The following is a 224,882-nucleotide window of genomic DNA, read 5'->3' as shown; positions in this document are numbered from 1 at the left end:
AGCAGGAGGGCGAACCGCCCGCCCAGGCAGTAGCCGATCACCCCGACCTTGCTGCACCCGAGCTCGCCGAACATGTAGTCGACCAGCGCGGCCTGCTCGGCGAGCGCCACCTCGTCGTCGAGCTCACGCGCCAACCCGCCGAGCTCCTCCCGCGTCACGTTGTCGGTGCTCCGTCCCTTGAACGGATCCCAGGCCAGCGCGGTGATGCCCTCCGCCGCGAGCTCGTCGGCCCACGCCCGGACCTGCTCACCGATCCCGGTGATCATCGGCAGCATCAACATCCCGGCCCGCCCCACCCGCGCGAGGTAAGCGTCCTGGTCCTCGACCGTCACAGTCACACCCATGCGCGCATCCTAAGGTGCACCGGTCCGGCCATGCTGCTCAGACAGCGCAGTACGGGCGGAAGCGCTTCAGATCGCTGTCCAGCCTGGCGATTCGGTCGAACCCCCACGTGTCGACGCCCGGGCGGTCGACGTCGTTGAGGACCCGGGCGGCCATGTCCCGGAGGCCTCGGGCCAGCAGCGCGTACTCGAGGTGATCGATGTCGAGGTCGTACGCGCCGTACTCGTCGAGGAAGGATTCGAGCTCCGGTAGGTCCCCCGCGATCCACAGGTCGTGTTCCCGGGGACCGATGACGGCCTGCTCCCAGTCGAGGATGGCCGCAACCTGACCGTCGTCGTCCATGATCAGGTTGTGCACACCGAAGTCGAGGTGGCAGATGATCTCGGGCACTGTCTTGGCACGCGCCCGCTCGATCGCGGCGTCCAGCCGGCGTACCGCCGCATCCACCTCGTCCCGCCGATCCACGATCCACGGGTGATCGAGCCGCCGGGCCAGCATCCGGACGTGTCGCTCGTCCATGCTGGCGGGCGGCAGATCAACTCGGACCTCAAGCTCGTGGAGCTGCCTCAGCGCCTGCGCGGTCGTGTGCCAATCGTCCACAGTCCCGACTCGACCGTGGACGTAGGGAAAGACGGCGTACGGCCGGCCCGCGCAGACCGCGTAGAGCTCGCCCGACACCGCCGGAATCGCCTCCGGCACCGGAAGCCCAAGTGCCCGCAGCTCATGCAGCATCCTCAAGCCGGTAGGTACGCCCGGCTTCTTCCACATCTTGACGAACCAGGAGTCGTCCGCCACCCAGCAGTCACTCTCGAACCCACCCGCGTGCGCCCGCAGCCCGGACACCACGACCCCGTAGTCCCTCTCCAGATCCACCACCCGCACCATGCCCCACAGCTTGCAGCCCCCACCCCCATCTGTCAGCCGACTTTCGACCAGGGGGCTCCGGCTGGGCTACCTGGTGGCTGCGAGCATGCGGAGTACGGCGGCGTTGACCAGGATCAGGATGATCGCGGAGAAGACCAGCAGGGCGACCTGGGCCGGCAGGAGGGCGATGCCCAGGCCGATGGCGAGGACGGGGATCGCTAGGCCGACGTACGCGATGAGGAAGAGGGCGGCGAGGACTTCGCCGCGGGAGGTGGGGCCCGCGAGAGAGGCTGCGGTGGCTACGGCGCCGCGGAAGACGAGGCCGGCACCGGCACCGGCGATCACGCCGCCTGCGACGAACACCACCAGGTTGGGGATCAGGCCGCCGATCGCGACACCGATCAGGCCGAATGACATCAGGACGAGACCGATCCGGAGCTGGTTGCCGCGCTCGAACCGAACGAACACGGCCTGGCTTACCGCGCCGGCGGTGAAGACCACGAACGTCACCACTCCTGCCAGCAACGGCGCCCGGTGGTGCAACACCCCGCCAAGGAAGGTCGGGGCCAGCGAGGTGAACAACCCGAAGATCGCGAACGCCGCGAACGCCCCGATCGCCGACGCGAAGAACAAAGGCTTCGCGTCGGACGGCACAGCCACCCGTTGCGGCCGATAAGCCGGCCGCTTCTCCAGCCGCTGGACGGTCTCCGGCACCAACGCGATTCCCACGGCACTGAGCAGCAACAGCAGGAGGAACAGCTCGTACGGGCGTTCGAGCGGTGACGCCACGTACTGCGCCAACAGTCCACCCACCAACGGTCCGAACGCGAGCCCACCGAGGTTCACCATGCTCGAGATGAGAGCCGACCGGCTCGGGTCCTCAGCGGGACGCGCGATCTGCCGCAGCTCGGACAGATGCGCGGTCGCGGTCGCGGTGAGCACACCGACACCCATCCCGCAGACGAAGCGAGCGATCAGCAGACCGGGCACGTCCTGCCAGATCAGGAAGATCATCGCCGACACCACCTCGGCCAGTACCGCGAGCAACGCGATGCGGCGCCGGCCGAGCCAGTCGCTGACATGCCCGGCCAGATACAGCGCAGCCATCACCCCGACCGCGTAGCTGGCGAAGATCACCGTGATCACGTACGTCGGGAACCCGTCGCGGCGCTGGTAGATGGCATAGAGCGGAGTGGGCACGGTGGAGAACGCCAGGGTGATGAGGAACGCCGCGGCGATCACCCAGAACCCCGGCGCATACGCGAACCGGACGCGGGCGCCGCTGGACGCCCCCGAGCTGGTCATAGTGGACATGCTCCCAGCCTCACGCCGGCCGTCCACCGATTCAAACGACGATCGAGCAGGGCGGTCATCGCCCTGCTCGATCTGATCGCCGGCTCGATCCGGCAGGTCAGCACGCCTAGGAGACCCAGATGGACTGCCAGTCCTTCTGCTCGTTGAAGCGGCGCAGCGCGGCGACCCCGCTGAGCCAGCCGAGCCAGGCAGCGTACGGCGGGTTGCCCTCGTCGAACCCGCTCATCACGAAGGTGAGCCGGGTCTTGCCGTCGGACTCGGCCAGCTCCCAGGTGCTGATGCCGGCGTCGCCCCAGTCGACGGACATGCTCTGACCGTCGACGACTCCGACGACAGTGGCGCCGGGTCCCGCGTCGAAGCCGCCCATCGCGAACCGGCCGCCGGCGTGCGGCTCGATCCCGACCGGGTAGCCGAACCACGCCGACGCCTTCTCGGAGGTGGTCAGCGACTCGTACACCTGGGCGAGCGGCGCGTCGATCAGCGCCTCTCCGGTGAACTCGGCCGAGGTGAAGTCCGGCCGGGTGGTGAGCGCGCGCCCTTCCAGGTGATCGACCAGGTTGGCCAGCGCGAGGGACCAGAAGGTCTGCAGTACGCCGCGGATCGACGCCCGGCTGATCGCGTCGGCGAAGTCGAAGTGACTCTGGGTAAGTTGGATCAGCGTGGCGTCGTCGGACTCGGCCGTCAGCGCGATCTCGGTGGTGGTCTCCTCACCGTCGAGTGTCCACGCCAGCTTCAGCGTCTGGCCGTCGTACCCCAGCACACGCTGGTGCGGGGCGTCGCCCTCGGGGATGTAGCGGCCCCAGAATTCGAAGGTCGCGGGCAGGTCGACGTTCGAGTGCTCGCCGAGCCAGAGGTTGAGGGCCTTCGGGTCGGTCAGCGCCTGCCGTATGTCGTCGATGCCGGCCCGGGCGCGAACCTGGAGGATGAGCGGTTCAGTCATGGTCTTGGTCTCCCTTGGGGTAGCACGCCACGGCCAGCTTGAAGGCATCGCCTTCGGAGCCGCCGTAGCGTTCGAACAGGTCCTGCAGCGTGCTGCGCAGGTCCTGGAAGAACTCGCGCCGCTGGTCCGGTGGGACCCGGATCTCACCGGAAACCCCGATGGACGGCAGCTCCGGAGCTGTCCGGTCCAGCGCGGCGATGTCGGTCTGGACCTCTTCCATCAGGTCCAGCAGATAGCCGAGGCTCAGTTCGTCCTGGGTCCGGCGGAGGCCGCCGATCCGGCCGACGAGCCGCGGGGACAGCCAGTACGAACGCGCGGTCGCCTGGTAGATGCCCTCGTGGACGCCGCGCACCTTGCGCTCGTCCACCTGCGTCACCAGCCCCGCCTCGACGAGGCGCTTGACGTGGTAGTAGACGCGCTGCGGAGTCTGCCCGAGCTGTTCGGCCACCTCGCCGCAGGTGTGCGGTTCGGCCAGCCGCCGCAACACCTCGATCCGCTGCGGCTTGAACAGCGCCTCGGCCTGTTCGAGCTGCTCCAGATGCATCACGTCTCTGATCACACAAAAAAGTTTGTACGTAAAAAACTTGCTTGTCAATGCTGTTGCGGATCCATCGGCCGGGAATGTAAACGAGTACTTGCTCGTTCTACCGAGTGCCTCGGTGATGCGTCACCAAGGGAAGCCACCCCAGACCTGGGGCCTTTGATACGGATCGTCCGGCACGTTCCTGCCGGCGAAGGAAGGAAGCGCGACATGGCAACTGTCTCGTTCAAGGGAGCCACCCGGGTCTACCCGGGCACCGACATCGCCGCCGTGGACAAGCTCGACCTCGACATCGAGGACGGGGAGTTCATGGTGCTGGTCGGACCATCCGGATCGGGGAAGTCGACCGCACTGCGGATGCTGGCCGGGCTCGAAGAGGTCAACGAGGGATCCATCTACATCGGCGATCGCGACGTCACCAACAGCCCGCCGAAAGAGCGCGACATCGCGATGGTGTTCCAGAACTACGCGCTGTACCCACATATGTCGGTCGCCGACAACATGGGCTTCGCCCTGAAGATGCAGGGCCTGCACAAGGACGAGCGGGCCAAGCGCGTCGCCGAGGCGGCCAAACTGCTCGGCCTGGAGGAGTACCTCGACCGCAAGCCGAAGGCGCTGTCCGGTGGTCAGCGTCAGCGCGTGGCGATGGGCCGCGCGATCGTCCGTGACCCGCAGGTCTTCCTGATGGACGAGCCGCTGTCGAACCTCGACGCCAAGCTCCGGGTCCAGACCCGCACGCAGATCGCCGAGCTCCAGCACCGCCTCGGCGTCACCACGGTGTATGTCACCCACGACCAGGTCGAGGCCATGACCATGGGCGACCGGGTCGCCGTACTGAAGGACGGCGTACTGCAGCAGGTCGACACCCCGCTGAACCTGTACGACAAGCCGCGGAACAAGTTCGTGGCCGGCTTCATGGGATCGCCGGCGATGAACCTGATCGAGGCCAAGATCGCCGACGGCGGTGCGCTGATCGGCGACTACCTGGTGCCGATCGACCGCGCCCTGCTGGCCAAGGCCGGCGACGACAAGACGCTGACCATCGGCGTCCGGCCGGAGGCGCTCCACTTCGCCGACGAGGGGCTGCCGGTGACGGTCGCGGTGGTCGAGGAGCTCGGGTCCGACGCGTTCCTGTACGGCACCGCGGAGCACACCGGGAACCAGCAGATCATCGCCCGGATCAGCACCCGGCAGAACGCCGAGAAGGGCAGCCTGATTCACCTGGCTCCGGACCCGGAGAAGCTGCACCTCTTCTCGTCGTCCACCGAGGAGCGGCTGAACGCCTGATCACTGTGCTGCCGCCGGGTCTCTGCTTCAGGGCCCGGCGGCAGTACCTTGTCTGCCCCGCGTAAATTCCGTTGACCGGGTGGTGTGGGTCGCGTTTGCTCGGGGGGTGACGATCGAGCGGACCAACCCCGACGGACTGCACGCGACCCCCGGCTACCACCATGTGACCAAGGTCCAGGCGGACACCCTGATCTACCTGGCGGGCCAGTGCCCGCTGCAACCGTCAGGCGAGCTCGCCGAGGGCGGCCTCGAGGGTCAGACCGAGCAGGTGATCCGCAACATCCTGATCGCGCTCGAGTCCGCGGGTGCCACCCCGAACGACGTCGTACGTACCGTCATCTATGTCGCGAGCTCCGACCGCGACGAGCTGGGGGCGGTGTGGAGCCAGCTCAACGCGTCGCCGCTCGCGCCGGCGTTCAGCACGGCCAGCACTCTGCTCGGCGTCGCACAGCTCGGCTTCACGAGTCAGCTCGTCGAGATCGACGTCACCGCGGCACTGTGATCCCTCCGGCGTCGGTGGTCGAGTACGACGCGCGGTGGCCGGTGTGGTTCGCGGAGATCCGGGACGGGTTGTCGCCTTACCTGAAGGGCATCCCGCACACCGTCGAGCACGTCGGCAGCACCGCCGTACCGGGGCTGGCCGCGAAGCCGATCATCGACGTCGACGTGGTGGCCCCGGCTGTCGACCTCGTGCCGGCGGCCGTCGCGGCGATAGTTGCTGCCGGCTACCAGCATGAGGGCGACCTCGGCATCACCGGACGGGAGGCGTTCGCACTCCCGCCTGACGCCGCGCACTACCACCACCTGTACGTCGTTGTCGAAGGCAGCAAGCCGCACCAGGACCATGTGCTGTTGCGTGACCACTTGCGGGCAGACGCCGCAGATCGGGAGCGGTACGCCGCCCTGAAGCGGGAGTTGGCCCATCTCCTCACGATCGACCGCGTGGCCTACGTCGAAGAAAAGGCCGGACTGGTCGAGGAGATCCTCCGGCGCGCTGCTCAGAGCTCGTGATTCGGTGCGAGCCGGCGGTCGGCGTCGTACCGGTTCCTGAGGTCGGTGAGCCGGCGGTGGTCGGCCGGGTCGAATGCCGCACGGATCTCGTCGCCGGTCAGCGGGCCGGCGGAGAAGTTGAGCAGGCGACCGACCGTGACGCCGCGCCATGGCTCGAGGATGCTGTGGTGCAAGGCGGTTACGTCGTCCTCGCCTGGTGAGAGAACAGTCAGCGAGTACGACGCCGCGCGGTGGCCGACCGCGTTCGGTACGTCGGGCTGACGGCCGAGCGCACCACCGAGGTGACGGATGCCGATCACGCACATCGCCGACGCGTCCGGTCCGGCGAGCTTCGGCAGCGTCGCGAGCGCATCCGGGTCGAGATCGCTGAGCAGGGCGTTGCGTGAGCGGTAGCTGTCCGGGCGTTCCGGTTCGGCGAAGATCTTGCCCGACTCGGTGTACGGGAGCTCGCCGACGGTGTCGAGTACCGGCTCGCCGATCGCGCGCAGCGGTTTGATCAAGTCTTCTCCGCCCTCGCCGAGGATCGCGAGCTGGACCTGAGCGACGTACCTCCCGCGCAGCGGCTCCGGGACCTGCGGGATGTCCGGGAGCGGCACCAGCGCGATGGCCGAGGTCACCTCGTCGGGAACCGACCGGGTCCAAGCGGCCCAGACCTCGAGCACAGTCGGGTTCTGCAGGAAGTCGAAGTACAGGCTGCCGCCGTACAACGTGGCGACGTCGAACAGGTCGACCTCGATCCCGGTCACCATGCCGAAGTTGCCGCCGCCACCGCGCAGCGCCCAGAACAGCTCCGCGTCATCCTCGGCATTCTGCCGTGCGCCGTCCGGGGTGACGATCTCGATCCGGCGGACGCGGTCGGCGGCGTACCCATACCGCCGGGCCATCAGCCCGAGGCCGCCGCCGAGCGTGTAAGAGATCGCGCCGACTCCCGGGAAGCTGCCGGACAGCGGGGCGAGACCGTACGGCGTGGTCGCGTCGATCACGTCCTGCCAGGTCGCGCCGGCCTCGATCCACGCCGTCTTCCGCTCGGGATCGACGCGGACGCCGTTGAAGGCTCCGGTCGCGATCAACACACCGCCGTCGAGACCCTTCGCGAGCCCGTGCCCGGACGCCTGCACCGCCAGGCGCAGGTCGTGCTCGGCCGCGTACCGGACTGCTTCCTCGACCTCGGCCACGCTCGTGACCGGGAAGATGACGTCCGGCCGATGCGGGTCCCGCCGCTGGAACCCGAGCCGCGCCTCGTCGTATCCGTTCGATTCCTTCGTCACCATCATGGAACCGACGCTATGACCCCTTGCGGACACATGTTGTCCGCAAGGCATCCTTTCCGGGTGAGTACCCGGAAAGAACTGCCCGGCCGCATGCTCCGGTTGCTGTCGCTGCTGCAGAGCCGCCGCGAGTGGTCCGGCCGCGAACTAGCCGAACGCCTCGGCGTCACCGAGCGGACGGTACGACGCGACGTCGACCGGCTGCGGTCCCTCGACTACCCGGTGACCGGCATGACCGGGACGGCCGGCGGCTACCGCCTCGGTCCCGGTACGACGCTGCCGCCACTGCTGCTCGACGACGATGAGGCGGTGGCGGTCGCACTTGGCCTGGTCGGCGCGGCGGGGGGTGGCGTGAGCGGGATCGCGGAGAGTTCGATGCGGGCTCTCGCCAAGCTCGAGCAGGTGCTGCCGGCGCGACTGCGACCGCAACTGGCCGCGGTAGGTTCTGCGGCTGAGGCGGTCCCCCGGCCGGGTGTCACACAGGTTGATCCGGGTGTGCTCGCCGTACTGGCGCGCTGCTGCCGCAATCACGAGATCGTTGCCTTCGACTACCAAAGCCGGCAGGGTACGACGACCCGCCGGCGGGTCGAGCCGCATCAGCTGCTCACGTTGACCTGGCGCTGGTACCTGCTCGCGTTCGACCCGTCGCGCGACGACTGGCGGATCTTCCGGGTCGACCGGATCTCCGAGGTGACGCCCGTACTGCACAGGTTCACGCCGCGGGTGCTGCCGGCCCAGGACGCGGCGACCTACCTGGTCGAGTCGTTCGCTGCCGCGCAGTACCGGCACGCGGTTCGGCTGACCGTTCAGCTCCCGGCTGAGCGCGTGGTCGACACCTTCGAGGGTGTCGTTCGCGGCACGGTCGAGCCGTCCGGACCGGACGCGTGCGTGGTCCGCTTCAGCGCGGACACCGCAACGCTGGTGCTCTCCTTGGTCGTCCCGATCGTTGCCCTGGGCGCCGAGTTCACCGTTGACGAGGCGACTCCGGAGGTCGCGTCGATGATCGCCGGCGTCGGCGAACGGCTTACGCGGTCCTTCGCCGCCGCGGCGGAGTCCGTGGCATCAACGTCGGATTGACGTTGGTCTCGACCGCGTCGCGATCCACGACGACCCGCTCGATGTCGTCGCGCCCGGGTACGTCGTACATCACCGGGAGCAGGACCTCTTCGAGGATCGCGCGCAGTGCGCGGGCACCGGTCCGGCGGAGCAGGGCGAGATCCGCGATCGCCTCGACCGCGTCCGGGGTGAACTCGAGGTCGACGCCGTCGAGCCGGAACAGCTTGCGGTACTGCTTGATCAGCGCATTGCGCGGCTCGGTGAGGATCCGGACCAGCGCGTCGCGGTCGAGCGCGGGCACGCTGGTGACGATCGGGAGCCGGCCGACGAACTCGGGGATCAGGCCGAACTTGACCAGGTCCGCCGGCATGACCTTCCCGCTCTCGGGCTGCTCGGCCGCAGCGCCGAAGCCCAGCCGGGATGGCCGCGTGCGCCGGGCGACCAACTCATCGAGTCCGTCGAAGGCGCCACTGACGATGAAGAGCACCCGTGTCGTGTCGATCTGGATGAACTCCTGCTGCGGGTGCTTGCGACCACCCTGCGGCGGGACCGAGGCCGTCGTACCTTCCAGGATCTTCAGCAGCGCCTGCTGCACACCCTCGCCGGAGACATCGCGGGTGATCGACGGGTTCTCGCTCTTCCTCGCGATCTTGTCGATCTCGTCGATGTAGACGATGCCGGTCTCGGCCTTGCGGACGTCGAAGTCGGCGGCCTGGATCAGCTTGAGCAGGATGTTCTCGACGTCCTCACCGACGTACCCGGCCTCGGTCAGCGCGGTCGCGTCGGCGATCGCGAACGGAACGTCGAGCATCCGGGCCAGCGTCTGGGCCAGATGGGTCTTGCCGGAACCGGTCGGGCCGATCAGCAGGATGTTCGACTTACCGAGCTCGACGTCGCCGGCCTTGGTCCGGTGCCGCTTGTAGTGGTTGTAGACGGCAACGGCCAGTGCCTTCTTCGCGTCGTCCTGACCGATGACGTAGCCGTCGAGGAACTCGCGGATCTCACGCGGCTTCGGCACCCGGGCCGGCAGGTCGTCGCTGATATCGCTGAGCTCCCCCTCGGCGATCAGCTCGCTGCAGAGCTCGACGCAGCCGTCGCAGATGCACAACGGGGTGGGGCCGGCGATCAGCTTGCCGACCTGATGCTGGGTCTTGCCGCAGAACGTGCACTTCAGCACCTCGGCTGCCATCCCCTACCGCCTTCTCAGATGTTGTCGTCATCCAGATGGTAGCAACATCTGAGTGCTAGAGTGGTGGCCGTGAGCCGCTTGAGCAGGGCGGAACTGCAACTCCGCAACCGGGCGAAGGTGCTGGCCGCGGCGCGGGCGGAGTTCGCCGAGCACGGCTACCGGGATGCGACCATCGACCGCATCGCCGACCGCGCCGACCTCACCCGTGGCGCGGTGTACTCCAACTTCGCCGGCAAGCGCGCGCTCTACCTGACAGCGCTTGCCGATCAGAACCGGACGGGTCGAGGTGCACGTCGACCGATGAGCACACCTACCGAGGGGCTCGCCGCCTTCGCGTCTTCATGGTTCGACCGGGAACACCCGGGCGCACAACCCGACCTGGCGGACTTCGGGATGCCGTACGCCTCGTTGCTCGGTTTCAACGCGGTCCTCCTCGGCCTCGCCATCGACGCCCTGAGCCCCGGCGAACTCGGCCGGAGGATCCAGGTCTCGCGGCTCGCGCTCACGCTGCTGACCGGTGCGACCCAGCTGACCTCGGCCCCCGGGTTCGTCCAGCCGCTCGCGGTCGCTCGTGCCTGTGCTGGGTTGGCCGACCTCGACGTCGACGATCCCTGGACACGTCCACCAACCATGCCCCCAGTGCGGCCGGCGCACGAGTCCTGGTCGCCGCCATCTGTGACCGACGAGGTGCTTCGCCGTACGGCGAAGTTCGGCACCGGCGTCGTCGTCATCCTCGGACTCAACCGCCTGGCCGCCGCGGAGGACGTCGTACGGTCCACCGACGGAGCGGTCACGATCGCCCTGGTGTCCGGCGATCCGTCCGAGCTCGGGCCGCTCGCCCGGTACACCACCGACAGCCTTCTTGGTTGCCTGCGGCAAGTAGTTCCACTGCCGCGGGTGCAGGTGGTGCACGACGAGGGCGGCGTACTGGCGTCCGCCCTCGGCTGCGAGGTGATCGGCGACGACCTCGAGCATGCCGTCGCGATCACCGGCGACCGGATCGTCGCCCGCGCCGAGGGGTTCGGGGCGGGCGCGGCGATCGCTTCGGTACAGCCGGCCCGAACCGTCGCGGCCGGCTGAGGTCAGGCGACGACCAGGCCGATGCCGAGGGTCAGGACGCCGAGCGCGAGCGACGCGGCGCCGAGCCACAGGACCCAGAGGAACTGGTTCGGCTGGGTCCGGTCCTTGCCGGCGGACGAGGCGAAGAAGCCGCCGGACATGAGGATCGCCGCTACCGGGATCGCCAGGCGGGCGACCCAGAGCATGACGCCGGACAGGCTGGTCTGATCGACATACAGCAGCCCGACCAGGCTGAGGATCACGAGCACGCCGGCGTGTGCGTGGCCGGCTCGCGCGAACGACTTCTGGAAGTCCGTCATCGGCACCTGACCGCGGACGATCTTCGTCATGAAGTAGCCGCCGAACTGGATCGTGACGATGGTGAGCAGGATCGCCCCGGCGATGATCCGCGACGCCTCCGTCATGAGTGCACCAACTCCTCTCGTTGTGCCGCGGTGGTAGCGGGCTTGGTGGTCTTGGCGACCCAGAGCGCGACCGCGAGGTAGAGGATCTGCTCGGGGATCCGCTGCCACAGCGGGGTCGCCTCGCCGCCGGCGAACGGTACGTCGGCCACCGCCGCGTGGATGTTCGCCGGGAGCAACGCCACGAACAACGCGGCCAGGGCGTACCCGGCGGCCCAGCGCGTCGCGGTGAGCACGAGACCGGCCGCACCGAGCAGCTCCAGTACGCCGGTGACATACACCAGCGCATCCGCGAACGGCAGGAACGGCGGGACCATGCGCACCATGTCCGCGTGGTTCGGCATCACCGTCACGTCGGCCGGGACGAAGTGCGCGCTCGCGGTGAGCAGCAGCATGACTGCCATCGCGTGCGCCGCGCTGACGGGCCAGGTCGCGAACCGCCGCACCCCGAGCGCGCCGAGCGCCCGGAAGACGAACGTCGCCAGGACAAGAACGAAGGGGATCATCTGCCTCAACTCCCTACATGGATAGTGAAGGTATCCGCTTATGGATACTGATACTATCCATCACAGCCGAGAGGAAGGCAAGCGAGAATGCGCATCGGGGAACTGAGCCGGGCCACCGAGGTCCCGGTGCCGACGATCAAGTACTACCTGCGCGAGGGCCTGCTTCCGCAGGGTGAGCTCAGCAGCCCGAACCAGGCGTCGTACGGCGACCGCCATGTCCGCCGGCTGCGATTGATCCGGGCACTGGTCGAGCTGGCCCAGGTCCCGGTGGCGCAGGTGAAGGAGATCCTCGAGTCGCTGGACGCTGACGACGTACCTCTGCACGAACAGATCGGCCGGGCCCATCGCGCGCTCACGCCGACCCGCAAGCAGACCGCTTCAGAGGAGGCCCGGGCGGCCGCCACCACTCAGGTGACCGAACTGATCACCCGCCGCGGCTGGTCCGTCGAACCCGAGGCGCCCGCGCTCGCCACTCTGATCGAAACCGTCGCAGCGCTGCGCACCCTCGGCCAGGACGACCTCGTCGGCTTCCTCGACGCCTACGCCGACGCCGTCGAGCGCTTCACGGAACTGGAGATCGACGCCGTCACCACCAACCCCACCCGGGACCAACTCGCCGAGTCCGTCGTCATCGGCACGATCCTCGGCGAGACCCTCATCTCGTCCCTGCGCCTCCTCGCCCAGGAATCCATCTCAGCCCACCGCTGGAAGAACCGCTGACTTCGCCCTCAGCTTCAACCCTCTGCCTCAGCCTCGGCCGGGCGTCCGGTTCAGCTGCTGGCCGGGCTCGTCGTGGTCTGCGCGGCCGAGCTCGTCCTCGGCGTACTGCTGTGGACCGGCCGACGCCACGCTGGTGGCTGTCGTTGGTCCTGCTCCGGGCCGACCGCTTCTACCGGATCGGCTTCGCGCTCCCCTTCGGGCCGCTCCTCGGCCTCGTGCGCACGGGTCTGGTGCTCACCGCGCACGCGAGACCGAAGGTCGCGCGTCCGCGACGTGCGATCACCAGGCGACAGGGCCGAGCCGGTCGACGAAGGTGGCAGTCGGACCATCGGCGGCGAGGGTCGCGAGCCGGATGATGGAGTCGGTGCCCTCGGCGACCGTCAACGCGCCGGTGTGATGGTTCATGTCGGTGGCGGCGAACTTGTGGTTCGCGACCTCTCCAGGAGTGGCGACGTTGAACTTGATCTGCGGAAGCGCCTGCGCGTACCGAACCGTGATCATGTTCAGCGCCGCCTTCGACGAACTGTAGGCGAGCTCGTGCATCTTCGAGATCGGCTGCGCCGGATCGGTCACCACCGCGAACGACCCCCCGGCGCTGGACACCATCACCACGCGCGGATTCTCCGCCACCTGCAGCAGCGGCAGGAACGCCTGCGTCACCCGGATCGGCCCGTACACGTTCGTGTCGAACACAGGATGAACGTCCGCCACCACCGCATCCGCCGGCGGCACACCCTTCCCCGGCGCACCCGCATTGTTGATCAACACATCCAGCCGATCAGTGTGCTTCCGAACCAGCCGTACGGCGTCCGCCACCGACTCGTCCGACGTCACGTCCAACGGCACCAGGACCACGTTCACCCCGTCGTCCGCCAGCGTCTCCGCGGCGATCCGCCCGCGCTCCTCATCCCGCGACCCGAGGAAGACGGCCCACCCCATCTTCCCCAATCGCCGCGCAGCCTCAAGCCCAAGCCCTTTGTTCCCTCCGGTGACCAGCACCGCGGTCTGTTCAGATCCAGTCATGCCCACGAGACGCCGTACGCCGCCACCCTGTGACATCGTGTGAACGACCTCACACCTGCTCGCAGGCGTAGCTGTCGCGCAAGGATGGCCGCCACGGCTTGCTTGTCTTCGCTGGCGTGCGAGATGAACACATCCCACGTCTGCCCGCCGAGGATGTCTCCATCAGGCTCGATCGGCTCGCGGATCTCGACGTCCCGAAGAGGACTGTGCTCGCGCAGTGGTGGCAACATGCCAGACGGCGGAGGCTCCACACCAACGCCGGCACGGACTCGGCCCCGGATTGCGTCTGCGTCAGCCGTCGTGGGCCATGTCCACGAAGCGTGAGTAGTGCCCCTGGAACGCAACCACAACATCCGCAGTCGGCCCGTTACGGTGCTTGGCCACGATGAAGTCGGCTTCGCCGGGGCGGGTCGACTCCCGCTCATACGCATCCTCCCGATGAAGCAGGATGACAACGTCGGCATCTTGCTCCAAACTCCCGGATTCGCGGAGGTCGGAGGCCATGGGGCGTTTGTCGGAGCGTTGTTCGGAGCCTCGGTTGAGCTGGCAGATGGCTACTACGGGGAGCTCCAGTTCCTTGGCGAGGAGCTTGATGGAGCGGGAGAACTCGGAGACTTCGAGTTGGCGGGACTCGACCTTCTTGCCGGACGTCATCAGCTGGAGGTAGTCGATCACGATCAGACGGAGGTCGTGGCGCTGCTTGAGGCGGCGGGCCTTGGCGCGGATCTCCATCATGGTGAGGTTCGGGGAGTCGTCGATGAACAGCGGCGCCTCGGAGACCTCGCCCATCTTGCGGGCCAGCCGGGCCCAGTCCTCGTCGGTCATCTTGCCGTTGCGCATGTGGTGCAGCGGCACCTTGGCCTCGGCGGACAGCAGACGCATGGTGATCTCGTTGCGGCTCATCTCCAGCGAGAAGATGCACGAGGTCAGGCCGTGCTTGATCGACGCCGACCGGGCCAGGTCGAGCCCCAAGGTGGAGTTGTGGGTCGGGATCATCGTCTTGCCGGCGAGGTACAAGTGATCGGGGTTGTCGACCTCGACGCAGCGCACCGGCACACTGTCGACCTGGTGGATCCATTCCACCCGCCGCTCGCCCTCACCGGCCAGCGCGGCCGGGAAGCCGTGCCCGGTGATCTGCCGCGGCGCCGACCCGGTGATCGACGGTGTCAGTCCGGGACTCGCTGACATCGCCGTGAACAGGTCGGCGGTCGTGCAGACCACCGGGCGGCCGCCGTCCTCGACCCGCCACTGGTGCTCGGCGTCGGCGACGATCGTGCTGCCGTCCGAGAACGACAGCCGGAAACAGGGCCGGTCGACCATCACCTCGGTCGCCGCCACCACCGTGGTCGGCCGGCCGTCGGCGTCGAGCAACTGGTCGCCGACGGCGATCTCGGCCATCGTGGTCCAGCCGGTCGGCGTCGGCAGCGGGGTGTCGAGCGCGAGCGCCTTCCCCATTGCGGGACGGGCGGCGACGATGATCATCTGGCCGGGGTGCAGACCGTTGGTCAGCTCGTCCAGGTCGGTGAACCCGGTCGGTACGCCGACCATCGCGTCGCCACGGGAGTCGATCGCCTCGATCTCGTCGAGGGCGCCTTCCATGATGTCCTTCAGCGGCGCGTAGTCCTCGGCGGTCCGCTTCTCGGTGACCGAGTAGATCTCCGCCTGGGCCTCGTCGACGACGTCGTCGACCTCACCCTCACCGGCGTACCCGAGCTGGACGATCTTGGTGCCGGCCTCGACCAGGCGACGCAGGATCGCCTTCTCCCGGACGATGTGCGCGTAGTACCCGGCGTTCGCGGCGAGCGGGACGGAGGCGACCAGCGTGTGCACGTACGGCGCGCCGCCGATCCGGGCCATCTCGCCGCGACGGTTCAACTCGGCCGCGACCGTGATCGCGTCGGCCGGCTCACCGCGGGCATACAGGTCCGTGACCGCGTCGAAGACGATCTCGTGCGCCGGCCGGTAGAAGTCGGTGCTGCGCAGGGTCTCGATCACATCGGCGATCGCGTCCTTGCTCAGCATCATGGCCCCGAGCACGCACTGCTCCGCGGCCAGATCCTGCGGCGGCGTACGGTCGAAGCCCATCTCCGGGTTGCGCTCTTCCTGGCCGCCGCCCTGCCCCCCGCGGAACTCCGCCACGCTCACTTCGCCCGACCTCCTCGTCCGCCCACCGACGCGCCACCCCGGCCATCGGAGGCCGGGGTTCGAACACCTGATCGAACCGTAAACACAGCCACCGACAGTTTGCGGACGGCACCAGACACGCGACCGTACGCCGGACTGGTCACCGGGTGCTAGCCGGTCATCCACAGGGGGTGTGGACGAGCTGTGGGAAACTCCGTGATCGGGTGTGCACAGGTTGGGAACAACCCTGTGGATATCTGTGGAAAGGGATCCAAAACATCCGTCTGACCTGCGGTTTCACCCATTCACAACTGTGGAGAAGAAAAAGTCCGCGACCTTCTTCCGGGCTGTGGGATCCGGGCGTCTGTGCACAGCGCAGGTCAGGCACAATGGGCCGCATGCTCATGACATACCGCGCGCTGGCGACGGCGGCGCGGTGACTGAGCCGAGCCGGGCAGGACTGCGACGACTGATCGGTGCCCAGGACCGCGAGATCCTGCGGCTCGCCGTGCCGGCGTTCTTCGCGCTGGTATCTGAGCCGCTGATGCTGCTCGCCGACTCCGCGATCGTCGGCCACCTCGGTACGCCGCAACTCGCCGCACTGGGCATCGCCGGCACGATCCTCCAGACACTGGTCGGGATCTGCGTGTTCCTGGCCTATGGCACGACGTCCGCGGTGGCCCGGCGGATCGGCGCGGGTGATCACCGCGGCGCACTGGCCCAGGGCATCGACGGACTCTGGCTCGCGCTGCTGCTGGGCGTCGTACTGGCGATCGCCGGGCTGCTGCTCTCGCCCGTCGCGATCGCCGCCTTCGACCCATCGCCGGATGTCGCGGATCATGCCGTGATCTATCTCCGCATCTCCTGCTTCGGCATCCCGTCCATGTTGCTGCTGATGGCGGCCACCGGCGTACTCCGTGGATTGCAGGACACCAAGACGCCGATGGTCGTCGCCATCTCCGCCAACCTCGTCAACATCGGTCTGAACGTCCTGCTCGTCTACGGCCTCGACCTGGACATCGCCGGCTCGGCACTGGGTACGGCGCTCGCACAGACGGCGGCTGGAGTGGCGCTGGTCGTCGTGGTCGTCCGCGGCGCCCGACGCGACGGCGCCAAGCTGCGACCGGATGGACCAGGCATCCTCGCGTCCGCACAAATGGGCATCCCACTGATCGTCCGAACTCTGACGTTGCGGGCGGCACTCATCCTGCTCACCTTCGTCGCCACCGCTCTGGGTACGACGTCGGTCGCGGCGCACCAGGTCGCGTTCACTCTCTGGTCGTTCCTCGCGCTCGCACTCGACGCGATCGCCATCGCGGCGCAGGCGTTGACCGGGCGGGCACTCGGTGCGGGCGACGTGGCCGGCACCCGCGCGATCACCCGGCGGATGATGTGGTGGGGCCTGGTGTCCGGATTCGTCGGCGGGCTCGCGCTCTGGGGTCTGCGCGACATCTACGTCTCGTGGTTCACCACGGATCCCGAGGTACGACAGACGCTCGCCGCCGTACTGGTCGTCGCGGCGTTGTGGCAACCCGTGAACGGCGTCGTGTTCGTGCTCGACGGTGTACTGATCGGCGCCGGAGACGGTCCGTACCTGGCGGTGGCCGGAGTGATCGCGCTCGTGCTGTACGTGCCGCTCGCGTTGAGTGTGCTGTGGTTGGACGGCGGCATCGTCGCGTTGTGGTGGGCGTTCGGCGGGTTCATGCTGCTGCGGCTGCTCACTCTGATGACGCGCGAACGCAGCGACGCCTGGCTGGTGACAGGCGCTACTCGCTGACGTTGCGCTGCGGCGTGTCCGGGCTGAGCTTCTGCACGTGGATGATCAGCAGGTTCGCCGCGACCACCACCACGAAGACAACCGCGAGCACCGGATGACCCAGGCTCCACAGTGCGGCTCCGGCGAGGCCGAACACCAGGACCTTCACCACCGTCCGCACCACCGGGGTGCCCCGCTTCGCGGTGGGAGCGGCGTACAGACCCCAGATGACGGCCGCGACGACGGGCAGCCCGACGGCGAGCAGGATCCGCAGCGCGGTGTTGCCGGTCGCTTGCGATCCCCACCAGGCGAAGATGCCTAAGGCAACCAACTCCACGAGAAACGCTAGCAGCAGGTTCGTCCACTTCCACATGTCAGATCCCCCGGAGGTTCGGTTGTCGCTGGTCGAAGAAGAGTCCGGCGGGCGGCTCCTCGACCGGCAGCGGCGGGATCGGGTACTCCGTATGGGCACCGCGGCAGGCCGCGAACGGACCGTCGGGGTCGAGAAGGACCGACATCTGCGGGTCCGCGTGGTCGCGCCACCAGGCTGACATCCCGATCGCCGGATCCAGCCGTAGGTGCTCCCAGGCGCGCCAGAGCGAGTCCAGCCGGCTGAGTGCCTCGGCATGCCGGAACCACTCCGGGCACCAGACGAACTGCTGCCCGAGCCGGCGGGTGTAGAGGTAGATCAGCCGGTCCTCGACGAACGCCGCGACGTGCGGGTAGAAGAGTTCCTGTTCACCATCCACCGCGTTGCTCCTCGCTCTGCTCCCACACCGGGACGCCGACCGGCACAGCGGACCGGGCCTCCCGCGTACGGGCGTCGGTCGCTCCCGGATCGTACTTCGCCAGCGAGGCCTCCACCGCGTGGGCATCCGGCCGGGCGAACCATGGCACCGTCTTCACCATCGTCGCCGGAATCCCCGACGGGAACACGACCGCGCGCCCGGATGGCAACGCGGCGAGGTCGGACACCTCGAGAATGTGGTGCCGCTGGATCTGCCGGCTGGTGCCGCGCTCGCCCTTGCTGTACGACACCGAGCTCGTGGTGATGTCGTAGTCGCCGATCAGTTTGCTGAGCTTCTCGAGGAACGTCGCGTCCGAGGCGCCACCGCCGTACACGCGGATGTTGGCGGCGGACCACAGCTTGTCCATGCCGCGCTCACCCCAGCACTCCGTTCCTTGCGCCCACGACTGCAGGATCGTCATCAGCACGATGCCGCGGGATCCGAAGTGGCTGTAGAGATCGGGCAGGTTCTTCCACCGGCACACGTTCGCCGCCTCGTCCAGTACGCCAACGAGTGGCGTCGGCAGGCGACCCATCGGACAGCTCTTCGCAAACTGCTCGGCCGCCTCCACGACGGCCACCGTCAACGCGGTGACCAGCGGTCCCGCCGTACCCGCGCCTTCCTTGGACAAGCTGTAGAGCGTGCCGCCCCGGCGGACGAACTCGTGCGGGTCGAACTGCGGGCGAGGGTCGTTCTGCCCCTGGGGGACCACCCAGCGGGTGACCTTGTGGTTGACCAGGAACTGGGCGCTTTGCTGGGCCGTGCCGTAGACACCGGCGCGCTGCTTGTCGGGCGCGCTGATCACACCGGCCAGCGCGTCGGCGGACAACTGGAGGCCGGGAGTACTGCGCAGGATCCGCTCGGGCTCGTCGTTGCGCTGGTCCGCGAGCCAGCTGTAGACCTGCGTGATCGGGCGCCGCGCGACCGCCGCAGCGAGCAGCAGGCCGGCCAGCAGATCGGTGCCGGCGGCATCGAAGAATGCGTCGGTCTGGGCGTTCTCCCGGCGCTGCGATGCGACGAAGTGCCCGGCCAGGTCGCGCGCCTTCACCTCGTCGGTGATGTAGGTGAGCGGATTCCACCACCAGGTCGGCGGCTCCTCGCAGACCTGCTGTGGGTCGAACACCCACACCGGTCCCCGCTCCTGTCGCGGACCGCGGGTGGTGTCGACGAGGTCGCGCTTGTTCGAGGTGGCAACCACGGCGCCGGGCGCATCCAGAATCGCCGGCACGGCACGGGATGCCGTCTTTCCGGTCCGTGGTCCCCAGATGTCGATGTGCAGGTCCTCCCAGGATCCGAAGACCTCGAGGTCGTCTCGGACAGTCCGGCCGATCGGGATGCCGGGACCGGCATGGCCGGCGCCGAGCCGGTCCGCGATTCCCTGCGCACCCGAGCGGGTGAGCTTCGAGATGTCCGAACGCTTCGCCATCAGGTACGCCTGCCTGTCCACCCGGCCGACCCCGCTCCGACGTCTCCAGCCGAGGACGGCGAACGCGATCATCAGCAACAGGACGAACTCGAGAATCAGTGCGCCGGTTGCCGCGGTGGACCACCACAGTTGGCCGTCGATCAGATCGACGAGTGCTGTGATCGGGTCTGGCACCGCGGGGGTTCCGTCGATCGCAGCGGCAGTCTTGAGCGCTCCCCAGATCCCCGCGACGCCGATCGTGAAGACGCCGACGCCGATGAAGACGAGGATCGTCTCGGCGGACAGCACGCCCGGTCCGGTACTGCGCCTCCCGTCGGCCATCTACTTGTCGACTCCCGCTCGGGCGACCACGCGGGTGGCCGGGTCAGGCGGCGGCAACTCCAGCACCGGGTCGGTCCTCCAGAGCTTGTTGGTGTCGTTGATCTCGCGCTCGACCGAGGTGAGGCTGACGTGCACCGGGATGCCCGGACGGCCACCAACCTTGACCAGGAAGTTGCCGCGGCCGGGCGGCGCAACCTCGACGCCGGTCGCCGGGTCCCAGGCGGGTGGGTCCTGCCAGCCGATGAGCATGTTCTGCTCCTCCTCGGACATCGGCACGACCTCGGTCAGGTTCTCCATCTCGGCGCGCGGCAGACCGCCGCATACGACCATGCCGGACCGCTCGACGAACCCCTTCGCCTTCATCCGGTCCTCGGAGTTCTCGAGCGCGAGCAGGTCGGACATGGTGTGCGAGATCATCGCCGTCCCGACTCCGCGCTGACGGTTCAGCCGGGTCAGCGCGTCGACGCGGTCGACCAGACCGCGGCCGGCGCGCAGCACCCGCCACAGCTCGTCGAGGATGACGAAGTAGTGCCGCCTCGGCTCCAGACCGGCGTCCGCCAACGCCTGCGACACCGCGACCGCGCCGAACCCGTAGGACCAGCAGGCCAGCAGTACGGCGGCCTGCAGGTTCGTCTCGGAGTCGTCGATCGAGGACACGTCGAACACGACCGGCCGATCCAGCCGCATCGGGTTGTCGGTCTGCGCGGAGAAGATCTCACCCAGCCGGCCACCGCCGACCAGACCGATCAGCGATGCCTCGAGGCCCTCGGTGATCTGCCGATAGCGATCCAGACTGCCGCGATCGAGAGCGACGTTGCGCACCCGGTCCGGCGCGTCCTGAACGACCTGGAGCAGATCGCGCAGTACCGGCGTACCGCTGGATCTCTCGTCGAGGACCTTGAGCGCCTCGTCGAGGATCGTCTCCTCGCGGTCCGTCGGCGGCGCCGAGCGCATGATCGAGATCAAGGCGGAGACCATCGTGTGGCGGCGCCCGTGCGCATCGGCCTGAATCGCCTCGCGTGCCTTCCCGGTCAGCCGCTGCGCCGCCGTCCGCGACTCCCCCGGATCCAGCACATTGAGATGCCCGCGCCCCCGCCCCAGCCGGATGACCTGCCCACCCAACGCCTCGATCAAGTCCCGGTAGTCGGGCTTCAGATCCCCCAACACCAACGGCTGCACGCCGTACCCCGCCAGCCCCAACGCCATCCGCCGGACCACCGTGGACTTCCCCAGGCCGGGCCTGCCGAGCACGAACATCGAAGGGTTGGAGATGAGGTTGGCCCGGGTGAACCAGTTGATCGGATCGCAGCAGAGGGTGGCTCCGGAGAGGATGTTGCGGCCGATGGGTACGCCGACCATGGGACTGCCGGTGCCTGCGGCGAAAGGCCAGAGGCCGCAGACCTGGACTGTGGTGCCGCGCCACTCGGCCGGTGCCTGGAGGTACGTCGAGTAGCCGCGGCCCGCACCGGGCCAGCCGCGCGGCATCGGCCGCTTGCCGGTGCGGACCGGGTGGGCCGGGTGGGCCGGGTGGGCCGGCTTCACAGTGCCTCCCGGATGCCGGCGGGAACGGACAGGTGACTCTGCAGTACGACGCCGAGCGGCAAGCCGGCCACGAACGCGGAGTCCTGCGAGCCGTACGCCGGCCGCAGCAGGACGCGGGCGGTGGCGCCCAGATTGTCGATGGCAGCGATCATGTCCGGGACCTGCTCCGCGGTCATCACGGTGCCGGTCACGACCATGCCGAAGTTGACCAGGCCCGCGCCGTGCGCTTCCTCCTGCGCGGTCCGCTCCGCGGCCCTGGCCTCGGTCATGGTCCGGGCCGACGGACGGCTCGACGTGCTGGCGCGGAACGACGCGTTGCGCTTGTCGGCCTCGACCACTCGGGCCGCGGTAGCCGCGTCCAGCGGACGGTAGAGCAACGTGACGCGCTTCCGATCGATGTCCCCGTGCGGCGCGACCAATTGGGACAGCACCGAGGAGAACACCTCACCACGCGGCGCCTGCGTCATCTGCCATGTCACCGACCACGCGGAGTCGTGCCGGTACTTGTCCCAGAACCCTTGCGCACCGGCCGGACCGACATCGGTCCACTGCAACTCCGGCATGTCCCCGTCGGTACGCGCCTCATCGATCAGTACGGCGGACGCCGGGTCGTAGGCGATGCGCACGGTCTCGCACAACTCTTGAGCGGTGACTGGACGGGCCGCGCCAGCACCGGTGGCGTTGAGGCTCTGGGTGAGAGCAGGCAGCCGGGACGCGAGCTCACGGCCCATGTCTTCCTCTTTGCGGCGCTTGCCGCTCCGGTCGGTGCCCTTGAACGTCAGAGCGACTCGGGCAGAGATCAGCGCTGAGCCCTCCGGGTACGTCTGCACGACCTCCGTCAGCATTGCCTGGGCGATGGCCGGCGTACCGTCCAGCATGTTGCTGCCGACCTCGCGACGGAGCCGGATGCCGGTGTCGGGCGCGCTCTCCACCGTCACCGACGCAGCCACGATGCCAGGCTCGTGGCCCAGCGCGGCGAGCCACTGACCCCAGTGCGCGACCCACACGTCCACCTGCTCCTGGTCCACCAGCGAGGCACCGTCCGGCTCGGCGTTGATGACGACGGTGAAGTGCCGGGTGCTCGGGTAGTACAGCAGCGCGAACGGGCGCCCGTACGAGTCCTCGAACTCGCTCAGCTGGGACGCGGCGGCCAGACCCGGGAGCTGGAAGGTGCCCCACGCGGGGCGGCCGAGTGGGCCGGACCGGTAGATGTTGTGCTTCGCCATCTTCGCTCGTTCCCATCCGATCCGGGTGGAGAGACGTTGCAGGGCGGACAGCCCGTGCTTGTCCTTGGTGGTCAGCATGAGCAGGCAGACGCCGACGATCAGCAGCGTGACGATCGCGCCGATCAGACCGCCGGCCATCGTGGCCATGATCGTCATGACCAGCCCGCCCATCAGCAGAGCGGTGCCGAGCGACCCCAGTCCGGCGATCCCCGCGGAGGCGGGCTGCCGCCAGTTCCCGTACGTCCGCGGGACGCCGCGGACGGTGTCAGCGGCCATGGATCACTGCAGGGCGCCGACGAGCAGCGTCGAGGATGCGATCACGATGCAGGCGGTGAGCACCCAGCCGAGCCGGGCGGCATGCTCGCCACCTTCACCGCGACGCTGGCCGACGGCCATCATGGCGCCGGCGATCAGGATGCCGAGAACGCAGACGGCGAAGGCGATCCAGCGCACCCAGTCGATCACCAGCTCGAGTTTCTCGCCGCCGGGTGGCCGGGTGCCGCCACCGCCGAGCGGTATCAGGGCATGCGTGTCCGAGATCAGATGGGCCAGCATCATCGCGGAGGGACCTTTCAGTACGGGGCGGGATAGTCCGCAGGGTTCGCGGCGCGCAGTGCGTAGATGGATTCGAGGACTTCGAAGACCTCGTCCGGGGTGTTCTCCGGCGTCGGAGCCTCCCCTCGGCGCCACTCCTCGATCCAGGGGATGTCCCAGACCCGCGGCACGCCGCCGCCGACGATGTCGGCGAAGTCGTCGAGCACCCGGGGCAGTCGCCCGGGCGCGTCCGCGATCAGCACCAGGCCCAGCACGGCGACGCCCTGGACCACACCGGACGCCCACTCGACCGCGGCCCGCTGGGCGGCCCGCAGACCGGAACCATGCGTCCGGGCGACGAGGACGACCGGTGTCGGCACCGGTGGTGGCGGGATCGGCCAGCGATGGTTCGCCGCCCGGCTCCCCGGAAGGAGGAGCGACATCGTGGTCTCGCCAGCGCCACCGTGCACACCGACCCACCAGAGTGTGTCCGCGGCCGGAATCGCGAACTTGGGCAGCCGCTGGTCCTCGGCCGGCGCGGAAACACCGTGCTGAGGTGCGGACGGCCCGCCCGCGGGCTGCGGCGAGGGACCCGGCGGTGGCTGGTGCGGACCTGAAGTCGTTGACTGCCGATCCCACGGATTCTGCGTCATGGCCCCTCCTTTCGTGGTGTGTGACAAGCTGTCGCTCACCGTATTCTCTCAATTCCCGGATGTACGTTGCGTGAGTTATCCACAGGCCTTGCGACCCGCCGCTCCCTGGCCGGAGCAGTCGAGCCGGGCCGGGCTCGCAGAGTCCCGTGGGCCCGGATTTCTGGCCTGCGGTGGACGCTGCACATGCTAGAACGGGGGCGGCGTAGTCGGATGAACGAGGGAGATCTGTGGCGGGAATGAGAGGTCGCCGTGGCTGAGAAGATCCCGTCCTGGCCCAAGGTGACGATCCGGTTGCACGACGACCGCAACGCCGAGGTCACCATCGCCGGGCGGACCCATCCGGTCAGCAACCACCGAGATCCACGGCAGGCCGCGATCTCCGTCGTGAGCGATCGGGCCGCACAGCTCGGCCGGCCGGTGCGGGCAACCGCGGTGGAGTCCGACGGTTCCTCCTGGCCGCTGATCGTCCACCCCGACGGCCGGGTCGACGCAGTGGACTCGGAGAGCCGAAGCAGCACCGGCAGCGGCGGCGCCCGAAGGCCGGGCTGGCCGGTCATCGCCGGCATCGCGCTGGCCGTCGTACTGATCGCAGGTACGACGCTCTACTTCACGGTGTTCCGGGATGGCGACAGCGACGCGGCCAAACCGTCGGAAGCACCGAAGGTCCCGACGCTGCCCGAGCCGAAGGTCGTACCGGACCAGTTCTCGGCCCGGCCGGTGCCACCGGGCTGGTCGACCAAGGCGAGTTGGACGGTCGACATCGCCGCGAAGTCGGCGCCTGCGGTGTCACCGGACGGCAAGCAGGTCGCCATCCTCACGCCGAACGAGAAGGTCGCGGTCTTCGACGGCAACGGCAAGGTCCTCTGGCAGGACAAGGTGCCGAAGGACGCGCAGAGCCCGGTCTACACCACGATCGACTCCAAGCCCGTGCTCGCGGTGGCGGCGCCGGATGCCTTGTACTACTGGGCTGGTGGCGGTGCCGGCGCCACCTCGGTGGAGCTGCCCGACCAAGCGCAGGTGCAGTTCTTCGGGACGTCGCCGCTGATCAAGGTGGAGGGCGACGCCGGTGCGAGCATGGTGGCGGGCGGCAAGCTGAAGGCGGTGCCGAACCAGCCGCGCCTGTCCACAGTTCTGCTGGCCGAGAGCGACAAGGCCTTGATGGCGCGGTACACCGGTCCGCTGTTCTGGAGTCAGCTGGACAAGGGTCTGCAGACCGTCAACCCGAAGGCGCCGTCCGGGTCGAAGGGCATCGAGCATGTGGTCGCCGCCAGCCCCGGCCGCGCGCTGGTGCTGTGGAGGTCGGCCACCAAGGACATCGTGATCCCGGTAGTGCACTCGACGGTGAACGGCGCGGTCCTCGCCACCTGCCCGGTGGCGAAGGAGGCTGACGTCGAAAGCTGGCAGTGGGTGCCGGACCAGACCGGCAAGGTCGCTGCCTGGGGTAACTGCGTGATCGACTTCGCGCACAAGTCGACGGCGCGGTACACCGACTTCCAGCCGGTTTCGGTCACGGGTACGACGATCTACGGGATGGTCGGCAGTGATCTCGTCGCCACGACCCCCGGCGGCAAAGGCCAGACTCTTCCCGCCGATACCGCGCGGCCGTGGGGTGTTGCGGATGGGCGAGCGCTGGTGGTGCACGACTCGACGTTGTACGCGTTGGACAAGAAGTGAATCGGTCGGGCCGCATGCTTGCGGCAGTGCTGGTGACAGCAGGGTTGCTGGTGCCGGCCGGGCGGGTGATGGCCGACGACGATCCCGGTCCGGTGCAATGGCCTCGGGTCGCTCTACCTGATGCCGGAGGCAACCAATCGGATCCGGGACCGGTCAAGTGGCCGAAGGTCGCCAAGCCGGAGAACGGCGGCGAGGGCAACGACCCCAAGCCACTCCCCTGGCCGACGCCGACCCCCGGCTGAGCAGAACACGACAAGGCCCGCATCCCCTGAGGGAGATGCGGGCCTTGGGTGTTGCTGAGGTCAGACGGCCGCGACCTCGAGGCGGACCGTGGCGGCCACCTCGGGGTGGAGCTGCACCGAGACCTGGTGCTTGCCGGTGCTCTTGATCGGCGACGCGATCGCGATCGCGCGCTTCTCGACGAGCGGGCCGCCGGCGGACTTGATCGCGCCGGCGATGTCGGCCGGGGTGACCGAACCGAACAGACGGCCGGTCTCGCCGGCCTTGACGTCCAGCGTGACGTTGAGCTGCTCGAGCTGGTTCTTGACCTCGCTCGCGTGCTCCTTGCCCTGGATCGCCCGGGCGTCACGCGCCCGCTTGATCGACTGGATCTGCTTCTCGGCGCCGCGGGTCCAGCCGATGGCCAGGCCGCGCGGAACCAGGTAGTTGCGGCCGTAGCCGTCCTTCACCTCGACGATGTCGCCGGGGGCTCCGAGGCCCTCGACCTCCTGCGCCAGGATGAGCTTCATGGTTCGGGCCTCCCTCAGCGAGCCGTGCTCGTGTACGGCAGCAGCGCCACCTCACGAGCGTTCTTGATAGCGGTGGCCACATCGCGCTGGTGCTGCACGCAGTTCCCGGTCACCCGGCGGGCGCGGATCTTGCCGCGGTCCGAGATGAACTTGCGCAGCAGCGCGGTGTCCTTGTAATCGACGTACGTCGCCTTGTCCTTGCAGAAGCCGCAGACCTTCTTCTTCGGCTTCCGAATGATCTTGGCCATTGTGGTGCTCTCTTCCTTCCAGAGCCCGGCACACGTGCCGGAATGGTCTGTCTTACATGGTTACGACCCGGAGCGCCGGATCAGAACGGAGGCTCCTCCATCGAGCCGCCGCCCTGGCTGGCCCAGGGGTCGTTCTGCGGGGCAGCCTGACCGCCGCCACCACCGCTGCCGCCACCCTGCGGGGTCGCCCAGGGGTCGTTCTGCGGGGCGCCGCCACCTTGGCCGCCGCCACCGAAGTTGCCGCCACCCTGGTTGCCACCACCGCCACCACCGAAGCCGCCGCCGTCTCCGCCGGGACCGGAGCGCATCGCCCGGGTCACCTTCGCGGTGGCGCTGCGCAGGCTCGGTCCGACCTCGTCCACGTCGATCTCGAAGACCGTGCGCTTGTTGCCCTCACGGTCGTCGTACGAACGCGACTTCAGCCGGCCCTGCACGATCACGCGCATGCCGCGCTGCAGCGACTCGGCCACGTTCTCCGCGGCCTGGCGCCAGACGGAACAACTCAGGAACAGCGACTCGCCGTCCTTCCATTCACCTGTCTGCCGGTCGTACGTCCGCGGCGTCGACGCGATCCGGAAGTTCGCGACGGCGGCACCGGACGGGGTGAACCGGAGCTCAGGATCGTCGACAAGGTTGCCGACCAGTGTGACGACGGTTTCGCCTGCCATTGCCGTTCCTCCTGCTATCGGGTGTGTCTGTGTCTACAGCTATCAGTACCGGCTGGTGCCGACAGTACCGATGGCTGCTGACGACCCCAGGGTCAGTGCTGGTCCGGCCGGATGACCTTGGTGCGGAGGATCGACTCGTTCAGCGTGAGCTGACGGTCGAGCTCCTTCACCACCGCCGGCTCGGCGGTCAGGTCGACGACGGCATAGATGCCTTCGGACTTCTTCTTCACGTCATAGGCAAGCTTGCGGCGACCCCAGATGTCGAGCTTCTCGACCGTGCCACCTTCCTTGCGGACGATGTTCAGGTACTGGTCGATGGACGGCTCCACGGTGCGCTCATCGAGCTCAGGGTCGAGGATCACCATGACTTCGTAACGACGCATGCGCGAACTCCACCTCCTTCGGACTTGGCGGCCACGGTCTCTCCGTGGCAGGAGGGCGATGCGATTCGCTTCACGCCGACACTTGCCGTCGGCGCCAAGCAACGAGCCCGGTCGATGGACCGGGCCACATCCAAGAGAATACCAGCGTCCGGACGCCCGCTTGACCATATCCACAGGCCTGTTCCGATGACTCTCCGTCACCATCTGACGACCTCGAGTGCGGGGCGCCGGGCCACGAGCACCAGCAACGGTACGGCGAGAACCGCCGAGACCAAGGTCAGGACGCGGAAGCCACCGAGGCTGAAGAGCCAGGTCGAAGCGGCCGTGGCCACCGCGGCCACGGTCCAGATCCACGACTCCACCTTGCTCTCCAGGTGCGCGGAGAGCTGCGAACTGCCACCGAGGTAGCAGAGGTTCCAGGCGTAGCCGAGCAGGAACAGAGCCGGCGTGAAGACCGGACCGGCATGAACGATCAGGACACCAGAGACGAGGATCAGGCCAAGGCCGGCAACCAGCACCGGTCGGGAACCGAACCGGTCGATGCACCACCCGGTCAGCGGGGACAGGGCGAACATGCCGAGTGTGTGAGCGGACAGCATCAACCCCAGCACGCCGAGGCCATCACCGTGGTTGTGGGCGTGCACAGGAACGGAAGTCATCAGAGCCACCATGACCAGGTGGCCCACGACCATCACACAGGCGGCCAGCGCAACCGGCGTACGACGAGAGACCGCGGAGTGGTCGCGAGACACGGGTACGTCGGTGGCGTGGGCGGCGACCCGGATGTAGGTGGAGGCGACCAGCGCGGCGAAGACCGCCGCCAGGGCGAGCAGGAAGGGTCCGGCAGTTGCCGGCAGGCCGAAATCGGCGGCGAAGGACTGAGACGGCGCCATGAAGAACGGTCCCCCGGCCGCACCCACAGTACTGGCCCAGACGACTGTGCTCATGGCCCGCGCGCGTCGGGCGGGCGGTACGGCGTCAGCAGCGGCGTACCTGGACAAGAGGCTCGCTGCATTACCGGCGCCGAGCAGGAACATCCCGATGAACAGCAGTGCCAAGTGGGCACCGACCGCAGTAAGTACTGTCAGCGCCCCGCCGGCGACACCGACGCCGTACCCCATGCGGAGTGCTTGCGCTCGGCCCAGCCGGGCAGTCCAGCGGCCGACGGCCATGGCGCCGGCTGCGGTACCCAGAACGCCAGCGGCGTTGGGCAGACCGGCCACGCCGGGACTCAACGCGTCCGCGATCAGGATGGTGCTCACCGCACTCGCGGCGACCATCGCGGCGTTCATCAGGGCGGCGGCCAGAACGACGGGGATCAGCATGAGATCCACGCTAGGAAGGCGCATCCTGCGGTTGAAGGCAGGAAGAAAGGCGTTCGGCCTTGCGGAGCAGCGATGTCGAAGGTGTTCTGGGGAGATGACCTTTCAGGAGCGTGAGCTCGACTCCACCGACTGGCAGATCCTGTCCGAACTGCAGACCGACGGGCGGCTGTCGTTCAACCAACTGGGCAAGCGGGTCAACCTGTCGCCGCCGGCCGTGGCGGATCGGGTACGGCGGCTGGAGGAGTCCGGCGTGATCGCCGGATACCGGGCCGAGGTGGATCCGGCTCGGGCCGGTCAGCCGCTGTCGGCTTTCGTCCAGATGCGCTGCACGACCGGGCGCTGCCTGCTGAAGACCACGCGGGCGGAGGACTTCCCAGAGGTCCTGGAGATCCACAAGCTGAGCGGCAACTCCTGCTCGATGCTGCGGGTCCGCGTCACCTCGATGAGTCACCTGGAGGGCCTGTTCGAGCGCCTCGGCGAGCACGGCGAGATGAACACGCACATCGTGCTGTCGACCGAGTTCGAGGGCCGTCCGGTGCAGCCTCCGGCGCAGGAGTCACGGCCGGTCACCCGATCGGCGGGCTGGGGTTCGTGAACTGTCCGTGGGCGGTTCTAGGGTGGGTCCCATGACTGTGAAGCTCGGTGCGCACGTGGACCAGGCAGACCCGCTGGCCGAGGCGGCCGACCGGGGCGCCGACCTGGTGCAGTTCTTCCTCGGCAACCCGCAGGACTACAAGGCGCCGAAGCTCGCGTACGCCGATGGCGAGGATGCGCTCAAGGAACGCGCGGCCACCGCGGGCATCGACCTGTACGTGCACGCGCCGTACCGGCTGAACGTGGCGAACACGAACAACCGGATCCGGATCCCGAGCCGCAAGCTGCTGCAGCAGACGCTCGACAAGGCCGCCGAGATCGATGTCAAAGGTGTGATCGTGCACGGCGGCCACGTCGGCGACGAGGACGACCCCGAGGCCGGCTTCGACAACTGGCGCAAGTGCATCGAGCGCGCGCAGCTGCCTGTCCCGCTGCTGATCGAGAACACCGCCGGCGGCGAGAACGCGATGGCCCGCCAGCTGGACCGGATCGCCCGGCTGTGGGACGCGGTCCAAGCCTCCGGCAACGACCGCCTGGAGAACGTCGGGTTCTGCCTCGACACCTGCCACTTCCACGCGGCCGGCGAGGAGTTGCCGACGATCGTCGAGAAGGTGAAGGCGATCACCGGTCGGATCGACCTGGTGCACGCCAACGGTTCACGGGACGAGTTCGGCTCCGGCGCCGACCGGCACAGCAACTTCGAGGAGGGCCACATCGACCCGGCCGACATCGTCGCGGTGGTGCAGGCAGCAGGTGCGCCGGCGGTCGTCGAGACGCCGAACGCCGATCACGGTCAGAAGGCCGACATCGACTATCTGCGGGCGCACCTGAAGTAGCTACTCCTTCTTCGCGGGGATCACGTGGTGCAGCCAATAGGTGATGCCCCACGGCAGGAGCAGTGCCAGTGAGCCGGTGTCGCGGGCAGGGATGAGGATGTCCGCACCGATGGCCACCACCAGCAGGACAGTGGTCGCCTGGAAGACGGTGAACTTGCCGACCAGTGGCTGGTTGAGGGCGAGGCGGCCCACAGCGCAGGCCACGTCAATCGCGAGGAGGGCTGCGATCGAGATCGCTGCCAGCGCGACGCCGGTCCACGCCAAGCCGCCGTACTGCGCTGATTCGCCGACGACATCGGCGAGCAGGAAGACCCCGACGACCGCGGTGAGCGCGGCTGCGGCCCACAGCATCCGCTGAGTTGTCCGCCGGGCCCGTTCGGGATCAGGCCGGGCGTCAGGCGGTGGATCGGGGTGCGCCATGAGTGGGACCGTAGCGCAGGCGGAACAATGGCCACCATGCAGACCTGGGCCGAGCGGTTCCCCGAACTCTTCGCACCCGGCTACTGGACCTGGGGTGATCTCGACGTCCGGTTCACCACCGAGGAGCCACCGGACGAGCTGATCAGCAACGTGCACGTGGTCGCCCGGACCGCCGGCGGTATCGTTGTCTGCGGCAACGACCTGGGCTGGCGCTTCCTGCCCGGCGGCACCCGGGAGCCGGGCGAGACGATCGAGCAACTCGTCCATCGTGAACTGCTGGAGGAGGCCGGCGCCCGGCTGGCCGGTCCGATGAGCTGGCTCGGCGCGCATCGGGCGGTGCATCGCCGGCCGGCGCCGTACCGTCCACATCTGCCGCACCCGATCTCCTACTGGGCCAACGTCGTCGCGGACGTCGTGATCGAACAGGAGCCGACCAACCCCGAGGACGGCGAGCAGGTCACGGAGGTCCTCGTGCTGCCGCCGGACGAGGCGATCGCCTACCTCGACGCGCAACCGGACGGCGTCATGGGACCGATCGTTGGACTGGCTCAGGCAATGGAGCTGGTGTAGCCGACCGCCACGGCAGGACGGCCGCGCTGAACAGGCAGCACACACCGGCCACGACCATTGCCCCACGCAACCCCATCACCACGGCGAGCGCGCCACCGATCGCCATGAACGCAGGCTGGACACAGCGAGAGCTGATCGACCAGGCGGTCAGCACCCGGGCCATATAGGCATCCTCGGTGACCTCCATCCGGTACGTCGCGAACGACGGGTTGAAGGCACCGGCCATGAGCAGCATCCCGGCCTCGGCCACGGTCAGCCACACCAGCCCGGCCAGACCCGCCGGCGCGAACGGCAACGGCAGAAGCCACACCGCTCGCAGTGCACCGAACACCAACAGCATCTTGTGCAGCCCCAGCCTGCGGGTGAGCGGCGGCGCCATTCGTGCGCCGAGGATGCCGCCGAGACAGGACACTCCGAGAACCACTCCGTAGCTCCAAGGCTCCAGCTTCAGGTCGCGCAGCATCAGCACGGTGAGCAGTGGCGACACCATCATCACCGGCCCACCGAAGAGCTGCGAGTTCCAGAACAGGGCGCGCAGTCCGCGGTGCCCGAGGATGTATCGCCAGCCGGCGGTGATGTCGCGCTTCTCCTTCCGCGCCACCGGCTCCGGCTCCGGCTGCTGGATCCGGCGGATGCCCAGCGCCGACAGCAGGAACGAGACCGCGTCGACCCCGAGCGAGGCCGTCGCGCCGACGAGGCTGACAAGCGCACCGCCGATCGGCGGACCGACGGTCAGCGTCGTCCACGTCGTCTGCTCGAACTTGCTGTTCGCCTCGCCCCGCGCGGCCGCCGGGACCAGCGCCTTCAGGTGCGCACCGCTCGCGGCGGTGAACGCGATCAGGCCCGCGGCCTGGATGACGCCGACGACGCACAACTGGGTGTACGTCATGACGCCGAACGCCGCGGCGATCGGCACCGACGCCAGCGCCCCGAACCGGATCAGGTCCGACGCGATCATCACTGGCCGCTTGTGCCGCTGCTCGATGAAGTCGCCCATCGGCAGCGCGAGTGCGGCACCGGCGAGCGTGGACAACGCCGCGAGCAGGGAGACCTGGAAGGTCGAGACGTCGAGCGCGAGCACCGCGACGAGTGGAAGAGCTCCGTTTCCTACCGCACTGCCGAGCGCACTGATGGCGAAAGCGGCCCAGAGCCGCCGGAAGTCTCGACCCAAGGACATCCCGCGATCGTAGGAGGCGCCGCCGACAGAACCAGCGCAGGTTGAGGCCGCCGTCGCACCCCGGCCCGCTGGCGGGTTGTTTCACCGCTGACGCGTAAACAACCCGCTAGCCATCACAAAACCCGCCACCCGCCGGCTGCACTCCTAGCGCAGGTTGAGGCCGCCGTCGAGGAGGACGACTTCGCCGGTGATGTAGGAGTTGTGCACAAGTGACGAGATCAGGTCCGCGACGTCCGACGGCTGGGCCGCGCGACGCATCGGACTCGAGGTTTTCCACAGCTCCTGCGCCTCGGTCCACGACGCCGTGAGTGGTGTGTCGACGAGTCCGGGCGCGACCGCGTTGACGCGCACGTCAGGTCCCAGCGCCGCGGCCAGCAACTTGGTCACGTGATTCAGTGCGGCCTTGCTGGCGGCGTACGCGATCGAGCTTCCCTTCGGCCGCACGCCGGCGTGGCTCGTCACGTTGACGACGCATCCACCCGATTCGCGCAGCGCCGGGAGAGCCGCCGTACACAACAACCAGGGCGCGATCAGGTTGACGTCGAGCAGCCGTCGCCAGTCAGCCGCGGACAACCCATCGAGCTCCGCGTGCGGCACCGGCCAGCTGATCCCCGCGTTGTTCACCAGTACGTCGAGCCGCCCATGCTCAGCCAGCACACTCGGCACCAAGCCACTGGCCGCGGCATCGTCCTCGAGATCGACCTGGTGATACGACCCACCCAGTTCCGCGGCCAGCGCGACGCCAGCCTCCACGCTGCTTCGCGAGTGGACCGCAACGACCATCCCGTCGTCCGCCAAGCGCCGAGCCGTCGCCGCCCCGATCCCCGACGCGGACCCCGTCACCAACGCCACCTTCTGCATCCCGCAACCCTAGAAGCCGGTCAGGGGCGGTAGCGGAGGCCGTCCAGGAGAAGGTCGAGGAGTCGGTCGGCCTGGTCGCGGCGGCTGCCGGCGGCCAGCGCCACGCCGCTCAGGCTGACGAGGACGTCCTCGGCGGGAACGTCGGGACGGAGTTCGCCCGCGGCGGCGCCGGCGTCGAGGAGCGGTTTGATGGCGCCGACCAGGAGCTCGAAGCTGTGCGCATACGGGTTGGCGCCGGCCGCGATCACGGCACGGAGCGCCTCGGCCATGCCGAGCTTGCGGGTCATGTAGTCGATGAAGCGGTCCATCCACGCGCGCAGCGCCTCGGCCGGCGGCAGCTTCTCGAGCAGCTCGGGTGCGGCGTCGCAGACAGCCGCGAGCTCGCTGCGGTACGCCGCCTCGATCAGCGCGTCGCGGGTCGGGAAGTGCCGGTACAGCGTGCCGATCCCGACGCCGGCGTCCTTCGCGATCCCGTCCAGCGTCGCCTCCAGCCCGCACTTCGCGAACGCGCGCGACGCGGCGGCCAGGATCTGGTCGCGGTTGCGCTGGGCGTCGGCCCGTAGCGGGCGCTCAGTCGTGCCCGTCATCTCCCCCTCCTCACAAACGTGCGGCTAGCGAAAACCTAGCGGACTTGTTAATCGGAGGCTCCTCCGGTTAACTGGATTTACCGGAGGTTCCTCCGGTTACAGCGTAGCTCGCAGAACAGGAACAGACCTGATGAGCAGAATCACCACCCCCTTCGGCTATGACTCCACTGCCGCCGAGGTGATCGCCGGCGTCGACCTGGCCGGCCGGCGCGCGGTCGTCACCGGCGGCGCGTCGGGCATCGGTGTCGAGACCGCCCGTGCCCTGGCCTCGGCCGGCGCCGAGGTCACTCTCGCCGTTCGCAACACCGCTGCCGGTGAGCGCACGGCGGCCGGCATCATCGAGTCGACCGGCAACAATCACGTCTTCGTGGCGCCGATCGAGCTCGCCGACCGCGAGTCGGTCAAGGCCTTCGCGGCCACCTGGGAGGGCCCGCTCCACATCCTGGTGAACAACGCCGGCGTGATGGCCGAGCCGCTCAACCGCACTCCCGAAGGCTGGGAACACCAGTTCGCCACCAACCACCTCGGTCACTTCGGCCTCGCCCTCGGTCTGCACGACGCCCTCGCGGCGGCCGGCGACGCACGCGTCGTCGCGGTCAGCTCCAGCGCCCACCTTCGTTCGGACGTCCACCTCGACGACCTTCACTTCGAGCACCGGCCGTACGAGCCGTGGTCGTCGTACGGGCAGTCGAAGACGGCCAACGTCCTGTTCGCCGTCGAGGCGTCCAAGCGCTGGGCGAGTGACGGCATCGTCGCCAACTCCCTGATGCCGGGCGGGATCCGGACCGCGCTGCAGCGGCACGTCGCGCAGGACCTGCTGACGCAGTGGGAGACGGAGTACCGCTGGAAGACCGTCGAGCAGGGCGCGTCGACCTCGGTGCTGCTGGCCGCATCGCCACTCGTGCAGGGCGTGACCGGCCGGTACTTCGAGGACAACAACGAGGCTCTGCCCAACGTGCCGGGCGAGAACACGGGTGTCGCGCCGTACGCGCTCGATCCGGAATCGGCCACTCGGCTGTGGGATATATCGATCGAGCTGCTCAACAGCTGAGGTTTGATCAGGTCACCGGCTCGGCTACGGTCTGAGGCTCCGGGCCGGTAACCTGACCGACCGTGAGTGACTTGAGCATCCGGACCATCTCGGCCGACGAGCACGCGGCGTACGTCGCTGCGCAACCGTCGGCGAGCTTCCTGCAGACCCCTGGGTGGGCGGCGGTGAAGAGTGAGTGGAAGGCGGAGTCACTCGGCTGGTACGACCCGGCCGATCCGGCAGAGCTGGTCGGCGCCGGACTGGCGCTGTACCGGCAGATGCCGAAGGTGAAGCGGTACCTGGCCTATCTGCCCGAGGGTCCGGTGATCGACTGGGACGCTGTCGACCTGGGCCGGTACCTGCGTCCGCTGGCCGCGCATCTGCAGGAGCATGGGGCCTTCGGCGTACGGATGGGTCCGCCGGTGGCGACGCGGCGGTGGGGTGCGAAGACGATCAAGGACGCGATCGCCGGCGGACAGCAGCCGAAGCTCGGCGACGTACGCGCGGACGTGATCGAGCCGTCCGGTGCGGCGGTGGCCGCGCAACTACGGGCACTGGGCTGGAAGGCGCCGAAGGCCGGTGAGGGGTTCGCTGCCGGGCAGCCGCAGTACGTGTTCCAGGTGCCGCTGGCCGGCCGCACCCAGGAAGACCTGCTGAAGGGCATGAACCAACTCTGGCGCCGCAACATCAAGAAGGCGGAGAAGGCCGGCGTCGAGGTGACGCAGGGTGGTCCCGAGGACCTCAAGGCCTTCCACGCGCTGTACGTCGAGACGGCCGAGCGGGATCACTTCACCCCGCGGCCGCTGCCGTACTTCGTCAAGATGCTGGACGCGATGGCGAACCAGCCGGCCGGCTGCTGCGACTTCCGGATCTACAACGCCTACCATCAGGGCGACCTGGTCGCCTCGACGATCTGGGTCCGGGTCGGCGGTCACTCCTGGTACTCCTACGGAGCCAGCTCGACCGCCAAACGCGACGTCCGCGGATCGAACGCGATCCAGTGGCGCATGATGGCGGACGCACTCGCCGCGGGCGCGTCCGTGTACGACCTACGGGGCATCACCGACACCTTGGACCCGAACGACCCGCACGTCGGGCTGATCCAGTTCAAGGTCGGCACCGGCGGCGAGGCCGTCGAGTACGTCGGTGAGTGGGATCTGCCGTTGAACAAGGCGCTCTACACCGCATTCGACCTCTACATGAGACGGCGTTGACACCATGCCCCTAGTCCTGCACGTCGATTCCGATCGATGGCGCGAACACCTGCGTTCCACGTGGAACCCCGACATCGTCCCGGTCGCCAAGGGCAACGGGTACGGGTTCGGCAACCCCCGGCTGATGGCCGAGGCCCGGGCGCTCGGCGCCCGCACGATCGCGGTCGGCACGTACTTCGAGGTGCCGCCGGATCCGCGTGAGGACGTCGTCGTACTGTCGCCGTGGCGCCCGTTCCTCGACGTGCCGCAGAGCAAGAACGTGATCCACACCGTCAGCCGGCTGGCCGACCTGGTCTCGATCCCGGCCGGCAGCCGGGTGCTGATCGAAGTACAGACCTCGATGCGCCGGCACGGCATCGGCGCCCGCGAACTGCGGCACACGATGCTGCTGAACGCGCTCGACCGGATCCGGTTCGAGGGCTGGTCGCTGCACTTCCCGATGGGAGCCGGCGGTACGTCGGCCAACCTCAGGGAAGCGCAGGAGCTGGGCAAGGCGGCCGAGGCGGTCCGGCGCGGCACGCTGTGGGTGTCGCACGTGCCGGCGCAGAAGCTGGCCGACGTCGGCGCGAACGTCAAGTTGCGGATGGGCACCGGCCTCTGGCTGGGCGACCGGGGTGCGCTGACCGTGCGGGCGACCGTACTGGACGTGCACTCGGTCCGCCGGGGCGAGCGGATCGGCTACCGGCAGCGCCGGGTGAGCGGTGACGGCCACATCCTGGTGGTGTCGGGCGGGACCGCGCACGGTGTAGGCCTGGAGGCTCCCACCGCGGCGGCCAGCGTCCGTCAGCGGGCGATCGCGATGGCGAAGGGCAGCCTGGACGCGGCCGGCATGGCACTGTCGCCGTTCACGATCGAGGGCAAGCAGCGCTGGTTCGCGGAGCCGCCGCACATGCAGGCCAGCATGCTCTTCCTGCCCTCGTCGGTGGCGCCCCCCGCGGTCGGCGACACGGTCGGTGTCGACGTCCGCTTCACCACCACGAGCTTCGACAAGGTGTCGATGGACTAGAACGTCTAGGCCGGCGAGGCCAGGTCGATGACGGTGCCGTCGGGGCAGCGCAGGTACGACGAGACCTGCCCCCACGGCGTCTTCTCCGGAGCCTTCAGCGGCTCCGCGCCGGCGTCGACGGCCCGCTGGAAGTCGCCCTCGACGTCCTCGCTGGTGAGCCCGAGCTCGAAGCCGACCGCGCCGGGCGTGCCGACGGCGGACAGGTGGCTCTGGCCGACCGCGTAGGTGGCGAAGACGATCTTGGTGTCGCCCGCGTCCACCTCTCCCGCGCCCTGGTCCCAGTAGGTCCCCTTCAACCCGAACGCGCGCTCGAAGAACTCGATCGACGCCTTGGCGTCCTCGACGTACACGATGGTCTTCGCGAGCTTCACGACCCTGCTCCCTGTCTTGCGAGATCGACGGGACGGTCCCGACACCCAGCCTGACGCAGATCCGCCCGGAAGTGTGACAACCTCCGGCTTGACTTCAGGTGGACCTGAAGTTGCAGCGTGAGGTCATGAGCTTTCTGGATCGGATCGAGGAACGGGCCGGAGCAGCGGAGCTCCGGGCGGAGTCGTACCGGCTGCTGGGCCTGAAGCGGGGCGCGACCTGCGTCGATGTGGGTTGCGGCGCCGGGCCCGCGGTTGGCGAGTTGGCCGAGAAGGGCCTCAAGGTGACCGGCGTGGACGCGGACCCTGAGGCGATCGACGCTGCCCGGACCCGCGTGCCCGGTGCGATGTTTCACGTGGCACGGTCCGACGACCTGCCGCTGGAGAACGAGTCGGTGGACGGCTATCGCGCGGTCAGGCTGTTCCACCTGCTCGAGGACCCGGTCCCGACGGTGGCGGAGGCGCGACGGGTGGTGCGGCCGGGCGGACGGATCGTGCTCGGCGGGCAGGACTACGGCTTCCTGCTGATCGACAGCGCCGACCAGGACCTCACCGACGTCGTACTACTGGGCCTCGAGTCGCGCTCGGTGTCCCCGCGGGCGGCCCGCAGCCTCCGCGATCTGCTCCTCGATGCCGGGTTCCGGGACCTCGAGGTCGTCGTACGGACCGAGGTCGTGACGGATCACTCGGTGATGGCGCCTCAGCTGGAGATGGCGGCGGCCGCGGCGGTGAAGGAGGCTCTGATCACGCAGGACGACGCCGACAGTTGGCTGGCCGAACAGGCCGACCGCGGCCGGCGCGACCGCTTCCTCGCCGCGATCCCGACGCTGCTTGTCGGTGGGCGTGCCTAGGGTGTGGTGAATGAGCGAGAAGATTCCGTTGATGGGTGTGGTCCTCGACGCACCGGACGCGCAGGAGCTGGCCCGGTGGTACTGCCGGCTGCTCGGGTGGGAGCTCGGCGACGACGAGGAGGGCTGGGCGACCGCGATCGGCCCGCAGGGCGTGACGAAGTTGTCGTTCCAGGGCGAACCGGCGTACCAGCCGCCGAGCTGGCCGAGCTCTCGCGAGCAGCAGCAGATGCAGCTCCACCTGGACTTCAAAGTGGACGACCTGGAGACGGCGCACCGGCACGCGATCGACGCCGGAGCGCGGCTGATGGAGTTCCAGCCGCTGCCCAACGTGCGCGTGTACGCCGACCCGGTCGGCCACATCTTCTGCTTCTTCGTCTAGGAGTTCTTCAGGTCCCCCCGCCAGCGGACGGTCGGCAGTAGTGCGGCGGGGTCGACCCGGTCCTTGTTGGCGGAGACGATGTCGAACATCGACTCGATCAGCGTCTCCGACAGCAGGTGCGGCTGCAGGCCGAGGCCGACCAGACCGGTGTGCTTGACGTTGTAGTAGTGCTCGGCCAGCTCGACCCGCGGGTTCTCCAGGTGCTCGACCTGGACGGGGCCGGCGAAGCACTCCGCGACCTTCTCCGCGATCTGGGCGACCGAGTAGCTCTCGGTCATCTGGTTGAAGACACGGAACTCGCCGGCGTCCGCGGGGTTCTCGACCGCGAGCCGGATGCACTCGACCGTGTCCCGGATGTCCAGCAGGCCACGGGTCTGGCCGCCGGTGCCGTAGACGGTCAGCGGCTCGCCGAGCACGGCCTGGATGACGAACCGGTTGAGCACGGTGCCGAACACGGCGTCGTAGTCGAACCGCGTCGCCAGCCGCGCGTCCTGCACGGTCTGGTCGGTCTGCTGCCCGTAGACGACGCCCTGGTTCAGGTCGGTGACGCGCAGGCCCCAGATCCGGCAGCCGAACTCGAGGTTGTGCGAGTCGTGCACCTTGCTCAGGTGATAGAAGGAGCCCGGCTTCTTCGGGTAGAGCATCCGGTCCTTGCGCCCGTTGTGCTCGACCTCCAGCCAGCCTTCCTCGATGTCGATGTTCGGTGTGCCGTACTCGCCCATCGTGCCGAGCTTGACCAGGTGGATGTCCGGATTCGTCTCGGCGATGGCGTACATCAGGTTCAGCGTGCCGACCACGTTGTTGTGCTGGGTGTAGACCGCGTGGGCCCGGTCGATCATGGAGTACGGCGCCGCCCGCTGCTCGGCGAAGTGGACGATCGCGTCCGGCTCGAACTCGCTCAGCACCCGGTAGACGAAGTCCGCGTCGAGCAGGTCCCCGACGTACGACGTGAGCCGCTTTCCGGACACCTCCTCCCAGGCGGCGACCCGGGCGTCCAGATCCTGGATCGGCACCAGACTCTGCACTCCCAGTTCGGTGTCGTAGCCCCGGCGGGCGAAGTTGTCGAGTACAGCGATGTCATGACCACGATCGGACAGGTGGAGCGCGGTCGGCCACCCAAGGTAACCATCACCACCGAGGACCAGTACGCGCACGAGGGGTTCCGCCTTCGCAGTAGAGAGAAAAGTTGCCGTTGTATCTGTTCCTATCCCGGCATGAACCAAACCTAACGTGATCAGTTCCACTTCGGAGGCTGAGAATCTGCTGGCAATCCGTCCCAGCCGTCACGGCCTCGCGGGGAGGGGGCACAATTGCCAGGATGCGGGAACATACCGGAGCCTTCAGCGACGCGACCGGACGCGACCTCGAGCAGGGTGGCGCCGACCAGCCGCGGTACCGCCGCTACCAGCACGACCTGATCGCGCCACACTGCGGACGCAGCGTCCTGGAGGTCGGCGCCGGGCTGGGTGAGTTCGCGGCTCAGTTCACCGGTCTGGACCGGCTGGTGCTCACCGATGCCGACCCGGATGCGGTCGAGTTGCTGGCGGAGCGGTTCGCCGACCGGCCGGAGGTGGAGGCGCGGCAACTGGCGCTGGGCGGCGAGCTTTCGCTGGGCAAGCCGGTCGACTCGATCGTCGCGATCAACGTGCTGGAGCACATCGAGGACGACGCCGCAGCGCTGAAATCGCTGGCCGGATTGGTGATTCCCGGCGGCACCATCGTGCTGTGGGTGCCCGGCTACCAGCAGTTGTACGGCGAGTTCGACCGCCGGGTGGGCCATTTCCGCCGGTACACGCCGGCCACGCTGCGCGACGCGTTCGAGCGGGCCGGACTCCAGGTCGAGCTGGCCAAGCCGGTGAACCTGCTCGGCGGGATCGCCTGGTGGGCAGCCGTTCGCCGGGGCGGCAGCACCAAGCCGAACCCGCGATTGGTCTCGATCTACGACCGGTTCGTCGTACCGGTGACGCGGGCGGTGGAGTCGGTGGTCCCGGTCCCGTTCGGGCAGACGGTGCTCGGCGTGGCCCGGGTGCCGGGATGAGGCTGCCGCGGTTCCGGTTGTTGCTTTGGGCAAAGTACTCCGCGTCGTCGGTGATCGCGGGGGTGATCAGCGAGCTGGCGTTCGCCTTGTGCTACTGGATCGGTGCACGCCCGCTGTGGGCGAGTGTGGTCGCGTTCCTTGCCGGCGCACTGCCGAACTACGTGCTGAACCGGCGCTGGGCGTGGGGTCGCACCGGACGGGCCGACCGCACACGCGAGCTGTTGCCGTACGCAATCATCGTGGTGGTCACCGCACTCGCCGCGGCGCTGGCGACCAGCGCCGCGGACCATTGGCTGCGGGATCGGATCGACTCCCACGTCTGGCAGACCGTGCTGGTCAGCGCGGCCTTCCTCGGCACCTACGGAGTGATGTTCATCCTGAAGTTCGTGCTGTTCGACCGGTTCGTGTTCGCCAAGCCGGAAGCCGCCGCAGTACGTACTCCCGCCACCACGTCCCAGTCATGACCCGGGCGTAGTTCGCGCCGTACACCAGGCCCGGGCCCTTCTTGCTGCTGCCGTCGCCACGGCGGCGCATCGTCATCGGCAGCTCGACGACCCGCGCGCCGCCGGCCAGCACACCGAGCAGCAACTCCGACGACTGGTACTGCGGCTCCCTCAGCGTCACCGAGCACGCGAGCGCCGCCCGCATCGCCCGGAACCCGAACGACGTGTCGGTCAGCTTCCGCCGGGTCAGGATCGACGCCAGTACGGCGAACACGCGCACACCGACCCAGCGCAGGCGACTGTCCGCGTCCTCCTCACCGAGTCGCCGGGAACCGGTGACGAAGTCGGCCCGGCCCTCCAGGATCGGCGCGAGCAACACCGGCAGCTCGTTGTTGTCGTACTGTCCGTCGCCATCCGTGGTCGCGACGTACTGCGCTCCGCCCTGCGCGGCGATCTGGTAGCCGAGTCGAAGCGCTGCACCCTGACCACGGTTGACCGGCGCGACGCAGACGTACGCGCCATGCCCGGCCGCGATCTCGGCGGTGTTGTCCTCGGCGCCGTCGACCACGACCAGTACGTCGACCGGGAGGCCGGCGCAGGTCTTGGGCATGTGCTCCAGCACCGGACCGATGCCGCCGGCTTCGTTGTACGCGGCAATCACCACGACGAGCGGGGCGAACGCCGGGTCACCGTGCCGTTCGCGGAGATCATCCAGCGCGGCCGAGTCGACCTTGTCCGGGTACTGCGCGAGCGGCGGGCGCTGCTGGCTCCGGCCGAGCAGTGCGGTCAGCCCCAGCGCACCGGCGAACGGGAATAGAACCAGTCCGGGCAACTGGTAGCGCCAAGAGAACTCGAAGGCGGCCGACCCGAGCAGCAGGATCACTGCCGCCGCGACCGGCAGCAGTGCGGCCGACCGGAGTCGCGATGTCCTCGCCCGGCCGAGCCCGAACGCCGCAGCGAACGCGATCAGGCCGGCGATGCCGAGCAGCAGGCCCGGGGTGTAACCGCCGTGCAGCTGGTACGCCCGCAGTACCTTGGCCGGCCCGGTGTTGACGTGCGGCTCGGTGCCGCCCCACTTCACCGCGGCCTTGGCGGTGTTGGGGTCGCTGACGTTCGGGTAGGTGAGCTGGAACTGCCAGCGGTCCAGCGGCACGTCGTCCGGCGAGGTGGTGCGCGTGGGCGCGAAGCCCTTGAAGAAGTCCTTCAGTGCCGCCCACGCCACGTCGCCCGGCTGGTGCCGGATCACGAGCATGCTGAAGTCGGTCGCCAGCTGCCGCTTCGTCGTACCGGCTGGCAACGGTCCGGGCCAGTTCGGATCGCCATAGTGGTCGTGGGCGTACTCGTCGACCCCCAGTCGGTGCCCGAGCGGTTCCTTGGGACAGAACAGGCGAGTGCCGTCGTTCAGCGGCAGCTTCGCGCAGTTGGCGACGACCGCGGTCCGGCCGTAGAGCACCTGGTTCTCGGCACCGGAAAAACCCCACCGGCCGGTTTGCGAGTGGAAGTACGTCACGTAGCCGCCGAGCACGATCGCGAACACGGCCGTTACCGCTGCGCTCCGGCCGAGCACCTTGCGCCAACTGGTCCGCCAGGCAGAGCCGACCACGACGAGGTAGATGACGACGGCAACGAGCAGAGTGATGCCGATGGTGCGCAGTACGAACGCCGCACCGAGGATCAGCCCGGCGGCGGCCGCCCGCTTCCAGCCGGGGGCACCCCATCCGAGCAGAAGCCACAGCAGACCGACCAGCAGTACGTCGAACAGGGTCTCGGCCATGATGTTCTGCTCGATCTGGACTTGGTACGCGTCCAGGAGCAGCGGTGCGGCTGCCAGAGCGGAGAGCCAGCGATAGACACCGAGCCGGCGGCACAGTGCGTAGATCGCGACGCCGAGGGCGAGGCCGATCACGTGCTGCAGGATCACCACGAAGGTGACGCCACCGAGCGCTGTCAGCGGCTTGAGGAAGAGCGAGTACCCGATCGGGTTGAGCTGATCGGGCTTCAGCTCGCGCATGTTGTCGAGGTAGCGCACCGAGTCGACGTACAAGATCGCCGGTTGGTACGCGATCGTCGCCAGCACCCGGAGCGCGGCCCCCAGCACCAGCAGCGCAACGAGCAGCCAGTGCTTCCTCAACATCTCTCTCCCGTCCCCGAGCGAAGCGAGGGGGCGGCGCAGTTGACTGATCACTGGTTGGAGAAGTAGTGCCACGTGCGGGCGAGCCCGTCTTCCAGGGACACCGTCGGCGCGTAGCCGAGGTCGTTGGTGATATCGACAACCACCGCCGGCATCTCACCCGCTGGTGCCTCGATGTGCTCAGCCGGCACCGGACATCCAGTCACCGTCCGCACCGTCTCGATCATCTCGAGCACCGACACCGAACGACCCGATCCGATGATCGCGCGCCCGTCGTACTTGCTGTCCAGCGCCAGCAGGATCCCCTTGACCACGTCATCGATGAACACCAGATCCCGCCGCTGCAGACCATCGCCGTACACCCGGACGCCGGTCCCGCTCAGGGCAGCCCGCATCATCCGCGGCACAAAACTGTCCTTGTGCGACATCCCCGGCCCATAGACATTCGTGAACCGCAGCGCGGCAGTCGCCATCCCGTAGCTACCCGAGTACGCCGACAGCAACATCTCGCACGCCGCCTTGGTCGCGCCGTACGGCGTGAGGGGCCGCAGGGGCAGGTCCGCGGTGATGGTCGACGTACCGACGTTGCCCACGACCGCGTTCGTGGACGCGAGCACGAAGGTCTCCACTCCACTGCCCCGGGACAGCTCCAGCAGCACCTGCGTGATGGTCACGTTCTGAGCGAACGTCTGCATCGGCGCATCCACCGACCGCAACACCGAGGTCAGCGCCGCAAGATGCACCACCGCGGTAGGCCGAGTCTCGAACGCCGCAACACACGTCTCCTGCTCGGCAAGATCCCCCGTCACCACGTGCACACCCTCGTCCCACGCCGGATCCGGCGGCTCCCGATCCACCGCGGTCACCGCAACCCCACGCTCCCGAAGCGCAGCCACCACAGCCCGCCCGATAAACCCGGCCGCCCCGGTAACCAGCACACGTTCGTCCATGCCCCTCAACCTACCGCCGACCGACCAAACCCGAGACACGGGCGAACAGTGCGCAACGAACCCTTGACCGCGGGTGATCATGATGGGCAGGATCGCCCCGGGCGCGGGCTGACAACCTTGTCATCGGGGCCGCGTACTCCTACTGGCGGACAGCTCGCGCTGTCGTGCCGGTCCGGCCGTGCAAGGAGCGTAGATGGATCTCCGCCGCCCTCTGGGGCTCGTCGCGTCTCTCGGGCTAGACGGTATGACGTGACGCCGTCGTCGTGACGGGGTTGCGGGCCGGGGCCTCACTCACACAGATTCGTGGGTTACCGAGCAGGGGCCGCCTGCTCGGCCTATCCGACATGTGTGGGAGGCCCCGGTGTTTTCCGAGCGTACGAGTGTTGGGCTGGATGTGCACGCCAGGTCGGTCGCGGCCGCGGCGATCGATGGTGTGACCGGTGAGCTGGTGCAGGCCAGGCTGAGTCCGTCGCATGGTGAGATCCGGTCGTGGTTGCAGGGTCTGCCGGGGCCGGTTGCGGTGACGTATGAGGCGGGTCCGACGGGGTTCGGGTTGTCGCGTGCATTGAACGTGGCGGGGATTCGGTGTGTGGTCGCGGCGCCGAGCAAGTTGCAGCGCCCGTCAGGAGATCGGGTCAAGACCGACGCCAAGGACGCGATTCACCTGGCCCGGTTGCTGCGCCTGGACGAGGTCACCGCGGTGGCGGTGCCCACGGTCGAGCAGGAGACCGCGCGGGACCTGGTCCGGGCCAGAGAAGACTGCCGTGGTGACCTGATGCGGGCCCGGCACCGGCTGTCGAAACTGTTGCTGCGCCAAGGCATCGTCTATTCGGGCGGGCAGGCCTGGACCGGCGCGCACGATGCGTGGCTGCGGCAGATCGGCCGGCAGTCGTTCAACTCCGGGCCGCTGCAGCTGACGTTCGAGTCCGGCTATGACGCCGTGCTGAGTGTGCAGGCCCGCCGCGACCGGCTCGACGCCGCGATCGAGAAGATCGCTACCGACAGCGAGTTCACCCCGATCGTGCGGCGACTGGGATGTCTGCGTGGCGTGTCCACCCTGACCGGGTTCGCGCTGGCCGTCGAGATCGGCGACTGGCACCGGTTCACCGGCAACACCATCGGCGCGTTCGTCGGCCTGGTGCCCAGCGAGTACTCCTCCGGAGCGTCGCGGGTCCAGGGCTCGATCACCAAGACCGGCAACACCCACGTCCGCAGACTCCTCATCGAGGCTGCCTGGCACCACCGCGCCCGCTACCGGCCCAGCAAGACCATGCGCGACCGATGGGAACTGGCCACACCCGCCGCCCGGGCCCGCGGCGATGCCGGCAACCAGCGGCTTCACCAACGCTGGACCCGCTTCACCAACCACCACAAACGCCACGTGATCGCCAACGTCGCGATCGCCCGCGAACTCGCCGGCTGGTGCTGGTCCCTGGCCGTGCTCGAGGATTAGCAACCCACCCGATCCGGCTTCGTCGACCAGCGTGGTGCAAGCAGCGCGTGGAGCGACCCGCGATTCAACTATGAGCAGCTGATACCCGGCCACGCTCGACCCTAGACACGCGGACCCGCTCCTGCCGAACACCCCATCCTGCGGTAACCAACCCGCGCATATCAGTCTGACCGCGCGTCGCCAACGACACGCTCACCACCAACACCCCTGACGAAGCCCCGAGGCGCCCGCCACGGAACACATCCGCGACGGGCGCCTCACCCTGCCCCTTGACAGAAACTCACTCCATATCAGTTGTGACAATGTCGTCTGCCATGACGTCAGCGCATGCCGTTCCCTCGGCATCAGACACCGCGCAGGACCAGCCGGTTGTGACCGGATCCTCGTTCTTCACCTCGTTCGAGCCGGGGCAGCCGCAGCCGGGGTATACCGACGCGGTCGAGACCGGGGCGGACGGGCAGCCGCGCACCGACGGGGTCCGCGGGCCGACGCCGACCGGGATCGGCGGCAGCGAGATGGACAAGGTCACCAAGGTGACCGCGAACGGCGAGAACACCGGCGGCGGTGAGATCGCCACCAACGTGGCCGACGGTGACAAGTTCACCAAGTGGCTGGTCTTCGAGCCGACCGGCTGGCTGGTCTACGAGACCTCGGTCCCGGTGGTGATCCGCAAGTACGCGCTGACCTCGGCCAATGACGCCGACGGTCGCGACCCGCAGAACTGGACCATGCAGGGCTCGAACGACGGGACCACGTGGACGACGCTGGACACCCGGACGGGCGAGAGCTTCGAGACCCGGTTCCAGACCAAGGAGTACAGCTTCACCAACGAGACGGCGTACAAGTTCTTCAAGCTGGACGTCACGCTGAACCACGGCGAGGACATCGTCCAGCTGGCCGACTGGTACCTGTCGAACGGCGCGCCGCTGCCGCCGCCCGGCCCAGTGGCCGAGTCGCGGCTGGATTCGGGCCCGACGAGCGCGTACAACGCCCGCGCCCGGGTCGGCTTCACCGGCGTCAAGTCGTTCCGGTACGCCGGGCACCAGACCGCCGAGGGCCGTGGCTTCACCTGGAACAAGATCGCCAACGTGGATCTGAAGGTCGGCAAGGACACCCGGCTGTCGTACAAGATCTTCCCCGAGCACACCGAGGGCGACCTCAGCTACCCGAGCACGTACGCCGCGATCGACCTGGCGTTCTCGGACGGGACGTACCTGAGTGATCTGAAGGCGAAGGACCACCACGGCTTCGAGCTCAGCCCGCGCGGCCAGGGCGACGCCAAGGGCCTGTCCACGAACCAGTGGAACAACGTCGAGGCGGACCTCGGCACGGTGGCCAAGGGCAAGACGATCCAGCGAATCCTGATCGGCTACGACAAGCCGTCCGGACCGGCCGAGTTCCGCGGCTGGGTCGACGACCTGCGGATCGCGCAGGCGATCAACCCCGACATCGCGGCGCAGAAGACCGCGTCGAAGCACCCGTCGGACCTGGCACTCACCACCCGCGGCACCAACGCGACCGGTGGCTTCTCGCGGGGCAACAACTTCCCGGCGACCGCCGTACCGCACGGCTTCAACTTCTGGACGCCGGTGACGAACGCCGGCTCGACGTCCTGGCTGTACGACTATGCCAAGGGCAACAACGCGGACAACAAGCCGACGATGCAGGCGCTGTCGATCAGCCACGAGCCCAGCCCGTGGATGGGAGATCGGCAGACGTTCCAGGTGATGCCGTCGACGGCCGCCACTCCGACCGCGGACCGGAAGGCGCGGGCCTGGTCGTTCAGTCACGACAACGAGGTCGCCCGGCCGTACTACTACGGCGTCACGTTCGACAACGGCAACGCGGCCGAGATCGCGCCGACCGACCACGCCGCGATGCTGCGGTTCAGCTTCCCGGCCGGCAAGGCGTCGCTGATCTTCGACAACGTGAACAACAGCGGCGGCCTGACGCTCGACCCGGAGACCGGTGTGGTGACCGGGTTCAGCGACATCAAGAGCGGCCTGTCGACCGGCGCCGGCCGCCTGTTCGTGTACGGCGTGGTCGACCAGCAGGTGGTTGCCTCCGGCAAGCTGTCCGACGGTGGGGGCGCGGCGGTCGGCGGCTACTTCTCGTTCGGCCCGAAGGTGACGCAGGTCGGGCTGCGGATGGCGACCTCGCTGATCGGCACGGCCCAGGCGAAGAAGAACCTCGAGCTCGAGCTGCCCGCCGATGCGAAGTTCAGCAAGGTCAAGGACACCGCGCAGCAACTCTGGGACGCCAAGCTGCGCACCATCGAGGTCGAGGGCGCGACGGCCGACCAGCTGACCACTCTGTACTCGAACCTCTACCGCCTCTTCCTCTACCCGAACAACGGCTCGGAGAACACCGGTACGGCGCAGAAGCCGGTGATCACCTACGCGTCGCCGACCTCACCCAAGGTGGGTACGGACACCCCGACCACGACCGGATCGAAGATCGTCGCCGGGCAGACGTACGTGAACAACGGCTTCTGGGACACCTACCGCACCGTCTGGCCGGCGTACTCGCTGTTCTCCCAGGACGACGCGGCCGACCTGGTGAACGGGTTCGTCCAGCAGTACAAGGACGGCGGCTGGATCTCGCGCTGGTCGTCCCCGGGCTATGCGAACCTGATGGTCGGCACCAGCTCCGACGTCGCGTTCGCCGACGCCTACCTGAAAGGCATCAAGGGGATCGACGTCCAGGCGGCGTACGACGCGGCGGTCAAGAACGCGACCGCCGTGCCGCCGTCGCAGAACGTCGGCCGCAAGGGCATGGACCTGGCCACCTTCAACGGCTACACCGCCAACACCACCGGGGAGGGCTTCAGCTGGTCGATGGACGGCTACATCAACGACTTCGGCATCGCGAACATGTCGAAGGCGCTGTACGACAAGGCGAAGAAGAACGACCCGCGCAAGCAGGAGTACCTGGACAACTACAAGTACTTCCTGAACCGGGCCCGCAACTACGTCACGCTGTTCGACCCGGCGCTCGGCTTCTTCCAGGGCAAGGGCCCGGACGGTGTCTGGGGCAGTTCGCCGGGCACGTTCGACCCGCGCGACTGGGGTCACGACTACACCGAGACGAACGCGTGGAACATGGCGTTCTCGACGCCACAGGACGGCGCCGGCCTGGCCGCCCTGTACGGCGGCCGCGACGGCCTGGCGAAGAAGCTCGACGAGTTCTTCAGTACGCCGGAGGACGCACTGCACACCGGTGGGTACGGCGGCACGATCCACGAGATGCTCGAGGCGCGCGACGTACGGATGGGTCAGTACGGCCACAGCAACCAGCCGTCACACCACATCACGTACATGTACGACGTCGCAGGTCAGCCGTGGAAGACGCAGGAGAAGGTGCGCGAGGTGCTGTCGCGGCTGTACCTCGGGTCCGAGATCGGGCAGGGGTACCCCGGTGACGAGGACAACGGCGAGATGTCGTCCTGGTACCTGTTCAGCATGCTCGGGTTCTACCCGTTGCAGGTCGGATCGCCGACGTACGCGATCGGGTCGCCGCTGTTCACCAAGGCGACGGTGCGGCTGGCCGGCGGCAAGAAGCTGACGATCAGCGCGCCGGGCAACAGCGCGAAGAACATCTACGTCAAGGGCGTGAAGATCAACGGCAAGACGTGGACGTCGACCGCTTTGCCGCACGACCTGATCGCGAACGGCGGCAAGATCGAGTTCGAGATGACCGACCAGCCGTCGCGGTGGGGCACCGACCGCAACGACGCCCCGCCGTCGATCACCACCCCGGGCGAGGACCCGAGCACGTGGCGGGACTCGACCGAGGACGAGGGTGCGGTGATCGGGGCCGGTGACGCGGACGTGACCGCGCTGACCGACAACGACTCCAAGACCCAGGTCACGCTGACCGGCGCGACCCCGGCGATCACGGTGGCGCTCCCGCAGGGCCGCCCGGTCGGGATGTACACGCTGACCAGCGGCGCCACGGGTACGGCGCCGTCGGCCTGGGTGCTGGAGGGATCGAACGACGGTACGACGTGGTCGACGGTGGATCGCCGTACCGGCCAGAGCTGGCCGTGGGTGTCGTCCACCCGAGCCTTCAGCATCGCTTCGGCGAAGGCTTACACGCAGTACCGGCTGGTGCTGACCCCGGCGGCGGGCGCTGACGGCGTCACGCTCGCCGAGATCGAACTGCTGGGCACCTTGAAGGGTGTCGAGCCCGGCACGCACCCGAGCGACAAGCGTGTCGCCGAGACCAAGCCGAGCCCGACCCCGTCCCAGTCGATCGACCGCAACTACGGCTGACCGCGTCGCCGGTTCCTGTCACTTCTTGTAGTGACAGGAACCGGCGAACCGCAGCAGGGTCGCCTCGTCCCAGCCCAGGTTGGTCGCCTGGTTCCCGACGGCGATGAGACGCGTGGTCTGTCCCTGGCGGTCGTCGGCGATCTCCACCCTGGAACTACTGGCCGACCACCCGCGGCGGTTGCATGCCGCGCGACAGCAGTACGGGCGGCAGCCTGACCCGGCCACCGCCCACGCTGGACGATTCTCCGGCGGAGCCTGCCCCTGAAAGGTTCCGCCGGAACATTTGAGAGGGGTGGCGGTCCCCGCCCGGACTGCCACCCCTTCACACCTAACGACGTCCGAGGCCCCTCAGGGGTTGCCTACCCCGCAAACTGTCCACATGCCGGACGGTTCGGGCGTGAACATGCCCCGTCAGCCGGACCAGCGGCCGGTGAAGAAGGCGGCCGCCCAGATCGCGGCCAGGGGTATCGCGAGGGCCAGATAGAGGCGGCCGAGCCAGAGTCTGCGCCTGCTCATGACCGCCAGGCCGATCCACAGCGGCCACCAGAGCAGCGTCGCCCGGGTGAGCGAGTAGATCCAGAACGACGTACAGAACGCGCCGACGGTGGCGGCGACCCAGGCGGCCTCACCCCAGGAACGGCGCCGGATCAGCCAGGCGAGCAGCAGCAGGCCGACGACGAGCGCGACCAGTTCGGCCCGGAACATCCAGGTCCAGTCGCTGCGGTCCGCGGAAAAGTGGCCCTTGCTTGCGGCCTCGATCGTGTGCTTCAGCGAGGTCCACGGCCAGGTGAACTCGCGCGCCCAGCCCTTCTCCTGCGCCTCCTGCCAGGCGAACCAGGAGCCGTGGATCTGCTTCAGGTACGCCATGAAGGCGAGCACCGGGACGGCCGGCAGGGCCAGCCACGGGAGCGACAGCCAGTCCCGCTTCTTCGACGTCACGAACTCGACCACGAGGGCGAACGCGAGGAAGATGCCGGACACCCGCACGGTCGAGGCCAGCGCGACGAAGATCGCCGCGCGCGCCCACCGGCCCTGCCGTGCCGCCAGCCAGGCGGGGAACGCGAAGGCGCAGAACAGCGCCTCGGTGTACCCGGCGGCCAGGAACACACCGACCGGAGCGCCGTACCAGATCATCGCCGCGTGCGGCCCGAGGCCCTTCAGTTCCGGGAACTCGTACTGCGCCAGTCGCGCCAGGTACACGCCCGCGACAGCACTGGCGACCGCGGACACGACGATGCCGGCGGCAACGTAGCCGATCCCGGTCCAGCTGACGATCCGGACCAACAGCGGGAACCCGGGGAAGAACGCGGCCAACGGCGCCCCGGACGGCTCACCGTTGTTGTAGCCGAACTCCGCGACCGCCTTGAGGTGCCAGACATCCCACTGCAGCCAGGCCCGCCAGACGTTCGGGTAGTCGTTGCCGGGGTTGAACAGCAGGGGCGCGGACACCGACAGCATGAACAGCGCTGCCCGGGTGACCAGCCACCACCCGAGCACCTCCCGGCCCATCGCGGTCGGCATCCATCGCGACAACCGGACCCCGTCGGCCCGGGCCCGCCGAGCCCGGCCGGGCTTGCCTTCGTCGCCGGCCGTCCGCTCGAACACGAGGGCCGGCTACTGGCCGCCGCCGGGACTGGCCGGCGTGTCGGGCGTGCCACCCGTCGGGAGCGGCCAGCCCGGAGGTGTCCGGGGCGGCTTCCCCGTGGGCTTGTCGGTCGGGGTGCTCGACGGCGGGTCCTTCGGCGTCCTGGTCGACGGCGCCGGCGGAGTGCTCGTCGGCGGTGCGGGTGGTGTGCTGGTCGGCGGCTCCGACGGCGTGATCGTCGGCGTCGGACTGTCCTTGAGTTGGTCCTCGTCGGGGTCCTGGAAGCCCTCGTCCGGCTGACCTGCCAGTGCCGGGTCCATGTAAGCCAGCCAGGTCTTCAGCGGCCAGCCGCCACCGAAGAACGCGTCGTCGCTGGAGTACGGGTCGAGGTCGCCCTCACCGGACGCGCCGGCCCGGTACAGCACCGACGTGGACAGTTGCGGCGTGTACCCGGTCCACCACGACGTCAGGGTGTCGTCGCCGTCCTTGCAGCCGTCGCACGCGGCGTTGGCCTTGCGGTGCTCGACCGCCACACCACCGGCCGTTCCGGTCTTGCCTGCCACCGGGCGGTCCAGCTCCTTGGCGTCCTCGCCGGTGCCCTTCTCGACCACGTCCTGCAACGCGTAGTTGACCATCCGGGCGACGTTCTCGTCGAACTTCCTGGCCTTCTTCTTGTCCAGGCTCTTCTCGGACCACAGCACCTTGCCGTCCGGACCGGTCACCGACTTGATCGTGTGCACCGGCGCGTACATGCCGTCCGCGGCGAACGTCGCGTAGGCGTTGGCCATGTCGACCGGCGACGCGTACGGGTCCGGCCCGAGAACCGTGGACGGGTTGTTCCGGCCGATCTCGAGCGCCTTGGTCTTCGGGATGCCGGCCGCCTCAGCGGCGTCGACGAGCTTCGCCGGACCGTCCTCCATCTTCTTGTCGACCAGGTCGTAGAAGGCGGTGTTGATCGACTGCTCGGTCGCCTTCAGCAACGTGACGTCGCCGTAGTCCTCGTCGAACTCGTTGTTCAGCTCCTGGCCCTGGACCTCGATCGGACTGTCGCCCTGGAAGATGTCCCAGACCGACGTGCCGTCCTTCAGCGCGGCCGCCAGCGCGAAGGGCTTGAACCCCGATCCCGGGCGGGCCGGTCTGGTTGCCCAGTTCAACTGACTCTTCAGGTAGTCGGGTCCGCCGTACATCGCGACCAGTTCGCCCGTCCCAGGCCTGACCGAGGCCATCCCGACGTGCAGGCCGTTTCGCTTCTTCGGCAGCTCCTGCATCCCGGCCTTGTTGATCTGGTTCTGCGCCTTGAGGTCGAAAGTGGTGACCACCTTCAGACCGCCGCCGCTGATCTGGTCCTCGTCGAAGCCCAGCCGCTGCAGTTCCTTGCGCGCCATGTCGAGCAGGAAACCGTTCGGGCCTTTGTACCGGTCGTTCTTCGGCTTCTTGTTGATCTTCGGCAGTGCCTTGCCGTACGCCGTCGCCTGCGCCTGGGTGATGGTGCCGTTCTGCCGCATGCCGTCGAGGACGTAGCGGTACCGCTCGATGATCCGCGTCTTGGTGCGCGGGTCCGGGTCGTCGATGTCGAACAGGGTCGGGTTGTTCAGCACCGTGGCCAGGAAGGCGGCCTGCGGCACGGTCAACTTGCGCGGCTCCGGCACCTGGAAATAGGCGTCGCCGGCCGCGGAGATGCCGTACGCACCCTCACCGAAGTAGACGGTGTTGAGGTAGCCCTCGAGGGTCTTGCTCTTGTCCTGCGACCGGCTCAGCTTGGTCGCGATGAACAGCTCCTGGAACTTCCGGGAGACGGTCCGCTCCTGGGTCAGGTACATGACTTTCACGTACTGCTGGGTGATCGTCGAGCCACCCTGCAACTGCTCGCCGTTGGCGATGTTCCACGCCGCGCGGACCATACCCGACGGCGAGATGCCGGGGTTGGTCCAGAAGGTGCGGTCCTCGGCCGCGGTGACCGCGTCCTGGACGTGCTTCGGGATCTGTGACAGCGGCACCGAGTGCCGGTTCTGCTCGAAGAAGGACCCGAGCGGCTGCTTGCCGTCGGCGAAGGTGACCGTCGTCGTGTTGGTCGCGAACTCCTTGTTGGGGTCCGGGATGTCCGTCGTCTGGTAGACGATGAAGAAGGTGGCTACGGCGCCGATGACGCCGACGAAGAAGAGTGCGGTCACCCAGCCGAGGACCCGGAGCGCCCAGTGCTTCTTGGGCTTGCGGGCCGGGACGGCCCTTCTACGAGCTTCACTCACTGTGCAATCCTCGACGATCTCGCGGAAGTCATTGCCCCACAGACTACGGTGGATGTGGTAACGGCCCCGAATCCGCTCCGGATGCTAACAAGCCGAGCGGTCACCCGGGCGCGGGCAGGCCAGGCCTTACCCAGATCTTTCCCGGCGGAAGCAAGCGATTTCCGCCCGGCTCACCCGGTGATGTGGCCGTGCCGAGGACCAGGAACGCCATGGCGCCCAGCGCGCGGTAGTCGGCCTTCGGCACGTTGCGGGCCACCTCACGCGCCAGAATCGCGGCGAAGACGAGGCTGAACGCCCAGTTCAGGTACGACGCCAGCATGGCCGCCGCGGCGACGAACGCGACCGCGGTCCGCGGGCTCTGCGGGATCCTGGCCAGTCGAGCGATCAACCGGGCGACCGGTCCACTGGTCGCGACGGCGTACCCGCCGATGATGATCATGACCATCTGCAGCGTGAAAGTGATCAGGCTCCAGAACCCGAGGCCCCACGCGTCGACCAGGCCGAAGCCTTTGGTCGCGGCCGGATCGTCGGGGCGCTTGAGCAGCGGCTCACCGGTGACCAGCCCGAACAGCGGCACCACGAAGGTGCCGACCAGCACGAACCCGAACGCGTCCGGCAACCACTTCTCGGTGAAGGCGGTGAACCGCAGCGCGACCTGGGCCAGCGGGCCTCCGCCGTTCGCACCGCTCTCTACGTCCTGCTTCGCGTGCTTCGCCTGACTGTCGGCCATGACCCTCCGCTCCTGAACCACGACGCTGTGTCACCCGATTAAACGCAGATCGCCACCTGACGTGACAGGTTTCTCGGCGTGCCGCGTGATCAAGCTGACAAAGGGCGGCTTTGTCAGGAGTTGTCCACAGTCCTCTGGTCTGCTTACAGTGGCGAAGCGATGTATCGAACCGATACATCAGGTCATGACAAACTAGACCGTGGGAGGTGGGTCATGGGAAACCGCAGTGGGGTCCTGGAACTCGCCGTACTCGGTCTGCTGCATGAAGCGCCGATGCACGGCTACGAGCTCCGCAAGCGCGTCAACGCCCAGTTCGGCTGGGGACGTGTGCTGTCGTTCGGTTCGCTCTACCCGTGTCTGAAGGCGATGCTCCGCAACGGGCTGATCACGGCCGACCCCGGGACGCCGGAGTCGGGTCGCCGGCCCAAGATCGTCTACACGATCACGGCCGACGGCAAGGACTACTTCGCGCACGCGATGCACGAAGCCGGTCCGTCGGCCTGGGAGGACGACACGTTCGGCGTCCGCTTCTCGTTCTTCGGCCGGACCGATCCGGCCACCCGGTTGCGCATCCTCGAGGGCCGCAGGGCCCGGATGGAGGAGCGGCTGGCCAACTTCCGGGCGGCGATGACCCGGACCGCGGAGCGGGTCGACGCCTACACCCTCGAGCTGCAACGGCACGGCCTGGAGTCGGCCGAGCGCGAGGTCCGCTGGCTGAACGAGCTGATCGACGGCGAGCGGCGGCAACAGCGGTCCCCTGAACAGCACCAACCGCCTATCCAAGGAGATTCCAGATGACCTCGATCCGCGTAGCGATCGTCGGTGTCGGCAACTGCGCCAGCTCGCTCGTCCAGGGCGTGCACTACTACCGCGACGCCAAGCCCGACGAGCGCGTCCCCGGTCTGATGCACGTCCAGTTCGGCGACTACCACGTCCGCGACGTGCAGTTCGTCGCCGCCTTCGACGTCGACGGCAAGAAGGTCGGCCTGGACCTCGCCGACGCGATCGGCGCCAGTGAGAACAACACGATCAAGATCTGCGACGTGCCGCCGACCGGCGTCACGGTGCAGCGGGGTCACACCCTGGACGGTCTCGGCAAGTACTACCGCGAGACCATCACCGAGTCCGAGACCGCGCCGGTCGACGTGGTCGCCGCGCTGCGCGAGGCGCAGGTCGACGTACTGGTCTGCTACCTGCCGGTGGGCTCGGAGCAGGCTGCCAAGTTCTACGCGCAGTGCGCGATCGACGCGGGTGTCGCGTTCGTCAACGCGCTGCCGGTCTTCATCGCCGGCACCAAGGAGTGGGCGGACAAGTTCACCGCGGCCGGCGTACCGATCGTCGGCGACGACATCAAGTCGCAGATCGGCGCGACCATCACGCACCGCGTGCTGACCAAGCTGTTCGAGGACCGCGGCGTCACCGTCGACCGGACCTACCAGCTGAACGTCGGCGGCAACATGGACTTCAAGAACATGCTCGAGCGGGAGCGCCTGGAGTCCAAGAAGATCAGCAAGACCCAGTCCGTCACCTCGCAGCTGCGCGACGAGATCGACCCGCGCAACGTGCACATCGGGCCGTCGGACTACGTGGCCTGGCTGGACGACCGCAAGTGGGCGTTCATCCGGCTCGAGGGCCGCAACTTCGGCGACGTACCGCTGTCGCTGGAGTACAAGCTCGAGGTCTGGGACTCGCCGAACTCGGCCGGCATCATCATCGACGCGATCCGCGCCGTGAAGATCGCCAAGGACCGCGGCATCGGCGGCCCGATCCTGTCCGCGTCGTCGTACTTCATGAAGTCGCCGCCGGAGCAGTACGCCGACGACGTGTGCCGCGACCTGGTGGAGAAGTTCATCCGCGGCGAGGTCGAGCGCTGAAGTACGTCGTACAGCCCCGCAGTCACCGGTGTGGTGGCTGCGGGGCTGTTCTATAGATTGGCCTGATGCGGCTGCATGTGGGGTGTGCGCAGTGGACCCACGCCGCCTGGCCGCAGCCGTCGCGGTCGAAGCTGGAGTGGTACGCGTCGAGGTGTAACGCCGTGGAGAGCAACACCACCTTCTACGCGACGCCCGCACAGTCGACCGTCGCCGGCTGGACAGCGCAGACGCCACCTGACTTCCGCTTCGTGGTGAAGCTGCCGCAGGTGATCAGCCACGAACGGCGGTTGACCGGCGTCGACGGCGAACTACGTGCGTTCCTGTCCGCCATCGAACCACTCGCCGAACGCAACCACGCCGTATGGATCCAGGTCCCGGCGTCCTTCTCCCCCACCGACCTCGGCACGCTCGCGGCGTTCCTCCACCACGCCCCTCGCGGTTACCGGTACGCCGTAGAGGTCCGCCACCCGGCGTTCTTCGACGACGCGGTTGCCGCCGGTCAACTCGAACGGGTTCTCGGGCGCGTGGATGCCGAGTGGATCCCGTTCGACACGGTCACGCTCTTCGGACGCCGGCCGACCAGCTACGCCGAGCGCGACGCGTGGATGAAGAAGCCCCGGGTGGTACGACGTACGCGTGCGCTGACCGCGCATCCGATCGTCCGGTACATCGGGCGGGACTCCGTTGCCGAGACGGTCGAGGGCTGGGGCTACCTCGTGGAGCAGGTGGTGAACTGGCTCGCCGAGGGCCGCTCACCGACCATCTTCCTGCACACACCAGACAACGTGGAGGCGCTGAACCTGGCCCGCCGCTTCCACTCCGCGGTCCGCTCTGCCGTGCCCGGCGTCGAGCCCCTACCGGAGCCGCCCGTCGACGCCGCCCCTCCGACCCTGTTCTAACCGCCCCGGGGGGCCGCGGGGTGCGGCGGGGTGCCGCGGGGTGCGGCGGGGTGCCGCGGACAGGATCTGGGGACCGCGGACATGTTATTTCCTGTCCGCGGTCCCCACAGGGTGTCCGAGGTTCAGTTATCCACAGGTGAGAAGTTCCCCGCTGGGAGAGGGCGAATCTCCATATGTTCTCCGCCGAGATCACACCTCGGGAGGACAGACCATGGAGCATTCGAGCCACACTCCGCCGGACCACTCGGCGCACACGCCACCGGCCTACGCGCCGCCGGAGGTCCCGCCGTCGAGTCGCTCGACACCGGCGGAGCGGAAGGCGCGGACCGACTGGCTTGTCACGGAACTGCGCCGACTCGCGGCCTCTACTGACAATCCACATGAGCAGGCGAACCTCCATCGGTCCGCAGATTCGCTGATCCGCCTGGCGACGGCGTTCCGCCCATGACCGCCTCCGTGGTTGCCGCGCCAGCGGGCTCGTTGGAGGAGTTGCTGGCGCGCAGTGGGCAGGTGGCAGTCGAAGTGTCCGGCGCAGGTCAGACTGCGTGGAACGGGCAGGTGGTTGAGACGGTCGGCGAAGTCCTCGGCCTCGCGCACTGGGACGGCACGCTGTATGTGGACAGCGAGTGCATCCTCGATCCACTGCGGCAGATGTACGCGCATGCGGGTGAGGAGCAGCCGCTCCCGGTCCTCGTCCAGTACCGCGAGTCGCTCGCCACGCTGCTGCACGAGCACGCGCACTTCCTCGGCCCGGCCGGCGCGACGCAGGAGGCGGCTCGGGGCGCCTTCACGCGTCCCGGCAGCCGCCAACTCGAGGAAGGCGTCGCCGAAGCCTGGGCTCAGGACCACCTCAACGAGTACCTGACCCGCCTAGGCGTGGACAAAGTTGCCCCCGGCATCGAAGACGCCCGCGGCGGCGGCTACTACGCAGCCTTCGTCCCCGCCGTCCGCATCCTGGCTGCCGACCTGGAGACCCGCGGCGGCGACCTCCAGCCCGGCGAGGTCCTCCGAGCCCTCAACCAGCAAACCGCCGAGGGACAGTTCCCCCTCCTCACCAGCCTCGTCTACAACTCCACCCGCCTCCCCGACCTCGACCGGTCGGGCACCAGCACCCGCAACCACCTCGAAGCCATCCTCCGTCAAGGCTTCGCTCACCTCGACACCTTCGAACTCGCCCCTGCCGGCCTGGCCGCCGACCGATCCCGCTCCACCACCACAGCCCTCCTCCACCACCTCACCACCGAAATCCACAAAGCCGAGTCCCACCACACCCCCACCCACGAACTCCCACCCCCAACCCACCTCCCCCCAACTCCCGGCCCCCTCAAGGCCACCCCACCAACTCCGCAACGCCTAACCTTCACTCCACCCGCCACGCCCCACTCCACCTACAGATCCGCCCCGTCTCCCCTACAAACAGCCCTAGCCGGCATCTCCCCTCCCACACCGTCCGCCACCACCCAATCGGCGACACAGACCACGATCTCCACCCGGCCACCCGGTGTAGCGCGATGCCTACAGCGTTAGCCCTCAGCCCGGGAACTGGTGCTCAGGCACCGCGCGTCAGGTACTCGCGCGCCCCACGCCGCGTGTTTCCGGCCGCTCGCCTCGCCAGGTGTTCCGTTCCGGCTGGCCTGCGTGGTCGACGTTTGCATCGTGGTGCAGGCGGTTGCGTGGGGTGGGGGGACGGGTTTCACTACGCTGCATGGGGCTCGACAGTCGCATTGTCGGTGGGCCGGTTGGGCCCTTGATGCAGGTTTGGTCTGCGGAGTGCGATCGTCCGACAGCGTTCAGCTCTCTTGCCTCGACTACCGCGGGGATTGGGTTCGCGCGGATTGGCGGGACCTGGGCTGTGCACCTGCGCGGTCCGGCGACCAGGGCGACGACCATGGTGTGTTCGGCCGACTCGGAGTACTTCGGAGCTGACTTCCGCCTCGGGGCGTACCTGCCGATGTTCCCGCCGGCCCGGCTCACCAACCTGCGGGACGCGGTACTGCCGATCCTGTCGGACGGTCGCATCCTGCTGGACGGTCGGGCGTGGGAGATGCCGACTCCGCAGAACATCGATGTGTTCTTCGACCGGCTCCGGCGTGCAGATCTGATGGTGTTCGATCCGCTGATCGACGAGTTGCGGCACGGCGTCGTACGCACCATGCCGAAGCGGACCATGCAGAGCCGGTTCGTGCGGGCGGTCGGGCTTCCACTCCGCACGCTGGAGCTGATCGAACGCGCAAGACGGGCGGTCCGGATGCTGCACGCGGGTAAGACGATCGCGGAGGTGGCCACCGAGGCGGGGTACTACGACCAGCCGCATCTGACCCGGTCACTCCGGCAGCTGATCGGCCATACCCCGGCGGAGGTGGCGCAAGGCAGCGTGGTCCTAGGACTGTGAGGGGGACCGTGAGCTGGATCCGAGAGCTGGGCTGGGAGGACTCGGAGCTGCGTTTCCGTACAAGACGGATCTGATGCGAGTCAGTATTTTCCGTCGCCATGAGACTCATCGAATCGACGTACATCTCGCTGGACGGCATGGTGGCCGGGGATGCCTTCTGGGGTGCGCAGCAAGGCTTCCAGGGCGACCAGCACAACGAGCAGGCCGCGAAGCTGCTGAACGCCGCCGATGCGCTGCTGATGGGGCGGGCGACGTACGACGTCTTCTCGACCTCGTGGCCGGGCCGGCCCGGCGAACTGGCCGACGCGATCAATCCGCTGCCGAAGTACGTCGCGTCGCGGACGCTGACCGACGCGACCTGGAACACCGAGGTTCTGCAGGGCGACGCCGTCGAGGCGGTCGCGCAACTGAAGGCATCGCGTGAGGGGACGCTGCTCAAGTACGGCACCGGCTCGTTCAGCCAGGCGTTGGTGGAGGCCGGGCTCCTGGACGAGTTGCAGCTTTGGGTGCACCCGTTCGTCGCCGGGTCCGGAGAAGGTTTGCTGTCGGGGATCGCGCCGACGCAGATGAACCTGGCGGCCGTCACCGAGGTCGGCAACGGCGTAGTCATCCTCACCTACACCCCGAAGCAGTAGCCGCGCCCGCTGCGATCACACCACCCGCAGCCACGCCACGCACCACCCCTGCCCGGTCGAGGCACGAACACGCCCGACCAAGAAACGGAGGGTGGAGCACACGGCGGAACGGGGTGGGAGCGCGCGGTGACAGGAGCCTGCGTGGTGTTGCGTGGGTCCGGGGAGCCACTGATGGGTGGGCCGCGCGGGGTGCGGGTACGGTGGCTCGGGTCCGGTGAGGTGTGAGGAGTGGCTGATGGATTTGGTGCGGGAGAGTGCGGGGATCGCGCCGGGGGTGGTTGAGCTGCGGCGGGAGTTGCATCGGAATCCTGAGGTCGGGCTCGAGTTGCCGAAGACGCAGGGGCTGGTGCTCGACGCCATCGCTGGGTTGCCGTTGGAGGTGACGACCGGGCGCGAGGTGACGTCGGTCGTCGGCGTACTGCGAGGTGGGCACCCGGGCCCGACGGTGCTCCTCAGAGGTGACATGGACGCGTTGCCGGTGATCGAGGAGACCGGCCTGGACTACGCATCCGCGAACGGCAATATGCATGCCTGCGGCCACGACCTGCACACGGCCGGCCTCGTGGGTGCCGCGCAGTTGCTCAGTGCGCATCGCGAGGAGCTGCACGGGAACGTCATCTTCATGTTCCAGCCGGGCGAGGAAGGACTCGGCGGCGCCGGGTACATGATCCGGGAGGGTTTGCTGAACGCCAGCGGCGAGAAGCCGATCGCCGCGTACGCCGTGCACGTGTGGGCCCTGGCCGCGAAGGGGGTCTTCCAGACCCGGCCCGGCACGATGATGGCCAGCTCGAACCGGCTGCACATCACCGTGCACGGCAAGGGCGGGCACGGTTCACAGCCGGAGAAGTCGGTCGACCCAGTGCCGGTCGTCGCCGAGATCGTGCTGGCGTTGCAGAGTTACGTGACGCGGCGCGTGAACCTGTTCGACCCGGTCGTCATCACCGTGACGCAACTTTCCGCCGGGGTCGCGATCAACGTGATCCCCAACTCGGCCACGCTCGGCGCCACCGTACGGACGCTGTCCGACGCGAGCCTCGAGCAGCTCTCCCACGAGCTACCGGCGCTGGCCGAATCAATCGCCTCGGCCCACGGTTGCACCGTCGACGCGACCCTCGCCAGGCAGTACCCGGTCACGATCAACGACGCCGGACGTACGGCGGAGACGCAGTCAAAGCTGGCCGACCTGCTCGGACCAGAGCGGGTCGAACCGCTGGCGAACCCGTTGATGGGAGCCGAGGACTTCTCGATGGTCCTCGCAGAGGTGCCCGGCACGTTCATCATGCTCGGCGCCCGCCCCGACGACGTCTCCGAGGACGAGGCTCCGTCGAACCACTCGAGCATCGTCCGTTTCGATGACGACGTTCTGGCCCACCAGTCCGCGGCCCTTGCGCATCTCGCTGCCTCGCACCTGACGTGAGAGCCTGTGGCTGGCCGGTCCGCCAGAGACCGGCCAGCCACAGGGATCAGGAGGGCGCGATGCCGAGGGTGTAGGCGCCGCGGCTGCCGTAGGTGGAGTACCCGGTGTTCAGCGGGTCCCCGTAGCCCACGTTGTCGATCCGCAGGTAGTAGGTACCCGGCTGGAGGGTGCTGGTAACACTCGCACCAAGGCCGGTCGGCGTACCGGCGTCACTCTGGCCCGACTCCGGGTCGGCCGAGGCGACGACAGAGCCCGCGCTGTCGAGCAGGTCGAGCTTGATGTCGAGGTCGCCACCGGTCGCGGCCGCACTCGCGGTCGCGGTGTAGTTGCCTGCGGCACTGACGTCGACGCGGTAGACGTCGGTGTCGTCCTCGGCCGCGACCACACCGGACGCCGGCGTACCGACGGTCAGCGCGGCGGCGTCACCGGTCGTGCCACCGGCCTCGTCGGCACGCAGAGCGAGGCCGTGCGAGCCGACGACCGCGTAGTCGTCTTCCTTGTTGTTCGCGTCGGCGTACTCGCCCTTGCTCCACTGGCTGATGCCGCGGTAGTAGCCGACTCCCATGATCGGAGCCCACGCGCCGTGGCCCTGGTAGTAGCCGACGGTCGACGTGCCGTCGTGGCTCAGCCCGACGTTGTGGCCGGCTTCGTGGGAGGCAGCCTCGGCGAGGTTCTTCGCACCGGTGCCGACGCCCTTCGTGAACACCAGCGCGGGCTGGTAGTAGTCGTGCTGGCTGGTGCTGTCGTAGACACCGACGTACGCGACGCCACCGCAGCCGCACCCGGACTGGTACCAGGTGTCCGGATCGATGAGCACCCGCGTGCCGTACTGCTCGTCCGACGCACCGGACCGGTCGATCGCGGATTGCGGTGGCTCCTGCGTGGTCACGTCCACATCAAAGGTGCTGTAGTCCTCGGCAACCCGAGCCCACACCTCGCGTACGACGTCCTGCTCGGCGGTGCTGTAGTTCGCCGGATCGCCATCGGTGTCGTACGCCGACACGTTGACCGGATCGATCCCCTTGGACGCGTTCCACGCCGTACCGGTGATGGTGTGACCGTCGAAGTCCAGGTAGATCACCCGGTTGGAGCCCGGCTTACTGTGCAGCTCGAACGCCGGACCGGTGGCTCCGGCAACGGCTTCGGTCGCCCAGCGCGGCGACGCCTCCGGTGCCTTCTGGGCGGCCGTCAGACCAGGCTCGCGGAAGAACAACTTGCTGTCGGCATCCAGCCAGCTGGTCTTGTCGGTGGCGAGGATGCGCTGCAACTGCTCCTCAGCCAGACCGTTGCGCTCGGCGATCTCGTCCAGCCGCGACTGGACCTTGCCGAGCGCCGAAGTGCCGGGCGTCGCTTCGGCGAGCAGTTGGTCGATCGGCTTCTGATCGGCGTCGGCCTGAGTACCGGCCGCGACGGCCAGACCTCCGAACACGACTGCACCGGCGCATGCGAGCGCGCCGGTGCGGCGGAACTTGCTCTTCATTCAGGAATCTCCTCACAGATTCCCCCGGGGCGGGCGGGTCCCCCCATGACCCGGGGCCGTCGATCTCGGTGGGAACGACGGCCCCGGGTGACTCAGGTGTTTCAGCCGGCGCTGACGCGCACCGTGTAGGCGCCACGGCTGCCGTACGTCGAGTAACCGGTGTTCGCAGGGGTGCCGTAGCCGGTGTTGTCGACCCGCAGGTAGTAGCGGCCCGCGGTGACCTGCCGGCTGAGGCTCGCGCTCAGACCGGTCGGAGTGGCGGAGCTGGACTGGCCAGCCGCCGGGTCGGCGGAGGCGACGACGGCGCCCGACGAGTTCAGCAGCTGCAGTTTGATGTCCAGGTCGGCCCCGGACGCGGCCGAGTTCGCCGCGAAGGTGAAGGTGCCGGCGGACAGGTCGATCCGGAACATGTCGACGTCCGAGTCGTTCGCGTAGATGCCGTTCGCGCTGGTGCCGAGGGTGAGAGCCGTGGCGGCAGCGGTGGTGTTGCCGTGGTCGTCGGCGCGCAGCGCCAGACCGTTCTGGCCGATGACGGCGAAGTCGTCTTCCTTGTTGTTGGCGCCGGTGTACTCGCCCTTGCTCCACTGGCTGATCGCCTTGGAGTAGCCGACGCCCATGATCGGTGCCCAGGCGCCGTGACCGGCGTAGTACCCGACGGACGCCGTACCGTCGTGGCTCAGGCCGACGTTGTGGCCGGCCTCGTGTGACGCTGCCTCAGCGATGTTCTTGGCGCCGGTGCCGACACCCTTCGTGAACACCAGAGCGGGCTGGTAGTACGAGTGCTGGCTGGTGTTGTCGTACACACCCACGTACGCGACGCCGCCGCACCCGCAGCCGGACTGGTACCAGGTGGTCGGGTCGATCACGACGCGGGTGCCGTACTGCTGGTCGGACGCGCCGGACCGGGTGATCGCCGCCGCGGCCGGCTGTTGTGTGGTCACGTCGACGTCGAACGGCGCGTAGTCCTCGGCCACCCGGGCCCAGACGTCACGTACGACGTCCTGCTCGGCGGTGCTCCAGGTGCCCGGGTTTCCGTTCGTGTCGTACGCCGTCACGTTCACGGTGGCGGGTTTGCCGTTCGTGTTCCACGCCGTACCGCTGATGGTGTGGCCGTCGAAGTCCAGGTAGATCACCCGGTTGGACCCTGGCTTGCTGTGCAGCTCGAACGCCGGACCGGTTGCGGCCGCGACGGCACGCGTCGCCCAGCGCGGAGACGGCGCGGCGGCGGTCTGCTTGGCGCCGGAGACTGGTTCGCGGTAGAAGAGCTTGCCGTCGCGGTCCAGCCAGCTGGTCTTGTCAGTGGCCAGGATCTGTTCCAGCTGGGCGGCCGGCATGCCGTTGCGGTCGGCGAGCTCGGTGACCCGGGACTGGATCCGGCCGAGGGCCGACGTGCCCTGGACCTCCTGGCCGAGCAGTTGGTCGATCGGGGTGGGGGCGGGTTGCTGGGCATCGGCCTGGTTACCGGCGATGACGGCGATCACGCCGAAGGCGGCAGCACCGGCGATGACGGCACCGATGCGGCGGGGGCGGGTCTGCATAACTGGGGTCCTCCTCAGGGACTCCGCGTGTCTCACTTGACATGCCTCACGAGCGGTGCTCGTGAAGACACTGTGCGTAGCCTGCCTGAAGGGTTGCTGCCGGGTCTAGATTCTTCCCAGGATTTAACAGCGACTTGGGAGGGGTTCCCGGTGCGTTATCTGATGATTTTCCAGGCCACGGACACGTCCGAGGGCGGCGAGCTGGCGAGCGAGCGGAGCCTGACCGAGATGGGTCTGGTGATGGCGGAGATGGCCGAGAAGGGTGTCCTGCTGGCCGGCGAGGGTCTGCTGCCGAGCTCCCAGGGCTTCCGGATGCAGCTGGACGGCGGCGACGGCAAGCGGCGGGTGGTCGACGGCCCGTTCGCCGAGACCAAGGAGCTGATCGCCGGGTTCTGCCTGATCGAGGTAGCCTCCCGCGAGGAGGCGGTCGAGTGGGGCTGGCGCTGCCTGGCGGCCGACGACGGCAACACCGGGACGCTCGAGCTCCGGCAGGTCGCCGCCCCCGAGGACTTCGGTGACGAGTTCACTCCCGAGGCCCGCGCCCGCGAAGCGACGACCTTCCTGAAGGCCGCCGAGAATCTTCAGAAGAGCAACACCTGACGGACCGAGGTGCCGGCGGCCAGGTCGTCGAAGGCCTGGTTGAGGTCGTCCAGTCCGACGGTCGCGCTCAGCAGGCGGTCGACCGGGAGCCGGCCGGCTTGGTAGAGGGCGATGTAGCGGGGGATGTCGCGGCTCGGGACCGACGAGCCGAGGTACGAACCCTTCACCGTGCGTTCCTCGGCGACCAGGCTGACCGCGGGCACGCTGAACGACTGCGACGGATGCGGCAGCCCCACCGTGACCGTGGTGCCGCCGCGCCGGGTGGCGGCGTACGCCTGCTCGAGCACCTTCGCGTTCCCGACGGTCTCGAAGGCGTAGTCGGCTCCACCTGAGGTCGCCTCCCGCACTTCCTCGACGGCGCCCTCACCAGCAAGAACTGTGTGCGTCGCGCCCAGGGACTGGGCCAAGGCCAGCTTCGACGGTACGACGTCCACCGCGACCAGCGGATGCGCGCCGACCAGCGCAGCACCGAGGAGCGCCGACAGCCCGACACCGCCAAGGCCGAAGACGACCGCACTACGCCCCGCCCGGACCTGTGCGGTATTGACGACCGCGCCGACTCCGGTCATCACCGCGCAGCCGAACAACGCCGCGATCTCCGGCGGCAACGACGGGTCGATCTTGACCGCGGACCGCGCCGACACCACAGCGTGGTCGGCGAACCCGGACACCCCGAGGTGGTGGTACACCCCGTCCAGCCGTCGTACGCCGGACAGCAGCGTGCCGGCCGTGTTCGCGGCGGCACCCGGCTCGCACAACGCCGCCCGGCCCTCGGCACACGGACCGCACTCGCCACAGGCGGGTACGAAGGCGAAGGCCACGCTGTCACCGACGGCGAACCCGGGCGCCTCCGACCGGACGACCTCACCGGTCGCCTCATGCCCGAGCAGCATCGGCATGACCCGGGGTCGCGAGCCGTCGATCACGGACAGGTCCGAGTGACACAGCCCGGCGGCGCGGATCCGGACCAGGAGCTCACCGGGGCCGGGCGGCGCCAGCTCGAGCTCCTCGATCCGCAGCGGCCGTGACTCGGCGTACGGACCGGGCAGACCCATCTCTCGCAGTACGGCGCCGCGCACGATCATCCGGTGATCCCTTCCAAGGCCTGGCGGATGCGATCCGGGATCGGCACCGGCCGTCGGTCCTCCCGCGCCACGAACACGTGCACGAACCGCCCGGTGGCGGCCGGCTGGTCCGAGCCCTCGCGGAACAGACCGATCTCGTACCGCACACTCGAGTTTCCCAGCTGTCCGGCCCTCAATCCCGCGTCGACCGTGCCCGGGAACTCCAACGACTCCTTGAAGGTGCACTGCGAGTCCACACACAGCCCGATCACGTCGCCGCGGTGGATGTCGAGCCCGCCGGTCCGGACCAGGAAGTCGTTGATCACAGTGTCGAAGAAGCTGTAGTACTCGACGTTGTTCACGTGCCCGTAGACGTCGTTGTCCTTCCACCGCAACGTGATCGCCAGAAAATGCGGAAACGACGTCCGATCCATCCGCCCACCATAAGGTGATCGGTATGCACTACGTCCTGATTCCGGGCGCCGCCTGTACGTCGTGGCACTGGCACCCGGTCACCGACGAACTGCGGCGCCGCGGCCACACGGTGACTCCGGTCGACCTGCCGTGCGATGACCCGACGGCGGGTCTGGAGCAGTACGTCGACACCGTGGTGGGCGCCGTACCGCACGGTGAAGAGGTCGTGCTGGCGGCGCACTCGCTGGGTGGATTCACCGGGGTGATGGCGTGTGAGCGGCTACCGGTGCGGGAATTCGTGCTGGTCGCCGCGATGGTGCCGGCACCCGGCGAGCGGATCAGCGAGTTGACGCAGGAGCGGCTGGGGTTCAGGCCGGACGAGATGGCCGGTGCTCATTTTCCGATGCTCGGGCACTCGGTGGCGCTGGTGGAGTATCTGCTGAGCTGAAGGGGAGGGGCCAGGGATGAGTGTGATCGAGGGGCGGCAGACGGCCGCGTACGAGGGCGAGATCGTGGTGTTCCTGATCGGGTTCCGGATCAACTCGCTGCGAGCGCTCAAGGCGTGGTTGCCGGTGGGGCGAGCGATGAGCCCGATGCTGCGGGAGTTGTCGAAGGATCCGGACAGCGGGCTGCTCGGGTTCCGGACGCTGCCGACGTGGCGCGGCGTGACGATGATCCAGTACTGGGAGTCGGTCGAGAAGCTGGAGGCGTTCGCCAACGACAGCAACCGGACGCACCGCCCGGCCTGGCTGGACTACTTCCGCAACTCGTTCAAGGGCGGCGGCGCCGGTATCTGGCACGAGACGTACATCGTCCCGGCCGGCAACACCGAGACCGTCTACGGCAACATGCCGCCCATCGGCCTCGGCAAGGTCGCCGGCGTGGTCCCGGTCGGCCAGCGCGGTGAGACAGCCGCCGAACGCCTGCACCGACCAGCCGCCGACTGAACCGAGCACGACTGAACCGAGCACGACTGAACCGAGCACGACTGAGCCGGGCAGGACCGAGCCGACCGGGCTCAACTGGCCCGGCGGTTACAGTGCAGGCGTGCGGTTCATCCGGGATCTTGGGACGCTGCTGCGGCGCCGCGACTTCCGGCGGCTGTTCGCGGTGCGGTTGACGTCGCAGTTCGGCGACGGGGTGTTCCAGGTCGCGCTGGCGTCGTACGTGCTGTTCTCGCCGGAGCGGGCGCCGGACGCCGGAGCGATCGCAGGGCTGTTCGCGGTGGCCTTGCTGCCGTACTCGATCCTCGGTCCGTTCACCGGTGTACTGCTGGACCGGTGGTCGCGGCGGCAGATCCTGTTCGGCGCCAACCTGACCCGGGCAGTCCTGGTCGTCGGCATCGGCGCCATCGTTGCAGTGGGCAACGCGGGCCTGCCGTTCTACCTGGCGGTCCTGCTCACCCTCGGCGTGAACAGGTTCCTGCTGTCGGGCCTGTCCGCCGGCCTCCCCCACGTGGTCGAGCGGGACGAGCTCGTGATGGCGAACGCCGTCACTCCGACCTCCGGTACGGCGTCCTTCCTCATCGGTGGCGGTGTCGGCGCAGGGGTCAAGCTGATCGTCGACTCGGATCTCGCCGTCCTCGCACTCACCGTGATCGTCTACCTGACCGCCGCCTTCCTGGCGCTCAGGCTGCGGCGCGACCAGCTCGGCCCGGACCTGACAGGTGACGAGCCCGGCGTGATCGAGGCCGTCCGTGGCATCGCCAAGGGCCTCGTCGACGGCGGCCGGCATCTGCGACAGCGCAAGCAGGCTGCGCTCGGACTGGCCGCGATCGGCGCGCTGCGCTTCTTCTTCGGGCTCATCACCGTTGCGATGATCCTGCTGTACCGGAACTACTTCTACGGACCCGACCGGCTCGACGAGGCGTTCGGTGCGCTCGCCATCGCCACCGGCGCGGTCGGGGCCGGCTTGTTCACTGCCGCACTCGTCACGCCCTGGGCCACCCGGGTGATGACGCTGCGGCAGTGGATCACCTTGCTGTTCGTCGCTGCCGCCGTGGTCACCGCGATGCCCGGCGGCCTCTACACGCAGCCCGCGATCATCGTCTTCGGCTTCCTCACCGGCTTCTGCGCACAGGGCGTGAAGATCAGCGTCGACACCCTCGTCCAGACGGATGTCGACGATGTGTATCGCGGCCGGGTGTTCTCCCTCTACGACATGATCTTCAACGTCGGGCAGGTCTCCGCGGCCGCACTCGGCGCGGTGATCCTGCCCGACAGCGGGAAGTCGTACGCCGTCCTCGCCTTCGTCGCCCTCGGCTTCGCCGTCACCGCCTTCGTCTACGCACGGCTCAGCCGCGACGGGTCAGGTGCCACGCAGGGCCGTGATCGGCTGGATGGCGGAGGCCTTCCAGGCGGGGTACGTGCCGGCGACCAGGCCGATGAACGCACCCAGCAGGGGTGAGCCGAAGGCCAGCCGGTTGTCCAGGATCGGGGTCCAGTCCCGCACCCACGACACCCCGACGGTGAGCAGTACGCCAACCGCCGTACCGAGCAACCCGCCGAGGAAGCCGACGATCACGCTCTCGACCAGGAACTGGATCGCGACGTGCCGCCGGGCGGCTCCGAGGGCGCGGCGCAGGCCGATCTCGGAGATGCGTTCGAGCACCGACAGCAGCGTCACGTTCGCGATGCCGAGGCCGCCGACGAGGAGCGCGACCGCGCCGAGCAGCAGGAACAGCGCATTCAAGTCCGACTCGACACCCTTGCGGACCGCGCCCTGCTTCGGCGGCGCGTCGACCTTCAGCGTGCTCGGGTTGTTCGGCTGGATCGCGATCGGCGCCTGACCGGCGATGAGTTGCGCCGCGCCGACCTGGGTCCGGATCTCGACCGCGTCCGGCGATTCCAGGTCGTACGCCGCCTTCGCCGTACCGTTCGGCATGATCACCGCGTCGTTCAGCTCGGCCCGGCCGGTGACGGACTCGAGAATGCCGATGACCGTGTAGGGCTCGTCGCCGATGAAGACCGCCGGCTGCGCGTCGACCCGGTTGATGCCGAGCCGCTCGGCCGCATGCTTGCCGAGCACAACGACCTTGTCACCGCGCTGGTCGTGACCGGCGTCGAAGAACCGTCCGGTGCCCAGTACGCCCCGGACCGCGTCGAACAGACCGGCGGACGCCGCCATCACCTGGAGCGCCTTGCCCTCGCCGCCGTTCACCCCGGCGACGTTGCGAACCAGGTCGTCGCCGATGTCGAGGTTGCTGACGGTGCCGACCGCGTCGACGCCGTTCAGCCGCTGGATCCGCTCCGGCGCGTCCCACGGCAACTGCGTCGCCGCCTCGCCTTCCTGCCCGCCCTTGTCGTCCGGCTGTACGACGACCCGCGTCGCCGCGGCCAGGTCGAACCGCTGAGTGATCTGCCCAGCCGCCGTCTGCCCGAGCCCCACAGTTCCTACCAGAGCGGCGATACCGAGCACAGTCCCGAGCGTGGTGAGAATCAGCCGTGTCGGCCGGGCGGCCACCCCGGCCAGCGCCTCGTCGAGCAGGTCCCGCACAGCGGGACGAGATCGAAGGCGCGACCGGCTGGGGCGGGGCAAGCCCGCACGGCGGATGAGACCGGCGAGAGCCAGGCGGGGCCGCGGCCGCCGCGGCCCGCGCCTGGTGGTGGACGGCCCGCCGGCGGGATCCGGGGGGCCTGCTGGGGTTACCACTGGAGGGTTCCGTCGACGATGCGGACCTGGCGCTGGGCGCGGCGGCTGACGTGATCGTCGTGGGTGATGACGGCCAGCGTCATCCCTGCGTGGTGCAACTCGTCGAACACTGCGAGGATCGCCTCCGCGTTGGCGCTGTCCAGGTTTCCGGTCGGTTCGTCCGCGAGCAGCAGGCTCGGCTCCGCGACGAGCGCTCGTGCGATCGCGACCCGTTGCCGCTCACCGCCCGAGAGCGTGGTCGGCGCGAAGTCCATCCGGTGCGCCAGACCGACCCGCTCCAACGCGACTCGCGCCCGGGCCAACCGCACGCGCCGCGGCACCCCGACGTACACCATCGAGAGTGCGACGTTCTCCAGCACGGTCCGGTGGTCGAGCAGGTGGAACGACTGGAACACGAACCCGATCCGCTCTCCCCGCAGTACGGCGCGACGCCGCTCCCGCAGGCTCATCGTGTCGACCCCGTCCAGCCGGTAGACGCCGCCGGTCGGGTTGTCGAGCAGCCCGAGCAGATGCAACAGCGTCGACTTCCCCGATCCGGACGGCCCGACGATCGACAAGTACTCGCCCTGCCCGATGATGAGGTCGACGTCCCGGATCGCCTGTACTTCGGGTGGTCCGGGGAAGAACCGGCGTACGCCGATCATCTCGACCACCGGCGCCGGCAAAGCCACGGCGGTCATCGTCCGACCACCACTTGTTCGCCGTCGGCCAATGATGCGTCGCCACTCGGGCTGACCTGCGCGAACCCGTCGGCCGACAGTCCGACCGTGACCGGCACGAGCTCGACCTTTCCGTCGCGCAGCACCTCGACCCGGGATCCGCCGTCCGAACCGGCAGACAGGGCCGCGACAGGGACCGTGAGTACCTTGCCGTTCGTGCTCTTGACCGGGATCGTCACCCGGACGTTCGCATCCCGCAGCTGCTCCAACTGCTTCGCCGTCAGCGTGTTGGGCCCGACCACGACGTCGTACTGCTCGCCGTTGCGGGTGACCCGGCGGACCTTCGCGGCGACCGACGTACCGTCGCCGAGGGTCAGGCTCGCGGTCATGCCCGCCTTCAGCCGCTCCGCGGTCTGTGCGTCGACCTTGAGGGTGACGACCAGGGAGGCGCCGCTGGCCGACATGACCACGCCGTTCACCGTGCCGCCACGCTCGACCTTCACGTCGTCGACCCGGCGCGGCAGGGTCTTCACGTAGACCACCTCGGACACCGGCAGCGGGGTGCCTGCCTTCGACTGCGCGTCGGCCAGCTCGTCCTCGGCGTCGTCCAGGTTCTCCTCCGCATCGTCGACCGCGCCCTGCTGAACGCTCAGGTCCTTGGCCTTCGCGGCCTTGGCCTGCTTCAACGCAGCCTTGGCCTGGCGGAGCGCGTTCTTCGCCGCGTCGACCCCCTTCTCCGCCGCGTCGACCGCCTGGGTGAGCCGCTCGTCCGGTTCGGGAGCGTCGTACCCGGCCTTCTCGTACAGGCGCTCCACGGCCCGTGAGGTGCTGCCGTCGTACTCGTCGTCGACCGTGCCCGGGTCGAGGCCGAGCTGGTCGAGGGTCTGCTCGAGCTGGAGCACGTCCGGTCCCTTGCTGCCCGGCGTGAGCGTGCGGTACATCGGCAGTACGCCGGCCAGGCCGATCACGGGGCGGCCGGTGATCTCAAGCAGCGCCTTTCCCTCGGTGATGGTCGACCCGACCTTCGGCACCTTGCCGGTGACGATCGCCGGGGTGGTCAGTCCGCTGGTCTCGACCCGGATGTTCACTGCGCCGTCGAACGACGCGTCACCCCGGCCGACCACCTTGCTGGACAGCGCCTTCTTCTCCACCGGCACGGTGATCTGGGAGGCCTTCGGTGCTGCGGTCTTCGCCGCCGCGTCCTCCGGTGAGGTGATCCGCGTGCCGGCTACGACGCCGACCCCGAGCGAGACGGCCGCCACCGTGGACACCCCGACCAGGACCCGGCGCCGCGACTTGGGCGATGCGGTCACCGGTTCGCCATTCCGTCGCGATATGCCTCCAGCTCGGCCTTGTGCTGGTCGACGAACTCCTTCTCCATCGCGTACTGCACCGTCTTGTACGACTCGTCGTACACCTTCGCGCGGCACTTCTGGTCGGCCACCGCGAGGTCGGTCTCGAACTTGCGCAGCTCGGACAGCTTGGCCGAGTCCACCTTGTCGAACGACGGCGGGCCGGTGATCGTCTTGCCCGCGCCGGACTTGGTCGGCGGCTGCGTGCCGGTCAGCTCGTTCAGTTTCTGCTCGACCTTCTGCCGCGGGTCGTCGATCTTGGTGAAGCCGGAGTGGCCCGCGTCGGCCAAGCAGTCGGCCCAGGCGGTCGTCGCGTCGACCACGCGCTGGTCGTCGTCGATCCGCTTCTGCAGCGCCTGGATGTCCTTGAACAGCGACTCGTACTTCTGGAACTCGGCCGCGCGGTCCTGGGACTTGCCGTAGACCTCCTCGACTGCCTTCCCGCGGCAGCCCAGGTCCTGCTTGCCGCTGTCGGACGGGCCGCCGCCCTCCTTCGGTGCGATCACGACCGTGCCGTTGGCGGTCGCGTTCGGGCCGTTCAGGGCGGTGTCGTAGGCCTTCTTCGCCTTCGCCGACAGGCCGTTGCGGATCTTCGTGTTCGGGTCGATGCCGTCGGCGGCCTTGGACCAGTCGATCGTGCTGATCCCGTAGCCGTACTGCTGGGCGAACTTGTCCGGCGGCAGGTTGAAGGCGTCGTTGAACTTGTTCTTCGGCTGCGACTCCGGCGGTACGGCGACGTACTCGAAGCCGGCGTCCTTCATGCAGGCGACAGTGGCGTCCTCGACCTTGCGCTGCTTGGCCAGCTCCTCCTCGGACGACCCCTGCCCGCCGCCGGCCCGGATCGAGATCCGCATCCCGCCGCCACCGGAGCTCATGAACCCCTCACCCATGTACTCCGCGAGCGGGCTCTTGTCGCTGTCCTTCTGATCGCCGCTCGCGGCCGGATCCTGGCCGCTCCCGCAGCCGGCCAGCGCCAGGACCGCCACCAGGGCGAGTGCTTTCCGTGAGGTTCTCATGGCTGTGGAGCGTGCCGTCCGGCCGGTGAAGAACCTGTGAAGGAGCCATTTGCACCCGATGCTCTCAGTCGATCTTCATCGGATTCTCATGAATCTGGTTCACATTGAGGTAGTACCCCGAGCCGGGTGACGGTCGAGTGCTGGAGGTGTCCAGGTGAGTGCATCGCAAGGCGGAAGAGCCGACTCGATGTTGGTTTATCGTGTCTGCTCTTCCAACGCAGCGAGGTGCTTGCCTGGGCGCCTCCAGTGCCGACCGTCACCCGGCTCGGGGTACTAGATGCCAGCGCGGATTCTCGTCGCCGAAGACGACCTGAAGCAGGCGGAGCTGATCCGGCGGTACCTCGAGCGGGAGGGGCACCTGACCGTCGTCGTGCACGACGGGCGGGCCGCGATCGACGAGGCCCGCCGGCGCAGCCCTGACCTGCTGGTGCTCGACGTGATGATGCCGAAGGTCGACGGCCTGGACGTCTGCCGGGTACTACGGGCCGACCGTGACACTGGCGCAGACGTGCCGATCATCATGCTGACCGCGCGCTCCACCGAGGACGACCTGCTGCTCGGCCTGGACCTCGGCGCCGACGACTACCTGACCAAGCCGTACAACCCGCGCGAACTGGTGGCCCGGGTACGGACCGTACTGCGGCGCACGCGGAGCAAGGCCGAGGGTGAGGTGTACCGCGTCGGCGAACTGGAGATCGACCCGAGCCGGCACGAGGTCCGGCTGGCCGGCCGCCTGCTCGAGGTGACACCGGCCGAGTTCAAGATCCTGGCCTGCCTGGCCGCCTCACCCGGGCGGGCCTTCTCCCGGCAGCAGTTGCTGGAGCACGCGTTCGGGTTCGACCACTACGTCTTCGACCGGACCATCGACGTTCACGTGATGAACCTGCGCAAGAAGGTCGAGCCGTCGCCCGGCACGCCGGCGTACCTGAAGACCGTGTACGGCGTGGGCTACAAGCTGGCGGACAAGGTGGTGACGTCGGATGCGTCGTAGTGTGCTGGTCCGCTTCCTCGGCCTGTCGCTCGCGGTCGCGCTCGGCGCGGTGATCGCGACCGCGGTGATCGCGACGTACAGCACCTCGGAGAAGCTCCAGGGTGAGATCGACGCGAACACCGGCCAGTTGCAGGTCGACGGCGAGATCTTCGGCACCCTGTCCGACTACGCGGCCAACCACCCGACCTGGGCCGGTGTCGACAGAGAGGTCCACCGGCTCGCGGACCAGCTCGGGCGACGGGTCGCGCTGACCGAGCCGGACGGCACCGTCATCGCCGACTCGGCCCGCATGCTCGGTGCCGGGCCGGCGCTCCCGTCAGTGCCGGCGGCAACCATCGACGCACGGAGCCAAGGCGGCGGCTTCGCGTACACCGGAGCGGTGAGCGCTGTCGCGTTCCGCAAGGCAGCGGTGGTGATGGCGGGCCAGGCGATCACCAGTAAGCCGTCCGCGCCGCTCCCACCGATGCACTTCGGCTGGGGAATGACCGACGAGGAGGCGCGCGCACGCGATCGGCTCGCGGACAAGGCCGCTGCTTGCTATGAGGCCGAAGGCAAGAGCACCGTGGTGTCGAAAGTGCAGGGCACACCCCAGGTGATGGTCGAGTCGGACCGGTCGGTCGACGGCGTCAGCATGATGCAGTTCGCCAAGCCCGGCCAGGGGGCCAAGGACAAGTGCGTGCCGGCCGGGCTGAATGCGCCGAGCGCGAAGGCCAAGGTGGTCAACGACGACGAGGTCCGCCGGGCGACCGAGTGCCTGGACAAGGCCGGCGAGACGTACACGATCGCCGCCGAGAACGGCCTTCGGATGGTGCTGCCGGACAACAAGACCGACGTCACACCGACCTTCGCCGACTGTACGACGCAGGCCCGCACACAGGCCCTGACGCCGTACGTCGCTCCGGAGGCAAAGCTCTACCTGGGTGCGAAGAGCACGTTCAACGTGTTCTCCGGTGAGGGCATGCTGCGGACCGCGGCGACCGCGCTCGGCGTACTGCTGATCGCGGCGCTGGTGATGATCTTCGCCGGGCGCCGGCTGGTCCGTCCGATCGTGGCGCTGACCGGAGCGGCCCAGCGGATGCGGAACGGCGACCATGCGGCTCGGGTCCCGGTGACCGGGAAGGACGAGGTGTCCCGGCTCGGGCACGCGTTCAACGCGATGGCCGAGTCGATCCAGCAGCACGACCACCAGCGCAAGGCCATGGTCAGCGATGTCGCCCATGAACTGCGGACCCCACTGGCCAATATCAAGGGCTACCTGGTTGCGTCCGAGGACGGCGTCGTACCGCTGGATCGTGAGCTGGTGACGTCGTTGCTGGAGGAGACCGGACTGCTCGAGCATCTGGTCGCCGACCTGCAGGATCTGGCGCTCGCGGACGCCGGCATGCTCCGGCTGCACCGCGCGCCGCGGGACCTGTCCGAGCTGGCGCAGCAGGTGGTGTCGGCACATCGACCAGCCGCGGAGACCGCCGGCGTATCGCTGACGGCCGACGTACCCGAGTCAGCTCCGGCCTCGATCGACAGCGCCCGGATCCGCCAGGCACTCGGCAACCTGGTCTCGAACGCGATCCGCTTCACGCCGTCCGGCGGCCAGGTCGTGCTCGGCGTACGACGTGTTGCCGACGGCTACGACCTGACCGTCACCGACAACGGCAGCGGGATCGCAGACGAGCACCTGCCGCACCTGTTCGACCGGTTCTACCGCGCTGAGCAGTCCCGCAACCGGACGACCGGCGGCAGCGGCCTGGGCCTCGCGATCACCAAACACCTCGCCGAAGCACACGGCGGCCGCATCACCGTCACCAGCCGCCCCGGCGACGGATCGGTCTTCACGATCTGGGTCCCGGCTGGTTGACTCGGCGTGTGGCGGGCCGGAAAGCGCGAGTGGCGGATGTCCATGAGGTTGCCTTGGGGATGCCGCACGTCACCGTCTGGAAGAAGGACACCGACAGCGAACGCCCGGTGTACCAGGTCGGCGGGAAGTCGTTCGTGTTCTTCCGGACGGCGCGACCGGACGCGTTCGACCCGGACACCGGCGAGCGGTACGACGACGTGATCGTGTTCTGGGTGGAGTCCCAGGACGACAAGCTCGCGCTGGTGTCGGACGAGTCGAACCCGTTCTTCACCACCCCGCACTTCGACGGCCACCCCTCGGTCCTCGTCCGGGCGAGCCGGATCGGCGAGCTGACCAAGCAGGAACTGACCGAGATCGTCCAAGACGCCTGGCTCGCCCAGGCCTCCAACCGCCGCGCCACCACCTGGCTCGCCGACCATCGGCTGAGCTGACCTTCCGACTGCCAAACTGAGCAGGTGAGCTACCCACCGGGCGGACCGGCCGCGCCCAACTACGGACAACCACCGCGCAAGAACCGAGCCGGTCTGATCATCACCCTGCTCGTGGCACTCCTGATCGGGGTCCTGATCACGGGCGGCGTCCTCGTCGTCAGGCTGGTCTCCGGCCGGCAGACGCCAACCGCGGCGCCCACCAAGATCGTCTCGGTGGCAGTCAAGACGCCGAACCCGTCACTGAAGCTCCCGACCAGAACGATCCAGCTGCCCACGGGCAAGCCGACGACCAGGCCGTCCGCCACCCAGCAACCCGCCAGATCACCGGAGCCGCCTGGAGCCGTCGTGGCCAACGTCGCCCGGCGGTTCGTTGCTCAGCTCAACGCCAACAACCCCACCACCGCGACCGCGTTGGCCTGTCGGAGCGCGAAGCAGGTGATCCCCTTCCTGATGCACCAGTACCTGAAGCCGCCGACCAGGCTCACCACGGCGATGACCCCGATCGGTCAGCAGATCACCTTCGTCGTCCAACTGTCGGGCACACCAAAGGCGCGACGGTGTCGGGCATCGTCGTGATCCAGCAGCTTGCGCCGGAGCCGACCTGCGTCCGCGCCTTCTCGGTCACCCCGGGCTGAGCGGCGCGAGCGCGCGGGCGGTGTCGAGGAGGTCGGTGCCGGTCGGCAAGGTCGCGATGATCGGGGTGTCCAGGCCGTTGGCGACGTACCGGGCGATGTGCTCGCGGCACTCGTCCGGGGTGCCGTGGACGATCAGGTCGTCCAGGACCTCGACCGGTACGGCGGCCATCGCTGCGTTCCGGTCGCCCGTGGCCCAGGCCTCGCGCATCTCCTTCATCGCGGCGCCCCGGCCGAGCCAGTCGTGGAAGGCGGCGTACCCGGGCACGGTCAGGTAGGTCGCGATCAGGAAGCGGCCGATGTTGCGCGCCATCTCCGCGTCCTCGGTGACGCAGACGAAGATCCGCGCGGCCAGTTCCTTGTCCGGCCCGAGCTCGGCCCGCACCTGGCGTACGTCGTCGGCCGACAACCAGTTGGTGATCGCGCCGTCCGCCTCCCGCGCGGCCAGCTTCAGCATCTGCGGACGCAGCGCCGCGAGCATGATCGCCGGCGGCACGTCCGGCGCCTTCTCCAGCCGGAACCGCTGAATGGTGAAGCTGTCGAACTCCCCGTCCACCCGCTCCCCCGCGAACGCCTGCCGCAGGAACCGCAGTACGTCGCGGGTCCGGGCCAGCGGCGGGTCGTACGCGATCCCGTTCCACCCGGTCACGATGGTCTCCGACGACGCCCCGATCCCGAGCACGAACCGCCCCGGCGCCAGCTCCGCGAGCGCGGCCGCGCTCATCGCCAACGCAGCGGGCCCCCGCGTGTGCACAGGTACGACGGCAGTCCCCAGCCGCAACCGGTCGTCCCACTCGGACGCCAGCACCAGCGGCGTGAACGCGTCCGCGCCGGCCACCTCGGCCGACCACAGATCCGTGTAGCCCAGCGACGCCAACTCGGCGACCAGCGGCCGATGGTCGCGCAGCGGCACCCCGGTCAACGGAACGGTCAGACCCCAACGCATCAGTCAGATCATCCTCTTCAGCAACGGCAGTGGTGCGTACCGCATCACCCGGGCGAGCGGGCTCCACGGCCACGGCGGCACGTACGCCGTCGCCTTCTCGGCCTCGATCGCCGCGACGATCGCACGGACACCGGGAACAGTGTCGACGATCAGCGGGGTGTTCGCGACATGCTCGTTCATCTCGGAGCGGATGTACCCGGGGAAGATCGTGCTGACCTTGATCGGCTTGCGGAGCAGCTCCAGCCGGAGCCCTTCGGCCAGCGCGGCGACACCGGCCTTCGTCGCGGCGTACGTCGTGACCGTCTTCGGCAGCCCGCGCACCGCCGAGACGGACGAGATGAACACGAGGTGCCCCGCATTCCGCGCCCGGAACAGCTCCATCGCCGCCTCGGCCTGGGCGAGTGCGCCGACGAAGTTGGTCTCCGCGGTCTGCAGGTTCGCGTCGAACCGCCCGGTGCCCAGCGGTGCGCCCTTCCCGAGGCCGGCGTTCACGATGACCCGGTCGAGTCCGCCGAGCTCGGCGTCTGCTTTCCGGAACACCTCGAAGACCTGCTCGTGATCGGTGACATCGAGCTTGTGGATCACCACGGTCAGCCCGGGATGCCGCTCGGTCAGCTCGGCCCGGAGCGCCTCCAGCCGGTCCTCGCGGCGCGCGGTGAGCGCGAGGTTGTGGCCCTTGGCGGCGAACTGCCGGGCCATCTCGTCCCCCAGCCCGGCACTGGCGCCGGTGATCAAGATATTGCGTCTCATGGGGAGCCTTATCTGTAGGAGAGCAACTCGCTGCCGTCGAGATGCCCGTGCTCGTTGTAGCTCACCACAGTCAGTCCGCTCCGACCGGACACGACCTTGGTGATCGCGGTGTTGATCGTGATCGGGTTGAGCCGCGACCACAGCTCATCGCTACCGGACAGCAGCCGGCTCACCACGGCCGCGATCGGACCGCCCGACGTGAAGACCACAGCAGTCTCGCCCTTGCCCAGTCGCTCGGCGGTACGTCGTACTGCGGCTTCGGACCGGTCACAGAAGGCGCGGAACGTCTCGGTGTAGCCGTCACCGCCCTCGACCCAGCGCTGGGTGGCGGCGGTGAACATCTGCTGGAAGGCGCGCTCGGGGTGGCCGGTCCGGGTGACGTCGGCCAGCATCACCGCACGTCGCTTGTAGGCGGGCTTGTGCGCCACGATCAGCTCGGTGTGATCGAACTCGTCGAAGCCCTTGTCCTCTTCCGCGGTCGCTTCGGCGAGCGCGAGCGCCGCGGTCTGGGCGTGCCGCCGCATCGAACCACGCAGCACGAGATCCGCGGTCACCCCGCGGGCGAGCAGCGCCTTGCCGAGCACGGTCGCCTGTTGCTCGCCCTGGGGCGAGAGCTCGTCGTAGTCGGTCCGGCGGAAGGACGCCTGGGCGTGCCGGACGAGGTAGATGACGGCCATCAGGCTCGCCGCATGATCCGGCGGCAGCGCCACTCGAGCAGGTTGACCGGCCGCCACATGGTCTTGAACCGCGGGTTGTGGGTCTGCTTGTGGTGGTAGCGGTAGTAGATCTGCTGCGCGATCACGGCCAGCCGGAACAACCCGAACACCTCGTAGAAGGCCCAGTTCTCCGGTTTCAGTCCGGACCGCTCGGCGTAGTACGCGACGATCTCGTCCCGCGTCAGCATGCCGGGTACGTCGGACGGCTGCAGGCGGAACCGGCGGAACGCCCAGTCGTCGTCCGCCTGGACCCAGTACGCCATCGCGCTGCCGAGATCCATCAACGGGTCGCCGAGGGTCGCGAGCTCCCAGTCGAGAACGCCGACCACCCGGAGCGGGTCATCCGGCGCCAGCACCAGGTTGTCGAGGCGGAAGTCGTTGTGGATGACGCAGGTGCGCACGTCGGCCGGTTGGTGCTCGGCCAGCCAGGCCATCACGCGCTCGTAGCTCGGCACGTTCCAGGTCTTGGCCTTGCGGTACCGATCCGACCAGCCCTTGACCTGGCGTTCGACGTACCCCTCGCCTCGGCCGAGGTCGGCCAGCCCGGCGGCCTCGGCATCGACGGCGTGCAACTCCACCAGGGTGTCGATCAGCGTGTAGCCGAGCTGCCGGGTCTGGTCGGCGGTCAGGTCGACGCCGAGCGCGGACGTCCGCGGGATCGTGCCCGCGATCCGCTCCATCACGTAGAACTCGGAACCGATCACCGCGTCGTCTTTGCAGTGGGCAACCATGGTCGGGACGTACGGAAAGACCGGTTTGAGACCGGACTGGATCCGGTACTCGCGGCCCATGTCGTGCGCGCCCTTCGCCTTGGTCCCGGCCGGCGGGCGGCGCAGGATCAGGTCGTGGCCGTCGTACCGCAACAGATAGGTCAGGTTGGACGCACCGCCGGAGAACTGCTTGACCTCCGGCAGTCCGGCCGGCAACTCGGTCTGCTGCCGGAGCCAGCGGTCCACCGCCGGTACGTCGAAGGCGTCCTCCTCGCGGACCGCCCGCGCGCCATCACCCACGGGCGGCGGCCTCGGCGCGCTCGCGGGCCCGGGCGGCGATCTTGCGCATCTGCCGGTCGTACAGCGGCCGGGCGAACCGCTTGGTCCGCCACGCCATCAGCGCCGGCCGGTCCGGGATGATCAGGAACTGCTTCTTCTTGATCCCCGTGATCACCCCGGCCGCGATGTCGTCCGCCGTACGCGGCGACTTCTCGATCAGCTGCCGCGCCGTCGCGCCCATGGCGGTGTCCTCGCCCTGGATCGAGTCACCGAGATTCGTCCGGAAGAACGACGGGCAGACGACGGAGACGGTCACGCCGTACGGATGCAGCTCGTGCGACAGCGTCTCCGAGAGCGCGACGACACCGGCCTTGACCGTGTTGTACGAGCTCATCATCGGCGGGTGAACCAGACCGGCCGCGGACGCGGTGTTGACGATGTGACCCGAGCGCTGCCGCTTGAAGACCGGCGTGAACGCACGACAGCCGCGGACGACACCCATCAGGTTGATGTCGACGACCCGGTCCCACTCGTCCAGCGTCTCGACGTCGATCCGGCCGCCGGTGGCGATCCCGGCGTTGTTCACCAGGATGTCCAGGCCGCCCCAGTTCTGCTCGCACCATTCGACCGCCGCGGCCCAGTCCTCGGAGCTGCGGACGTTCAGCCGCAGATAGTCCTTGGGCCCGTCGTCGGCGACGTCCGTACACAGCACCTGGTGGCCGTCGGCAACGAACCGGGCGACCAGCGCGGCGCCGAGCCCGCTGGCGCCGCCGGTGACGAGGACGCGGCTCACTTGACCTCCCGGGGCAGGTACGACGCCAGTTCGAGCCTGGCGATGACTCCACGGTGCACCTCGTCGGGGCCGTCCGCCAGCCGCAACGCCCGCGCACTCGTCCACGCGGCCGCGAGCGGGAAGTCGTCCGACAGCCCGCCGCCACCGTGCAACTGGATCGCCATGTCGATCACGTCCTGCGCCATCCGCGGCACCGCGACTTTGATCTGGCTCACCTCGCTCAGCGCACCCGCCAGCCCTTCGGTGTCCAGCAGGTACGCCGTCTGCAGCACGAGCAACCGGGCCTGGTTGATGGCGATCCGGGCGTCGGCGATCCGCTCGCGGTTGCCGCCCAGGTTGACGATCGGCTTGCCGAACGCGGTCCGGGTGGTGCCACGCTCCAGCGCGAGCTCGAGCGCCATCTCCGCCAGGCCGATCAACCGCATGCAGTGGTGAACCCGGCCCGGACCCAGCCGTCCCTGCGCGATCTCGAACGCCCGTCCGGGCCCGACCAGGATGTTCGACGCCGGCACGCGGACATCGGTGAACGACACTTCGCCGTGGCCGTGCGGCTCGTCGTACCGGTGCATCGTCGGGAGCAGACGCTCGACCTTCACACCAGGGGTGTCCCGCGGGACGAGCACCATCGTGTGCCGCGCGTACCGAGCGGCGTCCGGGTCAGTGAGGCCCATGAAGATCAGGAGCTGGCAGTCCGGGTGACCGACGCCGGTGCTCCACCATTTACGGCCGTTGATGACAACCTCGTCGCCCTCGATAACCGCGGTCGCCGCCATGTTGGTGGCGTCCGCCGACGCGACGCCCGGCTCGGTCATACAGAACGCCGACCGGATCGCGCCGTCGAGCAGTGGCTCCAACCACTGCTTCTTCTGTGCGGCGTCGCCGTACCGAAGCAGCACTTCCATGTTGCCGGTGTCGGGCGCGTTGCAGTTGAAGACGTACGGCGCCAGGAACGACCGGCCGGTGAGCTCGGCGATCGGGGCGTAGTCCAGGTTCGGCAGGCCCTCGCCGTACTGCTCGTTGCCGGGCTCGGCCGGCGGGAGGAAGAGGTTCCAGAGTCCCTGCTTGCGGGCCTTCGCCTGCAGCTCCGCGAACGCAGGCTGCGGCTGCCACGGATCGGCGGCCGCCCGGGTGGCGGCCTGCAACTCCGCCTCGACCGGCTCGATCTCAGTCCGGATGAACTCCGCTACCCGGCCGATCAGCTCACTCGCCCGGGCGGAAGGTTCGAATCCCATCAAGACTCCTTCAGGTCGCCTTGACCGTAGCTCAGCCCCTAAGCAATGCTCAATAGCATGGATCACCGACTGACAGCGGAGGACCGCAAGAAGCAACTGGTCCGGATCGGGCTGATGATGCTGCGCACCCAGCCGATCCACGAGCTGTCGATCGACGCGATCGCCGGGCAGGCCGGCATCTCCCGCAGCCTGCTGTTCCACTACTTCCCGAGTAAGCGCGACTACTACGTCGCCGTGATCTCAGCCGCCGGCCGCCGCCTCCTGCGCGTCACCAAGCCGGACGACTCCCTCCCGCACGACGAGCAACTGCACGAGATGCTGATCCAGTTCGTCGCGTTCATCACCCGCCGGCGCACGGCGTACATCTCCTTCGTCCGGGGCGCCGCCGGCGGTGACGACTACGCCGTCAAGGTGTACGACGAGACCCGCGCCGGCCTGACCAAGCGTGTCCTGACATACCTGGGCCTCCCCGAGGTCGCCGAGTCACCGGCCTCGAGCGAGTACACGCGAGTTCACGCCTGGCTCGCGTACACCGAAGACCTCGCCATCGAATGGTCCGGCCTCCCGGAGAAGGACCGCCAGTCAACCGACAAAGAACTGGTCACCCACGCCATCGAAGCCCTCCACCTGCTGCGGAAGCTGTAAGCCGGACCGCCGCACTCTTGACAGACCCCACACCCGAGCGTTGTCTGAGGCCGCTCATGGGAGTCAGGGTCGACGTAAGGAGTGCGATGAGAAGACAAGCATTCGGGGTTGCTCTGGCACTGGCCGTGAGTTCGGTGACCGTTCCCGCCGCCGAGGCCCAGCCCTCGACCAGTCAGGCGCGGGTTTGGGTGACGACGCCGGATCGGGCGGAGCTGCTTCATGAGCGGGCCCCGGATGCGTTCCAGCGCGGGGCCAGCGACCTGACCACGATCACGGTCGACCCACGTACGTCGTACCAGACCATGGATGGCTTCGGCGCCTCGATCACTGATTCGTCCGCGAACGTGCTGTACCGGCTCAGCCCGCAGGACCGCGAGCAGACGATGCGCAAGCTGTTCGACCCGCAGCAGGGCATCGGCGTCAGCTTCCTGCGCCAGCCGGTCGGGTCGTCCGACTTCACCGCCGAGGCCGAGCACTACACGTACGACGACGTACCGGCGGGCCAGACCGACTTCGCGCTGGAGCAGTTCAGCATCGCGCACGACCAGCAGCAGGTACTCCCGCTGCTGCGCCGCGCCAAGCAGCTCAACCCCACGCTGAAGGTGATGGCGACCCCGTGGAGCCCGCCGGCGTGGATGAAGACCGGCGACTCGCTCGTCGGCGGCCGGTTGAAGGACGACCCCGCGGTGTACGACGCCTATGCGCGGTACCTGGTGAAGTTCGTCCAGGCGTACGCCAAGGCCGGCGTACCGGTCGACTTCATCTCCGTGCAGAACGAGCCACAGAACCGCAAGCCCAGCGCGTACCCAGGCACGGACATGCCCGTCCGGCAGGAGGCCGCGGTGATCTCGGCGCTCGGACCGCTGCTCCACAAGGCGAGTCCGCGGACGAAGATCCTCGGCTACGACCACAACTGGACCACGCACCCCGGTGACATCGAGTCCACTCCGCCCGGCGAGGACCCGGAGACCGACTACCCGTACAAGCTCCTGCAGACACCAGCGGCGAAGTGGATCGCGGGTACGGCGTACCACTGCTACTCCGGTGACGCGTCAGCCCAGACCGCACTGCACAACGCGTTCCCGTCGAAGGGGATCTGGTTCAGCGAGTGCTCCGGATCGCACGGGCCGGACGACACCTCGCCGCAGATCTTCCGCGGCACGCTCACCTGGCACGCGCGCAACCTGATGCTCGGCACCACCCGCAACTGGGCGAAGTCGGTGGTCAACTGGAACATCGCGCTCGACTCGACCGGCGGCCCGCACCTCGGCGGCTGCGACACCTGCACCGGCCTGGTCACGCTGCAGCCGGACGGCACGGTCACGACCGATGCCGAGTACTACACGATCGGCCACCTGTCGAAGTTCGTGGAGACGGGTGCGGTCCGGATCGGCAGTACGTCGTACGGGACGACTGGATGGAACGGGCAGCTGATGTCCGCGGCCTTCCGCAACCCGGACGGTACGACGGCGCTCGTCGTACACAACGAGAACGACGACCCCCGGAGCTTCGCGGTGGCGGTCGGTGACAAGTCCTTCGAGTACGAGCTGCCGGGTGGCACGATCGCGACGTTCGCCTGGGGACGCGTGTCGGCGGACGTCCCGCAGCCGGTCTCACTCGACGGCGCGACGGCGACCGCATCGGTGAACGGCGCCGAGGCCGGTATGGCGATCGACGCCGACGGCTCGACGGTGTGGACGAGCAAGGAGGCACAGGCGCCGGGTCAATCCGTGCAGGTGGACCTGGGCTCGCCTCGCTCCTTCCGCCAGCTCGCCCTCGACAGCGGCGGCCAACTCGGCGACTTCGCCGCCACCTGGAACGTTGCCGTAAGCAACGACGGCACCCACTGGTCCAAGCCGATCACCGGCAACTCAACCGGCCAACTGACCACCGTCACCCTGCACCCGACCCTCGCCAGGTACATCCGCGTGACCTCAACCTCCACCAGCGACCACTGGTGGACCCTCGCCGACCTCCGCCTCTACCGCTGACCCTGCTACGACAGTTGGGATTCGATCCAACGGGCCGTGGCGGCGGCTTGGTTGTTGGTGGTGGCGATCAACTGGAGGCCGACCGGGAGGCCGTTGGTCGGGAGGGGGAGGCTGATGGCTGGGTGTTTGGTGAGGTTGGCCAGGCGGGTGTTCTTGAGTAGCTGGGACCGGATCGCCTTGCTGCCTTCGGGTGTGGCGGCGTCGGCGATCAGGGGCGCCGTGCAGAGAACAGTCGGAGTGAGTACGGCGTCTACCCGTGCGAGGACGCGCTCCATCTCAGCCGTGATCTCGATCGCCCTGGACCGGGCAGCGTCGTACTCCGCGGGCGTGACCTCCGCCGCCTCGCGGAGCCGCTCCTGCACGTCGGTTTGGTACTGCGCCATCGACCGTCCAGCGTGATTCGCCACCGCCTCGGGGCCCTGGATCTGAGCGGCAGTAGTAAAACTGTCTCCCCAATCGGGCAGCTCGACGTCGACCAACTCCACGCCCGCCGCCGAGAGACGATCCACCGCGGCGGCCCACGCCGCACCAACCTCGTCAGTGAACCCGAGGTACTCCGGATTGGTCACCACACCAAGCCGCGTCGGCCGAGCCGCGGCAAACGCGGTGTCAGAAAGTACAGACAGTGCATAGACCGCATCGGCAACAGTCGCGGTCAGTACGCCGACGTGGTCAAGGCTCTGCGACAACGGGAACACCCGGTCGGCCGGCAGCGTCCCGTACGCCGGTTTGAAGCCGACCACTCCGCACAACGCCGCCGGGATCCGCACCGACCCAGCCGTATCCGTCCCGATCGCCAGCGGAACCACCCCGGCCGCAACCGCAGCACCAGCGCCCGCGCTGGACCCACCCGTCATCCGCGACGGGTCATGCGGGTTGCGGCAAGGCCCGAGCCGATTCGACGTACCCGTGCAGCCGTACGCGAACTCGTGCGTGTGACTCAGCCCGATGATGATCGCACCGGCCGCCCGCAACCGGCGTACGACGTCAGCGTCCTGCTGCCCGACTTCGTCCATCGACGTCGACCCGCAACGGTACGGCCATCCCTCGACTTCGACGATCTCCTTCATCAGAACCGGCACACCCGCGAGGGCGCCACTCCGGTCGTGACGTGCCGCGCGCTGCAAGGCTCCGTCTGCGTCGAGGTGGACGACAGCGTTCGTCCCGGCCGTCTCCTCGGCCCGGATGAGCGCAGTCCGGATCAGCTCGACAGGATCCAACGTGCCGACCCTGACATCGGCCGCGATCTCCTCCAGCGATTGCACGCTCTCATCACACCACGTCGGCCCTATCCCAAGTCCCGCGGTCCGGGTAGTGATCGGGGCAGTCCGAACGACGGGAACACACTGTTCTCGAACCGGGTCATGGCGCAGATCCGGTCGCCGGCAACAGTGAGGACGAGCAGGCCGGTGCCGTGGCGGACGCCGGTCGGAGCGTGCAGATAGATCCCGAACGCCGGCTGCCTGTTGGCTCGGGTCGGTACGAGATCGAACCTGCGTCCCGTTCCGAACAAGTCGGAACAGAAGCGGCCCACGACGTCCCGGCCCTGGTACTCGAGCGGCAGCGGTGGCATCGACATGAACACGTCGTCGGTCAGCAGGTCCACCAGCGCGGCGATGTCGGCCGCTTCGTACGCGCTGACGAACTTCGCCACGAGCGCATCCTCGGCAGGCGACCCTGCGACGGCAGAGTCCGGCCGCCGTTGCTGCAGGCCGGCGCGGGCCCGCTTGAGGGCGCTCTTGACCGAGTCGACGGTCGTGTCCAGCATGTCGGCCGTCTCGCGCGCGTGGAATCCGAGGACGTCGCGCAGGACGAGTACGGCGAGCTGACGCGGTGGCAGCAGTTGCAGCGCAGTCACGAAAGCCAGCGAGATGGACTCGGTCTGCTCGTAGCGGGCCTCCGGGCCGAGCGGCAGATTGATCGCATCCTCGAGAAGCTCGTCCGGGTACGGCTCGAGCCAGGCGACTTCGCCGAGCCGGGTCGGCTCGGGCGGTTCGATACCGGGGATGTCCCACTCCTTGGCCGGACGGCGGCTGGCCGAGCGCAGCGCACTGAGGCATCTGTTGGTGGCGATCCGGTAGAGCCAGGTGCGGATCGAGGCGCGGCCCTCGAACGTGCCGAGACCCCGCCAGGCCGACAACAGGGTGTCCTGGAGGGCGTCCTCGGCATCCTGGAACGAACCGAGCATCCGGTAGCAGTGCACGTGCAACTCGCGGCGGTGCGGTTCGGTCAACGCCCGGAACGCGTCGCCGTCCCCGTCCCGCGCCCTGCTGATCAGGTCTGCTCTCATCGACTCCACTCTCGCCCTCGCTGGTCCTTCCACTCTGTACCGACGCCGGCGGAGGCCCGAGAGGGGCGCCCCCTTCTTCGCCGGCACCGCGTCTGCACCAGTCGTAGCGACAAATCGACGAAGGAGCATGACATGGGAAAGATCGTCGTCAGCGAGAACATCTCGGTCGACGGAGTCATCGAGGACGCGACCGGTGACGAGGGCCTCGGGCGCGGCACATGGTTCACCTGGATCACCGACCGCGATCGCGAGGAGTGGGCCAAGGCCGAAATCGCGGAGGCGATGGGAGCCGACGCGCTGCTGATGGGGCGACGTACGTACCACTGGTTCATCGCACGCGGCTGGACAACCCGCACCGACGTCTGGGCGAACCGGCTGGCCGACGTGCCGAAGTACGTCGTCTCGTCCTCACCTCTCGAGGGTCCCGACTGGAGCAACTCGACAGTCCTGAAGGGTGACGTGGTGGAGCAGGTCGCGGCGCTGAAGAAACAGGTGGACGGAGAGATCGTGGTCTACGGCAGCGGCAGCCTCGTGCCCACGCTGATCGAGCACGACCTGGTCGACGAACTGCGGTTGATGACCTACCCGATCGTGGTCGGGGCCGGCGGACGGCTCTTCGGGGAGACCAGTCTCGTGAAGCCCCTGCGCCTCATCGAGACCCGCACGATCGGAAGCGGCATCGCCCTCCTCACCTACCAACCCGTCCGAGACGCCTAGCCGGCCTCGCGGCAGCTCCCGCTCATCAGAGCACGTCGAGCGTGGAGCTGCCCCTGGCAGTCCTCACGCCTGTCCGTCGGGCCGGAGAGGAAACGGAAACAGCAGCGTCATGCCAGGTTGCTACCGTCCGGACGCATGACGACGGAGCAGATCGAGGGACTGGAGGTCCGGGCGGTCTCCGGCACCGACCCCGCACTGGTCGCGCTGATCACCGCTCAGCAGGCCGAGCTCGCCGCGATGTACGGCGAGGACCAGCCGCTCGTCGCTGTCCACGCCGACATCTCCTTCACCCTGCTCGTCCTCGACGGCACTCCGGTCGGCTGCGTCGGCCTGCAACCCGTTTCCCCCGGCGTCGGCGAGATCAAGCGCATGTACGTCGAACCGTCCTCACGCGGCTGGGGTCTGTCCCGGATCCTCCTCGAAGCGGTCGAGTCCCAGGCCCGCGCCACCGGTCTCACCCGCCTCCGCCTCGAGACCGGCACCCACCAAACTCAGGCCATCGCCCTCTACACGAACCACGGCTACACCCCCACCCCGCCGTACCCACCGTTCGAAACCGAACCAGCCTCCCTCTGCTACGCGAAGGATTTGTAGAGACGGTCGAGTCCGATCGTGAGCACCTCCGGATCGAGACCCGGCTCGAAGCCGGCGCCGCTGTAGCACACGAGCTTCGTCTCCGAGGTGTCGTAGTTCCGCGACAGCAACTGCCGGGCCCGCTCCAATCGCTCGACGTGCCGGCGCCCCATCACCTCGCCCCACTTCGCCTCACCCAGGGACAGCAGCTTGCGGCGCTGCCCGGGAACAGTCGGAGCCAGCACCACGACGTCCACCTCGATCTGACTGCGCCGACTGTGATCCGGTACGACGCCCGCGCCGATCTGTCCCGGCAGTTCGCCGAAGAGCTCTGGCGGTGCGGCCAGCGCGAAGTCCCGGCAGAGCTGCTCGAAGTGCGGGCCGACGACCTGTGAGGAGAACCGTGCTCTGGCCGCCTCCCAGACGTTCTCGGCCCGGCCGCTCTCCAGCAGTCCCCACTGCGGCCGCATCACCACGTGGTAGAAGACCACGAGCGGCTCGGCCACCTGATAGGTGGATCGCCGGGCGCGGAAGACGTCCTCCCGGCGTCGCAGCAGTCCGCTGTCTTCGAGGACCGTCAGCTGATGTCCTATGTCAGTCGCCTTCCGGCCGACGTAGTTCGCGATCCCACCGCGCGTACTGTTGCCTGCAGCAACTGCTGCGAGCACCGAGTGGTAAAGCGCACTGTCGCGGACATCCATCTCCTCGTCCAACAGGTACCGCGCCTCGCGGAACAGCGGGTTCACCGGGCTGAGGACCGTCCGCAGGATCCAGTCGTCGAAGTCGCCCGCCGACGCCGGAATGTCGTCGTCCACGAAGCGCCGGTACGCCGGGGTGCCGCCGGCCACCGCATGCACGAGCACCGCGAGCTTCGGATCGGCCAGGTCCCAGAACTCCGCCGCCAACCGGTAGTCGAACGGGCGGACGACCATCTCCAGGCTCGCCCGGCCGCGGAGCGGAGCGTTGCCGGACAACAATCCACCCATCACCGACATCGCCGAACCGCACAGCAGCACGGAGGTCGGGCGCCCACCGGACGCGGCCTGATCCAGCTCGCGCTGCAGGATCGACGGTAGAGCCGGCGAGACCTTGCTCAGGTACGGGAACTCGTCGATCACGAAGGGCCCACGGGCTGGATCGATCGAGAACAGGAACCGGACGGCGTCGTCCCAGCCGTCGAACCGTGGCGGGGAGGACAGGTCCAGATGCGTGCCGACCGCCGTCGCGAACAGAGCAAGGGACTCGGCCTCCGTCGCTTCGGTCGCCCCGAAGTACAGCCCGGCCGCTTCCTCGGCCAGCCCCTGCACCAGGAACGTCTTGCCCTGCCGCCGCCGGCCGCTGATGACAGCCAACTGTGGACGGTCCTTGGTCCGGCTCGCGAACCGGACCAGGTGATCCCACTCGGCGTCTCGCGCGAAGATGCGCTCAGGCTTCCTCATGTTTTAGAACTATACTTATAATAAATACAGCTCTGCAACTTTGAGCAGGATCTCTAGAGGTTCAGGACGAGGTCGTCGCCTTCGGGGTGGAAGCCGAGTTTGTTGAGGTACGGCGTGGACTCGCGCATGCGGGGCGGGGCGAGGACCTGGCGGAAGCCGTGGTCGGTGAAGACGTCGCTGCGGCGGTAGACGAACTCGCCGGGGGTGAAGTCGCGGTACTTCGGGAGCACGTAGTCGAGGTCGATCTGCGCACGGCCGTCGCCGGCGTCGTGGGCCAGAACCACGCCGACGGTGCGGTCGCCATGCTGGACCAGGAACGCGTACGGGCTGGCGCTCGGCGTGAAGCCGGGGTTGAACCGGCTGATGTCCTTCTCGTGCTGCGCCAGCACGTGGCCCAGGTACGCGTCGGTGTCGTTGACCTGCAGCACCTGGTACTCGGCCTCGTCGTGCCGGTGCCGGAGCAGGCGCCACAGGTGCACCACGTTGATCACCGCCAGGACGGCGTTCATGCCGACCATCGGCCACACCCCGATCGCCAGGTTGAACACGACCAGGATCACGCAGCCGATCAGGTTCAGCACCCGCAGTCGCAGGATCCGCGCCTGCAGCAGGGACGCGACGACCAGCGCGGATCCGCCCCACCCGATGATGCTCAAGACGTCCACAGCGCGAGGGTAGACCAGACGGCCCGCTGGTCCGCTCAGGTCAGACTGTCGCTGTGACCGACTTTCTCCTGCTCGACGGCGAACCGCTGCGCACCGTCGACCCTGCGTTGCTCCGGGCAACCAGCTACGGACACTTCACCTCGATGCAGGTCCGGGCCGGCCGGGTCGACGGGCTCGACCTGCACTTCGACCTCCTCGACCGCAGTTCCCGCGAGGTCTTCGGCCGCCCCGTCCCTGCCGACCGCGTCCGCGCCGACCTCCGGACCGCACTCGACCACGCCGGCTCCGGCGACCTCTCTGTCCGCGTCAACGTCTTCGCCTCCGATGGCGAGCCCCGTCTGCTCATCCGCGTCAGCCCACCGATCGAACCCGGCGTACAGCCGCCGCGCCTGCTCGCGTTCGAACATGAGCGTGCCGTCCCGCACCTCAAGCACACCGGCACGTTCGACCTCGTGTACTACGGCCGCCAAGCCGGGGCCGCCGGGTACGACGACGCGATCTTCCACACCACCACCGGCGAGATCTCCGAGGCCTCGATCTGGAACATCTGCTTCGCCCGCGGCACCACGATCGTGTTCCCGGCCGCGCCTGTCCTGCCAGGCATCCGCCAGCAACTCCTGCAGCAAGGCCTGCCCGACTTCGACACCACCCCGATCACCCTCGCGCACCTCGCGTCGTACGACGCCGCCTACCTGACCAACTCGATCGACCCGGCCCTCCCGGTCGCGTCGATCACCACCGAGCAAGGCACCACGACGTACGTCGCGCATCCGCCCTCGCGCGACACGATCACGAAGGCCTACGCAGCCCTGCACCCACAACCCATCTGAGCGTCAGCCGGCGGTGTGAACTCGCGCAGTCGGCCCACCCTCGAACAGCGCGAGCGCTTGCTGACCGGCGCCCGCCGCACCGGAGCCGAAGTACCCGGTCGCGTACGGCGCGAGCCCGGCGCCCACCTGCCAGTACGGCATCCGACGTCCGGAGTACTCCACGCCGCGGACGAGCGGTTGGTCGCCTGCCGCCAGTCGGGCAGCGTCGTCGGCGCAGACCGGGAGCCGACCGTGATCCGATTCGCTCCACAGCACATCGGTTGTGGACGGGCCGTGCCTCGTGTCGAAGACGCACGGCACCCGGCGCTCGGGAGCGGGCTCTCCGGCAAGCCGGACACGGAGACAGAGCAGCTCGTACTGTCCCGTCGCCACCGCCTCCGTCGCGGCATGTATTGCCTGGTTGCCTTGTAGTTCGGCCAGCGCTCCCCTCGCGGTGGCGTACGCCTGCTGGGCGGCGACGTAGTTGCGTCGGCTCTCACGGTCCATCGCCTGGGTCGACAGCCTGCCGACCTCCGCGCCCAGCTCCGAGACGTCCTCCTCGGTGAGGGTCCGCATCAGTGCGAGGGTGCTGGCGCGTCGTGCCCCCAGCAGGGCTCGTAGATTCCAGGCGTTCACCCGTCGCCGCCTCCGCCGCCGTCGCCTCCCCCGTCGAAGCCGCCATGGCCCCCGTCGAACCCGCCGTGGCTGATCCCGCCGTCCCAGCCTCCCCAGCCGCCGGGCGCGCCGGACTGGCCCTCGAACGCAGCCAACGCGATGAAGGTGGAGCCCCCGCCGTGCGTGAAGTAGCCCCGGCCGTACGGCGCGACAGCGGTGCCGGCCTCCCAGTACGGAACCCGCCGCGTGCCATAGCGGACATAGCGAATCTCGGGATCGTCGCGCACCTTCACCCTGGCCGCATCCTGTGCGCAGGCCGGCACCGTGCGAGTGCCTCGACCCGGCCAGGTCCAGACCACGTCCGTCGTCGACGGGCCGTGCTGCGGATTGAAGAAGCACGGCACCCGCCGCTCCGGGATCGGCTGGCCGTCGACTCGAGCCAGGACACACACCATCGCGTAGCGTCCGCCGGCGAGCGTCTCGGTGATCGTGCTGATGTCCTCCGCCGACGTCAGCTCCCGCACCGATCGTTGCGCGGATTGGTAGGCGTCGAGAGCTTGCTGATAATCCTGCCGCGATTCGGCATCCAGATCACGACCCGCGACGCGTTCGCCCAGCCGCCGCAACTCCTCCCCGAGCAGCGTGACATCGTCGTCCGCGAGCACGCGGATCTGCTCGAGCTCGGCGCGATCGAGGCGCCTCGATCCCCGCCGGACCCACAGATAGCGGGCCGCCAGGGCCAACCCACCGGCCCCCAGGGCAGCCAACAGCCACTCCATCCACCGAAGGTACCGCCGCCAGTACACGCGCGGAACGCTCAGGAGCGCTCGGACCACCACTGCAGGAGTGCTTCGCGAGCGCGGTCCGGACCGATCGGGCCCTGGTCGAGGCGGAGGTCCATCAGGAACCTGTACGCCTCGCCGACCTCGCGGCCGGGCTCGATGCCGAGGATCTCCATGATCTGGTTGCCGTCGAGATCGGGGCGCAGGGCATCGAGCTCCTCCTGCTCCTGGAGCCGCTCGATCCGCGCCTCGAGGTCGTCGTACGCCGCCCGCAGCGCCTCGGCCCGGCGCCGGTTGCGGGTGGTGCAGTCGGCGCGGGTGAGGATGTGCAGCCGGTCGAGCTGGTCGCCGGCGTCGCGGACATAGCGCCGTACGGCGGAATCGGTCCACTCGCCGGTGCCGTACCCGTGGAAGCGCAGGTGGAGCTCGACGAGCTTGCCGACCTGGTCGATCTGCTCGTTGCTGAAGCGCAACGCCTTCATCCGCTTGCGGGCGAGCTTCGCGCCGACCACATCGTGGTGGTGGAACGTCACCTTGCCCGCGCCCTCGAAGCGCCGGGTCCTCGGTTTGCCGATGTCGTGGATCAGTGCGGCGAACCGGACGACGAAATCGGGCGTCGGAACAGTTAGGCGGGATTCGAGGTCGATGGCCTGATCGAGGACGGTGAGCGAGTGCTCGTACACATCTTTGTGCCGGTGGTGCTCGTCCACCTCCAGCCGCAGCGCCGGCAGCTCGGGCAGGACGTGGTCGGCCAGGCCGGTGGACACCAGCAAGTCGAGGCCGATCCGCGGGTGGTCGGAGCAGATCAGCTTGACCAGTTCGTCGCGGACCCGTTCGGCCGACACGATCGTGATCCGCTCGGCCATCGCGGTCATCGCGGCCACGACCGCCGGGTCCGGGGTGAACCCGAGTTGCGCGGCGAACCGGGCCGCCCGCATCATCCGCAGCGGGTCGTCGGAGAACGAGTCCTCCGGGGTGCCCGGCGTACGGATCGTCTTGCTCGCCACGTCCTCGATGCCGCCGTACGGGTCGACGAACCGGTGCGACGGGAGCAGTATCGCCATCGCGTTCATGGCGAAGTCGCGCCGAGCCAGGTCGCCCTCGAGGCTGTCGCCGTACGCGACCTCCGGCTTGCGCGAGGTGGGATCGTAGGACTCCGACCTGTAGGTCGTGATCTCCAGAACCCACTCGCCCTTACGACTACCGATGGTGCCGAACGCCTTGCCGATGTCCCAGACATGGTCCGCCCAGCCGGACAGCAACCGCTCGACCACGTCGGGGTGCGCTGACGTGGCGAAGTCGAGATCCTTGCTCCCCCGGCCCAGGAGAATGTCCCGGACGGGCCCTCCGACCAGGGCGATTTCGTGGCCGGCGGCGGCGAACCGGCTGCCGAGTTCGTCGACGACCGGCGCGATCCGCAGCAGGGACTGGACCGCTTGCTGCTGGACGGCGGACAACGATCCGGCAGAGGCTGACTGGTCGGCAAAGGGTGACACGGGGAACTAGGTTACGGTGACGGCGTGTTCAGACGGCGACTGAGGCTCTCCGCGGCGGCGGGTGCGGGCCTGCTGGTTGTTGCCTGCGCAGCGTTCTTCGGCGTCCAGCCGACCGCTGCGGCGCCCGGCGACGAACTGACTGTCGACGTCAGCATCGACTCGTTCGCGCCGGTGGCACCGAAACCCGGCAACCCCGTGGTGATCAAGGGCCGGGTGACGAACACCAGTTCGGTGACGTTCGACGAGCCCCAGGCGCTCGCCTGCATCGACCGGACCCGGCTGGCCAGCTCGGCCGACATCGCCGACGTGTCCGCCGAACAGGACGTTGCGATGCGGGACCGGGACAGCTGCGCCAACCTGACCGACGGAACGGCTTTCCAGCCTTTCGAGCAGCCGCTGGCACCGAAGGCCTCGGTGGACTTCACCCTCACCGTGCCGTGGGAGCAGTGGCGGATCTCGGACCGCACCGGTGCGTACGTCGTCGGCGTCGTGTTCCGCGGTCAGCCGCCGGATAGCGACCGCATCACCATTGGCCGTGCCCGCACGCTGATGCCGGTGATCTCCGAACCGCTGCCCCGCAAGGTGAAGACCGCGCTCGTCATCCCGTTGCGGCACCGGCCGACGCAGCTCGGCGGGTCACGGTTCACGAACGACTCGCTGGCCCAGTCGCTGTCACCGACCGGGTCCCTCGGCCGGTTGCTCGCCCTGGGCAAGCAGCACACGGTCAGCTGGCTCGTCGATCCCGCGATGCTCGACGAGGTCCGCCAGATGGCCAAGGGGTACGAGATCGTCGGTGCGGGCGGCCAGACGACCAAGGGGACCGGACAGGCGACCGCGGCAGCGTGGCTCAAGGAGTTCGAGGCGAGCCGCATCCGCGGTAACCAGGTCGTCCTGCTCCCGTACGGCGACCCGGACGTGGCCGGCCTGCTCGACTCAGGCGAACCGTTGAAGAAGCTGGTCGCGCAGGCACGAACCACCACCGAGCGATACAACCTGGCGCCTGCCTTCACCAATGGGCTCTGGCTCGAGGGCGGCGCCGCGGCCAGCCGCTACCTCGCCGCCGCGTCCGGCGGCTTCGCCGGTGCCACCGACCAGGACCTGAACCTGGTCAGCAGCTCGTCCTGGTCCGCTGACGACCGTCCGGCGCTGACCAAGAACCCGGTGTACGACGTCATCACCCCGGAAGGCCCGAACCGCAGCGTCCGCACCGTGATCGCGGACTCCGCGCTCACCAGTGGCGGTCCGGATGCAGACAGCGACGACAGCCCGGTCCAGGTCCGGCAGCGGTTCGCCGCCGAGACCGCGCTGATCGCTGCCGAGGGCAAGGGCAAGAACCCGGCCACCGTGGTCGCGCTACCGCCGCGCGGCTGGGATGTCGAGGGCCAGGCCACCGCCGCACTGGCCGGGAGCCTGACTCTGCCGTGGATCACGGCCACGGACGTCGCCCAGGCGGTCGCGAGCACGCCGAGGCCGCCGACCACCAAGGCACCCGCGGCACCGAAGTCGAACGGCGGCCTGACCGGTGTCCAGCTCGACGGCATCAAGCAGCTCGACGAAGCGATCACGACCATGCAGAACCTGCTGGCGAACCCGGACGACCTGCCCCAGGTCATGCCGCAGGCGCTGCTGCGCTCCACCTCGACCAGCTGGCGCGGCTTCCCGGACGAGGCCCGGTACTTCGCCGCGGTCGAGCTGGGCTCGGTCAACCTGCAGCTGAACAAGGTGCACCTGGTCAACAACCCGGTCAACGGCGAGCGCCGGGAGATCAAGGTCAACCTGGCCGGCAGCAAAGGCACGTTCCCGCTGACCATCACGAACAGCACGCAGTGGTCGGTCCGGGTCGGCATCATCGTGACGTCCGCCAACCGCACCGACCTGCGGATCGAGCCACAGCAGAGCCGGATCCTGGCCGCGGGCCAGAAGTGGACGCCCCGGATCAACGCGAGCGCGGAGCAGAACGGCCTGATCCGCGCCAACGCGCAGGTGATCACGTCGTCCGGTCGTCCGGTCGGCGACTCCGAGGAGCTGCTGATCCAGGCCAGCCAGTACGGCAGCGTCGGCTGGGTCCTGGTCGGCGCGGCGTGCGCGCTGCTGTTCGGTACGTCGTTCGTCCGCATCTACCGCCGGATCCGGACCGAGCGCCGGAGCCCGTCACACCCCACGACCGAGGCCACCACCCCCGACCCGCTGCACCCGGCTCCCCTCGACACCAGCACCGACACCACCACCGACACGACGACCGGTGATCCCGCCCCCGACGAACTGCCCGAGGCGTCGCTGACAGAAGGAGTCGGTTCGAAGGATGGCTGACCGCACCCTGCGCTCGGCGGGGGTGATGGCAGCCGGAACGGTGCTGTCCCGCCTGCTCGGATTCGTCCGGATCGCCCTCCTCGCGGCCGCCGTCGGCACCGCGCTGCGGGCCGACATCTTCACCGCCGCGAACACGATCCCGAACAGCCTCTACATCCTGCTGGCCGGCGGCGTGTTCAACACCGTGCTGGTCCCGCAGTTGGTCCGCGCGATCAAGAACCACCACGACGGTGGTCAGGACTTCACCAACCGTCTGCTCACGTTCGGCTTCGTCGTACTGGCTGTCGTGACGGTCGGCTGTGTCCTGCTGGCGCCGGCGATCGCCCAGATCTACATGCCGTCGGAGCTGGACGACCCGTCCCGGGCGTCCGAGCGGGCGTCGATGGTGATGTTCGTCCGGCTCTGCCTGCCGCAGATCTTCTTCTACGGCGCGTTCGTCCTGGTCGGCCAGGTGCTGAACGCGCGGCGTCGCTTCGGCCCGATGATGTGGGCGCCGATCGCGAACAACATCGTCGCCTGCGCGTCGATCGTGATCTTCCTGATGATCTACCGCACCGGCGACCCTCCAGCCACGTACAGCCACAGCGAGGAGCTGCTGCTCGGTCTCGGGCATACGGTGGGCATCGCCGTGCAGCTGCTGGTGCTGCTGCCGTACCTGAGGGCGAGCGGGCACCTGTATCGGCCGAAGTTCGGCCTGCGCGGTACCGGTCTGGGTCACACTGCCCGATTGGGCATCTGGACCGTGCTGTTCGTCGCGGTGAACCAGGTGACGCTGGCCGTGGTCACGCGGCTCGCCATCGCGGGTAGCGCGTCGGACGACCCGGGTGCGAAGGCGGGTCTGTTCGCCTACAGCACGGCGATGCTGATCATCCTGGTGCCACACGGCATCGTGACCGTGTCGCTCGCGACGGCGGCGCTGCCGCAGATGTCGGCGCTCGCGGCCGATGGCGAGCTGACCGAAGTGGAGCGGTTGTCGGCCCGGTCGATCCGGCAGACGCTGGCGATCGTCGTACCGGCGGCGGCTGCGATGATCGCGTTCGCGTACCCGATCGTCACGGTGATCGCCGGCTACGGCGCGGGCAAGGACAACCTGACGCTGATGTCGTACACGCTGATGGCGCTGGCGCTCGGCCTCGTGCCGTTCACCGTGCAGTACTTCCAGCTGCGCACCTTCTACGCGTTCGAGGACACCCGCTCGCCGTTCTTCCTGCAGTGCGTGATCGCGGCGACGAACATCGCGGCGGCGGTGATCGGGGTCCGGGTGGTGCTGGACCAGGAGAACCTGCGGTTCAGCGGTGTCGTCCTCGGCGGGGCGTACGCGCTGACGTACCTGATCGCGGTACTGGTGTCCCGGCCGGTCCTCCGCCGGAAGGTGCCGGCGGTGCACGGTGCCGGGATCGGTCTGCCGCTGCTCGCGATGGTGATCGCCGCCGTCCTCGCGGTGCTGGCCGGGCGCGGGGTGCTCTGGCTGCTCGGCATGGCGGTCGAGTGGTCCGGACCCCTCGGCGCGCTCCTCGAGCTCGCGGTGGCCGCCGTCGTGATGCTCCCGGTCTACGCCGGGGTGGCGAGGGTACTGAGGATCCACGAAGTCAACGACGTGGTGTCCATGGTCACATCGAAGCTGCCCGGACGCCGCTGAACCCGATGGCTTGTGCACTCGTGCACCACTTGAGGGATCAGGGGGGCACTACGATGGGGCTGCGGTCAGGCAGCCGGCTGATCGTGACCGGGTCCCCGCCGACCGGATCCGGGGCGCCAGACGCAGGCCGACCAGTGCATCGAGGAGGGCGAGAGACACCGTGTCGAACCAGACCGTCAGTCCTGGTGCCCTGCTTGCCGGCCGGTACCGGATCGCCGAGCTACTCGCGGAGATCGACGGTGCACGGGTGTGGCGGGCAGTGGACGAGGTACTCAGTCGGGCCGTCGTCGTGGACATCCTGCCGGTCGGCGACCCCAGGACCAACCTGCTCTTCGATGCCGCGCGGCGCGCGGCCGCCGCGGCCGACCCCCGCTTCCTGCGGGTGCTCGACTGCGACATGCAGGACGGCGTCACGTACTGCGTCCGCGAATGGGCGGGCGGCCGTCCACTGGAGCGGATGCTCGCGACCGGCCCGCTGACCGGTCAACAGGCCGGCTGGCTCGCGCGCGAGGTGTCCGAAGCGCTGGAGAACCTGCACCGCACCGGTCTCTCCCACGGCTCGATCAGCCCGTCGACCGTCGTGGTCACCGACGCAGGTGCGATCAAGGTCGTCGGACTCGCCACCGAGGCGGCGCTGCGGTCCACCGGCCCGGGTTCGCCTGAGCACGACATCCATGCGCTCGGTGAGCTGCTCTACGCCTCCCTGACCGGCCGTTGGCCCGGTCCCGGCCCGGCCTGGGGGATGCAGCCGGCGCCGTTCGAGCATGGCCGTCTCCTTAGTCCCCGCCAGGTGCGAGCCGGCGTACCGCGCTCCCTGGACGACATCTGCGACCGGCTGCTGAGCAACCCGCCGCGTCACCACACTCCGCCGATCACCAGCGCTGCCGGCCTGTCCGCCGCGCTGTCCGGCGTCGTCGGCAGTTCACACGAGCCGCCGAACCAGATGGACGAGACCGTTCAGGTCGCCCGGCAGAACGGCAGCATCGACGACGCCACCCAGGTGGTGCCGCAGACGTCGCCGCCGGCTCTCGACCCGACGCCGCCGGCGTACGAGAGCAGCAACGGGCACGAGACGCACTCGGCGTACTCGACCGCGGCCGAGACCCGGCCGATGCGGCGGCAGCCACCGCCGCCGCCACCGGCGAACGGGAACGGCCGGCGCCGGGCCGACGACCCGAAGCCGAAGCAGAAGGGCTCGTGGGGCGGCCGGATCCTGATCCTGCTCGCCATACTCGCGCTGCTGTCCGTGGTCGCGATGGCGCAGTTCCTGCTCAAGGGCGCGATGAACAACGACCAGGACGACGGCACCGACAGCGGCGCCAGCAAGCCGCCGGCCACGAGTACGACGCCGTCCGCGACCGGTGGCCCGGTCAAGATCGTCAGCGCGAAGGACTTCGACCCGCCGCCGGACGGCAACGGCAACGAGCACCCGGACGACGTCGGGAAGTCCTACGACGGCAAGCAGGACACGAGCTGGACCACGATGTCGTACAAGAACAAGCCGAACTTCGGTGGCCAGAAGGAGGGCGTCGGCATCATCTACGACCTCGGCGAGCCGACGGCCGTGTCGAAGGTGCAGGTCGCGCTCAAGGGCGACAACACCAGCCTGGAGCTGATGGTGCCGAAGGGTGACACGAGCAAGTCGCCGGACACGGTCAGCGGCTGGACGTCCGTCGCCACCGAGGAGGACCAGCCCGAGGGGACGACGACGCTGACTCCGTCGGGGCCGACCCAGACGCAGTACGTTCTGGTGTGGCTGACGAAGATCCCGAAGGACGGCAGCGGGTACCGGGGCGAGATCTCGGAGGTCACAATCCAGAAATGACACCCGAGATCAGTCGGATCGGGCCGCCTGAACCCGTCGGCCAGCCCGCCGCACCGGCTGGACCGGTCAGCTACGACCAGCTCGACGACCACGAGCTGCTCCGGCTGCACGTCGCGGGCAACCCGGACGCGTTCGGGTACCTGGTGCGGCGGCACCGGGACCGGATGTGGGCGGTCGCGATCCGCACCCTGGGTGAGCCGGAGGAGGCCGCCGACGCGCTGCAGGAGGCGTTCATCTCGGCGTTCCGCCGGGCCGACTCGTTCCGCGGTGATGCCAAGGTGACCACCTGGCTGCACCGGATCGTGGTGAACGCCTGCCTGGACCGGATCCGTCGCCGTCAGGTCCGGGCCGCCGACCCGTTGCCAGAGGACGAGGACCGCGCCGCCGAGTTGGCCGGCCCCGCCGGGGACGACCCGGCCGAGGTCCGCGAACGCCGGCTCGACGTACTGAACGCGCTCAAGCAGATCAACTCCGACCAGCGCAGTGCGCTCGTCCTGGTCGACATGGAGGGCTACTCGATCGAGGAGGCCGCCGCGATCCTGGGCTGCGCACCCGGCACGGTGAAGTCCCGCTGTGCCCGTGGACGGGCCCGGCTGCTTCCACTGCTCAGACACTGGCAGACCGCCCGAGCCGGTTCCGAGGCGCCCGACGTACCCGCGAAAACTGCTGCCGAGGCGGTGGGAACCGAATGAGCGGGTACACCGTCGAAGCGGAGTCGCCTCGTTCTGGCGACTACGCTGCCCGATGCCTCGACCGGAGCATTTCAGCCATGAGCACACCGCGCCCGATCCCGGGCACCTCCCGTGAGGAGGCGAGTTCCCGATGACCGATTCCGGTCTTCCGACCAGTGAGCACCTCGAGCACCTGGACCCGGACACCATCGCCGACCTGATCGAGAACCTGCTACCCGCACCCGAGGCCCACCGGGCTCGTGAACATGTGAAGGCCTGTCCGGACTGCCAGCAGACCTTCGACGCGCTGCTGCAACTGTCCGCGGACCTGGCCGACGAGGGCCGGACGGACATCCCGATGCCGGCTGACGTCGCCGAGCACCTCGACGCCGTGATCGTCTCGGAGTCGATGCTGCGCTCGTCGACGATCGGCGTGCACTCCCTCGCGCAGATCCGCGAGGAGCCCCGTCGGCATCTCCCTAAGCTGCTGGGTGCCGCCGCGGCCGTCGTGGTCGTCGCGGCGATCGGTGTCGGCGTGGTCTTCGCCACCAAGGACAACGCGCCCGGGAACACGGCCGATACGACCCCGACGACCGCGCTGCCGACCGGTGCGCCGACGATCTCCACCTCGGATGTCGGCCCGGACGCACAGCGTTGGATGGAGAACTCCGGCGGCACGCTGCTGAACGGCTCGCCGGACGAGCTCGCCTGCGCGAAGAACTTCGCGGCCGGCCGCCCCAACCCGCAGCTCCGGCTGGTGCAGCCCGCCAAGGTCGACGACAAGCGCGCCACGGTGATCGGTCTGCAGGGCGGGTCGCCCCAGGACATCCAGGTCTTCGTGGTGACCGGATGTAGCGATTCCGGGGGCGCCGCTGACCCCATCTACGACACTACGGTGACGCTGCGCAACCGCTGAGACGGCGATGCGGCACCACGGCCCGGCGATGGGTACCGTGGGAATGGTCGGCCTCTAGGATCCGTTGAGTACGACGTACCAGTCTCGACGACAACGAGGAAACGCCTGCATGAGCGACTCAGGAGTTCGCAACGTCATCATCGTCGGCTCCGGTCCGGCCGGTTACACGGCCGCCGTGTACGCCGCACGCGCCCGCCTGGAACCGCTGGTGTTCGAGGGCTCTGTCACGGCCGGTGGCGCACTGATGACCACCACCGACGTCGAGAACTACCCCGGCTTCTCGCAGGGCATCATGGGTCCCGCGCTGATGGACGAGATGCGCCAGCAGGCCGAGCGCTTCGGCGCCGAGCTGGTGGCGGACGACATCGTCTCGGTCGACCTGACCGGCGAGATCAAGGTGGTCACCGACTCCGCGGGCACCGAGCACCGGGCCAAGACCGTGATCCTGGCCATGGGCTCCGGCTACCGCAAGCTGGGCCTGCCGGACGAGGACCGGATGTCCGGCCACGGCGTGTCCTGGTGTGCGACCTGTGACGGGTTCTTCTTCCGTGAGCACGAGATCGCCGTCGTCGGCGGTGGCGACTCCGCGGTCGAGGAGGCCACCTTCCTGACCCGCTTCGGCAAGAAGGTCACGCTGGTGCACCGCCGCGGCGAGCTGCGCGCGTCGAAGATCATGGCCGACCGGGCGTTCGCGAACGACAAGATCGACTTCGCCTGGAACTCCGAGGTCGCCGCGATCCACGGCGACGACAAGCTGACCGGCGTGACCCTGCGGGACACCGTGACCGGTGAGACGCGGGAGCTGCCGGTGACCGGCCTGTTCATCGCGATCGGGCACGACCCGCGTTCGGAGCTGGTGAAGGGTCAGGTGCACCTGGACGAGGACGGCTACGTCCTGGTCCGGGAAGGCAGCACCGAGACCAACCTGCCGGGCGTCTTCGCCGCCGGTGACCTGGTCGACCACACCTACCGGCAGGCGATCACCGCCGCCGGCACGGGCTGTGCCGCCGCCCTGGACGCCGAGCGCTTCCTGGCCACCTTGGAGCACGAGGCGACGGCCGCGGGTGCCGCGGCCACCGAGCCTGTCTCCGTCTGAACCTCACAACCACTGAAGGAGTTACGCCCGTGGGCGAGAAGATGAACGCCGTCACCGACGCCGAGTTCGACCAGACCGTGCTGAAGAGTGACAAGCCGGTGCTGGTGGACTTCTGGGCCGAGTGGTGCGGCCCGTGCCGCCAGGTCTCCCCGATCCTGGAGGAGCTGGCGCAGGACCACAGCGACAAGCTCACCTTCCTGAAGATGAACGTCGACGAGAACCCGGTCACCCCGAGCAACTACCGTGTTACGGGTATCCCTACCATCAACGTCTACGTGAACGGTGAGCTGGCCAAGTCCATCGTCGGCGCCAAGCCGAAGGCGGCGCTGCTGAGGGAGCTGGCCGACTTCACGTCCTGAAAGCTCGGTAGGACCCCGTCCGCCACGGCAAGGAGCAGTTTCTGATGACAGTGTCACCGTCTGGCCCCCAGGGCGTGTATCGGATCGGCGACAGCGGTGAGGCGGTCGCCGAGATCATCGGCAAACTCCACCGGTTAGGACTGCTCACGGGCGGTCACGACGTCTACGACGAAGCGACCGCCCACGCCGTTCGGGGCTTCCAGCAGCAACGGGGCTTGATGATCGACGGAGTTGTCGGCCCGCAGACGTACCGGGCGATCGACGACGCACGCTGGCGGCTGGGCGACCGGCTGCTGACGTACGTCGTCTCGCACCCGCTGACCGGTGACGACGTACTGGCGCTGCAGGCGAAACTGCAGGAGCTCGGGTTCGCGGTCGCCCGGATCGACGGGATCTTCGGACCGGACACCCAGCGTGCGGTGACCGACTTCCAGCGCAACATGGGCCTGCCGGGTGACGGCACCTGTGGCCCGTCCACGTTCAAGGCCTTGCAGCGGATCAAGCCGATGGCGACGGGTGGCCGGCCGGATGCGTTGCGCGCGTCCGAGGCCGTTCGCGCGGCCGGCCCGCGGCTGTCCGGCAAGACCGTGGTGATCGATGCCGGTCACGGCGGCTTCGACTACGGCTGGGAGGGCTACGGCCTGCGCGAGTCCGACGTCGCGTACGACCTGGCCTCCCGGATCGAGGGTCGCCTGGGTGCGACCGGCGTACGGGCGTATCTGTCCCGGGGACGGGACCAGGGTCCGGACGAGTTGGCCCGGGCCGCGTTCGCGAACGAGACGGACGCCAACCTGTGCGTGTCGCTGCACACCGACGGGTCGATGAACCCGGAGGCCCAGGGTGTGGCGACGTACTACTACGGCAACGATCTGCACGGCGCCTCGTCGAGCGTCGGTGAGCAGTTCGCCGGCCTGGTGCAGCGCGAGATCGTCGCCCGCACCGACCTGCTGAACTGCCGTACCCACGCCAAGACCTGGGATCTGCTGCGGCGCACCAAGATGCCCGCGGTCCGCCTCGAGATCGGCTACGTGACCAACCCGCACGACTCCGCGCGCCTGGCCGACCCGGCCTTCCGCGACGTGATCGCCGAGGCCATCGTGGTCGCCATCCAGCGTGTCTACCTCCCGCCGGAGCAGGACGCTGCCACCGGCATGCTCCGTTTCGGCCAGTTGACGGTCTAGTCGATTCCGGGATGGGTCGTTCGTCATCTGAATGAGCGCTACTCGTCCGGCGATCACGCCGGATGGGACGTCATTCAGTTGGGAGGGGCTCATGGCACATCCAGTCGTCCACACCGAGATCCGATCGGCGGACCCGGACGCGACACGTCAGTTCTTCGCGGACCTTTTCGGATGGAAGATCGCGTCCGAGGGCGGGTTCCCGGGCTACACGTTCATCGACACCGGCACACCGGACGGTCCGTACGTCGCGATCAGTCCGCGGCAGGGCGCCGAGGACGAGGTGCTGTTCTTCGTGGCCGTCGAGGACGTGGCGGACACGCTCGCACGCGCCGAGAAGCTGGGCGGCAGTGTCGTCCAGCCGATGCAGCAGGTGCCCGGCACGAGCTTCGCCGTGTTCGCGGACGCCCAGGGCCACAAGATCGGAGTGGCCGCCAGCGAATGATCACCCCGGGGCGGACCGCGCAGGGGGCGGCCCGCCTCCAATCGGTTCAGTCCTTCTCGAGGGCGATCCTCGGGAGCACTCGGTCGAGTCCGCGCGGCAGCCACCAGGCGCGATCGCCGAACAGCCGCAGAATGGCCGGGACAAGGATGCATCGGATCAGCACCGCGTCCAACAGCACTGCGGTGGCGAGTCCGAGCCCGAACTGCTTCAGCATCCGGTCCGGGCTGAGCAGGAACGCGCCGAACACCACGATCATGATGGCGGCCGCCGCCGTGATCACGCTGCCGGTGTTGGCCAGCCCTTCGCGGACCGCCTCCTTCGCATCCTTGGTACGCCGCCACTCCTCGTGGATCCGGGATACCAGGAACACCTCGTAGTCCATCGACAACCCGAACACGATCGCGAAGATCATCACCGGCACGAACGCCTCGATCGGACCCGGTTGAGCACCGAACCAGCCCTGCTGGAAGACCAGCGTGATGACGCCGAGCGAGGCGCCGATGCTGAGCAGGTTCAGCACAGCTGCCTTCAGCGGGATCAGCACGGACCGGAACACCGCCATCAGCAGCAGCGCGGACAGTCCGACCACGACGAGCACGAAGATCGGCAGCCGATTGCTGACCGCGGACGCGAAGTCGTCGGCCGCAGCGGTCGCACCACCTACGAGGTACGTGGCCCCGGTCTGCGACTCGAGCGCCGGCAGGGTGTCGTTCCGCAGCCGCTCGACCAGGTCACTGGTCGCCGCGTCCTGCGGTGCCGACTTCGGGAACGCCAATACGGTCGCGACCTTGCCGTCGGGCGTCAACTGCGGTGGCGTGACCGCGGCGATGTTCGGATCGGCGGTGAGCGTACGGCCGAGCGCCTGAGTTGCTGCCTGGTCGCCTTCGGACACGACTACCAGCGGACCGTTGAAGCCCGGCCCGAATCCCTGCGCCAGCAGGTCGTACGCCTTCCGACTGGTCTTGGCCGGATCGTCCGTCCCGGCATCCGCGAAGCCGAGCCGCATGTCCAGCGCCGGCAATGACAACGCGACCAGGGCGATAGTCCCGAGCACCAGCGGCACCCACGGTCCACGCTGCACAGCGGCTGCCAGCTTCCGCCACCCGTCTCCCGGCGTACGGCGCTTCTTCGCGGCATGCTTGCGGACACTCCGCTCGATGCGCTTCCCGAACAGCGTCAGCAGAGCAGGCAACAGACTCACCGCGGCGAGCATCGTCATCAGGACGGTGAGGGTGACACCGAGGGCGACGCCTTGCAACGAACCAAGCCCCAAGGCGAGCAGCCCGAGGAGTGCGATGACCACAGTGCAGCCGGCGAACATCACCGACCGACCCGCGGTGTCCAGGGCAACCATCGACGCGGTCACGCGATCGGTCCCATCCTTCAGCAACTCGTGGCGGTAGCGGGAGAAGATCAGCAACGCGTAGTCGATGCCGACACCGAGCCCGACCAGGATCATCACCGGTGCGGTGTAGTCGGGCACGGTGAACAGATGCGACGCGAGCACCAGCAGTCCCAGCGTGCCGCCGACCGCGAACAGGGCCGTCAGCAACGGCAGAGTTGCCGCAAGCAACGATCCGAACAGGAGCACCAGGATCACCAGCGCGGCCAGGACGCCGGCGCCTTCGGACGCACCACCCGCGCTCTCCGCCGCCGACCGCGCCAGGTCGCCGCCAACCTCCACGGTCAGACCGGGGACCCGGAACTGCTGAGCCTTCTCGATGATCGCGCGGACGTCCTCGATCGGCATGTCCGCCACGGCGACATCCAGGCTCACCGTCGAGTACGCCGTACGACCGTCTGGTGAGAGTGATCCGGGAGCAGTGAACGGGTCGGCCACCGACGCCACGTGCGGGAGGCCGCCGACGGCCGCCAGCATCGAGAGGACTCGCGGCTTCTCCGGCCGGAGCCCGCCGTCGGCGTGCATGACGATCTGCACCGAGGCGGTCTCACCCTGCGGCTGGTGCTCGCGGAAGATGTCGGTCACTCGCTGGGAGTCGGTCCCAGGGAGCGAGTTGTCGTTCTTGTAGCTGTCGCCGACCACCGTCGACGCGGCGGTGACCGCGACGAGGGCGACCACCCAGAGCAGCAGGGCAAGTCCGGCGTGCCGCATCGACCACCCGGACACCCGGTGCAGCAATCCGGGCCGTCCACCGTCCTTCCGGGGCGGGCGTCGTACTGGGGTGTCCACGGTCATCGCCGGGCCTCCTCACATCCTGATAAGTAGATTGACTACATGTTGTCTCTCGACACTAGCAGGCGTATGAGTAGACTGGCTACATGAAGGCGGATGCGCTGCGTGGGCACCTCGACCCGATGATCCTGGCGGTCGTCGAGTCCGAACCGCTGCACGGCTACGCGATCATGGAGGCCCTGCTGGAGCGCAGCGGCGGCGAGCTCGACCTGCCCACCGGCACGCTGTACCCCGCGCTGCGGCGGCTGGAGCGGGCCGGCTACCTGGCCAGCGAGTGGAGCACGGTCGGCGGCCGGAAGCGGCGGACGTACCAGCTCACCTCGGCCGGCCAGAAGATGCTTGCCTCAGGCAAGCAGGAGTGGCTGACCTTCCGGGCTGTGGTGGAAGGCGTCCTACGCCCTGGCCAGGCGTAGGCAACGGCCGGCCTGAAGACCGACGAACGCCAGCGGCAGAACGACGAACGTCCCGACGACACCGAACGCGGGAAGGTCGGGCGTGCGACCGCCGGTCGCCGACATCGCGACACCGATCAGGCTGATCACGACGGCGTTGACCAGAGCGAAGACTGCAGTCACGCGAGTGACGTGCTGGCGGACGAGTGCGTGGCGCAGGCCGATGCCCGCCGCGATGACGGCCAGCACCGCACCGGCGATCGCGAACATGCCGACGGTCCGGACGAGCGATTGCAGGAACTCGTTCACCGGGTTCGGCGTTGCCGGGTCCTGGTTCCAGCTCCACACGCCCTCCTGCCAGACGATCGGCTGGATGATCAGCGCCAGGAACAGCAGCATCGCGGTCCGCCGGCTCTGGCTGACCGCGAGATCGGCGCGGTAGCCGGGGACGACGTCGGCCAACTCGCCGAAGTCGGCCACCGCCTCGCGCTCGGCCTCGTCCCAGTCGAGACCGTCGGCCTCGAAGGCCTCGGTCGCATCGACCAGATGGTCCCGTGCCTCGGCGAGCAGGTCGGCCTTTCGCCGGCGCGGGCCGGGCAGCGCCTTGCCGAGTGCGGTCAGGTACGCGTCAACCGGCGTACTGGTGCTGGACACGTCTTCCAGTATGGGGATGCCGGGGCCAGATCACGTCCGGGGTCCCACTGACTCTCCCCTGAGCTTGGTCTTCCGCCAGTGCCGCAGGACGAAGAACCCGACGTAGGAGATGATCACCAGGGCGAATCCGACCTTCTCCGCGACGGGTGTCTGCCCTTCCGGCCACAGCGTGCCGTTGAGGTAGTGATTGATGTACCCCGCCTCGTACGGCGTCTCGCCGCCCTTGCGCAGGAAGAACTTCTCCGCACCGGTGAACGGGCAGTCGTAGTCGATGACCACGATCGCCACGCTCCACACCACGATGGCCAGGTGCGCCCAGATCACCTTGGGCCACTTCCAGGCCAGGAATCCGCCGAGGACGAAGAAGAGCAAGAAGGCGGCGTGCAGCACGAACATCACGTCCGCGAGGAAGCGCCAGATCATCGCGATCCCGCCTCAGGAGCCCGGCGTACGGGTGAGGGCGTCCCGGACCGTCGCCGGCGTGGGTGGTGAGTGCTCTGGCCGGATCGCGCCCATCAGCCGCTCCACCGCGGCCTCCATCTCGCTTCGCCACGTCACCGCTGAGCGCAGATCCAGCCGCAGCCTGGGGTTCCGCGGGTGCTCGCGGACGACGCCGAACCCCACCGCACGGAGGAACTCGGTCGGCCAGACGCATCCCGGCCCGTCCCAGCGGGAGTCGCCGAACGCCTCGACGGCACGGAACCCACGCTTGAGCACGTCCTTCGCCACCGCCTGGATCAGGATCTTGCCCAGTCCGAGGCCGAGGTAGCGCGGCAGGATCCGCCCGGTCGCGAGTACGACGGCGTCCGGGCTCACCGGCGCGGTCGGGAACGCCTGGATCCTCGGCAGGTACGTCGCCGGGGCGTACACCGCGAATCCGGCCGGCTCGTCGTCGACGTACAGGACGACGCCCGCGGTGCCCCAGTCGAGCAGTAACTGCGACAGCCACGCCTCTTTCTCGAGGCCGGTGTCGCCGTTGTGGTCAGCCTGCTTGGCGGCGACCGGGTCGAGCTCCCAGAACACACAGTCACGGCATGGCACCGGCAGCTCGCCGAGATTGGCGAGCGTCAGCGGTTCCAGCCGTCGGGCCATCAGCGCGTCCGGTCCGCGGTGCCCGGTGTCCGGTGGGGCGACGTACTGCCTGTTAGCTTCATCACTTTGGGTCTCAACCTGCGGTTCACCGGGCCGCCGGAGCCGGAGTGGGAGCCGCGGCCCGCACGTCCGGGGTCTCGGTCGCCTCCGGGGCGACGTACCGTTGCTGCACCTTGGCGGCCGGTTGCCGCCGGAAGAGCTCGCCGGCGAAACCGGCCAGCACACCCAGTGCCAGTCCACCGAGCGTCCACCCGGCAGTCTTGCCCACGCTCATCCCAGATTCCTGCCTTCCGCTCCACCTCTCAGGCCGCACCCAACCGCAGACTGTCTCAGCAGCCAGTCCGCGGCATGGTCGGAACCTGCCCCTATAAGGCATGGTAGTGAGAGGTCACGCCGTTCCACAGCCCAGGCGCGCTCGGGATGGTCCGGCGTAATCTGGTGACTTCCCCCTCGATCACCGTGGAGTGGCTCTGTGAGTGCTGACGTGCCTGATGTCCGGCAGACCCGTCTCGACAACTACGTCGACCGGTACGCAGCACGGACCAAGGGCATGACCGCATCCGAGATCCGGGCACTGTTCTCGGTCGCCAGCAGGCCCGAGGTGGTCTCGCTGGCCGGCGGCATGCCGAACATCGCCGGACTCCCCCTCGACGTGGTCGGCGGCGCGGTCCGCGACCTGGTGAGCGACAACGGCGCGGTGGCGATGCAGTACGGCTCCGGCCAGGGCGATCCGGTCCTGCGGGACCAGATCTGCGACATGATGCGGCTGGAAGGGATCGACGCCCATCCGGACGACGTCGTCGTGACCGTCGGGAGCCAGCAGGCCGTCGACCTGGTCACGCGCGTGTTCTGCGACCCGGGTGATGTGGTGATCTGCGAGGCGCCGTCGTACGTCGGTGCCCTCGGCGTCTTCCGTGCGTACCAGTGCGAGGTCGTCCACGTCGCGATGGACGACGACGGCGTCGTACCGGAGGCGCTGGAGCAGGCGATCACGGCGGTGCGTGCGGCCGGCAAGCGGATCAAGTTCTTCTACACGATCCCCAACTTCCACAATCCGGCCGGTGTCTCGCTGTCCAACGAGCGGCGGGCGCGGGTGCTGGAGATCTGTCAGCGCGCTGACTTGCTGGTGCTGGAGGACAACCCGTACGGGTTGCTCGGCTTCGACGGCGAGCCGCAGCGGGCGCTGCGCGCCGACGACCGCGAGGGCGTGATCTACCTCGGTTCGTTCTCGAAGACGTTCGCGCCGGGCTTCCGGGTCGGCTGGGCGGTCGCGCCGCACGCCGTACGCGAGAAACTCGTGCTGGCACAGGAATCCGCGACCCTGTGTCCACCGGTCTTCAGTCAGCTCGCGATCTCGTCGTACCTGACCCGGCACGACTGGCTCGGGCAGGTCAAGCAGTTCCGGGAGATGTACCGGGAGCGCCGCGACGCAATGCTGGCGGCGCTGACCGAAAAGATGCCTGCGGCAACGACCTGGACCAGGCCGGGCGGCGGGTTCTATATCTGGCTGACCCTGCCGGATGGGCTGGACGCGAAGGCGATGCTGCCGCGCGCGGTCACTGCGCGGGTGGCCTACGTCCCCGGAACCGCCTTCTTCGCCGACGGATTCGGGTCACAGTGCATGCGGCTGTCGTACTGTCATCCGACGCCGGAGCGGATCACCGAAGGCGTCGGTCGGCTGGCCGCGGTGATCCACGAGGAGCTCGAACTCCGGCAGACCTTCGGCCCGCTACCGCCAGGCGCCGGGCACGGGTACGACGCCCCAGGTCCGGAGTTGACCTGACGTGGCCTCGATCCGTGGCAGGAGCCACGGATCGAGGCCTAAAGTGCGCAAAGGTTGCGCAATGGATCTGCGGGCGGCCGGGGGTCCTTGACGCGGTAGCGGTACCGTTCCAGTGGGCCTCGGGACCGGCGACCGTGCCGGAGTCGCCCACGAGTGATCGGGATATTTGTGATGAGTGATCTGGGTCGAGTGCTGGTACTGGCAGGCGGACTGTCACACGAGCGGGACGTCTCGCTCCGGTCCGGCCGACGGGTCGCCGACGCCCTGCGCAGCGTCGGCGTCGAGGTCGAGCAGCGCGACGTCGATGCAAGCCTGGTCGAGCGGCTCCGCGACGATCCGCCGGACGCGGTCTTCCCCGTCCTGCACGGCGTCACGGGCGAGGACGGCGCGCTCCGCCAGGTCCTCGACCTGTACGGCGTTCCGTACGTCGGCGCCGACGCGGCAGCGTGCCGGACGGCCTTCGACAAGCCGGTGGCATCCACCATGGTCGGCGCCGCCGGGCTGCAAACGCCCTCGTCTGTGGTGCTTGGGCACGAAACGTTCCGCGAACTGGGCGCCGCCGCGCTGATGGAGGCGGTGATCCACCAGATCGGGCTGCCGCTGGTGGTAAAGCCGGCCCGAGGCGGTTCGGCGCTCGGTGCGTCCATCGTGCGGTCGGCCGAGGAGCTGCCATCGGCGATGGTGAACTGCTACGCCTACGGGCCGGTCGCGCTGATCGAGCAGTACATCGACGGGACCGAGATCGCGGTGACCGTGGTCGACACGGGCGATGGGCCACGCGCCCTGCCTGCGGTGGAGATCCGGCCGGACTCCGGGTTCTACGACTACGAAGCCCGCTACACCGCCGGCGCGACGCAGTTCGTCGTACCGGCTCAGCTGGGCGATGGCGTCGCGTCCGCGTGTGCTTCGGCTGCGGTCACGGCGCATGAGGCGTTGGGCTTGCGGGATCTGTCGCGGTCGGACCTCGTGGTGGACGCTTCGGGTGTGCCGTGGTTCCTGGAGGTCAATGTCGCTCCGGGGATGACGGAGACGTCGTTGGTGCCGCTGGCTGCTGAGGCTGCGGGCGTCGAGCTGGGTGTGCTGTGCCGCGACCTGCTGGCTGCGGCCGCGGCTCGTTGTTGAGGTCCTGATGGATGGACGGCCGCTGTGGCGGACAGTACTGACGCCGCGGTGGTCCGGATTGTTGCTTCTGGCATTGGCTATTGCTGCGGTGATGTCCGTGCTAGGTGTGTGGCAGCTGGACGTGTACCGGTCGAAGACGGACGCGGCCACGGCCAAGCGGTCCGAGGGTGCGCCGGTCGCGTTGCAGTCGCTGTTCTCCATCGACGAGGGTCTGCCGGCGAAGGCTGTCGGCCGGCGCGTGACCGTGAGCGGTACTTGGGCGGCGGGCGCGGACCAGGTGTTCATCGCGGATCGGCGGCAGGGTGATCGGGACGGGTTCTGGGTCGCGAGCCCTTTGATGGTTGACGGTTCGGGTGCCGTGATGGTCATCCGCGGCTGGGTTGCCTCGGTCAACGATCCGGCCGCGGCGGCGCCCTCCGGGCCGGTGAAGCTGACCGGAACGGTGACGGCCTCGGAGGCTGAGGACTCGTCCGGCGACGCCGCCAAGGGGCGGGTGCTGTCGTCGCTGCGCATCCCGACGATCGTTCACATGGTCGACTACCGGTTGTACGACGCTTTCGTCATCCAGGCGTCGGTCGAGTCCGGCGACGTACCTTCCCCCGCACCGGCCGTCGTACCGCCACCTCCACCCCCGACCGACCACGCCGGGCTCCGGAACGTCGCGTACGCCTTCCAGTGGTGGATCTTCGCGGCCTTCACCTTGTGGATGTGGTGGCGAATCGTCATGGACGCACACCGGACCGACTCGGAGTCCGACGGCTCCGGTGACGGGACCGATGGTGGGTCCGGTGGTGAGCCTCGTGGAGAAGGTGACCGGGGCGGTGCGGCCGTGGAGTCGAGCGGTACCGTTTCAGCGTGACCTCACCAGCCGACCCCGCCACCTCCGCCACCCCGCAGCCACTCACGCCGGCCGTCCGCGGTGCACTCACCCGGTATCGCGTGATCGCCTACATCGTCGGTGTCATGCTGCTGGTGCTGCTGTTCGTCGCGATGCCGCTGAAGTATCTCGCCGACGACCCGAGCGCAATGGACGTCGTCGGCCCACTCCACGGCTTCCTGTACGTCATCTACCTACTCGGCACCTTCGATCTCTTCCGCCGAGTCCGCTGGTCCCTCCCCCGCCTGATCCTGATGGCCCTCGCCGGCACCATCCCGTTCCTGTCCTTCTACGCCGAGCGCAAAACCACCCACGAACTCCTGGGCCGCTAACCGCCCGGCTTGTCTCTCGTCGCACCCCTCCACGAGCTCACCCAGCCGACCCGCGCCTAGCGCAACCAGATCCACCACGCACGCCCGGACAACCGCCTCGCTCTCGTGGTCAGGTTCCTGGCTCCCGCGCGGAACTCGCGCCAGGTGGATCTGTGTTGGGGACCGACGAGGTCTCGGAGGCTGATGAGGTCACCGGCCGGCGAATCCTTCATCTGGCTACCTCCTGCGGCGATGAGGCGCTCCCCTGGAGCCTCTCCCTTGCCTCGCCACCGACCTCATTGAAGCCACCCAGCCCGCGAATGTTTCACATGAAACATTCGCCGCAAGTCCCCAAGTATCTTTGTCGACAAATCCCAGCGATCGTCCGACAGAGCTGCAGCCGACCAGAACCCCAGAATTCCTCCCCCAGCGCGATCCTAAGCACCCTCGCGCAGCAAGGCCGCCGCACACCCGACACCGCCATCCAACTGCGAGCTGCGGCCGGCAGAACGCTAAGAATCACGCCCACAGAGCAATCCAGCGGTTCCGCCGCACGCGTACCCCGCCGACCCACGCAACCGGGGTGACCCAGCCTCCTCGGGACTCCGCCCTGGGCCAATCGCGACCGACTCCTACGCCGCCGTTCGGTACACCCCGAGACGGTCAGACGAACAGCCGCAGCCAGGTCGACAAGCCACCGCGCGTCCCATGTTTCATGTGAAACATCCGGGGGCTTCGTAGCGCAGATCCCGCCGAGCGAGTACTCCTCCCACCCCGGTGCGGATACCCCTTGGCAACTGCCCAGTCCGCCATCCCCCGGGCCTCCGACCGTACCGACAAGCGGGTAGGGAGAGCTCAGACCGGTTTGGGCGGGGCGCCTCGCTCACGGCGTCGCCGTCTTCGCGGTCGACCCGTCGGCCGGCTTCGGGCGACTACCTCCCGTGGCTCAGGTTCACCTGAAGGCAGGCGTCCGAAACCGCGGCCAGTTCGGCCAGCGAGTACGGCTGGAATGGGGCCAGCGAGCTCGGACGATCTCGCCGACCCCAGAGCATCGGTGCTCTCGGCAGCTGCCCTCGTCCCCCGACCCGGAATCCGCCGGCGTCCGCTCGTACCGAAGGACGGGTAGTAGTCCCCCGGTTCGCAGCCAGGCCGGCTCCGCGGCGCCGCACCGGGCCGGGTTCGAGCTACTACCTCCCGTCCTTCGGTACACCCGAAGGACCAATAGCTACACCGGATCGGCGGGAGGCCTCCCTGAGTCTAGATCGTGCCGCCGAGGAACTGCTGGACCAAAGGAACCCCCGCGTCGTCCGGCCAGGCCGGGTCGAGAGCGCCGACGTTGGCCCCGCGGGGCACGAGCCGCTGGGTGGGACCGGGGCTGCCGCCCCGACCGAGCCGGGCCGGCGCGCGACGGTGTTGCCCCGCCAAGCACGAGACGCGGCGCGGGACAGGGTGTCCGGCGATCCTGGGCTGCTCGACCTAGGCTGCTCGACCTGGGCTGCCCGGCGCCGACTGCGCTAGCCGGCTCGGGCAGTCCGGGTAGGTCTGGCCAGCGGGCCGGCCCGAGGGCGCCTGTCCGACTACGCCGCCGGGTTGGTCGGTGCGTGGGTGGATGGATGAGCGTCGGAGCGGCTGTTCCCTCCGCTGGTCGGCCGAGTACGCCCGGAGGCCGACACCGGGTGATCGCGCCGTGGTTGCACACGTGGGATGTGCGCGCGCAAGCCGCAAGTCCCACTGGAGGATCGGCAACCGCTCCGCGTACCCCGGCACAGTCGGCTGCTCCACGGCTCCGGCACAGTCGGCTGCTCCACGGCTCCGGCACTGTCCGCTGCTCCACGGCTCCGGCACTGTCCGCTGCTCCAAGACTCCGGTGCGTCGAGGGTGACGAGTCCCGACACGTTGCCCGTCAGGCAGCTGCGGAGGTTGGCTCGTCGGGGTGCCCAGGATGGGTTGGGACGCCTGGGGCGCATGGAGCAGGTCTTAGGTCGGTCGTGGTCGTCAGCGGCCGCCAGACGCGCGCGCAGCAAAGGGCGTGCGTGGGTGACGGAGTCGAGTAAAAGCGTCGCGCCGGACGTGCTGGCGCGGCCTACTCCTCGGGGAGTGCTCGCGCGGGCGATGGGCCGGCAGGCGGGAGCGTGGTTGTGTGCGCACAGGAGCTTGCCGAGGAGCTCGGGGCCGTCAAGGCCGGGGTACTGTCCGCGACGCTTGTGGTCCGGCTGCGAGGGTCGTGGCGCTGGCCGCGGCGGCGGGCGTCCTGCTTGCCCGGACTACGGGTTGGGCTTGGTGGGGTCCATGAGGGTGACGATGCGTTCCAGGTCGTCCAGGGACGCGAACTCGACGGTGATCTTGCCCTTGGTTTTGCCGAGGTCGACCTTGACGCGGGTTTCGAACCGGTCGGAGAGGCGGTCGGCCAGGTCGACGAGGCGGGGGGCGACCGGCTTGTTGCGGCGCCGTTGGGCTGGGGTGGCGTCGTCGGCGTTCATGTCGCCCAGGGCGACGATCTCTTCGACGGTGCGGACGGAGAGGCCTTCGGCGACGATGCGCTGGGCCAGGCGCTCGATGGCGTCGCCGCTGGGGAGGCCGAGCAGCGCACGGGCGTGACCCGCAGACAGGACGCCGGCGGCTACGCGGCGCTGTACGCCGGCCGGGAGTTTCAGCAGGCGCAGCGTGTTCGAGATCTGCGGGCGCGAGCGGCCGATCCGGGTGGCGAGGACTTCCTGGGTGCAGCCGAAGTCGTCGAGCATCTGCTGGTACGCCGCTGCTTCTTCGAGCGGATTCAGCTGGCTTCGGTGCAGGTTCTCCAGCAACGCGTCCCGGAGCATCACGTCGTCCGAGGTGTCGCGGACGATGGCCGGGATCGTGGCGAGGCCGGCCTCCTGGGTCGCGCGCCAGCGGCGCTCACCCATCACCAGCTCGTACTTGTCGTGCTCCAGCCGGCGAACGACGATCGGCTGAAGCAGCCCGATCTCCTTCACCGAGTGGACGAGCTCCTCCATCGCGTCCTCGTCGAAGACGCTGCGCGGCTGCTTCGGGTTCGGGGTGATCTTCGAGACCTCGATCTCGGCGAACTCGGCACCCGGCACCGCGGTGAGCTCCGACTCATGCCTTGCGACCGGGGGCGCTCCCGGAATCGAACTGGACTTGCTGCCGAGGGTGGCGGTGGTCCCAGGGGCCGGCGTGCTGGGGATCAGCGCGCCAAGTCCGCGTCCGAGTCGGGTGTTCATCGCGCTCCCTCGAGTTCGACAACCTGCTGATGTCCTGCGGTCCTACCGAGCACCGTTTCACGTGAAACAACCCGCCCAGGAATCCTGCTGGAGCAACCGTAACCGGTGTCCCAGTACGCCGGGCGGGCCAGGGCCGTCGACGGATCAGGTGTTGTTGCGCATGGCGATCTCACGGGAGGCCTCCAAGTAGGAGAGCGCTCCGGCAGATGCCGGGTCGTACGCGAGCACCGTCTGTCCGTGGCTCGGTGCCTCCGAGATCCGGACCGAGCGGGGTACGGCGGTCCGCAGTACGGCGTCACGGAAGTGACCCCGAACCTCCGCGGCTACTTCACCGGCCAGCTTGGTACGGGCGTCGTACATCGTGAGGAGGATCGTGGAGACGTCGAGGCCCGGGTTCAGGTGCGACTTCACCATGTCGATGTGGCGGAGGAGCTGGGACAGACCCTCGAGCGCGTAGTACTCGCTCTGGATCGGGACCAGGACCTCGCGGGCGGCGGTCAGCGCGTTGACCGTCAGCAGGCCGAGCGACGGCGGGCAGTCGATGAAGACGTAGTCGTACTTCTCGCCCGCAGCCTCGGTCTCGGCCAGGTGCGCGTCGAGGGCGCGCTTCAGCCGGCTCTCCCTGGCCACGATGCTGACGAGTTCGATCTCGGCACCGGCCAGGTCGATGGTTGCCGGGATCACCATGATCCCGGGGTGCTCGGCGCAGGGCTGGAGCAGCTTCCCCAGCGACTCGCCCTCGATGACCGCCTCGTAGACACCCGGGGTGCCTTCCGAGTGATCGATGCCCAGGGCCGTCGAGGCGTTGCCCTGGGGGTCGAGGTCGATGACCAGGATCCGCGCGCCGTACAGCGCGAGGCCGGCGGCGACGTTCACGGTCGTCGTGGTCTTGCCGACGCCACCCTTCTGGTTGGCGACGACGAAGACCCGGGTCTCGGCAGGCAGCGGGAACTCGCGGCCCATAGTGCGTCCTTCATTCACCAGCAGGGTCCGTTCGGTGGCGGCGGCGATCGGAGTCTCGAGAAGTCGTCGCTGAAGCTCGTCCGACGTGGCCCGCGCGGCGATCTGTGCGGCAGTCATAGCGCCCATTCCAATAGGTGCGGGACTTGGCCCGAAGAGGATGTCGGTAGGGGTCGGGGCGGGTCTGCCCCCAGCTTCATCCACAGGCTTCTGTGGACGAATCCCCGTGTGCGGAGGCAGTTTCAGGCGGTCGTCATCCACAGGCGGTGGAGACTCGGAGAAGTTGTCGTCGGCATCCACCAGCGATGCCGTTTCACGTGAAACGCCATCATCTCCCGGCTCCCCGGTTTCACGTGAAACGGGAGACTCGTCGGGAGCGGATGCGGTTTCCAGTACTTGGTCGAGGCCGGTCGCGGCGACGGTTCGGAGAGCAGAACTGTCGATCGGCGGCCGGTACTCATCGCTCGCCGGCTCGGGGTCTGCCGTCAGCAGTTGGGAGTTGGATGCGGGTTGTGCGGGCCAGCCGATCGCTTGGGAACTCTTGGCTTCCCCGGTGCTCTTCTCGGGCCATCCGAGGGCACGACTCACCAACCCACTCACCTCCCGCGTCTTCCGTGCCGGGATCCCCCTGCAGCACGTCCGGCCACAATACTCACGACTGTCGTCGGCTGGGCCAGTTCATCGACGCCGAGTTGGTGAATGTGCCACAGTTCGGCTCCGAGGGCTTCGAGTTCGCGTTCGGAGGCGTCCAATTCCTCCTCGACGGACGAGCCTTTCATCGCCAGCATCAGCCCCCCTTCGACGCAGAGTGGCAGGCACCACCCGGCCAGTTTGCCCAAGGGAGCGACGGCCCGGGAAGTCACCACGTCGTACGACGCCGGCGGAAGTTCTTCGGCCCGTGCGCGGACCACAGTGGCGTTCTCGAGTCCGAGGGACTCGACCGCCTCCTGGAGGAACGTCGTGCGCCGGAGCAACGGCTCGACGAGCGACACGTGGAGGTCTGGACGAACGAGAGCGAGCACGATCCCCGGCAGGCCGGCACCGGTGCCGATGTCGGCGACCGTCGACTCCTCGGGGACCAGTCGCTCGAGGACCGCGCAGTTCAGCAGATGGCGATCCCACAGCCGCGGAACCTCGCGAGGACCGATCAGCCCGCGGAGAGTTCCCTCGGTGGCCAGCAGTTCGGCGTACGCCGCAAGCCGGACCGCCGCCCGTGGATACAGCTTCTCCACGAGCGGCGGCGTTTCACGTGAAACAGGTTCGGTCACAAGGTCACACGTCCGGCGATCATCGGATCACGACGGCTGGACGACGACGCGGCGGCGCGGCTCCTCGCCCTCGGACTCGCTGGTCAGGCCGGCGGCGGCCACCACGTCATGGACGACCTTGCGCTCGAACGGCGTCATCGGGTCCAGGCGTACCGGGGTCCCGGTCGCCTTCACCTCCTCGACGGCCTTCCGGCCGACCTCTTCCAGCTCGGCCTTCCGGTTCGCCCGGTAGTTCGACACGTCCAGCATCAACCGCGACCGCTCGCCGGTCTCCCGGTACACGGCCAGCCGGGTGAGCTCCTGCAGCGCCTCGAGCACCTTGCCGTTCTCGCCGACGAGGTTGTTCAGTTCCGCACCGACGATCGAGACCGCGGCACGGTCGCCGTCGATGTCCATGTCGATGTCACCGTCGAGGTCGGCGATGTCCAGCAATTCTTCGAGGTAGTCGGCGGCGATGTCGCTCTCCGCCTCGAGCGCCTTCAGACGATCGGCAGCGGAGTCGGTGGACTCCTCTGTCGCCTCGTTGTTCTGCATGCCGTCGCTCACGGCCACTCCTTCACAATGTCGAGATCCGCCCCACGGGGACCCAGGTCATACACAAGCAGGAAGAGGAATCAGCGCAGGCGGGTCAGCGTGATCCGCCGGACTTCTTCTGCGCCGCCTTCTTCTGGGCGGCCGACTTCGCCGCCGGCTGGCGCTTGGCTGCCGTCCTCTTCTTGCCGGCCGGCTGCTTCTTGGCAGCACCGGCCTGAGTCTTCTTCGCCGCGTTCGGCTGGGTGTTCGACGCCTGCCCATTGCTGGCGGCCTTCGCACCGTCCGCCGCGCCGTCGGAGTCTGATGCGCCGCTCGCAGCACCGCCGACGGCAGCTCCGCCCCTGCGGTCGCTGCGCGACTGCCGCTTCGGCTGCTGCCGCTGCGCCGGACGCCGGTCCGAACCGGGCTCCGTCGTACCGTCGGCAGACGCCAGGCCCTCGTCGGCCGGCTTGCCCGCGCGCAGGTTGTGCTCGCGCTTGCGGGCCTCCATCGCGTCGTACGCCGGAGTGCCCGGAGCCGGGTTGCGGCGGATCACGTAGAACTGCTGACCCATCGTCCACACGTTGGAGACGAACCAGTAGATCAGCACACCGATCGGGAAGTTGAAGCCGCCGATCAGGAAGAAGACCGGGAAGACGTACAGCATGATCTTCTGCATCTGCGCGGCCTGGCCGGTCAGGGCTTCCTTCGGCATGTTCTTGCGCATCAGCTGCAGCTGCGTGGTGAACATCGTCGCGGTCATCAGGATGATCAGCACGATCGCGACGATCTTGACGTTGTTCTCGCCCGGACCGCTCGCCTTCAGGAAGGTCTGCGAGATCTCCGCTCCGAAGATCTTGGCGTGCTGCAGCGACTCGACGTACGGCTCCATGATCTTGCTGTGAGCCTTGCCGTTCGCCGCGTAGTCCAGCACCCGGAACAAGGCGAGGAAGATCGGCGACTGGAGCAGCAGCGGCAGGCACGAGGAGAACGGGTTCGTCCCGGTCTCCTTGTACAGCTTCATCATTTCCTGACCGAGCTTCTCCCGGTCGTGGCCGTACTTCTTCTGCAGCTCCTTCATCTTCGGCTGCAGAAGCTGCATGTTCCGGCTGGAGCGGATCTGCCGGACGAACAGCGGGATCAGCAAGGTGCGGATGACGACGGTCAGGCCGGCGATGGAGAGCGCCCAGGCCCAGCCGCCGTTCGGGTCGAGCACCTGGCTGAGTAGCCAGTGCCAGCCGACGAGCAACGCCGAGACAGCCCAGTACAGGGGCGTCATGACGGCGTTGAACAGGTCTACGATCCCGTCCCACAACGCGAGTTCGGGGATGGCCAGAAGAGTCACTCAAGCACCTCGCTGCGCAGGCCCGGCGTCGGTAGACGGCCCGGGCTGGTTGGCGGAGATCGAGTCTCCGCGCTGGTCGACATCTGTGGGTGGAACGGGGTCGTAGCCGCCGGGGTTCCACGGGTGGCAGCGAACGAGTCTCCTCGCCGCCAGCCAGCAACCGCGCACCGCGCCGTGGCGTTCGACCGCCTCCAGGGCGTACGCCGAGCAACTCGGGTAGAACCTGCACACCTGCCCGTACATCGGGCTGATGGTCAGCCGGTACAACTTCAGAAAACCGATGATCCCGCTCTTCACGGGATTGATCCTCATCGTGGGTCCAGGATCCGCCGCAGCGCGCCGTCGACGTCCGCGGCCAGTTCGTCGTACGACGCCGAAGCGGACGACGGAAGGGCGCGGACGACGGTCAGGCTGCCGGCCGGTAGATCAGGGAGCCGCGTGCTCAGGACAGCACGCAGACGGCGGTGGACCCGGTTCCGCAGAACCGCGTTGCCCACCGCCTTGTTCACCACGAATCCGACGCGAGCGGGCGCGGCCTGAGCGTCGTCCGCCCGGTCGTCCCGCACCAACAGATGGAGGACCACCGCACGCCGCCCGGCCCGCCGTCCCGATCGGACGGCGCGGCGGAAGTCGTCGGACCGGCGTAACCGGTTCGACGCGGGCAACACGAGGTGGTCACCGTCGAGGAGGTCGGTCAGGCCGCGAGGCGCTGACGACCCTTGCCACGGCGGGCGGCGATGATCGCGCGCCCGGCACGGGTACGCATCCGAAGACGGAAGCCGTGCTTCTTGTGCCGGCGACGGTTGTTCGGCTGGAACGTCCGCTTGCTCACTGGAATGACTCCGGTTACTCGAGATCACAATGATCGACAGATCCACTGATAGATCTGCCGCTGGTGCAGTCCTGCACACACGCCACTCAGGAACCAGTGTGGTCCAGCAGGGAGCGCAGCACAAAAGGGCCGGTTCAACACCGACTGATCAACGGTACGTGGCCGCCTGTGGACAGGTCAAACCAGCCATCCCCATAGTTATCCACAGGTCTGTGGACAGAATAGTGGGCACACGGTCGGTCACCGGTCGTCACGCAGTGGTCAGGATGGTCACCGACCGCGATCTGCCCAACACGACTACGCTCCGCCGTCTACCCGACACGCCGGACGTTTCCCCCAAATTGCTGTTCATAGCCTGTGGATGACGGCTTGTAGCAGGCTGGGCAGACTTGTTAGCGTCTCTCCCTCACACCAGAGGTCCCACACCCCGCGATCGGTAACCAACCTGCTCCACGCGTCGTTCACAGTTGTGGACAACCGTGTGGAAAGTACGGCGCCCGACTGCGGACAACGGCAACCGCGCCGAGCCGGAACGGGCGACGCACCGGCTGCACGGGTGTCGGGTCTAAAGGTCGCGCTGCCCGGGTCCAGCCCGGAACGCGCCGGCCACCGCAGCGATGGATTCGGGGAGCAACGCGTGGTCGAGGACCATTCCGCCAGTGCGGAAATCACAGAGGTGGAATACACCGTCGACGGCAGACAGGATCTGAGGCCGGAACCGGCGGTGGACTTCCGGTCCGAGATCCCGTCGGCCCCGGAGCCGGAGCCGCGGACCGATCCGGCCGATCACCTCAGCCCCTCTCTTCCGATTCCCCTCCCCGAGCCGCCCGAGTCCGGCTACCGCCCGCGGTACCGGGGCTACGGGTACCGCTCCGAGCTGGAGCGAGCAGCCACCGATCTGCCGACCGGCCCGGAGCCGACGCCGACTCCGGTGCCCACCCCCGAGCCTCCAGCGGGTACGGCGTACTTCGGTGCCGCACCGGTGGTCGGCAATCTCAGGTACTCCGGTGAGACCAGCAACAACTGGACCGGTGCACGAGGACCGGCTGAACCGCCAGGAAACGATCGCCCCGTGTATGGGGACGGAGCAGGACCGGTGCGGAACGAGGGTGATGGGCGTGCGAACAATGAGAGCGGCGCTGCTGAGGTTCGGGTGGCCGAGCCGCAGATCGGTGGGCCTCGGGTTGCCGAGCCACGACCCGAAGGACCGGGTCCGGTGACGGACCTCGGTGATGCCTGGACCCGGGTCCTCGCGGGCCTTCCGCCGAACCAGCGTGCCTGGCTGACCAACTCCCGCCCGGTGACGCTGCACGAGAGCACCGCCATCGTCGCGGTGCCCGACGACTTCACCCGCGGCCAGCTGGAGACCCGGCTGCGCCCCGACCTCGAGCGGATCCTGTCGGACAGCTTCGGCCGCGACATCCGGATCGCCGTGACGGTCGACCCGTCGCTCGACCCGGAACTGCGTGAACCACAGGCGCCGCCGCAGCCCGTCGTCCGCGAGCCGCTGCGGACCGACGGGGCGTACCAGCCGACGATCCAGTCCGCGCTGAGCGAACCGGTCCACAACGCGCCACAGTTCAGCCCGCCGCAGCAGCCGGCGCCGCAGCACTACGAGCAGCCCCGCGGTCCCGCGCCGCAGCAGCAGCCGTTCGGTCACCAGCTCGGCTCGGTCGCCCCACCGCCGAACGGGATGCCCCAGCCGGCCACCGAGGCACAGGGGGAGGCGCGGCTGAACCCGAAGTACACCTTCGAGACCTTCGTCATCGGCAGCTCGAACCGGTTCGCCCACGCGGCCGCGGTCGCCGTCGCCGAGGCGCCTGGCAAGGCGTACAACCCGCAGCTGATCTACGGCGACTCCGGTCTCGGCAAGACCCACCTGCTGCACGCGATCGGCCACTACGTCCGCAGCCTCTACACCGGGGCCCGGGTTCGGTACGTGTCGAGCGAAGAGTTCACCAACGACTTCATCAACGCGATCCGTGACGACAAGGCGTCCCAGTTCCAGCGCCGGTACCGCGATGTCGACGTCCTGCTGATCGACGACATCCAGTTCCTCGAGGGCAAGATCCAGACCCAGGAGGAGTTCTTCCACACCTTCAACACCCTCCACAACGCGAACAAGCAGATTGTGATCAGCTCCGACCGGGCGCCGAAACGCCTGGAGGCGCTGGAGGACCGGCTGCGGAACCGGTTCGAGTGGGGCCTGATCACCGACATCCAGCCGCCCGACCTCGAGACCCGGATCGCGATCCTGCGGAAGAAGGCGGCCACCGAGAGACTGACCGCGCCGCCGGAGGTGCTGGAGTTCATCGCCTCGAAGGTGCAGACCAACATCCGTGAACTCGAGGGCGCACTGATCCGCGTCACCGCGTTCGCCAGCCTGAACCGGCAGCCGGTCGATCTGAGCCTGGCCGAGATTGTGCTGAAGGACCTGATCCCCGAAGGCAGCAAGCCCGAGGTGACGGCCAGCATGATCATGGGCCAGACCGCGTCGTACTTCGGTCTGTCGATCGACGACCTGTGTGGCTCGAGCCGGAGCCGGGTGCTGGTGACCGCGCGGCAGATCGCCATGTACCTGTGCCGCGAGCTCACCGACCTGTCGTTGCCGAAGATCGGTCAGCAGTTCGGCGGCCGCGACCACACCACCGTGATGCACGCCGAGCGGAAGATCCGGCAGTTGATGTCGGAGCGGCGCAGCGTCTTCAACCAGGTGACCGAACTGACCAACCGGATCAAGCACCAAGCGAAGCAGCAATGAGGCCCGGTGACCGCGTCCAGAATTCTGTACGCCGAGTGCTACGACGCGGTCACCGGAACCACACAGCCTGGGGATACTCCTGTGGATAACTGGGGGTATCACCGTGGACACATCGCTGTGTGTTGTGGATTGGCTGTGGGGACAGAATTCTTCATCACCAGGCGTCCTCAGACAGACCGGGATTCGTCCACACGCCGTCCACACGCCGATTCGGTACCTGACCTGCGAAGTCGTCGCTTTTCCACAGTATCCACCGGTGCTAAGAACCCTATGGAATCTGTAGAGAGTTCCCAGTCCACAAAACGATCGAGCGGCCCAACCTGGGGAAAACCCCGGTCTCGCGCCGGCTTGCGGCACCTGTCAGGCTGTCCTCGGAGCACAATGAGGGGCAGCACGCAGAACCACCGGAACGACGCCGACGCGACCCGCCCGAAGCGCCACGTCACGCCCGATTGGCGCAGAGCACACTTGTCCGTGGCAGGATCTGCCTGGCACACAGCCGAATCAGGAGGCACCCAGCGGTGAAGTTTCGCGTCGAGCGCGACGTACTGGCCGAGTCGGTGGCCTGGGCCGCGCGCAGCTTGCCCAGTCGTCCCAGCGTCCCGATCCTTGCCGGCCTCCTGGTCGAGGCCGAGGACGGGCAGATCACCCTGTCCGGTTTCGACTACGAGACCTCCGTCCGGGTCACCGTGCCTGCGCAGGTGGCCGACAGCGGGAAGTGCCTGATCTCCGGCCGGCTGGTCGCCGACATCTCCAAGAGCCTTCCGAACCAGCCGGTGGACATCGCCGTCGACGGCGCGAAGGTCCAAGTCACGTGTGGCAGTTCGCGCTTCACGCTCCAGACGCTTCCCACCGAGGAATATCCGGCCCTGCCGGAGCTTCCGGCCGCGAGCGGGACGGTCAAGGCCGACGTCTTCGCCCAGGCGGTCTCGCAGGTGGTGACCGCGGCCGGGCGTGAGGACACGCTTCCGGTGCTGACAGGTGTCCGGGTCGAGATCGAGGGATCCATGATCTCGCTGCTGGCCACCGACCGCTACCGGCTGGCGATCCGCGAACTCGAGTGGAACCCGCAGTCCCCCGACGCGTCCGCGGCCGCGCTGGTGCCGGCCCGGGTGCTGTCCGAGACCGCGAAGGCGATGACCGGATCGGACGTCATCGTCTCGCTGGCCGCGCCTGGCACCGGTGACGGCATCGTCGGCTTCGAGGGCGAGGTCTCCGGCGGCAACCGGCGGGCGACCACCCGCCTGCTGGACGGCGAGTTCCCGAAGGTTCGCGGCATCATCCCGACCGACGCCGCGATCGCGACCCGGGTCCGGATCGACACCGCCACGCTGGTCGAGGCGGTCAAGCGCGTGGCCCTGGTGGCCGAGCGGAACGCGCCGGTCCGGCTGACGTTCAGCGACGACACCGTGACCCTGGACGCCGGCAGCGGTGACGAGGCCCAGGCGTCCGAGTCGATCGAGGCCCGCGTGTCCGGTGAGCCGGTGACCGTAGGCTTCAACCCGACGTACCTGCTCGACGGCCTGAACGCGATCGGTACGCCGGTAGCGCACCTGGCCTTCACGCAGGCGACCAAGCCGGCCGAGCTGACCGGTGTGCGGGACTTCGACGGTGATCCGATCAGCGAGTTCCGGTATGTCCTGATGCCGGTCCGCCTGAACAGCTGAAAGCCAACAGAACAAGGGGATTCACGATGGAGCTCGGCCTTGTCGGTCTCGGCAAGATGGGCGGCAACATGCGCCAGCGGATCCGCAACGCAGGCCACACCGTGGTCGGGGTCGACCACAACCCGGACATCTCCGACGCCAAGGACCTGGCCGACATGGTCGGCAAGCTCACCGCGCCCGGCCAGCCCAAGGTGGTCTGGATCATGGTGCCGGTGCAGGCGATCGATGCGGTCGTCGCCGAGCTCTCGGACCTGCTCTCCCCCGGCGACATCGTGATCGACGGCGGCAACAGCCGCTGGACCGACGACACCCGCCGGGCCGCTCAGCTCGCCGAGAAGGACATCCGCTTCGTCGACTGCGGTGTGTCCGGTGGCGTCTGGGGCCTCGAGAACGGCTACGCCCTGATGTGCGGTGGCGACAAGGACACCGTCGACATCGTGATGCCGATCTTCGAGGCGCTGAAGCCCGAGGGTGAGTTCGGCTTCGTGCACGCCGGCAAGGTCGGCGCCGGGCACTTCTCGAAGATGGTCCACAACGGCATCGAGTACGGCATCATGCAGGCGTACGCCGAGGGCTACGAGCTGCTCGAGGCCGCCGACGTCGTGGAGAACGTGCCGGAAGCGTTCGAGTCCTGGCGCGAGGGCACCGTGATCCGGTCCTGGCTGCTCGACCTGTTGGTCGCCTCGCTGAAGGACGACAACCACCTGGCCAAGATCCGCGGGTACGCCGACGACTCCGGTGAGGGCCGCTGGACCGTCGAGGCCGCGATCGACCACGCGGTGCCGATGCCTGCCATCTCGGCCGCGCTGTTCGCCCGGTTCGCCTCCCGGCAGGAGGACTCGCCGGCGATGAAGGCGATCGCCGCGATGCGCAACCAGTTCGGCGGTCACGCGGTGAAGGGCGCCGAGGCCGCGGATCCGTCGTACGCGACACCGCCCAAGCACTGAGGTGTATGTCACCGCCCTGGGTCTGCTCGACTTCCGGTCCTACGCGCAGGCGGAGGTCGAGCTCGCTCCGGGCGTGACCGCCTTCGTCGGGCCGAACGGCCACGGCAAGACCAACCTGGTCGAGGCGATCCACTACACCGCGACCCTCGGGTCACACCGGGTCGCGAACGACGCGCCACTGGTCCGGGCCGGAGCCACCAGGGCGATCGTGCGGACCGACATCCGCAGCCAGTACGACCGGGACGTGGTCGTCGAGCTGGAAATCAATCCTGGGAAGGCAAATCGGGCCCGGGTGAACCGCTCGCCCGTACCGCGGCCACGGGAAGTGCTCGGCCTGCTCCGTACGGTGCTGTTCGCGCCGGAGGATCTCGCGCTGGTGAAGGGCGATCCGTCCGAACGACGCCGGTTCCTGGACGAGTTGCTGACCTTGCGGTCGCCGCGGATGGCCGGCGTACGGCAGGACTACGACCGCGTGCTCAAGCAGCGGAACTCGTTGCTGCGCAGCGCCTCGATGGCCCGCCGGCAGAACCGGGCCGGCGCCGCCGAGGGACAGTTGCGCACGCTCGAGGTCTGGGACTCGCATCTCGTCCGCGCCGGGTCCGAACTGCTCGCCACCCGGCTGGAGTTGCTGGAGTCCCTGCGTCCATTGGTCTCCGGCGCGTACGACGCTGTTGCCCGAGGCAAGGGTAATGCGCGGCTGGAGTACAAGTCGTCGGTCCTGCTCGAGCCCGGTGTGGTGTCGCGGGAGCAGCTCGCGGAGGTGCTGAACGCAGCGGTCCGGGACAAGCGGCAGGACGAGCTCGAGCGGGGTGTGTCTCTGGTCGGACCCCATCGCGACGACGTCGTACTCGGGCTCGGGGACTTGCCCGCGAAGGGGTATGCGAGTCACGGTGAGTCGTGGTCGTTCGCGCTCGCGCTGCGGCTGGCGTCGTACGAACTGCTTCGAGCGGACGGGGGTGAACCGGTGCTGATCCTGGACGACGTGTTCGCCGAGCTCGACACGCAGCGCCGGGACCGGCTGGCCGAGTTGGTCGCGCCGGCCGAGCAGGTGCTGGTGACCGCGGCGGTCGGCGCGGATGTGCCCGCTGAGCTCACCGGTGTCCGGTTCGATGTCGGTGAAGGATCCGTACGGCGTGCCTGAACCCCGGAATTCCTCTGAGAGCGGCTTCGAGAGCGAGGCGGCTCCGGAGCGTCCGGGCGAACCTGACCACGACAAGCAGGGACTGGACCTGGCGAAATCGCTCGCCGGGCGGCTGAAGCAGCAGGCCGCGAACGGCCCGATCAAGCCGGTCAAGCGGACGCGCCGGCGGCCGCGGATCGACGGCGCCCAGATCAGCAGCGCACGTCCGGACGACCGGGATCCACAGAAGCTGACCAACACGCTCGGCCGGCTGATGCGCGACCAGGGCTGGGAAGTCGACGTCGCCGTACACGGCGTGATGGCGCGCTGGCCGTCGATCGTCGGTCCGGAGATGGCCGAGCACTGTACGCCGGAGTCCTACGAGAACACCGTGCTCACCGTGCGTACGTCGTCCACCGCGTGGGCCACGCAGCTCAAGCTCCTCGCCCCCGACCTGGTCCGCCGCCTCAACACCGAACTGGGCGACGGCACGGTCACCGAGGTCAACGTCCAGGGCCCCCACACCCCCAGTTGGCGCAAGGGCCCCCGCACCATCCGCGGCGGCCGCGGCCCCCGCGACACCTACGGCTAACGGATTCCCCCCAGCGACCCGCAGACCCCCTAGGATCGGGCGCGATGCGCACGATCGTCGATGGTTTCCGCGAGATGGTCCACCTGATCGGAGACACCTTCCGGCTCTGGTGGCGGAACCTCCTGCCCCTGACGACCTGGTGGCTGGCCGGCTTCCTCGGCTTCAAGGCCTGCGTCGAGGCCGCGATCTGGCTGGACGAGCATGCGCACTCGAGCCTCGGCACCGGCGTGTTCTCGATCGGCGTGCTGCTCCAGATCGCCGCCGCCGTCGGCATGATCCGGACCTGCGCGACCTCGCTCTACCGCTGGCGCGACGCAGCGTCCAACCAGAGCGAGGAGACCTCCGACCCGACGCAGCAAGGCGTGATGGAGTTGCTGGCCGTCACCCTGCTGCCGCTGGTCGCGGTGTGGTCGGCCTGGGGATTCCTCGAGGACCAGATCGGATCGCTGACGTCCACGAACAACGTCCAGCGTGGTCTGCAGTCGGGTGCCGCCTTCTTCGAACTCGGCGGCGGCCAGTGGCACAAGTACCTGCCCGCGATCGTCATCCTGCTGGTCCTGCGCCGGGTGATCGAGGCGGTCGACGACCGCTGGCCGAGCCGGCCGGCGAAGTTCGTCCAGGTCTGGGCAGAGGCGTTCTTCCTGCTGATCACGGTCGTCGTCACACCGTTCGCGGTCGCCGACGCCAAGGACTGGATCAGCGAGCGGAACTTCTGGTACTGGTCGCTGGACTGGTGGGGCGGGCTGAAGGACTTCTTCGCGGGGATCCACATCCCGATCCCGGCCGGGATCGAGTTTCTCTGGGGCTTCTTCTGGGAGAGCCTCTGGCCGCTGTTCAAGCTCGGCGTCGCCGAGCCGCTGACCTGGCTCGCGATCACGACCGTAGTCTTCGGTCATCGGGTGCTGACCAGTGGCGGTGTCTTCAAGGGCACCCGGGTGGAGCGCCGCCTCGGCGATCAGCTCGAGCAGGAGGCACCGCAGCAGAACCGGATCGTTGCCCTCACCAACAAAGCCCCGAACCTGCTGCTCGGCGGACTGCGGGAGAAGTTCTACCCGACGCTGAACGCGTTCCGGCTGCTGGTCCGGGTCGGCCCGGTCTTCCTCGGCGTCGTCTGCATGGTCTACACGTTCTGGCTGCTCGGCAGCGACTGGGCGTTCGTCCTGATCCAGCGGGCGATCGGACCGGAGAGCATGCACTGGGGACTGATGGTCCACGAGATCGCAGACCTGGGCCAGAGCCTCATCTTCGAGCCGCTACGGATCGCCTTGCTGGCGGCCGCGTTCGACCTGTGTATCTCGGTCGGAGCCCAGCGCCGTGCCGAGGCCGCCGAGGCGGAAGCGGCCAAGGCGGACGCGGCCAAGGCGGAGACGAACGAGGCGGACAAGCAGCCGGTCAACGCCTGACGGCGGGCCGCCCTCAGGGAGTCAGGATGACGCGCCGGCGCTCTTCCAGGTTCTGAACGACGACACCGGTCAGATGCGGGACGGCCGACTCGGGGACGACGTACACCCCGGCGAGATCTCCAGGCTTGTTCCGGTAGAACGGCTGGTCCTCGTTCGTGCAGTACGTCGGCAGCTCGAACTTGTACGGCTGCTTGGTCTGCCAGAGGTTGCCGCGGTCGTCGCGCAGGCTGGCCGTGCAGCTGAAGCCGTTCTCCTTCATGTACAGGCCGTCGAGCGGCTTCACCGTCATCTTCGCGACCACGATGACCGAGCCGGCCGGCTTGTCGTCGAGCGAGATCTCCTCACCCTCGTCGTCCACGAGGGTGGTGTAGGTCTCCAGCGAATCCAGCTTCCACTCGACGTCGCCGATCGTCACCGGTCCCTGCTTGACCACCTCGGTGACCCGGCCCTCGTCGAACAACTCCTCGTCGTTGTCGATGTAGTCCCGCAGCATCAGGAAGCAACTCGTCGACAGCAGCGCGAGCATCAGGGCGAGCTGTACGCCCCACCGGACCGCGCGGTGCCTGGTCATCTTCACGCCACCCTCACCTCGCGGTTCCCGAACACGTACTGGGCCGCGGCTCCGTCGACGAGCCGCTGAGCCACCTCTTCACTCGGGATGCCGAGGTCGACGTCGATGGCGACGTACAGGACGTTGTACAGCGGCGCGGGATCGAGCCGGAGCGTCAGACCCTTCAGATCCGACGGGTTGACCTCGAAGACGACGGCGCCGATCTGGGCGAAGCCGGGGTCCGGGAAGTCGACGCCGGACTCGGTGATGCCCAGCGGCCGGTAGATGGTGCCGCCGTCGGCGCGCAGGGTCGGGTTGCCCGCCAGCGGCTCGGTGACCCCGCGGACGGCGTCCCACTCGAGCGCGACGAACACGCCGTCCGTCTCCATCGGCTCGTCGTCCTCACCCGCGCTGCTCTCCACCACCGTCTTGGCGAACTTCATCCGGGTGATCGTCACGGACGAGTCGCCGTACGGGAGTTTCTCGCCGATCGTGCCGTGCACGACCTCCACGTTCTGCTTCTCGTACACGTGGTCCGGGGTGGCGAGCCGGGTCAGTCCACCGAGCAGGATGAACAGGACACCGACCAGGACGGTGGCGGGGCGATACAGCTTCACTTCTTCTCCCCGTTGTCGACGACGACGGTCGGCTTGAGCTGGACCACCGCATCCGCCTCCGGCTGCTGCCAGTACGGGTCCTCGTTCGCGCCGAGGAAGCCTTGGTCGGACTCGAAGCGCTCGCCGAGGACACCGATCTCGACCACGTCGGCGGCGAAGTCCGGCGGTATGTCGAACTTGGTGACGCAACTGACCGGTGGCAGACCGAAGACGACGACCCAGCCCAGCTGTCCACGGCAGTTCGCTCCGTTGGACTCGATCAGATCCTTGCCGTCGCCGGGGACCAGGCGGAGCAGCCGGCCGTCCAGGGAGTCGCTCGTGTCCTCTTCGTCGTCCATGTTCTTCAGGTCGAAGTACACCAGCAGCTCGGCCTCGGCCGGCGAGTACTCCTTCTTCGGGTGCTGGACGATCTCGGCCTTGGTGAAGTTGTACTCCCACTTGCCGGACGTCACCGTCACCGGCGCGGTCAGCGTGGGCACGGTCCGGCCCGTCTTCTCCTTCCACCCACCGGTGGCGAGAACGATCAGGGCCAGGACGACGACGAGGGCGATCGCGATCAGCCACTTGCGCCGATGCCGGTGGATCACCCGCTCCGCGATCATGGCGTCGATGACGTCGTCGAGACTTTCCACGGCAGCGATCCTAAGGGCGATGGGGTGCGCGACGGCCCGCCTCGTCCACGCCCGCTGCGGTCTGTTCAACCGGTCTGTACCGGTTTACGTCGTCTCAGTTCCCAGACGGTCAGTGGTGAACCGGCTGGAGGCCACTGAGCGGCCGTGAGCGCTTTCTGGCCCCCCACCCGCGAGAGGGGACATGGAGATGAGGGAGAAAAGACGCCCTGACCCGAGTTTCAGGCGCCTGGTGGCAGGTTCTGCTTCGGTCGACAGGTAAGATGGAGACTGTAGAGCGAACCGCGCCTCTGACAACACTGTAGGGGGCGGTTTCCACTGTGCAGCGATGCTCCGCGAACGCGGGGTCCGAGGAGGACAACAGCCGGTGACCGACGAGCCGACCGAGATCGACGCCAACCAGTCCGCCGACCCCATCGGCACCGCCGCACCCGACAGCGTGGAGCTTCCCGCGATGCTCGACGAGATCCCGTCGAACATCGTCGAGCGCGAGTACGACGCGAGTGCGATCCAGGTCCTGGAGGGGCTGGACGCGGTCCGGAAGCGACCGGGCATGTACATCGGGTCCACCGGTGAGCGTGGTCTGCACCACCTCGTCACCGAGGTGGTCGACAACGCCGTCGACGAGGCGATGGCCGGGTACGGCGACCGGATCGTCGTCACCCTGCTGCCCGACGGTGCGGTCAGCGTCGAGGACAACGGCCGCGGCATCCCGGTCGACATCGTCGAGTCCGAGGGCAAGCCGGCGGTCACCGTCGTACTGACCGTCCTGCACGCCGGCGGCAAGTTCGGCGGCGGCGGCTACAAGGTGTCCGGTGGTCTGCACGGGGTCGGTGTGTCCGTCGTGAACGCGCTGTCCAGCCGGCTCAAGGTCGACGTGAAGTTGAAGGGCAAGCTGTACACGCAGTCCTTCTCGCACGGCGTCCCGGACGCCGACCTCGCCGAGATCGGTACGTCGGAGTCGAACGGGACCACCGTGACGTTCTGGGCGGACCCGGATGTCTTCGAGACCACGACGTACTCCTACGAGACGCTGACCACCCGCTTCCGCGAGATGGCCTTCCTGAACAAGGGCCTGGAGATCGTGATCCGGGACGAGCGGCCGGACCACACCGAGGACGGCCACCCGGTCGAGCAGGCGTTCAAGGCCGAGAACGGCCTGGTCGACTACGTGAAGTACCTGACCGGCATCCGCGAGACCGTGCACCGCGACGTGATCTCGTTCGAGGCGGCGTCCAACGGCGAGAACAGCATGAGTCTCGAGGTCGCGCTGCAGTGGAGCGGCTCGTTCCAGGAGTCCGTGCACACCTTCGCGAACGCGATCAACACCCACGAGGGTGGTACGCACGAGGAAGGCTTCCGGGCCGCGCTGACCTCACTGGTCAACTCGTTCGGCGAGGACCAGGGCATGATCAAGAAGAAGGAGGACAGGCTCACCGGTGACGACATCCGGGAGGGTCTGACCGCGATCATCTCGGTCAAGCTGGCCGAGCCGCAGTTCGAGGGCCAGACCAAGACCAAGCTCGGCAACACCGAGGTCAAGGGCTTCGTCCAGCGGGTCGTGAACGACAAGCTCGGCGCCTGGTTCGAGCAGAACCCGGCCGAGGGCCGCGAGATCATCCGCAAGGCGACCGCCGCGGCGAGCGCCCGGATCGCGGCTCGCAAGGCGCGCGACCTGGCCCGCAACCGCAAGGGTCTGCTGGGTGGCGGCGGTCTGCCCGGCAAGCTGGCCGACTGCCAGTCGACCAACCCGGAGGAGTGCGAGGTCTACATCGTCGAGGGTGACTCGGCCGGTGGCTCCGCGAAGGGCGGCCGGGACCCGAAGTTCCAGGCCATCCTGCCGATCCGCGGCAAGATCCTGAACGTCGAGAAGGCCCGGATCGACAAGGTCCTGCAGAACAACGAGGTCCAGGCGATCATCTCCGCGCTCGGCACCGGTATCCACGAGGACTTCGACGAGGACAAGCTGCGGTACCACAAGATCGTGATCATGGCCGACGCCGATGTCGACGGCCAGCACATCCGGACCCTGCTGCTCACGCTGCTGTTCCGGTTCATGCGCCCGCTGATCGAGCGCGGGCATGTGTACGCCGCGCAGCCGCCGCTGTACAAGATCCGCTGGAGCAACCACGCCGACGAGCTCGCGTACACCGACCGGGAGCGCGACGGCCTGCTCGAGGCCGGCGCCGAGGCGGGCCGGAAGCTGCCCAAGGAGAATCCGATCCAGCGCTACAAGGGTCTGGGCGAGATGAACGCGAACGAACTGTGGGACACCACGATGGATCCGGCCAACCGGGTGCTGCTGCAGATCACCCTGGACGACGCGATCCGCGCCGACGAGACGTTCCAGACGCTGATGGGAGACGACATCGAGGCGCGGCGCAGTTTCATCCAGCGCAACGCCAAGGACGTCCGCTTCCTCGACATCTGATGGATGGGTGGTCCGTTGCCCCGGGCCACGATCCGCTGGCGCCATCGACCGACGTACTGACCTGAACGGGACGAGCTTTTCATGACCGAGACCCCCACCACTCCGGGCCACGACCGGGTCGAGCCACTCGACCTGCAGACCGAGATGCAGCAGTCGTACCTCGACTATGCGATGGCAGTCATCGTCGGCCGCGCACTGCCCGAGGTCCGCGACGGCCTCAAGCCGGTGCACCGCCGCATCCTCTACGCGATGTACGACGGCGGCTACCGGCCGGACCGTGGTTTCAACAAGTGCTCTCGTGTCGTCGGTGACGTGATGGGTCAGTACCACCCGCACGGCGACTCGGCGATCTACGACACCCTGGTCCGGCTGGCGCAGCCGTGGGTGATGCGGGCCCCGCTGATCCAGGGCCAGGGCAACTTCGGTTCCCCGGGCAACGACCCGGCGGCCGCGATGCGGTACACCGAGTGCCGGATGGCGCCGCTGGCGATGGAGATGGTCCGCGACATCGACCAGGACACGGTCGACTTCCGGGCCAACTACGACGGCAAGTCGCAGGAGCCGGTGATCCTGCCGGCCCGCTTCCCGAACCTGCTGGTGAACGGCTCGTCCGGCATCGCGGTCGGCATGGCGACGAACATCCCGCCGCACAACCTGCGCGAGGTCGCCGCCGCGGTCAACTGGGCGCTGGAGCACCCGGACGCGACCCAGGAGGAGCTGCTCGACGCCTGCCTGCAGTACATCAAGGGCCCCGACTTCCCGAACGGTGCACTGATCGTCGGCTACAAGGGCATCGACGACGCCTACCGCACCGGTCGTGGTTCGGTCACGATGCGCGCGGTGGTCGACATCGAGGAAGACGCCAAGGGCCGGACCAGCCTGGTCGTCACCGAGCTGCCGTACATGGTCAACCCGGACAACCTGGCCTTGAAGATCGCCGAGCTGGTCAACACCGGCAAGATGAGTGGGATCGCCGACATCCGCGACGACAGCTCGTCGCGGACCGGGCAGCGGCTGGTCGTCGTGCTGAAGCGGGATGCTCAGCCGCGCGTCGTACTGAACAACCTCTACAAGCACACGCAGCTGCAGGACACCTTCGGCTGCAACATGCTCGCGCTGGTCGACGGCGTACCGCGCACGCTCAGCGTGAACCTGTTCATCAGCCACTGGATCGACCACCAGATCGAGGTCATCCAGCGGCGGACCCGGTTCCGCCTGCGCGAGGCGGAGAAGAACGCGCACATCTACCGCGGCTACGTGAAGGCGCTGGACGCCCTCGACGAGGTGATCGCGCTGATCCGGCGCAGCCCCGACGTCGACGAGGCCCGCACCGGCCTGATCGAGCTGCTGGAGATCGACGAGATCCAGGCCCAGGCGATCCTGGACATGCAGCTGCGCCGGCTGGCCGCACTGGAGCGGCAGAAGATCATCGAGCGGTTGCAGGAGCTCGAGGCGATCATCGCCGACCTCGAGGACATCCTGGCCAGCCCGGAGCGGCAGCGGTCGATCGTCAAGGACGAGCTCGCCGAGATCGTCGACAAGTACGGCGACGAGCGGCGGACCGAGATCATCGCGGCCGACGGCGACCTCTCGGTGCAGGACCTGGTGCCGGACGAGGACGTCGTCGTCACCATCACCCGCGGCGGATACGCGAAGCGGACCAAGACCGACCTGTACCGGACCCAGAACCGGGGCGGCAAGGGCGTCCGGGGTGCGCAGTTGCGGGCCGAGGACGAGATCAGCCACTTCTTCGCCACCACGAACCACCACTGGATGCTGTTCTTCACCACCAAGGGCCGGGTCTACCGCGCCAAGGTGTGGCAGCTGCCCGAGTCGGCCCGCGACGCCAAGGGCTCGCATGTGGCCGGCCTGCTCTCGTTCCAGCCGGACGAGGACATCGCTCAGGTACTGACGCTGCGCGACTACGAGCAGTCGGACTACCTGGTGCTCGCGACCAAGCGGGGCCTGGTCAAGAAGACGGCGCTGACCGACTACGACTCGGCCCGGCAGAGCGGCATCATCGCGGTGAACTTCCGCGAGGAGGACGACGAGCTGATCGGCGCCGACCTGGCCACCGCCGAGGACGACCTGCTGCTGGTGTCCCGCAAGGGCCAGTCGATCCGCTTCACCGCGAACGACGAGCAGCTCCGCCCGATGGGCCGGGCCACCTCCGGTGTGACCGGGATGAAGTTCCGCTCCGGCGACGAGCTGCTCTCGATGTCGGTGATCCGGGCCGGCGCCGACGAGGACACGCAGTACGTCTTCACCGTCACCGACGCCGGGTACGCCAAGCGCAGCCGGGTCTCGGAGTACCGCCAGCAGGGCCGCGGCGGCCTCGGCATCAAGGCGGTCAAGCTGAACGACGAGCGCGGTTCGCTGGTCGGCGCGATCATCGTGGTCGCCGAGGACCAGGTGCTGGCGATCAAGGTCAGCGGCCAGGTGGTCCGCAGCCGGGTCGACAGCGTGCCGGTGAAGGGCCGAGACACGATGGGCGTTCGGTTCGCCGGCGTCGGCGAGTCCGACGCGGTGGTCGCGATCGCCCGGAACACAGATCTGACCGTGATCGGCGAACTCGACGGGGATCTCGACGGCGAGGAATCCGGAGCGGCCGAAGCGGGTACACCCTCCGAAGGTGCCCAGGATGTGGACGGATCGACAACCGAATCCACCCCTGAGGGCGTCAACAATGATGACCAGCGTTCGACGGACGTCGACGGCGCGGCTACCGTCGAAGAGGACGATGCCGGCCAGGAGGGTGACTGATGACCAACCGCGCGAGGCCGACATGGCCAGACGGTGCGGCGGACAGCTCCAAGGCCCAGCGGTCAGCGCAGGGCCGGGAGCAGTCCACGCCACCGGCCGACCCGGCCTCCAACGGTCGTTCCAACGGCCAGCCGAGACCAGGTGCTCCGAACGGCCAGCGTGCCAGTGAGTACCGGCCGCAGCAGCGACCCGGCTCCGCGCCGGGTGGCGCGCCTCTTCCTGGCCAGACCGCTCGGCCGCCTCAGCAGCAGCCGGTCCACCCGCAGCAGCAGCGCCCTGGCCAGGTTGCGCCCGGCCCGAGCACGCCTGGCCGCCCCGAGCCCTGGTCCCCCGGTGCGACGGGTGCGCCGCGAGTCACTGGGCCGGCGGCCGCGTCGTACGGGCTGACCGAGGAGCCGGCCAAGACCGAGACGTTGGGTGACCGGCTCAGCGCGGCGCGTCAGGCGGTGCTCGACAAGGCATCGTCGGTGACGACCACCAAGCCGGAGAAGACCGAGACCAGGCTCTCCGCCAAGGCCGTGAAGACGCCGAAGGCATCGCACCGGCCGCAGACCCGCAAGGCCCGGCTGCGGATGTCCCGGATCGACCCGTGGTCGGTGATGAAGACGGCGTTCCTGCTGTCGATCGCGTTCGGCATCGTCACGTGGGTCGCCGTGTTCATCGTCTGGTCCGCGATCGGCGCGGCCGGTGTGTTCGACAACATCAACAACACCGTCCAGGAAGTCCTGGGTACGCCGACCGCCGAACCGTTCCGGATCGAGAACTACATCAACACCGGAAAGGTGATGGGATTCACCACGCTCCTGGCGTGCGCCGACGTACTCATCATCACCGCGCTCGCGACGCTCGGATCCTTCCTCTACAACATCGCCGCCACACTGCTCGGCGGCCTCGAAGTCACGCTGGCGTCGGAGGACTGACGGCGTACCCGAGTCTCCGGTCGGGCCCCGCTCAGGCTCTGCGCGGGGCCGACCGGAACCGGTTTGGGAGAGGGGCACTTGGTGCGGTAATCTCTCCCGGGTTCGATCCCGCAGAACGCGGGCCTATAGCTCAGACGGTTAGAGCGCTGCCCTGATAAGGCAGAGGTCACTGGTTCAAGTCCAGTTAGGCCCACCACCCCCATGGCGAACCCCGATCCGAGGAGTCCCGGTGCTGAGAAAGATCCTGCTGGTGCTGGTCGCCTGCATCGGTGGATACTTCGCCTACAAGAAGACCCAGCAGTCCCGCGCCGAGAAGGACCTCTGGGCCGAGGCCGTCGACCCGGTCACCCCGGGCCGCTGACCACTACCCCCACGGGGGCGTAGCTCAACTGGCAGAGCACTGCCTTTGCAAGGCAGGGGTTAGGGGTTCAAGTCCCCTCGTCTCCACCACACGAAAAGGCCGGTCTCCACTGGGGACCGGCCTTTCGCGTGTCTCCTCCACCCTGCGCATGCGCTGGGTGGTGCGCGCTGGGGCTATTCCTCGTTGGAGAAGCGTTCCCAGGCTGATTGGCGGGTGGTGCCCAGGGTTTCGCCGATCTTGGCCCAGGTGACGGAGCGGGCGCGGAGTACCTGCACGCGATCGTGGACGGCGGCCTCGACCTGGCCGCGGGAGGCGTCGAGTTGGACCATCTCGGCGAGGAGTTCGTCGTCGGTCTTGCCGTCGAGTGGCGGGAAGGTCGTCATGGGCTGGCCGCTGATCAGTTGTTCGCACAGGACCACGCACTCGTTGCAGATGAACGCCCCGGGCCCGGCGATCAGCCGGCTCACCTCGTCCTTGGCCTTCCCACAGAACGAGCAGCGCATCGCGTTGTCCAGCAGTTGCCGGAGGAGTTGGACGGCCGGTCCGATGTGGTGTTCGCGTCGTACGGCTCGCTCTGCTGGATCGCTTCGCTGGACGCGTGGTTCGGCGGAGCGGCTCGCGTACTGCGACCCGGCGGCAGGCTCGTCGTGGTCGAGGTGCATCCGTTGATGCTGATGGTCGACTCGGTGGCACCGGTGGTGTTCGGTACGGCGTACCTGGGCGGCGCCGCCCAGGTCGATCAGTGGGAGGGAACGTACGCCGGCGGAGACGTGCCCATCTCGCAACCGTCGATCGGCTATCCGCATGGACTGGGCGAGGTCGTCACGGCGGCGGCCCGGGCGGGCTTCGCCGTCGACGACCTGACCGAGTACCTCCGCGACGAACAGGAACACCGGTCGGGCGTGCTGGTCCGCGACGCCGACGGGTGGTACCGGCTACCCATCGGCGGCCAGGACCTCCCAGTCACCTACTCCCTCCAAGCAACCAAGCCCGGCCCGAGTCAGCGGGTGCGGTCGTAGATGAGGGCTAGTTCGCCGAGGTTGCCGGTGTCTTGGCGGGTGAGGGTCCACTTGGAGGCGGGGAGGTTGTCGTCGAAGAGGCGGTCACCGTTGCCGGCGATTTCGGGGGTGATCATCAGGTAGAGGCGGTCGAGGAGGTCGGCTGCCAGGAGGGCCTTGATCACGGTGGTGCTGTTGTTGACGAGGATGTCGCCTTCGCCGGTGGCCTTGAGTTCGGTGACGACGTCGGCGGCGGGCGCGTTCACGATGCGAGTGCGCTCCCAGGGGGCCTCGGTCAGTGTGGACGAGAGGACCACCTTCTCGGTGTCGCGGAGCCACTTCGCGTAGCCGCGATCGCGCGGGTCGGCCGTCTCGTCGTCGGCGAGCGGGGGCCAGAAGCCCAGGAAACCTTCGGCGTTCACTCGACCGAGGAGTGCCGTCGTTGCGCCTTCCCAGATGCGGGTGAGGTGGTCGCGGGCGACGTCGGTGACGGCGTACGGGACGATCGCTCCGAGATCACCGGGGCCACCGGGACCGTTGTACCGGCCGTCGAGGGTGAGGCTGATGTTGGCTTTGACTGTGCGTGTCATCGCTGTACTCCCTTGTCGTTGAGTTGGGTGGTGAGGTTGTCGAGGACCTGGCCCCAGCCGGCAGCGATGCCGGCGATGTACGGGACGGCATCGACGGTCGTCTCGTTGATGCGTATGTCGACCTGCAGCCGGGTGCCCTCGGGGACCGCCGCGAACGTCACGTCGTGGTCGCTGTGAAAGGAGACAACGTCGGAGTCGTCCAGCAACCTCAGATCGAACCCGAGACGTGACGCTGCTTCAGCGATGTGGACCTGTCCGCGCGAGCGGTAGAGCTGCTCGCCGTCGCGGTAGTCGAGGACGGCGCGACCACCGACCCTCGGCTCGAGGATGCAGTCGGCGATCGTGACGGACGGCGGCGCCCACCAGGTTGCGAGCAGGTCCGGATCGACCCAGTGCTGCCAGACGACGTCCGGGGCCGCGGCCAGGATGCGCTCGAACGAGAAGGTCCGTCCGTCCGCCCAGCGTTCCCGGTCCGCGATCACGGACTCGGCGTCGATGGAGGCCCGGTGGCGCGCGATCACGGCTCGATCGCCCGCCTGCGCCTCGATCGCTCCGACCAGTTCACCGAGTCGGCGTTCGAGGGACCGCAGTGGCGCGGCCTCGAGGGCGTAAACGCGCCGTTGCCCGAGCGGTGTGACCGTGACCAGGCCGGCCCGACCCAGGGTCTGGAGGTGCTTGGTGGTCTGCGGCTGGCGTAGTCCGGTCAGCTCGGCCAATTCACCGACGGACCGCGGCCGCTCGGCGAGCAGCTCGACGAGGCGCCACCGCGCCCCGTCGCCAAGAGCTGATGCGATCTGGTCCATGCCTCGAAGTATTCACCACCAAGAATATTCTTGTCAATGAATATCTCAGGACGTCTCGATCCTGGCCGCTGGAGAGCTAAGGGAGGCAGGGGCAGATTGGGCGGCCTTCTGGGTCCAGGACGACACCCTCGGGCGGGCACACCAGGGCGTAGCCGGCGTGCGGTGGATCGTCGGGACGAGGGTCTTCGTAGCGGATGTACGGCCAGCTGAGGAACCGGGAGTAGAACCGGCCCAGCTCTCGCGGGCGCTCGGCCGTGATGGTCAGTGCGCCGAGGCGGATCCGTGGTGCAGCGTCCATCCCGTCACGGTACGCGGCGGTCGAGGACGAAGGCTTCGATGTGGCGGGTGCCGGCTCGGACCTCGTAGTTGCGCCAGCCCGGGTAGTAGGCCAGGCCGGCGGTCCAGATCTCGTCGCGTTCGGCGGAGGTGGCCAGCCGGGCGCGGACCGGATGGTTGTCGCCGTCGACGGAGATTTCGGCCTCGGGGTCCGCCTTCAGGTTGTAGTACCAAGCGGGATGCTTTGCCTGGCCCCAGTTCGAGGCGATCAGGCCCAGGAAGGCGCCGTACGGTACGCCGAGCACAGGCACGCACCGCGGCTGCCCGGTCTTGGCGCCGGTTGTGGTCAGTAGCACCGTCGGTACGCCGAAGACGACACCGGCCACCGTCTTGCGGCCCTTGGTAGCCCTGGCCAGTGCGCGATCGAGGTGGTGCGCCGTGCGGCTGAAGAACCACGCCCCCGTGCTGCTCGCGGCGAAGGTGCGCAGCGCCTTCTGGACGCGGTTGGCGTCGGCGAACGGCGAGGTCATGCCCTAGCATCCCACGGCACTGGAATAGCAGCAGAGAGGGACGAGTTGCGGCTGGTATGGGACTTGAGATCGGTGTGATCCTGCCGACGTCGACGCCGGATCCGTCGCGGCCGATTCTGGGCGACGTACGGGAGAGCGCCCGGTTCGCGGAGGAGATCGGGCTGGATTCCGTGTGGTCCACGGATCATCTGATCGCAAGTGGGCCGATGCTGGACAGCTCGGTCGTGCTGGCGACCGCGGCCGCCGTGACCGAGCGGATCACGGTTGGCTTCAACGTGATGCTGCTGGCGCTGCGGCCGGTCGCGTGGGCGGCCAAGCAGGTCAACACGCTGCAACTGGTGTCCGGCAACCGGCTCGTTCTCGGTGTGGGGACAGGGAATCCGGCGCATGGTGACATCGGCTGGCGGGCGGCGGGCGTGGAGTTCGCGGATCGCGGCCGGCGCACCGACGAAGCGTTGAAGGTGCTGCCGGATCTGATCGCGGGCCGGTCCGCGGTGCTCGCGGACGGGCTCGAGGCCAAGCTCGCACCCGGCTCCGTCGTCCCGCCGATAGTTGTCGCAGGCAACGGTAAGCCGGCGGTACGACGGGCGGCCCGGTACGGCGACGGATGGGCGACGATCGCGATGTCACCGACAGAGATCCGGACGAACCTTGCCCAGATCAACAAGCTCGCCGCGGACCACGACCGTCCGCCGTTGAAGGCGACCGTCGTCGCGCCGCAGCTCGACGCCGACCCGTCGCGCGCGGCCGACCAACTGCAGGCCTACGCGGCGGCGGGCACCGAACGCGTGATCTTCGCTCCCTCCGGCGACTGGCGCCGCGACTACGAGTACGCCGCCAAACTGCGGTCCTGACTTGACTCTGACATTGATGTCAGGTCGTACGGTCCAGGTATGGCAGGAGTACTGATTGTCGGAGTCGGGCCGGGGATCGGCCTCGCGGTGGCGAAGCGGTTCGTCCGGGAGGGAATGAGCGCCGCGCTGATCGCGCGGTCCGAGCAGACGCTCAAGGTCGCGGCCGATGCGCTCGCCGGTGCCGAGGTGTTCACGGCGACGGCTGATAGCACGGACGAGGTCGGCCTGCGGGCCGCGCTCGATCGAGCGACCGAGGAGTACGGCGTACCGGACGTGGTCATCTACAACGCCGCGGTCATCCGGCCGGACGCGGTCGGCGAGCTGAGCGCCCGGGAACACCTGGACGCGTGGGCGGTCAATGTGGTCGGTGCGATCACCACCGCGGCGCATGTCCTACCTGCGATGGCGGAGCGGGGCAGCGGCACGTTCATCATCACCGGCGGGATGCCCGAGCCGAAGTCGGACTACGCCAGCCTGTCGCTGGGCAAGGCCGGGGTACGAACGCTGGTGACACTGCTCGACCAGCAGTACGGCGCCTTGGGCGTGCACGTGGCCACCGTCACGGTCGCCGGAGGGGTTGCACCCGGTGGGGCGTGGGACCCGGACGGCATCGCCGAGCAGTACTGGCGCCTGCACATCCAACCGCGAGCCGAATGGACACACGAAGTTCTGCACTGAGTGGCCTGGGCGAAGCCTGACCGGAATGGACCTGTCGCCGGGCGGCCGGCGCCAGGGAGACTGGGGCTGTTCGCCATCGACAAGGATCCCTGCATGTACGTTCCCGCGCACTTCGCCGCCGACGACGAGGCGGTGCACGAACTGCTCGCCCGCCACCGAGCCGCCGACCTGGTGACCATGACCCCGGACGGACTGGTGGCGACCATGCTGCCGTTCATCTACGACCGCTCGAGGAACGTCCTGCTCGGGCACTTCGCCCGCAACAACGAGCACTGGCAGCAGCCCGTGCTCGGAGACGCGCTGGTGATCGTGCGCGGGCCGGACGCGTATGTCTCGCCGGCCTGGTACGCCTCCAAACGCGAACACGGCCGAGTGGTCCCGACCTGGAACTACATCACCGCGCACGTGCACGGGACGATGACCGTGTACGACGACCCGGCCTGGGTCGAGAACGTCGTACGCCGGCTGTCCGATCTGCACGAGGCAGGCCGGGCGGAGCCGTGGTCGGTGGACGATGCGCCGGAGAAGTTCGTGAGCGGGCAGTTGCGGGCGATCGTCGGCGTGGAGATCGCGATCAAGCGGATCGAGGCGAAGTTCAAGCTCAGCCAGAACCGGCCCGAGGCGGACGTCGACGGGGTGATCACCGGCCTCACCGCCGACGGCGAAGAAGCCACGGCCACCGCCGTCGCCCAACACCGCCGCTGACCCGGAGGCCTCAGGAGACCCCGGCTCGACCGCGAGCGGGCCGCCGATGGGCGTGGAGCAAATGATCGTTGCCTAGAGCACCTTCCTTCCGTGACAGTTTGTGCACGGATTGTCACGGACTGTTTGCGGGTGCGTGCAGATGTCCGGACCCCTCTGGCGAGCGTGGGATCGGACGACAGATCGTCTGATGTGGAAGAGATCGACGAGAAAGCGTTCGAGTCAGCCGGTCGACCACGGGAGGGTCCGACGAGTGCTCGAGACTTATCGCGGCATCCCACACCTACTGGACACCTGGCTCGTGCTGACCGGCATGGCACTGCCGGTCGCGCTCTCGTCGTTGCGGCGGCCGGGGGATCTGGTCCCTCGGCTGGCCGCCCTCTGCCTGCCGGCGGCGCTCGCTCTGGTCCCGGCGGCGACGCTCAGCCCGACCGCGCACCGGCTGGTGAGCGTGGGCCAGTGCGGAACACAGCTGGCCACCACCGGCGGCCTGACCTCGCTCCAGGGCCTGCTCAACGTCCTGCTGTTCGTGCCGGCAGCCGGAATGCTGGCGCTCGCCAGCGGACGCCCGGTCGACGGAATCGCGGCCGGTATCGGGCTGTCCGCGTCGGTGGAGGCGGTTCAGGCGCTGATCCCGCAGCTCGGGCGCTCCTGCCAACTGCATGACCTGATCGCGAACACGCTCGGCACCTTCGCCGGTGTCGGTCTGGTCGCCGGCCTGCGGACGCTGACCCGCCCGAGCCGCCTCGTCACCGGTCCCTACGTCGTCGAGCATGCCGCGATGATCGTCGTCCGCGGGCGCCAACCGGCCCGCCACCGCCGCGGCCGGCTCGTCCCGCGGCCGATCCCGGTGGCGAAACCACCCAACGGCTTCCGGGCGGCGGCTCGGGCCCGGTGACGATACTCCGGATACTTATCCACAGGCTGTGGATGAAAACGGGGGATAACTGCGCAACTACGCGGAGATATCCACAGGTTCAGGGGCGTACGTCCAGCCCGAGGGAGGTCGCGATGACCATCGCCTGGGTGATGTCCACCCGCGCGTCCTTCAGCTCGACCGTGAGCGGGTCGAGTGTGGACAGGTCCGATCCGCGCAGATCGGCCCCGGTGAAGTCGGCCCGATGCAGCGACGCCCCCGACAGGTCGAGATCCCGCAGCGCCGCCTTCGCCGCCCGGACGCCGGTCAGGTCCGCCTCACGGAACTTCGCCCCGGTGAACTCGGTCCCGCGCAGATCTTCACCCGGCAGCCCGGCGAACGACCAGTCGCCGCCCGACACCTTCAGCAGGTTGTAGGTGCAGTCGTCGAAGAAGCTGCCGAGCAGCTTGCACCCGGTGAACGTGGCGTCGAACAGCGAGCACCGGACGAAGGTGCAGTTCACGAACGCCGCGTCCGTGTGGGTGGAGGCGTTGAACCTGACGCCGCGGAACGTGCACTCCTGGAAGGTCCCGCCCCGGTTCTCCATCTCGGTGAAGTCGCTGTCGATGAACAGCACCCGCTGGTACGTCTGCCCGGACGGATCGGCGTCGTCCCAGTCCCGGATCGTCGACTCCGTCGGCACCGCCACGTGCCCTCGGTCTGCCATCGCTCACCCTCCACCCGCTCGCCGGAGCCCCCACCCTGCCACGCCGTACCGACACCCGTGTACGCCGAGATATCCACGACGTAGTTGTGATGGTGACGAGGGCCAACGTTCAGCCCACCGACAAATACGAGTCGCACGATGGAAGCGTGACCGGAACTGAGCGGGTGATGGTGTTCGGCGCAGGAGGTTTCCTCGGCGCCACGATCTGCGCACTGCTCGCCGACCGCGGGGTGGAGCACCGCGGTCTGAGCCGGAGCCGAGGTGAGCCACACCGGTTGTGCGACCTGGCCACGATGCACTCCTATGCGCTGGACACGCAGATCGGCATGTACAAGCCCACTGTGGTCATCAACGCAGCCGGCGCCACGCTGGGTGAGCCGGCCACCCTGGTCCGCGCGAACGTGACGGCCGTCGAGGCCCTGCTCGCCTCGGTCCGGGACAACGCCAGCCACGCCCGCTTCGTCCAGCTCGGCTCGGCCGCCGAGTACGGCGGCGCATCGCACGGCACCAGCCAGGACGAACAAGGCGAGCCCCGCCCGGCCGGCCCGTACGGTCTCACCAAACTGGCCGGCTCAGAACTGGTCCTTCGCGCCCAGCGCAACGGCGCGGATGCCGTCGTACTCCGGATCTTCGACGTGATCGGGCCTGGAGCGCCGGAGAGCACGCTCACGGGCCGGGTCATCCGGGATCTCCGCGGCCGGCAGTTGATCGAGGTCGGGTCGCTCGACGTCTGGCGGGACTTCGTCGATGTGCGGGATGTGGCTGAGGCGGTGGTCGCGGTCGCTCTCACCGACGTCAAGGTGCCGCCGGTGCTGAACGTCGGGACCGGACGGGCGGTGCTGGCGCGGGACGTCGCCGGTCAGTTGTTCGAGCTGAGCGGCCAGCCGGCCCGGATCGTCGAGGACATCCACGACGGCACGCCGGCGGTCGCCTGGCAACAGGCCGACACCGCCCTGATCGGCAAGCACCTCGGCTGGTCGCCGAAGATCTCCCTCGACCAGTCGCTCACCGAGAGCTGGGCCGCCCAGACCTAGCCTGGGCTGGGTGGGAAGGGAGAATGGCCGGGTGGAGATCCGCTCGATCAGTCTGCCCGCGCCGGATCGGCGACCGCCCGCGATGAACGAGGACCTCGTGCTGACCGGACCTGACTTCGCCGTCGTGCTCGATGGTGCGACTGCCGGGCAAGGCATCGACTCCGGCTGCCGGCACACGGTCGCCTGGCTGGTCGCGCAGTTGGCCCGCCAGCTCGCCGTACCGCTCCTCTCGCAGTCGTCCGCACCGCTGCCCGAGCTGCTGGCCGACGCGATCGCGGCCGTCTGCGCCGTGCACGCCGGCACCTGTGATCTCACGAACCCGGACAGTCCGTCCTCGACAGTCGCGATGTTCCGCGCCGGGCAGGACCACGTCGAACACCTGGTCCTCGCCGATTCACCTCTGGTCGTGCGGGCCCCGGACGGAGCGATCACCGTCCACAGCGACAACCGCGTCGAGCTCCTGCCCGAGTACACGTTCGAGGCCGTCCGCCGGCTCCGCAACCAGCCCGGTGGGTTCTGGGCCGCGAGCACCGAGCCGAAGGCGGCGTACGAGGCACTCACCGGTACGACGGATCGCGCGGAGGTCGAGCTGATCGCCGTACTGAGTGACGGAGCGGCGCGGTACGCCGAGCGCTACGGGCAGTCGTGGGAGGACCTCCTCGAGGTGCTCGAGACGGAAGGACCGGCAACGCTGGTCGAGCGCGTCTGGAAGTACGACGAGGCAGCGCACCCGGACACCTTTCGCGGCAAGCGGTACGACGACGCCACCGCCGTACTGTGTCGACTCTAGAGTCGGGCTCTAGGACGGCGGTCGGTAGGAAGGGAACGTCGGACCCGGGTTGGTGTACCGCGGCGCGTACTGCGGAGGGGGCGGTGGCGCCACGGCAACCGGCGGAACGGCGACCTGGTCGTGCTGCCACCGGCTGACGCGGAGCAGCAGCAAGGACGCGGCCACCCCCGCCGCAATGAGCAGGACCGTCGCCACGGTGAAGCCGATGGTGACGCCCAGCGCGACCCGGACCATGAAGTCCTGCAGGTCGTAGATATCGACGTACTCACCGGTCGCGTCGGCGGCGTCGGCTGCGTCGACCAGGCGGACGATCCACACGATGAAGCCGATCAGCGCGATCCCGCCGCCGCCGATCAGGATCACCCAGAACCCGGTCCACGCCGCCCACCAGCCGTACAGCAGCCCGCGCACCTCGCCGGTCCGGGACGCACCCGGCTGGTCCGGCGGCTCGCTTGCGGCGACGACGTCCTCGACGATCCGCAGCGGGTACCAGAACTGCACGATCGGGCAGAACCACGACCCGATCACCCAGCCCTGCACGAGCCGGTGCGGGCGCAGGGTCGACGGCTTCGGACCGAACGGCGAGGTGATGAAGTCGGTGTTCTCACGGGCCCGCCAGAGCCACAGGATGAAGGTGATGGCCGTGCCGATCAGCAGGTAGCCGACCAGGTCGAGCAGTGGGCCGCTGCCGGCGACCGATCGAGCACCCCGGTCGATCTCCTCCTCGGAGAGCAAGCCGTACACGAACCGCTTCACGTCGTCGTACGAGCGCCAGAGCAGGACCGACTGGATCACCGCGGCGACCGCGGTCAGCCCCATCAGCACGATGCTGACCTGCGCGATCCGCCGCAAGGGCCGGTACCTCGGCGGCGCCGGCGGCGGGGTGTAAGGCCCCGGTTGATGCGGATATGCGTACGGCCACGGCTGCGACATGTGCTCACCTCCCCCAGCCAAGCTAACCCAGCGGTGGGAGCGTTCAACCTGTCGCGTCCAGACAACGTCAGACCGCCGCGAACGCCTCCCGGACCGCAGGCAGCGCCAGTTCGCGGTCCGCCGCGGACAGCCCGATCCGCGTCCGCCGGTCCAGTACGTCGTCCTCCGTCAGCGCCCCTTCATGGCGAACCGCGAACAGCAACTCGGCGTACGTCGTCCGCAGCCCCGGTGCGATCGGCTCCAGCATGGTCGGCGCCCCCGCGATCACCTCCGGCGCCTCCACGCCGTACCGCTGGACGAACCGCGACGGTGCTCGTACGGCGGCCAACCGGACCCGGTCGGCCGCGCCCACCAGCGGGATCCGGTGCGTCAGGCACGGCCGTCGTACCGCGAGAGCGGACTGGTCGAGCGCCGTGTCGAGCGCGTCCTGCGCCATCCGCCGGTACGTCGTGAGCTTCCCGCCGACGATCGTCACCAGCCCGTCCGAACCGGTGATCACCGCGTGCCGGCGGGAGATGTCCGCGGTCTTGTGCTCACCGTTGTGGTGCCCGGTGTCGAGCAGCGGCCGGAGTCCGGCGTACGTCCCGAGCAGGTCGGCCCGGGTCAGCGGCGTCTGCACCGCATAGTTGATCGTGTCGAGCAGGAAGTCGATCTCCGCCTCGGTCGCCCGCGGTACGTCGCTCACCGGACCGGGCGCGTCCTCGTCAGTCAGCCCGACGTACACCCGGTCGTCCGGCGCCGGGATCGCCATCACGACCCGGCGCAACTGATCCGGCACCGGCACGGTCAGGACGGCGGACAGCCCACCGAACGCGGACTGGGGGAAGACCAGATGCGTCCCCCGGCTCGGGCGCAGTTTGATGCCAGAGGCAACCTGATCGGCCCAGATCCCGGCTGCGTTGATCACCGCCGACGCGTCCACCTGCAGCCGGTGCCCGGTCAACTGGTCGACCAGTACGGCGCCTCGCCCGGTGACCTCTGTCGCCGCGACCCGGGTGAGCACGCGAGCGCCGTACTGCGCCGCGGTCCGCGCGATCGCGATCACCAACCGCGCGTCGTCGTACAGCTGCCCGTCCCAGGTCAGGAAGCCACCGCGCATGCCGTCCGGACGCAGCGTCGGCGCGTACCGCAGGATCTCCGCCGAGCTGACCCGGCGCGAGTGCGGCAGGTAGTCGTCGCTGGTCCGAGCGAACGTGCGCAGGATGTCGCCGCCGAGGAACGCGCCGCGCAGTAACGCCGCCTGCGCGAACTTTGCCTGCGGCAACCATGGTGCGACCTGCGGGACCGGATGGACCAGATGCGGCGCGGTCGTCTTCATCAGGATGCCGCGCTCGACCGCGCTCTCGTACGCGATGCCGACATGGCCCGACACCAGGTAGCGCAGACCTCCATGCACCAGCTTCGAGCTCCACCGGCTGGTGCCGAACGCCAGATCATGCTTCTCCACCAGAGCGACGGACAGTCCGCGGGCGGCGGCGTCCAGGGCGACGCCGGCACCGGTCACCCCGCCGCCGATGACCAGCACGTCGACCTTGCCGGTCGTCTCCAGCCAGTCCAGTTCGCGGGCACGGCGAGTCGCGTTCAAGCTGGCGTTGCCCACGGTGTTGAAGGCCTTCCCCGCCCCGCCGGCCCGGTCGATCATGGCGCCAGGTACCTGGTGAGCATCTCCCGGAGCTGCTCGTCGAGCATCGGGTACTCGTCCTTCGCGGCCATCACCGGCCCGGACACCGCCGAGGCCAGCGAGACGAGGATGATCTGCCGGGCGAGCCACATCGGGTCCCCGGTCCGGATCGAGCCGTCCGTCTGCCCGGCCTTGATGCCTTCCTCGACCAGCGCCAGGTGCGCGACCGTGCTGCTGCCACGGCGCTCGAGCAGGTACGGCGTGAGGAACTCCGGATCGAGCTCGATGATCTTGCGCATCAGCGGGTGCACCCGGGTCTTCGCGACCACCTCGACCACGCCCTCGACGAGCCGGGACCGGCCGTCGGCCGCGTCCGGCTGGAACGCCGACATCAGCGCGGTGGTCCACTCCCGGGTCATCAGAGCCGCGACCACCGCCTGCACGTTCGGCCAGCGGCGGTAGAGCGTGGCGCGGGAAACCTCGGCGTGCCGCGCGATGTCGGCCATCGTCATCCGGCGCATCCCGATCGCCAGCAGCAGCTCGTAGGCCGCGTCCAGGATCCGTTCCTCGCCGATCGCGTTCGCGGGCGCCGGACGCGCGCTGGTCTCCGGCCCTGGGTCTGACACCGAGTCGCTGCTACGCTGAGACATCACACGTCAGAGTGTATCAGCGACTTTGCCGTCCCGGAACTGTCCGTGGGAGGTGGGAGCCAGGGGGTTCCACCTCCCACGGACGCTACCTCGCAGGTGCACCGAAAGGGAGCCCACCTTGACCGAATCGGACCTCCCTGTTGTGCAACTCACGCCGGGACGCTGGGGCGATCCGGCCCACCCCGTCGGCCTGCCCGCCGCGGCCGTGGATGCGTTGAAGCATCTCGGCGTACGACGCCCCGCCGCAGGCCCCGTGGAGCCGGTGGACCGGCCCGGGCTGACGGCCACACAGCTGAGCGTCCTGGCCGGAGTGGTCGGAGCGGAGCACGTCACGACCGACCTGGACTCCCGGTGGGCGCACACGCGCGGCTATTCGACACCGGACCTGCTGCGGCACCGCGCCGGCGACACGTCGGACATGCCGGACGCGGTGGTGTACCCAGGGAGCCACGACGAGGTGCTGGCTGTGCTGGCGGCTTGCTCGGACCACGACCTGGCGGTGGTGCCGTACTCCGGCGGTACGTCGGTGGTGGGAGGACTGGCGGCATCGCGGCGCTTCGTCACCGTGGACCTGTGGCGGCTGGACCAACTGGTCGAGATCGACGAGGTGTCGCGGACCGCCACGCTGCAGGCCGGCGTACGGGGTCCGGCGGCGGAGGCGCTGCTGGCCGCTCGCGGCTACACCCTGGGCCACTTTCCACAGTCCTACGAGGGCGCGAGCATCGGCGGCTATGCGGCCGCGCGGTCGAGTGGGCAGTCCTCGGCCGGGTACGGGCGGTTCGATCAGATGGTTGTCGGGCTGACGCTGGCGACTCCGCGCGGGACTGTGGAGCTCGGCCGGGCGCCGATGTCCGCGGCCGGTCCGGATCTGCGTCAGTTGGTGCTCGGGTCCGAAGGCGCGTTCGGGATCATCACGTCGGTCGTCGTACGGATCCGGCCGCGGCCCACCGAGCGGCACTTCGAAGGCTGGCGGTTCGAGAACTTCGAGGCGGGGTTGACCGCGATCAGGCGGCTGGCGCAGGACGGGCCGCTGCCGACCGTACTGCGATTGTCCGACGAAGCGGAGACCGCGGTGAATCTGGCGGATCCGGATGTGCTCGGCGGTGGGACGGGCGGCGTACTGGCGATCGTCGGGTTCGACGGGCCGTACAAACAGGCGACAGCGGACGTGCTGACCGCGGCCGGTGGGCAGAACGTCGGCGAAGGGCCTGGCGAGACCTGGCGGGTCGGCCGCTACCGGGCGCCGTACCTGCGGGATCCCTTGCTGGACGAAGGTGCGTTGGTCGAGACGCTCGAGACAGCCGCCTTCTGGTCGAAGGTGCCCGGGCTGAAGGCCGCCGTGACCGAGGCACTCGTGAGGTCACTGACTGACCAGGGCACTCCGCCGCTCGTGCTGTGCCATGTCTCGCATGTCTACGAAACAGGAGCCTCCCTCTACTTCACTGTCATCTCCGCGCAGACCGGCGATCCCGTCGGCCAGTGGCATACGGCGAAAGCCGCGGCAAGCCAGGCGATCGCGGTGGCCGGCGGCACGATCAGCCACCACCACGGTGTGGGCACCGACCATCGAGAGGCGTACGCGGACGAGATCGGGCCGCTGGCAGTCGAAGCGCTCCAGGCCGTCAAGCACGTGCTCGACCCCGGCCACGTCCTCAACCCAGGGATCCTCTTGACCTGAAGTCGACTTGAAGTATGAGAGTGGCGGACATGACACCTGAATCCGCCAACCGCCCTGTCGCTCTCGTCACCGGCGCGTCCGCCGGCCTCGGACTCGCGCTGGCGCACGGCCTGGCCGACCGCGGCTGGGCGCTGGTGATCGACGCCCGTGGCGCCGACGCCCTCAAGGACGCGGCCGACGCGCTGGCCGGCCGCACCGACGTGGTCCCGCTCGCGGGCGACGTCACCGACCCCGAACACCGTGCCGACCTGGTCGATGCCGTCACCGAGCTCGGCCGGCTCGACCTACTGGTCAACAACGCCAGCTACCTCGGCCTGAGTCCCCTGCAGCAGTTGGGTGCCACAGACCTCGACGAACTGCGCCGCGTCTATGAGGTCGACGTGGTCGCGCCGATCGCACTGGCCCAGGCACTGCTGCCTGCACTCACGACGGCATCCGGTGTGCTGCTCAACATCAGCTCCGACGCCGCGGTCGAGGCGTACGAAGGCTGGGGCGGCTACGGCTCGGCCAAGGCTGCACTCGACCACGCCAGCCGAGTGCTGGCCGCCGAGCACCCCTCGCTTGCTGTGTACGCCGTCGATCCGGGCGACCTCCGGACGGCGATGCACCAGGCCGCGTTCCCCGGTGAGGACATCTCGGACCGGCCTGAGCCGGCGACCGTCGTACCGGCGTTCCTGCGACTGCTGGACAGCCGGCCGGCGAGTGGTCGCTACCGAGCAGCCGACTTCGCCGCGGCGGTGGCGCCGTGACGGTCCATCCACAGATCCGATTCGTCCTGCCCGATTCGCTGAACGCTTCCGAACCACCCGAGGCCAGAGGGCTCTCGCGGGATCAGGTGAGGCTGCTGGTCGCGGAGGGGTCGACCATCACGCACACCCGGTTCGACCGGATCGGTGAACATCTGCGGCCGGGTGACCTGCTGCTGGTCAACACTTCCGGCACACTGCCCGCGGCGGTGGACGGCTCGTGGATCACCGGCGCCGGTGTGGCCCCTGTCGTCGTGCACTTCTCCACCGCGCTCGACGACGGCACCTGGGTCGTCGAACTGCGTGATGCCCGCTCACCGATGCTCGGAGGTACGGCGGGCGACCAGGTGGAGACGCCCGAGGGTGTGCTGACGCTGCTGGCGCCGTACCAATCGGAGTCCAACCGTCTGTGGCGTGCCACGCCGCCGGTGCCCGATGTGCTCGGCTATCTGGCTCGTCACGGCAGGCCTATCAGCTACAGCTACGTCGGGCGGCGTTGGCCACTGGCGTCGTACCAGACCGTCTTCGCCCGTGAGCCCGGTAGTGCGGAGATGCCCAGCGCCGCAAGGCCGTTCAGCTTCGAGCTGGTGAGTCACCTGGCAGCGCAGGGCGTTCTGATCGCGCCGATCCTGTTGCACTGTGGTGTCTCGTCCCTGGAGAGCTACGAACCTCCGCTGCCCGAGCGGTACGACGTACCCGAGCACACCGCCCGTCTCGTCAACTGGGTCAGGGCCAACGGCGGTCGCGTGATCGCCGTCGGCACGACCGCAGTCCGAGCCATCGAGTCAGCCGTCACCTCCGACGGCACAGTCACCCGGTCAAACGGCTGGACGGACCTTGTCCTCGGCCCGGATCACCCGTCCCGCGTCGTCGACGGCCTGATCACGGGGATGCACGCCCCGGAGGCCTCGCATCTGCTCCTGCTGGAGTCGGTCGCCGGCCCCGACGCCGTCCAGCGTGCCTACACCGCCGCCCTGAACGAGCACTACCTCTGGCACGAGTTCGGCGACGCTTGCCTGCTGCTGCGTTGACGTCGGCGGCAGATACCGCTCGTTGCCCGGGCGGGCCCGTTTGTCCACTGCACGTGGGCTCATGTGGATGTCCTTACCGATGTGGTCCCCCGTCGGGACGTCACCTGATTAGACGAGCATCCGGGCCCGCCTGTCATCCGGATTCATCGAACCGAGCGGAAATTGTGGCCTAGGCCTATTGGTTGCGGATGGGTCAGTGGGCGTAGCCGTGCAGGAAGGTGTGGACGCCGGTGGTGACGGCCTCGGTGATGTCGTCCGGCGTCACCGGTCCGCCGCGGTACGACGGGTTGGCGCCGGAGACGAGGAGGGAGAAGTGCAGAGCCGCCCGCATCGGGTCGTCGATCCGCAGTAGTCCATCGGCTGCGAAGTCGGCCAGTCGCTCGGCGAGAGCACGTCGTACGGCGAGAGGTCCGGCTTCCTGCCAGGCGTCGACGGCCTCCTGGGGGATGTGGCCGGCCTCGGCGTTGACCTGGCGGACCAGTGCCGAGTGCTCGGCGTAGTCCGGCATCGGCGTACGCCAGTGGATGCCGAAGGCAACCAGGTCGGCCTCGAGGTCGGTGACGTGACCGAGGTGCTGCTCGATGATCTCGAGCTGGGCGGCGGCGACCCGCGTCGCGCTCTCCTGGATGACCGCCCGGAACAGCCCGGCCTTGTCGCCGAAGTGGTTGTAGAGCGTGCGGCTCGAGACGCACGCCTCGGCCGCGATGACGTCGATGCTCGCCCGCGCGTACCCGTCCCGCGCGAATACGGTCAACGCGCCGGCCAGCACCTCCTGCCGCTTCCCGGCCCGTGCCATGGCGTCTCCTGGCTTAGTTACAACGATCGTTGTACTTTAGCAGGTATGGCATTCACGACAGAGGAACTGGCGTATCTGAGGTCCCAGCCACTGGCCCGGCTCGCCACCGTCGGTCCCGACGGCCAGCCGGACGTCGTTCCAGTCGGCTTCGAGTACGACGGCCACTACTTCTACGTCGGCGGGGTCGACCCGGCGAAGACGCGCAAGGTCCGTAACGTCGAAGCCGGCCACGAACAGGTGGCGCTGGTCATCGACGACCTGGTCTCGACCAACCCGTGGTCGCCGCGCTTCCTCCGGGTCTACGGCACGGCCGAGGTCGTCACCCGCGACGGCCGCTTCGGCGACGGCACGTACCTGCGGATCACGCCGACGACCACCTGGAGCTGGCACCTCGACGGCCGCCCGGTCGACCACGACCAGGAGGAGTTCGGCCCGCGCCGGACCGAGCACACGGCCGGCTAGGTTCGGGCTTTGCTGCGGCGGTGTTTGGTGATCTGGAGGAAGATCCACCCGACGGCCGCGCCGGTGAGGAACCCGCCGAGGTGGCCTTCCCAGGAGATGTTCGGGATGGTGAACGAGATGACCGCCGTGATCGCCACGTAGGCGATGATCCAGGTGACATCGAGTCCGCGGGCCCGGCTGACCACCAGCAGCGCGCCGACCAGACCCAGTACGGCGCCGGACGCGCCGAGCGTCGCCGAGACCGGGGAGGCCAGGATCCACACCGCCACACTGCCGCCGAGGGCGGACAGCAGGTAGAGGATCGAGAACCGGAGCCGACCGAGCATCTGCTCCAGCGGCGGACCGAGCTGGTAGAGCATGAACAGGTTCGAGAAGATGTGGAAGAGCTGCACGTGGGTGAAGGCCGACGTGAGCAGCCGCCACGGCTCGGAATCCACCAGGAACGGGACGAGCACCAGGTCGTTGACGACCCGGCTGCTGCCGATGCGCACGGCGATGAAGACCAGCACGTTGAGCGCCACGATCACGATCGTGACGATCTGCCCGTTGACGCGGGCGACGCCGCCGAGCGACGTCCGGGTGCGCGGGACCGACTTCACGCCTTCGTTGAAGCAACTCGGGCATTGGAAGCCGACAGAGGCGCTGTTCATGCACTGCGGGCAGATCGGCCGGTCACAGCGCTGGCACCGGACCCCGGCGGGCCGATCCGGGTGCCGGTAGCAAACGGTCTCGGTCACGCGGGTGGGTTCCTCCCAAGAGGCGCGCGGGCCGGGCACGCAGGCCCGGCCCCACGCGGAAATCAGGCGTTCTTGCGTTCGATGGTGACGCTGTTGATCACGATCGGCTCGATCGGCCGGTCGCCGGGTGCGGTCTTCGCGGTCGCGATCGCGTCGACGACCTTCTTCGACTCGTCGTCGGCGACCTCACCGAAGATCGTGTGCTTGCGGTTCAGGTGCGGCGTCGGGACCACGGTCACGAAGAACTGCGAGCCGTTGGTGCCGCGGCCGAACTGGATACCGGCGTTCGCCATCGCGAGCAGGTACGGCCGGTCGAACTGCAGCTCCGGGTGGATCTCGTCGTCGAACGAGTACCCCGGGGAGCCGGTGCCGGTACCGAGCGGGCAGCCGCCCTGGATCATGAATCCGTCGATCACCCGGTGGAAGGTCAGGCCGTCGTAGAACCGCGCGGTGCTCGGCGCGCCGGTCTGCGGGTCGGTCCATTCCTTGGTGCCCTCGGCCAGGCCGACGAAGTTGCTGACCGTCTTCGGCGCCTGGTTGGGGAACAGCCTGATGACGACGTCACCCTTCGTCGTCTGCAGGGTCGCGTACAGCTCTTCGGCCACGGGTGTTCACTCCTCATCAGAAACGGCTTACCCCTCGATCCTGTCATGTGAGTCCAACCGGAGGCGGAGCGGCTGGCCGGAGTGTGATCGAACCGGCCGGTAGTGGGTACTGGTAGGCCGGTTTGTCGGCTGAGTACGTCGTACGATGCAAACCAGAGCGGAAATGTCCAGATCCGTACCAGCACAGCGTCCATGTCGCCGATGGGCCGGAACGCCGTCCGGGACGGACGGCACCGAGGAGGGAATCGTGGGTTCGAGGAAGACCAAGGGCAGGGTGGAGACCGCGAAGGACCGGGTCAAGCCATTCGCCGAGTCGGCGTCGGAGAAGATCGGGCCGGCTGTCGGCCAGGTCCGCGAGCACCTCGGGCCGGCCGTGGGCACCGCACGGGAGAAGGTGTCGCCGTACGCCGAGAAGGCCGTCGAGCGCGGCGCCCACTACGCCGGAGTCGCGGTGGAGAAGGCGAGCCCGGTGATCGACGACGCGCTGGCCAAGGTCGGCCCGGCCACCGAGCAGGCCGCCGAGAAGGCACGCGAGCGGTTCAACGACGACGTGCTGCCGAAGGTGACCGCCGCGCTGGCGTCGCTGGCGGCCGCGGCCGAGCCGGTCGTGCAGGAGACCTCACGCCGGGGCAGGGCCACCAAGGCCGCGCTCAACGGTGAGATCGACGCGCCGAAGAAGAAGAGCCACAGGCTCCGCAAGGTCGTGCTGTTCCTGGGCTTCGGGGCCCTGGCGGCGGCGGCCGTGAAGAAGCTGCTGACCCCGCCGGAGCCGGCCTGGCAGTCGACCCCGACGAGCGGCCGCGACTACAGCTCCGCCCCGGCCGGTACGACGTCCCGTCCGGACACCGCCGCGTCCTCGAACGGCAAGACGGACACGGCCAAGACAGACACGGCCAAGACCGACACGACCAGGACCGACATGGCCAAGACCGACACGGCCAAGACCGAGGCGCCGAAGACCGAGGCGCCGAAGACCGACGGTCCGAAGGTCGAGTCGAAGCCGGAGCCCGCCAAGCCGGCTGAGGCGAAGACCGACGACACCGAGGTGAACGCGGCGGCCAACGGCACCACGAAGAAGGCGGCCACTCCGCGCAAGACGAGTAGCCCGAAGCCGTCCGACTCCTGACCCGACACACCGCAACGGCGAAGGCCGCGATCCCCGGCTGGGGTTCGCGGCCTTCGTTTGCTGACGGCGCCTTGCGCGTACGGCGTCAGTTCGGTCGCGGATCCTGGTCGTGCTGATCGCCCTGCTCGTCGTACTCGTCGTCGTTGTCCGGCTTGGTCATGGTGTAGCGGCCGGCCGACAGGAGCTGGGTGGCATAGCGGTGCGTGATGCACGGGTAGGTGCCGCCGCAGTGCAGGCAGACGGCATCGTTGCGGTGCAGCCAGGGCACGACGCCGAAGCGCTTGACCCAGGTCAGCGGTTCGCGGTCGGGGGCGTGCAGTTGCAGGGCCGAGCGGGCCGCGTTCTGGATCTCAGGCGCGGACCACTCCTCGGCACTCTTGTCCATCAGTGCGCTCAGGTCGGGGTGGAGGTGTGCGGTGGAGCGGGTTTTGGTCATCTATACGTCTTCCGGGGCAGGGTTGGTGGCGAATGAATCGCTCGCTTCAAACGTGACGATCCGATCGCTGTTAGCAACGGTAGTCCTCCAGTAGCCCTCACCGCGCTTTCGCACGCGTCGCCCGGTGTCAGATCTTCGTCAGGTTTCGCAGCGTGCCGGGTGTGTGCCTGATCGTCAGGTCCACAACGTCTCGAGAGTGATCCGCGCCTCGAGCTCGAGCAGGTGGCGTTTGAGCGGGATCCCGCCGCCGAAGCCGACCATCTTGCCGCCGGCGCCGACGACCCGGTGGCAGGGCATCACGACGGCGATCGGGTTCCGGTTGCAGGCGGTGCCGACGGCCCGGGCAGCACCCGCGTCCCCGACGATCTTGGCGACCTCGCCGTACGTCTGCATCTCGCCGTACGGGATCCGGCGGAGCTGCGCCCAGACGGCGCGCTCGAACTCGGAGCCGCCGCGGACCGAGAGTGGCACGGTGAACTCCTGCAGCTCGCCGGCGAAGTACGCCTTCAACTGCTCCTGGGTCTCGGTCAGCAGCGGATCGGCCTCGAGGGGCCGGTCGGCGCGACCGAAGTGCAGCCGGCACAGCCCGGTCTCGTCGACGGCCAGGGACAGGTCGCCGATGGGTGAGTCGACCACGGACCAGCGCATACCGACCATCCTCGACCCAGGCACCGACAGTTTCCGGCGGAATGACGACGGATACCGACACCAGCGGGTTCGCGACGTGATGTCCTCGCCCGGTCACGCGGTGTTGTGCTATTTCTGATCCATGCCGAGCCAGGCGCAGCAGCCGCCGCTGGACCGCTGGTTCAGCTCCGAGCACGCGATGGGGCTGGCCGCGTCGATCCTGATCGGTGTGGTCACGGCGACCACCTGGGCCACCGCCTGGTCCGACTGGTACTCGTTCCAGACGCTGAAGAAGTACGGCGACGACCACGATCAGCTGGCCGAGGCCGACCTGATCTCCGGTTCGCTCGGCATTGTCGCGGCGCTGGCGCTGCTGGCGGCCGCCGTGGTGTTCATCGTCTGGCTGTGGCGGGTCCGGTGGAACGCGGAGATGTTCTGCCGCGGCGAGCACCGGTTCACCCGGGGCTGGGTGCTCGGCAGCTGGATCTGCCCGGTGGTGAACCTCTGGTACCCCAAGCAGGTCGTCGACGACATCGTCGCCGCCAGCGATCCGCGGACCCCGCCGCAGTCGGTGTCGCTGAAGACCATTCCCGGCACCCGGTTGGTGTGGGCCTGGTGGCTGACCTGGGTGGCCGGACTGGTGACCGGCAACGTGGTGCAGCGCGGCGTGCTCGGCGGCGCGACCGAGGTCGGGCAGCTGCGGACGAACGTGATCCTGTCCAGCCTCTCTGCCCTGTTCACGACCGCGGCCGCCGTTCTCGGGGTGGTCCTGATCCAGCGGATCGACGAGCTGCAGACGCGGCGGCCGTGGGTGCCGTGGTGGGCGGCCGGCCAGCAGCAGACCGGCTTCCAACCTCCTGCGCGGTGAACCAAACCGTCACGCAGGGTCGGATGCCTCGTTACAAGAGGTGATGGGCGCACGAAAAGAACAGGTTAAGTCGATACCCTCTGTGCTGGGACCGACTGCACACGCGTACCTACTTCGTGGTATCAATGTGGCTCGGTCATGCGGGGGCAGAATTTGGCCGAGACGCCGAACAGACGGAGTTCCAGCAACGCGAGGGACGCACGACGTGAGCCACCCGCAGCCAGCAGTCCTTGTCTTGTCCTCCCCAGATCAGGAAGATTGGCAGCCGCACGCAGCCGAGGAGTTCCAGCACGTAGGGACGGTCGGCAAGCTCGCCATCGGGTTGCTCGGTGCCTCCACGATCACCCACCTGCTCTCCACCTGGTCGGACTGGAACACCTACGGTGTCGTCCACCGCTACCTCGGCGGGATGCCGAACGTCGATGACGCCGACCTGAACCGCGCCGACGCGATCGCCAAGGTCACCGCGGTCCCGAACGTGATCATCTCCGTCGCCGCCGCGGTCGTCTTCGTCATCTGGTTGTGGCGAGCACGGGTCAACTCCGAGGTCTTCTGCCAGGCCGATCATCGCCGGAGCCACGGCTGGGTGCTGGCCAGCTGGTTCTGTCCCGGACCGAACCTCTGGTATCCCAAGCAGATCGTCGACGACGTCTGGCTGGCGAGCGATCCGAAGACCCCGGTGTACGCCGATGACCTGCGCCGGTTCAGGACTCCCGCTCTCACGTCCGTGTGGTGGGTGGCCTGGATCGGCGCACTCGCGTTCGACGTGGTCGTCCGCCGGTTCCTGATGTGGATGGAAGCGACCGTCGGGTCGCTGCGCGGTATCGCCCTGGCCGGTACGGCGTCGCTGGTGCTGACCGCGGTGTCGGCGGTCGCGGCGACGATGGTGATCCGCCGGATCAACACGATGCAGACCACCCGCGAGTGGGTGCCGTGGTGGGACCAGCGCGAGCCGAAGCTGATGGCGGTGCCGACGTACGCGAACGACGACACCGACGAGCAGCCCGCCATCTCCGAGCCGATCGCGGCCTCTGCCGTCCCCCCGGCGGCCCGCCGGCGGGAGCTGCAGATGGCCGGCGGCGGTCCGGTCGCCAACCCGTTCGCGCCATCCCCGGCGCCCCCGGCAGGCTTCCCGGGCGACGGTGTGGCCGCGGCCGACTTCCCGGTCGGCAGCAGCCCGTTCGCCGCAGGTCCGGCAGCGCCCGCCGCGTTCGGTGGTGACGCGCCCGTCGAGGAGGCTCCGAAGTGGAGCCCGTTCGCCCCGGTCGTGGAGAGCTGGCAGAACGAGGACGTCGACAGCGGCCCCGCGACCGAGCAGTTCAACGCGGTGGAGACCTGGCGGGACGAGCAGCAGGCCCAGCAGACCAGCTACGAGCCGGAGCCGGGCCCGCGGACGAGCTGGAACGACTACCTGGGCGCCGGCAGCGAGAACCCGCTGTCGAGCAGCTCGCAGCCGAGCAGTTGGCGCGACGAGACCCCGCCGATGACCGTCGTGGAGCCCGACCCGTACAGCTACCAGCCGCAGCAGCCGGCCCAGCCGGAGCCGTCCTGGGCCGCCAGCTACTCCGAGCCCTACACGTACGACAGCACTCCGGACTACCTCACCCAGACGACCTCCCCGGTGGAGGCCGAACCCGCACCCGAGCCTGAGCCCGCGCCAGTTGCGCGCGCCGGCCGCCGGGCCGCTCGGGTCGCGGTGGACAGCCCGTCGGCGATCGAGCAGCCGACGGTCGCCTCGCACTCGGTGCACGCGCCGTCCTCGCACACGATGCCGTCGTCGCACGTGTCGGCTTCCTCCGGCTACTACGAGCCGTCGGCACCCGCCCTCGGCCAGCAGCAACAGGACGACTTCCTGACCCCGTCCAAGCCGCTCCCGCCGGTCCCGTCGTACGGACCCGAGCCGTCCTACACGCCGGAGCCGACGTACACGCCCGAGCCGTCCTACAGCCCGGAGCCGACGTACACGCCGGAGCAGACCAGCTACACCTCGGACTACAGCTCGTCGTACGACGACTCGTCCTCGAGCTACCAGACGTCGTACGAGCCGACCTCGGACTACTCGTCGTACAACTCGGAGTACACGAGCACCAGCAACTACGAGTCGACCGACTACGGCTACAGCAGCCCGACCTCGGACCACTCGAGCAACAACTACGAGACGCCGTCGTACGACTCCTACAGCCCGACGTCGTACAGCGGCTCGGAGTACAGCACGGAGTACAGCGGCAGCACCGAGTCCTACGAGACGTACAGCCCGAACTACGCGACGGAGTCCTACGGGGCGCCGTACACCCCGGACTACTCGCAGGCCGAGCAGCAGCCGTCGGAGTATCAGCAGCAGGCGTACTACACCCCCGAGCAGCACCAGCAGCCGGAGCAGGAGCCTGAGCAGCCCACCACGCCACGCACTCACCCGCGGCGGCGCTGGGTCTGATCTGATAGCTGTATGAGATTCGCCTTCTCCACGCTCGGCTGCCCCGGAGCACCACTCGACCACGTCCTGGAACTTGCCAAAGGCAACGATAATTCCGGCCTGGAGCTGCGGACCGCGCCGGACGAGTTCACCAACACCGGTCTGAGTACGTCGCAGCGCCGTGAACTGCGGACCCGGATCGAGGACGCGGGCCTGGAGATTCTCGCCGTCAGCAGCTACGTCAAACTGTGCGCGGTCGAGGACCAGCCGCTCGAGGCCCACCTGGAACTCGCGGCCGACCTCGGCGCCCGCGGCGTCCGGGTCTTCCCCGGCGACGTCGACAGCGGTACGACGGACGGCCCCAGCGCCGGCGAGATCCGGGCACTCGACCGGGTGACCTCCGCTCCCAGGGACTCGCAGATCCTGCTGGAGACCCACGACTCGCACTCGGCCGGCCGGAAGATGGCCGCGTTGTGCACGCTGCTCGACACCGACGTCCCCGGCCACAACGTCAAGGTGATCTGGGACAGCGCACACACCTGGTCGCACGGTGAGACCCCGGCCGAGGCGTTCGAACTGCTGAAGCCGTGGATCGAGTTCGTGCAGATCAAGGACAGCGACTCGAGCCAGGACTACCGCCCGGTCGCGATGGGTGCCGGTGACTACCCGATCCGGGACCTACTGCAGGTCCTCGACGGCATGGACTACCCGATGTCCCTCGAATGGGAACTCAAGTGGCACCCGCACCTCCCGCCGCTGGAGGAGGCCCTTCCGGCCACGCAGGCCTGGCTCGATCAGGGCGACGAGGTCAGGTAACGCGTGATGGTCGGGCCGAGCCACGCGACCACTTCGTCGTGGGACATCGTGGCGATCGGCGCGATCTCCAGGATGTAGCGGCAGAGCGCGAAGCCGAGGGTCTGGCTCGCGACCAGGCCGGCCCGGACGGCCGGCTCCTCGACCGCGAGCGCGCGCAGCGTCGGTGCGAGCTGGGCGGCGAAGATGTCCCGCATCCGGTCGGCCGCGGCCTCGTTGGTGACCGAGGACCTCAGTAGCGCCCGAAGCGTGTCGTCGCCCTCCCACCGAGTGACGAAGTGCCGCACCAGCGCGTCGCCCAGTTCGTCCGGTGGCAGGTCGCGCAGGTCTGGCAGCCGGAGATCGAACTCGGCTGCCGCCGCGAACAGCTTCTCCTTGGTGCCGAAGTACCGCATCACCATCGCCGGGTCGATCGCCGCGTCCGCCGCGATCGCCCGGATCGTGGCCCGCTCGTACCCGTCCGCGCCGAAGCGCTCCCGGGCCGCCGCGAGGATCGCCGCCCGGGTCCGATCCGACTTCCGTTCCGCCATACCCACAGCATATGCCAACACTTGTTGACTTTTCTTCCCGGCGCTCCTACAGTAAAAGTCAACAAGCGTTGATAAACCTCGGAAGGAGCAACGATGACTCCGGAGCGTGCGGATGTCGTGGTGGTGGGTGCGGGTCCGGTCGGGCTCGCGGTGGCGGCCGGATTGCGGCTGCAGGGGCACTCGGTGGTCGTGGTCGACCGGCAGGCCGAGGGGGCGAACACCTCCCGGGCCTGCGTGATCCACCCGCGGACGCTGGAGATGCTGGATCAGATCGGCGTCACCAAGCGCCTGGTCGAGCTCGGCCTGGAGCTGGACGACTTCGCGGTGCGCGATGGTGACCGGCGGCTCGTGCCGGTCGGCTTCGGCGACCTGCCGACCGACTACCCGTTCATCGTGATGCTCCCGCAGTACCTCACCGAGCGGATCCTGCTGGAGCGGCTCGAGGAGCTCGGAGGTTCGGTACTGCGTCCGTACGCGGCCACCGGCCTGACCCAGACCGCGGACGGCGCCGAGGTGACGCTGGACAGCGGCGACGTGATCAAGGCGCGGTACGTCGTTGCCGCCGACGGCATGAACAGCACCATCCGCGAGCTGGCCGGGATGCGGATGCCGGGCAACACGCTGCAGTTGTCCTGCAGCCTGATCGACGTCCGCGTCGACGGCGGGCTGCCGGTCGACGAGGTCGCGCTGTACTTCTCCCACGCCGGACTGCTCGTGGTCGCGCCACTGCCGGACGGCAGCTTCCGGCTGGTCGCGGAGGTGGGTGACGCACCGGAACACCCGGACGCGGCGTACGCGCAGCAGTTGCTGGTCGGCCGTGGTCCGCGCAAGAGCGCACCGAAGGTCACCGAGGTGATCTGGGGTTCTCGGTTCCGGATCCACGAGCGGGTGGCCGACGAGTACCGGACCGGGCGGGTGCTGCTGGCCGGCGACGCGGCGCACACCCACAGCCCGGCGGGAGGTCAGGGCATGAACCTCGGTCTGCGCGACGCGATGGTGCTGGCCGATGCGCTCTCGGTCGCACTGACCCGCGACGACGAGTCGGATCTCGACGCCTATGCCACCAACTCGCGCGCCGAGGCCGTTCGGGTGATCGGGCTGGCCCACCGGCTGACCCGGCTGGCCAACCTCCCGCGCCCGCTGCGCCCGGTCCGCAACGCCATCCTCGGCCTGGCCGGCCGCCGCGAGAAGGTCCAGGTCGCCTTCGCGAAGCAGCTCGCCGGCTTTCCCGGCCGCTGATCAGCCGGCGGTCGACTCGCGGATCTCCAACGTGTACGGAACGGTGAGGTCGCGGCGCGCGGCCTCACCGCTGCCGGAGATCCGCTCCAGCAGCAGATCGACGGCGTTGCGCGCCAGCCACTCCTTGTCCGGGGAGATCGTGGTCAGCGACGGCGAGTGGTACCGGCCGTCCTCGATGTCGTCGAAGCCCACCACCGCGACGTCGTCCGGCACCGACAGCCCCGCGTCGGCGAGCGTCCGCAGCGCGCCGAGCGCGAGCAGGTCGTTGAAACAGAACACGGCATCCGGTCGCTCGGGCAACGCCAGCAGTTCACGCATCGAGGCCGCGCCGTCGTCGCGGTGATAGCCGGTCCCGGCCAGCTCGAGCGCCGGGTCGTGCGGCAACCCCGCCGCCTTCAACGCCTTCCGGTATCCCTTCCGCCGAACCGCTCCGGTGCCGGCTCCCCCACCGACCCCGATCGCTGCGATCCGCCGCCGGCCGATCGAGATCAGGTGCGTCGTCGCGTCGTACGACGCCTGGACCGAGTCGACCGCGACATGGTCGAAGGTGCCACCCGCAGGCCGTTCGCCCAGCAGGACAAGGGGTTTCGCCGTACCGGCCGTGCCGATCTTCGCCGGGGCGGTGGTGATCGGCGAGAACACGATGCCGTCGATCAGTTGCCCGCGCATCCCGTCCAGGACCAGCTTCTCGGCCGCGGCCTCGCCCTCGGTCTGATCGATCAGCACAGTGATGCCACGCCGTTTCGCCGCCCGGCTGATCGCCGCGCCGAGCTCGGCGAAGTACGGCGAGGCCATCTCCGGGATGGCCAGGGCGATGAAGTCCGACCGGCCCTTGCGCAGCGAGCGGGCACTGACGTTCGGCTTGTAGTCCAGCGCGGCGATCGCGGCCTCGACCTTGGCCCGGGTGTGCGCGGTGATGTGCGGGTAGTCGTTGATGACGTTCGACACGGTCTTCACCGACACGCCGGCCCGTGCCGCCACATCGCTCAGCCTGGTCGCCATCCGTACCTCCTGTCACCGCCTGTCGCCTGAGTGTGCCATGCCCGCGGGGGGTGAACCCTTTACACCGGATATCAATCGTTGTAGACATCCACGTTAAACGTTGTAAACGTTCGCCGGGAGGCCTCGTGGCACGTCTTGTCGTGGATCGTGCGTTCGAGGTCGGTGCGCTCGACCGGCGCCTGTTCGGCTCGTTCGTCGAGCACATGGGCCGCTGCGTCTACACCGGGATCTACGAGCCCGGCCACGCGACCGCCGATCCGGACGGCTTCCGCCAGGACGTGCTGGAGCTGGTCCGCGAGCTCGGTGTCACCACGATCCGCTACCCCGGTGGCAACTTCGTCTCGAACTACGACTGGGAGGACGGCGTCGGGCCGAAGAACCAGCGGCCGCGCCGGCTCGACCTGGCCTGGCGGGCGATCGAGCCGAACCAGTTCGGCACCGACGAGTTCGTCGCCTGGGCCGGCAAGGCGGACGTCGAGCCGATCTGGGCGGTCAACCTCGGCACCCGCGGGATCAAGGAAGCGGTCGAGCTGCTGCAGTACTGCAACCTCCCGGCCGGCACGGAGCTGCCCGATCGCCGGGTCGCCAACGGCCACGAGGCGCCGTACGGCATCAAGGTGTGGTGCCTGGGCAACGAGATGGACGGCCCCTGGCAGATCGGCCACAAGACCGCCCAGGAGTACGCCCGGCTGGCCGAGGAGACCGCGAACGCGATGCGCCGGGTCGAGCCCGGTCTCGAACTGGTCGCCTGCGGTTCGAGCAACGCCGGGATGCCGACGTTCGGCGAGTGGGAGCGGGTCGTGCTGGAACGCACGTACGACCTGGTCGATCACATCAGCCTGCACGCGTACTACGAACCTCACGATGGTGATCAGGGCAGTTTCCTCGCGGCGGCCGAGGAGATGGACCGGATGATCTCCGCGGTGGTCGCGACCGCCGACCACGTGAAGGCGCTGAAGCGCAGCGACAAGGAGATCACCTTGTCGTTCGACGAGTGGAACGTCTGGAACCAGCGGCACTTCCCCGGCGAGCTCGGCCTCGGCATCCGCGAGGTGAGCCCGTTGATCGAGGACACCTACACCGTCGACGACGCGGTGGTGGTCGGCAGCCTGTTGATCACGCTGCTGCGGCATGCCGACCGGGTGAAGATCGCTTGCCTTGCGCAACTGGTCAACGTGATCGCGCCGATCCGGACCGAGCCGGACGGCCGGGCCTGGCGGCAGACCATCTTCCATCCGTTCGCGCTGACCGCCCGGTACGCCGGTCCGACCGTCCTGCAGACCGCGATCGGCGACGGGCCGGACATCGACACCGCCGCGTTCGGCCGCATCCCGGCACTGTGGAGCACAGCGACGTACGACGAGAACACCAGCGAGACCGCGATCTTCGTGGTGAACCGGAGTGAGACCGACAAGGTCGACCTGGAGATCCCGCTCGGCCGCGGTGTGCGCGTGGTCGAGCACCTGGCCCTGTACGACGACGACCGGGCCGCGGCGAACACCGCGGACGACCCGGACCGGGTGGCGCCCCGGTCCGTCGACGGCACCGAGGTCGTCGACGGGAACTGCACCGCCACGCTGCCGCCCGCGTCGTGGCACCTGATCCGCCTCCGCACCGACGAAGGCTGATGCACCAAACAGAGAGGAACCCGCCCGTGCCTCCGAGAAGATTCCTCGCCGCAGTCTGCGCTGTGGCTGCCCTGGCCGCCGGTACGACGGCCGCCACGGCCGCACCCGACCCCGCGGTGAAGACGACCAACCCGATCACGTCCAGCTTCGCCGACACGTTCGCCGATCCGTCGATCATCCAGGGCCGGGACGGCTACTGGTACGCCTATGCCACCTCTGACCCGCTGGTCGGAGGCGGCCCGTTCGGTCTGATGCACATGGCCCGCACCAAGGACTTCGGTTCCTGGGAGTACCTAGGCACCGTCTTCACGGACGCGACCAAGCCGGCCTGGGCCGCGCCCGGATCGTTCTTCTGGGCGCCGGACATCCGCTACTTCGGCGGCCGGTACGTCATGTACTTCACCGTCACCGACACCACGGCCAACGCCGGCGGCGATCCCGCGATCGGCGTGGCCACCGCCCCGACCCCGGCCGGACCGTGGACCGCTACCGAAGGACCGGTCGTCGCGCCGAGACCGGACGGCAACGGCGGCTTCCTCGGCACGATCGACCCCGCTCTGCTGACCGCCGCCGACGGCAAGCGGTACCTGTACTACGGCGGTTTCAACGGCGGCATCTCCGTCACCGAACTGTCGCCGGACGGCCTGCACTCGGTCGGTGCGCCGACCCAGGTGACCATCGGCGACCGCTACGAGGGTTCGTACGTCGTCTACCGCGACGGCTGGTACTACTTCATGGGCTCGTCGATGAACTGTTGCGCCGGCCCGACCACGGGCTACTCGGTCTTCGCGGGCCGGTCCCGCTCACCGCGCGGCCCCTTCCTCGACAAGGACGGTGTCGCACTGACCGACTCACACGTCGGCGGTACGACGGTCATCACGCAGAACGGGAACCGGTGGATCGGACCCGGCCACCACGCGTTCATCACCGACGCGGCCGGCCAGGACCACATCGTCTACCACGCGATCGACCGCGGTACGCCGTGGCTGACCAACCCGCTCGGGGTCAACCGGCGGCCGATGCTGATCGACCGGATCGACTGGATCGACGGCTGGCCGCGGACCCGCGCCGGGCTCGGGCCGTCCGAGGGCCCGGTGCCCGCGCCGACGACCGGGTCCGGACTCGGGATCGACTCGACCGATCCGGCTGGTGGTGTGCTCGGTGCCAGTCGGCAGCCCGGTGACGCTTTGGGCGGACCGACGGCGTCCATCTCCGGTGCCGCGCAGACGCGCCAGTCCGCGCCGGGTGGTTCGCTCCGCGTGGAGGCCGACGTACGGCTGGGGAACTCGTTCACCACCGTGCTCGGCAACGAGGTCGTCGCCACTGTGTCGGGTGGCAAGGTGACCGTTGTGGCGGGTCACCGGACCGCGTCGGCCGCACTGCCGGCCGACTTCGACCGGTCGCAGTGGAACAAGCTGAGCGTGCAGGTCTCCGGTACGACAGTCACCGCTCGGGTGAACGACGCCGGTCTGGGTGACGTGTACGCCGAGGCACAACTCGCCGTACCCGGGCTGATGCTTCGGGCTGCGCCGGTGCGGTGGCTCGGGTCGGCCGAGGTGGACAACCTGACCGTCCGTCCGGTGGCGGAGCCGGTACGACGGATGGCCGACGTACCGCGGACCGGGAAGCTGTTGTCCGGAGACGACTTCTCCGCGAACCTGGGTGACGACTGGTCGTGGCTGCGTGAGGACGCCAACGCGGTTGTTGCTGATGGCAAGCTGTCGTGGCCGTTGGAGAACGCGGACATGGTCGGCAGTGGGAACAACGCCGGATTGCTGTTCCACCAGACGCCGGCCGGGGACAGTTGGATCGCCGAGACCAAACTGCAGCTCGATCTCGGTGCGAACGACGTACGCAACTATCAGCAGGCCGGGATGATCGTCTATCTGAACGACAACGACTTCGCGCGGCTGGGCTCCGTCTCGATCTGGAAGACACGGCAGACGGAGTACGGGCGCGAGCTGGTGGCGCGGCCGTCGGACGGTGCGACGACGTACGGTGCGGCGGCGATCGGGCGGTCGGCGTCGACGCTGTGGCTGCGGATCGCGTACAGCAAGAATGCTGCAGGTGAGAACGTCTACCGCGCTGGGACGTCCGTCGATGGGCAGAGCTGGACATGGGGCGCCTCGTGGGTACTGCCCGCGGGGCAGACGCCGAAGCTCGGGCTGTATGCGCATGGTGAGTTCACCGGTGCGAACCCGGCGCCGGTGGCGACGTTCGACTATCTGCGGTTCTACGAGAGCAAGTAAGGAGACACGTGGGATTCACCAATCCGGTCTACGACGGCAACTTCGCCGACCCAGCCATCATTGCGGTGGGCAACGGCTTCTACGCCTTCGCGACCAACGGGCCGTTGGGGAACGTGCAGACGTTGAAGTCTGCCGACCTGGTGGCGTGGGAGCAGGTCGGCTCTGCTCTGCCGTCGTTGCCGGATTGGTCGTCGCCGGGTCGGGTCTGGGCGCCGGAGGTTTCGGTGCACCGGCCCGATCGGTACGTCATGTACTACACGACTCGCGGGACTGCGTCCGGTCGTCAGTGCATCGGGGTCGCGGTCGCGTCCGTGCCGACAGGTCCATATGTCGACAAATCGTCTGAGCCGTTGATCTGTCAGGCAGACGAGGGTGGTTCGATCGACGCGTCGCCGTTCCAGGACTCGACCGGGAGGCGATGGCTGTACTGGAAGAACGATGGCAACGCGATCGGTGTCGACACGTGGATCTACGTGTCGGAGCTGTCGGCCGACGGTCTGAGTTTGACCGGTCCGGTACATCGGCTGATCAAGCAGGACCTCCCGTGGGAGGGTGCGTTGGTCGAAGCGCCGTACATGGTCGGACGATCCGGCGTCTTCCATCTCTTCTACTCGGCCAACGCTTTCGACAAGGCGGCCTACGCCGTCGGCCACGCCCGCTGCTCATCCCCCATCGGCCCCTGCACGAAGTCCGGCGACCCGATCCTGTCGTCCTCTCCCGACGCCGCCGGCCCCGGTCACAACATGGTGATCCACAAGGACAACCGCGACTGGTTCGTCTACCACGCCTGGAACCCAACCCAGGTCGGCACCGACCCCAAAGGCCGCACCATGTGGCTCTCCGAACTCACCTGGCCCGACGACGTCCCCGTAGTACAGCCACCCCTCCGCGAAAATCCGCTAACACCGTAGGACCTTCCGTTCCCCCCTCCAAGAGCTCAATGAGAGTGGGAGGAAGGGGGAGGGATCATGTCCCGACGCAGCATCATGCGTGCCGGCAAAGCAGGTCCGCGCCGGTACCTGGCAGGGCTTCGAGAAGCTGATCGCGACCAGGTGCGGCCAGAACGGCACACTGCTCCTCGGCATCGACAAGGACGCCAAGGCCGGCTACCTGTACGCCGTTGGCCACGCCAACGGCACCGCCACGGTCATCAAGGGCCTCGGCAAGGTCAACGCCACCTTCTCCGACCCCGTCAACTTCCGCTGGGCCGTGAGTGGGACCAACTCAACGGGGACTGACGCCGGCTCCATCGAGAACCCGCACCAGGATGTCGAGGGCTCGGTGGAGGTCGGGGGTGCTGGGGGTGGCGTAGCCGATGACTAGGCCGGGTGGGCCGGGGGTGGAGCGGCGGTACTCCGACAACGGGGCTACTACTACGCCGACTTGGCGGGCTTCGGCGGTGATTTGGTGGTCGTTGAGGGAGTCGGGGAGGAGCAGGGTGATGTGGAGGCCCGCCTCCTGGCCGATGATTTGGCCGTAGGGCGAAAGGGTGGTGCAGGTGTGGAGGCGGCGATCGGCGTACAGGCGGCGGCCTTTGCGGACGGTCTGGTCGAGGTAGCCGTCGCGGAGCATGGCGAGGAGGGCAGCCTGCATCGGCCAGCCGGGCCAGTCGCCGGACTCGGCGCGGAAGCGGGCCAGGCGATCGACCATCGTGTCGGACGCGACCAGCCAGCCGAGCCGGAGCGCCGGACTGATCGTCTTGGAGAGCGTGCCGAGATGGACCACCCGATCCAGGTCCAGCTGGGCGAGCGCGGGCAGTGGCGCGACGTCGTACCGGAACTCGCTGTCGTAGTCGTCCTCGATCAGCATCGCGTCGTTCCGGCGTGCCCACCGGACCAGCTCGTTGCGTCGGGCAACGGGCAGCCGTCCGCCGAGTGGGTACTGGTGCGACGGGGTCACGTAGACGGCCGGGACCTCAGTCAGTGCGGAGACCTGCAGTCCGTCGGCGTCCACCGGTACGTCGACGATGTCGAGGTGGTGGTCCCGGGCCGCGACGACCGCGTTCAGGTAGCCGGGGTCCTCGATCGCGATCCGGTCGCCAGGCCGCCGGGTCACCGTGAGCAGCAACCGAAGGCCGTGCACGGTGCCGTTGGTGATCAGGATGTTCTCCGGCCCGCAGGCGATCCCACGGACGCGGCCGACGTGGTCAGCCAGCGCAGCGCGGAGCTCCGGTAGCCCGGCAGCTTCGTCGTACCCATGTGGCGGCGACTGCGTCGACACCTCCCGCCAGGCACGTCGCCAGCCGGGGTCCGGCGTCGGTGCGATGTACGGGATGCCGGGGCGCAGGCTGAGCAGCTCGGCCGCCGGATCCGGCTGGGATGCGGCCCGGTGCCGTACGGTGGGCTGCAGCGGTACGACGTCCGTCACGTACGTCCCGGCACCCGTACGACCCTCGATCCACCCCTCAGCGTGGAGTTGGTCGTACGCCGCCTGAGTCACCGACCGGGACACGGACAGGTCGCGGGCGAGATCGCGGGTGGACGGGAGCCGGTGGCCGGACCGGAGCCGGCCGTCCAGGATCGCGGCCCGGAACTGCTCGGCCAGCTGCAGGTGCAGCGGCAGACCGGTCCGGCGATCGATGGTCAGCGGCAGGGAGCTTTCCACGAATGGACTACCTGATTCGCGCGGGAATGGACCGTGCCAGCATGCCACTCCGGACGGGACTCTGGTGACATGACCACCACGCCGCTGCAGCCGACCGACCGGACCGCCCTCCGCCGCTCCAAGGAGCGCGCTGCTACCGACCGGCAGGCGCTGTACGACGTACTCCTCGACGGCATGTTCTGCCACCTCGGTGTCGTCGTCGACGGTGCACCGCTGGTGCTGCCGACGGCGTACGGCGTGGATCTGGACGAGGGACCCGACGGGACGCTGTACCTGCATGGGTCGGTCGCCGCCCGCAGTGTGGTCGCGGCGCCGCAACAGACAATCTGCGTGACCATCACGCACGCGGACGGCCTGGTGCTTGCCCGCTCCGCGTTCCACCACTCGGTCAACTACCGGTCGGCGGTCATCTTCGGCGTACCGAGGCTGGTGACCGATCCGGAGGAGAAGCTGCACGCCCTCAACCGCATTGTCGACCACCTCGTCCCCGGCCGCTCCACCGCGGTCCGCCCGCCGAACCGCAAGGAACTCGCGAAGACCTCGGTCCTCGCGCTCTCACTGACCGAAGCATCGGTGAAGACCCGCTCCGGGCCTGCCAACGACGAGGAGCAGGACCTCGACCTGCCCTATTGGACTGGCGTGATCCCGCTCCACGTCATTGCCGGCGAACCGGAGAACAACCCTGACTGCGACCTGCTCGTGCCCGCTCACGTCCGCACGAAGGCGAACCTGCTCGGCGCACCGTCCTAGGCCACCGTCCCCTTGTTGTAGTTCTTCTGGGCCCAGAAGTAGCCGACCACGGCGATGGCGGCGCACCAGGCCAGCGCGAGCCAGCCGTCGCCGCTGTCCATCGGCGTACCCAGCAGCAGGTGCCGCAGGGTGTTGATGGTCGGGGTGAACGGCTGGTACTCGGCGAACCAGCGGATTCCGCTCGGCATCGACTCCAGCGGGATGAAGGTATTGCTGAGGAACGGCAGCAGCAGGGAGATCGGCAGGACGACGTTGCTCGCCGCCTCCGGTGTCTTGCTGGTCAGGCCCAGTGCGATCGCGAACCAGGTCAGCGCGACGGTCAGCGCGATCAGCAGGCCGGCTGCCAGCAGCCAGTCACCCGGCGACGCGTTCGGACGGAACCCGATCAGGACGGCGAAGCCGACCACCAACGCCAGGCTGACGATCGTCACGAGTACGTTGCCCAGCACATGTCCGGTCAGTACGGCGGGCCGGAAGATCGCCATCGTCCGGAACCGCGCGACGATGCCCTCGGTCATGTCCATGCAGACGGCCACCGCGGGAGACATCGTCCCGGACGCGATCGACATCAGCAGAATGCCCGGGGTGAGGAAGTCGATGTAGTCGAAGCCGCCGCTGCCGCCGAGACCTGCTGAGAACGTGTCGCCGAAGACGAGGCCGAACAGCAGGATCATGATCACCGGCATCGCGAGGGCGCCGAGGGACAAGCCGGGGTAGCGCTGGGCGTGCCGTAGGTTGCGGCGCAGCATGGTGGCGGTGTCCTGCAGTGCGTAACTCATTTCGTCGTCACCTTCTCGTGCGAAGTCTCAACAGTGGGCTGACCGGTGACGGCGAAGAACACGTCGTCCAGGTCGGGGGTGTGGACGGTCAGTTCGTCGAGCTCGAGTGAGGCGTCGTCGATCCTGGCCAGCAGGGCGCGCAGCGAGTGCACGCTGCCGTCGTTCGGCACCTGCAGGACCAGTGCCTCCTCGTCTCGCGCCGCCTCCGGCAGGACCTGGGCCGCAAGGGCGAACACGTCGGGCGCGGTGAACCGGAGCCGGACATGCCCGCCCGGTACCAGCCGCTTCAGCTGCTCGGCGGTTCCCTGCGCGACCAGCCGCCCATGATCGAGTACGGCGATCCGGTCGGCGAGCTCATCCGCCTCGTCCAGGTACTGCGTGGTGAGCAGGACGGTGACGCCTCCGGCGACCAGCTCGCGGATCAGCTGCCACATGCTGTGCCGGCTGCGCGGGTCCAGGCCGGTGGTCGGCTCGTCCAGGAAGATGATCCGTGGATCCCCGACCAGCGTCATCGCCAGGTCGAGCCGGCGCTTCATACCGCCCGAGTACGTCGAGGCCATCTTCGAGCCGGCTTCGACGAGGTCGAACCGCTCCAGTAGTTCGTCCGCCCGGAGGCGGCCCTCGCGACGGCCGAGGTGGTGCAGGTCGGCCATCATGATCAGGTTCTCGCGGCCGGTGAGCAGGCCGTCGACCGCGGAGAACTGGCCGGTGACACCGATCGCGGACCGGACGTCCTCGGGCTTGTGGTGCAGATCGAACCCGGCGACCCGGATCTCGCCGGCGTCGGCCGTGACGAGGGTGGACAGGATCTGCACCGCGGTGGTCTTGCCGGCGCCGTTCGGGCCGAGCAGGGCAAAGATGGTGCCTTCGGCAACGTTCAGGTCGATGCCGTCCAGCACGAGCTTGTCGCCGTAGGACTTGCGCAGTCCGCGGACGTCGATGGCTGATGACATGGGTCTTCCTCGGGTGAAGTGGGCAGGGTGAACCTGACCCAGTGGCTGAAAGGGTCTGTGGGAGGAGGTTCAGGGCGTACTGATCCAGCCGGCCGGCCTTCGTCGAAGGCGCCGGATCAGCGCAGAGGGATGAGGACTAGATGTCGAGGTCCTCCACCGTCGGGTGGTTCGAGGCTTCCTCGACCAGTTCGTAGAGGTCCTCGGGGATCAGCTCGCGGAGCTCCTCGATGGTGTCGACGACATCGAGGGTGGCCTCGCCCTGGGCCACGCTCCAGGACTGGTCGGTACTCCAGTTGCCGATCCAGGAGCGCCAGCCGCTCAGGTACTGCTCGTCGTCGGCGCCCACGGTGAAGAGGTTGCTGCGGTCGGCGTGCAGCACGTACTTGCCGGTCCGGCTCCGGTACACCTTGAAGGCCTCGTAGCCGTGCTTGCTGGATCGGCCGCCCTCGGCGAGCAGTACGCCGGAGAACCGCTGCTTGCGGCCGGTCCCCCGGCCGACCCGCACGGTGATCTCGTCGTACCCCTCGAGCCGGCCTTCCTCCAGTTCGACGTACTTGCGCAGCGCGATCGAGATCGCCGAGGACAGGTTCCCGGCGAGCTCCTGCGCCTTCTTGTACAGCGGCAGGTCGTCGTCCGACACGTAGATCGTCTTGTTCGGCATGCTTCTCACTCCTCCTACGTAGAACTATACGTACGAGGGTGGACCGTGTCTACATATATCTCTACGTAGAGGTGGAGCCGGCCGGCTCAGCGGGGTGAGAACAGCCAGGGCTGGTCGAGATCGAAGAACACCGGCTGCTCCGCGTCGAGCGAGTTCAGTTCGTCCATCGTCGCCTTCAGGCTGGCCGGCGGCTCCTTCCGCTCGCCCTCCCGGGCCTCCGCCTCGGAGGTGAAGTACAGCGCGGTCGTGAAGGCACCGTCGTCGTAGATCGCGAGCAGACTGCCGATGATGTCCGGCCGGAAGGCAGCCCATTCCTCCGGATGCTCGGCCATCAGCGCCCGGGCTCGCTCGGGGTTCGATGCCCGTCCCTGGATCACCTGGACGAAACCTGCCGCATTCGGATCGCCGGACTGGTCGACCGTCACATCCTCGGACTCGTGGAAGATGGCGCTGCCGGTGAGCAGCGTCGAGAACTCGTGCCACCACTTGTCCTGCGCGGGCGACTCGCTGTTCCGCCGCGCCGCATCGGCGGAGTCGAACCGGGCCAGCACGATGAACCGCCCGTCCGCGGTGACCCCGGCGGTGCTCCCCAGCCAGCCGGTCGCCTCGGGCGCCAGCTCTTCCATCCACCGGTCGAACGCGGTGTGCGCCTGCTCGGCATCGGTGATCTGCCCCTGAATGACCTGAACGAACATCGTGCGACCTCCCCTGTCTCGCCCCAGGTCGCACTTCGAAGCTACGCCGGTGACTTGATTCGGTCGATGGGTGCGGAGGTGAGGCGGGTGGCGTGGCGGATGCGGGCCAGCATGAGGAGGCTGGCGAGGATGCCGGTGGCGCCCAGGGTGATCAGGCGCGGGTCCGTTTTCCACAGGCCGAAGACGAACCAGCAGGACAGTTCGCCGAACACCAGGGCCCACGTGCCTTGGGAGATGCCGGTCGGCCGTGCGGTCCGGTACGCCGTCCACACTGACGGCGTGACCTGGACGATCGAGGCGGCGGCGAGCAAGGTGCCCAGGCCGATCCGTCCACCGACGGCTGCCGCGAGCACGAGCAGTCCCACCCAGCCGCAGATCCACACGATCGCGCGGCGGTTCACCGCGCCACGTCGTACCAGCATCACCGAGAGGGTGCCGGCCAGGATGGCTGCCCCTGTGGACGGCAGGCTCGCGGTCCAGTAGCCCGAGGCCATGAAGTACGCGAACCAGGCCGCGTTGTTCGCACTCGTCAGCGTCGCCCAGGACCAGGAGACGCCGGCAGTGTCACCCGTGCCGCGGAGCTTGAGGAGCTGCGGCAGGTACTGCGGAATCCCGAAGCAGGCGGCGAGGATGGGCAGGAAGTCCAGCATGGCGCAAGATTAGTGCTGAATCGGCGACGATATCGTGCGAATTCATGCTCACATCGCGGGACAGCGGTTAGGATCTGTGCCATGGACGCGATCGATCGCAAGATCCTTGCGGTGCTTCAGGCGGACGGCCGGCTGACCGTCACCGACCTCGCCCAACGGATCGGGCTGAGTGCGGCGCCCTGTCACCGGCGGCTGCGGGAGCTGGAGCGCTCCGGCGTGATCAGTGGATACCGGGCTGTCATCGATCCGGGCGCGGTCGGGCGCGGGTTCGAGGTGCTGCTCGCGGTCACGATGGACCGGGAGGAGTCGGTGGCCGGATTCGAGTCCGGGCTGGCCGAGATCCCCGAGGTGGTGCATGCCGAGCGGCTGTTCGGGGAGCCGGACTACTTCGTCCGGGTGGCGACGGCCGATATCGGCGCGTTCCAGCGGCTGCGCGACGAGCGGCTGGCCCGGCTGCCCGGAGTACAGCGGCTGACCTCGACGATCGTGATGAAGAAGGTGGTGGACAACCGCCCGCTGCCGACGTGAACGGTGTGGAAACTCATCCACTCAAACCTGACTTATCCACAGATTTTGCCGAGTTTCGGCCGGATTCGGTGGAGAAGTCGAAGGTGAGCTGGGGACAACGTCGCCAAAACGGTGTGCACAACTGGGGATATGGATGTGGATAACTCCACTGCTGTGATTCCGGACAGGTCCGGTTCACCCGGTGGGATCAGTGCGTCAGACCCACTGGGTGGAGACAACGAAGCCGACCGCGATCAGGCCCATGCCGATCAGCAGGTTCCAGTTGCCCAGGTCGTCCATCAGCGGAATGCTCTGGCCGGCCACATAGAAGACGACCAGCCAGGCGAGCCCGAGCAGCCAGCAGGCGAGCATCACCGGCGCGACCCACACGCGGCTGGTGGTGCGCGGTTTCTTCGGCGTCTTCTCGACCTTGACCTTCTCGGTCTTCTTCTTGTTGCGACTGCTCGACTCGGGCACGGCTGAACTCCTTGTAAGGACGCATAAGCTGACCTCTGAGGCCAGGAGGCCCGGACCTGTCGGGTCCGGTCCGGGGTTAGCGTAGTGCAGACAGCAACATGGAGATCACAGGTGCGTAGGTTCAAGCGGATTTCGCTGTGGCGCGTGGGGGCACCCCTGGCGCTGCTGTGCGCCGGTCTGCTGTTCGCGACCAGCGCCACCAACGCCCGAGGCACCGACCTGCGTCCTTCTCGCAACACTACGCTCGCCGGGCTCGTGGAGGAACAGAGCCGGCGCAGCGCGAGCCTGGTCCGCCAGCACGCGGCGCTGACCCAGGACATCGAGAAGCTGCAGGAGCAGCAGGGTTCGATCGATCCGGCGCTGGCCAAGAAGCTCCAGGACCTGTCCGAGGACGTCGGGACCACGCCGGTGACCGGCCCAGGTCTGACGGTGACGCTGAAGGACGCGCCGTCCGAGGTGGTCAAGGAGAACCCGGACGTCGACGCGGACTGGTTGGTGATCCACCAGCAGGACATCCAGGCGGTGGTGAACGCGCTCTGGGCCGGTGGTGCCGACGCGCTCTCGATCCAGAACCACCGGGTCATCTCCACCACCGGGATCAAGTGCGTCGGGAACTCCGTCGTACTGCACGGTGTGCCCTACCTGCCGCCGTACAAGATCACGGCGATCGGCGATCGGCGGAAGCTGCAGCAGGCGCTCGACGACTCGCAGTACATCGAGAACCTGCAGGACTACGTGGTGAAGTTCCAGCTCGGCTACGAGGTGAAGAACGAGTCATCGGTCGCGATGCCGGCGTACGAGGGCACGCTCGACCTGCAGAGCGCGACCGTGCCCGGGTTCGAGCACACCCCGTCGGTCAGCCCGACGGCCAGCGGCCGCTAGCTGCCACAATGGTCCGCATGCCGCGGATCCTTGTCGTCGACAACTACGACTCCTTCGTCTACAACCTGGTGCAGTACCTCCAGCAGTTGCAGGCCGAGACCACTGTGCTGCGCAACGACGAGGTCACCCCTGACCAGGTCATCGAGTACGACGGAGTCCTGCTCTCGCCCGGCCCGGGTACGCCGGAGGAAGCCGGCGCCTGCGTGGACATCGTGCGGGAGAAGGGTGGCGAGGTGCCGATCTTCGGCGTCTGCCTCGGCCTGCAGGCCATCGGAGTCGCGTACGGCGGCGTGGTCGGACGCGCGGACGAGTTGCTGCACGGGAAGACGAGCCAGGTGTTCCACGACGGCGCCGGTGTGCTCGCCGGACTGCCGTCGCCGTTCACCGCGACCCGTTACCACTCGCTCGCGATCGCCGAGGACACCGTGCCGGACGAGCTGCAGGTGACGGCCCGGACCGACGCCGGTGTGATCATGGCGGCCCGGCACCGTGACCTCCCGGTCGAAGGCGTCCAGTTCCACCCGGAGTCCGTGCTCACCGAGGGCGGCCACCGGATGCTGGCCAACTGGCTCGCGATCTGCGGCGACCCGGACGCTGTCGCGCGCTCCGCCGGTCTGGCGCCCGTGGTCAGCTGATTCCAACGCGAAAGGCCCCCGCCGAGGCGGGGGCCGCGGTGCGTTGTACGGCGGTCAGCCGCCGATCGTGATCCCCGGCGTGCCCGGGCTCTCCGGAGTGGACGGGGTGCTGCTCGGCGGGTTGCTCGGCGGTTCGGGCTCCGTGTTGACGGTCAGCGTGATCGTCGAGCCCTTCGCGATCTTGGTGCCGGCCTTCTCGCTCTGCGCGATCACCGCGTCCGGACCGTAGTTCGGGTCGGTGCCGTTCTTGTAGCCGACCTGGAAGCCGAGATCCTTCAGCTGCTTGGTCGCGTCGTCCTGCGGCACGCTGACGACGTTCGGGACCTCGACCAACTCCTTGCCGCTGGACACGGTCAGGGTGAACTCGGCGCCGGACGGGTACGTGCCGTTCGGATCCGGGCTGACCGCGAGAACGGTGCCGGCCTTCTCGCCGCTGTCCTGCTTGACCGTGTCTTCCTTGACCTTGAAGTTCCCGGGCGAGCCCTCCAGCGCCTTGCGGGCCTGCGACTCGGACTTGCCGATCACATCCGGTACCGGGAACGCAGCCCGGCCGGACGAGAAGACCACGGTGACGGTCGAGCCCGGGTCGGCCTGGGTGGCCGGCTCCGGCGTCTGGCTGAGCGCGAAGCCGCGGCCGACCGTGTCACTCGTCTGGTTCGGCCCCTGCGCGAACTTCAGACCCTTCTCGGTCAGCGCCGCGGTCGCCTGCGTCGCCGTCATGCCACTCACGTCCGGCACCTGGACCTTCGCCGGCGGAGTGTTCGCAGTACCGCCGTTGTCCTTGCCGAGGTTGGTGAACAGCGCGTAGGCACCGACCGCGATCGCGACGATGGCCAGGCCGAGCAGGAAGTAGGCGAGACCGCGGTTGCGCCGCGACCGGGAGTCCTCGAGGTCGTCCGGGTCGCCGCCGGGCGGCAGCAGGTCGTCGGCCGGACCCTGCCGGTACGCCTGCGTCGCCGCGGTCGAGGCCACGGTCGCCGGGATCGCGCGGGTCTCGGCGACCGACGCCATCGGCGCGGTCACCTGCTGTCCGGCCAGCACCCGGTGGATGTCCTGCCGCATCTCCGATGCGCTCTGGTACCGCTCCTCGCGGCTCTTCGCCAGCGCCTTCAGTACGACGGCGTCGACCTCCGGCGGGATGTCCGGATCGAACGACGAAGGCGGCAGCGGCTGTTCCCGGACGTGCTGGTAGGCCACCGACACCGGCGACTCACCGACGAACGGCGGCCGGCCGGTGAGCAGTTCGTACAGCAGGCAGCCGGTCGAGTACAGGTCGGACCGGGCGTCCACGGTCTCGCCGCGCGCCTGCTCCGGCGACAGGTACTGCGCGGTGCCGATGACGGCCGCGGTCTGGGTCATCGTGGACGAGGTGTCCGCGACCGCCCGGGCGATGCCGAAGTCCATCACCTTGACCTGGCCCTGCGGGGTCAGCATCACGTTCCCGGGCTTGATGTCGCGGTGCACGATGCCGGCCCGGTGGCTGTAGTCCAGTGCCTCGAGGACGCCGGAGGTGATCTCCAGCGCTCGCTCCGGCATGATCTTGCGGCCCTCGCGAATCAGGTCGCGCAGCGTCTTGCCGGTCACCAGCTCCATCACGATGTACGGGATCGTGACGCCGGAGCCGTTCGGGTCGGGCTCCTCACCGGTGTCGTACACCGACACGATGGTCGGGTGGTTCAGCGAGGCCGCCGACTGCGCTTCGCGCCGGAACCTGGCCTGGAAGGTCGCGTCACTCGCCAGGTCGACCCGGAGCCGCTTGATCGCGACCGCCCGGCCGAGCCGGTTGTCGACGCCCCTGCGCACATCGGCCATGCCGCCGCGGCCAAGCGGTTCGCCCTCTTCGTACCGGCCGCCGACGAGACGTGCCTGCGATGTCATGACTCAGCCTTCCAACCCGTCCGGAAACACTCACTCGACTTGCCCACCGTAGCGACCGCCACGCGTGGACCCCCGTGGGAAAGACGCACCGTCACGGCATCATTCCGTATGGTGCTCATTGGTTCAGCACCGCCTCCATGACGCTCTTCGCGATCGGCGCGGCGAGCTTGCCGCCGGCGATGTCGTCACGGGAGATGTTCGCCTTCTCGATCAGCACGGCGACCGCGACCTTCGGGTCGTCGGCCGGCGCGAACGCGGTGAACCAGGCGAACGGCGGCCGGTCCGGCGAGGTCTGCGCCGTACCGGTCTTGCCGGCCACCTGGACCCCGCTGATCCGGCCCGGCTTGCCGGTGCCGTTGTTCACGACGTCGATCATCATCGTGGTCAGCTGGGACGCGACCTCCGGCGTGACCGCCTGGTGCAGCGACTCCGGCTTGGTCTCCGACACCGTCTTCAGGTCCGCCGTCTTCACGTTCTGGACCAAATAGGGCTTCATCACCTCGCCCTTGTTCGCGATTCCGGCCGACACCATCGCCATCTGCAGTGGGGTGGCCCGGACGTCGAACTGGCCGATCGCCGACTGCGCCGTCTGCGGCGGGTTCGGGTCGCCGGGGAACTGGCTGGCCACGGCCCCGAGCTCCGGCAACTGCTTCTCGCCGAAGCCGAACTTCGCCGCCTGGTCACGCAGGACGTCCGGACCGAGGTCCAGGCCGACACTGCCGAACGCCGTGTTGCACGACAAGCGCAGCGCCACCGTGAGGGTCGCGTTGTCGCTGCCGCCGCAGTTGCGGCGGTCCTCGTTCACCAGCGGCTGCGTGGTCTGCGGCAACGGCAGCTCTGCCGGCGAGTTGACCTTCGTCTCCGGCGTGTACTTCCCGCTCGACAGCGCGGCCGCCGCCGTCACCAGCTTGAACGTCGAGCCCGGCGGGTAGAGCTCCTTCGCCGCCCGGTTCGACAGCGGCTTGTTCGGGTCCGCGTTGAGCCTCTTCCACGCGTCGCTGACCTTGTCCAGGTCGTGCGAGGCCAGCTGGTTCGGGTCGTACGACGGCCGGCTCACCATCGCCAGCACCTTGCCCGTCTTCGGCTCCAGCGCGACGACCGCGCCGGTCTTGCCGGCCAGTCCGGCGTACGCAGCCTGCTGGGCCGCGGCGTTCAGTGTCAGTGTCACGCTGCCGCCCTGCTGCGGGCGGTTGCTGATCACGTCGATGATCCGGCGGAACGCCATCGACGGGTCCGAGCCGTTCAGCTCGGAGTTCATCGTCAGCTCGATCCCGCCACGGCCGTACAGGTAGGAGTAGAACCCGGTGAGCGGTGCGTACGTCGGTCCGGCCGGGTAGGTGCGCTGGAACTTGAACCGGTCGTTCGACTGCTCGCTCTTGGCGATCGGCGTACTGCCGATCAGGATCGGACCGCGGTTCACCGAGAACTGCGAGTCGCGCACCCGGCGGTTGTCGTTGCGGCCGTTGAGCTCACCGGCCCGGAACGCCTGCAGGTACGTCGAGTTCGCCATCAGCGCGAGCATCAGGATGATCGCTGCCACGGCCAGTCGTCGGATCGCTGAATTCACTGCTTCTGCACCGCCATGGCGATCGTTTCGTCGGACACGGGAGCGGCCGGCGTCTGCGGCCGGCGTGCTTGGTCACTGATTCGCAGCAGCAGCGCGATGATGGCCCAGTTCGCGACCAGCGACGTACCGCCCAGCGCCATGAACGGCGTGGCCAGACCGGTCAGCGGGATCAGCCCGGTGACGCCGCCGACGATCACGAAGATCTGCAGGGCGAACGACATCGCCAGACCGGTCGCGATGAGCTTGCCGAAGATGTCGCGGCAGCCGAGCGCGGTCCGCAGGCCGCGCTCGATGATCAGCGTGTAGACCAGGATGATCGCGATCAGCCCGGTCAGGCCGAGCTCCTCGGCGAACGAGGAGATGATCATGTCGCTCTGGCCGTACAGCGTGATCTCCGGGCGGCCCTGACCGAGGCCGCGGCCGAGGACGCCACCCCAGGCCTGGCCCATCAGCCCGGTCGCGACCTGACCGCCGTCGATCGAGAACGGGTCGAGCCAGTCCTGGATTCGTTTGTGGACGTGTCCGAACGTCTGGTAGGCGAAGAACGCACCGGCCGCGAACAGCAGGCCACCGATGATCAGCCAGCCGGCCCGCTCGGTGGACACGTACAGCAGGAACAGGAACAGACCGAAGAACAGCAGCGACGACCCGAGGTCGCTCTCGAACACCAGCACACCCAGGCTGACCGCCCAGGCGATCAGGATCGGGCCCAGGTCTCGCGCCCGCGGCAGGTCGAGCCCGAGGAAGCGGTGCCCGGCCAGCGTCAGTACGTCGCGCTTCACCACCAGATAGCCGGCGAAGAAGATGACCAGACACACTTTCGCGAACTCACCGGGCTGGAACGACATCCCGGCCAGCCGGATCCAGATCCGGGCGCCGTTCAGGTTCACGCCGAGTCCGGGGATCAGCGGCAGGACCAGCAGCACCAGACCGGCCAGTCCGGCGGTGTAGGTGAGGGCCTGCAGGCGCCTGTGATCTCTGATCACAAGGATCACCACGAGGAACAGCACGATGCCGACCGCGGTCCAGGTGATCTGCTGCGGCGCCGCCGGTGCCTTCGGGGTCCGGCCGTTCGCCTCGGCGATCGAGGCCAGGCCGAGGTCGATGCGGTGGATCATCGCGACGCCGAGCCCGTTCAGCAGCACCGCGCACGGCAGCAGCACCGGATCGGCGTACGGCGCCCGGTAGCGCAGCGCGAGGTGGGCGATCAGGGCGAGCAGACCGATCCCGGCGGCGTAGTACCCGGTGCTGGCCGGGACCTTGTCCTGCACGGTGATGCCGATGTTCACGTACGCCGCGACCGAGACGCCGACCGCGATGATGAGCAGGAACAACTCCACCCCGCGCCGGGTGCGCGGGATGATCTGGATGACCGACGTCGACGCGATGCTCATCGAACGCCGTCACAGTCGTCAGGGTCCACCGGCGTACTCGGCGTACTCGGCGTGGTCGACGGTGAGGTCGCAGGAACCGTCGTGGGGGGCTTCGGCGGCGTGGACACGGGCTTGCCGGTCGGCGGCGCGGTGCTCGGCCGCGGCGTGCTCGGCCGCGGTGTGGTCGGCCGCGGTGTCGGGCTCGGGGTCGGCTTCACCCGCGCGCACTCGTCCGCGGTGTGCTGCAGTTCGCTGACGATCGCGTGTGCCCCGGCCAGGTTGTCGGCCTGGATGTTGGCCTCCACCTGCTCCCGGCTGTAGGTCGGCAGCTTGTCCACCTGCAGCGTCTGCCGCTCGTACACCGTCGACAGCGTCAGGCCCGGGAGGTCGCCTTCCACACCCTTGAAGATCGCCACGTAGTCGCCGTCGGTGCCGACGAAATACTGCTTCTGGGTCCAGCGGTACGCGAACCAGACGCCGCCACCGATCAGGCCGAGAATCACCACGAGTACGGCGATCCGCCGCAGCCACGGGAACCGCTTCGGCGGTCTCGGGGCATACCGCAGCTCCTCCGGGTCCAGCGCGGTCGCATGACCGCCACCACCGTGGCCGCCACCCCGGACTGCCGTGGTCGGCTCACCGCGGCCCGTGCTGCCCTGTGCCAGCTCGGCCGCGGCGCCGACCAGCTGCGGCGCCTCCCCGCTGACGGGCGGCGTCTCGATCACGTCCGCGACGACACAGGTGACGTTGTCGTTCGACCCGGCTTCCAGAGCGTGCGTGATCAGCTCGACCACCACGGAGTCCGGCGTACCGTCGGCCATCGAGGCCGCGATCACCTCGTCGCTCACGTAGTCGGGCAGGCCGTCACTGCACAGCAGCAGCCGGTCGCCGGCCCGGACGTCGAGCATCTCCAGGTCCGGATCGGAGTCCGGCCGGCCGTCCAGCACCCGCAGGATCAGGTTGCGATGCGGATGAGTGAACGCCTCCTCCTTGGAGATCCGGCCCTCGTCCACCAGCGACTGCACAAAAGTATGGTCGTGGCTCAGCTGGTACAGCTTGCCGTCCCGCATCCGGTACGCGCGGGAGTCGCCGAGGTGAGCCAGCCCGAGCTGCTGCCCGTCGAACATCAGCGCGGTGACGGTGGAGCCCATCCCTTCGCGCTCCGGGTCCTCCTCGACCAGCTCGGACAGCCGCTCGTTGGCCCGGTGCACCGCGCCGGCCAGCGCCTCGATCATGTCCTCGCCGCTGATCTCCGGGTTGTCCAGCCGCCGGATCACCTGAACCGCCGCCGCGCTGGCCACCTCACCGGCCGCCGCGCCGCCCATCCCGTCGGCGAGCAGCAGCAAGTGCGGACCGGCGTACGCCGAGTCCTCATTGTTGCGGCGCACCCGTCCGACGTCGGACAGTGCTGCGTAGTCGAGCGACAGGGTCATCGAGGCAGGCCTACTTCGCGATGTTCAGCGTCGTCCGGCCGATCCGGATCGAGCCGCCGATCTCGGCCGGCACCGGGCGGGTCACCCGCTGGCCGTCCAGGTACGTCCCGTTGGTCGAGCCGAGGTCCTCGACCCACCACTGTCCCTCGGAAGAGAACAGCCGGGCGTGCCGGGTCGAAGAGTAGTCGTCATCGAGCCGGATCTGACAGTCCGAGCCGCGGCCGATGATCACCGGCTCGTCGACCAGGGTCGCGCCGACGCCTGCCTGGGGCCCGTCCGCGATCGTCACCGACCCGGGCAGACCCTTGCGTTTCTTGGTCGGCCTGGCGGGCTTCGGCGTACGGGAGTTCTGCGGTGCGACGGCGGCCGCGGCGCGGCTGTCGACCTTGGCGCCGAACAGGTCGGACCTGATCACGGACAGCACCGCGAGGACGAACATCCACAGCAGCGCCAGGAACCCCAGTTTGATCAGGGTCAGGGTCAGTTCCGACATGGAAGCTCAGTCACCACCCGCTGCTCGGCGGCTGGGCCATCGGCTCGTCCGCGAGACGCAGCGTCATGGTTGTGTTGCCGATCCGCACGGTCGAGCCGTCGACCAGCTCGGCCTCGGTGGTCCGCCGGCCGTTCACCAGGGTGCCGTTGGTGGAGCCCAGATCGACCAGCACCACTCGGATGCCGCCGGGGCCCTCCGGCATCAGCCGGATCTCGGCATGCCGCCGGGAGACGCCCGGGTCGTTGATCTGGATGTCCGCGTCGGTACCGCGGCCGAGGACCACGCCGGGCGGGTTGACCGGGCGGCGCCGGCCGTTCACCTCGAGCATCACCTGGGGGTGACCGCGGCGAGGCTGCTGTTGCTGAGGGGGCGGTGGGCTGGCCGGGGTGCTCAGCACCGGGCCGTCGTTCGGCGGCACGTAGGGCTCCTGCGGGTAGGGCTGGGACCGCCGTTGCGGAGAACCGACGGTGGCACTGACCACCCGGAACTTACCGGTCGGGAGGCCGTCCTGCTCGGTCAGCTCGATCTCGATCGGGCCGGAGAACGTGTACCGCTGGATGTCGGCGTGGTCGCGCAGTTCGTTGGCCAGTTCGTGGTTGAGGGTCCGGCCGTAGGCGTTCAGACGCTCGAAATCGCCCGGGCCGAGCTCGATCGTGAAGTGGTTCGGCACCAGCCGGCGGTCCCTGGACAGGATCCGCGCGGTGTTGTCGATCTCACGCTTGAGCGCCGCCGCCAGCTCGATCGGCTCGACGTCGCCCTTGAACGCACGCGCGAAGACACCGCTCACAATGCCCTCCAGGCGTCGCTCGAAGCGCTGCAGCGGTCGCACGCCTCCTCCTCCACGGTCGGTCGCCGACTGGTGCCAACGATCGTGCCTGCCGTCCGGCGCCCCCAGCAGGCACGCCGTACGCCGCGTCCACCGTCACGGTAGACACACCGGGTACGACGATCGATCGTATCGGGAGGTTCGACCGAACCCGCAATGTGAAGGTCCGCCAGATCCCGTGCTACTGTCTTCCTCGGTCGTGAACGACATCGTCGGAGCGACCAGCGCGCGGGTGGCGGAATAGGCAGACGCGCACGGTTCAGGTCCGTGTGCCCGAAAGGGCGTGGGGGTTCAACTCCCCCCTCGCGCACAAAGTCCCGGTCAACGACCGGGACTTTTTCAATTTCCCAGACGGACTGTGGTCAACCCCTCAGCCGGCTACGCGCGCTCCTCCGTCGCGTGCTCGCTCGCCTGCTCCCACCCGGCCGACTGTGCCCGGCTGCTGTGATGGGCGCCGACGTACTCACCTGAGGCGGATCGTGGTCTGATCCACAGGACATGCGGTGGCTTCTCACGCAGCAGGCAATGCGCCCGCAACCGCCCCGGTGCCCGCCGCCCCGACTCCGGTGCCACTCATTAGCTGTCCCCACCTCAGACAGTGGCGTAATGCCCGGTCGGCACTTCGGAAACTTCTCGTCTCTTGGTGCGCATTTGTTTCCGATAACCACCGTGAGCGACGGCTTGACGTGCAGGCCCGCCGATCGCCGTACTCCGCCGGCCTCCACGACCTTGTGTGCCGATCGACCGTCAGCGGTTCGCAGATGTGGTCGACGCGTGCACAAGGTCACACGTGGAGGTGGGGCTAGAGCATCGTGTGGTCTCGGGAGCGCGGGTCGTCTACGGCTCGGGTGCGGTAGATGTCGCCTTTGAGGGCGGTGGCTCGCCAGGCGCGGGCGTGCTGGAACGGGATGGTGAGGGCTGGGTCGTCGCGGTCCAGGGTGGTGACGGCGAGGCCGGAGTTGCCGCTGAGCTGGGCGGCGTACGTGCCGGTGGGCGTGATCAGGCCGGACGGCATCAGGTCGACGGTCTGGGCGGGCAGCGACATCGAGACCCAGTAGCAGTTGATCGCGGCGTACGCGCGGGCCTTCAGTTCGAAGATCGAGTCCACCGGGTACGCCGACAGCAGCAGGCACTCGACGCCGAGACGCTCGTACTGACTGAACACCTGCGGAAAGTTGATCTCGACACAGATCGCGCAGCCGAATCGATAGCCGTCGACGTCGAACACGACCGGGTCGAAGCCAGGGCTGTAGAAATGATTGATCTCCGTGGCGGAGCAGAAGCGCTTGTCGTAGCGGTCGACCAGCTCGCCGGCATCCGAGATCACATACAAGCTGTTGTGTGGCCGATGTGGCGGCGTCAACGGATGCGCCGATCCCAGCACCACCCACAGCCGCAGCTCGGCTGCCAACGCCATGACCCGCTCGAGCTCCCCGCGGACCACCTCCCAGTCAACCTGGGACCAGTCAGCGATCTGCTCCTTTGCGTACCCACTCAGCGCGCCCTCAGGAAACTGCACCAACCGCGCCCGCCCAGCCGCCGCCTTCCGCATCAACGACCGAACCGTCTTCCCGTTCACCCGCACGTCCGCACTGATAGCCGGCTGCGCAATAGCAACCCGAATCCCCGTCATCGCCCTACGGTCGCACTCAGCACCGACCGAACCACGCAACGGCACGACCGTTCGTCGGATGGCGTAGGCCGTGCGGGGGAGGACGCGGGTCGGTCGGGGAGTTGACGACCTGGCCCCTCGTGTGGTGACAGAGTTTGACTCTTGAGGGGTGTGAGCTGGAAGGAAACTGGCGGTATGGAGAGTGCGGCGTTCGAGTTGGTCGGGCTGACCAAGGTGTTCGGCGAGGAGCGGGCGGTCGACGGGCTGAGTCTGTCGGTGCCGACCGGGTCGTTCTTCGGGATGCTCGGGCCGAACGGGGCCGGGAAGACGACCTCGCTGTCGATGGCGGTCGGACTGCTGCGGCCGGACGAGGGTACGGCGCGGATCTTCGGGGTGGACGTGTGGGCCGAGCCGACCAAGGCGAAGGCGCTCGTCGGGGTGCTGCCGGACGGGCTCGGGATGCCGGAGCGGCTGACCGGGCGTGAGGTGCTGACGTACCTGGGCCTGCTGCGCGGTCTGCGCGAGGACGAGGTCCGGAGGCGTACGACGGAACTCCTCGAGGTGTTCGAGCTCGATCACGAGGACGAGAAGCAGGTGATCGGCTACTCGACCGGGATGCGGAAGAAGCTCGGGCTGGCCGTCGCGCTGCTGCACGCACCCCGGCTGCTGGTGCTCGACGAACCGTTCGAGGCGGTCGACCCGGTGTCGGCGGCGACCATCCGGACCATCCTGAACAGGTTCATCGCCGGCGGCGGCTCGGTGGTGATGTCGAGTCACGTGATGGCGCTGGTCGAGCAGCTGTGCGACCGGGTGGCGGTCGTCGCGGACGGCAAGGTTGTTGCCTCGGGCACCGTTTCCGAGGTGCAGGCCGGTGGCAGCCTGGAGGATGCGTTCGTGTCGCTGGTCGGTGCGTCGACCCGGGGTGCGGAGGGCCTGTCGTGGCTCTCGGCCTGACCTACACCACCTCGCACACGCTGGTCCGGATGCGGCTGTCCTCGTTCCGGCATGCGCTCAAGGACCAGAACCGGGTCTCCTGGATCGGCACCGGTGCGTTCTGCGGCCTGGTGCTCGCCGGTGGCACGATCTGGGTCGCGGCCCGCGGCGACAACGACGGACTGGTCGTCGCGCTCGGGATCTGGATGCTCGGTTGGGTGGTCGGGCCGCTGTTCGCCGGTGGCGGTGACGAGACGCTCAAGCCGGAGTACTTCAGCATGCTGCCGCTGTCGCCGCGCACTCTGTCGACCGGACTGCTGGTCGCCGCGGTCGCCGGTGTCGCGCCGGTGATCAGCCTGGTGGCCCTGCTGAGTCTGGTCGTCGCCGGTGCGCAGCTGAGCGTCGCAGCAGCACTCATCGCCTTGCCGGCCCTTGTACTGCAGCTGTTCTGCTTCATCCTTGCGTCTCGGCTCGCTGTCGCTGTGTACGGCGTACTGCTGCAGGTGCGATCGGGTGCCGTACTCGCCGCGGTGGTCAACGCGTTCATCCTGGCGTTCGCGGCCCAGGGCTGGGCGCTGATCGTCGCGTACGTGTCCACCGATGTGCAGGGCACCGTGGCCACTGCTGCGCGCATCGCACCGTCGGGCTGGGGTCTGGCCGCGGTCGAGGCCGCCGGCCGTGGCGACTGGCTCGAAGTGCTGCTGCCGCTGGCCGGCCTGGTCCTGCTCGCCGCTGTGATGCTGATCGCCTGGTCCGCACTCCTGGTACGCCGTACCACCGCCAGCCACAGCAGCCACAAAGTACGGCGACCACTGTCCGCCACCGGACCGAGCAGTGCGGCTGCAGCGAAGGAGATCCGCTCGTGGACGCGGGACCTGCTCTACGGTCACAAGGCCGTCTTCGCGGTCAGCTACGGACTCTTCTTCTGCCTGATGCCGCTCGCGCTCAAGGCGACCTACATGCTGCCCTGGGCCGGTCCGGCGGCCGTCATCATGGCTGGTGCGATGGCCTCCAACCTGTACGGCGCGGACGGTACGGCGCTCTGGACGACGCTGATGACGCCCGGATCGGCCGGACCCGATGTGCGGGCACGCCAGCGCGCGTTCCTGCTCGTCTTCGGACCGCTCACCGTCCTGATCACCATGCTCTTCACCTGGTGGGCAGGCGACGCCGGTGCCTGGCCGCTCGTGCTCAGCGTGATGCCGGCGCTTCTGGGTGGCGCGGCCGGTCTGATCGTGGCCTGCTCGGTGTGGGCCGCCGTACCGACGACCGACGCGCACAAGCGGTCCGGGAACCCGCTCAACTCGGGTGAGAACGAGGGCGAGACCGTGGGCCTCGTCTACGTGATGCTCGTCCTGGTGTCCGTGACCGCGGCACCCGCACTGGTCGTCGCGCTGTACTGGTCGTGGTGGGGCGTCCCGATCGGGATCCTGTCCGGCGTACTGGCGTGGTGGTACCTGGGCCGGCTCGCCATCACGCGGCTCGAACAGCGCGGACCCGAACTGCTGACCCTGCTCAGGCATGGCCGAACCGTCGAGGAGGCCAAGAAGAAGGCGCAGCTCGAGGCTCTCCCCCGCTGGAAGCGGACAACGGCCGGCTTCTGTCTCGGCTTCGGCGCCATCCCGTTGTTCCCGCAGGCGCTCGTACCCGCGATCTTCCTGCTGACCAACAACCAGGACACCAAGTCCTGGTTCCTCGCGCTCTACGTGCCGAGCCCGTGGCAGTGGCTGGTGATCGCGGGAATGGCCGCGCTCGGCCTCGGGATGTACGCGTTCGGCGGGCTTATCTACTACAACGCGCGAAAGGCGTCACCGGCGGAGGCGGGGTAGCCCTGGCTTGGGAGTCCCCCGGTGGCGGGCGTTGGTGACGCTTCGGGCGCCCAGGAGCATCCACAGGGCGAGGACGGCCGCGGCTACCAGGCCGGCGATTCCGGCGTAGTCGGTCAGACTCATGCAGTGATCCGTGGTTGGGACATGATCGGATTCTCCTTCGAGAGGTTGGGGGCAGGACCACCTCTTCTTCCGACAGAGTTTGCAATCAGGTCACGGGGATCCGGCCTGTCCATCACTGCCGTTCCTGCGACATGGCGCAACCACGCCAGCCCCGGCACCATCGGAGGCATGACCGCACAGCAGTTGGTGCGTAAGTGGGCTTGGATCGGCACCTTGCTGGTCGGCGCTGCGCTGTACGTTCTGGTGCTCGCCGTCTTCACCGACACCGGGAACCCGAATCTGTTCCCGACGCTGATCCTGCTCGGGGCCCTCGTCGTACCGCTGACGTTCGTGACGTTCGCGGCCGGCCGGTCCGGGCGCTGGCTGATCGACGGCCCGACACTCGGTGGCTCGCTGCTGTTCGGTGGCGTGGTCGGGGTGGTCGTCGCCGGCCTGCTCGAGTACGACGCGATGCGGCGGCTCGGGACCTTGCCGATGCTCGGGGTCGGGCTGATCGAGGAGGCGGCGAAACTCGTCGTGCCGACCATCCTGGTGGTGTTCTTCGGGCATCGCTACCGGACGTCGCTCGGGACGGGAATCGTCATCGGCGTTGCGGTCGGCACCGGCTTCGCCGTGCTGGAGACGATGGGGTACGCCTTTGTCGCACTGCTGCAGTCCGACGGGAACGTCGGGGCCGCCGAGCGGACTCTGTTCATCCGCGGCCTGCTCTCCCCGGCCGGTCACGCCGCCTGGACCGGCCTGGCCTGCTGGGGACTCTGGCGGTTCGTGATCGTGCCGAGCGGCAAGCACTTCGGCGGATTCCTCGGCATGTACGCGCTGGCCGTCGCCCTGCACACCACCTGGGACGGGATCGGCGGCTGGGTCACCTACATCATCGTCGGCGTGATCTCGATCGGTCTGCTGCTGTACGGCCTGAAGCGGGCGCAGCGGATGGACCAGGCGCGCGTTCCGGTTCCCGCCGGCTAGACAGATTGTCCATGGTGGACCTATTGTCCACACGTGAAGCCGGATCAACTCGCACCGATCGGTGACGCCCTGGCGCGGCTGCTGTCGCCGCACGCGGAGGTCGTGCTGCACGACGCCGGGACCGACGAGGTCGCCGGCATCTGGAACCCGCTGTCCGGCCGCGAGCCCGGCGAACCCTCGCTGCTCGGTGAGCTGGCCGAGCTGACCGCGACCGGCGAAGGCGTCTACGGCCCGTACCCGAAGACGCTGCCCGACGGCCGCCGGCTGTCGAGCGTCAGTGCCGTGATTCGCGACGAGGACGGCAAACCGGCGTACGTCCTGTGCGTCAACGTCGACCGGACGGCCTTCGAGGACGCGAGTCGGCTGCTGGCGGCCTTCGCGGCGCCGGTGGCCGGCCAGCCGCGGGTGCTGTTCGAGCACGACTGGTCCGAGACGCTCAACGAGATCGTCGCCGCGTACGTCCGCGAGCGTGGCGTGACGGCCGACCGATTGAGCCGCGCGGACAGGTACGAGCTGCTCGGTCAGCTGGACGCCGCCGGCGTGCTGAGTCAGCGGCGATCGGTTCCGGCCGTTGCTCGCGCCCTGCGGATCTCCCGTTCCGCGCTCTATCAACTTCTCGCCGAGGCCCGGAAGGAACCCGCCGATGCCGACCCTGCCTGACTTCCGGTTGGAGACCTACTTCGCGCAGTGGGAGTTCAGTGCGCGGTACCACCTGACGGCCTCGGACGCGCAGACGTTGTCGCTGGCCGAGCTGCTCGCGCTGGCCGACGACGACGGCCGGGAGCGGTGGGAGTCGCTGGCCCTCGGCTACACCGAGACGCGCGGACTGCCTGCGCTCCGGGAGGAGATCGCCGCGACGTACGAGCATTCCGAAGCGGACGACGTACTGTGCTTCGCCGGGGCCGAGGAGGCGCTCTACCTGGCGATGCGAGCGCTGCTCGAGCCAACAGATCACGCGGTCGTGCTGACCCCGAACTACCAGGCGGCCGAGACCGTCCCGCTGTCGGTGTGTGAGGTCAGCGGTGTCGCGCTGCGGCCCGAGGACGGCTGGGCGCTCGACGTCGACGCGATCGAGCGTGCACTCCGGCCGAACACCCGGATGGTGTCGGTGAACTTCCCGAACAACCCGACCGGGGCGGTCCCGTCCCTCGACAGCTGGTACCGATTGGTGCGGCTGTGCGAAGAGCGTGGGATCACGCTGTTCAGCGACGAGGTGTACCGGGGGCTGGAACTCTCCGCACCATCGTTGCCGCAAGCAACAGATCTGTCCGGTACGGCGCTCTCGCTGAACGTGATGTCCAAGGCGTACGGGCTACCCGGCCTGCGGGTCGGCTGGATCGCCTGCCGGGATCGGAGCGTGCTGGACAAGCTCGATCGCGCCAAGCACTACACCACGATCTGCAACTCCGCCCCGAGCGAGGTGCTCGCACTGATCGCACTGCGGGCCCGCGAGCAAGTGCTCGGCCGCAACCGCGGCATCGTCGCGGAGAACCTGCCGGTGTTCACCGAGTTCTTCGCGCGCTGTCCCGAGCTATTCGAGTTCGCCGCGCCGGACGGCGGCTGTGTCTGCTTCCCGCGCTACCTCGGTGCGGACGGTGTCGAGGCCATGTGCACTGAGCTCGTCGAGCAGGCCGGCGTACTGCTGCTGCCGTCGAGCATCTACAGCTCGGCGCTGACCGAGACCCCGACCGACCGCTTCCGGGTCGGCATCGGGCGGAGTGATCCCGGCGAGGCCTTGGCCGTGTGGGGCGACTGGTTGGAGAAGCGCGGATGACGTTGCCTGTGATCGGTCTGGCGGAGATCACGCGGGTCACCACGCCGGAGCTTGTGTTCGGCGCGGTTCGCGATGCGTTGATCGCCCACGCCGAGGGTCGTACGTCGGTCCCGGCGCCGATGGTGCTGGACTTCCCGGAGCACGCCGGCGATTGCCACGTGAAGGCCGGCTACGTCGACGGTTCGCCGTACTTCGTGGTGAAGATCGCCAGCACCTTCGCCTCGGTCAACAACGGGCTGATGCTCGTCGTCGACGCGACGAACGGCGCTCCCGCCGCGGTGCTCGCCGACGAAGGCCTGCTGACCGCGTGGCGTACGGCGGCCGCCGGAGCGCTGATCACCGACGCGATGACACCAGCCGACGTGGATGAGGTCGCCGTCCTCGGAACCGGCGAGCAGGCGCGGATGCAGGTGCGGTGGTTGTGCGAGCTGCGGCCGCTGCGCCGGGTCAAGGTGTGGGGGCGTCGCCCCGAGGCTGTCGATGCACTCTGCGCGGCCTTCGCCGAGGACGGCCTGGACGCGCGGCCCGACGCCCTGGATGGCGCGGCCTGCGTGATCGCGACGACCGCTGCGCGGGAGCCGTTGCCGGCCGAGGCGTTCCGGTCCGCGGTGCACGTGACCGGGATCGGGACCGACATGCCCGGGAAGGGTGAGTTGCCGGTCGAGGTGTTCGCGGGCGCGCTGATCGCCACCGACGACCACGAGCAGTGCCTCGATCATGGTGACTTCGGGAACGCCGTACGGGCCGGTTTCGTGGGCAACGACGTCGACCTGGCGGTCGGCGCCGTACTGCGGGACGGCGTGGACCGGAGCCGCCGGTCGGTGGCCGATCTGACCGGGATCGGTGCGGCCGACGCCGCGGTGGCGAGCGCCGTACTGGCCAAGGTGACTGCCGGGTCAGTTTCCCGTCAGTAGGGTGAGACGGCCGCGCTGAGGCATGGACAATGCGTGCCGGACTGAGTACGGTCCGTAACGGCGTCCGTACCACGCCACCGCAGGAGGGCCGCTCGTCTGGGGCTGTGCCCTCCTCCTGTGCGGTGAGGTGCTGCCCGCCAGTAGCGCCTCACTGGTGGATGGGCAGAGCGGCCCGTGGCGGTTCGTCGCGGCCTGATGGGGGCCCATACACCCAGGTGGGGCGGTTGAGCGTCACTCACATGCTCACCGCCCCACCGACTCAATTCATCTACGGTTTCACCGCCGGACGTTCGGTGACCCGATCCGGTGGGCAGACTGAGGGCGACCGGACCCCAACCGCCCCTGGGAGTTGCCGTGCCCATTCCACGCGCACTTCGTCCCGCCCTGGTCGTCTCCGTTGTGCTCGCCCTGCTCGGCTTCGGCATCACGCCGTCGACGGCGGCGACCACCGCGACGATCTCCGTCAGTACGGCGATCGGCCGGCAGGACGGATCCACCGCGACGGTCGAGGGGTACGTGGTCGGTCAGCCGACCGCGACCAGCACCGTTGTCCGGAGCAACTTCCCGAACGACTTCGCACTGGCGCTGGCGGACTCGGCCTCGCAGACCAGTACGTCGGCGATGGTGTACGTCCAGATCCCCTCCGCGTTCAGGGCGTCGTACGGACTGCAGAGCAACCCCGGGCGGATGGGTCAGAAGATCACCGTCACCGGGACGCTGTCGGCCTACTTCTCGCACCCGGGCCTGAAGAACGCGACCGCGTTCGGCGGCGGATCGGGCGATCCCGGGCCGGATCCGGGTGACTACTACGCCGGCGCGGAGGGCAAGACCGGTCCCGCACTGAAGGCCGCGCTCCACACGATCATCTCGAGCCAGACCAAGCTCACCTACGACCAGGTCTGGAACGCGCTGAAGGACACCGACCAGGACCCGGCGAACACCAGCAACGTGATCGAGATCTACTCCGGCCGCTCGATCAGCAAGACCACCAACGGCGGCGACCCGGACGACTGGAACCGCGAGCATGTCTGGGCCAAGTCCCACGGCGACTTCGGTACGGCGACCGGACCCGGCACCGACATCCACCACCTGCGGCCCGAGGACGTGTCGGTGAACGGGGTCCGCGGCAACCTCGACTTCGACAACGGCGGCTCGGCCGTCGCCCAGTGCTCCGGCTGCACCGCGGACTCCGACTCGTTCGCCCCGCGTCCCGCCGTTCGCGGTGATGTCGCCCGGATGATCTTCTACATGGCAGTCCGGTACGACGGCGGCGACGGCTTCGCCGACCTCGAGCCGAACGACTCCGTCGGCAACGGCACCGCGCCGTACATCGGCAAGCTCTCCGTCCTCAAGGCCTGGGCCGCCGCCGACCCGCCCGACGCCTTCGAGAAGCGCCGCAACGAGGTCATCTACACCACCTACCAACACAACCGGAACCCCTTCATCGACCACCCCGAATGGATCCCCTCCATCTGGCCGTAAACCCATCTGCCCCACGATCTGCCCTTCGCGTCGGCCGCATGGTGCTCCACCCTGGTGGAGACACGCAACGTGGCTGTCGAAGGTGAAACTGGCGATAGGAGGTCTGATGGACATCGGGATCCGGGAGCTTCGCGACGGCCTGAGCCACCATCTGATGGAGGTGCGCGAAGGACGGACGATCACCATCACGGACCACGGCAAGCCGATCGCCCGCCTCGTGCCGGTCGACGGCCCGGCCAGGCTGCAGCAACTGGTGGCCGAGGGCAAAGTGCGGCCGCCGCTCCAGAGGAAACGTCCGCCGATACCCACCAAGGCTGACGGCATCGTCAGCGACCTGATCCCGGACCAGCGCCGGTGATCTGCCGCGGCGGGTGGTGTTGGTGGGTTAGGGTTAGTTAGGTAGGCCTAACTTCCGCCGAGAGGACCGTGGTCGTGTGACCAGCCCAGCACCCCGTCGCAACCGCGTGTGCAAGCGCGCGACCGTTCGCCGTACCGAGCAGCTCACTCCGCACATGATCCGGGTCGTGTTCAGCTCCGAGGACTTTGCCGACAACGGCTTCACCGACCACTACGTGAAGCTGCTGTTCGGCCAGCCCGGGGTCGAGTACCCGGAGCCGCTGGACATGGGTGTGGTCCGGGAGACGTACCCGCGCGAGCAATGGCCGACGATGCGGACCTACACCGTGCGCAGTTGGGACGAGGACGCGAAGGAACTCGCGATCGACTTCGTGTACCACGGCGACGAAGGCATCGCCGGACCGTGGGCCGCGGCGGCCAAGCCGGGTGACGTGCTGTGGTTCAACGGTCCGGGTGGCGCCTACGCGCCGGACGAGGCGGCGGACTGGCACCTGTTGGTTGGCGACGAGAGCGCGCTGCCGGCGATCGGTGCCGCGGTCGAGCAGTTGCCGCCGGGTGCGCGGGCGACCGTCCTGGTCGAGGTCGGCGACGAGACCGAGGAGCAGAAGCTCAGCGGCTCCGGCGAGGTCGACGTGACCTGGTTCCACCGCGCGGGCAGCTCGGATGGTCGTGGCGACGGGCTGGTCGCCGCGGTCGAGGCGCTCGACTTCCCGGCCGGCGACGTCCAGGTGTTCGTGCACGGTGAGGCCGGCTTCGTGTTCCGGATCCGCAAGAACCTCTTCCAGGAGCGCGGCCTGCCGCGCGAGCGGGTCTCGCTGTCCGGCTACTGGCGGCTGGGCAAGAACGAGGACGGCTGGCAGGCGGAGAAGGCCGAGACCGCGCGCAAGGAGCGCGAGGGTTCCTAACGGCGGCAGGCGAACCAGGTCGGCTCGGGCGGCATCGTACGAAGCATGGATGACCCAGCCTCGTTCGATCGTTTCGCGGCCGAGTACGACCGGTTCGTCAGCCTGCAGCCCGGGCAGAACGTCGAGTGGGTGCTCGGCCTCGGGCTCCGTGGCAAGCGCGCGCTGGACGCGGGCTGCGGTTCCGGCCATGCGGCCGAGCGGCTGGCCGCGCAGTACGACGAGGTTCTCGGCGTGGATCTGAGCGAGCCGATGATCGAGCTGGCCCGGAGGACGCGGTCCCGGCCGAACCTCGAGTACCGCACGGCCGACGTGTTCACGATCGACGACAACGGCTTCGACCTGGTCTACAGCCACACGATGATGCACCACCTGTCCGACTACCGGGCCGGCCTCGAGCACCTCAAGAGCCTGGTCCGGCCGGGTGGCACGGTTGCGGTCGTCGACAACGTCTGCGATCCGTATCCGACGCCGCCCCGGTACATGTATGTGCTCGGTGCCTGGCTGGGGTTTCCGCGGGAGATCCGCCGGCTCGGGCTGCGGGATGCGTGGTTCGAGTTCCGGTTCTGGCACAGCAAGCCGTGGCTCGATCACCTGGCGAGCGACCGCTACCTGTCCCGTGCCCAGTTCCGCGAGGTCTACGACGACGTGTTCCCTGGAGCGCAGTACGACGACCTCGGGTTCGCGTTGGCTATGCGATGGACCTGCGCCGGTCCAGGAGTTCGATAAGGGTCGGCGCCTGGTTGCTCGGCAGAACCCAGTCGTCGCCGGAGGCCTGCAGGATGATCGCCGGCCCCTCGGTCGCGACCGGCGGGTGAGGAATCGCGATCGGGAACTTGAGCCGCTCGGCACCACTCAGCGACACCTCGAAGGTCCCGGTGATCGAGGCCAACGGATACGACCGCGACTGCTCCTCGGATCGCGGGAACGGGTGGCCCTGGATCGTCACCGAGTCCGCGCCCAGCAGTACCGCGGCCAGCGGCATCCCGCGCAACCGGAACACCAGTTCGTACGGCGTCTCCGCCAGTTCAGGTACGACGGGGACCAGCAGCGCACGATCGGCGGCGCGGGCCAACGCGAGACCCACGACCAGTCCGACGATGAGCGCCGGCAACGCCAGGAGCGCGGGCCACCAGACGCCGAGCACCAGCGGATAGAGCGTCGCGAACAATCCGGCGATCCCACCGAACAGTCCCCCGACGCCGGCCCACCAGCGCGGCATGTACCGATGCCGTCGCCAGAGGATCCAGCCGAGCACCAGCATCCCGGCCGGCACGACGCAACCGATCCAGGTCGCGGCCGGTCCTTGCGTGCTGATCCACGCCACGATCCCCAGCAACACCAGCGGGATCCCCAGATACGTCACTGCCACCACGCGCTGCGCTCGCCGGTGCCGGCGTTCCACCTCGGTCACGGGAAAACCCAAGCACATCCCGGCCGAACCACCTACTGTGCCGAGGGTGATCGAGATTCCCGCGAAGCTGATCAGGAACCACAGCGAGCGGTCGGCCGAATGGCTGGAGAGCCTGCCCGGCACGGCCGCGACGTACCTCGACCGGTGGCAGTTGTCCGTCACGGGCGAGCCGCTGAGCGGTGAGGCGTCGCTGATTCTTCCGGTCGTCCGGCGGGACGGCAATGAGGCGATGCTCAAGCTCCAGTCGGTCAACGACGAGAGCGAGGGCGAGGCGCTCGCCCTGCGCACCTGGAACCACGACGACGTCGTCGAGGTGCTCGAGGACGACCCGGCGACGTCGACCCTGCTGCTCGAACGGCTCGAACCCCGCACTCTCGACGACCTGCCCGACCACGTCGAGGCGACTCGCATCCTGGCCGGGCTTCTGGTCAGGCTGAGCGCCGTACAGGCGCCGCCCGGGATACGGCGTCTCGCGGACATCGCCGGCGCCATGGTCGAGGACGCGCCCGGCCTGATCCCCCGGCTGGCCGATCCGGCCGAGCGACGGCTGGTACGGCGTTTTGCCGCGCAGGTGACCGAGCTGCTGCCGAACTCCGGTGATCGGCTGCTGCACTGGGATCTGCACTACTACAACGTGATGGCCTCGCAGCGGCAGCCGTGGCTGGTGATCGATCCCAAGCCACTGGCCGGTGATCCCGGCTTCGAGGTCTTCCCGGTGTTGTGGAACCGGTGGGACGACCTGGTCGCGACCGGCGACCTGCCGCAGGCGATCCGGGATCGGTTCGACCTGATGCTCGAGATCACCGGGATCGATCGGGGCCGCGCGCTCGGCTGGACGGCCGGCCGCATCCTGCAGCAGGTGCTGTGGTTCACCGAGGACGGCGCGACCCGGATGGAGGCCGAGCTGGCCGCTGTCGCCGCTGCCCTGTACTCGTGATTACATCATTACATGACGACGACTCCGACGCTGTACGAGTGGGCCGGTGGGCATGAGGCGCTGCTGCGCCTGACCCAGGTGTTCTACGACAAGGTGCTGAGCGACCCGGTCCTCGCGCCGGTGTTCGCGCACATGAGCGACAAGCACCGCGAGCATGTGGCGATCTGGCTGGGCGAGGTCTTCCGCGGCCACAGCCGGTACACCGATGAGCTCGGCGGCTACCCGGCGATGCTGGGTCACCACCTCGGCCTGGCGCTCACCGAAGAGCAGCGTTCGCGCTGGGCTGCGCTGATCGCGCAGAGCGCCGACCCGGCCGGGCTCCCGGACGACCCGGAGTTCCGCTCGGCTTTCGTCGCCTACATCGAGTGGGGCACGAGGATCGCCCTGTCCAACTCGCAGCCCGGCGCCACCCCACCTCCCGAGGCGCCGGTCCCCCACTGGGGCTGGGGTGAAGCACCGCCGTACCAGCCGTAGGCAGCGTTGTCCGTCAGGTCCGCCGGCCCCACGTCTGGCGGACGTGACGGACGACGAGCAGGACGACGGCCGCGAGCGCAGCGATGCCTGCGACGATCCCGATGACCACGGACACAGCGACGGCGGGGGCCGTTCGCTGACGTCGCAGACACCCGCGCCCGCGCTGTGGGACTGTGGGTTGGATACAGTCGCGGTTCACGACGAATCCGCGCGGCGGGGATGCGAGGGTGAACCAGTGACCGCTCAGCTCGAGTATCCCGGGGTGCAGGACGACAACGCGCTGCTGTCGATCCACGGCCTGTGGAAGGTGTTCGGCCCGAAGGCGCAACGCGTCCCCCGCCGGCCGGAGCTCGCCTCGCTCGACCGCGCCGCGCTGTACGCCCAGACCGGATGTACGGCGGCCGTCCGCGACCTCAGCTTCGACGTGGCACCCGGCGAGGTGTTCGTGGTGATGGGCCTGTCCGGTTCGGGCAAGTCCACGCTGGTCCGGTGTCTCACGCGCTTGATCGAACCGACCGCGGGCAGCCTGATCTTCGAGGGCGAGGACCTCCGCGCGGCCGACGAGAAGCGGCTGCGCGCCCTGCGGCGGAGCAAGTTCTCGATGGTGTTCCAGCACTTCGGGCTGCTGCCGCACCGCAAGGTCATCGACAACGTCTCGTACGGCCTGGAGATCCGCGGCGAGAGCAAGCCGGACCGGCGTCGCCGCGCCCAGGAGGTCATCGACCTGGTCGGACTGGCCGGCAACGAGAACCTCTACCCCGAGCAGTTGTCCGGCGGCATGCAGCAGCGCGTCGGCCTGGCGCGTGCGCTCGCCAACGACCCCGACGTGCTGCTCTTCGACGAACCGTTCTCCGCGCTCGACCCGCTGATCCGTCGCGAGATGCAGACCGAGGTCGTGCGCCTGCATCGCGAGGTCGGCAAGACGATGGTGTTCATCACCCACGATCTGTCCGAGGCGCTCAAGCTGGGTGACCGGATCCTGCTGATGCGTGACGGCGCGGCGGTGCAGTTCGGGACCGGCGACGAACTGGTCGGTGCTCCGGCCGACGACTACGTTCGCGAGTTCGTGCGGGACGTTCAGCGGGCCGACGTACTGACGCTGCGGTGGATCGTCCGTGAACCGCGCCCGGGGGAGCCGCTGGACGGACCGGAGCTCGGCCCGGACGTGCTGGTCCGGGAGGCGACCCGGCTGGTGCTGGAGTCGGACCGCCCGGTCAAGGTCGTCTCCAACGGCACGCTGCTCGGTGTGATCGGTGACGAGGAGATCCTCGCCGTCGTAGCGCCGCCCCACAAAAAGCCAGCCTGATGGCCTCCATCACCGGCTCGGTCGAGTTCGAGGTACGACGGCCGCGCCGCAGCGTGATCGTCGGGATCCTGCTCGTCGTCTGGGTCGCGGCGTACTTCCTGCTCCGCGGGATCGACACGCTCGTTCTCGGTGGGCAGGAGACGACCGCGTTCCACCGCTGGCTGACCGATCACCGCGACGACGTCGGCCAGGGCAACGCTGTCTTCGACGCGATCCGGGTCGGGGTCGACCACTTCGTCGTACTGCTCCAGAACGTCCTGTCCCAACCGTCGTACGGGCGTCCGGTCCCGGTGATCGGCTGGCTCGGTGTGGTCGCGGTGGCGGCGTACCTGGCCTGGGCGTTCGGGACCTGGAAGGTCGCGCTGCTGACCGCGGCCGGGCTCGGGTTCGTCGGGTTGCAAGGGCTGTGGCAGGAGAGCATGGACACGCTCTCGTTGACCATCGCGGCCGTGCTGTTGTCCTTGCTCGTCGCGATCCCGCTCGGCATCTGGGCCGGTCTGTCGAATCGTGCGTTCCGGGTCGCGACGCTGGTGCTCGACCTGATGCAGACGCTGCCGACGTTCGTGTACTTGGCGCCGCTCACACTGTTCTTCGCGATCGGGCCGGCCGCCGCCACCATCGCGACCGTGATCTACGCCGCGCCGCCGGCCGTCCGGCTGACCGCGCACGCGATCCGCTCGGTCCCGCTGGAGAGTGTCGAGGCCGCCCGTTCGCTTGGATCCACTCGCGGCCAGACGCTGACCAAGGTGCTCTTGCCGATGTCGCGCAGCACTGTTGTGGTCGGCATCAACCAGACGATCATGGCCGCGTTGTCGATGGTGACGGTCGCTGCGCTGATCGACGCGCCAGGTCTCGGGCAGACCGTGCTGACGGCCCTGCAGACGCTCGACGTCGGCGTCGCGTTCAACGCGGGCCTGGCGATCGTGGTCATCGCGATCGTCCTCGACCGCGTCACCACCGCGGCCGGCGACCGGCCGTGGCGTACGGCGAGCGTCCGCCGGAAGGTCCTGCTCGGCGCGGGCGCGGTCGGAGTGCTGGTCGCGGTCTGGTTCTCCCGGACCTACGTGTGGGCGGCCGAGTTCCCGGACACGGTGAACATCGGCTCGCGGATCGCCGTGATCGCCACCGACGTGACGGACTGGGTGCAGGATACCTTCGGCGGTTTCACGTACGGCGTCCGTGACGCGGTGACCAACGGTCTGCTGAACCCGCTCGAGGCCCTGCTGACCGGATCGCCGTGGTGGCTCGTCGCCACGGTCGTCGTGGCGCTGGCCGCTGTACTCGGGAGCTGGCGGGGTGCGGTGCCGGCGGCGGTGTGCTCGGGATTGCTGGTGGTCACCGGGTTGTGGCACGACAGCATGATCACGCTGGCTTCGACGTTGCTCGCGACCGTCGTGGTCGTCGCCGTCGGGCTTGCGCTCGGAGTATGGGCCGGGCGCAAGCATCGGGTCGACACCTGGATCCGGCCGGTCCTGGACGCCGGGCAGACGATGCCGCCGTTCGTGTACCTGGTGCCGTTCCTGGCGCTCTTCGGCACCAGCCGGTTCACCGCGATCGCGGCCGCCGTCGTGTACGCCGTACCGGTCACCACCAAGATCGTTGCTGACGGCATCAAGGCGGTGCCGGTGGCAACGGTGGAGGCGGCGAACTCGGTCGGCTCCAGCAGTTGGCAGGTGATCAGCAAGGTGCAGGTGCCAGTGGCCCGCAGAGCCATCACACTGGCGGTCAACCAGGGCCTGATCTACGTGCTCGCGATGGTGGTGGTCGGCGGCCTGGTCGGCGCCGGTGCCCTCGGGTACGACGTCGCCGCCGGCTTCGCGCAGAGCGAGCTGTATGGCAAGGGTCTGGCCGCCGGGCTGGCGATCGTGCTGCTCGGGGTCCTGCTCGACCGCATCACCCAGGCGGCCGCGCGGACCCGGAAGTTCAACGGAACAGTTAGAGGAGACAAGCTGTGAAGAAGCTCCGGTACGCCGGTGTCCTGACGGCCGCGGCACTCGCGCTCGCCGGATGCGGCGGGGAGAAGGTCGGTGCGGACGAACCGGCCGCGAGCGGTGGAAAGGACTGCGGCACGTTCAACCTGGCCGTCAGCCCCTGGGTCGGGTACGAGGCGAACGCGGCCGTGGTCGGGTACGTGGCCAGCAAGGATCTCGGCTGCACAGTGGTGAAGAAGAACCTCAAGGAGGAGATCTCCTGGCAGGGCTTCGGCACCGGCGAGGTCGACGCGGTGCTGGAGAACTGGGGCCACGAGGACCTGAAGAAGAAGTACGTCGAGGACCAGAAGGTCGCGGTCGAGGCGGGTTCGACCGGGGTCAAAGGCGTGATCGGGTGGTATGTGCCGCCGTGGATGGCCGAGAAGTACCCGGACATCACCGACTGGAAGAACCTGAACAAGTACGCCGCCCAGTTCAAGACGTCGGAGTCCGGTGGCAAGGGCCAGCTGCTCGACGGCGACCCGTCGTACGTGACGAACGACGAGGCGCTGGTGAAGAACCTGTCGCTGAACTACAAGGTCGTGCAGAGCGGCAGCGAGACCGCGCTGATCCAGGCGTTCCGGGACGCGGAGAAGAACAAGAAGCCGCTGCTGGCGTACTTCTACGAACCGCAATGGTTCTTCAACGAGCTCAAGCTGGTGAAGATCGACCTGCCGCCGTACAAGTCCGGCTGCGATGTCGACCCGGCGAAGGTTGCCTGCGACTACCCGCCCTACGACCTGGACAAGGTGGTCTCGAAGAAGTTCGCCGACTCGGGCAGCCCGGCGTACGACCTGGTCAAGAACTTCCAGTGGACCAACGAGGACCAGAACGCCGTGGCCCGGATGATCGCCGTCGACAAGATGACGCCGGACGCGGCCGCCGAGAAGTGGATCAAGGACAACCAGTCGAAGGTCGACGCCTGGCTGGGCAAGAAGTAGCCCGGCGGCTGATCCGGTCGACGTCGAAGCGTTCACCGGGTGGGAGCGGTACACCCACCGAGCGGCGCAGTGCATCCGCCTCGTCGAGCAGTTCGAGGGCGCGGCCGGGATCCCCGGCCGCGCCCGCCAGGCCCTCGAGAGCCAAGGCGATCGCCCGCTCGTCACCGACCTGGACGGCGGCCTCGTAGCTCTGCTGGTGCAGGGCTTGTGCCTTGGTGAACTCCCCGCGTTGTTCGGCGACGAAGCCGAGCTGGGCGCGGATGAACGCGATGCCGGGTGTGCCGCCGACCCGCTCGAGCCAACCGAGCCACTTGGTGAAGTGCGTCTCGGCCTGCTCGAGCCGGCCCTGCCATCGCGCGGACAGCCCGAGTCCGACCTCGGCGTATTCCTCGGCGGACTTGTTGGACTGCTCGATCGCCAGCCGCCGGGCCCGCTCGTGCAGCTCGTCGGCTCGGTCGTAGTCGCCGGTGAGCAGCGCGATCCGGCCCAACCCGGCGGTCCGGAACGACACCTCGGTCCACAGGCCGAGATCCTCCGCCCGCCGGATCGCATCGTCGAGATACCTCGCCGCGGTCGGGTAGTCCCCACTGATCTCTGCGGCCACGATCAGCGAGTACGTCGCCTGCAGCCGTCCCCAGTCGTCGCCCAACTCGTCGAAGAGCTCCAGGCTGCGTCGGCTGTCGCGCACCATGTCGTCCACACCGGCGTGCACGATGTTCAGCTGCGCCCGGGTGCTGAGCGCCGCGGCCAACCCCCACCTCTCGCCGTGTTGTGCGAAGGTCGCGATCGCCCGGTCGATGCGTTCGCGGAGGAGGGTCCGGTCGCCGTACGCCCACTGTGTCGTGGTCAGAAACCACAGTGCCCGCGCCTGCCCGAGTCCCTCCTCCGGGTAGAGCGTCAGCGCCTCCTCACTCGCTGCTGTGAGGTTGGTGCCCTTGGCATCGGTCGCCGTCATGCCGACGTACCAGACCGTGGCAGCCGCACGGTCTGCCGAATCCTGCCCGGGTACGTCGAGAGCTGCGGCGATCGAGCGGCGTGCCTCGCCCAGACGGCCGCGGAGGTACCAGTACCAGGCGAGGGCGTTGACGAGCTTCAGGTTCGGAACCGCGTCGAGTGCGGCTCGGAAGTTGGCGGACTCCTGGTCGAGGCGGCGCAACCACGCCTGTTGCTCCGGCCCGCGAAGCTCGGCCCTCTGCGCGAGCGAGAGGTAGTACTCCGCGTGCTGCCGCCGGGTCGCCGCCTCCTCGCCGGCTTCGGTCAGTCGCTCGAGACTGTAGTGCGCCACCGACTCCAGCAGCCGGTAGCGGCCGGCGGCCGCCACGACGAGTGATTTGTCGACAAGGCTCAGGACGGTCTGCTCCGGCAGGCGACTGACCGCGGTCGCCGCCTCCAGCGAGAAGGTGCCCGCGTGCACGGCCAGCCGGCGGAGCATCGTGCGCTCCTCCTCGTCCAGCAGGTCCCAGCTCCAGTCGATCGTTGCTCGCAGCGTCCGCTGCCGCTCCGGTACGCCGCGACCACCTGACAGGACCCGGAAGCGGTCGCTCAGCCGGTCCGCCAGACCTTGCACTCCGAGCGCCCGTACCCGGGTCGCCGCCAACTCGAGTGCGAGCGGGATCCCGTCGAGCCGCTGACAGATCGCCTCGACGTCCTCGCTGACCCCTGCGCGCGCTTGGAAGAGCTCGATCGCCGCCGCGAGATCCAGCGGTGGTACGTCGAGCGCCCGTTCACCGGCGAGACCCAGTGGCTCCCGGCTCGTCGCCAGTACGCGCAGCCCCGGGGCTGCCTCGAGCAAGCGTCGTACGAGGTCTGCGAGGTCCAGATGCTCGCAGTTATCCAGGATCAACAGGAGCTGCCGAGTACTGAGTGAGTCGACCAGACGCGGGAGGAGGTCGGTCGACTCGTCCCGGATCTCCAGCACAGTGGCAAGTGCCTCCAGTACGTCGTCCTGCCGCTGGGATGCGAGTTCGACCAGGCGTACGTCGCCCTGGTGGTCGCGGCCGAGTTCCAGCGCCAGACGGGTCTTGCCGACGCCGCCCGGACCTACCAGCGTGAGTAGGCGGTTGGCCGCCAGCAAGTGCTGCGCCTCTGTGAGTGCCTCGTCCCGGCCGATGAGGTCGTTGAGCGGCGCCGGCAGTGCTGCGGAACTCCGCAGCACAGGGTCGTGCCGGAGGATCGCCTGATGCAGCTCCGTCAGCTCCGGACCAGGGTCGGCACCGAGCTCTTCGGCCAGCGTCTCCTGCAGCTCGGCGTACGAGCGCAAGGCCTCGTCCTGCCGTCCGGCGCGGTAGAGGGCCCGCAGGTGTACGGCGCGCAGCCGCTCGTGGAGGGGATGTCGCCGGATCAGTTCGGTCGTCTCGGGCAGCACATCCTCACCCCGGTCGGCCAGATCCTCGATCGCGGTGAGGCGGATCTCCTCGAGCCGGTCCCGAGCGGCCCGGGCGAACTCGTGGTCCGGGACATCGGCGTACGCGGTGCCGTGCCAGAGAACGAGCGCCTCGCGCATCCGGCCGGCCGCGACCAACTCCTCGAACATGTTGCTGTCGACAACCTCCGCGGCGAGCGTGTAGCCGGCTGGTCCGTGGATGACGAGCCTGCGACCGCCGGGCTCGGCCCGGTCGAGCGCCGTACGGAGTTGGGAGATCCTCGCTTGCAGGGTGCCGGTCGCGTTGCGCGGCGGGTGGTCTCCCCAGAGGTCGTCGATCAGGCGGTCCGCGCTGACCGGGCGGCCCTGGTTCACCAGCAGGTCGAGAAGCAGCGTGCGGACCTTGGTGTCGAGGACCGTGACCGGGTCACCGGCGTCTGTCCGCACCACCAGCGGACCGAGTACCCCGAAGAACACCTGGCCACAGTAGCCGTAGCGAACCCGTAGCGAGCCTTCGCAGGATCGGGCCATGAGTTCTCGAGAAGCAGTCACAGTGATCGGCCTCGGTGCGATGGGATCGAGCATGGCCGAGGTCTTCCTGGCCGCTGGTCACCCCACCACCGTGTGGAACCGGACGCCGGGCAAGGCGGCCGGGCTGGCGGCCACCGAGGCGGCGACCGCCGCCGACGCGGTCGCCGCGAGCACCGTGGTCGTCGTCAGTCAGGTCGACTACCCGGCGATGGAGGAGTCGCTGGCCTCCGCGGACTTGTCCGGGCGGGTCGTGGTCAACCTCAGCTCCGACAGCCCGGACCGGTTGCGTGCGGGAAGCCGGTGGGCGGCCGAACGTGGTGCCACCCTGATCACCGGCGGCATCATGGTGCCGCCGCCGGGCATCGGCAAGCCCGGCGCGTACGCCTTCTACGCCGGTCCGCACGACGTACTGGAGACACATCAGCGGACGTTGTCGGCGCTCGGCCGCGTCGACTATGTGGGTACCGACCCAGGTCTGGCAATGCTCTACTACCAGGCGATGCTCAATGTCTTCTGGACCACGCTGGTGAGCTACTTCCACTCGGCCGCCCTGGTCGGGACCGCGGGGATCAAGGCCGAGGACCTGCGCCCGTACGTCGCGACGATGCTCACCGATCTCACCGAAGACGGGCCGATGGGCTTTCTCCAGCTGCTGACCGCGGCCGTCGACGCAGGTGTCTACCCCGGCGGCCAGAACAACCTGCAGATGCAGGCGGTCGGCAGTGAGCACGTGGTCGAGGCCTTCGAACAAGCCGGTCTGGACACCGGACTGCCACGCGCACTGGCCACCCTGTTCGCCCGCGCCGTAGCAGCCGGCCACAGCGCCGACGGCCTGGCCTCGCTGGTCGAGATGGTCCGCATTCGCGGCTGAAGGACACTTGAGCTTGTTCACACGGGCTGGGGGCAACTATCACGATGTGGGCGAGCAACGCCGACGACACGCCGGAAATCGGACAGGACCGGGTAAGTTCACTCTCATGATCATCGTGACAGCTGCACTGAAGGGCGGGGTCGGAAAGACAACCACGTCGGTGTACTTGGCCGCGCTGGCATCTTCCAACCGTCGCACAGCGACCCTGGTCGACGCCGATCCACAAGGCAGTGCCGCCGACTGGGTCGACTCCTCCGAGGACGACCATCTGAACAGGATCGAGATCGCGGAGGCGCCGACCGAGCGGCTGCTGAACAAGGCACTCGACAAAGTGCCGCCCGAAGGCATCGGCATCGTGGACATGCCGCCGTCGCACGAGCGGCTGCTGAACAAGGCACTCGAGCGAGCCCGGATCGTGGTCATCCCGACCCGGATCGGCGGGGTGGAGACGCCCCGCGTCAAGGCGGTCCTGGAACTGGTTCCGGACGGCGTCCCGTCAGGCCTGGTGATCTGCTCGGCCCGGACGTACACCCGGAGCTATCAGGAAGCGATGCAGCAGTACGCCGAGGAAGGCATCCCGGTCTGGGGCACGATCCCGGAGCGCGTGTCGATCACGGCCGGCCCCAGCGGTCCGCTCGCCGCCGACGGCCTGGAGTCCTACAAGAAGGTCTGGCGCAAAATCCTGGCCGCGGCCAGGACCTGAGCCGTTTCGACCCACCCGCCCACCCCCGGCACGCACGGCACCGCACTGCCCCGCCCCCGCCCTGCCGGTGCGGACAATCGCGCCCGAGCCCCGAGGGTGCATTTGAGGGACATCCCCTCAAATGCACCCTTCTCCCCCCGCAGTACGACGAGAGCAGCGACAACGGCAGGGGTTCTCCCTTCGAGTGAGGCCTTCTCTGTTCATATGACGGGGGAGAAGGCACAACTCGAGGGATATCCGGGGCTTCTGTTGATGTGTGGGTCGGGGTCGGCGGGCGAGGGCGGCGTGCAGCTGGACAGGAGGTGTCGGGCCGACAGGTAGTGCAGTTGAGCGCGCGCCCGTCGTCTGTACGGTGTATCGCCGGTGCACTACCTGTCGGTCCGTACACCGCCCGCCCGGCCCCACCGACCCCGCGCGCGTTTGAGCAGATATCCCCTCGAATGGCCGGTTCTCTGCCCGAAAATACGAGGGGACAAGGGGCATCTTCAGGGGTTATCCGCTCAAATGCGGGCGAACCGGTGGGTGTGCCCGGCTCAGCGGTTGAGGGGTGGTTCGCCGCGGACGTAGGAGCGGATCACCGTGGTGGCCGCGCCGCGCGCCCAGTCGTCGAAGGTGTGCGAGCGCAGCATCAGTCGGCAGTCGCCGGCGGCGCCGAACGCATGCTCCGCGAAGGTCCGCCGCAGTCGATCCTCGTACAGGTCGTACTCCGCCACGCCCTCGCCCGCGATCACCACGAGCTCCGGCCCGACCAGGTTCACCATCGCGGCCAGCGCCGCACCGATCACCTCGCCGGCCCGGTCGAACGCCTCGCGCGCGTGGTCATCGCCTTCGTGCGCGAGCTTGATCGCCCCGGCCAGATCCAGGTCCGCCCGCCCGGTGGTCTCCCGGGTCCGGGCGAGGATGGCGTCGGACGAAGCAACCGTCTCCACGCACCCGCGCCGGCCGCAGGTGCAGACGAGGTCACCGGGGGCCAGCGGTAGATGGCCGAGCTCGCCGGAGACGCCGTACGCCCCGGACACGACCTCGCCGTTGATGTAGAGCCCGCAGCCGATGCCGGACCCGATGGTCACGACCGCGAACGAGTCGGCGTCGACGCCGACCCCGAACCAATGCTCGGCGACGGTCAGCGCCCGTACGTCGTTCGTCACCACGACCGGGACCCGGAGCCGCTGACCCATCAGCTCCGCGACCGGGACGTCGCGCCAGCCCATGAACGGCGAGTCCCGTACGACGCCGTGCGCCGCGTCGACGTCGCCGGACACCGCGACACCGATCCCGACCAGCGGCCCGGCCATCGCCTCACCCGTCTTGAGCGAGGTGATCAGTTCCCTGGACAGGTCGGCCAGTTGGTCGATCACCCGCTCGGGCGTCGTGTCGTCGAGCCGTTGGTGCCGGACAGTCAAGATCCCGGCGGTGAAGTCGGTGGTCACGCCGATCAGGCTGGTCGGGGTCACCTTCAACCCGATCAGCGAGACGCTCTCGCGGACCACGGTCAGCGGGCTCACCGGCCGGCCGATGCCGAGCTGGTTGTCCTCCGCCGGCAAGGGTGCCTGGTCGGTCACGAACCCGGTCTCGATCAGCGGCGCGACGGCCTTCGTGACGGCCGCCTGGGACAGTCCGGTCCGGCGCGCGATCTCCACCCGGGGGATCGGGCCCTGAGTCAGAATCCTGGTCAGCACCTCGACTCCCGCCGGCGTGGCCAGGGGGAGCGGACGATGAGGACGCAGCGGCACGAGAACAACCTACCGGCGCGTCACTACGGCCGCTTCGATTTCTCCCAGTGTTGGGGACGTCAGTGCCCACCGGATGGTCCTGGTCAGGCCGTTGCCGGCGGCGCGTACGACGGTCCGCTCGGCGAGCGGGAGGTACGGCAGCCGCAGCGGCAGCCGGGTCCACCACGGCAACAGACCGACCGCAGCAGCCGTGAGTACGCCGTACGCCGGGCGCGCGGCCCAGGGAACCGGTGGGTGCACGAGCATGAAGCGGGCGGCCTGGCGGGCTTCGGTCGTGCCGCGCAGCTCCGGCTGGTACTCCCTCAGTGTCTGCCGCAGTTCGGCCACTGTGGTCGGTGGGTCGATGACCCCGAGCTTGCGGGCCACGAGTGCCGCGTCTTCGACGTACAGGTCCTGCTCCTCGGCGTTCAGCGGTGCGACGCCGTACTGCTGGTGGGCGGCGAGGAAGCTGTCGACCTCTGCCACGTGGACCCACTTGAGCAGGTGCGGATCGGAGGCGCGGTACTTCACCCCGTCCGGACTGGTCCCGCGGACCCGCTCGTGCACGGACTTGACCCGCGCGATCGCCTCCTCGGCGTCCGGGATCGCGCCGTACGTCGTGATGGCCAGGAAGTAGCTGGTCCGGCGGAGCCGGCCCCACGGGTCCCCGCGGTAGCCGGAGTGGGCCGACACCGCGGCCATCGCCAGCGGATGCAACGACTGGAGGAGCAGAGCCCGGAGTCCACCGGCGAACATCGACGCGTCGCCGTGCACCCGCCGGATCGGGCGGTCCGGGGCGAACCAGCGGGGACCAGGCGTGTTGTGTACCCGGTTGCGTTCGGCGCGCGGGTCCGGACCCGCCACCTTGGTCATGATCAGCTTCGCCAACCCGTCCCGCAGCGGGTCCAGCGGTCCAGCAGTGGTGGCGGCCATACAGTCAGTCTCCCCCCCGGCCCCAACCCGGTCAGTCGGCGTACTCGTTCTCCAGGAGGGAGTAGAGCAGGGAGTCGCGCCAGGCGCCGTTGGTGAAGACATGGTCGCGGAGGTGACCTTCGTAGGTGAAGGCGAGACGCTTCACCACCGCGATCGAGGCCTCGTTCTCCGGGCCGATCGCGGCGGTCACCCGGTGCCGGCCCTGGCTGGTGAACGCGAAGCGCAGCATCACCCGGGAGGCGTCGGTGGCGTAGCCGTGCCCCCAGTGGTCGGCGTGGATGGCGTAGCCGAGCTTCGCTCCCCACGGCCCGCTGGGCGCCAGCCGGGCGAAGCCGATCACGCGGTCGTCGTCCCGGCGGGTGACGGCGAGCATGTGATCCGGCCGCTTCTCCCGGGCCGACCGTTCGATGATGCCGGCCAGCGCATCGGCCGCTTTGGCGCGGTCGTAGCTGTCGAAGGCCATCCAGGTGGTCACCCTGTCGTCACCGGCAACGGCCAGATAGTCGTCCAGATCGGTGGGGCGGAATTCGCGCAGCGTGGTCAGGCTGCCGATCAGGGGATCCATCCGGGCGGCTACCGGGGGAACGTCTGTATCGGGGTCCGGGTGAACATCTCGATCTCCTCCTGCAGCTCCCGGGCGTCGTCCGCGCGCCCGGACTGCCGCAGCGCCTGATGGACCCGGCGGGCCGAGTGCACCACGCCGTTGATCCGGCGTTCGGCCGGAAGGCCCAGCACCGGCGCGATCGCGTCGGCCGCGCCGTCGAGCTCGCCACTGGCGATCCGGTTGATCGCCATCGCGGCCTGGCTGCCCGCGGCGTCGCCGAAGGCCCACTCCGGGTGATTCTGGTCGGTGTAGGCGTCGACCGCCTGGCTCGAGTACCGCGTGGCCTGGTCGACTTCACCGGGCAGCCACGCCAGCGCGTCGGCCGCGTAGTACAGCTGCCGGTGCCGGCCGAAGGTGCACAGGCCGCCCATGTCGTCCAGGTCGTCGTTGCGCACCGTGTTCCAGGCTTCCTCGGCCCGCTCGAGCGCGGCCCGAGTGGCCTCCGGGTTGCCCAGCGCGGCCCAGGCGCGAGCCTCGCTCACCGGCAGCCAGACGCTGGTGGTGCTGTTCGCCTGCTCGGCGTACCCGGCGCCGAGCTGTGCGTACCGGACCGAGTCGTGGGGGTTGCCGGCCCAGTAGGAGACGAGCGACTGCAGGCCGCGCACCCAGGCGCGCAGGCCGTGGTGGTCGGCGTTGTCGGCGCAGAGGAAGGCCGTCCGCGCCTGGGTCAGGGCGGCATGTGGGTTGCCGAGGTCGTGGGATGCCTTGGCCAGCAGACCGCCGGTCACGCCCCCGAGGAAGTACAGCTGCCGCAGGTGTTCCGGGCGTTGCCTGCTCTCCAGCAGCGCGAAGACCAGGTCCTGCGTCTCGACCAGCTGGCCGAGGATTTCTGGCAGCGGGCGCTGCGGGTAGGCCTTCGCGACGTGACGCACGTCGTCGTACACCTGTTCCATGGCCTCGCTTCCGAGACCGGACTGGGCCGCGAGGGCAAACGCCCTCGCTCGGCTGGCAGCCATGTCGAGAACCTCCATCTCATTACCTGTCGTGATCCGTCCACTCGCGGCAGGTGCCGGCACCACCTGGGATGCCTGCTCGGGAACGTACGGCGAGAAGAGGTCCTCGACCGGCTTTCCGAACATGCGCTGCAGGGTGCGCCGGGTCTGAGGAGTGGTCCCCGCGCGCTCGCCCGATGCGAGGCGCCGCAGGTGCCGCTCGGTGATGGTTCCACCCAGCTCGACGAACTCGGCGACGATCTCGGAGTAGGTCTGGTTCCGGCGCTGGATCAGGTGCGCCAGGACCGTCTTTGGCGTGTACCTCCCCGCCATCGTTCCTCCCGTCACGTCAGATCAGACGTTGTCTCGACTGATGCCCCACGACAAGGTGCGGTCCCCCAGATGTCCGCGAGAGGTCCGGAAGAGGTCCGGCAAAGGTCCGGTCCAGGTCCTAGAGCGGTCACGTCGGGCTCGTGCACCATTACTGCCATGACAACCAGTAAGTCCAACTGGTTGCAAGGGCTCAGAGTTACGGGGTGAGAAGTAGTGACCATCGCGGAAATGACGTCGAGGCAGCACCGGCGCCGAGTTCGGGTCTGGTTCGGCGAGCACGTGATCGCTCAGTACGTCGCGGAGGCGCCGTTGGCAGCCCGCTACGAGCAGGCGATGCGGCGCCGTTTCGCCGGTCTCCGAGTCACCAACGACGTACTCGGTCCGCTCGACAGCACCGACTGAAACACCACGACCTTCCGGGTCCTCCTCAGACCCGGTTTGCTGCACCCTGGGGTCTCCTCACGCTCAGGGGCAGCTCTGGAAGGTCCGAGACACTCCTCAGTCCCGGACGAAACCCAGGTGTGGTCCGGAGCACTCCTCAGCTCCGGACCACACCGCCCATCGACCCGGCTGGGCCTGGCGGTTGAGCTCCCTGTATCACCGCCGCCCAGCCGTTCCAAACCACCTCCTGGCCGACACCTCGGGCCAGGCAGGGCCGAGTGTCCTGGGCGGTAGGACACCGGTGGCTCTTGACACCTCACCGAGAGCCACCCCCTGAGGTGGCCTGCTCCGCTGTGTGACCGCCGCGCCTGGGCGATCACACAGCGGAGCCATTTCCGGGTGTCCCGATGGCCCCGGGTGTCCCGGGTGGTCGGCGCGGTCGCTGGCGGGTTGTTTGATCGCTGGCGTCCGGTAAGACGTCACTCGTGAAACAACCGGCCAGCGGGGAGGGTGTGTACCCGGTCCGGGGAGCATTGCGCACCTGATTCGGCTGGCGAGACTCCCCGTTCGGAGTCAGTCTCCGCTCGCGGAGGCTGCGAGGTTGTGGGCCATGCGCTGGAGGATCCCGAGCGTGGCGGCGTACTGCTCGGGGGTGATGCCGGCTGTCACGCGCCGGCGCTGCTGGTGAACTTTGCCGCTCAGCGTCTCGAGTGCGGCCCGGCCCTGCTCGGTGAGGTCTTCGCCGGTCAGCCAGCCGCGATCGGTCAGCGGGGTGGTGACGGCGGCCAGTTCGGCGGGATCTCCGGTCAGGAACGGCGCCAGCGTCACCGCGATCAGCTCCGGGCCGGCGGCCGCGTTGAGCGCCTGCCACTGCCGGCGCGTCAGCCCGTCCGCGGCGAGGACCCGCTCGAACGACGCTTCGAGCAGCCGGTCCACCTCCTTCAGCCACCAGCCGATAGGCTTGTTGTCATCCGACATATACATGTCAACGAGCATATATTTTGGAGTGCCCGTGGACAAGACCGACCCGGTCGTCGCGGTGGAGACGGCGATGATCGCGATCCGCCGCCGCCAGACCCGCCGGGCCCTCGCCGTACAGTCCGGCGGACCCGACCCGGTCCAGGACGTCCTCGACGCGATCGAGGCGGCCGCACCGGGCTCGATCGGGGTGAACGGAGTCGCCGCGGCCCTCGGCGTCGACCAACCCCGGGCGAGCAAGCTGGTCGCCGCGGCGGTGTCCGCCGGTCTGGTACGGCGTGAGGCCGACCAGCAGGACGGTCGCCGTACGAACCTGGTGTTGACCGCCGAAGGCCGGCAGCAGCTCGATTGGGTGCACGGCTATCGCCAGGAGCGGTTCGCCGATGCGATGACCGGCTGGACGGACGCCGAGCGGGAGACTTTCGCGGACCTGTTGACCCGGTTCGTGAGCGGCTTCGACCGGCTATGACCGCTGGATGTCCGCTTCGGGTCCGGTGATGTAGACCGCGAACGGGGCGTCCGGCTGGACCTCGGGCGAGCCCTCGACCAGCCCTTCGTAGCTGGCTTCACCCACGTAGGTCATCCCGAGCCGCTCCATCACCGCCCGGGACGCGCTGTTGATCCGCTCGGTGAACGCGACGACCGAACTCGCACCGAGTGTGCGGAACGCGAAGTCCAGTCCGGCTCGGCCGATCTCGGTCGCGATGCCCTGGCCTCGGTACGCCGTGAGCACACTCCACCCGAGCTCGAGCCGATCGGTCGCCCACTCGGACCCCACGAGCGCGGTCATCTGCTCTGAGTCCCCCAGACGCGAGAGCCCGCCCCGACCGACCAGTGCACCGGACGTCCGGTCGTAGGCCATCCACTTGCTCACGCCGTCCTGCTCCCATGCCTCGTGCATCCCGGTGGCTCGCTCGAGCGACTCCTCGGCGGACCAGGTGCCGGCGAACCATTGGGCGACCCACGGATCGGCGTGCAGGATCTCGAGGTCCGCGGCATGTCCGGGCAGGACGTCGCCCGGCGCGGTCATCGGTTCGAGCCGGAGGCGCTCGGTGAACCGGGTTCGGACTGCCTGCGCCACGATGTCGCGCAGCCTCCGGTCGCCGTCGGTGCGGCCGACCATCAGCAGATCGAGGTCGTCCGGCCCGACCCAGGCCGACGCGTCGTGCTTGCCCTCTTCGAGTCGCGGCCTGCTCAGGTCCCCGTCGACTGTGATCAGGTAGTCGAGCTCACGCCGTACGCGGCCCTCGTACTCCCACTCCCAGTCGGCGACGGTCCAGACGATGTCGCGGACCTTCCAGCCGGTCTCCTCCTCGACCTCCCGCGCCAGCGCCTGCTCCGGTGTCTCTCCCGCTTCCAGGTGCCCGCCGACGATGTCCCAGATCCCCGGCAGCAACCGCCGCTCCGCCGTACGCCGCTGCACGTAGACACGCTGCTGCTCGTCCCGGATCAAGGCACCCACACAGTCGACCGCACGCATACCAGCAACCTAGTTGCTCGTCGCGAAGTGTTCCGCTTCTTATCGGCACCGGACTGCCGGGTGTGACAGAGTGCGGAACCGTGTCCACGCCGAACATTCTGCTGATCGTGTCGGATGACCATGGGTACGCGGATCGGAGTGCGCTGGGGGTGCATTCTGATGTGCGGACGCCGGCGCTGGATCGGCTGGCTGGTGGTGGAGTGAGCTGCTCGAGTGCTTACGTGACCGCGCCGATCTGTAGTCCGTCGCGGGCGGGGATCATCTCGGGGCGGTACCAGCAGCGGTGGGGTGGTCAGTGGTTCGACTCGGCCTCCTTCGCGCCGGACGACGTACCGAGTCTGGCTGAGCTGCTGCAGGAGCGCGGCTACCGGACCGGGTACTTCGGCAAGGTCCACTACGGCGGCGAGAACGTCGGGGACCGGGCCTGCCCACCACAGCACGGCTTCGAGGAGACGCTGTACGGCCTGGCCGGGCAGTCGCTCGGCCGGCTCAACTACCTGCACCACTCCGAGCAGTCCCAGAGCGAGTACGGCGCCGATGCCGCCAAGTACATGGCGGTGCAGCCACTGTTGTCCGGTGACGAGCCGGTCGAGCACGAGGGCTTCCTGACCAGCGAGCTCGGCCGCCGCGCCGCGGAGTTCATCGAGACCGAGGACGAACGCCCGTACTTCTGCATGCTCGCCTTCAACGCGGTGCACAACTTCTGCTGGCAGTTGCCCGCCGACGAACTCGCCCGCCGCGGTCTGCCGGAGTACAACGACTGGAAGCCGGAGTCCGGCCGCACCTACACCGAGTGGTACGACGACGTGATCGTGCCCAACCTCCCCCACGGGCGCGAGTACTACCTGGCCCAGCTCGAGCTCATGGACGCCGAGATCGGCAAGCTGCTCGACCTTCTCGACGCCACTGGTCAGGCGGACAACACTCTGATCGTCTACACCACCGACAACGGTGGCTCGACCTGCAACTTCGCCGACAACACGCCGCTGCGCGGGACCAAGTACACGGTCTGGGAAGGCGGCATCCGGGTCCCGATGCTGTGGCGCTGGCCCGAGCGGCTGCCAGCCAGTCAGCAGACGGATGCACTGGTGAGCACGCTGGACCTCGTGCCCACCCTGGTCGCTGCCGCAGGTGGTGAAGCCGAGTCGGATGGCGTCGACCTGCTGCCGGTGCTCACCGGCGAGACCCAGTCCGCTCACACCGCCCTGCACTGGGACTGCGGCTTCCAGTGGGCCGTGCGATCCGGTGACTGGAAGCTCAGTTGCGTCGACAGCGACAGCCCATCCGTCGCTCACCTCAGCCAGTACGAGCACGCACCGATGGGCTCCGGCCGGCATCTGACCAACCTCGCCGCCGACCTGGGTGAGCAACACAACCGCATGACCGACGAGCCCGGGATCGCCCAACGTCTCCAAGCACTGCACGCCACCTGGCGCACCGAGGTCGGCCTAGACCCGGTTGGGCTGCTCGGGGATCCGGTTCGGCATGAAGAGAACGGCAGCGACGAGTAGGACGGCGGCTCCGGCGGCGCCGTAGTAGACGTCGTGGATCGCCGGGGCCAGAACGTCGCCGGGCAGCGTCTCGAGATCGGCGTGGTCGTCGCCGAGACGTGCGGCGACCACACCATTGGCCACCGCGCCGAAGGCGGCCACTCCGATCGCGCTACCGACCGATCGGGCGAACATGTTCGCGCCCGTCACCACACCACGCGTCTGCCACTCGACCGACGACTGCGCCGCCACGACCGACGGCGACGCGGAGAAGCCGAGTCCGATGCCGATGACGAAGCAGGCACCGGCCAGGTGCAGCACAGAACTCTCGGTCCCGACCGTGAGCAGCAGCCCAGCGCCGACGACCACGATGCACGCGCCGAACAGCATCGTCGTACGGAACCCGAGCCGCAGGTAGATCCGCCCGGCCACCGAGGCAGCGATCGGCCACCCCAGCGTCATCGCGGCCAGCGCGAACCCGGCGACCAGAGCCGACGTACCCAGCACGCTCTGGGCGAACAGCGGCACGTACGTCGACAGGCCGATCATCAGCACGCCGATCAGAAGGGCCGCCGAGTTCGCGGAGTTCAGGACGCGCCGGCTGAGCACCCACAGCGGGAGCACCGGCTCGGGCGCGCGGCGCTCGACGACGACGAACGCGGTCAGCAGGCCGACCGCCCCGGCCAGGATCGCGATGCTCGCGCTCGAGTCCCAGGACCACATCACGCCGCCCTCGAGCAGGCCGAGCAACAGCATCGAGCCGCCGACCGCGAGCAGCACCGCACCGGCGTAGTCGATCCGGTGGCTGGTCCGCGGTACGGCGTTCTCGTGGAAGCGACGCACCAGCGCCCAGGCGGCGGCGATGCCGAGCGGGATGTTCACGAAGAAGATCCAGCGCCACGAGATGAAGTCGGAGAACAGCCCGCCGAGGGTCGGGCCGACGAACGACGAGATCCCCCACACGCTGGCCAGGTAGCCCTGGACCTTGGCCCGCTCGGCCACCGTGTAGATGTCGCCGACGATCGTCATCCCGATCGGCTGGATCGCGCCCGCACCGAGTCCCTGGACCAGCCGGAACGCGATCAGCGCCGGCATGCTCCAGGCGAACCCGCACAGCACCGACCCGAGCAGGAACAGCCCGACGCCGACCAGCATGATCGGCTTGCGCCCGCGCAGGTCGGCGAGCTTGCCGTAGATCGGCACCGAGACGGCCTGGGCCAGCAGGTAGATCGAGAACAGCCAGGGGAACTGGGTGAAGCCGCCGAGGTCGTCGACCACTGACGGGACGGCGGTGGCCAGAATGGTCGCGTCGATCGCCACCAGCCCCACGCTCAGCATCACCGCGAGCAGGATCGGTCCCCGCTCCGACCGAAGCCCCACACTCGCCCGGTCGATCCGCTCAGTAGTCATGACAAAGGCCAATCTAACTGCCGGGACAACGATTCCCGCAGTGCCGGATCGCCAGGTGGACGTGCCCTAGTGCACAGCTACGCTCCGGGGGGTGAGGATTCGGGATGGGATGCTGCGTGCCGTCGTGCTCGTGGTGACCGTGTCGCTCACCCTGGTACTGCTGCCGATCGCGATCAACGTCGGCACCGGTGGCACCGCACCCGGCTTCCTGGCGCCGTACGCGGACTGGACCTGGCCGGTGATCGGTGCGCTCTGGCTGGTCGCGATCGTCACCGCGCTGTTCGAGTTCCGCAGCCGACGGCTGCCCACCGTCTCCGGTCGCTCCGCCGACCAGCCGCGCAACCGGCCGAACGCGCTGGCTCGCGTCGACCGCTACCTGTCCCAGCGCGTGGCCGGTTCGCTCGCCTCCCGCACCCGCATCGCTCTGGCCCTCGAGGAGCGTCCCGAAGCCGTCATCCGGCCGTACGACCTGCTGGTCCAGCCTCTCGACAGCTCACCCCGACCGGTCTCCGACGACACCGACATCGCCACGGTGTTCGACCAACTGCAGGACTCGATGCTGATCCTCGGCGCACCCGGCGCCGGCAAGACCACTCTGCTGCTTGAGCTCGCCCGCGCCCTCGCCGAGCAGGCCCACGCCGACGAGAGCAAGCCGATCCCGGTCCTGATCGATCTGGCCGGCTGGACCGCGCAGCCGTCGCGGAAGGACGACGACGAACCACAGGACAGTCCGCTCCTGGCCGGCTTCGTCCGCTGGCTGCTGGGTGAGCTCAACACCCGCTATGGCATCCCGGCCGCCGTCGGCCGTATCTGGCTGCGCCGCGGCCGCCTGGCACTCCTGCTCGACGGCCTCGACGAGATCGCCAAACCGAGCCGCGCCAAGCTTGCACCCGTCCTCGAAGAACTCCGCCGCCGCTACCTGATCGGCAGGCTCGCCATCACGTGCCGCACGCAGGACTACGAGCTTCTCCCCGACCAGCTCAGCCTGCACGGCGCTGTGCACATCAGGCCGCTCACCAGGCAGCAGGTGCTCGACTACTTCGCCGCTGTCGGTCCGGACCTGGACGGTGCGCGCGCAGCGATCGAGCAGGACGACGAACTGTGGGATCTGGTCAACTCACCGCTGATGCTGAACGTGATGATCCTCGCGTATCACGGCCGCGTGCCGGAGGAAGTCGTGGCTGGCGGTGTCGCCGACCTGCGGCGCGAGCTGTTCGACACCTACATCAGCGAGGTCCTGGCCAGACACCGCTCGACCAATCGCCAGTACGACTCAAGGACGGCGGTCCGTTCGCTCTGGTGCCTGGCGTGGTGGACCCGCAGCCGCGCCGGCGACCGCACCGCCGTACCGCGGTGGCTGATCCCCAACGGCTGGTACGGACTGTCCCTGCCAGAGGTGGACTACCTCGCCCATGCGGTCAGCCTGCCCGCCATCTTCGCCGGGTTGGTCGCCGGTGCGATCCTCGTGACGCTCGCGCAGTACGGCGTACTAGCCGGGCTGGCCGTCTCCGGAGCGGCACTGCTACTCGTGCACATCAAGCCGCATCCGTGGCAGGCGCTGATGACCGAAGGGCCCAAGCCGCAGCGGGCGCCACTGCTCGCGCTCACGCTCGTCCTGAGTACGTCGTGCACGGTCGTCCTGATCGTCGCTGTGATGGGAGTGGTCGAGTTCCTCCCGGTGTGGCTGGCGCTCGGTGTCGAGGCGGCAGCGATCGCAGCGTCGTACGTCGTCGAGCAGGTGGTCTCCCACAGCAACAGGCGTCGGTTGCTGCTGGGAGTCCGGCTCGCTGTGGTGGTCGCGGCCGGCTGGTTGACGCTCGGCGTTGGTGATCGGCCCGACAGCTTCGCGACCGGTCTGGCGATCGGACTGCTCGTCGCGCAAGGCATCCGGCTGGTCAAGTCGCTACCGACCGACCACGTGGTTCAGCAGCCCGCTGGACATGGCTGGTGGATGGATCTGTGGGTGCTGGGCGGTGCAGTCGGCGGATTCCTGCTGGCCGTGGCACTCGGCGCCGATCTGACCTCCCCTGACCTCGAAGCGGTGGCCGGTGTGATCACCGGCGCTGTCGCCGCGAAGGCGTGGCGCCGTCGCCCACCACTGTTCGCCGGGCCGCTCTCCCGTCTGCTACACGACTTCCTGCTCCGCTGGACCGGGTACCTTCCGTGGCGCCGCCGTGCCTTCCTCCGGTACGCCGCCGACCGGTACGTGCTCGCCCGCACCGGACGCGGTGAGTACTCCTTCATCCACCTGCTCGTCCGCGACCACCTGGCCGAGTGCTCGCCCAACCACCTGGCCGAGAAGGTCGAGCGCCGGATCGCCCAGCGGGCGACCGCCGCTACCCGGTAGCGGGTTCGTTCAGCGCGAAGCCCATCAGGCAGCCGGTCAGGACCAGCGCGATCAGCGGGCTCAGCGCGACGCGCAGTGAGGTGTGTTCGGCGATCGTGCCGAGCACCGGGGTGGCGACTCCGCCGATGCTGACCGCGAGACCGAGCGTCATGCCGCCCGCGGTACCGACCCGGCCGGGGAGGAAGTCCTGGCCGAGGGTGACGTGCAGCGAGAACGGGATCGACATCGCGATCGCGGTCAGCGCGAGGATGCCGAAGAACGCCGGACCGGGCACGAACACCAGCGCCGCGATGGCCGGTACGGCGACGGCGTACGACGTCCGCATCGTCCGGACCCGCCCGTACCGGGTGGCGAACCGGCCGCCGAGCAGCGTGCCGAGGGCGCCGGCCGCGAACAACACGAACAACGCCACCCCGCCGGTCGTCGTTCCACCGCCGACCCGCTGGCCGGCGTACAGGGCGATGAAGGTGCCGAGGCCGACGAACACGATCGAGCGGCACACCATGATCGCCGACAACCGCAGGAACGACGGCCAGTCGTCACTCCTGGGCCGTTGCATTCGATTGCCTCCAGCAACCAAGCGTGCCGAGCGAACAGCCAGCCTGGTGATCACCGCACCGACCAGCGCCGGTACGACGAGCAGCGGTGTCAGCGACAGCCCACCTGCCGCCATGACCGGCGTGACGAGCACCGGCGCCAGCGCGAAACCGACGTTCCCGCCGACCGAGAACCAGCTCATCCCGACATGGCTGCCGCCACTCACCGCACGCGCCATCCGCGCCGCCTCCGGGTGATAGGCGGCGACACCGAGCCCGGACAGTGCGGCAGCCAGCCAGCTGAGCAGGTACGTGTCGCCGACGCCGACCAGCGCGATCCCGAGTCCCGCCGTCGTCATCGCGACCGGGATCAGCCAAGCCAGCGGCCGCCGATCGGTCAGTACGCCGAACACCGGCTGCACCACCGAGGACAGCAGCGTCGCAGCCAACGTGATCCCGGACACCGCGACGTACCCGAGCCCGCGCTCGGCGACCAGGAACGGCACCAGCGCCGGTACGGCGCCCTGGTACACATCCACGCACGCGTGCCCGATCGCCATCAGTCCGATCGGTCGAAGTCTCAGCACACCGTCGATCGTTGTCGCCGACGCGGCTGTCTGGCTTCCGATAAAATGCCAACCTATGCCGGAAACCCGCCAGCTCCGTCCCGCGAACACCGGAATCCGGCCGATCCCGGCCGATCCCGGCCGGCGGTGCGATCGAGGCGCACTGGCACGACCGGAACCAGATCGTGTACGCCGGCCGCGGCGTTCTCTCGGTGACCACCGACGCAGGCAGCTGGATCGTCCCAGGGACCAGAGCGATCTGGGTCCCGGCCGGCACCCTGCACGAGCACCGCGCGTACGGCGAGACCGCACTGCACACCGTGGGACTCGAGGAGAACCCACTGGGCCTCGGCGCACCATCAGCGCTCGTCGTGAGCCCACTTCTTCGCGAACTGCTCCTCACCTACACGACAGACGAAGAGGTCGACGCGGACGAACGGCGGCGGCTCCACCTGGTACTGCTTGATCAGCTGCGGCGATCGCCCCAGCGTCCTACGTATCTGCCGACCCCCACCGACGCACGGCTGGCCGCCGTCTGCGAGCTGCTGCGGGATGATCCTGCGGACCCCCGAACGCTGACCGAGCTGGGCCGGGAAGTCGGGGCCAGTGAGCGGACTCTCAGCCGGTTGTGCAGGACGGACCTCGGCATGACCTTCCCGCAGTGGCGGACGCAGCTCCGCCTACATCAGGCGCTCAGGCTCCTGGCGACCGGGGAGTCGGTGACCAGGGTCGCGCATCAGTGCGGCTGGGCGTCGACGAGTGCCTTTATCGACACCTTCCGGGCGGCGTTCGGTCACACCCCGCGAGCCCGCAGAGCCTGATCGAGGATGCGGCTCCACTGCCGGACGATGCCCTTTCGGCGTGCGCTGTCGTCCGTCAGCAGGTCGGCGAGTCCCAACCCGCGTGCCAGGTCCAACACGCCCTGCACGGTCTCCCGTACTCCGGGAGTCCGTTCACTCACCTCCAGCACTTCCAGCAGAGCCCGGTGGGCCTGACGTCCCACATGTGCTTCCAGCCGGACGATCTGCCTTCGCAGCGCGTCCTCCGTCGATGCAGCCACCCACAGGTGCAGCGCGGCCCGGAACAGTGGTCCGGCGTAGACGTCCGCCAGCATCCCGACGATCGCCTCGGTCCGCGCCGGGCCGCTGGGCAGTGCGGCCGCCTGCGCCTTGATCTCCGCGAGCCGTACCTCGGTCATGTACTCGACCGCCGCCTCGAACAGATCCGCCCGCGTCGGGAAGTGGTGCTGGGCGGCACCCCGCGACACCCCGGCCCGGGTGGCCACGACGCTTACCGTCGTCGCGGCGTACCCGACCTCGGCGAGCGACTCCACGGCCGCCTCGAGCAACCGCTGCCGGGTGGCCCGGCTGCGGTCCTGCTGGGGTGCCTTCAGGGCTTCACTCACGGGCGGCAGCCTCCCGCGCCCGCAGTTCACGCCGCAGGATCTTGCCCGACGCCGCCTTCGGCACCGCGTCGATGAACTCCACCTGCCGGATCTTCTTGTACGGCGCCACCCGGGCGGCGACGTACTCGATCACGTCGTCGGCGGTCAGTTCGACACCGGGCATCGGCACCACGAACGCCTTCGGTACCTCGTTGCCCTCGGTCTGGACGCCGATCACCGCCGCGTCCGCGATCCGGTCGTCGGTGAGCAGCACAGCCTCCAACTCGGCCGGCGGCACCTGGTAGCCGTGGTACTTGATCAGTTCCTTCACCCGGTCGACGACGTACAGGTACCCGCGTGCGTCCATCCGGCCGATGTCGCCGGTGTGCAGCC

At 68.6% G+C, this 224,882-nt stretch carries 226 protein-coding genes, 3 tRNA genes and 1 pseudogene (2 of these 230 only partly in view); 115 read left to right on the top strand and 115 right to left on the bottom strand.

The window, feature by feature from the left end:
* The 5 genes from OG817_RS38390 to OG817_RS38370 all read right to left on the bottom strand — a co-directional run.
* A protein-coding gene (locus OG817_RS38390; protein ID WP_406049851.1) for a dienelactone hydrolase family protein crosses the window boundary here: on the bottom strand, positions 1-344 show its beginning. The gene continues 346 nt to the left of window position 1, outside the view; only the first 344 of its 690 coding nucleotides appear in the window; its start codon is at positions 342-344; its stop codon lies off the left edge, out of view.
* 37 nt (positions 345-381) lie between these two features.
* Entirely contained in the window at positions 382-1,215 is an 834-nt protein-coding gene (locus OG817_RS38385) for a phosphotransferase enzyme family protein (RefSeq protein WP_406049849.1), read from the bottom strand.
* A gap of 78 nt (positions 1,216-1,293) precedes the next feature.
* Positions 1,294-2,520, bottom strand: coding sequence for an MFS transporter (locus OG817_RS38380; RefSeq protein ID WP_406049848.1), 1,227 nt, complete (start codon positions 2,518-2,520; stop codon positions 1,294-1,296).
* 106 nt (positions 2,521-2,626) lie between these two features.
* Complete coding sequence (locus tag OG817_RS38375) at positions 2,627-3,460, bottom strand: SRPBCC family protein (protein WP_406049846.1); 834 nt, start codon at positions 3,458-3,460, stop codon at positions 2,627-2,629.
* Positions 3,453-4,019: a transcriptional regulator gene (locus OG817_RS38370; protein WP_238164455.1), complete on the bottom strand. Its 567-nt coding sequence runs from the start codon at positions 4,017-4,019 to the stop codon at positions 3,453-3,455. Before OG817_RS38370 ends, OG817_RS38375 begins: the two co-directional genes overlap by 8 nt.
* Positions 4,020-4,211: 192 nt before the next feature.
* On the opposite strand from OG817_RS38370, the gene OG817_RS38365 reads away from it, so the two are divergent.
* From OG817_RS38365 to OG817_RS38355, 3 genes are all read left to right on the top strand, one after another.
* Positions 4,212-5,288, top strand: coding sequence for an ABC transporter ATP-binding protein (locus tag OG817_RS38365; protein ID WP_406049844.1), 1,077 nt, complete (start codon positions 4,212-4,214; stop codon positions 5,286-5,288).
* Positions 5,289-5,394: 106 nt separating this feature from the next.
* Positions 5,395-5,790: a RidA family protein gene (locus OG817_RS38360; protein WP_396394610.1), complete on the top strand. Its 396-nt coding sequence runs from the start codon at positions 5,395-5,397 to the stop codon at positions 5,788-5,790.
* Positions 5,787-6,299: a GrpB family protein gene (locus OG817_RS38355; protein ID WP_406049843.1), complete on the top strand. Its 513-nt coding sequence runs from the start codon at positions 5,787-5,789 to the stop codon at positions 6,297-6,299. Before OG817_RS38360 ends, OG817_RS38355 begins: the two co-directional genes overlap by 4 nt.
* Here OG817_RS38355 and OG817_RS38350 read toward each other — a convergent pair.
* On the bottom strand, positions 6,287-7,573 hold the full coding sequence (locus OG817_RS38350) for an FAD-binding oxidoreductase (protein ID WP_406049841.1): 1,287 nt from the start codon (positions 7,571-7,573) through the stop codon (positions 6,287-6,289). The two genes, OG817_RS38355 and OG817_RS38350, sit on opposite strands and share 13 nt — an antisense overlap.
* Positions 7,574-7,630: 57 nt before the next feature.
* On the opposite strand from OG817_RS38350, the gene OG817_RS38345 reads away from it, so the two are divergent.
* Positions 7,631-8,644 (top strand): helix-turn-helix transcriptional regulator, encoded by a 1,014-nt coding sequence (locus tag OG817_RS38345; RefSeq protein WP_406049840.1) that lies wholly within the window; start codon positions 7,631-7,633, stop codon positions 8,642-8,644.
* Here the strand turns inward: OG817_RS38345 and clpX are convergent.
* The gene (gene clpX / locus OG817_RS38340) at positions 8,592-9,812 is read right to left on the bottom strand and encodes an ATP-dependent Clp protease ATP-binding subunit ClpX (protein ID WP_406049839.1); all 1,221 of its coding nucleotides are present in this window, start codon (positions 9,810-9,812) and stop codon (positions 8,592-8,594) included. The two genes, OG817_RS38345 and clpX, sit on opposite strands and share 53 nt — an antisense overlap.
* 69 nt (positions 9,813-9,881) lie before the next feature.
* On the opposite strand from clpX, the gene OG817_RS38335 reads away from it, so the two are divergent.
* Positions 9,882-10,892, top strand: coding sequence for a TetR/AcrR family transcriptional regulator (locus OG817_RS38335; RefSeq protein WP_406049838.1), 1,011 nt, complete (start codon positions 9,882-9,884; stop codon positions 10,890-10,892).
* A 2-nt stretch (positions 10,893-10,894) separates the two neighbouring features.
* On the opposite strand, the gene OG817_RS38330 is transcribed toward OG817_RS38335, so the two are convergent.
* Complete coding sequence (locus OG817_RS38330) at positions 10,895-11,296, bottom strand: hypothetical protein (RefSeq protein ID WP_406049837.1); 402 nt, start codon at positions 11,294-11,296, stop codon at positions 10,895-10,897.
* Positions 11,293-11,799: a hypothetical protein gene (locus OG817_RS38325; protein WP_406049836.1), complete on the bottom strand. Its 507-nt coding sequence runs from the start codon at positions 11,797-11,799 to the stop codon at positions 11,293-11,295. The genes OG817_RS38330 and OG817_RS38325 overlap by 4 nt, the downstream gene beginning before the upstream one ends.
* 87 nt (positions 11,800-11,886) lie before the next feature.
* Here OG817_RS38325 and OG817_RS38320 point away from each other — a divergent pair, with 87 nt between their 5' ends.
* Entirely contained in the window at positions 11,887-12,519 is a 633-nt protein-coding gene (locus OG817_RS38320) for a MerR family transcriptional regulator (RefSeq protein WP_360451645.1), read from the top strand.
* A 279-nt stretch (positions 12,520-12,798) separates the two neighbouring features.
* On the opposite strand, the gene OG817_RS38315 is transcribed toward OG817_RS38320, so the two are convergent.
* Together OG817_RS38315 and dnaB are read right to left on the bottom strand one after the other, a co-directional pair.
* Positions 12,799-13,542, bottom strand: a complete 744-nt coding sequence (locus OG817_RS38315; protein ID WP_406049834.1) for an SDR family NAD(P)-dependent oxidoreductase — start codon at positions 13,540-13,542, stop codon at positions 12,799-12,801.
* Positions 13,543-13,833: 291 nt separating this feature from the next.
* The gene (dnaB, locus tag OG817_RS38310) at positions 13,834-15,627 is read right to left on the bottom strand and encodes a replicative DNA helicase (protein WP_360451683.1); all 1,794 of its coding nucleotides are present in this window, start codon (positions 15,625-15,627) and stop codon (positions 13,834-13,836) included.
* A 475-nt stretch (positions 15,628-16,102) separates the two neighbouring features.
* Between dnaB and OG817_RS38305 the strand changes: the two genes are divergently transcribed.
* On the top strand, positions 16,103-17,443 hold the full coding sequence (locus OG817_RS38305) for an MATE family efflux transporter (protein WP_406049832.1): 1,341 nt from the start codon (positions 16,103-16,105) through the stop codon (positions 17,441-17,443).
* Here the strand turns inward: OG817_RS38305 and OG817_RS38300 are convergent.
* Genes OG817_RS38300 through OG817_RS38270 form a run of 7 tightly spaced genes read right to left on the bottom strand, consistent with a single transcriptional unit; the run spans position 17,433 to position 23,912 of the window.
* Positions 17,433-17,795: a YrdB family protein gene (locus OG817_RS38300; protein ID WP_406049830.1), complete on the bottom strand. Its 363-nt coding sequence runs from the start codon at positions 17,793-17,795 to the stop codon at positions 17,433-17,435. The two genes, OG817_RS38305 and OG817_RS38300, sit on opposite strands and share 11 nt — an antisense overlap.
* A 1-nt stretch (position 17,796) precedes the next feature.
* Positions 17,797-18,171 (bottom strand): DUF4913 domain-containing protein, encoded by a 375-nt coding sequence (locus OG817_RS38295; protein WP_396394595.1) that lies wholly within the window; start codon positions 18,169-18,171, stop codon positions 17,797-17,799.
* Complete coding sequence (locus tag OG817_RS38290) at positions 18,161-19,957, bottom strand: type IV secretory system conjugative DNA transfer family protein (RefSeq protein ID WP_406049828.1); 1,797 nt, start codon at positions 19,955-19,957, stop codon at positions 18,161-18,163. The genes OG817_RS38295 and OG817_RS38290 overlap by 11 nt, the downstream gene beginning before the upstream one ends.
* Positions 19,958-21,499, bottom strand: a complete 1,542-nt coding sequence (locus OG817_RS38285; protein WP_406049827.1) for an ATP/GTP-binding protein — start codon at positions 21,497-21,499, stop codon at positions 19,958-19,960.
* A complete protein-coding gene (locus OG817_RS38280; RefSeq protein WP_406049825.1) occupies positions 21,496-23,001 on the bottom strand; it encodes an SCO6880 family protein in 1,506 nt (501 codons plus the stop codon). Before OG817_RS38280 ends, OG817_RS38285 begins: the two co-directional genes overlap by 4 nt.
* 3 nt (positions 23,002-23,004) lie before the next feature.
* Complete coding sequence (locus OG817_RS38275) at positions 23,005-23,283, bottom strand: conjugal transfer protein TrbC (protein ID WP_406049824.1); 279 nt, start codon at positions 23,281-23,283, stop codon at positions 23,005-23,007.
* Positions 23,284-23,297: 14 nt separating this feature from the next.
* The gene (locus tag OG817_RS38270) at positions 23,298-23,912 is read right to left on the bottom strand and encodes a DUF6668 family protein (RefSeq protein WP_360451627.1); all 615 of its coding nucleotides are present in this window, start codon (positions 23,910-23,912) and stop codon (positions 23,298-23,300) included.
* A gap of 249 nt (positions 23,913-24,161) precedes the next feature.
* Here OG817_RS38270 and OG817_RS38265 point away from each other — a divergent pair, with 249 nt between their 5' ends.
* Together OG817_RS38265 and OG817_RS38260 are read left to right on the top strand one after the other, a co-directional pair.
* The gene (locus OG817_RS38265; protein WP_406049823.1) at positions 24,162-25,586 is read left to right on the top strand and encodes a hypothetical protein; all 1,425 of its coding nucleotides are present in this window, start codon (positions 24,162-24,164) and stop codon (positions 25,584-25,586) included.
* A 26-nt stretch (positions 25,587-25,612) separates the two neighbouring features.
* Entirely contained in the window at positions 25,613-25,828 is a 216-nt protein-coding gene (locus tag OG817_RS38260; RefSeq protein ID WP_406049821.1) for a hypothetical protein, read from the top strand.
* 60 nt (positions 25,829-25,888) lie between these two features.
* On the opposite strand, the gene rplI is transcribed toward OG817_RS38260, so the two are convergent.
* The 5 genes from rplI to OG817_RS38235 form a co-directional block, all read right to left on the bottom strand.
* On the bottom strand, positions 25,889-26,335 hold the full coding sequence (rplI, locus tag OG817_RS38255) for a 50S ribosomal protein L9 (protein ID WP_131363436.1): 447 nt from the start codon (positions 26,333-26,335) through the stop codon (positions 25,889-25,891).
* A 14-nt stretch (positions 26,336-26,349) separates the two neighbouring features.
* The gene (rpsR, locus tag OG817_RS38250) at positions 26,350-26,583 is read right to left on the bottom strand and encodes a 30S ribosomal protein S18 (protein ID WP_012924539.1); all 234 of its coding nucleotides are present in this window, start codon (positions 26,581-26,583) and stop codon (positions 26,350-26,352) included.
* Positions 26,584-26,663: 80 nt separating this feature from the next.
* Positions 26,664-27,251 carry a single-stranded DNA-binding protein gene (locus tag OG817_RS38245; RefSeq protein WP_360451621.1) on the bottom strand — a complete coding sequence of 196 codons (588 nt, stop codon included), beginning with the start codon at positions 27,249-27,251 and terminating at the stop codon, positions 26,664-26,666.
* A gap of 92 nt (positions 27,252-27,343) precedes the next feature.
* Entirely contained in the window at positions 27,344-27,634 is a 291-nt protein-coding gene (gene rpsF / locus OG817_RS38240) for a 30S ribosomal protein S6 (protein WP_130386399.1), read from the bottom strand.
* A gap of 197 nt (positions 27,635-27,831) precedes the next feature.
* The gene (locus tag OG817_RS38235; protein ID WP_406049819.1) at positions 27,832-28,959 is read right to left on the bottom strand and encodes an MFS transporter; all 1,128 of its coding nucleotides are present in this window, start codon (positions 28,957-28,959) and stop codon (positions 27,832-27,834) included.
* Positions 28,960-29,053: 94 nt separating this feature from the next.
* Here OG817_RS38235 and OG817_RS38230 point away from each other — a divergent pair, with 94 nt between their 5' ends.
* Together OG817_RS38230 and OG817_RS38225 are read left to right on the top strand one after the other, a co-directional pair.
* Positions 29,054-29,554, top strand: coding sequence for an Lrp/AsnC family transcriptional regulator (locus OG817_RS38230; protein ID WP_360451617.1), 501 nt, complete (start codon positions 29,054-29,056; stop codon positions 29,552-29,554).
* Between the two features lie 31 nt (positions 29,555-29,585).
* Positions 29,586-30,389 carry a deoxyribonuclease IV gene (locus OG817_RS38225; RefSeq protein ID WP_406049818.1) on the top strand — a complete coding sequence of 268 codons (804 nt, stop codon included), beginning with the start codon at positions 29,586-29,588 and terminating at the stop codon, positions 30,387-30,389.
* Here OG817_RS38225 and OG817_RS38220 read toward each other — a convergent pair whose 3' ends face one another.
* On the bottom strand, positions 30,390-30,809 hold the full coding sequence (locus OG817_RS38220; protein ID WP_396394586.1) for a hypothetical protein: 420 nt from the start codon (positions 30,807-30,809) through the stop codon (positions 30,390-30,392). It lies immediately after the preceding gene.
* A gap of 36 nt (positions 30,810-30,845) precedes the next feature.
* Between OG817_RS38220 and OG817_RS38215 the strand changes: the two genes are divergently transcribed.
* A complete protein-coding gene (locus OG817_RS38215) occupies positions 30,846-31,379 on the top strand; it encodes an NUDIX domain-containing protein (protein ID WP_406049817.1) in 534 nt (177 codons plus the stop codon).
* Here OG817_RS38215 and OG817_RS38210 read toward each other — a convergent pair.
* The 3 genes from OG817_RS38210 to OG817_RS38200 all read right to left on the bottom strand — a co-directional run bounded on the left by OG817_RS38210 (position 31,333) and on the right by OG817_RS38200 (position 34,004).
* Entirely contained in the window at positions 31,333-32,556 is a 1,224-nt protein-coding gene (locus OG817_RS38210; RefSeq protein WP_406049816.1) for an MFS transporter, read from the bottom strand. The two genes, OG817_RS38215 and OG817_RS38210, sit on opposite strands and share 47 nt — an antisense overlap.
* A 144-nt stretch (positions 32,557-32,700) precedes the next feature.
* A complete protein-coding gene (locus OG817_RS38205) occupies positions 32,701-33,417 on the bottom strand; it encodes an SDR family NAD(P)-dependent oxidoreductase (protein ID WP_406049815.1) in 717 nt (238 codons plus the stop codon).
* Positions 33,418-33,437: 20 nt separating this feature from the next.
* A complete protein-coding gene (locus tag OG817_RS38200; RefSeq protein ID WP_396394582.1) occupies positions 33,438-34,004 on the bottom strand; it encodes a TetR/AcrR family transcriptional regulator in 567 nt (188 codons plus the stop codon).
* A 130-nt stretch (positions 34,005-34,134) separates the two neighbouring features.
* On the opposite strand from OG817_RS38200, the gene OG817_RS38195 reads away from it, so the two are divergent.
* The 3 genes from OG817_RS38195 (at position 34,135) to OG817_RS38185 (ending at position 37,254) form a co-directional block, all read left to right on the top strand.
* On the top strand, positions 34,135-35,055 hold the full coding sequence (locus OG817_RS38195) for an SDR family NAD(P)-dependent oxidoreductase (RefSeq protein ID WP_396394581.1): 921 nt from the start codon (positions 34,135-34,137) through the stop codon (positions 35,053-35,055).
* A gap of 62 nt (positions 35,056-35,117) precedes the next feature.
* Positions 35,118-36,248 carry a lipid II:glycine glycyltransferase FemX gene (locus OG817_RS38190; protein ID WP_406049814.1) on the top strand — a complete coding sequence of 377 codons (1,131 nt, stop codon included), beginning with the start codon at positions 35,118-35,120 and terminating at the stop codon, positions 36,246-36,248.
* A gap of 4 nt (positions 36,249-36,252) precedes the next feature.
* Complete coding sequence (locus tag OG817_RS38185) at positions 36,253-37,254, top strand: alanine racemase (protein WP_406049813.1); 1,002 nt, start codon at positions 36,253-36,255, stop codon at positions 37,252-37,254.
* Between the two features lie 5 nt (positions 37,255-37,259).
* Here the strand turns inward: OG817_RS38185 and OG817_RS38180 are convergent, their stop codons facing one another.
* Entirely contained in the window at positions 37,260-37,625 is a 366-nt protein-coding gene (locus OG817_RS38180) for a VOC family protein (RefSeq protein ID WP_396394579.1), read from the bottom strand.
* Positions 37,626-37,750: 125 nt separating this feature from the next.
* Here OG817_RS38180 and OG817_RS38175 point away from each other — a divergent pair, with 125 nt between their 5' ends.
* Both OG817_RS38175 and OG817_RS38170 read left to right on the top strand, forming a co-directional pair.
* Positions 37,751-38,473 (top strand): methyltransferase domain-containing protein, encoded by a 723-nt coding sequence (locus tag OG817_RS38175; RefSeq protein ID WP_406049812.1) that lies wholly within the window; start codon positions 37,751-37,753, stop codon positions 38,471-38,473.
* Positions 38,474-38,483: 10 nt separating this feature from the next.
* On the top strand, positions 38,484-38,852 hold the full coding sequence (locus tag OG817_RS38170) for a VOC family protein (protein WP_406049811.1): 369 nt from the start codon (positions 38,484-38,486) through the stop codon (positions 38,850-38,852).
* On the opposite strand, the gene OG817_RS38165 is transcribed toward OG817_RS38170, so the two are convergent.
* Positions 38,849-40,006: an NAD-dependent epimerase/dehydratase family protein gene (locus tag OG817_RS38165; RefSeq protein ID WP_396394576.1), complete on the bottom strand. Its 1,158-nt coding sequence runs from the start codon at positions 40,004-40,006 to the stop codon at positions 38,849-38,851. The genes OG817_RS38170 and OG817_RS38165 overlap by 4 nt on opposite strands.
* A gap of 164 nt (positions 40,007-40,170) precedes the next feature.
* Between OG817_RS38165 and OG817_RS38160 the strand changes: the two genes are divergently transcribed.
* Positions 40,171-40,890, top strand: coding sequence for a class I SAM-dependent methyltransferase (locus OG817_RS38160; RefSeq protein WP_406049810.1), 720 nt, complete (start codon positions 40,171-40,173; stop codon positions 40,888-40,890).
* Positions 40,887-41,354, top strand: coding sequence for a GtrA family protein (locus OG817_RS38155; RefSeq protein WP_406049809.1), 468 nt, complete (start codon positions 40,887-40,889; stop codon positions 41,352-41,354). Before OG817_RS38160 ends, OG817_RS38155 begins: the two co-directional genes overlap by 4 nt.
* Here OG817_RS38155 and OG817_RS38150 read toward each other — a convergent pair.
* Both OG817_RS38150 and OG817_RS38145 read right to left on the bottom strand, forming a co-directional pair.
* A complete protein-coding gene (locus OG817_RS38150) occupies positions 41,263-43,467 on the bottom strand; it encodes a glycosyltransferase family 2 protein (RefSeq protein WP_406049808.1) in 2,205 nt (734 codons plus the stop codon). The two genes, OG817_RS38155 and OG817_RS38150, sit on opposite strands and share 92 nt — an antisense overlap.
* 47 nt (positions 43,468-43,514) lie before the next feature.
* Positions 43,515-44,414, bottom strand: a complete 900-nt coding sequence (locus OG817_RS38145) for an NAD-dependent epimerase/dehydratase family protein (RefSeq protein WP_406049807.1) — start codon at positions 44,412-44,414, stop codon at positions 43,515-43,517.
* Positions 44,415-44,775: 361 nt separating this feature from the next.
* Between OG817_RS38145 and OG817_RS38140 the strand changes: the two genes are divergently transcribed.
* On the top strand, positions 44,776-45,867 hold the full coding sequence (locus OG817_RS38140; RefSeq protein WP_406049628.1) for an IS110 family transposase: 1,092 nt from the start codon (positions 44,776-44,778) through the stop codon (positions 45,865-45,867).
* Between the two features lie 314 nt (positions 45,868-46,181).
* A complete protein-coding gene (locus OG817_RS38135) occupies positions 46,182-50,141 on the top strand; it encodes a GH92 family glycosyl hydrolase (RefSeq protein ID WP_406049806.1) in 3,960 nt (1,319 codons plus the stop codon).
* 18 nt (positions 50,142-50,159) lie between these two features.
* Here OG817_RS38135 and OG817_RS38130 read toward each other — a convergent pair whose 3' ends face one another.
* The 4 genes from OG817_RS38130 to OG817_RS38115 all read right to left on the bottom strand — a co-directional run bounded on the left by OG817_RS38130 (position 50,160) and on the right by OG817_RS38115 (position 54,702).
* On the bottom strand, positions 50,160-50,288 hold the full coding sequence (locus OG817_RS38130) for a hypothetical protein (RefSeq protein WP_406049805.1): 129 nt from the start codon (positions 50,286-50,288) through the stop codon (positions 50,160-50,162).
* Between the two features lie 264 nt (positions 50,289-50,552).
* Positions 50,553-51,746, bottom strand: coding sequence for a mannosyltransferase family protein (locus OG817_RS38125; protein WP_396394569.1), 1,194 nt, complete (start codon positions 51,744-51,746; stop codon positions 50,553-50,555).
* A gap of 9 nt (positions 51,747-51,755) precedes the next feature.
* Positions 51,756-53,972 (bottom strand): transglycosylase domain-containing protein, encoded by a 2,217-nt coding sequence (locus OG817_RS38120; protein WP_406049803.1) that lies wholly within the window; start codon positions 53,970-53,972, stop codon positions 51,756-51,758.
* A 100-nt stretch (positions 53,973-54,072) separates the two neighbouring features.
* Entirely contained in the window at positions 54,073-54,702 is a 630-nt protein-coding gene (locus tag OG817_RS38115; RefSeq protein WP_406049801.1) for a TIGR00366 family protein, read from the bottom strand.
* A gap of 213 nt (positions 54,703-54,915) precedes the next feature.
* Here OG817_RS38115 and OG817_RS38110 point away from each other — a divergent pair, with 213 nt between their 5' ends.
* From OG817_RS38110 to OG817_RS38075, 8 genes are all read left to right on the top strand, one after another.
* Positions 54,916-55,500: a helix-turn-helix transcriptional regulator gene (locus OG817_RS38110; RefSeq protein WP_406049800.1), complete on the top strand. Its 585-nt coding sequence runs from the start codon at positions 54,916-54,918 to the stop codon at positions 55,498-55,500.
* Positions 55,497-56,576 (top strand): inositol-3-phosphate synthase, encoded by a 1,080-nt coding sequence (locus OG817_RS38105; RefSeq protein ID WP_396394564.1) that lies wholly within the window; start codon positions 55,497-55,499, stop codon positions 56,574-56,576. The genes OG817_RS38110 and OG817_RS38105 overlap by 4 nt, the downstream gene beginning before the upstream one ends.
* A 65-nt stretch (positions 56,577-56,641) precedes the next feature.
* On the top strand, positions 56,642-57,475 hold the full coding sequence (locus OG817_RS38100; protein ID WP_406049798.1) for a DUF72 domain-containing protein: 834 nt from the start codon (positions 56,642-56,644) through the stop codon (positions 57,473-57,475).
* A 211-nt stretch (positions 57,476-57,686) separates the two neighbouring features.
* Complete coding sequence (locus OG817_RS38095; protein WP_406049796.1) at positions 57,687-57,923, top strand: hypothetical protein; 237 nt, start codon at positions 57,687-57,689, stop codon at positions 57,921-57,923.
* Entirely contained in the window at positions 57,920-59,002 is a 1,083-nt protein-coding gene (locus OG817_RS38090) for a hypothetical protein (protein WP_406049795.1), read from the top strand. The genes OG817_RS38095 and OG817_RS38090 overlap by 4 nt, the downstream gene beginning before the upstream one ends.
* Positions 59,003-59,363: 361 nt before the next feature.
* Positions 59,364-59,867, top strand: coding sequence for a helix-turn-helix domain-containing protein (locus OG817_RS38085; protein WP_406049794.1), 504 nt, complete (start codon positions 59,364-59,366; stop codon positions 59,865-59,867).
* Between the two features lie 98 nt (positions 59,868-59,965).
* A complete protein-coding gene (locus tag OG817_RS38080; protein WP_406049793.1) occupies positions 59,966-60,502 on the top strand; it encodes a dihydrofolate reductase family protein in 537 nt (178 codons plus the stop codon).
* Between the two features lie 235 nt (positions 60,503-60,737).
* A complete protein-coding gene (locus OG817_RS38075) occupies positions 60,738-61,919 on the top strand; it encodes a M20 family metallopeptidase (RefSeq protein WP_406049792.1) in 1,182 nt (393 codons plus the stop codon).
* A gap of 46 nt (positions 61,920-61,965) precedes the next feature.
* On the opposite strand, the gene OG817_RS38070 is transcribed toward OG817_RS38075, so the two are convergent.
* Both OG817_RS38070 and OG817_RS38065 read right to left on the bottom strand, forming a co-directional pair.
* Positions 61,966-63,399 (bottom strand): pre-peptidase C-terminal domain-containing protein, encoded by a 1,434-nt coding sequence (locus tag OG817_RS38070; protein WP_406049791.1) that lies wholly within the window; start codon positions 63,397-63,399, stop codon positions 61,966-61,968.
* 101 nt (positions 63,400-63,500) lie between these two features.
* The gene (locus OG817_RS38065) at positions 63,501-64,937 is read right to left on the bottom strand and encodes a M12 family metallo-peptidase (RefSeq protein WP_406049790.1); all 1,437 of its coding nucleotides are present in this window, start codon (positions 64,935-64,937) and stop codon (positions 63,501-63,503) included.
* 150 nt (positions 64,938-65,087) lie between these two features.
* Between OG817_RS38065 and OG817_RS38060 the strand changes: the two genes are divergently transcribed.
* Positions 65,088-65,537 carry a YciI family protein gene (locus tag OG817_RS38060; protein ID WP_406049789.1) on the top strand — a complete coding sequence of 150 codons (450 nt, stop codon included), beginning with the start codon at positions 65,088-65,090 and terminating at the stop codon, positions 65,535-65,537.
* Here OG817_RS38060 and OG817_RS38055 read toward each other — a convergent pair.
* Together OG817_RS38055 and OG817_RS38050 are read right to left on the bottom strand one after the other, a co-directional pair.
* Entirely contained in the window at positions 65,519-66,622 is a 1,104-nt protein-coding gene (locus tag OG817_RS38055) for a zinc-dependent alcohol dehydrogenase family protein (RefSeq protein ID WP_396394555.1), read from the bottom strand. The two genes, OG817_RS38060 and OG817_RS38055, sit on opposite strands and share 19 nt — an antisense overlap.
* Positions 66,619-67,035: an acyl-CoA thioesterase gene (locus OG817_RS38050; protein WP_396394554.1), complete on the bottom strand. Its 417-nt coding sequence runs from the start codon at positions 67,033-67,035 to the stop codon at positions 66,619-66,621. Before OG817_RS38050 ends, OG817_RS38055 begins: the two co-directional genes overlap by 4 nt.
* A gap of 23 nt (positions 67,036-67,058) precedes the next feature.
* Between OG817_RS38050 and OG817_RS38045 the strand changes: the two genes are divergently transcribed.
* The 3 genes from OG817_RS38045 to OG817_RS38035 all read left to right on the top strand — a co-directional run bounded on the left by OG817_RS38045 (position 67,059) and on the right by OG817_RS38035 (position 69,421).
* Positions 67,059-67,463: an alpha/beta fold hydrolase gene (locus OG817_RS38045; RefSeq protein WP_406049787.1), complete on the top strand. Its 405-nt coding sequence runs from the start codon at positions 67,059-67,061 to the stop codon at positions 67,461-67,463.
* Between the two features lie 16 nt (positions 67,464-67,479).
* The gene (locus tag OG817_RS38040; RefSeq protein WP_406049786.1) at positions 67,480-67,962 is read left to right on the top strand and encodes a DUF4188 domain-containing protein; all 483 of its coding nucleotides are present in this window, start codon (positions 67,480-67,482) and stop codon (positions 67,960-67,962) included.
* 100 nt (positions 67,963-68,062) lie between these two features.
* Complete coding sequence (locus OG817_RS38035) at positions 68,063-69,421, top strand: MFS transporter (RefSeq protein ID WP_396394551.1); 1,359 nt, start codon at positions 68,063-68,065, stop codon at positions 69,419-69,421.
* On the opposite strand, the gene OG817_RS38030 is transcribed toward OG817_RS38035, so the two are convergent.
* The 4 genes from OG817_RS38030 to OG817_RS38015 form a co-directional block, all read right to left on the bottom strand.
* Positions 69,323-70,510 (bottom strand): ABC transporter permease, encoded by a 1,188-nt coding sequence (locus OG817_RS38030; RefSeq protein WP_360451535.1) that lies wholly within the window; start codon positions 70,508-70,510, stop codon positions 69,323-69,325. The genes OG817_RS38035 and OG817_RS38030 overlap by 99 nt on opposite strands.
* Positions 70,511-70,659: 149 nt before the next feature.
* A complete protein-coding gene (locus tag OG817_RS38025; RefSeq protein WP_406049784.1) occupies positions 70,660-71,346 on the bottom strand; it encodes an ABC transporter ATP-binding protein in 687 nt (228 codons plus the stop codon).
* Positions 71,343-72,638, bottom strand: coding sequence for a peptidoglycan-binding protein (locus tag OG817_RS38020; RefSeq protein ID WP_406049782.1), 1,296 nt, complete (start codon positions 72,636-72,638; stop codon positions 71,343-71,345). Before OG817_RS38020 ends, OG817_RS38025 begins: the two co-directional genes overlap by 4 nt.
* Positions 72,635-73,693 (bottom strand): hypothetical protein, encoded by a 1,059-nt coding sequence (locus OG817_RS38015; RefSeq protein WP_406049780.1) that lies wholly within the window; start codon positions 73,691-73,693, stop codon positions 72,635-72,637. The genes OG817_RS38020 and OG817_RS38015 overlap by 4 nt, the downstream gene beginning before the upstream one ends.
* 277 nt (positions 73,694-73,970) lie before the next feature.
* On the opposite strand from OG817_RS38015, the gene OG817_RS38010 reads away from it, so the two are divergent.
* Genes OG817_RS38010 through OG817_RS37995 form a run of 4 tightly spaced genes read left to right on the top strand, consistent with a single transcriptional unit; the run spans position 73,971 to position 77,543 of the window.
* Positions 73,971-74,684, top strand: a complete 714-nt coding sequence (locus OG817_RS38010) for a response regulator transcription factor (RefSeq protein WP_396394547.1) — start codon at positions 73,971-73,973, stop codon at positions 74,682-74,684.
* Entirely contained in the window at positions 74,674-76,536 is a 1,863-nt protein-coding gene (locus tag OG817_RS38005) for a sensor histidine kinase (protein WP_406049779.1), read from the top strand. Before OG817_RS38010 ends, OG817_RS38005 begins: the two co-directional genes overlap by 11 nt.
* 59 nt (positions 76,537-76,595) lie before the next feature.
* Entirely contained in the window at positions 76,596-76,967 is a 372-nt protein-coding gene (locus OG817_RS38000) for an MmcQ/YjbR family DNA-binding protein (protein ID WP_396394545.1), read from the top strand.
* 24 nt (positions 76,968-76,991) lie between these two features.
* Positions 76,992-77,543, top strand: a complete 552-nt coding sequence (locus OG817_RS37995; RefSeq protein WP_406049778.1) for a hypothetical protein — start codon at positions 76,992-76,994, stop codon at positions 77,541-77,543.
* 45 nt (positions 77,544-77,588) lie between these two features.
* On the opposite strand, the gene OG817_RS37990 is transcribed toward OG817_RS37995, so the two are convergent.
* The 6 genes from OG817_RS37990 to OG817_RS37965 are packed head-to-tail and all read right to left on the bottom strand — an operon-like array spanning position 77,589 to position 83,025.
* A complete protein-coding gene (locus tag OG817_RS37990; protein ID WP_406049777.1) occupies positions 77,589-78,545 on the bottom strand; it encodes an LLM class F420-dependent oxidoreductase in 957 nt (318 codons plus the stop codon).
* 3 nt (positions 78,546-78,548) lie between these two features.
* Entirely contained in the window at positions 78,549-79,295 is a 747-nt protein-coding gene (locus OG817_RS37985) for an SDR family oxidoreductase (RefSeq protein WP_406049776.1), read from the bottom strand.
* A gap of 8 nt (positions 79,296-79,303) precedes the next feature.
* Entirely contained in the window at positions 79,304-80,005 is a 702-nt protein-coding gene (locus OG817_RS37980) for a histidine phosphatase family protein (protein WP_406049775.1), read from the bottom strand.
* On the bottom strand, positions 79,972-81,021 hold the full coding sequence (locus OG817_RS37975) for a phosphotransferase family protein (RefSeq protein ID WP_406049773.1): 1,050 nt from the start codon (positions 81,019-81,021) through the stop codon (positions 79,972-79,974). Before OG817_RS37975 ends, OG817_RS37980 begins: the two co-directional genes overlap by 34 nt.
* Positions 81,014-81,793, bottom strand: coding sequence for an SDR family NAD(P)-dependent oxidoreductase (locus OG817_RS37970; protein WP_406049772.1), 780 nt, complete (start codon positions 81,791-81,793; stop codon positions 81,014-81,016). The genes OG817_RS37975 and OG817_RS37970 overlap by 8 nt, the downstream gene beginning before the upstream one ends.
* Positions 81,790-83,025, bottom strand: a complete 1,236-nt coding sequence (locus OG817_RS37965) for an acyl-CoA dehydrogenase family protein (RefSeq protein WP_406049771.1) — start codon at positions 83,023-83,025, stop codon at positions 81,790-81,792. The genes OG817_RS37970 and OG817_RS37965 overlap by 4 nt, the downstream gene beginning before the upstream one ends.
* 57 nt (positions 83,026-83,082) lie before the next feature.
* Between OG817_RS37965 and OG817_RS37960 the strand changes: the two genes are divergently transcribed.
* Both OG817_RS37960 and OG817_RS37955 read left to right on the top strand, forming a co-directional pair.
* The gene (locus tag OG817_RS37960) at positions 83,083-83,670 is read left to right on the top strand and encodes a TetR/AcrR family transcriptional regulator (protein WP_406049770.1); all 588 of its coding nucleotides are present in this window, start codon (positions 83,083-83,085) and stop codon (positions 83,668-83,670) included.
* Between the two features lie 86 nt (positions 83,671-83,756).
* Positions 83,757-85,661, top strand: a complete 1,905-nt coding sequence (locus tag OG817_RS37955) for a discoidin domain-containing protein (protein WP_406049769.1) — start codon at positions 83,757-83,759, stop codon at positions 85,659-85,661.
* Positions 85,662-85,666: 5 nt separating this feature from the next.
* Here OG817_RS37955 and OG817_RS37950 read toward each other — a convergent pair whose 3' ends face one another.
* Together OG817_RS37950 and OG817_RS37945 are read right to left on the bottom strand one after the other, a co-directional pair.
* Entirely contained in the window at positions 85,667-86,926 is a 1,260-nt protein-coding gene (locus tag OG817_RS37950; protein WP_406049767.1) for an amidase, read from the bottom strand.
* Positions 86,927-86,949: 23 nt separating this feature from the next.
* Positions 86,950-87,951, bottom strand: a complete 1,002-nt coding sequence (locus tag OG817_RS37945; RefSeq protein WP_406049766.1) for a sigma-70 family RNA polymerase sigma factor — start codon at positions 87,949-87,951, stop codon at positions 86,950-86,952.
* Between the two features lie 132 nt (positions 87,952-88,083).
* On the opposite strand from OG817_RS37945, the gene OG817_RS37940 reads away from it, so the two are divergent.
* Both OG817_RS37940 and OG817_RS37935 read left to right on the top strand, forming a co-directional pair.
* A complete protein-coding gene (locus tag OG817_RS37940; RefSeq protein ID WP_406049765.1) occupies positions 88,084-88,668 on the top strand; it encodes a dihydrofolate reductase family protein in 585 nt (194 codons plus the stop codon).
* 135 nt (positions 88,669-88,803) lie between these two features.
* Complete coding sequence (locus tag OG817_RS37935) at positions 88,804-89,262, top strand: GNAT family N-acetyltransferase (RefSeq protein WP_406049764.1); 459 nt, start codon at positions 88,804-88,806, stop codon at positions 89,260-89,262.
* On the opposite strand, the gene OG817_RS37930 is transcribed toward OG817_RS37935, so the two are convergent.
* Positions 89,244-90,680, bottom strand: coding sequence for an ATP-binding protein (locus OG817_RS37930; RefSeq protein WP_406049763.1), 1,437 nt, complete (start codon positions 90,678-90,680; stop codon positions 89,244-89,246). The two genes, OG817_RS37935 and OG817_RS37930, sit on opposite strands and share 19 nt — an antisense overlap.
* 53 nt (positions 90,681-90,733) lie before the next feature.
* On the bottom strand, positions 90,734-91,345 hold the full coding sequence (locus OG817_RS37925; protein WP_406049761.1) for a hypothetical protein: 612 nt from the start codon (positions 91,343-91,345) through the stop codon (positions 90,734-90,736).
* 53 nt (positions 91,346-91,398) lie between these two features.
* Between OG817_RS37925 and OG817_RS37920 the strand changes: the two genes are divergently transcribed.
* Positions 91,399-92,175 carry an aminotransferase class IV gene (locus OG817_RS37920; RefSeq protein ID WP_406049759.1) on the top strand — a complete coding sequence of 259 codons (777 nt, stop codon included), beginning with the start codon at positions 91,399-91,401 and terminating at the stop codon, positions 92,173-92,175.
* Between the two features lie 3 nt (positions 92,176-92,178).
* Here the strand turns inward: OG817_RS37920 and OG817_RS37915 are convergent, their stop codons facing one another.
* Genes OG817_RS37915 through OG817_RS37905 form a run of 3 tightly spaced genes read right to left on the bottom strand, consistent with a single transcriptional unit; the run spans position 92,179 to position 95,008 of the window.
* Complete coding sequence (locus tag OG817_RS37915; protein WP_406049758.1) at positions 92,179-92,730, bottom strand: hypothetical protein; 552 nt, start codon at positions 92,728-92,730, stop codon at positions 92,179-92,181.
* A 56-nt stretch (positions 92,731-92,786) separates the two neighbouring features.
* Entirely contained in the window at positions 92,787-93,548 is a 762-nt protein-coding gene (locus OG817_RS37910) for a hypothetical protein (protein WP_396394513.1), read from the bottom strand.
* A gap of 38 nt (positions 93,549-93,586) precedes the next feature.
* The gene (locus OG817_RS37905) at positions 93,587-95,008 is read right to left on the bottom strand and encodes a CCA tRNA nucleotidyltransferase (protein WP_406057606.1); all 1,422 of its coding nucleotides are present in this window, start codon (positions 95,006-95,008) and stop codon (positions 93,587-93,589) included.
* Positions 95,009-95,071: 63 nt separating this feature from the next.
* Between OG817_RS37905 and OG817_RS37900 the strand changes: the two genes are divergently transcribed.
* From OG817_RS37900 to OG817_RS37860, 9 genes are all read left to right on the top strand, one after another.
* Positions 95,072-97,357: a hypothetical protein gene (locus OG817_RS37900; RefSeq protein WP_406049756.1), complete on the top strand. Its 2,286-nt coding sequence runs from the start codon at positions 95,072-95,074 to the stop codon at positions 97,355-97,357.
* Positions 97,350-98,996, top strand: coding sequence for a murein biosynthesis integral membrane protein MurJ (murJ, locus tag OG817_RS37895; RefSeq protein ID WP_406049754.1), 1,647 nt, complete (start codon positions 97,350-97,352; stop codon positions 98,994-98,996). Before OG817_RS37900 ends, murJ begins: the two co-directional genes overlap by 8 nt.
* A gap of 160 nt (positions 98,997-99,156) precedes the next feature.
* Positions 99,157-100,821, top strand: coding sequence for a hypothetical protein (locus OG817_RS37890; RefSeq protein WP_406049752.1), 1,665 nt, complete (start codon positions 99,157-99,159; stop codon positions 100,819-100,821).
* Positions 100,818-101,513: an RNA polymerase sigma factor SigM gene (gene sigM / locus OG817_RS37885; protein WP_406049750.1), complete on the top strand. Its 696-nt coding sequence runs from the start codon at positions 100,818-100,820 to the stop codon at positions 101,511-101,513. The genes OG817_RS37890 and sigM overlap by 4 nt, the downstream gene beginning before the upstream one ends.
* Positions 101,514-101,643: 130 nt before the next feature.
* Entirely contained in the window at positions 101,644-102,408 is a 765-nt protein-coding gene (locus OG817_RS37880) for an anti-sigma factor family protein (protein WP_396394504.1), read from the top strand.
* Positions 102,409-102,517: 109 nt separating this feature from the next.
* The gene (trxB, locus tag OG817_RS37875) at positions 102,518-103,504 is read left to right on the top strand and encodes a thioredoxin-disulfide reductase (RefSeq protein WP_406049749.1); all 987 of its coding nucleotides are present in this window, start codon (positions 102,518-102,520) and stop codon (positions 103,502-103,504) included.
* Positions 103,505-103,533: 29 nt separating this feature from the next.
* Positions 103,534-103,863, top strand: a complete 330-nt coding sequence (trxA, locus tag OG817_RS37870; RefSeq protein ID WP_396394501.1) for a thioredoxin — start codon at positions 103,534-103,536, stop codon at positions 103,861-103,863.
* Between the two features lie 44 nt (positions 103,864-103,907).
* Positions 103,908-105,044 (top strand): N-acetylmuramoyl-L-alanine amidase, encoded by a 1,137-nt coding sequence (locus tag OG817_RS37865; RefSeq protein WP_396394500.1) that lies wholly within the window; start codon positions 103,908-103,910, stop codon positions 105,042-105,044.
* Positions 105,045-105,135: 91 nt separating this feature from the next.
* Positions 105,136-105,486 (top strand): VOC family protein, encoded by a 351-nt coding sequence (locus OG817_RS37860; protein WP_396394499.1) that lies wholly within the window; start codon positions 105,136-105,138, stop codon positions 105,484-105,486.
* A gap of 46 nt (positions 105,487-105,532) precedes the next feature.
* On the opposite strand, the gene OG817_RS37855 is transcribed toward OG817_RS37860, so the two are convergent.
* On the bottom strand, positions 105,533-107,683 hold the full coding sequence (locus OG817_RS37855; protein ID WP_406049748.1) for an MMPL family transporter: 2,151 nt from the start codon (positions 107,681-107,683) through the stop codon (positions 105,533-105,535).
* Between the two features lie 83 nt (positions 107,684-107,766).
* Here OG817_RS37855 and OG817_RS37850 point away from each other — a divergent pair, with 83 nt between their 5' ends.
* On the top strand, positions 107,767-108,093 hold the full coding sequence (locus OG817_RS37850) for a helix-turn-helix transcriptional regulator (RefSeq protein WP_360438101.1): 327 nt from the start codon (positions 107,767-107,769) through the stop codon (positions 108,091-108,093).
* Here the strand turns inward: OG817_RS37850 and OG817_RS37845 are convergent.
* The 4 genes from OG817_RS37845 to OG817_RS37830 all read right to left on the bottom strand — a co-directional run bounded on the left by OG817_RS37845 (position 108,073) and on the right by OG817_RS37830 (position 110,092).
* Entirely contained in the window at positions 108,073-108,726 is a 654-nt protein-coding gene (locus tag OG817_RS37845; RefSeq protein WP_406049746.1) for a permease prefix domain 1-containing protein, read from the bottom strand. The genes OG817_RS37850 and OG817_RS37845 overlap by 21 nt on opposite strands.
* Before the next feature lie 30 nt (positions 108,727-108,756).
* Positions 108,757-109,149, bottom strand: a complete 393-nt coding sequence (locus tag OG817_RS37840; protein WP_396394495.1) for a DUF2784 domain-containing protein — start codon at positions 109,147-109,149, stop codon at positions 108,757-108,759.
* A gap of 12 nt (positions 109,150-109,161) precedes the next feature.
* Entirely contained in the window at positions 109,162-109,818 is a 657-nt protein-coding gene (locus tag OG817_RS37835; RefSeq protein ID WP_406049745.1) for a GNAT family N-acetyltransferase, read from the bottom strand.
* 85 nt (positions 109,819-109,903) lie between these two features.
* Entirely contained in the window at positions 109,904-110,092 is a 189-nt protein-coding gene (locus OG817_RS37830) for a hypothetical protein (RefSeq protein ID WP_406049744.1), read from the bottom strand.
* A 198-nt stretch (positions 110,093-110,290) separates the two neighbouring features.
* On the opposite strand from OG817_RS37830, the gene OG817_RS37825 reads away from it, so the two are divergent.
* The 4 genes from OG817_RS37825 (at position 110,291) to OG817_RS37810 (ending at position 113,932) form a co-directional block, all read left to right on the top strand.
* Complete coding sequence (locus OG817_RS37825; protein WP_406049743.1) at positions 110,291-111,601, top strand: PLP-dependent aminotransferase family protein; 1,311 nt, start codon at positions 110,291-110,293, stop codon at positions 111,599-111,601.
* A 171-nt stretch (positions 111,602-111,772) separates the two neighbouring features.
* Positions 111,773-112,723 (top strand): D-alanine--D-alanine ligase, encoded by a 951-nt coding sequence (locus OG817_RS37820; RefSeq protein WP_406049741.1) that lies wholly within the window; start codon positions 111,773-111,775, stop codon positions 112,721-112,723.
* A gap of 7 nt (positions 112,724-112,730) precedes the next feature.
* Positions 112,731-113,582 carry an SURF1 family protein gene (locus OG817_RS37815; protein WP_406049739.1) on the top strand — a complete coding sequence of 284 codons (852 nt, stop codon included), beginning with the start codon at positions 112,731-112,733 and terminating at the stop codon, positions 113,580-113,582.
* Positions 113,579-113,932 carry a DUF3817 domain-containing protein gene (locus OG817_RS37810; protein WP_360438077.1) on the top strand — a complete coding sequence of 118 codons (354 nt, stop codon included), beginning with the start codon at positions 113,579-113,581 and terminating at the stop codon, positions 113,930-113,932. The genes OG817_RS37815 and OG817_RS37810 overlap by 4 nt, the downstream gene beginning before the upstream one ends.
* 2,243 nt (positions 113,933-116,175) lie before the next feature.
* Here OG817_RS37810 and OG817_RS37805 read toward each other — a convergent pair.
* From OG817_RS37805 to rpmH, 8 genes and pseudogenes are all read right to left on the bottom strand, one after another.
* Positions 116,176-117,132 carry a ParB/RepB/Spo0J family partition protein gene (locus tag OG817_RS37805; protein WP_406049738.1) on the bottom strand — a complete coding sequence of 319 codons (957 nt, stop codon included), beginning with the start codon at positions 117,130-117,132 and terminating at the stop codon, positions 116,176-116,178.
* 144 nt (positions 117,133-117,276) lie between these two features.
* A complete protein-coding gene (locus tag OG817_RS37800; RefSeq protein WP_165553441.1) occupies positions 117,277-118,212 on the bottom strand; it encodes a ParA family protein in 936 nt (311 codons plus the stop codon).
* 476 nt (positions 118,213-118,688) lie between these two features.
* The gene (gene rsmG / locus OG817_RS37795) at positions 118,689-119,360 is read right to left on the bottom strand and encodes a 16S rRNA (guanine(527)-N(7))-methyltransferase RsmG (RefSeq protein ID WP_406049737.1); all 672 of its coding nucleotides are present in this window, start codon (positions 119,358-119,360) and stop codon (positions 118,689-118,691) included.
* 27 nt (positions 119,361-119,387) lie between these two features.
* A complete protein-coding gene (locus tag OG817_RS37790) occupies positions 119,388-119,894 on the bottom strand; it encodes a protein jag (RefSeq protein ID WP_393386732.1) in 507 nt (168 codons plus the stop codon).
* Positions 119,895-120,234: 340 nt separating this feature from the next.
* Positions 120,235-121,209 (bottom strand): annotated as a pseudogene (gene yidC, locus OG817_RS37785) (membrane protein insertase YidC); the annotation flags it as partial.
* 9 nt (positions 121,210-121,218) lie between these two features.
* Entirely contained in the window at positions 121,219-121,530 is a 312-nt protein-coding gene (yidD, locus tag OG817_RS37780) for a membrane protein insertion efficiency factor YidD (protein WP_406049735.1), read from the bottom strand.
* Positions 121,527-121,886, bottom strand: coding sequence for a ribonuclease P protein component (rnpA, locus tag OG817_RS37775; RefSeq protein WP_360438064.1), 360 nt, complete (start codon positions 121,884-121,886; stop codon positions 121,527-121,529). Before rnpA ends, yidD begins: the two co-directional genes overlap by 4 nt.
* 26 nt (positions 121,887-121,912) lie before the next feature.
* Entirely contained in the window at positions 121,913-122,050 is a 138-nt protein-coding gene (gene rpmH, locus OG817_RS37770) for a 50S ribosomal protein L34 (RefSeq protein ID WP_130386492.1), read from the bottom strand.
* A gap of 1,216 nt (positions 122,051-123,266) precedes the next feature.
* Here rpmH and dnaA point away from each other — a divergent pair.
* The 6 genes from dnaA to OG817_RS37740 all read left to right on the top strand — a co-directional run bounded on the left by dnaA (position 123,267) and on the right by OG817_RS37740 (position 130,540).
* Complete coding sequence (gene dnaA / locus OG817_RS37765) at positions 123,267-124,811, top strand: chromosomal replication initiator protein DnaA (protein ID WP_406057604.1); 1,545 nt, start codon at positions 123,267-123,269, stop codon at positions 124,809-124,811.
* Positions 124,812-125,332: 521 nt separating this feature from the next.
* A complete protein-coding gene (gene dnaN / locus OG817_RS37760) occupies positions 125,333-126,478 on the top strand; it encodes a DNA polymerase III subunit beta (protein ID WP_396394488.1) in 1,146 nt (381 codons plus the stop codon).
* A gap of 26 nt (positions 126,479-126,504) precedes the next feature.
* Positions 126,505-127,425, top strand: coding sequence for a phosphogluconate dehydrogenase (NAD(+)-dependent, decarboxylating) (gnd, locus tag OG817_RS37755; protein ID WP_406049732.1), 921 nt, complete (start codon positions 126,505-126,507; stop codon positions 127,423-127,425).
* A 1-nt stretch (position 127,426) separates the two neighbouring features.
* Complete coding sequence (recF, locus tag OG817_RS37750) at positions 127,427-128,566, top strand: DNA replication/repair protein RecF (protein ID WP_406049731.1); 1,140 nt, start codon at positions 127,427-127,429, stop codon at positions 128,564-128,566.
* The gene (locus OG817_RS37745; RefSeq protein WP_406049730.1) at positions 128,559-129,137 is read left to right on the top strand and encodes a DUF721 domain-containing protein; all 579 of its coding nucleotides are present in this window, start codon (positions 128,559-128,561) and stop codon (positions 129,135-129,137) included. The genes recF and OG817_RS37745 overlap by 8 nt, the downstream gene beginning before the upstream one ends.
* Before the next feature lie 44 nt (positions 129,138-129,181).
* On the top strand, positions 129,182-130,540 hold the full coding sequence (locus OG817_RS37740; RefSeq protein WP_406049729.1) for a hypothetical protein: 1,359 nt from the start codon (positions 129,182-129,184) through the stop codon (positions 130,538-130,540).
* Positions 130,541-130,553: 13 nt separating this feature from the next.
* On the opposite strand, the gene OG817_RS37735 is transcribed toward OG817_RS37740, so the two are convergent.
* Genes OG817_RS37735 through OG817_RS37725 form a run of 3 tightly spaced genes read right to left on the bottom strand, consistent with a single transcriptional unit; the run spans position 130,554 to position 132,339 of the window.
* Entirely contained in the window at positions 130,554-131,111 is a 558-nt protein-coding gene (locus OG817_RS37735; protein ID WP_396394623.1) for a hypothetical protein, read from the bottom strand.
* A gap of 2 nt (positions 131,112-131,113) precedes the next feature.
* Positions 131,114-131,707 (bottom strand): hypothetical protein, encoded by a 594-nt coding sequence (locus OG817_RS37730; RefSeq protein ID WP_406049728.1) that lies wholly within the window; start codon positions 131,705-131,707, stop codon positions 131,114-131,116.
* Entirely contained in the window at positions 131,704-132,339 is a 636-nt protein-coding gene (locus OG817_RS37725) for a hypothetical protein (protein ID WP_406049727.1), read from the bottom strand. The genes OG817_RS37730 and OG817_RS37725 overlap by 4 nt, the downstream gene beginning before the upstream one ends.
* A gap of 451 nt (positions 132,340-132,790) precedes the next feature.
* Here OG817_RS37725 and gyrB point away from each other — a divergent pair, with 451 nt between their 5' ends.
* The 6 genes from gyrB (at position 132,791) to OG817_RS37695 (ending at position 138,900) form a co-directional block, all read left to right on the top strand.
* Positions 132,791-134,767, top strand: coding sequence for a DNA topoisomerase (ATP-hydrolyzing) subunit B (gene gyrB, locus OG817_RS37720; RefSeq protein WP_406057602.1), 1,977 nt, complete (start codon positions 132,791-132,793; stop codon positions 134,765-134,767).
* Between the two features lie 81 nt (positions 134,768-134,848).
* Complete coding sequence (gene gyrA, locus OG817_RS37715) at positions 134,849-137,530, top strand: DNA gyrase subunit A (protein ID WP_406049726.1); 2,682 nt, start codon at positions 134,849-134,851, stop codon at positions 137,528-137,530.
* Entirely contained in the window at positions 137,530-138,450 is a 921-nt protein-coding gene (locus OG817_RS37710) for a DUF3566 domain-containing protein (protein ID WP_406049725.1), read from the top strand. The genes gyrA and OG817_RS37710 overlap by 1 nt, the downstream gene beginning before the upstream one ends.
* Positions 138,451-138,569: 119 nt before the next feature.
* A tRNA-Ile gene (locus OG817_RS37705) sits at positions 138,570-138,646 on the top strand.
* Positions 138,647-138,679: 33 nt separating this feature from the next.
* Positions 138,680-138,811, top strand: coding sequence for a DLW-39 family protein (locus OG817_RS37700; RefSeq protein ID WP_396394479.1), 132 nt, complete (start codon positions 138,680-138,682; stop codon positions 138,809-138,811).
* Positions 138,812-138,824: 13 nt separating this feature from the next.
* Positions 138,825-138,900 (top strand) — tRNA-Ala (locus tag OG817_RS37695).
* 84 nt (positions 138,901-138,984) lie between these two features.
* Here OG817_RS37695 and OG817_RS37690 read toward each other — a convergent pair.
* The gene (locus OG817_RS37690; protein ID WP_406049724.1) at positions 138,985-139,473 is read right to left on the bottom strand and encodes a ClpX C4-type zinc finger protein; all 489 of its coding nucleotides are present in this window, start codon (positions 139,471-139,473) and stop codon (positions 138,985-138,987) included.
* 6 nt (positions 139,474-139,479) lie between these two features.
* On the opposite strand from OG817_RS37690, the gene OG817_RS37685 reads away from it, so the two are divergent.
* Positions 139,480-139,830, top strand: coding sequence for a hypothetical protein (locus OG817_RS37685; protein WP_406049723.1), 351 nt, complete (start codon positions 139,480-139,482; stop codon positions 139,828-139,830).
* Here OG817_RS37685 and OG817_RS37680 read toward each other — a convergent pair.
* From OG817_RS37680 to OG817_RS37665, 4 genes are all read right to left on the bottom strand, one after another.
* Entirely contained in the window at positions 139,812-140,399 is a 588-nt protein-coding gene (locus OG817_RS37680; RefSeq protein WP_360438026.1) for a dihydrofolate reductase family protein, read from the bottom strand. The genes OG817_RS37685 and OG817_RS37680 overlap by 19 nt on opposite strands.
* On the bottom strand, positions 140,396-141,202 hold the full coding sequence (locus OG817_RS37675; RefSeq protein ID WP_406049722.1) for a metalloregulator ArsR/SmtB family transcription factor: 807 nt from the start codon (positions 141,200-141,202) through the stop codon (positions 140,396-140,398). Before OG817_RS37675 ends, OG817_RS37680 begins: the two co-directional genes overlap by 4 nt.
* Before the next feature lie 76 nt (positions 141,203-141,278).
* Positions 141,279-141,500, bottom strand: a complete 222-nt coding sequence (locus tag OG817_RS37670; protein WP_406049721.1) for a hypothetical protein — start codon at positions 141,498-141,500, stop codon at positions 141,279-141,281.
* Positions 141,501-141,504: 4 nt separating this feature from the next.
* Positions 141,505-142,008, bottom strand: coding sequence for a nitroreductase family deazaflavin-dependent oxidoreductase (locus OG817_RS37665; RefSeq protein ID WP_406049719.1), 504 nt, complete (start codon positions 142,006-142,008; stop codon positions 141,505-141,507).
* A 56-nt stretch (positions 142,009-142,064) separates the two neighbouring features.
* Between OG817_RS37665 and OG817_RS37660 the strand changes: the two genes are divergently transcribed.
* From OG817_RS37660 to OG817_RS37645, 4 genes are all read left to right on the top strand, one after another.
* On the top strand, positions 142,065-142,862 hold the full coding sequence (locus OG817_RS37660) for an LLM class flavin-dependent oxidoreductase (protein WP_406049718.1): 798 nt from the start codon (positions 142,065-142,067) through the stop codon (positions 142,860-142,862).
* Positions 142,863-142,901: 39 nt separating this feature from the next.
* On the top strand, positions 142,902-143,540 hold the full coding sequence (locus OG817_RS37655) for an SDR family NAD(P)-dependent oxidoreductase (RefSeq protein WP_406049717.1): 639 nt from the start codon (positions 142,902-142,904) through the stop codon (positions 143,538-143,540).
* 93 nt (positions 143,541-143,633) lie between these two features.
* Positions 143,634-144,245, top strand: coding sequence for an FMN-binding negative transcriptional regulator (locus tag OG817_RS37650; RefSeq protein WP_406049716.1), 612 nt, complete (start codon positions 143,634-143,636; stop codon positions 144,243-144,245).
* A 250-nt stretch (positions 144,246-144,495) separates the two neighbouring features.
* Positions 144,496-145,140, top strand: coding sequence for a VanZ family protein (locus OG817_RS37645; RefSeq protein ID WP_406049715.1), 645 nt, complete (start codon positions 144,496-144,498; stop codon positions 145,138-145,140).
* A 79-nt stretch (positions 145,141-145,219) separates the two neighbouring features.
* Here OG817_RS37645 and OG817_RS37640 read toward each other — a convergent pair whose 3' ends face one another.
* Positions 145,220-145,825, bottom strand: a complete 606-nt coding sequence (locus tag OG817_RS37640) for a pentapeptide repeat-containing protein (RefSeq protein WP_406049714.1) — start codon at positions 145,823-145,825, stop codon at positions 145,220-145,222.
* A gap of 146 nt (positions 145,826-145,971) precedes the next feature.
* Here OG817_RS37640 and OG817_RS37635 point away from each other — a divergent pair, with 146 nt between their 5' ends.
* The gene (locus OG817_RS37635) at positions 145,972-146,859 is read left to right on the top strand and encodes an NAD-dependent epimerase/dehydratase family protein (RefSeq protein WP_406049713.1); all 888 of its coding nucleotides are present in this window, start codon (positions 145,972-145,974) and stop codon (positions 146,857-146,859) included.
* Between the two features lie 10 nt (positions 146,860-146,869).
* Positions 146,870-147,649, top strand: coding sequence for a protein phosphatase 2C domain-containing protein (locus tag OG817_RS37630; protein WP_406049712.1), 780 nt, complete (start codon positions 146,870-146,872; stop codon positions 147,647-147,649).
* Between the two features lie 9 nt (positions 147,650-147,658).
* Here the strand turns inward: OG817_RS37630 and OG817_RS37625 are convergent, their stop codons facing one another.
* The 3 genes from OG817_RS37625 to OG817_RS37615 form a co-directional block, all read right to left on the bottom strand.
* Entirely contained in the window at positions 147,659-148,582 is a 924-nt protein-coding gene (locus OG817_RS37625; RefSeq protein ID WP_406049711.1) for a DUF4328 domain-containing protein, read from the bottom strand.
* Between the two features lie 67 nt (positions 148,583-148,649).
* On the bottom strand, positions 148,650-150,224 hold the full coding sequence (locus tag OG817_RS37620; protein ID WP_406049710.1) for a glycerol-3-phosphate dehydrogenase/oxidase: 1,575 nt from the start codon (positions 150,222-150,224) through the stop codon (positions 148,650-148,652).
* Positions 150,221-150,853, bottom strand: coding sequence for a TetR/AcrR family transcriptional regulator (locus OG817_RS37615; RefSeq protein WP_396394464.1), 633 nt, complete (start codon positions 150,851-150,853; stop codon positions 150,221-150,223). Before OG817_RS37615 ends, OG817_RS37620 begins: the two co-directional genes overlap by 4 nt.
* A 118-nt stretch (positions 150,854-150,971) precedes the next feature.
* Between OG817_RS37615 and OG817_RS37610 the strand changes: the two genes are divergently transcribed.
* Genes OG817_RS37610 through OG817_RS37600 form a run of 3 tightly spaced genes read left to right on the top strand, consistent with a single transcriptional unit; the run spans position 150,972 to position 154,308 of the window.
* Entirely contained in the window at positions 150,972-152,531 is a 1,560-nt protein-coding gene (locus OG817_RS37610) for an FAD-binding oxidoreductase (RefSeq protein ID WP_406049709.1), read from the top strand.
* Between the two features lie 29 nt (positions 152,532-152,560).
* The gene (locus OG817_RS37605) at positions 152,561-153,280 is read left to right on the top strand and encodes an SDR family NAD(P)-dependent oxidoreductase (RefSeq protein WP_406049708.1); all 720 of its coding nucleotides are present in this window, start codon (positions 152,561-152,563) and stop codon (positions 153,278-153,280) included.
* Entirely contained in the window at positions 153,277-154,308 is a 1,032-nt protein-coding gene (locus tag OG817_RS37600) for an S-adenosylmethionine:tRNA ribosyltransferase-isomerase (protein WP_406049707.1), read from the top strand. The genes OG817_RS37605 and OG817_RS37600 overlap by 4 nt, the downstream gene beginning before the upstream one ends.
* Positions 154,309-154,501: 193 nt before the next feature.
* Here OG817_RS37600 and OG817_RS37595 read toward each other — a convergent pair whose 3' ends face one another.
* Entirely contained in the window at positions 154,502-155,104 is a 603-nt protein-coding gene (locus OG817_RS37595; protein WP_406049706.1) for a TetR/AcrR family transcriptional regulator, read from the bottom strand.
* Between the two features lie 45 nt (positions 155,105-155,149).
* Here OG817_RS37595 and OG817_RS37590 point away from each other — a divergent pair, with 45 nt between their 5' ends.
* Positions 155,150-155,566 (top strand): PPOX class F420-dependent oxidoreductase, encoded by a 417-nt coding sequence (locus OG817_RS37590; protein ID WP_396394459.1) that lies wholly within the window; start codon positions 155,150-155,152, stop codon positions 155,564-155,566.
* Here OG817_RS37590 and OG817_RS37585 read toward each other — a convergent pair.
* A complete protein-coding gene (locus OG817_RS37585) occupies positions 155,563-156,303 on the bottom strand; it encodes a rhomboid family intramembrane serine protease (protein ID WP_396394458.1) in 741 nt (246 codons plus the stop codon). The genes OG817_RS37590 and OG817_RS37585 overlap by 4 nt on opposite strands.
* Before the next feature lie 62 nt (positions 156,304-156,365).
* The gene (locus OG817_RS37580; protein ID WP_131511674.1) at positions 156,366-156,908 is read right to left on the bottom strand and encodes a peptidylprolyl isomerase; all 543 of its coding nucleotides are present in this window, start codon (positions 156,906-156,908) and stop codon (positions 156,366-156,368) included.
* Positions 156,909-157,155: 247 nt separating this feature from the next.
* Between OG817_RS37580 and OG817_RS37575 the strand changes: the two genes are divergently transcribed.
* A complete protein-coding gene (locus OG817_RS37575) occupies positions 157,156-158,034 on the top strand; it encodes a hypothetical protein (RefSeq protein WP_406049704.1) in 879 nt (292 codons plus the stop codon).
* Positions 158,035-158,119: 85 nt separating this feature from the next.
* Here the strand turns inward: OG817_RS37575 and OG817_RS37570 are convergent, their stop codons facing one another.
* Entirely contained in the window at positions 158,120-158,470 is a 351-nt protein-coding gene (locus OG817_RS37570) for a hypothetical protein (protein ID WP_406049703.1), read from the bottom strand.
* A 174-nt stretch (positions 158,471-158,644) separates the two neighbouring features.
* Positions 158,645-159,118, bottom strand: a complete 474-nt coding sequence (locus OG817_RS37565; RefSeq protein ID WP_396394455.1) for a methylated-DNA--[protein]-cysteine S-methyltransferase — start codon at positions 159,116-159,118, stop codon at positions 158,645-158,647.
* A gap of 121 nt (positions 159,119-159,239) precedes the next feature.
* Between OG817_RS37565 and OG817_RS37560 the strand changes: the two genes are divergently transcribed.
* From OG817_RS37560 to OG817_RS37550, 3 genes are all read left to right on the top strand, one after another.
* Positions 159,240-159,965 (top strand): DUF4328 domain-containing protein, encoded by a 726-nt coding sequence (locus OG817_RS37560; RefSeq protein ID WP_406049701.1) that lies wholly within the window; start codon positions 159,240-159,242, stop codon positions 159,963-159,965.
* A 205-nt stretch (positions 159,966-160,170) separates the two neighbouring features.
* Complete coding sequence (locus tag OG817_RS37555) at positions 160,171-162,399, top strand: DUF4328 domain-containing protein (protein ID WP_406049700.1); 2,229 nt, start codon at positions 160,171-160,173, stop codon at positions 162,397-162,399.
* Between the two features lie 12 nt (positions 162,400-162,411).
* Complete coding sequence (locus OG817_RS37550; protein WP_406049699.1) at positions 162,412-163,194, top strand: sugar phosphate isomerase/epimerase family protein; 783 nt, start codon at positions 162,412-162,414, stop codon at positions 163,192-163,194.
* Here OG817_RS37550 and OG817_RS37545 read toward each other — a convergent pair.
* Positions 163,173-163,721, bottom strand: coding sequence for a TetR family transcriptional regulator (locus OG817_RS37545; protein ID WP_406049697.1), 549 nt, complete (start codon positions 163,719-163,721; stop codon positions 163,173-163,175). The two genes, OG817_RS37550 and OG817_RS37545, sit on opposite strands and share 22 nt — an antisense overlap.
* A gap of 93 nt (positions 163,722-163,814) precedes the next feature.
* Here OG817_RS37545 and OG817_RS37540 point away from each other — a divergent pair, with 93 nt between their 5' ends.
* Entirely contained in the window at positions 163,815-164,960 is a 1,146-nt protein-coding gene (locus tag OG817_RS37540; RefSeq protein ID WP_406049696.1) for an FAD-dependent oxidoreductase, read from the top strand.
* Here OG817_RS37540 and OG817_RS37535 read toward each other — a convergent pair whose 3' ends face one another.
* The gene (locus OG817_RS37535; protein WP_396394449.1) at positions 164,961-165,962 is read right to left on the bottom strand and encodes a LacI family DNA-binding transcriptional regulator; all 1,002 of its coding nucleotides are present in this window, start codon (positions 165,960-165,962) and stop codon (positions 164,961-164,963) included.
* 125 nt (positions 165,963-166,087) lie between these two features.
* On the opposite strand from OG817_RS37535, the gene OG817_RS37530 reads away from it, so the two are divergent.
* The 4 genes from OG817_RS37530 to OG817_RS37515 all read left to right on the top strand — a co-directional run bounded on the left by OG817_RS37530 (position 166,088) and on the right by OG817_RS37515 (position 171,162).
* Positions 166,088-167,590, top strand: coding sequence for an alpha-N-arabinofuranosidase (locus tag OG817_RS37530; RefSeq protein WP_406049695.1), 1,503 nt, complete (start codon positions 166,088-166,090; stop codon positions 167,588-167,590).
* 26 nt (positions 167,591-167,616) lie between these two features.
* Complete coding sequence (locus OG817_RS37525) at positions 167,617-169,839, top strand: family 43 glycosylhydrolase (protein WP_406049693.1); 2,223 nt, start codon at positions 167,617-167,619, stop codon at positions 169,837-169,839.
* An 8-nt stretch (positions 169,840-169,847) separates the two neighbouring features.
* Positions 169,848-170,750 (top strand): glycoside hydrolase family 43 protein, encoded by a 903-nt coding sequence (locus tag OG817_RS37520; RefSeq protein WP_406049692.1) that lies wholly within the window; start codon positions 169,848-169,850, stop codon positions 170,748-170,750.
* 79 nt (positions 170,751-170,829) lie between these two features.
* On the top strand, positions 170,830-171,162 hold the full coding sequence (locus OG817_RS37515) for a hypothetical protein (protein ID WP_406049691.1): 333 nt from the start codon (positions 170,830-170,832) through the stop codon (positions 171,160-171,162).
* Here the strand turns inward: OG817_RS37515 and OG817_RS37510 are convergent.
* Positions 171,064-172,443 carry a PLP-dependent aminotransferase family protein gene (locus OG817_RS37510; RefSeq protein WP_406049690.1) on the bottom strand — a complete coding sequence of 460 codons (1,380 nt, stop codon included), beginning with the start codon at positions 172,441-172,443 and terminating at the stop codon, positions 171,064-171,066. The genes OG817_RS37515 and OG817_RS37510 overlap by 99 nt on opposite strands.
* Before the next feature lie 69 nt (positions 172,444-172,512).
* Here OG817_RS37510 and OG817_RS37505 point away from each other — a divergent pair, with 69 nt between their 5' ends.
* Positions 172,513-173,193, top strand: coding sequence for a pyridoxamine 5'-phosphate oxidase family protein (locus tag OG817_RS37505; RefSeq protein ID WP_406049689.1), 681 nt, complete (start codon positions 172,513-172,515; stop codon positions 173,191-173,193).
* On the opposite strand, the gene OG817_RS37500 is transcribed toward OG817_RS37505, so the two are convergent.
* From OG817_RS37500 to OG817_RS37480, 5 genes are all read right to left on the bottom strand, one after another.
* Positions 173,190-173,972, bottom strand: a complete 783-nt coding sequence (locus OG817_RS37500) for an ABC transporter permease (RefSeq protein ID WP_360437929.1) — start codon at positions 173,970-173,972, stop codon at positions 173,190-173,192. The two genes, OG817_RS37505 and OG817_RS37500, sit on opposite strands and share 4 nt — an antisense overlap.
* Positions 173,969-174,925 carry an ATP-binding cassette domain-containing protein gene (locus OG817_RS37495; RefSeq protein WP_406049688.1) on the bottom strand — a complete coding sequence of 319 codons (957 nt, stop codon included), beginning with the start codon at positions 174,923-174,925 and terminating at the stop codon, positions 173,969-173,971. The genes OG817_RS37500 and OG817_RS37495 overlap by 4 nt, the downstream gene beginning before the upstream one ends.
* A 136-nt stretch (positions 174,926-175,061) precedes the next feature.
* Positions 175,062-175,586, bottom strand: a complete 525-nt coding sequence (locus OG817_RS37490; protein ID WP_360437924.1) for an EXLDI protein — start codon at positions 175,584-175,586, stop codon at positions 175,062-175,064.
* A gap of 86 nt (positions 175,587-175,672) precedes the next feature.
* Positions 175,673-176,281 carry a hypothetical protein gene (locus OG817_RS37485; RefSeq protein WP_406049686.1) on the bottom strand — a complete coding sequence of 203 codons (609 nt, stop codon included), beginning with the start codon at positions 176,279-176,281 and terminating at the stop codon, positions 175,673-175,675.
* Positions 176,282-176,322: 41 nt separating this feature from the next.
* Positions 176,323-176,931, bottom strand: a complete 609-nt coding sequence (locus OG817_RS37480; RefSeq protein ID WP_406049685.1) for a hypothetical protein — start codon at positions 176,929-176,931, stop codon at positions 176,323-176,325.
* A gap of 81 nt (positions 176,932-177,012) precedes the next feature.
* On the opposite strand from OG817_RS37480, the gene OG817_RS37475 reads away from it, so the two are divergent.
* Positions 177,013-177,459: an Lrp/AsnC family transcriptional regulator gene (locus tag OG817_RS37475; protein WP_406049683.1), complete on the top strand. Its 447-nt coding sequence runs from the start codon at positions 177,013-177,015 to the stop codon at positions 177,457-177,459.
* Between the two features lie 195 nt (positions 177,460-177,654).
* Here OG817_RS37475 and OG817_RS37470 read toward each other — a convergent pair whose 3' ends face one another.
* On the bottom strand, positions 177,655-177,915 hold the full coding sequence (locus OG817_RS37470) for a cell division protein CrgA (RefSeq protein WP_360437914.1): 261 nt from the start codon (positions 177,913-177,915) through the stop codon (positions 177,655-177,657).
* Positions 177,916-178,026: 111 nt separating this feature from the next.
* Here OG817_RS37470 and OG817_RS37465 point away from each other — a divergent pair, with 111 nt between their 5' ends.
* Together OG817_RS37465 and OG817_RS37460 are read left to right on the top strand one after the other, a co-directional pair.
* A complete protein-coding gene (locus OG817_RS37465) occupies positions 178,027-178,797 on the top strand; it encodes a DUF881 domain-containing protein (RefSeq protein WP_406049682.1) in 771 nt (256 codons plus the stop codon).
* Between the two features lie 17 nt (positions 178,798-178,814).
* Positions 178,815-179,432, top strand: coding sequence for an aminodeoxychorismate/anthranilate synthase component II (locus OG817_RS37460; RefSeq protein ID WP_406049680.1), 618 nt, complete (start codon positions 178,815-178,817; stop codon positions 179,430-179,432).
* A gap of 54 nt (positions 179,433-179,486) precedes the next feature.
* Here the strand turns inward: OG817_RS37460 and pknB are convergent, their stop codons facing one another.
* From pknB to OG817_RS37430, 6 genes are all read right to left on the bottom strand, one after another.
* The gene (gene pknB / locus OG817_RS37455) at positions 179,487-181,310 is read right to left on the bottom strand and encodes a Stk1 family PASTA domain-containing Ser/Thr kinase (RefSeq protein WP_406049678.1); all 1,824 of its coding nucleotides are present in this window, start codon (positions 181,308-181,310) and stop codon (positions 179,487-179,489) included.
* Positions 181,311-181,425: 115 nt separating this feature from the next.
* Complete coding sequence (locus tag OG817_RS37450) at positions 181,426-182,877, bottom strand: penicillin-binding transpeptidase domain-containing protein (RefSeq protein WP_360437903.1); 1,452 nt, start codon at positions 182,875-182,877, stop codon at positions 181,426-181,428.
* Entirely contained in the window at positions 182,874-184,271 is a 1,398-nt protein-coding gene (locus tag OG817_RS37445) for an FtsW/RodA/SpoVE family cell cycle protein (RefSeq protein WP_396394435.1), read from the bottom strand. The genes OG817_RS37450 and OG817_RS37445 overlap by 4 nt, the downstream gene beginning before the upstream one ends.
* Positions 184,268-185,683: a PP2C family protein-serine/threonine phosphatase gene (locus OG817_RS37440; RefSeq protein WP_406049676.1), complete on the bottom strand. Its 1,416-nt coding sequence runs from the start codon at positions 185,681-185,683 to the stop codon at positions 184,268-184,270. Before OG817_RS37440 ends, OG817_RS37445 begins: the two co-directional genes overlap by 4 nt.
* Positions 185,684-185,693: 10 nt before the next feature.
* Positions 185,694-186,176, bottom strand: a complete 483-nt coding sequence (locus OG817_RS37435) for an FHA domain-containing protein (protein WP_396394433.1) — start codon at positions 186,174-186,176, stop codon at positions 185,694-185,696.
* A gap of 10 nt (positions 186,177-186,186) precedes the next feature.
* Positions 186,187-187,005: a DUF3662 and FHA domain-containing protein gene (locus OG817_RS37430; RefSeq protein WP_360437891.1), complete on the bottom strand. Its 819-nt coding sequence runs from the start codon at positions 187,003-187,005 to the stop codon at positions 186,187-186,189.
* Positions 187,006-187,228: 223 nt separating this feature from the next.
* Here OG817_RS37430 and OG817_RS37425 point away from each other — a divergent pair.
* Positions 187,229-187,312, top strand: a tRNA-Leu gene (locus OG817_RS37425).
* Positions 187,313-187,804: 492 nt separating this feature from the next.
* Here OG817_RS37425 and OG817_RS37420 read toward each other — a convergent pair.
* Positions 187,805-188,635: a carbon-nitrogen hydrolase family protein gene (locus OG817_RS37420; RefSeq protein ID WP_406049675.1), complete on the bottom strand. Its 831-nt coding sequence runs from the start codon at positions 188,633-188,635 to the stop codon at positions 187,805-187,807.
* A 174-nt stretch (positions 188,636-188,809) separates the two neighbouring features.
* On the opposite strand from OG817_RS37420, the gene OG817_RS37415 reads away from it, so the two are divergent.
* Positions 188,810-189,568 carry an ABC transporter ATP-binding protein gene (locus OG817_RS37415; protein ID WP_396394426.1) on the top strand — a complete coding sequence of 253 codons (759 nt, stop codon included), beginning with the start codon at positions 188,810-188,812 and terminating at the stop codon, positions 189,566-189,568.
* The gene (locus tag OG817_RS37410) at positions 189,553-191,376 is read left to right on the top strand and encodes a hypothetical protein (protein ID WP_406049673.1); all 1,824 of its coding nucleotides are present in this window, start codon (positions 189,553-189,555) and stop codon (positions 191,374-191,376) included. The genes OG817_RS37415 and OG817_RS37410 overlap by 16 nt, the downstream gene beginning before the upstream one ends.
* On the opposite strand, the gene OG817_RS37405 is transcribed toward OG817_RS37410, so the two are convergent.
* Complete coding sequence (locus OG817_RS37405) at positions 191,356-191,499, bottom strand: hypothetical protein (protein WP_406049672.1); 144 nt, start codon at positions 191,497-191,499, stop codon at positions 191,356-191,358. The two genes, OG817_RS37410 and OG817_RS37405, sit on opposite strands and share 21 nt — an antisense overlap.
* A gap of 168 nt (positions 191,500-191,667) precedes the next feature.
* Between OG817_RS37405 and OG817_RS37400 the strand changes: the two genes are divergently transcribed.
* The 8 genes from OG817_RS37400 (at position 191,668) to OG817_RS37365 (ending at position 198,623) form a co-directional block, all read left to right on the top strand.
* Entirely contained in the window at positions 191,668-192,465 is a 798-nt protein-coding gene (locus tag OG817_RS37400; protein WP_406049671.1) for a PrsW family intramembrane metalloprotease, read from the top strand.
* A gap of 33 nt (positions 192,466-192,498) precedes the next feature.
* Positions 192,499-193,125, top strand: coding sequence for a transcriptional regulator (locus tag OG817_RS37395; RefSeq protein ID WP_406049670.1), 627 nt, complete (start codon positions 192,499-192,501; stop codon positions 193,123-193,125).
* Positions 193,109-194,239, top strand: coding sequence for an aminotransferase class I/II-fold pyridoxal phosphate-dependent enzyme (locus tag OG817_RS37390; protein WP_406049669.1), 1,131 nt, complete (start codon positions 193,109-193,111; stop codon positions 194,237-194,239). Before OG817_RS37395 ends, OG817_RS37390 begins: the two co-directional genes overlap by 17 nt.
* A complete protein-coding gene (locus tag OG817_RS37385; RefSeq protein WP_406049668.1) occupies positions 194,236-195,153 on the top strand; it encodes an ornithine cyclodeaminase family protein in 918 nt (305 codons plus the stop codon). Before OG817_RS37390 ends, OG817_RS37385 begins: the two co-directional genes overlap by 4 nt.
* A 354-nt stretch (positions 195,154-195,507) precedes the next feature.
* Entirely contained in the window at positions 195,508-196,635 is a 1,128-nt protein-coding gene (locus tag OG817_RS37380) for an endonuclease (RefSeq protein ID WP_406049667.1), read from the top strand.
* Positions 196,636-196,741: 106 nt separating this feature from the next.
* Entirely contained in the window at positions 196,742-196,993 is a 252-nt protein-coding gene (locus OG817_RS37375; protein WP_396394417.1) for a type II toxin-antitoxin system Phd/YefM family antitoxin, read from the top strand.
* 76 nt (positions 196,994-197,069) lie between these two features.
* Positions 197,070-197,897, top strand: coding sequence for a siderophore-interacting protein (locus OG817_RS37370; protein ID WP_406049666.1), 828 nt, complete (start codon positions 197,070-197,072; stop codon positions 197,895-197,897).
* 45 nt (positions 197,898-197,942) lie between these two features.
* Entirely contained in the window at positions 197,943-198,623 is a 681-nt protein-coding gene (locus OG817_RS37365; RefSeq protein ID WP_406049664.1) for a class I SAM-dependent methyltransferase, read from the top strand.
* Here the strand turns inward: OG817_RS37365 and OG817_RS37360 are convergent.
* Positions 198,586-199,308: a hypothetical protein gene (locus OG817_RS37360; protein WP_406057665.1), complete on the bottom strand. Its 723-nt coding sequence runs from the start codon at positions 199,306-199,308 to the stop codon at positions 198,586-198,588. The genes OG817_RS37365 and OG817_RS37360 overlap by 38 nt on opposite strands.
* A gap of 16 nt (positions 199,309-199,324) precedes the next feature.
* On the opposite strand from OG817_RS37360, the gene OG817_RS37355 reads away from it, so the two are divergent.
* From OG817_RS37355 to OG817_RS37335, 5 genes are all read left to right on the top strand, one after another.
* Positions 199,325-200,245, top strand: coding sequence for an aminoglycoside phosphotransferase family protein (locus OG817_RS37355; RefSeq protein ID WP_406057600.1), 921 nt, complete (start codon positions 199,325-199,327; stop codon positions 200,243-200,245).
* A gap of 12 nt (positions 200,246-200,257) precedes the next feature.
* Positions 200,258-200,719 (top strand): group II truncated hemoglobin, encoded by a 462-nt coding sequence (locus OG817_RS37350; protein ID WP_396394412.1) that lies wholly within the window; start codon positions 200,258-200,260, stop codon positions 200,717-200,719.
* Between the two features lie 235 nt (positions 200,720-200,954).
* A complete protein-coding gene (locus OG817_RS37345) occupies positions 200,955-202,025 on the top strand; it encodes a glycine betaine/L-proline ABC transporter ATP-binding protein (RefSeq protein ID WP_406049663.1) in 1,071 nt (356 codons plus the stop codon).
* A complete protein-coding gene (locus OG817_RS37340) occupies positions 202,025-203,980 on the top strand; it encodes an ABC transporter permease subunit (protein WP_406049662.1) in 1,956 nt (651 codons plus the stop codon). Before OG817_RS37345 ends, OG817_RS37340 begins: the two co-directional genes overlap by 1 nt.
* Positions 203,977-204,936: an ABC transporter substrate-binding protein gene (locus OG817_RS37335; protein ID WP_396394408.1), complete on the top strand. Its 960-nt coding sequence runs from the start codon at positions 203,977-203,979 to the stop codon at positions 204,934-204,936. Before OG817_RS37340 ends, OG817_RS37335 begins: the two co-directional genes overlap by 4 nt.
* Here the strand turns inward: OG817_RS37335 and OG817_RS37330 are convergent.
* Positions 204,890-207,775 carry a BTAD domain-containing putative transcriptional regulator gene (locus tag OG817_RS37330; protein ID WP_406049660.1) on the bottom strand — a complete coding sequence of 962 codons (2,886 nt, stop codon included), beginning with the start codon at positions 207,773-207,775 and terminating at the stop codon, positions 204,890-204,892. The two genes, OG817_RS37335 and OG817_RS37330, sit on opposite strands and share 47 nt — an antisense overlap.
* A gap of 52 nt (positions 207,776-207,827) precedes the next feature.
* Between OG817_RS37330 and OG817_RS37325 the strand changes: the two genes are divergently transcribed.
* Both OG817_RS37325 and OG817_RS37320 read left to right on the top strand, forming a co-directional pair.
* Complete coding sequence (locus tag OG817_RS37325; RefSeq protein WP_406049659.1) at positions 207,828-208,700, top strand: NAD(P)-dependent oxidoreductase; 873 nt, start codon at positions 207,828-207,830, stop codon at positions 208,698-208,700.
* Between the two features lie 106 nt (positions 208,701-208,806).
* The gene (locus OG817_RS37320) at positions 208,807-209,403 is read left to right on the top strand and encodes a ParA family protein (protein ID WP_396394403.1); all 597 of its coding nucleotides are present in this window, start codon (positions 208,807-208,809) and stop codon (positions 209,401-209,403) included.
* A gap of 533 nt (positions 209,404-209,936) precedes the next feature.
* Here the strand turns inward: OG817_RS37320 and OG817_RS37315 are convergent.
* From OG817_RS37315 to OG817_RS37300, 4 genes are read right to left on the bottom strand one after another with little or no spacing between them, the layout of a single operon-like run.
* Positions 209,937-211,136, bottom strand: coding sequence for an ROK family protein (locus OG817_RS37315; protein WP_406049658.1), 1,200 nt, complete (start codon positions 211,134-211,136; stop codon positions 209,937-209,939).
* A 9-nt stretch (positions 211,137-211,145) separates the two neighbouring features.
* A complete protein-coding gene (locus tag OG817_RS37310; protein WP_406049657.1) occupies positions 211,146-212,048 on the bottom strand; it encodes an oxygenase MpaB family protein in 903 nt (300 codons plus the stop codon).
* Between the two features lie 31 nt (positions 212,049-212,079).
* On the bottom strand, positions 212,080-212,613 hold the full coding sequence (locus OG817_RS37305; RefSeq protein ID WP_406049656.1) for a GNAT family N-acetyltransferase: 534 nt from the start codon (positions 212,611-212,613) through the stop codon (positions 212,080-212,082).
* A gap of 8 nt (positions 212,614-212,621) precedes the next feature.
* On the bottom strand, positions 212,622-213,917 hold the full coding sequence (locus OG817_RS37300; protein WP_406049654.1) for an XRE family transcriptional regulator: 1,296 nt from the start codon (positions 213,915-213,917) through the stop codon (positions 212,622-212,624).
* 228 nt (positions 213,918-214,145) lie between these two features.
* Between OG817_RS37300 and OG817_RS37295 the strand changes: the two genes are divergently transcribed.
* The gene (locus OG817_RS37295; RefSeq protein ID WP_165553433.1) at positions 214,146-214,319 is read left to right on the top strand and encodes a hypothetical protein; all 174 of its coding nucleotides are present in this window, start codon (positions 214,146-214,148) and stop codon (positions 214,317-214,319) included.
* A gap of 552 nt (positions 214,320-214,871) precedes the next feature.
* Here OG817_RS37295 and OG817_RS37290 read toward each other — a convergent pair.
* Entirely contained in the window at positions 214,872-215,282 is a 411-nt protein-coding gene (locus OG817_RS37290) for a MarR family winged helix-turn-helix transcriptional regulator (RefSeq protein ID WP_406049652.1), read from the bottom strand.
* Positions 215,283-215,310: 28 nt separating this feature from the next.
* On the opposite strand from OG817_RS37290, the gene OG817_RS37285 reads away from it, so the two are divergent.
* Positions 215,311-215,745, top strand: a complete 435-nt coding sequence (locus tag OG817_RS37285; protein WP_406049650.1) for a MarR family winged helix-turn-helix transcriptional regulator — start codon at positions 215,311-215,313, stop codon at positions 215,743-215,745.
* Here OG817_RS37285 and OG817_RS37280 read toward each other — a convergent pair.
* Positions 215,740-216,756 (bottom strand): GNAT family N-acetyltransferase, encoded by a 1,017-nt coding sequence (locus OG817_RS37280; RefSeq protein ID WP_406049649.1) that lies wholly within the window; start codon positions 216,754-216,756, stop codon positions 215,740-215,742. The genes OG817_RS37285 and OG817_RS37280 overlap by 6 nt on opposite strands.
* An 80-nt stretch (positions 216,757-216,836) precedes the next feature.
* Here OG817_RS37280 and OG817_RS37275 point away from each other — a divergent pair, with 80 nt between their 5' ends.
* The gene (locus OG817_RS37275; protein ID WP_406049648.1) at positions 216,837-218,267 is read left to right on the top strand and encodes a sulfatase; all 1,431 of its coding nucleotides are present in this window, start codon (positions 216,837-216,839) and stop codon (positions 218,265-218,267) included.
* On the opposite strand, the gene OG817_RS37270 is transcribed toward OG817_RS37275, so the two are convergent.
* A complete protein-coding gene (locus OG817_RS37270) occupies positions 218,205-219,656 on the bottom strand; it encodes an MDR family MFS transporter (RefSeq protein WP_396394393.1) in 1,452 nt (483 codons plus the stop codon). The two genes, OG817_RS37275 and OG817_RS37270, sit on opposite strands and share 63 nt — an antisense overlap.
* A gap of 91 nt (positions 219,657-219,747) precedes the next feature.
* On the opposite strand from OG817_RS37270, the gene OG817_RS37265 reads away from it, so the two are divergent.
* Positions 219,748-222,003 carry an NACHT domain-containing protein gene (locus tag OG817_RS37265; protein WP_406049647.1) on the top strand — a complete coding sequence of 752 codons (2,256 nt, stop codon included), beginning with the start codon at positions 219,748-219,750 and terminating at the stop codon, positions 222,001-222,003.
* Here the strand turns inward: OG817_RS37265 and OG817_RS37260 are convergent.
* Complete coding sequence (locus OG817_RS37260; protein WP_406049645.1) at positions 221,993-223,126, bottom strand: MFS transporter; 1,134 nt, start codon at positions 223,124-223,126, stop codon at positions 221,993-221,995. The genes OG817_RS37265 and OG817_RS37260 overlap by 11 nt on opposite strands.
* Positions 223,127-223,317: 191 nt before the next feature.
* Here OG817_RS37260 and OG817_RS37255 point away from each other — a divergent pair, with 191 nt between their 5' ends.
* Complete coding sequence (locus OG817_RS37255; RefSeq protein ID WP_406049644.1) at positions 223,318-223,926, top strand: AraC family transcriptional regulator; 609 nt, start codon at positions 223,318-223,320, stop codon at positions 223,924-223,926.
* Here the strand turns inward: OG817_RS37255 and OG817_RS37250 are convergent.
* A complete protein-coding gene (locus OG817_RS37250; RefSeq protein ID WP_406049642.1) occupies positions 223,899-224,510 on the bottom strand; it encodes a TetR/AcrR family transcriptional regulator in 612 nt (203 codons plus the stop codon). The two genes, OG817_RS37255 and OG817_RS37250, sit on opposite strands and share 28 nt — an antisense overlap.
* A protein-coding gene (locus OG817_RS37245) for an AMP-binding protein (protein WP_406049641.1) crosses the window boundary here: on the bottom strand, positions 224,503-224,882 show its 3' end. The gene runs 1,189 nt beyond the window's last position; only the last 380 of its 1,569 coding nucleotides appear in the window; the start codon falls outside the window, past its right edge — the gene reads right to left on this strand; the stop codon is at positions 224,503-224,505. Before OG817_RS37245 ends, OG817_RS37250 begins: the two co-directional genes overlap by 8 nt.

It is taken from the genome of Kribbella sp. NBC_00889, assembly GCF_045207705.1.
In the GTDB taxonomy this organism is placed as follows: Bacteria; Actinomycetota; Actinomycetes; order Propionibacteriales; family Kribbellaceae; genus Kribbella.
The sequence above is the reverse complement of the archived record's forward strand: the minus strand, read 5'-3'. Positions and strand labels throughout refer to the sequence as shown.

Bases quoted from the DNA above. Each gene is read 5' to 3' on its own strand.
- OG817_RS37710 (WP_406049725.1), top strand. From the start codon at position 137,530: ATGACCAACCGCGCGAGGCCGACATGGCCAGACGGTGCGGCGGACAGC.
- OG817_RS38040 (WP_406049786.1), top strand. From the start codon at position 67,480: ATGAGTGTGATCGAGGGGCGGCAGACGGCCGCGTACGAGGGCGAGATC.
- OG817_RS38225 (WP_406049818.1), top strand. From the start codon at position 29,586: ATGACTGTGAAGCTCGGTGCGCACGTGGACCAGGCAGACCCGCTGGCC.
- OG817_RS37615 (WP_396394464.1), bottom strand. From the start codon at position 150,853: ATGTCTCAGCGTAGCAGCGACTCGGTGTCAGACCCAGGGCCGGAGACC.
- OG817_RS38105 (WP_396394564.1), top strand. From the start codon at position 55,497: ATGACCTCGATCCGCGTAGCGATCGTCGGTGTCGGCAACTGCGCCAGC.
- OG817_RS37495 (WP_406049688.1), bottom strand. From the start codon at position 174,925: ATGTCATCAGCCATCGACGTCCGCGGACTGCGCAAGTCCTACGGCGAC.
- OG817_RS38300 (WP_406049830.1), bottom strand. From the start codon at position 17,795: ATGTGGAAGTGGACGAACCTGCTGCTAGCGTTTCTCGTGGAGTTGGTT.
- OG817_RS37805 (WP_406049738.1), bottom strand. From the start codon at position 117,132: ATGAACACCCGACTCGGACGCGGACTTGGCGCGCTGATCCCCAGCACG.
- OG817_RS37540 (WP_406049696.1), top strand. From the start codon at position 163,815: ATGACTCCGGAGCGTGCGGATGTCGTGGTGGTGGGTGCGGGTCCGGTC.
- OG817_RS38210 (WP_406049816.1), bottom strand. From the start codon at position 32,556: ATGTCCTTGGGTCGAGACTTCCGGCGGCTCTGGGCCGCTTTCGCCATC.
- OG817_RS37420 (WP_406049675.1), bottom strand. From the start codon at position 188,635: ATGACGGGGATTCGGGTTGCTATTGCGCAGCCGGCTATCAGTGCGGAC.
- trxB (WP_406049749.1), top strand. From the start codon at position 102,518: ATGAGCGACTCAGGAGTTCGCAACGTCATCATCGTCGGCTCCGGTCCG.
- OG817_RS37820 (WP_406049741.1), top strand. From the start codon at position 111,773: ATGAGTGATCTGGGTCGAGTGCTGGTACTGGCAGGCGGACTGTCACAC.
- OG817_RS37910 (WP_396394513.1), bottom strand. From the start codon at position 93,548: ATGGAGTGGCTGTTGGCTGCCCTGGGGGCCGGTGGGTTGGCCCTGGCG.
- OG817_RS37945 (WP_406049766.1), bottom strand. From the start codon at position 87,951: ATGAGAGCAGACCTGATCAGCAGGGCGCGGGACGGGGACGGCGACGCG.
- OG817_RS38350 (WP_406049841.1), bottom strand. From the start codon at position 7,573: ATGATGGTGACGAAGGAATCGAACGGATACGACGAGGCGCGGCTCGGG.
- OG817_RS37665 (WP_406049719.1), bottom strand. From the start codon at position 142,008: ATGACCTCGCCGTTCGCCGACGCCAACCGCGTCCAGAAGGCGCTGCGC.
- OG817_RS37445 (WP_396394435.1), bottom strand. From the start codon at position 184,271: ATGAGCATCGCGTCGACGTCGGTCATCCAGATCATCCCGCGCACCCGG.
- OG817_RS37625 (WP_406049711.1), bottom strand. From the start codon at position 148,582: ATGTCGCAGCCGTGGCCGTACGCATATCCGCATCAACCGGGGCCTTAC.
- OG817_RS38010 (WP_396394547.1), top strand. From the start codon at position 73,971: ATGCCAGCGCGGATTCTCGTCGCCGAAGACGACCTGAAGCAGGCGGAG.
- OG817_RS37280 (WP_406049649.1), bottom strand. From the start codon at position 216,756: ATGCGTGCGGTCGACTGTGTGGGTGCCTTGATCCGGGACGAGCAGCAG.
- OG817_RS37590 (WP_396394459.1), top strand. From the start codon at position 155,150: ATGGCATTCACGACAGAGGAACTGGCGTATCTGAGGTCCCAGCCACTG.
- OG817_RS37850 (WP_360438101.1), top strand. From the start codon at position 107,767: ATGAAGGCGGATGCGCTGCGTGGGCACCTCGACCCGATGATCCTGGCG.
- OG817_RS38075 (WP_406049792.1), top strand. From the start codon at position 60,738: ATGGATTTGGTGCGGGAGAGTGCGGGGATCGCGCCGGGGGTGGTTGAG.
- rplI (WP_131363436.1), bottom strand. From the start codon at position 26,335: ATGAAGCTCATCCTGGCGCAGGAGGTCGAGGGCCTCGGAGCCCCCGGC.
- OG817_RS37790 (WP_393386732.1), bottom strand. From the start codon at position 119,894: ATGCAGAACAACGAGGCGACAGAGGAGTCCACCGACTCCGCTGCCGAT.
- OG817_RS37835 (WP_406049745.1), bottom strand. From the start codon at position 109,818: ATGGCCCGACGGCTGGAACCGCTGACGCTCGCCAATCTCGGCGAGCTG.
- OG817_RS38380 (WP_406049848.1), bottom strand. From the start codon at position 2,520: ATGTCCACTATGACCAGCTCGGGGGCGTCCAGCGGCGCCCGCGTCCGG.
- OG817_RS37685 (WP_406049723.1), top strand. From the start codon at position 139,480: ATGCTGATGGTCGACTCGGTGGCACCGGTGGTGTTCGGTACGGCGTAC.
- OG817_RS37690 (WP_406049724.1), bottom strand. From the start codon at position 139,473: ATGCACCTCGACCACGACGAGCCTGCCGCCGGGTCGCAGTACGCGAGC.
- OG817_RS37840 (WP_396394495.1), bottom strand. From the start codon at position 109,149: ATGATCTGGCGCTTCCTCGCGGACGTGATGTTCGTGCTGCACGCCGCC.
- clpX (WP_406049839.1), bottom strand. From the start codon at position 9,812: ATGGCAGCCGAGGTGCTGAAGTGCACGTTCTGCGGCAAGACCCAGCAT.
- yidD (WP_406049735.1), bottom strand. From the start codon at position 121,530: ATGAGGATCAATCCCGTGAAGAGCGGGATCATCGGTTTTCTGAAGTTG.
- OG817_RS37350 (WP_396394412.1), top strand. From the start codon at position 200,258: ATGACGACGACTCCGACGCTGTACGAGTGGGCCGGTGGGCATGAGGCG.
- rpsR (WP_012924539.1), bottom strand. From the start codon at position 26,583: ATGGCCAAGATCATTCGGAAGCCGAAGAAGAAGGTCTGCGGCTTCTGC.
- OG817_RS37325 (WP_406049659.1), top strand. From the start codon at position 207,828: ATGAGTTCTCGAGAAGCAGTCACAGTGATCGGCCTCGGTGCGATGGGA.
- OG817_RS37595 (WP_406049706.1), bottom strand. From the start codon at position 155,104: ATGGCACGGGCCGGGAAGCGGCAGGAGGTGCTGGCCGGCGCGTTGACC.
- OG817_RS37475 (WP_406049683.1), top strand. From the start codon at position 177,013: ATGGACGCGATCGATCGCAAGATCCTTGCGGTGCTTCAGGCGGACGGC.
- OG817_RS38175 (WP_406049812.1), top strand. From the start codon at position 37,751: ATGAGCTTTCTGGATCGGATCGAGGAACGGGCCGGAGCAGCGGAGCTC.
- OG817_RS37990 (WP_406049777.1), bottom strand. From the start codon at position 78,545: ATGCGTTGGGGTCTGACCGTTCCGTTGACCGGGGTGCCGCTGCGCGAC.
- rpsF (WP_130386399.1), bottom strand. From the start codon at position 27,634: ATGCGTCGTTACGAAGTCATGGTGATCCTCGACCCTGAGCTCGATGAG.
- OG817_RS37620 (WP_406049710.1), bottom strand. From the start codon at position 150,224: ATGATCGACCGGGCCGGCGGGGCGGGGAAGGCCTTCAACACCGTGGGC.
- OG817_RS37605 (WP_406049708.1), top strand. From the start codon at position 152,561: ATGACACCTGAATCCGCCAACCGCCCTGTCGCTCTCGTCACCGGCGCG.
- dnaB (WP_360451683.1), bottom strand. From the start codon at position 15,627: ATGGGCTTCGACCGTACGCCGCCGCAGGATCTGGCCGCGGAGCAGTGC.
- OG817_RS37505 (WP_406049689.1), top strand. From the start codon at position 172,513: ATGACCACCACGCCGCTGCAGCCGACCGACCGGACCGCCCTCCGCCGC.
- OG817_RS37385 (WP_406049668.1), top strand. From the start codon at position 194,236: ATGACGTTGCCTGTGATCGGTCTGGCGGAGATCACGCGGGTCACCACG.
- OG817_RS37440 (WP_406049676.1), bottom strand. From the start codon at position 185,683: ATGACCCTGTCGCTCGACTACGCAGCACTGTCCGACGTCGGACGGGTG.
- OG817_RS37650 (WP_406049716.1), top strand. From the start codon at position 143,634: ATGTACGTTCCCGCGCACTTCGCCGCCGACGACGAGGCGGTGCACGAA.
- OG817_RS38235 (WP_406049819.1), bottom strand. From the start codon at position 28,959: ATGCTGATCCCCGTCGTTCTGGCCGCCGCCCTGATGAACGCCGCGATG.
- OG817_RS38110 (WP_406049800.1), top strand. From the start codon at position 54,916: ATGGGAAACCGCAGTGGGGTCCTGGAACTCGCCGTACTCGGTCTGCTG.
- OG817_RS37655 (WP_406049717.1), top strand. From the start codon at position 142,902: ATGGCAGGAGTACTGATTGTCGGAGTCGGGCCGGGGATCGGCCTCGCG.
- OG817_RS38050 (WP_396394554.1), bottom strand. From the start codon at position 67,035: ATGGATCGGACGTCGTTTCCGCATTTTCTGGCGATCACGTTGCGGTGG.
- OG817_RS38245 (WP_360451621.1), bottom strand. From the start codon at position 27,251: ATGGCAGGCGAAACCGTCGTCACACTGGTCGGCAACCTTGTCGACGAT.
- OG817_RS38375 (WP_406049846.1), bottom strand. From the start codon at position 3,460: ATGACTGAACCGCTCATCCTCCAGGTTCGCGCCCGGGCCGGCATCGAC.
- OG817_RS37535 (WP_396394449.1), bottom strand. From the start codon at position 165,962: ATGGCGACCAGGCTGAGCGATGTGGCGGCACGGGCCGGCGTGTCGGTG.
- OG817_RS37670 (WP_406049721.1), bottom strand. From the start codon at position 141,500: ATGGACGCTGCACCACGGATCCGCCTCGGCGCACTGACCATCACGGCC.
- OG817_RS37295 (WP_165553433.1), top strand. From the start codon at position 214,146: ATGACGTCGAGGCAGCACCGGCGCCGAGTTCGGGTCTGGTTCGGCGAG.
- OG817_RS37365 (WP_406049664.1), top strand. From the start codon at position 197,943: ATGGATGACCCAGCCTCGTTCGATCGTTTCGCGGCCGAGTACGACCGG.
- OG817_RS38320 (WP_360451645.1), top strand. From the start codon at position 11,887: ATGCGCATCGGGGAACTGAGCCGGGCCACCGAGGTCCCGGTGCCGACG.
- OG817_RS38090 (WP_406049795.1), top strand. From the start codon at position 57,920: ATGACCGCCTCCGTGGTTGCCGCGCCAGCGGGCTCGTTGGAGGAGTTG.
- OG817_RS38055 (WP_396394555.1), bottom strand. From the start codon at position 66,622: ATGATCGTGCGCGGCGCCGTACTGCGAGAGATGGGTCTGCCCGGTCCG.
- OG817_RS38325 (WP_406049836.1), bottom strand. From the start codon at position 11,799: ATGATCCCCTTCGTTCTTGTCCTGGCGACGTTCGTCTTCCGGGCGCTC.
- OG817_RS37740 (WP_406049729.1), top strand. From the start codon at position 129,182: ATGCGCACGATCGTCGATGGTTTCCGCGAGATGGTCCACCTGATCGGA.
- OG817_RS38080 (WP_406049793.1), top strand. From the start codon at position 59,966: ATGAGACTCATCGAATCGACGTACATCTCGCTGGACGGCATGGTGGCC.
- OG817_RS37545 (WP_406049697.1), bottom strand. From the start codon at position 163,721: ATGGCGGAACGGAAGTCGGATCGGACCCGGGCGGCGATCCTCGCGGCG.
- OG817_RS38135 (WP_406049806.1), top strand. From the start codon at position 46,182: ATGACGTCAGCGCATGCCGTTCCCTCGGCATCAGACACCGCGCAGGAC.
- OG817_RS38025 (WP_406049784.1), bottom strand. From the start codon at position 71,346: ATGACCGCCGTGGCTTTGCCGGCGCCGGTGGTCGAGATGATCGGCGTA.
- OG817_RS37270 (WP_396394393.1), bottom strand. From the start codon at position 219,656: ATGACTACTGAGCGGATCGACCGGGCGAGTGTGGGGCTTCGGTCGGAG.
- OG817_RS37560 (WP_406049701.1), top strand. From the start codon at position 159,240: ATGCCGAGCCAGGCGCAGCAGCCGCCGCTGGACCGCTGGTTCAGCTCC.
- OG817_RS38290 (WP_406049828.1), bottom strand. From the start codon at position 19,957: ATGGCCGACGGGAGGCGCAGTACCGGACCGGGCGTGCTGTCCGCCGAG.
- OG817_RS37435 (WP_396394433.1), bottom strand. From the start codon at position 186,176: ATGTCGGAACTGACCCTGACCCTGATCAAACTGGGGTTCCTGGCGCTG.
- OG817_RS38315 (WP_406049834.1), bottom strand. From the start codon at position 13,542: ATGACTGGATCTGAACAGACCGCGGTGCTGGTCACCGGAGGGAACAAA.
- OG817_RS37930 (WP_406049763.1), bottom strand. From the start codon at position 90,680: ATGAGGAAGCCTGAGCGCATCTTCGCGCGAGACGCCGAGTGGGATCAC.
- OG817_RS37915 (WP_406049758.1), bottom strand. From the start codon at position 92,730: ATGCGGACCCTCACCGAGGAGGACGTCTCGGAGCTGGGCGCGGAGGTC.
- OG817_RS37460 (WP_406049680.1), top strand. From the start codon at position 178,815: ATGCCGCGGATCCTTGTCGTCGACAACTACGACTCCTTCGTCTACAAC.
- OG817_RS37550 (WP_406049699.1), top strand. From the start codon at position 162,412: ATGAGATTCGCCTTCTCCACGCTCGGCTGCCCCGGAGCACCACTCGAC.
- OG817_RS38185 (WP_406049813.1), top strand. From the start codon at position 36,253: ATGCCCCTAGTCCTGCACGTCGATTCCGATCGATGGCGCGAACACCTG.
- OG817_RS37815 (WP_406049739.1), top strand. From the start codon at position 112,731: ATGGATGGACGGCCGCTGTGGCGGACAGTACTGACGCCGCGGTGGTCC.
- OG817_RS38085 (WP_406049794.1), top strand. From the start codon at position 59,364: ATGGTGTGTTCGGCCGACTCGGAGTACTTCGGAGCTGACTTCCGCCTC.
- OG817_RS38220 (WP_396394586.1), bottom strand. From the start codon at position 30,809: ATGGCGCACCCCGATCCACCGCCTGACGCCCGGCCTGATCCCGAACGG.
- OG817_RS37400 (WP_406049671.1), top strand. From the start codon at position 191,668: ATGACCGCACAGCAGTTGGTGCGTAAGTGGGCTTGGATCGGCACCTTG.
- OG817_RS37640 (WP_406049714.1), bottom strand. From the start codon at position 145,825: ATGGCAGACCGAGGGCACGTGGCGGTGCCGACGGAGTCGACGATCCGG.
- OG817_RS37935 (WP_406049764.1), top strand. From the start codon at position 88,804: ATGACGACGGAGCAGATCGAGGGACTGGAGGTCCGGGCGGTCTCCGGC.
- OG817_RS37675 (WP_406049722.1), bottom strand. From the start codon at position 141,202: ATGGACCAGATCGCATCAGCTCTTGGCGACGGGGCGCGGTGGCGCCTC.
- OG817_RS37880 (WP_396394504.1), top strand. From the start codon at position 101,644: ATGACCGATTCCGGTCTTCCGACCAGTGAGCACCTCGAGCACCTGGAC.
- OG817_RS38100 (WP_406049798.1), top strand. From the start codon at position 56,642: ATGCGGCTGCATGTGGGGTGTGCGCAGTGGACCCACGCCGCCTGGCCG.
- OG817_RS38045 (WP_406049787.1), top strand. From the start codon at position 67,059: ATGCACTACGTCCTGATTCCGGGCGCCGCCTGTACGTCGTGGCACTGG.
- OG817_RS38365 (WP_406049844.1), top strand. From the start codon at position 4,212: ATGGCAACTGTCTCGTTCAAGGGAGCCACCCGGGTCTACCCGGGCACC.
- OG817_RS38160 (WP_406049810.1), top strand. From the start codon at position 40,171: ATGCGGGAACATACCGGAGCCTTCAGCGACGCGACCGGACGCGACCTC.
- OG817_RS37405 (WP_406049672.1), bottom strand. From the start codon at position 191,499: ATGAGTCTGACCGACTACGCCGGAATCGCCGGCCTGGTAGCCGCGGCC.
- OG817_RS37485 (WP_406049686.1), bottom strand. From the start codon at position 176,281: ATGTTCGTTCAGGTCATTCAGGGGCAGATCACCGATGCCGAGCAGGCG.
- OG817_RS37960 (WP_406049770.1), top strand. From the start codon at position 83,083: ATGGATCACCGACTGACAGCGGAGGACCGCAAGAAGCAACTGGTCCGG.
- OG817_RS38205 (WP_406049815.1), bottom strand. From the start codon at position 33,417: ATGCAGAAGGTGGCGTTGGTGACGGGGTCCGCGTCGGGGATCGGGGCG.
- OG817_RS37955 (WP_406049769.1), top strand. From the start codon at position 83,757: ATGAGAAGACAAGCATTCGGGGTTGCTCTGGCACTGGCCGTGAGTTCG.
- OG817_RS37570 (WP_406049703.1), bottom strand. From the start codon at position 158,470: ATGACCAAAACCCGCTCCACCGCACACCTCCACCCCGACCTGAGCGCA.
- OG817_RS37800 (WP_165553441.1), bottom strand. From the start codon at position 118,212: ATGACTGCCGCACAGATCGCCGCGCGGGCCACGTCGGACGAGCTTCAG.
- OG817_RS37390 (WP_406049669.1), top strand. From the start codon at position 193,109: ATGCCGACCCTGCCTGACTTCCGGTTGGAGACCTACTTCGCGCAGTGG.
- OG817_RS37320 (WP_396394403.1), top strand. From the start codon at position 208,807: ATGATCATCGTGACAGCTGCACTGAAGGGCGGGGTCGGAAAGACAACC.
- OG817_RS37480 (WP_406049685.1), bottom strand. From the start codon at position 176,931: ATGCTGGACTTCCTGCCCATCCTCGCCGCCTGCTTCGGGATTCCGCAG.
- OG817_RS38015 (WP_406049780.1), bottom strand. From the start codon at position 73,693: ATGAGAACCTCACGGAAAGCACTCGCCCTGGTGGCGGTCCTGGCGCTG.
- OG817_RS38065 (WP_406049790.1), bottom strand. From the start codon at position 64,937: ATGCAGACCCGCCCCCGCCGCATCGGTGCCGTCATCGCCGGTGCTGCC.
- murJ (WP_406049754.1), top strand. From the start codon at position 97,350: ATGGCTGACCGCACCCTGCGCTCGGCGGGGGTGATGGCAGCCGGAACG.
- OG817_RS37310 (WP_406049657.1), bottom strand. From the start codon at position 212,048: ATGGCCGCCACCACTGCTGGACCGCTGGACCCGCTGCGGGACGGGTTG.
- OG817_RS37865 (WP_396394500.1), top strand. From the start codon at position 103,908: ATGACAGTGTCACCGTCTGGCCCCCAGGGCGTGTATCGGATCGGCGAC.
- OG817_RS37340 (WP_406049662.1), top strand. From the start codon at position 202,025: ATGGCCTCCATCACCGGCTCGGTCGAGTTCGAGGTACGACGGCCGCGC.
- gnd (WP_406049732.1), top strand. From the start codon at position 126,505: ATGGAGCTCGGCCTTGTCGGTCTCGGCAAGATGGGCGGCAACATGCGC.
- OG817_RS38280 (WP_406049825.1), bottom strand. From the start codon at position 23,001: ATGGCCGCTGACACCGTCCGCGGCGTCCCGCGGACGTACGGGAACTGG.
- OG817_RS37375 (WP_396394417.1), top strand. From the start codon at position 196,742: ATGGACATCGGGATCCGGGAGCTTCGCGACGGCCTGAGCCACCATCTG.
- OG817_RS38150 (WP_406049808.1), bottom strand. From the start codon at position 43,467: ATGTTGAGGAAGCACTGGCTGCTCGTTGCGCTGCTGGTGCTGGGGGCC.
- gyrB (WP_406057602.1), top strand. From the start codon at position 132,791: ATGCTCGACGAGATCCCGTCGAACATCGTCGAGCGCGAGTACGACGCG.
- OG817_RS37490 (WP_360437924.1), bottom strand. From the start codon at position 175,586: ATGCCGAACAAGACGATCTACGTGTCGGACGACGACCTGCCGCTGTAC.
- OG817_RS37940 (WP_406049765.1), top strand. From the start codon at position 88,084: ATGGGAAAGATCGTCGTCAGCGAGAACATCTCGGTCGACGGAGTCATC.
- OG817_RS38275 (WP_406049824.1), bottom strand. From the start codon at position 23,283: ATGATGCTGGCCCATCTGATCTCGGACACGCATGCCCTGATACCGCTC.
- OG817_RS38095 (WP_406049796.1), top strand. From the start codon at position 57,687: ATGGAGCATTCGAGCCACACTCCGCCGGACCACTCGGCGCACACGCCA.
- OG817_RS38005 (WP_406049779.1), top strand. From the start codon at position 74,674: ATGCGTCGTAGTGTGCTGGTCCGCTTCCTCGGCCTGTCGCTCGCGGTC.
- pknB (WP_406049678.1), bottom strand. From the start codon at position 181,310: ATGACATCGCAGGCACGTCTCGTCGGCGGCCGGTACGAAGAGGGCGAA.
- OG817_RS37660 (WP_406049718.1), top strand. From the start codon at position 142,065: ATGGGACTTGAGATCGGTGTGATCCTGCCGACGTCGACGCCGGATCCG.
- OG817_RS38215 (WP_406049817.1), top strand. From the start codon at position 30,846: ATGCAGACCTGGGCCGAGCGGTTCCCCGAACTCTTCGCACCCGGCTAC.
- OG817_RS37855 (WP_406049748.1), bottom strand. From the start codon at position 107,683: ATGACCGTGGACACCCCAGTACGACGCCCGCCCCGGAAGGACGGTGGA.
- OG817_RS38000 (WP_396394545.1), top strand. From the start codon at position 76,596: ATGCCGCACGTCACCGTCTGGAAGAAGGACACCGACAGCGAACGCCCG.
- OG817_RS37300 (WP_406049654.1), bottom strand. From the start codon at position 213,917: ATGGCGGGGAGGTACACGCCAAAGACGGTCCTGGCGCACCTGATCCAG.
- OG817_RS37565 (WP_396394455.1), bottom strand. From the start codon at position 159,118: ATGCGCTGGTCCGTGGTCGACTCACCCATCGGCGACCTGTCCCTGGCC.
- OG817_RS38230 (WP_360451617.1), top strand. From the start codon at position 29,054: ATGACCTTTCAGGAGCGTGAGCTCGACTCCACCGACTGGCAGATCCTG.
- OG817_RS37735 (WP_396394623.1), bottom strand. From the start codon at position 131,111: ATGACCAGGCACCGCGCGGTCCGGTGGGGCGTACAGCTCGCCCTGATG.
- OG817_RS37985 (WP_406049776.1), bottom strand. From the start codon at position 79,295: ATGAGACGCAATATCTTGATCACCGGCGCCAGTGCCGGGCTGGGGGAC.
- OG817_RS37830 (WP_406049744.1), bottom strand. From the start codon at position 110,092: ATGAGCGTGGGCAAGACTGCCGGGTGGACGCTCGGTGGACTGGCACTG.
- OG817_RS38170 (WP_406049811.1), top strand. From the start codon at position 38,484: ATGAGCGAGAAGATTCCGTTGATGGGTGTGGTCCTCGACGCACCGGAC.
- sigM (WP_406049750.1), top strand. From the start codon at position 100,818: ATGACACCCGAGATCAGTCGGATCGGGCCGCCTGAACCCGTCGGCCAG.
- OG817_RS37965 (WP_406049771.1), bottom strand. From the start codon at position 83,025: ATGGGATTCGAACCTTCCGCCCGGGCGAGTGAGCTGATCGGCCGGGTA.
- OG817_RS37860 (WP_396394499.1), top strand. From the start codon at position 105,136: ATGGCACATCCAGTCGTCCACACCGAGATCCGATCGGCGGACCCGGAC.
- OG817_RS37305 (WP_406049656.1), bottom strand. From the start codon at position 212,613: ATGGATCCCCTGATCGGCAGCCTGACCACGCTGCGCGAATTCCGCCCC.
- OG817_RS38155 (WP_406049809.1), top strand. From the start codon at position 40,887: ATGAGGCTGCCGCGGTTCCGGTTGTTGCTTTGGGCAAAGTACTCCGCG.
- OG817_RS37290 (WP_406049652.1), bottom strand. From the start codon at position 215,282: ATGTATATGTCGGATGACAACAAGCCTATCGGCTGGTGGCTGAAGGAG.
- OG817_RS38115 (WP_406049801.1), bottom strand. From the start codon at position 54,702: ATGGCCGACAGTCAGGCGAAGCACGCGAAGCAGGACGTAGAGAGCGGT.
- OG817_RS37415 (WP_396394426.1), top strand. From the start codon at position 188,810: ATGGAGAGTGCGGCGTTCGAGTTGGTCGGGCTGACCAAGGTGTTCGGC.
- OG817_RS38330 (WP_406049837.1), bottom strand. From the start codon at position 11,296: ATGACGGAGGCGTCGCGGATCATCGCCGGGGCGATCCTGCTCACCATC.
- OG817_RS37500 (WP_360437929.1), bottom strand. From the start codon at position 173,972: ATGAGTTACGCACTGCAGGACACCGCCACCATGCTGCGCCGCAACCTA.
- OG817_RS37680 (WP_360438026.1), bottom strand. From the start codon at position 140,399: ATGACACGCACAGTCAAAGCCAACATCAGCCTCACCCTCGACGGCCGG.
- OG817_RS38070 (WP_406049791.1), bottom strand. From the start codon at position 63,399: ATGAAGAGCAAGTTCCGCCGCACCGGCGCGCTCGCATGCGCCGGTGCA.
- OG817_RS38145 (WP_406049807.1), bottom strand. From the start codon at position 44,414: ATGGACGAACGTGTGCTGGTTACCGGGGCGGCCGGGTTTATCGGGCGG.
- OG817_RS38270 (WP_360451627.1), bottom strand. From the start codon at position 23,912: ATGACGCAGAATCCGTGGGATCGGCAGTCAACGACTTCAGGTCCGCAC.
- OG817_RS38200 (WP_396394582.1), bottom strand. From the start codon at position 34,004: ATGACGGGCACGACTGAGCGCCCGCTACGGGCCGACGCCCAGCGCAAC.
- gyrA (WP_406049726.1), top strand. From the start codon at position 134,849: ATGACCGAGACCCCCACCACTCCGGGCCACGACCGGGTCGAGCCACTC.
- OG817_RS38195 (WP_396394581.1), top strand. From the start codon at position 34,135: ATGAGCAGAATCACCACCCCCTTCGGCTATGACTCCACTGCCGCCGAG.